General features: G+C 55.9%; 217 protein-coding genes, 4 tRNA genes, 1 other RNA gene and 4 pseudogenes (1 of these 226 running past the window's edge). 100 read left to right on the plus strand and 126 right to left on the minus strand.

Going from position 1 to position 227,396, the window contains the following annotated elements; genetic code table 11:
• The 3 genes from MFLA_RS05040 to MFLA_RS14440 all read left to right on the plus strand — a co-directional run.
• Nucleotides 1–1,131, plus strand: partial view of a cupin domain-containing protein gene (locus MFLA_RS05040; protein ID WP_048811856.1) — the 3' portion only. 30 nt of this gene lie to the left of the window's left edge; only the last 1,131 of its 1,161 coding nucleotides appear in the window; its start codon lies beyond the left edge, outside the window; the stop codon is at nt 1,129–1,131.
• A gap of 113 nt (nt 1,132–1,244) precedes the next feature.
• Entirely contained in the window at nt 1,245–2,039 is a 795-nt protein-coding gene (locus tag MFLA_RS05045; protein ID WP_011479204.1) for a secretin N-terminal domain-containing protein, read from the plus strand.
• 177 nt (nt 2,040–2,216) lie between these two features.
• Nucleotides 2,217–2,438, plus strand: a complete 222-nt coding sequence (locus tag MFLA_RS14440) for a hypothetical protein (protein WP_011479205.1) — start codon at nt 2,217–2,219, stop codon at nt 2,436–2,438.
• Between the two features lie 111 nt (nt 2,439–2,549).
• Here MFLA_RS14440 and MFLA_RS05050 read toward each other — a convergent pair whose 3' ends face one another.
• The 4 genes from MFLA_RS05050 to MFLA_RS14830 all read right to left on the minus strand — a co-directional run bounded on the left by MFLA_RS05050 (nt 2,550) and on the right by MFLA_RS14830 (nt 5,807).
• Nucleotides 2,550–3,323, minus strand: a complete 774-nt coding sequence (locus MFLA_RS05050) for an MBL fold metallo-hydrolase (protein WP_011479206.1) — start codon at nt 3,321–3,323, stop codon at nt 2,550–2,552.
• Between the two features lie 69 nt (nt 3,324–3,392).
• Nucleotides 3,393–4,601, minus strand: a complete 1,209-nt coding sequence (gene bamC / locus MFLA_RS05055; protein WP_195742085.1) for an outer membrane protein assembly factor BamC — start codon at nt 4,599–4,601, stop codon at nt 3,393–3,395.
• 29 nt (nt 4,602–4,630) lie between these two features.
• A complete protein-coding gene (gene dapA / locus MFLA_RS05060) occupies nt 4,631–5,503 on the minus strand; it encodes a 4-hydroxy-tetrahydrodipicolinate synthase (protein ID WP_011479208.1) in 873 nt (290 codons plus the stop codon).
• Between the two features lie 139 nt (nt 5,504–5,642).
• A complete protein-coding gene (locus tag MFLA_RS14830; RefSeq protein WP_229407173.1) occupies nt 5,643–5,807 on the minus strand; it encodes a hypothetical protein in 165 nt (54 codons plus the stop codon).
• Here MFLA_RS14830 and MFLA_RS05065 point away from each other — a divergent pair.
• Nucleotides 5,806–6,426, plus strand: coding sequence for a hypothetical protein (locus tag MFLA_RS05065; RefSeq protein WP_229407175.1), 621 nt, complete (start codon nt 5,806–5,808; stop codon nt 6,424–6,426). The genes MFLA_RS14830 and MFLA_RS05065 overlap by 2 nt on opposite strands.
• Here MFLA_RS05065 and MFLA_RS05070 read toward each other — a convergent pair.
• From MFLA_RS05070 to MFLA_RS14445, 4 genes are all read right to left on the minus strand, one after another.
• A complete protein-coding gene (locus MFLA_RS05070) occupies nt 6,414–6,989 on the minus strand; it encodes a YqiA/YcfP family alpha/beta fold hydrolase (protein WP_011479210.1) in 576 nt (191 codons plus the stop codon). The two genes, MFLA_RS05065 and MFLA_RS05070, sit on opposite strands and share 13 nt — an antisense overlap.
• 21 nt (nt 6,990–7,010) lie before the next feature.
• Complete coding sequence (locus tag MFLA_RS05075) at nt 7,011–7,793, minus strand: TIGR01458 family HAD-type hydrolase (RefSeq protein WP_011479211.1); 783 nt, start codon at nt 7,791–7,793, stop codon at nt 7,011–7,013.
• A gap of 121 nt (nt 7,794–7,914) precedes the next feature.
• Nucleotides 7,915–8,691: a hypothetical protein gene (locus MFLA_RS05080; protein WP_048811564.1), complete on the minus strand. Its 777-nt coding sequence runs from the start codon at nt 8,689–8,691 to the stop codon at nt 7,915–7,917.
• A gap of 136 nt (nt 8,692–8,827) precedes the next feature.
• The gene (locus MFLA_RS14445; RefSeq protein WP_195742086.1) at nt 8,828–8,968 is read right to left on the minus strand and encodes a DUF3149 domain-containing protein; all 141 of its coding nucleotides are present in this window, start codon (nt 8,966–8,968) and stop codon (nt 8,828–8,830) included.
• A 238-nt stretch (nt 8,969–9,206) separates the two neighbouring features.
• Between MFLA_RS14445 and MFLA_RS05085 the strand changes: the two genes are divergently transcribed.
• From MFLA_RS05085 to MFLA_RS05115, 7 genes are all read left to right on the plus strand, one after another.
• Entirely contained in the window at nt 9,207–9,920 is a 714-nt protein-coding gene (locus tag MFLA_RS05085) for a flagellar brake protein (RefSeq protein ID WP_195742087.1), read from the plus strand.
• Between the two features lie 179 nt (nt 9,921–10,099).
• A complete protein-coding gene (locus MFLA_RS05090; protein ID WP_048811565.1) occupies nt 10,100–10,594 on the plus strand; it encodes an acyloxyacyl hydrolase in 495 nt (164 codons plus the stop codon).
• Nucleotides 10,595–10,669: 75 nt separating this feature from the next.
• Nucleotides 10,670–11,320, plus strand: coding sequence for an electron transport complex subunit RsxB (gene rsxB / locus MFLA_RS05095; protein WP_011479215.1), 651 nt, complete (start codon nt 10,670–10,672; stop codon nt 11,318–11,320).
• Nucleotides 11,317–11,976 carry an endonuclease III gene (gene nth, locus MFLA_RS05100; protein ID WP_011479216.1) on the plus strand — a complete coding sequence of 220 codons (660 nt, stop codon included), beginning with the start codon at nt 11,317–11,319 and terminating at the stop codon, nt 11,974–11,976. Before rsxB ends, nth begins: the two co-directional genes overlap by 4 nt.
• A complete protein-coding gene (locus tag MFLA_RS05105) occupies nt 11,973–13,073 on the plus strand; it encodes an FIST N-terminal domain-containing protein (RefSeq protein ID WP_011479217.1) in 1,101 nt (366 codons plus the stop codon). The genes nth and MFLA_RS05105 overlap by 4 nt, the downstream gene beginning before the upstream one ends.
• A gap of 3 nt (nt 13,074–13,076) precedes the next feature.
• Complete coding sequence (gene thiD, locus MFLA_RS05110) at nt 13,077–13,943, plus strand: bifunctional hydroxymethylpyrimidine kinase/phosphomethylpyrimidine kinase (RefSeq protein ID WP_011479218.1); 867 nt, start codon at nt 13,077–13,079, stop codon at nt 13,941–13,943.
• Complete coding sequence (locus tag MFLA_RS05115) at nt 13,943–14,380, plus strand: DUF1841 family protein (RefSeq protein ID WP_011479219.1); 438 nt, start codon at nt 13,943–13,945, stop codon at nt 14,378–14,380. The genes thiD and MFLA_RS05115 overlap by 1 nt, the downstream gene beginning before the upstream one ends.
• Nucleotides 14,381–14,410: 30 nt before the next feature.
• On the opposite strand, the gene nadB is transcribed toward MFLA_RS05115, so the two are convergent.
• On the minus strand, nt 14,411–16,027 hold the full coding sequence (gene nadB, locus MFLA_RS05120; RefSeq protein ID WP_011479220.1) for an L-aspartate oxidase: 1,617 nt from the start codon (nt 16,025–16,027) through the stop codon (nt 14,411–14,413).
• 194 nt (nt 16,028–16,221) lie between these two features.
• Between nadB and rpoE the strand changes: the two genes are divergently transcribed.
• The 9 genes from rpoE to era all read left to right on the plus strand — a co-directional run bounded on the left by rpoE (nt 16,222) and on the right by era (nt 24,531).
• On the plus strand, nt 16,222–16,839 hold the full coding sequence (gene rpoE / locus MFLA_RS05125) for an RNA polymerase sigma factor RpoE (RefSeq protein ID WP_011479221.1): 618 nt from the start codon (nt 16,222–16,224) through the stop codon (nt 16,837–16,839).
• Nucleotides 16,839–17,297, plus strand: a complete 459-nt coding sequence (locus MFLA_RS05130) for a sigma-E factor negative regulatory protein (protein ID WP_011479222.1) — start codon at nt 16,839–16,841, stop codon at nt 17,295–17,297. Before rpoE ends, MFLA_RS05130 begins: the two co-directional genes overlap by 1 nt.
• A 7-nt stretch (nt 17,298–17,304) precedes the next feature.
• Nucleotides 17,305–18,255, plus strand: coding sequence for a MucB/RseB C-terminal domain-containing protein (locus tag MFLA_RS05135; RefSeq protein ID WP_011479223.1), 951 nt, complete (start codon nt 17,305–17,307; stop codon nt 18,253–18,255).
• A 163-nt stretch (nt 18,256–18,418) separates the two neighbouring features.
• A complete protein-coding gene (locus tag MFLA_RS05140) occupies nt 18,419–19,852 on the plus strand; it encodes a DegQ family serine endoprotease (RefSeq protein ID WP_011479224.1) in 1,434 nt (477 codons plus the stop codon).
• A gap of 118 nt (nt 19,853–19,970) precedes the next feature.
• Nucleotides 19,971–21,764 carry a translation elongation factor 4 gene (lepA, locus tag MFLA_RS05145; RefSeq protein ID WP_011479225.1) on the plus strand — a complete coding sequence of 598 codons (1,794 nt, stop codon included), beginning with the start codon at nt 19,971–19,973 and terminating at the stop codon, nt 21,762–21,764.
• Entirely contained in the window at nt 21,761–22,507 is a 747-nt protein-coding gene (gene lepB / locus MFLA_RS05150; RefSeq protein WP_011479226.1) for a signal peptidase I, read from the plus strand. The genes lepA and lepB overlap by 4 nt, the downstream gene beginning before the upstream one ends.
• A 15-nt stretch (nt 22,508–22,522) precedes the next feature.
• Entirely contained in the window at nt 22,523–22,888 is a 366-nt protein-coding gene (locus MFLA_RS05155) for a DUF4845 domain-containing protein (protein WP_011479227.1), read from the plus strand.
• A 75-nt stretch (nt 22,889–22,963) separates the two neighbouring features.
• The gene (gene rnc, locus MFLA_RS05160) at nt 22,964–23,644 is read left to right on the plus strand and encodes a ribonuclease III (protein WP_048811857.1); all 681 of its coding nucleotides are present in this window, start codon (nt 22,964–22,966) and stop codon (nt 23,642–23,644) included.
• Nucleotides 23,641–24,531: a GTPase Era gene (era, locus tag MFLA_RS05165; protein ID WP_011479229.1), complete on the plus strand. Its 891-nt coding sequence runs from the start codon at nt 23,641–23,643 to the stop codon at nt 24,529–24,531. The genes rnc and era overlap by 4 nt, the downstream gene beginning before the upstream one ends.
• A 246-nt stretch (nt 24,532–24,777) precedes the next feature.
• Here era and pagP read toward each other — a convergent pair whose 3' ends face one another.
• The gene (gene pagP, locus MFLA_RS05170; protein WP_011479230.1) at nt 24,778–25,332 is read right to left on the minus strand and encodes a lipid IV(A) palmitoyltransferase PagP; all 555 of its coding nucleotides are present in this window, start codon (nt 25,330–25,332) and stop codon (nt 24,778–24,780) included.
• Nucleotides 25,333–25,461: 129 nt separating this feature from the next.
• On the opposite strand from pagP, the gene recO reads away from it, so the two are divergent.
• From recO to MFLA_RS05195, 5 genes are read left to right on the plus strand one after another with little or no spacing between them, the layout of a single operon-like run.
• Complete coding sequence (recO, locus tag MFLA_RS05175) at nt 25,462–26,196, plus strand: DNA repair protein RecO (protein ID WP_011479231.1); 735 nt, start codon at nt 25,462–25,464, stop codon at nt 26,194–26,196.
• Nucleotides 26,190–26,915 (plus strand): pyridoxine 5'-phosphate synthase, encoded by a 726-nt coding sequence (locus tag MFLA_RS05180; RefSeq protein ID WP_048811567.1) that lies wholly within the window; start codon nt 26,190–26,192, stop codon nt 26,913–26,915. Before recO ends, MFLA_RS05180 begins: the two co-directional genes overlap by 7 nt.
• 19 nt (nt 26,916–26,934) lie before the next feature.
• Entirely contained in the window at nt 26,935–27,315 is a 381-nt protein-coding gene (acpS, locus tag MFLA_RS05185) for a holo-ACP synthase (protein WP_011479233.1), read from the plus strand.
• Between the two features lie 3 nt (nt 27,316–27,318).
• Complete coding sequence (locus tag MFLA_RS05190; RefSeq protein ID WP_011479234.1) at nt 27,319–28,254, plus strand: surface-adhesin E family protein; 936 nt, start codon at nt 27,319–27,321, stop codon at nt 28,252–28,254.
• A complete protein-coding gene (locus MFLA_RS05195; RefSeq protein ID WP_011479235.1) occupies nt 28,244–29,047 on the plus strand; it encodes a tRNA threonylcarbamoyladenosine dehydratase in 804 nt (267 codons plus the stop codon). The genes MFLA_RS05190 and MFLA_RS05195 overlap by 11 nt, the downstream gene beginning before the upstream one ends.
• On the opposite strand, the gene MFLA_RS05200 is transcribed toward MFLA_RS05195, so the two are convergent.
• Nucleotides 29,025–29,312, minus strand: a complete 288-nt coding sequence (locus tag MFLA_RS05200) for a hypothetical protein (protein WP_011479236.1) — start codon at nt 29,310–29,312, stop codon at nt 29,025–29,027. The genes MFLA_RS05195 and MFLA_RS05200 overlap by 23 nt on opposite strands.
• Nucleotides 29,313–29,400: 88 nt before the next feature.
• On the minus strand, nt 29,401–31,803 hold the full coding sequence (locus MFLA_RS05205) for a TonB-dependent receptor (RefSeq protein WP_011479237.1): 2,403 nt from the start codon (nt 31,801–31,803) through the stop codon (nt 29,401–29,403).
• 189 nt (nt 31,804–31,992) lie between these two features.
• On the opposite strand from MFLA_RS05205, the gene htpG reads away from it, so the two are divergent.
• The 13 genes from htpG (at nt 31,993) to MFLA_RS05270 (ending at nt 43,892) form a co-directional block, all read left to right on the plus strand.
• Complete coding sequence (htpG, locus tag MFLA_RS05210) at nt 31,993–33,879, plus strand: molecular chaperone HtpG (RefSeq protein WP_011479238.1); 1,887 nt, start codon at nt 31,993–31,995, stop codon at nt 33,877–33,879.
• 247 nt (nt 33,880–34,126) lie between these two features.
• Nucleotides 34,127–34,744 (plus strand): 30S ribosomal protein S4, encoded by a 618-nt coding sequence (gene rpsD, locus MFLA_RS05215; protein ID WP_011479239.1) that lies wholly within the window; start codon nt 34,127–34,129, stop codon nt 34,742–34,744.
• A gap of 320 nt (nt 34,745–35,064) precedes the next feature.
• Nucleotides 35,065–35,220 carry a hypothetical protein gene (locus tag MFLA_RS05220; RefSeq protein WP_229407177.1) on the plus strand — a complete coding sequence of 52 codons (156 nt, stop codon included), beginning with the start codon at nt 35,065–35,067 and terminating at the stop codon, nt 35,218–35,220.
• Entirely contained in the window at nt 35,210–36,037 is an 828-nt protein-coding gene (locus MFLA_RS05225) for an energy transducer TonB (RefSeq protein ID WP_011479241.1), read from the plus strand. Before MFLA_RS05220 ends, MFLA_RS05225 begins: the two co-directional genes overlap by 11 nt.
• A 49-nt stretch (nt 36,038–36,086) precedes the next feature.
• Nucleotides 36,087–36,836 carry a MotA/TolQ/ExbB proton channel family protein gene (locus tag MFLA_RS05230; protein WP_011479242.1) on the plus strand — a complete coding sequence of 250 codons (750 nt, stop codon included), beginning with the start codon at nt 36,087–36,089 and terminating at the stop codon, nt 36,834–36,836.
• Nucleotides 36,836–37,258: an ExbD/TolR family protein gene (locus tag MFLA_RS05235; protein ID WP_048811859.1), complete on the plus strand. Its 423-nt coding sequence runs from the start codon at nt 36,836–36,838 to the stop codon at nt 37,256–37,258. Before MFLA_RS05230 ends, MFLA_RS05235 begins: the two co-directional genes overlap by 1 nt.
• A 323-nt stretch (nt 37,259–37,581) precedes the next feature.
• Nucleotides 37,582–40,062, plus strand: coding sequence for a glycogen/starch/alpha-glucan phosphorylase (locus MFLA_RS05240; protein ID WP_048811569.1), 2,481 nt, complete (start codon nt 37,582–37,584; stop codon nt 40,060–40,062).
• Nucleotides 40,063–40,143: 81 nt separating this feature from the next.
• On the plus strand, nt 40,144–40,824 hold the full coding sequence (locus MFLA_RS05245; protein ID WP_011479245.1) for a DUF4197 domain-containing protein: 681 nt from the start codon (nt 40,144–40,146) through the stop codon (nt 40,822–40,824).
• A gap of 85 nt (nt 40,825–40,909) precedes the next feature.
• Complete coding sequence (locus tag MFLA_RS05250) at nt 40,910–41,479, plus strand: RBBP9/YdeN family alpha/beta hydrolase (RefSeq protein ID WP_011479246.1); 570 nt, start codon at nt 40,910–40,912, stop codon at nt 41,477–41,479.
• Between the two features lie 128 nt (nt 41,480–41,607).
• On the plus strand, nt 41,608–41,979 hold the full coding sequence (locus MFLA_RS05255; RefSeq protein WP_011479247.1) for a glyoxalase superfamily protein: 372 nt from the start codon (nt 41,608–41,610) through the stop codon (nt 41,977–41,979).
• Between the two features lie 3 nt (nt 41,980–41,982).
• Complete coding sequence (locus MFLA_RS05260) at nt 41,983–42,315, plus strand: DMT family transporter (protein WP_011479248.1); 333 nt, start codon at nt 41,983–41,985, stop codon at nt 42,313–42,315.
• Between the two features lie 60 nt (nt 42,316–42,375).
• Nucleotides 42,376–42,783 carry a bZIP transcription factor gene (locus tag MFLA_RS05265; protein ID WP_011479249.1) on the plus strand — a complete coding sequence of 136 codons (408 nt, stop codon included), beginning with the start codon at nt 42,376–42,378 and terminating at the stop codon, nt 42,781–42,783.
• Complete coding sequence (locus MFLA_RS05270) at nt 42,750–43,892, plus strand: endonuclease/exonuclease/phosphatase family protein (RefSeq protein WP_229407185.1); 1,143 nt, start codon at nt 42,750–42,752, stop codon at nt 43,890–43,892. The genes MFLA_RS05265 and MFLA_RS05270 overlap by 34 nt, the downstream gene beginning before the upstream one ends.
• Here MFLA_RS05270 and MFLA_RS05275 read toward each other — a convergent pair.
• Together MFLA_RS05275 and MFLA_RS14450 are read right to left on the minus strand one after the other, a co-directional pair.
• Nucleotides 43,870–45,045: a GGDEF domain-containing protein gene (locus MFLA_RS05275; protein WP_011479251.1), complete on the minus strand. Its 1,176-nt coding sequence runs from the start codon at nt 45,043–45,045 to the stop codon at nt 43,870–43,872. The two genes, MFLA_RS05270 and MFLA_RS05275, sit on opposite strands and share 23 nt — an antisense overlap.
• A 440-nt stretch (nt 45,046–45,485) precedes the next feature.
• Nucleotides 45,486–45,677, minus strand: a complete 192-nt coding sequence (locus MFLA_RS14450) for a hypothetical protein (RefSeq protein ID WP_195742090.1) — start codon at nt 45,675–45,677, stop codon at nt 45,486–45,488.
• Between MFLA_RS14450 and purL the strand changes: the two genes are divergently transcribed.
• From purL to MFLA_RS05305, 6 genes are all read left to right on the plus strand, one after another.
• A complete protein-coding gene (purL, locus tag MFLA_RS05280; protein WP_011479252.1) occupies nt 45,676–49,569 on the plus strand; it encodes a phosphoribosylformylglycinamidine synthase in 3,894 nt (1,297 codons plus the stop codon). The genes MFLA_RS14450 and purL overlap by 2 nt on opposite strands.
• A gap of 130 nt (nt 49,570–49,699) precedes the next feature.
• On the plus strand, nt 49,700–50,179 hold the full coding sequence (locus tag MFLA_RS05285) for an ankyrin repeat domain-containing protein (protein WP_011479253.1): 480 nt from the start codon (nt 49,700–49,702) through the stop codon (nt 50,177–50,179).
• Nucleotides 50,180–50,366: 187 nt separating this feature from the next.
• Nucleotides 50,367–51,563, plus strand: coding sequence for a PQQ-dependent sugar dehydrogenase (locus MFLA_RS05290; RefSeq protein ID WP_229407187.1), 1,197 nt, complete (start codon nt 50,367–50,369; stop codon nt 51,561–51,563).
• 19 nt (nt 51,564–51,582) lie between these two features.
• Nucleotides 51,583–52,152: a hypothetical protein gene (locus MFLA_RS05295; RefSeq protein WP_011479255.1), complete on the plus strand. Its 570-nt coding sequence runs from the start codon at nt 51,583–51,585 to the stop codon at nt 52,150–52,152.
• Nucleotides 52,153–52,296: 144 nt separating this feature from the next.
• Nucleotides 52,297–53,484: an MFS transporter gene (locus tag MFLA_RS05300; protein ID WP_011479256.1), complete on the plus strand. Its 1,188-nt coding sequence runs from the start codon at nt 52,297–52,299 to the stop codon at nt 53,482–53,484.
• Between the two features lie 106 nt (nt 53,485–53,590).
• Nucleotides 53,591–54,457: an SMP-30/gluconolactonase/LRE family protein gene (locus MFLA_RS05305; protein WP_011479257.1), complete on the plus strand. Its 867-nt coding sequence runs from the start codon at nt 53,591–53,593 to the stop codon at nt 54,455–54,457.
• Between the two features lie 166 nt (nt 54,458–54,623).
• Here MFLA_RS05305 and MFLA_RS05310 read toward each other — a convergent pair whose 3' ends face one another.
• Complete coding sequence (locus MFLA_RS05310) at nt 54,624–56,999, minus strand: phosphoketolase family protein (protein WP_011479258.1); 2,376 nt, start codon at nt 56,997–56,999, stop codon at nt 54,624–54,626.
• A gap of 137 nt (nt 57,000–57,136) precedes the next feature.
• Between MFLA_RS05310 and MFLA_RS05315 the strand changes: the two genes are divergently transcribed.
• Nucleotides 57,137–57,379 carry a hypothetical protein gene (locus MFLA_RS05315; RefSeq protein ID WP_229407189.1) on the plus strand — a complete coding sequence of 81 codons (243 nt, stop codon included), beginning with the start codon at nt 57,137–57,139 and terminating at the stop codon, nt 57,377–57,379.
• A 3-nt stretch (nt 57,380–57,382) separates the two neighbouring features.
• Here MFLA_RS05315 and MFLA_RS05320 read toward each other — a convergent pair whose 3' ends face one another.
• From MFLA_RS05320 to MFLA_RS05330, 3 genes are read right to left on the minus strand one after another with little or no spacing between them, the layout of a single operon-like run.
• Complete coding sequence (locus tag MFLA_RS05320; protein WP_011479260.1) at nt 57,383–57,652, minus strand: PAAR domain-containing protein; 270 nt, start codon at nt 57,650–57,652, stop codon at nt 57,383–57,385.
• A gap of 11 nt (nt 57,653–57,663) precedes the next feature.
• Entirely contained in the window at nt 57,664–59,301 is a 1,638-nt protein-coding gene (locus MFLA_RS05325) for a phage baseplate assembly protein V (protein ID WP_011479261.1), read from the minus strand.
• On the minus strand, nt 59,298–60,797 hold the full coding sequence (locus MFLA_RS05330; RefSeq protein ID WP_011479262.1) for a phage tail sheath family protein: 1,500 nt from the start codon (nt 60,795–60,797) through the stop codon (nt 59,298–59,300). Before MFLA_RS05330 ends, MFLA_RS05325 begins: the two co-directional genes overlap by 4 nt.
• A gap of 129 nt (nt 60,798–60,926) precedes the next feature.
• Between MFLA_RS05330 and MFLA_RS05335 the strand changes: the two genes are divergently transcribed.
• Complete coding sequence (locus tag MFLA_RS05335) at nt 60,927–61,769, plus strand: ferritin-like domain-containing protein (protein ID WP_011479263.1); 843 nt, start codon at nt 60,927–60,929, stop codon at nt 61,767–61,769.
• Between the two features lie 53 nt (nt 61,770–61,822).
• Here the strand turns inward: MFLA_RS05335 and MFLA_RS05340 are convergent, their stop codons facing one another.
• Entirely contained in the window at nt 61,823–63,721 is a 1,899-nt protein-coding gene (locus MFLA_RS05340) for a sigma-54-dependent Fis family transcriptional regulator (protein WP_011479264.1), read from the minus strand.
• Nucleotides 63,722–64,028: 307 nt separating this feature from the next.
• Here MFLA_RS05340 and MFLA_RS05345 point away from each other — a divergent pair, with 307 nt between their 5' ends.
• Nucleotides 64,029–65,639 (plus strand): metallophosphoesterase, encoded by a 1,611-nt coding sequence (locus tag MFLA_RS05345; RefSeq protein WP_011479265.1) that lies wholly within the window; start codon nt 64,029–64,031, stop codon nt 65,637–65,639.
• A 144-nt stretch (nt 65,640–65,783) separates the two neighbouring features.
• Here MFLA_RS05345 and ccoG read toward each other — a convergent pair whose 3' ends face one another.
• Nucleotides 65,784–67,169 carry a cytochrome c oxidase accessory protein CcoG gene (ccoG, locus tag MFLA_RS05350; protein WP_011479266.1) on the minus strand — a complete coding sequence of 462 codons (1,386 nt, stop codon included), beginning with the start codon at nt 67,167–67,169 and terminating at the stop codon, nt 65,784–65,786.
• Between the two features lie 124 nt (nt 67,170–67,293).
• Nucleotides 67,294–67,719, minus strand: coding sequence for an Mth938-like domain-containing protein (locus MFLA_RS05355; RefSeq protein WP_011479267.1), 426 nt, complete (start codon nt 67,717–67,719; stop codon nt 67,294–67,296).
• A 53-nt stretch (nt 67,720–67,772) separates the two neighbouring features.
• Between MFLA_RS05355 and MFLA_RS05360 the strand changes: the two genes are divergently transcribed.
• The 7 genes from MFLA_RS05360 (at nt 67,773) to MFLA_RS05390 (ending at nt 75,687) form a co-directional block, all read left to right on the plus strand.
• The gene (locus tag MFLA_RS05360) at nt 67,773–69,062 is read left to right on the plus strand and encodes a pyridoxal phosphate-dependent aminotransferase (RefSeq protein WP_011479268.1); all 1,290 of its coding nucleotides are present in this window, start codon (nt 67,773–67,775) and stop codon (nt 69,060–69,062) included.
• A gap of 51 nt (nt 69,063–69,113) precedes the next feature.
• Complete coding sequence (locus tag MFLA_RS05365; RefSeq protein ID WP_011479269.1) at nt 69,114–70,427, plus strand: homoserine dehydrogenase; 1,314 nt, start codon at nt 69,114–69,116, stop codon at nt 70,425–70,427.
• 50 nt (nt 70,428–70,477) lie between these two features.
• The gene (gene thrC / locus MFLA_RS05370) at nt 70,478–71,905 is read left to right on the plus strand and encodes a threonine synthase (protein WP_011479270.1); all 1,428 of its coding nucleotides are present in this window, start codon (nt 70,478–70,480) and stop codon (nt 71,903–71,905) included.
• A gap of 12 nt (nt 71,906–71,917) precedes the next feature.
• Nucleotides 71,918–72,712, plus strand: a complete 795-nt coding sequence (locus tag MFLA_RS05375) for a thymidylate synthase (protein WP_011479271.1) — start codon at nt 71,918–71,920, stop codon at nt 72,710–72,712.
• A 122-nt stretch (nt 72,713–72,834) separates the two neighbouring features.
• On the plus strand, nt 72,835–74,736 hold the full coding sequence (locus MFLA_RS05380; protein ID WP_011479272.1) for a putative bifunctional diguanylate cyclase/phosphodiesterase: 1,902 nt from the start codon (nt 72,835–72,837) through the stop codon (nt 74,734–74,736).
• 73 nt (nt 74,737–74,809) lie between these two features.
• Nucleotides 74,810–75,337, plus strand: a complete 528-nt coding sequence (locus MFLA_RS05385; protein ID WP_011479273.1) for a PepSY domain-containing protein — start codon at nt 74,810–74,812, stop codon at nt 75,335–75,337.
• A 155-nt stretch (nt 75,338–75,492) separates the two neighbouring features.
• Nucleotides 75,493–75,687, plus strand: coding sequence for a YjfB family protein (locus MFLA_RS05390; RefSeq protein WP_048811863.1), 195 nt, complete (start codon nt 75,493–75,495; stop codon nt 75,685–75,687).
• A gap of 127 nt (nt 75,688–75,814) precedes the next feature.
• On the opposite strand, the gene MFLA_RS05395 is transcribed toward MFLA_RS05390, so the two are convergent.
• The 4 genes from MFLA_RS05395 to MFLA_RS05410 all read right to left on the minus strand — a co-directional run bounded on the left by MFLA_RS05395 (nt 75,815) and on the right by MFLA_RS05410 (nt 79,874).
• Nucleotides 75,815–76,270 carry a hypothetical protein gene (locus tag MFLA_RS05395; RefSeq protein WP_011479275.1) on the minus strand — a complete coding sequence of 152 codons (456 nt, stop codon included), beginning with the start codon at nt 76,268–76,270 and terminating at the stop codon, nt 75,815–75,817.
• A 231-nt stretch (nt 76,271–76,501) separates the two neighbouring features.
• Nucleotides 76,502–77,872, minus strand: coding sequence for a sigma 54-interacting transcriptional regulator (locus MFLA_RS05400; RefSeq protein WP_011479276.1), 1,371 nt, complete (start codon nt 77,870–77,872; stop codon nt 76,502–76,504).
• Entirely contained in the window at nt 77,869–78,441 is a 573-nt protein-coding gene (locus MFLA_RS05405; RefSeq protein ID WP_011479277.1) for a hypothetical protein, read from the minus strand. The genes MFLA_RS05400 and MFLA_RS05405 overlap by 4 nt, the downstream gene beginning before the upstream one ends.
• A complete protein-coding gene (locus tag MFLA_RS05410; protein ID WP_048811572.1) occupies nt 78,438–79,874 on the minus strand; it encodes a sensor histidine kinase in 1,437 nt (478 codons plus the stop codon). The genes MFLA_RS05405 and MFLA_RS05410 overlap by 4 nt, the downstream gene beginning before the upstream one ends.
• 146 nt (nt 79,875–80,020) lie before the next feature.
• Between MFLA_RS05410 and MFLA_RS05415 the strand changes: the two genes are divergently transcribed.
• Entirely contained in the window at nt 80,021–80,524 is a 504-nt protein-coding gene (locus MFLA_RS05415; RefSeq protein WP_011479279.1) for a dihydrofolate reductase, read from the plus strand.
• 29 nt (nt 80,525–80,553) lie between these two features.
• Here the strand turns inward: MFLA_RS05415 and MFLA_RS05420 are convergent, their stop codons facing one another.
• From MFLA_RS05420 to gnd, 4 genes are all read right to left on the minus strand, one after another.
• On the minus strand, nt 80,554–82,794 hold the full coding sequence (locus MFLA_RS05420) for an arginine/lysine/ornithine decarboxylase (RefSeq protein ID WP_011479280.1): 2,241 nt from the start codon (nt 82,792–82,794) through the stop codon (nt 80,554–80,556).
• 133 nt (nt 82,795–82,927) lie between these two features.
• Nucleotides 82,928–83,494, minus strand: a complete 567-nt coding sequence (dcd, locus tag MFLA_RS05425) for a dCTP deaminase (protein WP_011479281.1) — start codon at nt 83,492–83,494, stop codon at nt 82,928–82,930.
• Between the two features lie 72 nt (nt 83,495–83,566).
• Nucleotides 83,567–85,045, minus strand: a complete 1,479-nt coding sequence (gene zwf, locus MFLA_RS05430) for a glucose-6-phosphate dehydrogenase (RefSeq protein ID WP_011479282.1) — start codon at nt 85,043–85,045, stop codon at nt 83,567–83,569.
• A 63-nt stretch (nt 85,046–85,108) separates the two neighbouring features.
• Nucleotides 85,109–86,020 (minus strand): phosphogluconate dehydrogenase (NAD(+)-dependent, decarboxylating), encoded by a 912-nt coding sequence (gene gnd / locus MFLA_RS05435; RefSeq protein WP_011479283.1) that lies wholly within the window; start codon nt 86,018–86,020, stop codon nt 85,109–85,111.
• Nucleotides 86,021–86,168: 148 nt separating this feature from the next.
• On the opposite strand from gnd, the gene pgl reads away from it, so the two are divergent.
• Nucleotides 86,169–86,876, plus strand: coding sequence for a 6-phosphogluconolactonase (gene pgl / locus MFLA_RS05440; protein ID WP_011479284.1), 708 nt, complete (start codon nt 86,169–86,171; stop codon nt 86,874–86,876).
• 62 nt (nt 86,877–86,938) lie between these two features.
• Here pgl and apbC read toward each other — a convergent pair whose 3' ends face one another.
• A complete protein-coding gene (gene apbC / locus MFLA_RS05445; RefSeq protein ID WP_011479285.1) occupies nt 86,939–88,027 on the minus strand; it encodes an iron-sulfur cluster carrier protein ApbC in 1,089 nt (362 codons plus the stop codon).
• A 112-nt stretch (nt 88,028–88,139) separates the two neighbouring features.
• Here apbC and metG point away from each other — a divergent pair, with 112 nt between their 5' ends.
• On the plus strand, nt 88,140–90,218 hold the full coding sequence (gene metG / locus MFLA_RS05450) for a methionine--tRNA ligase (RefSeq protein ID WP_011479286.1): 2,079 nt from the start codon (nt 88,140–88,142) through the stop codon (nt 90,216–90,218).
• A gap of 59 nt (nt 90,219–90,277) precedes the next feature.
• Here the strand turns inward: metG and MFLA_RS05455 are convergent, their stop codons facing one another.
• From MFLA_RS05455 to aat, 11 genes are all read right to left on the minus strand, one after another.
• Nucleotides 90,278–90,577, minus strand: coding sequence for a ComEA family DNA-binding protein (locus MFLA_RS05455; protein ID WP_011479287.1), 300 nt, complete (start codon nt 90,575–90,577; stop codon nt 90,278–90,280).
• Nucleotides 90,578–90,694: 117 nt separating this feature from the next.
• Nucleotides 90,695–91,393, minus strand: coding sequence for an orotidine-5'-phosphate decarboxylase (gene pyrF / locus MFLA_RS05460; protein WP_011479288.1), 699 nt, complete (start codon nt 91,391–91,393; stop codon nt 90,695–90,697).
• On the minus strand, nt 91,390–92,553 hold the full coding sequence (lapB, locus tag MFLA_RS05465; protein WP_011479289.1) for a lipopolysaccharide assembly protein LapB: 1,164 nt from the start codon (nt 92,551–92,553) through the stop codon (nt 91,390–91,392). The genes pyrF and lapB overlap by 4 nt, the downstream gene beginning before the upstream one ends.
• Before the next feature lie 73 nt (nt 92,554–92,626).
• Nucleotides 92,627–92,884 carry a LapA family protein gene (locus MFLA_RS05470; protein WP_011479290.1) on the minus strand — a complete coding sequence of 86 codons (258 nt, stop codon included), beginning with the start codon at nt 92,882–92,884 and terminating at the stop codon, nt 92,627–92,629.
• Nucleotides 92,885–92,987: 103 nt separating this feature from the next.
• Nucleotides 92,988–93,275 carry an integration host factor subunit beta gene (locus MFLA_RS05475; protein ID WP_011479291.1) on the minus strand — a complete coding sequence of 96 codons (288 nt, stop codon included), beginning with the start codon at nt 93,273–93,275 and terminating at the stop codon, nt 92,988–92,990.
• 12 nt (nt 93,276–93,287) lie between these two features.
• Nucleotides 93,288–94,997: a 30S ribosomal protein S1 gene (rpsA, locus tag MFLA_RS05480; protein ID WP_011479292.1), complete on the minus strand. Its 1,710-nt coding sequence runs from the start codon at nt 94,995–94,997 to the stop codon at nt 93,288–93,290.
• Between the two features lie 90 nt (nt 94,998–95,087).
• Nucleotides 95,088–95,768 carry a (d)CMP kinase gene (gene cmk, locus MFLA_RS05485; protein ID WP_011479293.1) on the minus strand — a complete coding sequence of 227 codons (681 nt, stop codon included), beginning with the start codon at nt 95,766–95,768 and terminating at the stop codon, nt 95,088–95,090.
• Nucleotides 95,769–95,791: 23 nt separating this feature from the next.
• Nucleotides 95,792–97,081: a 3-phosphoshikimate 1-carboxyvinyltransferase gene (gene aroA / locus MFLA_RS05490; protein WP_011479294.1), complete on the minus strand. Its 1,290-nt coding sequence runs from the start codon at nt 97,079–97,081 to the stop codon at nt 95,792–95,794.
• Between the two features lie 2 nt (nt 97,082–97,083).
• Nucleotides 97,084–97,965, minus strand: a complete 882-nt coding sequence (locus MFLA_RS05495) for a prephenate dehydrogenase (protein WP_011479295.1) — start codon at nt 97,963–97,965, stop codon at nt 97,084–97,086.
• A 185-nt stretch (nt 97,966–98,150) separates the two neighbouring features.
• Nucleotides 98,151–98,897, minus strand: coding sequence for an arginyltransferase (locus tag MFLA_RS05500; RefSeq protein WP_011479296.1), 747 nt, complete (start codon nt 98,895–98,897; stop codon nt 98,151–98,153).
• Nucleotides 98,894–99,589 carry a leucyl/phenylalanyl-tRNA--protein transferase gene (aat, locus tag MFLA_RS05505; RefSeq protein ID WP_048811574.1) on the minus strand — a complete coding sequence of 232 codons (696 nt, stop codon included), beginning with the start codon at nt 99,587–99,589 and terminating at the stop codon, nt 98,894–98,896. The genes MFLA_RS05500 and aat overlap by 4 nt, the downstream gene beginning before the upstream one ends.
• Before the next feature lie 122 nt (nt 99,590–99,711).
• Between aat and MFLA_RS05510 the strand changes: the two genes are divergently transcribed.
• Entirely contained in the window at nt 99,712–100,077 is a 366-nt protein-coding gene (locus MFLA_RS05510; protein ID WP_011479298.1) for a hypothetical protein, read from the plus strand.
• Between the two features lie 116 nt (nt 100,078–100,193).
• Here MFLA_RS05510 and MFLA_RS05515 read toward each other — a convergent pair whose 3' ends face one another.
• The gene (locus tag MFLA_RS05515; RefSeq protein WP_011479299.1) at nt 100,194–100,475 is read right to left on the minus strand and encodes a hypothetical protein; all 282 of its coding nucleotides are present in this window, start codon (nt 100,473–100,475) and stop codon (nt 100,194–100,196) included.
• Between the two features lie 11 nt (nt 100,476–100,486).
• Between MFLA_RS05515 and MFLA_RS05520 the strand changes: the two genes are divergently transcribed.
• Complete coding sequence (locus tag MFLA_RS05520) at nt 100,487–101,884, plus strand: TolC family protein (RefSeq protein ID WP_011479300.1); 1,398 nt, start codon at nt 100,487–100,489, stop codon at nt 101,882–101,884.
• Nucleotides 101,884–103,251 (plus strand): multicopper oxidase family protein, encoded by a 1,368-nt coding sequence (locus MFLA_RS05525; RefSeq protein ID WP_011479301.1) that lies wholly within the window; start codon nt 101,884–101,886, stop codon nt 103,249–103,251. The genes MFLA_RS05520 and MFLA_RS05525 overlap by 1 nt, the downstream gene beginning before the upstream one ends.
• A gap of 28 nt (nt 103,252–103,279) precedes the next feature.
• Here MFLA_RS05525 and MFLA_RS05530 read toward each other — a convergent pair whose 3' ends face one another.
• On the minus strand, nt 103,280–103,471 hold the full coding sequence (locus tag MFLA_RS05530; protein WP_011479302.1) for a heavy-metal-associated domain-containing protein: 192 nt from the start codon (nt 103,469–103,471) through the stop codon (nt 103,280–103,282).
• Between the two features lie 129 nt (nt 103,472–103,600).
• On the opposite strand from MFLA_RS05530, the gene MFLA_RS05535 reads away from it, so the two are divergent.
• The 4 genes and pseudogenes from MFLA_RS05535 to speG all read left to right on the plus strand — a co-directional run bounded on the left by MFLA_RS05535 (nt 103,601) and on the right by speG (nt 109,797).
• A complete protein-coding gene (locus tag MFLA_RS05535) occupies nt 103,601–105,793 on the plus strand; it encodes a heavy metal translocating P-type ATPase (RefSeq protein WP_011479303.1) in 2,193 nt (730 codons plus the stop codon).
• 218 nt (nt 105,794–106,011) lie between these two features.
• Nucleotides 106,012–108,249 (plus strand): YgiQ family radical SAM protein, encoded by a 2,238-nt coding sequence (locus tag MFLA_RS05540; RefSeq protein ID WP_011479304.1) that lies wholly within the window; start codon nt 106,012–106,014, stop codon nt 108,247–108,249.
• A 112-nt stretch (nt 108,250–108,361) separates the two neighbouring features.
• Nucleotides 108,362–109,050 (plus strand): annotated as a pseudogene (locus tag MFLA_RS14835) (TraB/GumN family protein); the annotation flags it as partial.
• Between the two features lie 180 nt (nt 109,051–109,230).
• On the plus strand, nt 109,231–109,797 hold the full coding sequence (gene speG / locus MFLA_RS14840; RefSeq protein ID WP_229407293.1) for a spermidine N1-acetyltransferase: 567 nt from the start codon (nt 109,231–109,233) through the stop codon (nt 109,795–109,797).
• A gap of 200 nt (nt 109,798–109,997) precedes the next feature.
• Here speG and MFLA_RS14460 read toward each other — a convergent pair whose 3' ends face one another.
• The 7 genes from MFLA_RS14460 to MFLA_RS14465 form a co-directional block, all read right to left on the minus strand.
• Complete coding sequence (locus MFLA_RS14460; protein ID WP_195742092.1) at nt 109,998–110,147, minus strand: DUF2474 family protein; 150 nt, start codon at nt 110,145–110,147, stop codon at nt 109,998–110,000.
• Nucleotides 110,134–111,141 carry a cytochrome d ubiquinol oxidase subunit II gene (gene cydB / locus MFLA_RS05555; protein WP_011479307.1) on the minus strand — a complete coding sequence of 336 codons (1,008 nt, stop codon included), beginning with the start codon at nt 111,139–111,141 and terminating at the stop codon, nt 110,134–110,136. The genes MFLA_RS14460 and cydB overlap by 14 nt, the downstream gene beginning before the upstream one ends.
• Nucleotides 111,142–111,144: 3 nt before the next feature.
• Nucleotides 111,145–112,575 carry a cytochrome ubiquinol oxidase subunit I gene (locus MFLA_RS05560; RefSeq protein ID WP_011479308.1) on the minus strand — a complete coding sequence of 477 codons (1,431 nt, stop codon included), beginning with the start codon at nt 112,573–112,575 and terminating at the stop codon, nt 111,145–111,147.
• A 158-nt stretch (nt 112,576–112,733) separates the two neighbouring features.
• Nucleotides 112,734–113,168 (minus strand): response regulator, encoded by a 435-nt coding sequence (locus tag MFLA_RS05565; protein WP_229407191.1) that lies wholly within the window; start codon nt 113,166–113,168, stop codon nt 112,734–112,736.
• Nucleotides 113,169–113,263: 95 nt separating this feature from the next.
• Nucleotides 113,264–113,896 carry a response regulator gene (locus tag MFLA_RS05570; RefSeq protein WP_011479310.1) on the minus strand — a complete coding sequence of 211 codons (633 nt, stop codon included), beginning with the start codon at nt 113,894–113,896 and terminating at the stop codon, nt 113,264–113,266.
• 118 nt (nt 113,897–114,014) lie between these two features.
• Complete coding sequence (locus tag MFLA_RS05575) at nt 114,015–114,428, minus strand: hypothetical protein (protein WP_011479311.1); 414 nt, start codon at nt 114,426–114,428, stop codon at nt 114,015–114,017.
• Between the two features lie 73 nt (nt 114,429–114,501).
• Entirely contained in the window at nt 114,502–114,666 is a 165-nt protein-coding gene (locus MFLA_RS14465) for a DUF1328 domain-containing protein (RefSeq protein WP_048811867.1), read from the minus strand.
• Between the two features lie 119 nt (nt 114,667–114,785).
• Here MFLA_RS14465 and MFLA_RS05585 point away from each other — a divergent pair, with 119 nt between their 5' ends.
• A complete protein-coding gene (locus MFLA_RS05585) occupies nt 114,786–116,198 on the plus strand; it encodes a sensor histidine kinase (protein ID WP_011479313.1) in 1,413 nt (470 codons plus the stop codon).
• A 23-nt stretch (nt 116,199–116,221) separates the two neighbouring features.
• On the opposite strand, the gene MFLA_RS05590 is transcribed toward MFLA_RS05585, so the two are convergent.
• Nucleotides 116,222–116,917 carry a DUF2490 domain-containing protein gene (locus tag MFLA_RS05590; RefSeq protein WP_011479314.1) on the minus strand — a complete coding sequence of 232 codons (696 nt, stop codon included), beginning with the start codon at nt 116,915–116,917 and terminating at the stop codon, nt 116,222–116,224.
• Nucleotides 116,918–117,146: 229 nt separating this feature from the next.
• On the opposite strand from MFLA_RS05590, the gene MFLA_RS05595 reads away from it, so the two are divergent.
• Nucleotides 117,147–117,662: a BON domain-containing protein gene (locus tag MFLA_RS05595; protein ID WP_011479315.1), complete on the plus strand. Its 516-nt coding sequence runs from the start codon at nt 117,147–117,149 to the stop codon at nt 117,660–117,662.
• A 66-nt stretch (nt 117,663–117,728) separates the two neighbouring features.
• Here the strand turns inward: MFLA_RS05595 and MFLA_RS05600 are convergent, their stop codons facing one another.
• The 6 genes from MFLA_RS05600 to MFLA_RS05625 all read right to left on the minus strand — a co-directional run bounded on the left by MFLA_RS05600 (nt 117,729) and on the right by MFLA_RS05625 (nt 123,639).
• Nucleotides 117,729–118,298, minus strand: a complete 570-nt coding sequence (locus MFLA_RS05600; RefSeq protein WP_011479316.1) for a lipocalin family protein — start codon at nt 118,296–118,298, stop codon at nt 117,729–117,731.
• A gap of 8 nt (nt 118,299–118,306) precedes the next feature.
• Nucleotides 118,307–118,759 (minus strand): YaiI/YqxD family protein, encoded by a 453-nt coding sequence (locus MFLA_RS05605; RefSeq protein WP_011479317.1) that lies wholly within the window; start codon nt 118,757–118,759, stop codon nt 118,307–118,309.
• Nucleotides 118,760–118,776: 17 nt separating this feature from the next.
• The gene (gene recQ / locus MFLA_RS05610) at nt 118,777–120,612 is read right to left on the minus strand and encodes a DNA helicase RecQ (RefSeq protein WP_011479318.1); all 1,836 of its coding nucleotides are present in this window, start codon (nt 120,610–120,612) and stop codon (nt 118,777–118,779) included.
• 12 nt (nt 120,613–120,624) lie between these two features.
• Complete coding sequence (locus tag MFLA_RS05615; RefSeq protein ID WP_011479319.1) at nt 120,625–122,172, minus strand: DEAD/DEAH box helicase; 1,548 nt, start codon at nt 122,170–122,172, stop codon at nt 120,625–120,627.
• 237 nt (nt 122,173–122,409) lie between these two features.
• Nucleotides 122,410–123,123: a pseudouridine synthase gene (locus MFLA_RS05620; protein WP_011479320.1), complete on the minus strand. Its 714-nt coding sequence runs from the start codon at nt 123,121–123,123 to the stop codon at nt 122,410–122,412.
• 12 nt (nt 123,124–123,135) lie between these two features.
• A complete protein-coding gene (locus MFLA_RS05625; protein ID WP_011479321.1) occupies nt 123,136–123,639 on the minus strand; it encodes a DUF3617 domain-containing protein in 504 nt (167 codons plus the stop codon).
• A 217-nt stretch (nt 123,640–123,856) separates the two neighbouring features.
• Here MFLA_RS05625 and MFLA_RS05630 point away from each other — a divergent pair, with 217 nt between their 5' ends.
• The 3 genes from MFLA_RS05630 to MFLA_RS05640 all read left to right on the plus strand — a co-directional run bounded on the left by MFLA_RS05630 (nt 123,857) and on the right by MFLA_RS05640 (nt 124,965).
• The gene (locus MFLA_RS05630) at nt 123,857–124,111 is read left to right on the plus strand and encodes a hypothetical protein (protein ID WP_048811576.1); all 255 of its coding nucleotides are present in this window, start codon (nt 123,857–123,859) and stop codon (nt 124,109–124,111) included.
• Nucleotides 124,112–124,284: 173 nt separating this feature from the next.
• On the plus strand, nt 124,285–124,623 hold the full coding sequence (locus MFLA_RS05635; protein WP_011479323.1) for a zinc ribbon domain-containing protein YjdM: 339 nt from the start codon (nt 124,285–124,287) through the stop codon (nt 124,621–124,623).
• Between the two features lie 3 nt (nt 124,624–124,626).
• Nucleotides 124,627–124,965 carry a tRNA-binding protein gene (locus MFLA_RS05640; RefSeq protein WP_011479324.1) on the plus strand — a complete coding sequence of 113 codons (339 nt, stop codon included), beginning with the start codon at nt 124,627–124,629 and terminating at the stop codon, nt 124,963–124,965.
• A 632-nt stretch (nt 124,966–125,597) separates the two neighbouring features.
• On the opposite strand, the gene dhaK is transcribed toward MFLA_RS05640, so the two are convergent.
• The 3 genes from dhaK to rpiA are packed head-to-tail and all read right to left on the minus strand — an operon-like array spanning nt 125,598 to nt 127,944.
• Nucleotides 125,598–126,587 carry a dihydroxyacetone kinase subunit DhaK gene (gene dhaK, locus MFLA_RS05645; protein WP_011479325.1) on the minus strand — a complete coding sequence of 330 codons (990 nt, stop codon included), beginning with the start codon at nt 126,585–126,587 and terminating at the stop codon, nt 125,598–125,600.
• A gap of 28 nt (nt 126,588–126,615) precedes the next feature.
• The gene (gene dhaL / locus MFLA_RS05650) at nt 126,616–127,251 is read right to left on the minus strand and encodes a dihydroxyacetone kinase subunit DhaL (protein WP_011479326.1); all 636 of its coding nucleotides are present in this window, start codon (nt 127,249–127,251) and stop codon (nt 126,616–126,618) included.
• The gene (rpiA, locus tag MFLA_RS05655) at nt 127,252–127,944 is read right to left on the minus strand and encodes a ribose-5-phosphate isomerase RpiA (protein WP_011479327.1); all 693 of its coding nucleotides are present in this window, start codon (nt 127,942–127,944) and stop codon (nt 127,252–127,254) included. It abuts the gene before it with no gap.
• A 92-nt stretch (nt 127,945–128,036) separates the two neighbouring features.
• Here rpiA and MFLA_RS05660 point away from each other — a divergent pair, with 92 nt between their 5' ends.
• Complete coding sequence (locus MFLA_RS05660; RefSeq protein WP_011479329.1) at nt 128,037–128,819, plus strand: TrmH family RNA methyltransferase; 783 nt, start codon at nt 128,037–128,039, stop codon at nt 128,817–128,819.
• 11 nt (nt 128,820–128,830) lie between these two features.
• On the opposite strand, the gene hslO is transcribed toward MFLA_RS05660, so the two are convergent.
• The 4 genes from hslO to MFLA_RS05680 form a co-directional block, all read right to left on the minus strand.
• The gene (gene hslO / locus MFLA_RS05665) at nt 128,831–129,712 is read right to left on the minus strand and encodes an Hsp33 family molecular chaperone HslO (protein ID WP_011479330.1); all 882 of its coding nucleotides are present in this window, start codon (nt 129,710–129,712) and stop codon (nt 128,831–128,833) included.
• Between the two features lie 79 nt (nt 129,713–129,791).
• Nucleotides 129,792–130,691: a tRNA glutamyl-Q(34) synthetase GluQRS gene (gene gluQRS / locus MFLA_RS05670; protein ID WP_011479331.1), complete on the minus strand. Its 900-nt coding sequence runs from the start codon at nt 130,689–130,691 to the stop codon at nt 129,792–129,794.
• Nucleotides 130,692–130,702: 11 nt separating this feature from the next.
• Nucleotides 130,703–131,029: a DUF3301 domain-containing protein gene (locus MFLA_RS05675; protein ID WP_011479332.1), complete on the minus strand. Its 327-nt coding sequence runs from the start codon at nt 131,027–131,029 to the stop codon at nt 130,703–130,705.
• Entirely contained in the window at nt 131,029–132,201 is a 1,173-nt protein-coding gene (locus MFLA_RS05680; RefSeq protein WP_011479333.1) for a PilT/PilU family type 4a pilus ATPase, read from the minus strand. The genes MFLA_RS05675 and MFLA_RS05680 overlap by 1 nt, the downstream gene beginning before the upstream one ends.
• A 294-nt stretch (nt 132,202–132,495) precedes the next feature.
• Between MFLA_RS05680 and MFLA_RS05685 the strand changes: the two genes are divergently transcribed.
• Nucleotides 132,496–133,167, plus strand: coding sequence for a hypothetical protein (locus MFLA_RS05685; RefSeq protein ID WP_011479334.1), 672 nt, complete (start codon nt 132,496–132,498; stop codon nt 133,165–133,167).
• 162 nt (nt 133,168–133,329) lie between these two features.
• Here MFLA_RS05685 and pap read toward each other — a convergent pair whose 3' ends face one another.
• Complete coding sequence (gene pap, locus MFLA_RS05690) at nt 133,330–134,823, minus strand: polyphosphate:AMP phosphotransferase (RefSeq protein WP_011479335.1); 1,494 nt, start codon at nt 134,821–134,823, stop codon at nt 133,330–133,332.
• Nucleotides 134,824–135,065: 242 nt separating this feature from the next.
• On the opposite strand from pap, the gene MFLA_RS05695 reads away from it, so the two are divergent.
• From MFLA_RS05695 to ispF, 4 genes are all read left to right on the plus strand, one after another.
• A complete protein-coding gene (locus MFLA_RS05695) occupies nt 135,066–137,234 on the plus strand; it encodes a putative bifunctional diguanylate cyclase/phosphodiesterase (protein ID WP_011479336.1) in 2,169 nt (722 codons plus the stop codon).
• Nucleotides 137,235–137,354: 120 nt separating this feature from the next.
• Nucleotides 137,355–137,744 (plus strand): YbaN family protein, encoded by a 390-nt coding sequence (locus tag MFLA_RS05700; RefSeq protein ID WP_011479337.1) that lies wholly within the window; start codon nt 137,355–137,357, stop codon nt 137,742–137,744.
• Nucleotides 137,745–137,874: 130 nt separating this feature from the next.
• Complete coding sequence (gene ispD / locus MFLA_RS05705; RefSeq protein ID WP_048811870.1) at nt 137,875–138,582, plus strand: 2-C-methyl-D-erythritol 4-phosphate cytidylyltransferase; 708 nt, start codon at nt 137,875–137,877, stop codon at nt 138,580–138,582.
• Nucleotides 138,579–139,061: a 2-C-methyl-D-erythritol 2,4-cyclodiphosphate synthase gene (ispF, locus tag MFLA_RS05710; protein WP_011479339.1), complete on the plus strand. Its 483-nt coding sequence runs from the start codon at nt 138,579–138,581 to the stop codon at nt 139,059–139,061. Before ispD ends, ispF begins: the two co-directional genes overlap by 4 nt.
• A gap of 133 nt (nt 139,062–139,194) precedes the next feature.
• Here the strand turns inward: ispF and MFLA_RS05715 are convergent, their stop codons facing one another.
• From MFLA_RS05715 to MFLA_RS05725, 3 genes are read right to left on the minus strand one after another with little or no spacing between them, the layout of a single operon-like run.
• Complete coding sequence (locus MFLA_RS05715) at nt 139,195–139,734, minus strand: Smr/MutS family protein (protein ID WP_011479340.1); 540 nt, start codon at nt 139,732–139,734, stop codon at nt 139,195–139,197.
• 48 nt (nt 139,735–139,782) lie between these two features.
• Nucleotides 139,783–140,733 carry a thioredoxin-disulfide reductase gene (trxB, locus tag MFLA_RS05720; protein WP_011479341.1) on the minus strand — a complete coding sequence of 317 codons (951 nt, stop codon included), beginning with the start codon at nt 140,731–140,733 and terminating at the stop codon, nt 139,783–139,785.
• Nucleotides 140,734–140,791: 58 nt separating this feature from the next.
• A complete protein-coding gene (locus MFLA_RS05725; RefSeq protein ID WP_011479342.1) occupies nt 140,792–141,262 on the minus strand; it encodes a Dps family protein in 471 nt (156 codons plus the stop codon).
• A gap of 321 nt (nt 141,263–141,583) precedes the next feature.
• On the opposite strand from MFLA_RS05725, the gene MFLA_RS14470 reads away from it, so the two are divergent.
• Nucleotides 141,584–141,787: a hypothetical protein gene (locus tag MFLA_RS14470; RefSeq protein ID WP_195742094.1), complete on the plus strand. Its 204-nt coding sequence runs from the start codon at nt 141,584–141,586 to the stop codon at nt 141,785–141,787.
• A gap of 182 nt (nt 141,788–141,969) precedes the next feature.
• On the opposite strand, the gene MFLA_RS05735 is transcribed toward MFLA_RS14470, so the two are convergent.
• Nucleotides 141,970–142,701, minus strand: a complete 732-nt coding sequence (locus MFLA_RS05735; protein WP_011479344.1) for a DUF1566 domain-containing protein — start codon at nt 142,699–142,701, stop codon at nt 141,970–141,972.
• 358 nt (nt 142,702–143,059) lie between these two features.
• Nucleotides 143,060–143,788, minus strand: coding sequence for a DUF1566 domain-containing protein (locus MFLA_RS05740; RefSeq protein WP_011479345.1), 729 nt, complete (start codon nt 143,786–143,788; stop codon nt 143,060–143,062).
• A gap of 375 nt (nt 143,789–144,163) precedes the next feature.
• On the opposite strand from MFLA_RS05740, the gene MFLA_RS05750 reads away from it, so the two are divergent.
• From MFLA_RS05750 to serS, 6 genes are all read left to right on the plus strand, one after another.
• Complete coding sequence (locus tag MFLA_RS05750) at nt 144,164–146,461, plus strand: DNA translocase FtsK (protein WP_011479346.1); 2,298 nt, start codon at nt 144,164–144,166, stop codon at nt 146,459–146,461.
• A gap of 17 nt (nt 146,462–146,478) precedes the next feature.
• A complete protein-coding gene (lolA, locus tag MFLA_RS05755; RefSeq protein ID WP_011479347.1) occupies nt 146,479–147,096 on the plus strand; it encodes an outer membrane lipoprotein chaperone LolA in 618 nt (205 codons plus the stop codon).
• A gap of 21 nt (nt 147,097–147,117) precedes the next feature.
• Complete coding sequence (locus tag MFLA_RS05760; protein WP_011479348.1) at nt 147,118–148,446, plus strand: surface lipoprotein assembly modifier; 1,329 nt, start codon at nt 147,118–147,120, stop codon at nt 148,444–148,446.
• A 36-nt stretch (nt 148,447–148,482) separates the two neighbouring features.
• Entirely contained in the window at nt 148,483–149,715 is a 1,233-nt protein-coding gene (locus MFLA_RS05765) for a FecR family protein (RefSeq protein WP_011479349.1), read from the plus strand.
• A 109-nt stretch (nt 149,716–149,824) separates the two neighbouring features.
• A complete protein-coding gene (locus MFLA_RS05770) occupies nt 149,825–151,147 on the plus strand; it encodes a replication-associated recombination protein A (RefSeq protein ID WP_011479350.1) in 1,323 nt (440 codons plus the stop codon).
• 48 nt (nt 151,148–151,195) lie between these two features.
• Nucleotides 151,196–152,494, plus strand: coding sequence for a serine--tRNA ligase (gene serS, locus MFLA_RS05775; RefSeq protein ID WP_011479351.1), 1,299 nt, complete (start codon nt 151,196–151,198; stop codon nt 152,492–152,494).
• Nucleotides 152,495–152,545: 51 nt separating this feature from the next.
• Here serS and MFLA_RS05780 read toward each other — a convergent pair whose 3' ends face one another.
• From MFLA_RS05780 to MFLA_RS05800, 5 genes are all read right to left on the minus strand, one after another.
• Nucleotides 152,546–154,306 carry a cation:proton antiporter gene (locus tag MFLA_RS05780; RefSeq protein WP_011479352.1) on the minus strand — a complete coding sequence of 587 codons (1,761 nt, stop codon included), beginning with the start codon at nt 154,304–154,306 and terminating at the stop codon, nt 152,546–152,548.
• A 142-nt stretch (nt 154,307–154,448) separates the two neighbouring features.
• Nucleotides 154,449–155,867 (minus strand): membrane-bound lytic murein transglycosylase MltF, encoded by a 1,419-nt coding sequence (gene mltF, locus MFLA_RS05785; RefSeq protein WP_011479353.1) that lies wholly within the window; start codon nt 155,865–155,867, stop codon nt 154,449–154,451.
• 167 nt (nt 155,868–156,034) lie between these two features.
• Nucleotides 156,035–156,601: an FxDxF family PEP-CTERM protein gene (locus MFLA_RS05790; protein ID WP_011479354.1), complete on the minus strand. Its 567-nt coding sequence runs from the start codon at nt 156,599–156,601 to the stop codon at nt 156,035–156,037.
• A gap of 185 nt (nt 156,602–156,786) precedes the next feature.
• Nucleotides 156,787–156,877: transfer RNA gene (locus MFLA_RS05795), tRNA-Ser, on the minus strand.
• A gap of 73 nt (nt 156,878–156,950) precedes the next feature.
• Nucleotides 156,951–157,835 (minus strand): DMT family transporter, encoded by an 885-nt coding sequence (locus MFLA_RS05800; protein ID WP_011479355.1) that lies wholly within the window; start codon nt 157,833–157,835, stop codon nt 156,951–156,953.
• A 237-nt stretch (nt 157,836–158,072) separates the two neighbouring features.
• Here MFLA_RS05800 and yegD point away from each other — a divergent pair, with 237 nt between their 5' ends.
• Entirely contained in the window at nt 158,073–159,329 is a 1,257-nt protein-coding gene (gene yegD, locus MFLA_RS05805; RefSeq protein WP_011479356.1) for a molecular chaperone, read from the plus strand.
• A gap of 105 nt (nt 159,330–159,434) precedes the next feature.
• On the opposite strand, the gene MFLA_RS05810 is transcribed toward yegD, so the two are convergent.
• The 7 genes from MFLA_RS05810 to guaB form a co-directional block, all read right to left on the minus strand.
• Nucleotides 159,435–161,030, minus strand: coding sequence for an ABC-F family ATPase (locus tag MFLA_RS05810; RefSeq protein WP_011479357.1), 1,596 nt, complete (start codon nt 161,028–161,030; stop codon nt 159,435–159,437).
• Between the two features lie 39 nt (nt 161,031–161,069).
• Nucleotides 161,070–161,672: a nitroreductase family protein gene (locus tag MFLA_RS05815; RefSeq protein WP_011479358.1), complete on the minus strand. Its 603-nt coding sequence runs from the start codon at nt 161,670–161,672 to the stop codon at nt 161,070–161,072.
• A 12-nt stretch (nt 161,673–161,684) separates the two neighbouring features.
• Complete coding sequence (locus MFLA_RS05820; protein ID WP_011479359.1) at nt 161,685–162,182, minus strand: GreA/GreB family elongation factor; 498 nt, start codon at nt 162,180–162,182, stop codon at nt 161,685–161,687.
• Between the two features lie 264 nt (nt 162,183–162,446).
• Nucleotides 162,447–163,466 (minus strand): tryptophan--tRNA ligase, encoded by a 1,020-nt coding sequence (gene trpS, locus MFLA_RS05825; protein ID WP_011479360.1) that lies wholly within the window; start codon nt 163,464–163,466, stop codon nt 162,447–162,449.
• 57 nt (nt 163,467–163,523) lie between these two features.
• Nucleotides 163,524–165,104: a glutamine-hydrolyzing GMP synthase gene (gene guaA / locus MFLA_RS05830; RefSeq protein ID WP_011479361.1), complete on the minus strand. Its 1,581-nt coding sequence runs from the start codon at nt 165,102–165,104 to the stop codon at nt 163,524–163,526.
• 67 nt (nt 165,105–165,171) lie between these two features.
• The gene (locus MFLA_RS05835) at nt 165,172–165,897 is read right to left on the minus strand and encodes an SIMPL domain-containing protein (protein WP_011479362.1); all 726 of its coding nucleotides are present in this window, start codon (nt 165,895–165,897) and stop codon (nt 165,172–165,174) included.
• Between the two features lie 14 nt (nt 165,898–165,911).
• Nucleotides 165,912–167,372 carry an IMP dehydrogenase gene (guaB, locus tag MFLA_RS05840; protein WP_011479363.1) on the minus strand — a complete coding sequence of 487 codons (1,461 nt, stop codon included), beginning with the start codon at nt 167,370–167,372 and terminating at the stop codon, nt 165,912–165,914.
• 160 nt (nt 167,373–167,532) lie between these two features.
• On the opposite strand from guaB, the gene MFLA_RS05845 reads away from it, so the two are divergent.
• On the plus strand, nt 167,533–168,003 hold the full coding sequence (locus MFLA_RS05845) for a DUF4124 domain-containing protein (RefSeq protein WP_011479364.1): 471 nt from the start codon (nt 167,533–167,535) through the stop codon (nt 168,001–168,003).
• Between the two features lie 51 nt (nt 168,004–168,054).
• On the opposite strand, the gene MFLA_RS05850 is transcribed toward MFLA_RS05845, so the two are convergent.
• Together MFLA_RS05850 and MFLA_RS05855 are read right to left on the minus strand one after the other, a co-directional pair.
• Nucleotides 168,055–168,387 carry an RnfH family protein gene (locus MFLA_RS05850; protein ID WP_011479365.1) on the minus strand — a complete coding sequence of 111 codons (333 nt, stop codon included), beginning with the start codon at nt 168,385–168,387 and terminating at the stop codon, nt 168,055–168,057.
• Nucleotides 168,384–168,821 (minus strand): type II toxin-antitoxin system RatA family toxin, encoded by a 438-nt coding sequence (locus MFLA_RS05855; RefSeq protein WP_011479366.1) that lies wholly within the window; start codon nt 168,819–168,821, stop codon nt 168,384–168,386. The genes MFLA_RS05850 and MFLA_RS05855 overlap by 4 nt, the downstream gene beginning before the upstream one ends.
• A gap of 119 nt (nt 168,822–168,940) precedes the next feature.
• On the opposite strand from MFLA_RS05855, the gene smpB reads away from it, so the two are divergent.
• Nucleotides 168,941–169,435, plus strand: a complete 495-nt coding sequence (gene smpB / locus MFLA_RS05860; protein WP_267864491.1) for an SsrA-binding protein SmpB — start codon at nt 168,941–168,943, stop codon at nt 169,433–169,435.
• Nucleotides 169,436–169,541: 106 nt separating this feature from the next.
• Nucleotides 169,542–169,982 (plus strand): hemerythrin domain-containing protein, encoded by a 441-nt coding sequence (locus MFLA_RS05865; RefSeq protein WP_011479368.1) that lies wholly within the window; start codon nt 169,542–169,544, stop codon nt 169,980–169,982.
• A gap of 7 nt (nt 169,983–169,989) precedes the next feature.
• Here MFLA_RS05865 and MFLA_RS05870 read toward each other — a convergent pair whose 3' ends face one another.
• Nucleotides 169,990–170,520: a thermonuclease family protein gene (locus MFLA_RS05870; RefSeq protein ID WP_229407194.1), complete on the minus strand. Its 531-nt coding sequence runs from the start codon at nt 170,518–170,520 to the stop codon at nt 169,990–169,992.
• A 270-nt stretch (nt 170,521–170,790) separates the two neighbouring features.
• Nucleotides 170,791–171,444, minus strand: coding sequence for an SDR family oxidoreductase (locus tag MFLA_RS05875; RefSeq protein WP_011479370.1), 654 nt, complete (start codon nt 171,442–171,444; stop codon nt 170,791–170,793).
• An 88-nt stretch (nt 171,445–171,532) separates the two neighbouring features.
• Here MFLA_RS05875 and MFLA_RS05880 point away from each other — a divergent pair, with 88 nt between their 5' ends.
• Nucleotides 171,533–172,450 (plus strand): LysR family transcriptional regulator, encoded by a 918-nt coding sequence (locus MFLA_RS05880; protein ID WP_011479371.1) that lies wholly within the window; start codon nt 171,533–171,535, stop codon nt 172,448–172,450.
• Between the two features lie 529 nt (nt 172,451–172,979).
• On the opposite strand, the gene MFLA_RS05885 is transcribed toward MFLA_RS05880, so the two are convergent.
• Nucleotides 172,980–173,255, minus strand: coding sequence for a hypothetical protein (locus MFLA_RS05885; RefSeq protein WP_195742095.1), 276 nt, complete (start codon nt 173,253–173,255; stop codon nt 172,980–172,982).
• A gap of 504 nt (nt 173,256–173,759) precedes the next feature.
• On the opposite strand from MFLA_RS05885, the gene MFLA_RS05890 reads away from it, so the two are divergent.
• Entirely contained in the window at nt 173,760–174,203 is a 444-nt protein-coding gene (locus tag MFLA_RS05890) for a hypothetical protein (RefSeq protein WP_011479373.1), read from the plus strand.
• A gap of 352 nt (nt 174,204–174,555) precedes the next feature.
• Nucleotides 174,556–174,916: a transfer-messenger RNA gene (gene ssrA / locus MFLA_RS14475) on the plus strand.
• 456 nt (nt 174,917–175,372) lie between these two features.
• Here the strand turns inward: ssrA and MFLA_RS14845 are convergent.
• The 3 genes from MFLA_RS14845 to MFLA_RS05910 are packed head-to-tail and all read right to left on the minus strand — an operon-like array spanning nt 175,373 to nt 177,198.
• Nucleotides 175,373–175,687, minus strand: coding sequence for an integrase (locus tag MFLA_RS14845; RefSeq protein ID WP_011479376.1), 315 nt, complete (start codon nt 175,685–175,687; stop codon nt 175,373–175,375).
• Between the two features lie 33 nt (nt 175,688–175,720).
• On the minus strand, nt 175,721–176,752 hold the full coding sequence (locus MFLA_RS05905) for a recombinase family protein (protein ID WP_011479377.1): 1,032 nt from the start codon (nt 176,750–176,752) through the stop codon (nt 175,721–175,723).
• Nucleotides 176,749–177,198 carry a DUF2924 domain-containing protein gene (locus tag MFLA_RS05910; RefSeq protein ID WP_011479378.1) on the minus strand — a complete coding sequence of 150 codons (450 nt, stop codon included), beginning with the start codon at nt 177,196–177,198 and terminating at the stop codon, nt 176,749–176,751. The genes MFLA_RS05905 and MFLA_RS05910 overlap by 4 nt, the downstream gene beginning before the upstream one ends.
• 29 nt (nt 177,199–177,227) lie before the next feature.
• On the opposite strand from MFLA_RS05910, the gene MFLA_RS14480 reads away from it, so the two are divergent.
• Nucleotides 177,228–177,482, plus strand: coding sequence for a hypothetical protein (locus MFLA_RS14480; protein WP_195742096.1), 255 nt, complete (start codon nt 177,228–177,230; stop codon nt 177,480–177,482).
• Between the two features lie 78 nt (nt 177,483–177,560).
• Here the strand turns inward: MFLA_RS14480 and MFLA_RS05920 are convergent, their stop codons facing one another.
• The 19 genes and pseudogenes from MFLA_RS05920 to MFLA_RS06010 form a co-directional block, all read right to left on the minus strand.
• Complete coding sequence (locus MFLA_RS05920; protein WP_011479380.1) at nt 177,561–178,715, minus strand: S1C family serine protease; 1,155 nt, start codon at nt 178,713–178,715, stop codon at nt 177,561–177,563.
• 23 nt (nt 178,716–178,738) lie between these two features.
• Nucleotides 178,739–179,704 carry a zinc metalloprotease HtpX gene (locus MFLA_RS05925; protein ID WP_048811582.1) on the minus strand — a complete coding sequence of 322 codons (966 nt, stop codon included), beginning with the start codon at nt 179,702–179,704 and terminating at the stop codon, nt 178,739–178,741.
• A gap of 7 nt (nt 179,705–179,711) precedes the next feature.
• Nucleotides 179,712–180,182, minus strand: a complete 471-nt coding sequence (locus MFLA_RS05930; RefSeq protein ID WP_011479382.1) for a phosphate-starvation-inducible PsiE family protein — start codon at nt 180,180–180,182, stop codon at nt 179,712–179,714.
• 75 nt (nt 180,183–180,257) lie between these two features.
• On the minus strand, nt 180,258–180,698 hold the full coding sequence (gene trx-GI / locus MFLA_RS05935; RefSeq protein ID WP_011479383.1) for a heat resistance system thioredoxin Trx-GI: 441 nt from the start codon (nt 180,696–180,698) through the stop codon (nt 180,258–180,260).
• The gene (locus MFLA_RS05940) at nt 180,688–181,833 is read right to left on the minus strand and encodes a hypothetical protein (protein ID WP_011479384.1); all 1,146 of its coding nucleotides are present in this window, start codon (nt 181,831–181,833) and stop codon (nt 180,688–180,690) included. Before MFLA_RS05940 ends, trx-GI begins: the two co-directional genes overlap by 11 nt.
• Nucleotides 181,834–181,912: 79 nt before the next feature.
• On the minus strand, nt 181,913–182,524 hold the full coding sequence (gene hdeD-GI / locus MFLA_RS05945; protein ID WP_011479385.1) for a heat resistance membrane protein HdeD-GI: 612 nt from the start codon (nt 182,522–182,524) through the stop codon (nt 181,913–181,915).
• 96 nt (nt 182,525–182,620) lie between these two features.
• Nucleotides 182,621–183,508, minus strand: a complete 888-nt coding sequence (yfdX2, locus tag MFLA_RS05950) for a heat resistance protein YfdX2 (protein WP_011479386.1) — start codon at nt 183,506–183,508, stop codon at nt 182,621–182,623.
• A 102-nt stretch (nt 183,509–183,610) separates the two neighbouring features.
• A pseudogene (gene yfdX1, locus MFLA_RS05955) lies at nt 183,611–184,524 on the minus strand (heat resistance protein YfdX1).
• 22 nt (nt 184,525–184,546) lie between these two features.
• A pseudogene (hsp20-GI, locus tag MFLA_RS05960) lies at nt 184,547–185,005 on the minus strand (small heat shock protein sHSP20-GI).
• Between the two features lie 87 nt (nt 185,006–185,092).
• Nucleotides 185,093–186,910 (minus strand): ATP-dependent zinc metalloprotease FtsH, encoded by a 1,818-nt coding sequence (gene ftsH, locus MFLA_RS05965; RefSeq protein WP_011479390.1) that lies wholly within the window; start codon nt 186,908–186,910, stop codon nt 185,093–185,095.
• 27 nt (nt 186,911–186,937) lie between these two features.
• Nucleotides 186,938–188,368 carry a cardiolipin synthase gene (gene cls / locus MFLA_RS05970; protein WP_011479391.1) on the minus strand — a complete coding sequence of 477 codons (1,431 nt, stop codon included), beginning with the start codon at nt 188,366–188,368 and terminating at the stop codon, nt 186,938–186,940.
• Between the two features lie 17 nt (nt 188,369–188,385).
• Nucleotides 188,386–191,235: a heat shock survival AAA family ATPase ClpK gene (gene clpK / locus MFLA_RS05975; RefSeq protein ID WP_011479392.1), complete on the minus strand. Its 2,850-nt coding sequence runs from the start codon at nt 191,233–191,235 to the stop codon at nt 188,386–188,388.
• A 95-nt stretch (nt 191,236–191,330) separates the two neighbouring features.
• The gene (locus MFLA_RS05980; protein ID WP_011479393.1) at nt 191,331–191,900 is read right to left on the minus strand and encodes an Hsp20/alpha crystallin family protein; all 570 of its coding nucleotides are present in this window, start codon (nt 191,898–191,900) and stop codon (nt 191,331–191,333) included.
• A gap of 32 nt (nt 191,901–191,932) precedes the next feature.
• Nucleotides 191,933–192,214 (minus strand): helix-turn-helix transcriptional regulator, encoded by a 282-nt coding sequence (locus MFLA_RS05985; RefSeq protein WP_011479394.1) that lies wholly within the window; start codon nt 192,212–192,214, stop codon nt 191,933–191,935.
• 227 nt (nt 192,215–192,441) lie between these two features.
• On the minus strand, nt 192,442–192,714 hold the full coding sequence (locus tag MFLA_RS14850; protein ID WP_211923503.1) for a hypothetical protein: 273 nt from the start codon (nt 192,712–192,714) through the stop codon (nt 192,442–192,444).
• Between the two features lie 1,108 nt (nt 192,715–193,822).
• Nucleotides 193,823–194,185, minus strand: coding sequence for a M48 metallopeptidase family protein (locus MFLA_RS05995; RefSeq protein ID WP_011479396.1), 363 nt, complete (start codon nt 194,183–194,185; stop codon nt 193,823–193,825).
• Nucleotides 194,182–197,124 carry a type I restriction endonuclease subunit R gene (locus MFLA_RS06000; RefSeq protein WP_011479397.1) on the minus strand — a complete coding sequence of 981 codons (2,943 nt, stop codon included), beginning with the start codon at nt 197,122–197,124 and terminating at the stop codon, nt 194,182–194,184. Before MFLA_RS06000 ends, MFLA_RS05995 begins: the two co-directional genes overlap by 4 nt.
• Nucleotides 197,121–198,347, minus strand: coding sequence for a restriction endonuclease subunit S (locus tag MFLA_RS06005; RefSeq protein ID WP_011479398.1), 1,227 nt, complete (start codon nt 198,345–198,347; stop codon nt 197,121–197,123). Before MFLA_RS06005 ends, MFLA_RS06000 begins: the two co-directional genes overlap by 4 nt.
• Nucleotides 198,344–200,185 (minus strand): N-6 DNA methylase, encoded by a 1,842-nt coding sequence (locus tag MFLA_RS06010; protein WP_048811583.1) that lies wholly within the window; start codon nt 200,183–200,185, stop codon nt 198,344–198,346. Before MFLA_RS06010 ends, MFLA_RS06005 begins: the two co-directional genes overlap by 4 nt.
• A gap of 87 nt (nt 200,186–200,272) precedes the next feature.
• Between MFLA_RS06010 and MFLA_RS06015 the strand changes: the two genes are divergently transcribed.
• Nucleotides 200,273–200,782 (plus strand): hypothetical protein, encoded by a 510-nt coding sequence (locus MFLA_RS06015; RefSeq protein WP_011479400.1) that lies wholly within the window; start codon nt 200,273–200,275, stop codon nt 200,780–200,782.
• Nucleotides 200,783–201,387: 605 nt separating this feature from the next.
• Here MFLA_RS06015 and MFLA_RS06020 read toward each other — a convergent pair.
• Nucleotides 201,388–201,690, minus strand: coding sequence for a putative quinol monooxygenase (locus tag MFLA_RS06020; RefSeq protein WP_011479401.1), 303 nt, complete (start codon nt 201,688–201,690; stop codon nt 201,388–201,390).
• Between the two features lie 201 nt (nt 201,691–201,891).
• On the opposite strand from MFLA_RS06020, the pseudogene MFLA_RS15070 reads away from it, so the two are divergent.
• A pseudogene (locus tag MFLA_RS15070) lies at nt 201,892–202,338 on the plus strand (AraC family transcriptional regulator); the annotation flags it as partial.
• 123 nt (nt 202,339–202,461) lie between these two features.
• Nucleotides 202,462–202,770, plus strand: a complete 309-nt coding sequence (locus MFLA_RS15075) for a helix-turn-helix domain-containing protein (RefSeq protein WP_407635289.1) — start codon at nt 202,462–202,464, stop codon at nt 202,768–202,770.
• Nucleotides 202,771–202,850: 80 nt separating this feature from the next.
• On the opposite strand, the gene MFLA_RS14485 is transcribed toward MFLA_RS15075, so the two are convergent.
• From MFLA_RS14485 to MFLA_RS06050, 5 genes are all read right to left on the minus strand, one after another.
• Complete coding sequence (locus MFLA_RS14485) at nt 202,851–203,204, minus strand: hypothetical protein (protein ID WP_195742097.1); 354 nt, start codon at nt 203,202–203,204, stop codon at nt 202,851–202,853.
• Nucleotides 203,194–203,406 carry a helix-turn-helix transcriptional regulator gene (locus MFLA_RS06035; protein ID WP_011479403.1) on the minus strand — a complete coding sequence of 71 codons (213 nt, stop codon included), beginning with the start codon at nt 203,404–203,406 and terminating at the stop codon, nt 203,194–203,196. Before MFLA_RS06035 ends, MFLA_RS14485 begins: the two co-directional genes overlap by 11 nt.
• An 83-nt stretch (nt 203,407–203,489) precedes the next feature.
• On the minus strand, nt 203,490–204,614 hold the full coding sequence (locus MFLA_RS06040; protein WP_011479404.1) for a Fic family protein: 1,125 nt from the start codon (nt 204,612–204,614) through the stop codon (nt 203,490–203,492).
• A gap of 959 nt (nt 204,615–205,573) precedes the next feature.
• Nucleotides 205,574–207,781, minus strand: coding sequence for an EAL domain-containing protein (locus MFLA_RS06045; protein ID WP_048811586.1), 2,208 nt, complete (start codon nt 207,779–207,781; stop codon nt 205,574–205,576).
• A 9-nt stretch (nt 207,782–207,790) separates the two neighbouring features.
• Nucleotides 207,791–209,983 (minus strand): HDOD domain-containing protein, encoded by a 2,193-nt coding sequence (locus MFLA_RS06050; RefSeq protein ID WP_011479406.1) that lies wholly within the window; start codon nt 209,981–209,983, stop codon nt 207,791–207,793.
• Nucleotides 209,984–210,462: 479 nt separating this feature from the next.
• Here MFLA_RS06050 and MFLA_RS06055 point away from each other — a divergent pair, with 479 nt between their 5' ends.
• On the plus strand, nt 210,463–210,828 hold the full coding sequence (locus MFLA_RS06055) for a thioredoxin family protein (protein WP_011479407.1): 366 nt from the start codon (nt 210,463–210,465) through the stop codon (nt 210,826–210,828).
• A gap of 37 nt (nt 210,829–210,865) precedes the next feature.
• Here MFLA_RS06055 and MFLA_RS06060 read toward each other — a convergent pair whose 3' ends face one another.
• Nucleotides 210,866–211,411: a peroxiredoxin gene (locus MFLA_RS06060; RefSeq protein WP_011479408.1), complete on the minus strand. Its 546-nt coding sequence runs from the start codon at nt 211,409–211,411 to the stop codon at nt 210,866–210,868.
• Nucleotides 211,412–211,618: 207 nt separating this feature from the next.
• On the opposite strand from MFLA_RS06060, the gene MFLA_RS06065 reads away from it, so the two are divergent.
• From MFLA_RS06065 to MFLA_RS14490, 6 genes are all read left to right on the plus strand, one after another.
• Nucleotides 211,619–211,694, plus strand: a tRNA-Val gene (locus tag MFLA_RS06065).
• A gap of 59 nt (nt 211,695–211,753) precedes the next feature.
• A tRNA-Asp gene (locus tag MFLA_RS06070) sits at nt 211,754–211,830 on the plus strand.
• Nucleotides 211,831–211,950: 120 nt separating this feature from the next.
• The gene (locus MFLA_RS06075) at nt 211,951–212,337 is read left to right on the plus strand and encodes a surface-adhesin E family protein (protein WP_011479409.1); all 387 of its coding nucleotides are present in this window, start codon (nt 211,951–211,953) and stop codon (nt 212,335–212,337) included.
• Nucleotides 212,338–212,510: 173 nt separating this feature from the next.
• The gene (locus MFLA_RS06080) at nt 212,511–212,717 is read left to right on the plus strand and encodes a cold-shock protein (RefSeq protein WP_011479410.1); all 207 of its coding nucleotides are present in this window, start codon (nt 212,511–212,513) and stop codon (nt 212,715–212,717) included.
• Nucleotides 212,718–212,945: 228 nt separating this feature from the next.
• Nucleotides 212,946–215,012, plus strand: a complete 2,067-nt coding sequence (gene glgX, locus MFLA_RS06085) for a glycogen debranching protein GlgX (protein ID WP_011479411.1) — start codon at nt 212,946–212,948, stop codon at nt 215,010–215,012.
• A gap of 1,171 nt (nt 215,013–216,183) precedes the next feature.
• Complete coding sequence (locus MFLA_RS14490) at nt 216,184–216,510, plus strand: hypothetical protein (RefSeq protein ID WP_011479412.1); 327 nt, start codon at nt 216,184–216,186, stop codon at nt 216,508–216,510.
• Between the two features lie 157 nt (nt 216,511–216,667).
• On the opposite strand, the gene MFLA_RS06090 is transcribed toward MFLA_RS14490, so the two are convergent.
• The 10 genes from MFLA_RS06090 to MFLA_RS06130 form a co-directional block, all read right to left on the minus strand.
• Complete coding sequence (locus MFLA_RS06090) at nt 216,668–217,105, minus strand: DUF3293 domain-containing protein (protein WP_011479413.1); 438 nt, start codon at nt 217,103–217,105, stop codon at nt 216,668–216,670.
• A 713-nt stretch (nt 217,106–217,818) separates the two neighbouring features.
• Nucleotides 217,819–219,582, minus strand: coding sequence for an ABC transporter ATP-binding protein (locus MFLA_RS06095; protein ID WP_011479414.1), 1,764 nt, complete (start codon nt 219,580–219,582; stop codon nt 217,819–217,821).
• Between the two features lie 57 nt (nt 219,583–219,639).
• Nucleotides 219,640–220,833: a beta-glucosidase gene (locus MFLA_RS06100; RefSeq protein ID WP_011479415.1), complete on the minus strand. Its 1,194-nt coding sequence runs from the start codon at nt 220,831–220,833 to the stop codon at nt 219,640–219,642.
• A 13-nt stretch (nt 220,834–220,846) separates the two neighbouring features.
• Complete coding sequence (gene glf / locus MFLA_RS06105) at nt 220,847–221,986, minus strand: UDP-galactopyranose mutase (RefSeq protein WP_011479416.1); 1,140 nt, start codon at nt 221,984–221,986, stop codon at nt 220,847–220,849.
• A 3-nt stretch (nt 221,987–221,989) separates the two neighbouring features.
• Nucleotides 221,990–223,252, minus strand: a complete 1,263-nt coding sequence (locus MFLA_RS06110) for a glycosyltransferase family 1 protein (protein ID WP_011479417.1) — start codon at nt 223,250–223,252, stop codon at nt 221,990–221,992.
• An 80-nt stretch (nt 223,253–223,332) separates the two neighbouring features.
• A complete protein-coding gene (locus tag MFLA_RS14495) occupies nt 223,333–223,482 on the minus strand; it encodes a hypothetical protein (RefSeq protein WP_195742099.1) in 150 nt (49 codons plus the stop codon).
• Nucleotides 223,483–223,660: 178 nt separating this feature from the next.
• A tRNA-Arg gene (locus MFLA_RS06115) sits at nt 223,661–223,735 on the minus strand.
• Nucleotides 223,736–223,841: 106 nt separating this feature from the next.
• A complete protein-coding gene (ahpF, locus tag MFLA_RS06120; RefSeq protein WP_011479418.1) occupies nt 223,842–225,398 on the minus strand; it encodes an alkyl hydroperoxide reductase subunit F in 1,557 nt (518 codons plus the stop codon).
• 99 nt (nt 225,399–225,497) lie between these two features.
• Complete coding sequence (ahpC, locus tag MFLA_RS06125) at nt 225,498–226,067, minus strand: alkyl hydroperoxide reductase subunit C (protein WP_011479419.1); 570 nt, start codon at nt 226,065–226,067, stop codon at nt 225,498–225,500.
• A 98-nt stretch (nt 226,068–226,165) separates the two neighbouring features.
• The gene (locus MFLA_RS06130; protein WP_011479420.1) at nt 226,166–227,350 is read right to left on the minus strand and encodes a GGDEF domain-containing protein; all 1,185 of its coding nucleotides are present in this window, start codon (nt 227,348–227,350) and stop codon (nt 226,166–226,168) included.
• Nucleotides 227,351–227,396: the final 46 nt, after the last annotated feature.

Raw genomic sequence — 227,396 nt, forward strand, 5'->3', positions numbered from 1 at the left:
CGGCTTGCTCTGCTCGGCGGGCTGAGTGCAGCACAATTTCTTGCTGAATACTGGCAGAAAAAGCCTTTATTGATTCGTCAGGCGATCCCAGGATTCAATGGATTGCTAAGCCCAGATGAGCTGGCAGGGCTGGCTTGCGAAGAAGATGTACAGTCGCGCTTGGTTTCATTAAAACGCGGACGCTGGCATGTTGAAAACGGGCCGTTCGACGAAAAGCGCTTTGCCAAACTGCCTGAGCGTGACTGGACCTTGTTGGTGCAGGGGGTTAATCACCACTTGCCGGAAGCCGCAGAGTTATTACAGCAGTTTGCTTTTATCCCGTACGCCAGGCTGGATGACCTCATGGTGAGCTTTGCGCCCGACCAGGGTGGGGTGGGGCCACATTTCGACTCATATGATGTATTTTTGCTGCAAGGGGAAGGCCAGCGCTTGTGGCGGATCAGTGAGCAGGACGATCTTGCCTTGGTCGAGGGTGCACCACTGCGCATCCTGCAAAATTTCAATACTGAGCAGGAATGGGTCCTCGAGCCGGGAGACATGCTTTATTTGCCGCCACACGTTGCGCACTGGGGTATTGCAGTGGGCAATGCCATGACATATTCGATTGGCTTTCGGGCGCCTTCGGTGCAGGAGCTAGTCAGCGAGTTCCTCAATGATCTGCAGGACAGGCTGCAAATACCTGGAATGTATGCAGATCCGGATTTGCAACTGCAGCGACATCCGGCGGAAATTGGTACACAAATGCTGAACAAAGTGGGCGCCATGCTGGATCAGATCCGTTGGCAATCCGAGGATGTATCCAGTTTCCTGGGACGGTATCTTTCTGAGCCTAAGCCGCACATTATCTTTGATGAGAATACGCCGCTAGACCTGCCGCGATTTGTGCAACAATTGCCAAGATGCGGTATTGCCTTGGCTGCCAAGAGCCTGATGCTATTCCATGGCAATCGGTTTTTCATGAATGGGGAGCAATTCACGGCAACGGAGAAGCAGCAGCACCTGCTGACGGCCTTGGCAGATGATCGTCGGCTGGAGGGAGCTTGTTTTGATTCCGCCATATTGCAAGAGACAGTATTGATGCAGCAGCTCCATGACTGGTATCTGGCCGGTTATTTGCATTTCATGGAGTGATCGCGTAGCTTACACAAAAGCAATACGCCAGGTTGAGTGGTCTACCTGTCATGAGTGGCAGCACATTTGCCACCTTAATCAATTGGGAGCTTGCCTTGGCCAGGAGTGAAATCATGCGTACCTTGTTGATCACTTTGCCTCTGATCTGTTTGCCTGTCCAAGCGTCAGCGCTGGATTTCAAGATGATTACGCTGCAGCACCGCTTTCCGCAAGATATTCTGCCAGCGGTAGAGCAGCTCGTCCTTCCGGAAGGCTCGGTGACCGCAATAGATCATCACTTGGTCGTGCGTGCTACAGCCGACAAGATGAGTGAAGTTGAGGCCTTGGTTGAAAGACTAGATACCGCGCAGCGCAATGTACGGATTGCAGTTCGTCATGAAGATCATGCAATGCAGGACAATAGCGCCATAGGCATTGATGGAAGACTGCGACATGGCGCCCCCGAAATGAGGGGATGGTTCGAAGAAGGTGTGCGTTTTGGCATCGATGACAGCCAAGCCACGAGCCGTCGCAGCGGGGAGCAGTTTTTGACAGTCATGGATGGTGAGCGTGCTTTTATCCAAGTGGGGCAATCCGTGCCTTTTACCCAGCAATGGGTATTATTGACTTCGCAATATGCCAATATCCAGCAGACTATCGAGTTTCATGACGTTACGACTGGTTTTGCCGTCAGGCCACGTTATATCGGTGATCAAGTTGAGGTGGAAATCACGCCGCGCATCTCACGCATCAATGCAAGGGGCTTCATCGATTTCGAGCAGTTGTCGACCACGGTTCGTGCTCCGCGGGGCGAGTGGCTGGACATCGGTGGCATCATGCAGAATCACGATGAAGTCAGCCGTGCCATTCTCTTGCAAAGCCAATCTGCGACCGGAAAAAACACCCGTTTGCAAATCAAGGTTGATTGAAGAATTTGACCTCTGTGTTTTTGCACGATAATTGACAGAGTATTGTGTAAAACAAGGCTGGCAGCCAAAAAACAGTGGTATTTTTTATCGGAAATGGTAGAATTTTTGACACTCGGTTGGTTTTACCGTAACTGGTTTTCAAATTTATTGTCTACACACATCTTTAAGGGATAAAAAATGACACGTTCTGCTCTGCTTGCCGCTCTGCTCGCACTTGCTTTGACTGCTTGTGGTCAAAAAGAAGAGGCACCTGCTGAAGCTCCTGCTGTTGAAGAAGCCGCTCCTGCTGTTGAAGAGGCACCTGCTGAAGCTCCTGCTGTTGAAGAAGCCGCTCCTGCTGTTGAAGAAGCACCTGCTGAGGCTCCTGCAGAAGAAGCACCAGCTGAAGAAGCTAAGTAATTGATAAGCTGGCTTTGATGCCAGCCATCAATTATCTGTACCGAAAAGCCGGCATCGCCGGCTTTTTGTTTTTTGCTGTGTAGTGCGTTTAAAGTTTTCAGGATATTGGTTTTATTTTATTTGGCGCCAGTCGAAGCCTTCTTGCTGGCTGGCAATCCCGATCCAATGTTCTTCACAACCCAGAGTGCGACTTAATGCGGTATTGACCAGGGCCGGATGATTATTTTTCTCGCTCAGGTGTGCCGCGACGATATGCTGTAGCTTGCGATTATCGAGTTTGCCTAGCAGGGTGGCCGCGCTCTCATTGTCCAGATGTCCAAGGCGGCCGCCTACGCGTTGTTTCAGGGAGCGTACGTAGGGGCCGTTGTGCAACATGTCTACATCATGGTTACATTCCAGCACCAATGCGTCACAGGCGCTCAATGTGGCTTCGATGTGTGGCGTCGAGGTGCCTGCATCAGTGAGTACGCCGAGCTTGTGCTTGCCATCTTCGAAAGTGAACTGCACTGGCTCGCGTGCATCGTGGGGGACAGGATAAGGCTGGATTTGCAAGTTGCCGATGCTGAAAGGTTGATGGCTGTCGATGATGTGCAAGTCAAATTCGAGTTCCTTGGGCATGAGTTTCTGACTTGTGATATATGTGCCGTAGGTCAACCAGACCGGGATGCGGTAGCGGTTGGCTAGTTTGAAAACTCCGCCTGTATGGTCATCGTGTTCGTGGGTGACAAGAATGCCATTGATCTCTTCTGGTTGAAGGCCTAGCCTGGCGATGCGCCGGATCGCGTCGCGCAACCCGAATCCGCAGTCTAGCAACAGGCGGGTTGAGTCTTGCTCAATAACCAGTCCGTTGCCTGTGCTGCCGCTGCCGAGGGAGGCAAATCGCATATCAGCAAATATTGCTCAAGGGCGATTGCGATTTTAATGAAACCAAATCAACAAGCGCCCTGATGTTAATTATTTGAGCTGCTCGAAGAGCAGGTTGATGATGCGGTTTGCCGTGCTGGTGCGCTCGCGCTGCCCATCCTTGTCTGTGATGGTAATCAAGGAGCTGCTGGAGCCTGAACTTTCTACCCGGACCTGGTATTGAGTGTCCCCTGATTTGCGCTTTTGGTTGCCATCCTTGTCAGCCTTGTCTTTCCCCCAGAACTTCAGGGTTTCCAGTAGGCCCTTCTTTTCCTTTGGTAATTCATCAATGTCATTATCCGTGTAACGGACATAGAAGATACCGCTCGACCGGTCGCGATCCTCGACGACGAAGCCAATACGATCCAGCGCCAGCCCTACACGACGCCATGCTCGGTCAAAGGCATCATTGGTGCTGAGGCTGAGTGTGCCGTCGCTTTCCTTGTTGATGCTGGCACGCAATTCTGGGGAGGCATTGGCAATAATGCTGCGGGATCTCTTTTCTTCTACGCCAAGACGTACCATCAATCTACGTAATAGCTCCGCATCAATGTCCTCCGCAATGGCGCGGGATTCTTCCGAACCTGTGCGCTTTGTCTTGGTGGGAGCGTAACCCATTTCGACTTCCCCGGCGATGGTGCGTACCTTGATCTTGCCGTCGTCTGGCACATTGCTGACGGCACGATGGCTCATATAGATTTCAGTCGTACCAGGCTCTACCCCACGATCGATACGCGTGCGGAATTTTTGGCGGTTTTGCAGGCTGTTGAGCTTGTCAAGCCAGCCCTGGAATTTTTCTAGGTAAGTCTTATCATTAGGGTCCAGTGAGCTGGGGTCAACCCATTCAGTCTCCATGACACCGGTTTGCGGGTTTTCTATCTGGACGGCAAATCCAAGGTCAGTCCAGAATTCACGGATGACGGGCCAGACTTTTTCTGGTTCGGCATTCACTACCAGCCATCTTTGCGCGCCTGCACGCTCCATGCGGACGCCGTCTGGGTTTGGCAACACTTTATCCTGCTCGTTTTCTATTTGACCGCTTTCATTCAGCGACTGGCTGTAGTCCGAATAGTTGGTGGCGGCACCGGGAATGGCGTAAGCGTCACTGGCCGAAATGTTGGTCAGGTCGGGTGGCACTTCCAGAGGGCGCGCGCGTCCTGCGGCTTTGTAATCTGAGCTGGTGTCGAGGAATGGAATGGAGCACCCGCTGATGGTCAGCAATGTAGCCAATAAAACAGGTTGGAGTGTGAGTCGATTCATGGTTTCTCTATGACTGAATAACTGTGACATCAAATGGCAGCTTGCTTCATGGCGCTGCGCAATGTGTCATGAAATTGGGATGATAGTGGCACGAGTGGCAGGCGAATGCCACCTTGGATCAAGCCCATCTGTTGCAGTACCCACTTCACCGGGATTGGATTGGCTTCGATAAACAGTTTTTGATGCAATGCGAATAGCTTGGCATTGGTACTACGGGCAGTCTTGAGATCGCCTGTCAGTGCGGCAGCACACATCTCATGCATCAGCCTGGGAGCGGCGTTTGCCGTCACCGAGATGACGCCGCGTCCGCCGAGCAGCAATAATGCAAGGCTACTGGCATCATCACCACTGTAAACTGCAAATCCTTCAGGTGCGCGCAGGATCAGGTCAGTGCCACGTTCGATATTACCGGTGGCATCCTTGATGCCAATGATATTCTCTATTGCAGCAAGGCGCAGTACGGTTTCATTATGCAGGTCGCAACCTGTCCGACCCGGAACGTTATAAAGAATCTGTGGAATATCTACAGCTGCGGCAATGGCCTTGAAGTGCTGGTACAGGCCTTCCTGCGTTGGTTTGTTGTAATAGGGGGTAACAAGCAGGCATGCATCTGCCCCCAGCGCTTTTGCTTTACGGGTAAGCGCAATGGCTTCGCTGGTGGAGTTGGCCCCTGTGCCAGCGATGACCGGGATGCGTCCGGCACTGTGTTCAACTGCGGTTTTGATCAGCAGGGCATGTTCATCAAAGTCGACCGTGGGAGATTCCCCTGTTGTGCCCACGACGACGATACCATCGGATTTTTGCTCGATATGGTAGTCGATGAGTGAACGTAATGCCTGGATATCCAGGCTGCCATCATCGTGCATGGGGGTGACGATGGCAACGAGACTGCCTTGCAGCATGGTTATGCGACCTGATAATGATGAAACCCGCCTATTTTAACTGAAACCAAGGGGATAATAATATGATTTTATGCGCTTTCAGGGTGCTCACTCATTGCAGGAAAAGGTGGTTTCACAGCGGAAAAGCCTAATGGGGATATTATTTTCCTATAATATTCGCCAATATTTTCACAAGCGACAGATTGATGAAGCCTGATGCAATAACCATACCAACCATGGCTGCGGTGGCGAGCTTATTTTCTGTATTGTCCCATGCGAATGATGCAGCATTGAGCAGTGAGCAGCCTTCTATTCCAGAACCCATGCTATTTGACCTGGTGCGACCGCTGGGTTCTCCCAGGGGGGAGCTGGAGGTAAACAATCTGGCAGAGCATTCCCTACGTCATGGTGATATCCAGTGGGCTCCGGAAATCGAATATGCGTTTGCGGACGGATATGCCATCGAGGTTGAGCTGCCGTTCGAGAATTCATCATTGTCAACATATAAGCTGGCATTGCAAGGCACGATGGACTCTCATTCAAGTGATCGAATGGTTCATGGCTGGCAGGTAATTGCCCGTCGCCAGGCGGATGAGGATGTGTATTCTGCGGATGCATTGTATTTGCATGGATACCGTTTTAACTCCAGGTGGAGCACATTCAATATGTTGGGTATGCGGCGTACTGAATTTGGTGGTGATGGTATGAATACGGTACTTTCCAATAACAGCCTGTTCTATAGATTTTCCAGCAAGCTTGTGCTGGGGCTGGAAGTGAACAATGAAATTGACCATCACATGAAGTGGCGATATCGCATCACGCCACAGATGCATTATAACTTCGACAAACATCGTACTTTGCAATTTGGCCTCGGCCCTTCAAGGCTTGACGATGACATGAGGACAGAGTGGCTGGCTTCCTGGCGGCTGATCTATGCTTTCTGATGCCCAGCGTCTTCGGGCGGAAGCATATCCCGAATGCAGGCCGCAATGAGGTCGGTTCGGGCAAAGCGGTGATGGCCGCCACCGGGCAGTATCAGCTTGGCTTTGCCGGAGAAATTCACGACGCTTTCCATATATGGAATTAATTCATCGCCTTGCTCGTGGAGCACGGTAAGCCTGCTGGGCTGGCCGTTGACACGGTAAGCAGCATATTTTCCCAAGTGGGCCTCGGTCAACCAGCCTTGTTCGTGTGAGTAGAAATTCTCCACTTTGCCGATATAGCGCTGCAGGCTCAATTCAGGATGCATGCAGGGATTGATCAGCAAACAGGGTTGCCGATAGCGGCATGCAAACTGATAGGCCCAGAAGCCGCCGAGTGATGAGCCTGTGAGCAGGACACCCTGGTTCAGCAATGGCAGGATGGCTTGTTCGAGCTGTATATAGGCAATATCGGGATCCCAGCTGTTGTATTCGGGAATGGTGACCAGGGGGAAATGTTGTCGTAGTAGTGATGATTTTTCACTTGCCGGGCTGGAGTTGAAGCCTGGCATGTAAAGTATGTTCAAACGATATTCTCCTGCGTCGTATCAGTCACGCAATCCTAGCAGCGCAGGCAGGTCGGCGATAGAGTCTATTATCAGGTCTGGCGTGACTGATGAGGAGGCAAGATATTCTTCGCGAAACTTGCCGGTGCGCACCAGTACCCCGCGAATGCCTGCTTTTTGTGCGCCTCCGATGTCCGAGTCGACATCATCTCCAATCATTAGCACTTCAGATGCCGGGAGCTTGAGATCTGCGAGGGCGATCTGAAAGAACTCGGTGGCAGGCTTGCCGATGATCATGGCTTGTGTGCCTGCTGCATACTCAAGCCCGGTGATGAATCCACCGATATCTATCTGCAGTCCAGCCTCGGTTTGCCAGAATCGGTTCTTGTGGATGGCAATCAGCTTTGCGCCGTTCTTGAGACAGTTGAAGACCTCGTTCATGATGTCGTAGGTCCAGGCTTGGCCGATATCACCAACGACAATGTATTCAGCGGAAGTGTTGGACTGACGGAAATGCGAGAAGTCCTTCTTGACATCATCCGCCAGCAGAAAGCGGCAGATGGGATTGCCGAGTTGTTCGAGGTATTTCAATGCGGCTTCAGGGGCACTGATGATTTCCTCCGGCGCGATATAGAATCCCATGCCCAGGATTTTCTGATGCAAGGAATGGCGCGAAAGCGTGCTGGTGTTGGTGACAAAACGACAGCCCAGGCCTTGCCGGCGTAACAAATCTATTGTTTCTATCGCGCCTGGAATCGGGCTGTTGCCTATATGCAGGACGCCATCCAGGTCGAACAGGACGGCGTTGACAGATGAAGTGTCCATGATGTGTACCTCCTGGAAAGTCCACTATGGGACAAGCAAGCCTTGTGCCGAAAAAACAACGGAGGCAAATGCCTCCATCGCTTAACTTAAATATTCAGTCTTGTTTGCGTGGTGCAAACCTTCAATTCCTCAAATCTGCTTCCCAGGCATTGCCATAGGTTTTGCCGTTGCGAGAGAGGATCAGCATTTGATACATGCTGGTCACCCACATGAATGTGGACGCGATACTGTAGCCGATCCCGCCAATGATCGTCAGCCAGGCGAACCCAGGGTTGAGCTTGGTCAGCCACCACGAGAGCACGTCAAGGATCAAGAACGCGAATGGGAAGGCAATGGCCAGTATTTTCAGGATGCGAGGCACATTCACGGCAAAACTGAAAATGAAAGCCATGAGGAAGAAAATGAAGCAGATCCCGAACAAGTGGATATGGGAAACTCTTGTCAGGCTCTGAATCGTGGCGCCCTCATTGACGGCAGATACTTGTTTTACGCCTTCATAGGTTGTGTAGTCTGGGATGCCGGGAATCACGCTGTGGCACATGACACAGTGTTTGGCAAATACGCCCTTGAAGTGGTTTTCCCATTGATCTTCAGGTGCGCCATTGCGCACCCACTTGATGATGTCGAGGCGTACCTCAGGAGGTGCATGCGGTTTCATCGAGCCGTTAAGTTTGCTTTCCAGCTTGCTGCCGCTGCGGTCCCCGTAATAGCTGTAGACGATATCATCCTTGGACAGCCCCAACTTGCCATCAGCCATGCCGTGCGTCAGCATGATCTGTAGCCCTGCCATGCAAAGGCCGACGCCGATGACCAGCAGGTAGCCTATGAACAAGACCTTGATCGACATGGGAAGATTGGGGAGGTTTAGCCAGGGAAGGCTGGAGGGTGTTTCTTTCATGGTATTCTCGTCTAGCGTAAAAAAAATACAAGCAACGCAAGCATACCTCAATTTGAGATATAGCACCTAGTTTTAGTAGGGTTATTGCAAATGAAAAGTCTTACTGTCGTAGTAAGGCTTGCATCGGTGCAATAAGTCAGTGCGATGAGGCGTTTTTCCGCTCCTTGCGGGCGTTCAGTATGCAGAATCCAATCCAATAGCTGATGACGATAATGGTCAGGATGATGGTGCTGATCGATGCAATGCCCACCCACGAACCAAACAGTACTTTAAGCATAGTGGTCTCCTTATTATCGTTGTCGTGGTTAAAGATTAATAACCATGATAATTTTATGGATATGCTACGCTTTTGCTAGGAAGAGTAAAGACCTTTATCAAAAAATGGTTAAATTTTCTTCTGCCGCATCGGTGTTGTCTTGTCTCGCTATCTGACATCAGCAATAATCCGGCGGATAACATGAGCAGACAGACCATGGTTTTGCCCCGGACAATAAGCGCAATAAGAACAGGCCATCATGACAACCATTGAGAATCAACCCGAGGCGGGAAGCGGGGTGCAGGGAATGATCGGGTTTGAGGAACTCAACCTGCAACCGGGGACCAGACTGCAGTTAATGCGGCACCGGGGCCGTACTCCCGTACAATACCTTTCCACCTTTATCGGCATGGAGCGCAATGAATACCTGCTGTTGCGTTTGCCGAAGGCGCAGGGCACCTTCCTGACCTTTTACGACGGGGAGAAAGTCACGGTTCGCGTCTTTTCCGGGGTCATGATCAGTAGCTTTGACGCCAGCGTGATCCAGACGATCCATCATCCCTTGAATTGCTTGTGCATTTCCTTTCCCCATGCCATCCAGGTGAAGAAAATCCGTAGGGAAATGCGGATCAAGGTCGATATCGAAGGGCGGCTGGGGTTGCAGGATAGAACTATTTTGCCAGTAAAGTTGACCAATATCAGCGCCACCGGATGCCAGATTCTGGTTGATCGCGATATCGGCAAGGTTGACGGCCAGGTGGTCTTGAATTTCAACATTGCCCAATTGCACGACGATGAGACTTCCGCCATGACTCTGGAGGCCAAGGTGCGCAACGTGGTGCCAGCAGGTCTGTCAGGCGGTGCAAGCTTTCTTGCCGGCCTTGAGTTTGTGGCACTGGAAAGCAACGTGCAATTGCTCGTGCGCCATTATGTCTACGAATGCCTAGTCGATAGGCGGCAGAACTTGGTCTAGGCACTAACCAATGGAAAGGAAACGCATACCGATCTAAATCGCTATACGGAAATCTGTTTTTTTACATAGAATCGCGTTGGGATACAGCTAGAGGTTCGTAGTCACTTTAACAATGAAGTAACAACCTGCCGGGAGATCTCGTGAAGAAAATAGCATTTGCGTTACTAGCATGCTGTACTTTGAATAATACTGCCAATGCGGTGGACGGTATTGCGTTCACAGGCGGGCACGGCCCCGATGCCAATATGGTCGCTGTTTCGCTGACCTGGGATTGGGGGAAGCGTTGGTTCACAGAGGGGGATTGGCACCTTGGAGGATATTGGGAGTTGACTGGTGCTGCCTGGAAAGGCGACGGGCCATCTCCTGAAAAAGAACTGTATGCGATCGGCATAGCGCCGGTGTTCCGTTTGCAGCGCTTCACACCATCAGGGTGGCTCAATCCTTATGCGGAAGCTGGCATAGGCGCCTATCAGTTCTCTGGTCGGCGCGTGCATGGAAGCCTCAGCATGGGAACTCGCTTCGAGTTCGGCAGCCATGTCGGCTTGGGCGTCACGTTCGGCGACCAGCAGCAATATGATCTCAGCTATCGCTTTCAGCATTTCTCCAATGCGGGCATCACCAGCGAGAACCCGGGAGTCAATTTCAACGAAATCCGTTTCGGATATCATTTCTAACTTACCCGGATAAAGCAGATTCATCATATCGGGTGGCGGTTATAATTCTGTTATTCCTTCATAACGGACGACAGAATGATCGAACTTGCAGATCGCATAGACGCCATATTGCCCCAGACCCAATGTACGCAATGTGGATATGCTGGCTGCCGTCCATATGCCGATGCGATTGCCAAGGGAGAGGCAGCCATCAATCAGTGCCCGCCTGGCGGCGAGGCTGGGATTCGTGCATTGGCACAGCTGCTTGGTCAGCCATATGTGCCTTTGAATCCATTTCACGGCGCCACCCGACCCAAGATGCGTGCTGTCATCGATGAGGCCCGTTGCATCGGGTGTACTTTATGTATCAAGGCATGTCCTGTGGATGCCATCCTGGGGGCGCACAAGCAGATGCATACGGTGATTGCGGATGAATGTACCGGTTGCGAATTGTGTTTGGTGCCTTGTCCTATGGAGTGCATCGACATGGTGCCCCTGATAGAGCAGGATTGGGATTACACGCGTCCGGAAAGCCATGCGCGTCAGGTAGCCGATGCAGCCCGCACACGGCATCTAGCACGTTTGCATCGTCTCGAGCGGAATGCGTCAAAGCGATCAGGCGTAGCGACTCCGCAGGGCTCTGATCGTCAGGTGTCCAACCCTGTAGAGGCAAAGAAAGCGGCGTTGGCTGTTGCCATGGCCCGTGTTCGCGCCCAACGAAAAATCACAGACCCGGAAAAAGCATGAATCCAGAAAAATGTAGAGAGCTGTTCCGCCGGCTCAGTCTTGCCATTCCAGAACCGACAACCGAACTTGTGCATGCGAGCACGTTCGAATTACTGATTGCCGTCATTCTTTCCGCTCAAGCAACCGATAAGGGCGTGAACATCGCGACAGCGAAGCTGTTCCCTGTTGCCAATACGCCCCAAGCAATTCTTGATCTTGGTATCGAGGGCCTGGAAGGCTACATTAAGACGATAGGGCTCTATCGCAGCAAGGCCAAGAACATCATGGCAACCTGCCGCCTGCTGGTGGAGCGATATAATGGCGAGGTTCCTAATACGCGTGAAGCATTGGAAAGCTTGCCGGGCGTCGGGCGCAAGACGGCCAATGTGATATTGAACACAGCATTCGGTCACCCCACTATCGCGGTCGATACGCATATCTTTCGACTCGGCAACCGTATTGGGCTCGCACCAGGCAAGACACCGCTTGAGGTGGAAAACAAGCTGATGAAAGTAGTGCCCAAGGAGTACCTGCGTGATGCACACCATTTGCTGATCCTTCACGGGCGATATGTGTGCGTGGCGCGCAAGCCCAAGTGTGGCGAGTGTGTCATTTACGACCTGTGTGAGTTCAAGGCCAAATCGACGCCAGCGTCTGCTGCCGTGGAGGCCATTTGAAAGTTGGGACAGGACTCACACGCGGGCGTCAGCCGCTGCCAGGGCTTGCGGTACAAGCTGTTAGGCAAGCGATGGATCAAGCAGGTCTCGATATTGCCAATAGCGTGTTGCTGTTCTTGAGCGAGAATTTCGCGCAAAATCCGCAACCAGCCCTACGTGCTGCCGCGAAGGCGGCGAGCACCACTCAGGTTAGCGGTTGTTCCGCGCCTGGCATTTTTACCCAGGATGAATGGGTGCTGGACGGCTCTGCAGCAGCAGCGCTGGTGCTGGGCGATGATGCTGCCATCTCTCTGGCGAGAGGCCGAAAGGATGAAATACTGTTGACATTGGCCGCCCCAAACGCATTCAACTCGTCTTGGATGATGTCACCTGGCATATGCTTCGGCGGAGTGGCAGGAGATGCAACTGGGCAAGGCCGGTTCTCAGTCTGGAATAATGGTAAAGCCTCGTCGGCTGGACATTGTCAACTGATCTTGGAGGGAGCGGCAGGCGTGGTCGATGTCGCCCATGCTGTCAAGCCGATGAGTGTGCCGCAACGCATCGAACAGGCCAGCCGGCATGACTTGCTTGTATTGTCTAGTCAATCCGGCCCTCGCCAATCCGCATGGTCGAGCCTGACCAGCGCGCTTGGTGGTCAAGATATCGACGATCACGCGGGGATGCCGTGCCGTCGTGTGATGCTGATGCTGGCTGAGCATGAGGCAGAATTGTTGCGGAGGGAATGCCAGCTTATTCCTATCGTGGGGGCCGATGCCGTCGCGCAGTCAGTCACGCTGACTAAGAAAGCTGTGCCCGGCAATTGGTGTGCCTGGGGGGTGTTGGATCGTGATGCCGCGCAGCAGCATCTTGACGCCAAGATCGTCTCCATGGGCGCCCGCTTGCGCGATGAGCCCGCTTTTGGTTTGATGTTCTCCTGCCTGGCGCGCGGGCCACATTTTTATGATGGGGTAGATCAGGATATAGCGCTGTTGAAACGCTATTATCCCAGCATGCCGGTGATCGGGTTCTATGGCAATGGTGAAATCGCCCCGCTCAATGGCCGCAATGTGTTGTGGCAAAATTCCGTCGTGCTGGGATTATTTACTGCTGAAAGTTGAACGATGAATGCATCATTGTTGTTGAATGCCGCTAACCGTTATCCACGCGTGCTTTCCATCGCGGGCTCGGACAGCAGCGGGGGAGCAGGCATACAGGCCGACCTCAAGACATTTTCCGCCCTGGGCTGCTATGGCATGACTGCCATTACTGCCTTGACAGCGCAGAATACCCAGGGAGTGCGCGCCATTCATAGCGTTCCACCCGAGATGCTGCGTGACCAGATTGATGCCGTCGTGGAGGATATTGGCGTAGATGCCGTCAAGATCGGCATGTTGCATTCACCGGAAGTCGTGATGACTGTTGCGGAAGCGCTGGACACGCACGGCCTGGAGCACGTGGTGCTGGACCCGGTCATGGTGGCGGCCAACGGTGCCAAATTGATTTCGGACGAAGCCATCTCGGTGCTGGTAAAAGAACTTTTCCCCCGGGCGCTCGTGGTTACCCCCAATCTCGACGAAGCCGCATTGCTACTAGGCCGATCATTGACCGGAACCGATGAGCTGGAGCAGGCCGCGCAGGATCTACTCGGCCTGCGCGCTCAGGCCATCTTGCTCAAGGGCGGGCACCTGCCCGGGCATGACGTCCTGGATATCCTGGTACAAGCCAATGCGGCAGGTCAAGTAACCGAGCTGCACAAACTACATTCACTGCGCATTTCCACCCATAACCTGCATGGAACGGGATGCACCTTGTCCTCTGCGATTGCGGCATATCTGGCATTGGGTTTTAGTCTGCCAGATGCGGTGCAGGCCGCCAGAATTTATGTGCGTTCCGCCTTGTATGCGGGATCTAACGTCAGAACGGGCGCAGGCATCGGTCCGCTGAACCATGGCTTTGCTCCGCAAGCGATGAAAGTGTGGGAGGCCTGATGGCCTTGTTCCACCCCAGTCGCGATCAGGTGCGCCAGTTTTTCTTCGATGCCTGGGCCAAGTTCCAACAGCAGCAAGCCTTGACCGACCTCGAGACCATTGCTGTCGACATCATCCAGGCACATCCTGAATACCATCATGTCTTGGAGGCGCCTGAGCAATATCTGGAGCAGTCCTATTTCCCCGAAATGGGGGAAACCAATCCCTTTCTCCATATGAGCCTGCACCTTTCCGTACTTGAGCAAGTGTCCATTGACCAGCCTCCTGGTATCCATGCCGCTTACCATGCTTTGGCGCGCAAGTATGGCAGTGTGATTGAAGCGCAGCATGCGCTGATGGATTGCCTGGCTGAGGCGATCTGGCAAGCTCAGCGCAGTAGTACCGGTCTTGATGCACAGGCTTACGCCGCTTGTATCGAGGCCAAGGCAAGAGGCTAGCCGCGTAAGCGGATATCTTGCTGTACCGGATCAGTGGTGTTCGTGTCCATGCTGGCTGTCCAGCAAGCTGTAATAGTTTGAGGGCTCCAGCACGGTAGGTACGGCTTCCTCCGCCAGGAACGGGTAATCCTTGCTGTAGTGCAAGCCGCGGCTTTCCTTGCGCTCCATGGCGCTCTTCACGATAAGTTCCGCAACCTGCAACAGGTTGCGCAATTCGATCAGATTGTTGCTGATGCGGAAATTGCTATAAAACTCGTGCACTTCGTCGCGCAGCAAATGAATGCGGTGCAATGCGCGTGTCAGGCGCTTGTTGGTGCGGACGATGCCGACATAATTCCACATGGTGCGACGTAGCTCGCTCCAATTGTGGGTGATGATGATTTCCTCGTCCGCATCGGTGACGCGGCTCTCATCCCAGTAGGGCAGGATGATTTCCGGCATCTGAGGCTGCCTGAGGATGTCCTGCGCTGCTGCCTGGCCGAATACCAGGCACTCCAGCAGCGAATTGCTGGCAAGGCGGTTGGCGCCGTGCAGGCCGGTACAGGCTGTCTCCCCGATGGCATATAAGCGCGGAATGTCTGTGCGACCAATATGGTCGGTCATGATGCCGCCGCAGCTATAGTGTGCTGCAGGCACGACGGGAATGGGTTCGCGCGTGATGTCGATGCCCAGCTCGAAGCAGCGGCGGTAAATCGTGGGGAAGTGGGAAAGGATGAAGTCTGCTGGCTTGTGGGATATGTCGAGGTAGACGCACTCCAGGCCGCGTTTTTTCATTTCAAAATCAATTGCGCGCGCCACGATGTCGCGGGGCGCCAATTCGGCGCGCTCATCATGCCAAGGCATGAAACGTGTACCGTCCGGCAGCTTCAGTATGCCGCCCTCACCCCTGATAGCCTCTGAAATCAGGAACGATTTTGCTTCTGGGTGGTAAAGGCAGGTAGGATGGAACTGGATGAATTCCATATTGGCGATTCTGCAGCCTGCGCGCCAAGCCATGGCAACGCCGTCGCCAGAAGCGACATCCGGGTTGGTGGTATAGAGGTAGACCTTTCCTGTTCCGCCGGTGGCTAATACGGTATGCTGCGCACCAATCGTGAGCACCTTGCCAGTCGTATTGTCCAGTACATAGGCGCCCAGGCAGGCGCTGCCTTCCATGTTGACTTTGCCAGCAGTGATGAGGTCGACTGCAATATGCTCTTCCAAGACGGTGATGTTGGGGTGCTTGCGCACTTTTTCGGCAAGGGTTTTCTGGACGGCATGTCCAGTGGCATCGGCTGCATGAATGATGCGCCGATGGCTGTGACCGCCTTCGCGGGTAAGATGGAAACCACTATTGTCATCTTCACGTGTGAAAGGCACGCCTTCTGCAATCAGCCACTCGACTGTTTCCCGGCCATGTTCTGCAACCAGGCGGGTAACGGCAGCATCGCATAAACCCGCGCCAGCGATAAGGGTATCTTGAATATGCGCCTCTGTTGAGTCATCATCTGCAAGCACGGCAGCAATGCCGCCTTGCGCCCAGTTGCTTGAGCCATCGTTGATGCTGCGTTTGCTGATCAAGCAGACTTTTTTACTTGCCCCGACCTTGAGGGCGAGAGTGAGGCCTGCTAAGCCGCTGCCGATGATAAGGACGTCGTATTGCTGCATAAGAACCTAGAAATGGATGAACTTTAGCGAGTGTAGCGCTGTCTGTAGCACTAAGCTAGTCATGAAAATACAAAGGGAAGGTCATGATCAAGACAAATAATTTCGAGGAATTTTCGCGCATGAGCTTCGTCGACACGGGAGTGCGCGGGTATACTCCATCTGTCAAGAAAACACAGTCAGGGAGCGTGGCCGCAATGGCAGTAACCCCGCCAGCGGGTAATCGGGAGCTAGACCAGCAGTTAGTTGAGCGCGCACAAAGTGGTGATAAGCGTGCGTTCGGGTTGCTGGTGGATAAGTACCAGCGCAAGCTGGGACGATTGCTTTCGCGCTTGATCAGGGATCCCGCCGAAGTTGAGGATGTCGTCCAGGAATCCTTCATCAAGGCTTACCGGGCCTTGCCCAGCTTCCGTGGTGATAGTGCGTTTTATACCTGGTTGTACCGTATTGGCATCAACACTGCGAAGAATTACCTTGTCGCGATGGGACGCAGACCCCAGGCCACAGGGGATATCGAGATCGAAGACGCAGAAAATTTTGATGATGGCAATGAATTGCGCACCATGGATACCCCTGAGACGGAATTGATGGGCAAAGAGATTGCCCAAACTGTGAACGACACCGTCGCTATGTTGCCAGAGGAATTACGTACTGCGATTACCTTGCGCGAGATAGAAGGCCTTAGCTACGAGGAAATTGCCACCATGATGGACTGCCCCATAGGGACGGTACGTTCTCGTATTTTCCGTGCTCGTGAAACGATTGCCCAGAAGTTGCGTCCTTTATTGGACACCCCCGAAAACAGGAGATGGTAATGAAAAGTCAAATTTCAGCGCTGATGGATGGCGATATGGCGCTTGAGGATGCAGAGTATCTGTATACGACTTTGAAGTCTGGCGGTGAGTCTGCCCAGGCGTGGTCTGATTATCATTTGATTGGTGATGCCATGCGTGGCAACCCTGTTTTTAAGCCTGATTTTACCGAACGCCTGATGGCAGCGCTTGAGGAGGAGCCTGTGCTTTTGGTGCCTGCTGTCAAGCGTAAACAGGCCGTGCTAAAGAACAGCAGGTTTTGGTCTGTAGCCGCTTCGGTTTCTGCGGTTGCATTTGTTGGATGGGTTGTGTTGCAACAACAAGTGCAGAGCGATCTTGACGATGACGCAACGCCAATGGAGATTGCCCAAAGCTTGCCGGCTGACTATTGGCTTGCTCATCAATCCCAGGCCTCCAACAACTCTGCCTACTATATCCAGCCAGCCAATTACTCGGAGTAGTGGGTAGATGAAGCGTTTTCTGCTGGCTTGGTTGCTGGCAACTCCGTTTGTGGCTGCGCATGCTGAATCTGAAGACCCTTGGCTTGTCCTGCAAAAGGCTGCCCGCGCAGCGCATGAGCTTAGTTACAAAGGAGTATTCATCTACCAGGCGGGCGATAATATCAAATCCGTCCAAATTACCCATACGAATTCAGGCCAAGGCGAGTATGCGCGCATGGTGGTGCTGGATGGCGCACCGCGCGAAGTGCTCAGCCAGGGTGGGGATGTGGTCATCTTCAGCTCCAAGAATGAGAAAGTCATCATGGAAAAGCGTCGGGCGCATAACCTGTTCCCCGCTGTTCTGCCTGATGACATGGAGCTTCTCAAAGCCAATTATCAGGCTCGGATTGGCGGAACGGAGCGCATTGCCGGCCGCGCCGGTCGTGTAGTGTTCCTAGATCCGCGTGATGGCCTGCGCTATGCCTACAAGTTCTGGGCGGATTGCGAGTACGGCTTGCTGCTCAAGTCCCTGATGCTGAGCGAGCAAAAACAAATGCTGGAGCAAATGGCCTTCAGCCAGCTTAATATGATGGAAGAGCAGGGAATGGACTGGTTCCACCCTAGTGTCGATCATAGTAAGCATTATATTCTCGAAGAGGCTAATGCACAGCTGGTACAGGAGGCTTCGAACTGGACGGTTGGGGCCTTGCCGGTAGGCTACCGCAAGGTTGAGCAGGTGACCCGCTTGGTTCCTGGAAAAAGTGCGCCTGTTACACAAGTCATTTTCACGGATGGATTGGCTTCTGTCTCTCTCTTCATTGAACCTTTATCCAAGGGTGTTCGTCCTAGAATCGGCCAAACATCTAAAGGGGCTACCCACTTCTATGCCAATGTCAGCAAGGGGCATCAGATACTGGTGGTTGGCGAGGTTCCTGCTGCGACTGTAGCGCAGATAGGCAGCGCAGTCAGTTTCAAATAGCTCGTCAGTGCCTGAAGCACAGTGATTTTTAAAGTATGGATTGGCCTTGCAGCATGCAAGCTGTGAGGTGCGCATTTTCATGGTTCATGAATGATGGTGTGTGAGTTTGCTGCTACAAAGTTCTTGGCAGCGTATGAGTGTGACGTGTTAACGAGGTGACGCAATGTTTAAAAAGCTAATTGCCATGTCAGCAATTTGTTTATTTGTTGGTATGGCGGGGGCAACGCCGGTTTTAGCCAAGGAATTGCCCGATTTTACCGAGCTGGCGGAAAAGCAGGGAGCGGCAGTGGTCAATATCAGCGTGACCCAGGTCGTACAGTCTGGAATAGGTGGATCTCCTTTTCCCGGATTCCCCGAAGATGAGGCATTGAATGAATTCTTTCGCCGTTTTGGCATTCCAGGGTTTCCGGGTGTGCCGCGCGGACAAGGTGGTCCACAGCAACCTGAATTTAAATCCCAGTCCCTCGGGTCAGGATTCATCATTAGCAGCGATGGTTATATCCTGACGAATGCCCATGTAGTTCGCGAAGCCGATGAAGTGATCGTCAAGCTGAATGATAAACGTGAATTTCAGGCCAAGATTGTGGGGGTTGACCGCCGCACGGATGTCGCGCTGCTTAAAATTGATGCGACAGGGCTGCCGAAGGTCACCATTGGCAATCCTGAGCAACTGAAGGTAGGGGAGTGGGTGGTGGCAATTGGCTCCCCGTTTGGACTGGAAAGTACGTTGACCGCCGGTGTGGTCAGTGCAAAAGGCCGTGCCTTGCCACAGGAAAATTTTGTGCCTTTCATCCAGACCGATGTTGCCATTAACCCTGGCAATTCTGGCGGACCGTTATTCAACCTCAAGGGTGAGGTGGTAGGCATTAACTCCCAGATATACAGCCGAACTGGCGGTTATATGGGGTTATCGTTCGCCATTCCGATTGATGTGGCCATGGATGTTGCCAATCAGCTCAAGATTTCCGGTCGCGTAGCGCGTGGCTGGCTTGGGATCGGTATTCAGGAAATGACCAAGGAGCTGGCTGAGTCGTTTGGTATGAAGAATACCAAAGGGGCTTTGGTCGCCGGCGTGGAAAAAGGCAGTCCTGCTGAAAAGGGCGGCCTGGAGCCAGGTGATGTCGTAATCAAGTTCGATGGCAAGGATGTCAATGTTTCTTCCGATTTGCCGCGTATCGTTGGTTCCACCAAGCCTGGCAAGAAGGTGCAGGTCGAAGTCTTGCGCAGGGGGGCTAGCAAGACCTTGAATATTACACTGGGTGAAATGCCGGCCGACAAGGATGAGGTTGTGCCAACTGCGCAGCCCGATGCCAAGCCAGAGTCCAATCGCCTGGGGTTGACCCTACGCGAGTTGACGCCACAGCAGCGTCGTAGCCTCAATGGTCGCAATGCGCTGGTCGTGGTTGATGCGCAAGGTGCTGCTGCACAGGCAGGCATCCGCAGGGGAGATCTGATCCTAGCCCTGAACAATACGGAGGTGCAAAGCCTGGAGCAGTTCACCAAGCAGGTAAATGCGGTGCCTGCGGGTAAGACAGTGGCGTTGCTCGTGCAGCGGGAAAACAATACCCTGTACGTACCAGTCAAGGTTGGCAAGTAAGGCAGGCCAAGTAAAATATGTTGAGTGCCGGTATTTCCTGTAAAATCCGGCTCAATTAGAGTGTTGTAAAAGGGCGCTTCGGCGCCCTTCTTTACTTGGCTTAATCTAGAATAACTACATGAAGAATATTCGCAATTTTTCTATTATCGCTCATATCGACCACGGCAAGTCCACGCTGGCCGACCGTATCATCCAGTTGTGCGGTGGGCTGTCCGACCGTGAAATGGAGGCCCAGGTACTGGACTCCATGGATATTGAGCGTGAGCGCGGCATTACCATCAAGGCACAAACGGCGGCATTGGAATATAAGGCGCTGGATGGGCAGGTCTATAACCTGAATCTGATCGATACTCCCGGTCACGTCGATTTTTCCTACGAGGTCAGCCGCTCTCTCGCTGCCTGCGAGGGCGCATTGCTGGTCGTGGACGCTTCGCAAGGCGTAGAGGCGCAAAGCGTGGCGAACTGTTATACCGCGATTGACCAAGGTGTCGAGGTGGTTCCTGTTCTCAATAAGATCGATTTGCCTGCAGCAGATCCGGAACGCGTGATGCAGGAGATCGAGGATGTGATCGGCGTGGATGCTTCCGAGGCCGTGCGTTGTTCCGCCAAGACTGGTGTCGGGGTGCAGGATGTGTTGGAAACCATGATTGCCAAGATACCCCCGCCGGTAGGCGACCCGGAAAAACCCTTGAAGGCTTTGATTATCGACTCATGGTTCGACAATTATGTGGGCGTCATTATGCTGGTGCGGGTGGTGGACGGCGTGCTCAAGCCCAAAGACAAGATCCGCATGATGGCGACCAAGGCAACTTACCTTTGCGAGCAGGTCGGTGTCTTCACACCCAAGTCCCGCCCGCGTGCCTCGTTGTCGGCGGGTGAGGTGGGATTCATCATCGCGGGCATCAAGGAGCTGACCAGTGCCAAGGTCGGCGACACTGTCACCCTTGCAGACAGGCCAGCCAGTGAAGCCTTGCCAGGCTTCAAGGAAGTCAAGCCACAGGTATTTGCCGGCTTGTATCCAGTGGAATCGAACCAGTTCGAGGCCTTGCGCGAAGCGCTGGAAAAGTTGCGCCTCAACGATGCTTCGCTGCAATTCGAGCCAGAAAACTCCAGTGCGCTAGGCTTCGGCTTCCGGTGCGGGTTCCTTGGCCTGTTGCACATGGAAATCGTGCAGGAGCGCCTGGAGCGCGAGTACGACATGGATCTCATCACCACAGCGCCGACTGTGGTGTATGAGCTGTTACTCAAGAGCGGGGAGGTGGTGCAGATCGAGAACCCGTCGCGCCTGCCTGAGCCGTCGCGCATTACCGAAATCCGCGAACCCATCATTACCATCAACCTGTTGATGCCGCAGGATTACGTTGGCCCGGTGATGACCTTGTGCAATAACAAGCGCGGCGTGCAACGCAACATGCAATATATGGGGCGGCAGGTGATGCTGAGTTACGAGATGCCGCTCAATGAAGTGGTATTGGATTTCTTCGACAGGTTGAAATCGGTGTCACGTGGTTATGCTTCCATGGATTATGAGTTCCTTGAGTTCCGTGCCGCGGACCTGGTCAAGCTCGATATCATGGTCAATGGTGAACGCGTCGATGCATTGTCGTTGATTGTGCACCGTTCAAACAGCGTTTACCGTGGCCGGGAACTGGTATCCAAGATGCGCGAGCTGATTCCGCGCCAGATGTTTGATATTGCAGTGCAGGCTTCCATCGGCGCCAATATCATTGCCCGTGAGACGGTGAAAGCGATGCGCAAGAACGTCCTGGCCAAGTGTTATGGTGGCGACATCACCCGCAAGAAGAAACTTCTCGAAAAGCAGAAAGAAGGCAAGAAGCGTATGAAGCAAGTTGGTAATGTTGAAATTCCACAGGAAGCATTCCTGGCTATTTTGAGGGTTGAAGACAAATGATGTTTGCATTGTTTATGTTGGCGGTGCTGGTCATCACTGGGGCGATCTGGCTGCTGGACAGCTTGTTCTGGCGCAAGAAGCGTGCTGCAGATGCGGCAGACCCTGTGATCGTGGAGTACTCCAAAAGCTTCTTCCCCGTAATCCTGGCCGTATTCCTGATTCGTTCCTTCATTGTGGAACCATTCAAGATTCCTTCCGGCTCCATGATGCCGACCTTGCTGGCCGGGGATTTCATCTTGGTGAACAAGTTTTCCTACGGTCTGCGCGTACCTATCCTCAACAAGACTTTCTTTGAGATCGGGCATCCGCAACGCGGGGATGTGTTTGTGTTCCACTATCCGCCTGATCCCTCGATTGACTACATCAAGCGCGTGGTTGGCGTGCCAGGGGATCGCATTGCCTATCGCAACAAGCGCCTCTATGTGAATGGCCAGGCGGTGCAGACTGAATATGTCGATGATTACAAGTATGTCGGCTCCGGCCTTAACATGATTGTGACCAAACGCTATCAGGAGCAGCTGGGCGATACCAAGCACGATATCCTAATCGAGGAAAACGGCATGGCGTTCGATGGCGAGGTCGAGGTGCCTCCAGGTCACTACTTCGCCATGGGCGACAACCGGGACAATAGCAAGGACAGCCGTGTCTGGGGCTTCGTCCCCGAGGATAACCTGGTTGGCAAGGCATTCCTGATCTGGTGGAATTTTGACGACTTTGGCAGAATTGGCACCAAGATCAAATAATTGGAGGGAGCCAGCATGAAAAAGCAGCAAGGCATGTCATTCCTGAGCCTGGTGGTCGTCATCGCAGTGGGTATATTTTTTGCTGTATTGGCAATGAAGCTTGCGCCTTCCTATATCGAATATTTTGCTGTCAAGAAAGCGATTAGCCGCATTGCCCATGACCCAGGGTTCTCCAGCATGAGCAAAGCGGACATGATTGCTGCTTTCCAGAAGAGCGCCACCATCGACGATATCCGCAGCGTCGAAGCCCGGGACCTGACCTTCCTGCGTGATGAGAACGGCAAGACGGCGCTTTCGGTCGATTACCAGGTCGTGGTGCCCTTGTTTTCCAATATCAGTGTCTTGCTGGACTTCGAGGCATCTACCGACAATGCCCGTTGATCGTCAATCTTGCCCTGGCCGTGTGGCTTGCATGGCTTTTTCAATGCTGCATGTATCCCGTGGCGGGCTGCCGTTTTGAGCCAGAACAGCCTGGTACGCCAGCTTGCGTACGAATTCAAGGATAAAGGCCTGCTGACGCTGGCGCTCACCCATCGCAGCTATTCTGGAAGCAATAACGAGAGACTGGAGTTCCTTGGAGACGGCGTGCTGAATTTCCTGGTGGCACATCAGTTGTTCCTGCGTTTTCCAAAATTGCCCGAGGGCGATCTCAGCCGGTTGCGTGCTCAGCTGGTCAAGGAACAAACCTTGAGCGAGATTGCCACAGAACTGAGTGTGGGGGAATTCCTCCGTCTTGGCGAAGGCGAACTCAAGAGCGGCGGCTGGCGGCGCCCCTCGGTGCTGGCCGATGCTATGGAAGCCATCATCGGCGCGGTTTTCCTGGACGGGGGCTACCCGGCTGCCGAGGCGCTGGTGAAGCGCTTGTTCCTGCCGCGCATGGAGGGCATAGACCCGAAGGCAATCGGCAAGGATGCCAAGTCCCTGCTACAGGAATTCCTGCAAGGGCGCAAAATAGACCTGCCCGAATACAACGTCTTGGCAACCGAGGGCGAAGCGCATTGCCAGACATTCCGGGTGAGCTGCCATATCACCAAGTTCCAGATTACCACCGAGGGCAAAGGCTCCAGCCGACGTGCGGCTGAGCAGCAGGCCGCCCAGCTGGCTTACGAGCAATTGCTCGAAAAAGGAAAGAAATGACATCATCCAACGCTTTTCGTTGTGGCACCGTCGCCATCGTCGGCCGTCCCAACGTGGGCAAGTCCACCTTGCTCAACCATATCCTCGGCCTCAAGCTGAGCATTACGTCACGCAAGGCGCAAACCACGCGGCACCGCCTGCTGGGAATACATACCACGGAAGATACGCAATTCCTGTTCGTGGATACGCCAGGTTTCCAGCAAAAGCATATCAATGCGCTCAACCGCAACCTGAACCGCACCGTCACCCAGGTGCTGAGCGAGGTGGATGTGGTGTTGTTTGTGATCGAGCCCATGCACCTGGGAGATGCGGACCGCAAGGTGCTGCAGCTGCTGCCGAAGAATCAGCCAGTATTCCTGGTCGTCAACAAGGCTGACCTGATGGGCGACAAGGGGAACCTGTTGCCGTTGATTCAGGATTTCGACCTGGAGTTTCCATTCACCGGCATCATTCCCGTAAGCGCCAAGAAAAATCTGTATCTGGATGAGCTGCTGGCTGCCGTCCGTGAACACCTGCCTGAACAGCCGGCGATTTATGGCGAGGATGAGCTGACGGACCGTAACGAGCGCTTCCTGGCGGCAGAAATGCTGCGTGAAAAGATATTCCGTTTGCTGGGGGACGAAGTGCCGTATTCCGTAGCGGTGGAGATCGAGAAGTTCGAGCAGGAAGGCAATTTGCGCCGTATCCATGCCGCCATCATTGTCGACAAGGATAGCCAGAAGCCGATGCTGATCGGCAAGGGCGGCGAAAAGCTCAAGCGCATTTCCACCGAGGCGCGCCAAGATATGGAAAAGCTGTTCGGCGGCAAGATCTGGCTCGAGACCTGGGTGAAGGTCAAGAGTGGCTGGGCGGACGACGAACGCGCCTTGAAATCCCTGGGCTACTGAGAGCCTGTTCACAATTTTTTCATAGGGTACGCATGGCTCCAAAACGTGTCTGGTCAAGGCCCAGTGTGCAGGTAATGCTGCAACGCGGCGGACGTGTTTTAGGGGCATGCCCTCCGGGTTGCTCCGGCAGCGCAGCCGCTGCTGTGTTGCAAATCCTCGCCGGGCAATGAGCCCGTCTGTGGTTTGCGCCTTGCTTCGACTACACTGCCGGAGCAACGTACCTCATGAAAAAATTGTGAGCAGGCTCTAAAAGCCGACCCTGGACCAGAAGAACAGGATATTGCCGTTGCCCCGGCCGCCAGGCACATAACTGGTGTTCACCGAGTATTGCCTGTAGTTGAGCGACGCAATCGGCAGTACGCCAGGGATGGGGATGTTCTTGTAGATATCGGCACGCGAAGTGAGGAATGCCGTGTAGCCGACGCCGGCATGCAGTCCCGACCGAGGTCCCATCATCCATTGGTGTCCATAGCCCAGCATAGGTTGCACATTGCTGTGCGAGTCCGAGAATGCCATCAAGTAAACACCTTCCCAATTGCCTGCGGCATTGTAGCGGCTGCGTCCGTATCCCAGGCCCCAGGTGAATTCACGGAACGAGTCGATCTTGTCGTTATCGTAGGCAAAGCGCAAGTGGTGGGTCCAAAGCGGAATGTAGAGGTCATGATCGCCGTTTTTCCAGGTATCCGAGATGCGCTCGCATGACTTGTCTATCCATGAGTAGTCCGTGTTGCACGCGGCCTCTGCCGCCAGTGGGACGAGCATGGTGCTGCTCATCGCGATGATGCCGTGCCTGATATTCATAAGCCTATACCTTAACCATCTGCTAGACCTGACAGCAGAGCATGAGGAAAGGTTTCTCCACTGCGCTGATATGGGCGAGGAAACCTGAGATAAAATGCGTGCTGGTTCTTAATCTAACATAAAGTTTGCATGGCACTCAGTAACATCCACCGCCAAGACAATCAGCCTGTGTATGTGCTGCATACCTATCCGTTCAAGGAAACCAGCCTGGTGGTCGAGTTGTTCAGCCGCGAGTTCGGCCGGGTGGCGGCCGTCGCCAAGGGCGCGAGGCGTCCGCGTTCTGCCATGCGCGGCATGCTGCAGGCTTTTCAGCCACTGCAGGCGACATGGTCAGGCAAGGCCGAGCTCAAGAACCTGCACAGCATGGAGTGGGGAGCGGGTTTGCTCCTGCTGCGCGGCGAGGCGCTGATGTGCGGCTTCTACCTCAACGAGTTGCTGTTGCGCTTGCTGCCGCGCGAAGATGGGCATGACGCATTGTTCGACTACTATAGCCAAACCTTGCGCATACTTGCGCAGGACCAGGTGCCGGTGGCGACTACTTTGCGTCGCTTTGAGCTCAGGATGCTGCAGGAGCTGGGCTATGCCGTGCCGCTCGAGTATGACGAAGCAGGCAATGCCATCAAGCCTGAGCATATGTATTCCTACGTTGCCGAACAAGGCGCTGCCCCTACAAGCCAGCATGTAGCGCCGCCAAATGGCGTACAATTATCCGGCAAGACATTGCTTGCCATGGCGCAGGATGACTACAGCGATGCGCTGACCCAGCAGCAAAGCAAGCAATTGATGCGTGCCTTGCTCGCGCACTATCTGGGAGATAAACCTTTACATACCCGACAACTACTCATGGATCTGCAGGCATTATGAAACTAGGCGTCAATATCGATCACGTGGCCACCCTGCGCCAGGCGCGCGGCACTCAATACCCCAGTGTGGTGCAGGCCGCCCTGCGCGCCGAAGAGGCGGGGGCGGACAGCATCACCATTCATTTGCGCGAGGACCGGCGCCATATTCAGGATGCCGATGTTTTTGCGTTGCGTCCGTTGCTGCAGACGAAAATGAATCTGGAAATGGCGGTAACCGACGAAATGGTCGGCATCGCCCTTCAGGTGAGGCCGCAGGATGTCTGCCTGGTGCCTGAGCGCCGCGAAGAGCGCACGACCGAGGGCGGTCTGAACGTGATCGGCAACCTAGGCGCTATCAAGGGCGCCTGCAAGACGCTGGGAGATGCTGGAATTCGCGTTTCCTTGTTTATCGGGCCGGAGCTGGAACAAGTCGAAGCTGCCAAGGCGGCAGGCGCGCCGGTCATTGAAATTCACACAGGGGCATTTGCCGACGCCGGTACCGAGGCAGCAAAACATGCTGAATTGCAGCGCATTCGCATGGCAGTGGACCATGGGCTGGCACTGGGCCTGACTGTCAACGCCGGGCACGGCCTGAATATTCACAACGTGCATGAGATTGTCAGCATTCCCGGTATCGAGGAACTCAATATCGGCCATGCGATCGTGGCCCACGCCCTGTTTGTCGGCTGGGAGTACGCAGTGCGCGAAATGAAGGCGCTGATCGTGCAGAAGGCGACCTAAGCTTCGGTAACTCTCCAGCATGATTTATGGGATAGGTACCGATATCGTCGAAGTGGTGCGCATTGAGGAGTCACTCAGCCGCTTTGGTGACGCATTCGCCCGGCGTATTCTCAATGCTGCCGAGTGGCAGGAATACGAGGCGAGCCGGGTCAAGGCCAGGTTTCTTGCCAAGCGCTTCGCTGCCAAGGAGGCATTCGCCAAGGCGTTGGGCACAGGCATACGCGGCGCAGCCAGTTTCGAGAATATCGGTATCGGGCATGACGCCCTAGGCAAACCGGAGTTTCGGTTGGCGCCGTTGTTGCAGGCGTGGCTGGAGGAAAAGGGCGTAGGCAGCCTGCATCTTTCCCTCAGTGATGAGAAAGCCATCGCTGCCGCATTCGTGGTTTTGGAGCGCGCCTGAACCATGCATCGTAAGCTGTGGCTCGCCTGCCTGCTATTTGCAGGCGCTGTAATGAGCGCTGAGCAGTGGGAGCTGGCGGGGGAAAGCAGCGTCGGCAAGCATTATATCGACCAATCCAGCGTGGTGCGCAATACTGCAGATCAGAAAGTGACCGTGCAGACCAAGGTGGAACAACCTGATGCCAGTATCTGGGTGACGACCATGCAGGTGGATTGCCACACCAGGCGGTTCAGTTATCTCAAGGGGTTCCAGCTCAAGGACGGCAAGCAAGTGGTCAGGTTCGACGCTCCACGTGCGGAAGAGCCAATCAGCCCGGGTTCACTCCCGGATCAGCTGGAACAGCGCTACTGCGCCGCTCGCGTTGCGCCGATTTCCGCACCGGTACCCAGCTGGGAGATCGTCAGCAACAGCAACGCGGGCGAGGTGGCGATTGACCGTGCTTCCTTGCAGGCGCTGCCAGGTCAGGAGTTCAAGGTCAATACGCGAGTGAGGTTGTTCAACAAGAATGAGCAAACACTGAGTTCGCTGCAATTCAATTGTGGCAAAGGCACGTTCAGGATACTGCAGTCGCAGAGATTGCGTGACGGTCATGCCGAGTTTCTGTTTGACAAGCCGCAGCCCGATGTGCCGGTAAGCAAGTCGGCGACCACACAGGAGCTTGCCAAGACAATCTGCACTCCGGCCGCCAAGCCTGCACGCACACCATTTCAGGAAGATGCCTGCAAGGCGACATTGCATGATTTGCAGGGGCTGGAAACCCGCGTGCAGGCTGATGTCGATGCCCACGCCCTGTATTGCGACACCATGCAGAACTACTTGGACCACCTCGCAAAAATTGCCGACGAGGTGGAAAAAAACCACTGCGCTATCCACGGTCTGGACCAATACCAGCGCGAAATCCGTGCTGTTGGGTGCGAGGACCCGGTAAATGGACAATAGCATAGAGATGGATTGGGAGCGCAGGTTCGGCGGTGTGCGCAGGCTGTATGGCGAGTTGGCGCTACATAGGTTTCGTCATGCACATGTAGCCGTGATCGGCATGGGCGGCGTGGGTTCATGGGCGGTGGAGGCCTTGGCGCGTAGCGCGATAGGCAAGTTGACGCTGGTTGATCTCGACAATATCGCCGAATCCAATGTCAATCGCCAGTTGCACGCTGTCGAAGGGGCTTTCGGCCTTGCCAAGGTCACGGCCATGGCGCAGCGCGTGCGAGAGATCAATCCCTTGGCTGAGGTGCGGGAGGTTGAGGATTTCATTGCATCGGATAACCTTGATGTATTACTGGACAGCAGTGTTGACGCGGTGCTGGACGCGATAGACGATGCGCGGGCCAAGGTAGCCTTGGCCGCATGGTGCCGCAAGCTCGGGATTCCGCTGGTGATGGCAGGCGGAGCGGGGGGGCGCGTCGACCCGACACGCATCCGGGTGGCCGACTTGGCAGACGTGCATGGCGACAGGTTGCTGGCAAAAGTGCGCAATCAGTTGCGGCGCGACCACGGCTTCCCGAAAGGATTGGACGGAAACAAGCCAGGCAGTAAAAAGAAATTACCAACATTCGGTATCGCCTGTGTTTATTCTGACGAACCTGTACAGCAGCCGGAAACAAGTTGCAACGTAGAGGCCGGCAGCATCACGGGTTTGAATTGCGCAGGCTATGGCTCATCGGTTGCCGTGACTGCCTCATGCGGCATGATTGCCGCGGCGGCAGTGCTCAAGCGTTTGGCGGTGGGGTGAACGCTTGGGCGATGGTGCGCTCGTATTCCGGAAAATAGCGCGAGATCACGGAAAGGTCGAAGCTGCGCAGAATGCTGGTGTTGGGTTCGCGCTCCAGTAGAAACTCGAAAGAGCGCCGGATCAATACTTCATTGTCGAAGCGCCCTTGGCTGAGCGTGTTTGCATAGTCTGGCGCTATTGTCACCCGGTGCGTAGTCGCCGAATTTGCCTCGATGGCAACCTCGAACGTATGTTCATCTAGTTTGTTGACGGTGATTTTCGTCATCGCAATCCCCTTTGATGATTAGGGTATAGTGTAGCTCGAAATGTAGCCGTGTAACACTAAATTAGCCACATGTTAAGGCATTTGCCGATTAGAAATCGTAGCGCAGACTGGCGCCTATCGTACGCGGCTGGCCGGCCGAACCGACATAGAGGTTGCTGCCTGCGTTGGTGAGGCCGAGAAAGTAGCGCTTATCCAATACATTCTTAGCCCATAGCGAGAAGTCCCAGCGATGCTTGCCGCTGGTTACCCGCAAGCCGGTGCTGACATTGAGGATGCCGTATCCGGCAATCTTCGAGTATTCCGAGTTGTTGACGTCGCCATAGCTTTCGGAGCGCCAGCTGTATTGTGCATTGGCATAGTGTTCAAGGTTGTCGGCAGGGTTCCAGCGCAAGTGGGCGCCGCTACTGAATGCCCAGCGCGATGCGCCGTTCACCTGGTTGCCTGCAATGCTGCGCGTTCCTTTGCCATAGCCGCTGTCACTGGTACCGCCAGGACCATTGAATTCCTCGGCCGGGGTGGGAGCCGTGCCGCGGTCAAAGCTGGCATCGGTGTAGGCCCCGCTCAGGCTGAGGCTGAGATGCTGGCTGACCCTGGCACGCAAATCCAATTCCATCCCTTTGCTGCTCAGGTCGCCCACATTGGTAAGCAGTCCTGCATAGGTGCCGTTGATCGATGTCCCGGTGATGGCCTGGTAATCCTTGACCCTGGTCAGGAAGACGCTGGCGTTGGCGACCAAGCGCTGATCCAGCCAGCTCGACTTGATGCCGAATTCGAGATTGTTGGCTTTTTCCGGGTCAATGTTCAAGGCCTCGGTGCCCAGCACCGCGCCTGGTGAAGCCACGCCATTGGTGTTGAAGCCGCCGGATTTTTCGCTGGATGAGTAGGTGGCATAGCCAAGCACACGGTCATTCAGCCAGTAGCTTGCGGTCAGCAGGCTGGAAAGGCTTTCATCCTTCTGGTGTTGCACGCCGGTATCGTAATGATCAAGCAAGGGGGAGAGGATTGGTGGCAACGGGGTAATCTGGTCTTGCACCACTCGCGCTTCTTTTTTCTCCATGGTGGCGCGCAGGCCTGCGGTCAGGTCGAGTTTTTCCGACAGGTGCCAGGTGCCTTGTCCGAATAACGCATAGCTGTGGGTCTTGGCGTAGCCGGACCCGGAAAACGCCGAATTGTCGGGGTAGATGGTGGTCAGCGCGAAAGCATCCGGCCCGGTCATGTACTGCTCGCGGTTGGAAACGTCTTGATAGTAGTAGTAGACGCCCGCTACGTAGTCGAATACATCGCTCAGGGGTGAGGCCAGGCGGATTTCTTGCGAGTATTGCTTATGGCGGGCATCGACGCCGCCGTTGACCGCAAACAGATCGGTACGGTCGAGATCGTTGTCTGGCTTGAATTGCCATTGCCGCCAGGCGGTGATCGAGGTGAGGGTGTAGCCATTGAAATGCCAGTTGGCCTCAGCCGAGAGGGCATCCTGGCTGGTACGGGTACGTTGCCTTCCGTCCAATGTGACCTTGTAGTCCTTGGGGTCATAGGCGCGATTTGATGCACCCAGGCCGTTGGCGTGGGTGATGGCGTCGGTCGCGTTGGAACCTGGAGTGCCAGCAGGCAGGTTACTGGAATAATCAGGGCCGAAAACCGGCTGGCCTGTTACCGGATGTATCCCTAGAAACATGAATGCATTGGGTGTCCATGGCCCATACCGATAAGGCACCAGGGTGCCAGTGCTGGAATCTTCCTCGTTGTGCTCGGCAATCAGGCGCAGGTCAAACGATTCGCTGGGTTGCAGCAGCAGTTGCCCACGTGCGCCAGTACGGTTGATTTCGTTGAGGTTCTTGCCGTCGTAGGTGTTCTTTACCCAGCCGTCATCATGGGTTTTATAGGCGGCAATGCGCAATGCTGCCATCTCATTGATTGGCTGGTTGAGCATGACCTTGTATTGCTCAAAGTCGCGCGACCCGTAACTCGCTTCCGCCGAATATTCCGGTTTGAAAACCGGCTTGCGGGTGGTGATGTTAAGCACGCCGGCAGTGGTGTTCTTACCGAATAGTGTCCCTTGCGGGCCGCGCAGCAGTTCGGCCTGCTCGATATCCAGCAGGTCGAACACGGCCAGGCCGGGGCGGCCGAGGAATACGTTGTCGAGATAGATACCGGCGCTGCCTTCCAGCCCCTCGTTGGCCGGGTTGTTGCCTATGCCGCGGATGGCGATGCTGGACTGGCGCGGATGCAGGAATTGCGCCGTGAGGCTGGGCATGAGCTGCGGCAGGTCCTGCAATTGGTAAATCCTGCCGGCTTCCAACTGATTGCCTTTGACTACCGATACGGTGGCAGGGACGTCCTGCTCTTTCTCCAGGCGCCGTCTGGCAGTTACGCTGGTGGTCTCGAGTTTCTGGATTCGCTCTGTTGAGTGTAAAGGTAATTCATCATGGGCATGGCTGGGGCCGGATGTGGCGATGAGGGCGAGCATGCTGACGCCCATGGTACTGTACTTCAAGACTGGAGCTCCCGTACGAGGCTGGCAGAACCTCCGCCTCACTTATGGCAATGAATAACTTAATTTCTGATTATTTTTTGCGTATTTTATATCTAAATGACACCGGCTTACTGCCTGGTGCTTGAAATTCGTTTCGCTGCCCTTATATAGGCAACATTGTCGTTCAACTGCATAACGGGAGTGAGCAAGATGTCCACAGAGACACTACAGAAGGAAACCCTGGGTTTCCAGGCGGAAGTCAAACAGCTTCTGCAATTGATGATTCATTCGCTCTACAGCAATAAGGAAATCGTATTGCGCGAGTTGATTTCCAACGCCAGTGATGCCGCGGATAAGCTGCGATTCGAAGCACTGGCAGATAACAGCCTCTATGGCAATGACAGCGACCTCAAAATCCGTGTCAGCTTCGACAAGCAGGCGCGCACCATCACTATCTCCGATAACGGCATTGGCATGAGCCGCGAGGAGGTGATCAACAATATTGGCACTATTGCCAAGTCTGGCACCAAGGAATTCCTACAATCACTCACTGGCGACCAAGCCAAGGATGCCAACCTGATCGGCCAATTCGGCGTGGGCTTCTACTCTGCATTCATTATTGCCGACAAAGTGACCCTGACCACCCGCCGTGCAGGCAGCAATGAGGCTGTGCGCTGGGAGTCCACCGGCGAGGGCGATTACACCCTGGAGCCTGCCGAGAAGGAAAGCCGCGGTACAGATATCGTTCTGCATTTGCGCGAAGGCGAAGATGAGTTCCTCAACGATTGGAAACTCAAATCCATTATCCGCAAGTATTCCGACCATATCACCCTGCCCATCGTCATGAAGAAATCCGAGTGGAAGGATGGCGAGCAAGTGCCGACGGATGAGGATGAAACCGTGAACAAGGCTTCTGCCTTGTGGGCGCGCAACAAGAGTGATATTTCCGAACAAGAATACCAGGAATTCTACAAGCACGTCTCACACGATTTCGAGAACCCGTTGACTTGGAGCCATAACCGGGTGGAAGGCAAGCAGGAATACATTTCCCTGCTCTATATTCCTTCCAAGGCGCCGTTCGACCTCTATGACCGTGAGCGCCAGCACGGCATTAAGCTTTATGTGAAGCGCGTATTCATCATGGATGATGCCGAACAATTGATGCCGCAATATCTGCGCTTCGTGCGCGGCGTCATCGATAGCGCCGACCTGCCTCTGAACGTGTCGCGCGAGATCCTGCAACACTCCAAGGATATCGAGGCCATCAAGACCGCCTCCGTGAAACGCGTATTGAGCATGTTGGAAGACCTGGCCGAGAACAAGCCGGAAGAGTATGCCAAGTTCTGGAAAGAGTTTGGTCGCGTGCTCAAAGAGGGCCCAGGAGAAGATTTTGCCAACAAGGAACGCATTGCGGGTTTGTTGCGCTTCGCCAGCACGCATGCCGATACTGACGAACAGGTGGTTTCCTTCAAGGATTACATCGCCCGCATGAAGGAAGGGCAAGAGGCCATCTACTATATTACCGCTGATAGCTTTGCTGCGGCCAAGCATAGTCCGCACCTCGAAATCTTCCGCAAGAAAGGCATTGAGGTCCTGCTGCTGTCAGATCGCGTCGATGAGTGGCTGGTGAGCAGCCTGACCGAGTTCGATGGCAAGAAGCTGCAGTCTGTTGCCAAGGGCGACCTGGACTTGGGCAAGCTGGAAGATGAAGCCGAGAAGGAGCAGCAGAAAAAAACCGAGGACGAATACAAACCATTGGTCGAACGTATCCAGGCCGCACTGGGCGATAGCGTGAAAGAAGTACGCGTGACTCACCGCCTCACGGACTCCCCAGCTTGCCTGGTGGCGGGCGAACACGATCTATCCGGCAACCTGGAGCGCCTGCTCAAGGCTGCAGGCCAGAAAACGCCGGGCAGCAAGCCCATCCTCGAAATCAACCCCGATCACGGCATTGTGCAGCGCCTGAAGGATGTGACGGATGAGGCGAAATTTGCCGACTGGGCGCATCTTCTGTTTGATCAGGCATTGTTGGCAGAGGGCGGCCAGCTGGAAGACCCAGCTGCTTTCGTGCGCCGCGTGAACGCGATGCTTGCCTGAGCCCGCAACGTCAGGTCAGCATTGAAAAAACCGCCATTGGCCCTTGGTCAACGGCGGTTTTTTATTGTATAATCCGCCGCTTCGCATAAGCCGTTGAGCGTATGCGAAGGTTCGTAGTGTGCAGGTATGCTATGCCTTCGGGCGTGGTGATAGCGTCGAGCTATCCATTCCGTGCGTGATTGCCGGGGTGCAGGAAGCGAAGTGTCAGGTCAGCCTGATCAAACCAACTAATGAGGAGTTTTAAAGAATGTCTAGATTCACCGGCCCACGTCTTAAAGTAATGCGCGCACTTGGTATTGATCTGCCTGGCTTGTCCCGCAAGACCATAGAGGCACGCCCAACCCCTCCTGGCCAGCATGGTGCCAAGAATACACGCCGCAAGAAGTCCGACTTCGGTGTCAAGCTGCAGGAAAAGCAAAAGCTGCGTTTCAATTACGGCCTCTCAGAAAAGCAACTGCGTCGCCTGATGGTGGATGCGCGCAAGGGCAAATCCCCTACCGGCGAAACATTGCTGCAACTGTTGGAGCGTCGCTTGGATAATGTGGTCTTCCGCGCAGGTTTCGCACCAACGATTGCCGCTGCCCGCCAACTGGTTACCCATCGCCATGTAATGTTGAACGGCAAGTCCGTCAACATCCCCTCTATTCGCGTGCGTGTGGGTGATGAAATATCACTGAAAGCGAGCAGCACCAAACTGCCTATCGTAGTGGAAACATTGGCCAACCCACCTTTGACACGCCCTGAATGGATCTCCTGGGCTGAGCAAAGCCAGCAGGCCAAGGTTGCGCATCTGCCGGCAGCGGAAGATGTGCCGTTCCCAGTTGATGTTCAGCAGGTTGTCGAGTATTACGCTAACCGTCTGTAATTTTTGACAGGAATTTCAAAAGGCCGCAATTGCGGCCTTTTTTATTGCTGAAAGCCCGCAACATGATGCCATTCGACTTAGGGATAGCAAATAAGAATAATTAAGGAGTAGGCGTAATTAACTGATAGAATGCGTATTATTCTTGACTACATATATGAGAATAGTTATCATTTTTCGCTCGTGTTGCAGGGTGCTTGGCACCGTTGGTTGCAACCTAAACAACGAGCGGGATGATGATGAAGACAGCGAACAATTGTAGGCGTGTAGTGCTTGCTGGAGCTGAAGGATGCAGGGTGTTGTACTGTGAGGAGTGTAATGTCATGGAAATTGAAGTCGGCGCATTGAGTCTGCGCCTGGAAGATCATGCATTCAACTCGTTTGCTGAAATGATTCAGGAAGCGGCCACCCGCTTGGCAATATACACTGCCAACAAGTCCCATAGTCAATTTGCAACCAGCATCAAAAATGTCCACTGAATCTGCACTGGCACGTCTTTCAAAAGAGCAATATATTGAGGGGCAATTGAGTCAGACATCAACTCGCAATCTAGTTCCAAAGCGGACTCCCAGGACACCAGACGCACAGCACTTTTCTGTCAAGGCGTTGATTGTCACTATCTTGGTTCATGCCGCAGTGTTTACCGCATTGATCATTGCTTCCACCCGTGAGCCTCACCGGGAAGAGTCCGCGCCGCCTATCATGGTCAGTCTGGTACAGAGCCCAGAGCCTGTGCCTGAGGTAGCGATTACTGAACCGGAGCCTCAGCCTACACCTAAGCCGCCCCAGCCCAAGCCGAAACCAAAGCCCAAACCCAAGGTAGTGGATAAGCCTGTCCCCATTGAGGCTCCACAGCCTGTGGAGCAGGTGGAGGAGGTCAGGGAGGAGGTGTCGGAGCCACAACCGCAGGAAGCGCAGCAGGCCCCTTCGCAGGCGCCAGTCCAAGATGCGCCAGTGGTTGCTGAAAGGATAGAGCCGGTGCCGCCGCCAGAGCCAAAAGAACAGCCTATCCCGGAAGTGGCGATCAGCGGGGTCTCGTATTCGCACCAGGAAATTCCTGTTTATCCTGCCATGTCCAGGAGGCTGGGAGAACAAGGGGTCGTGATGTTGCGGATACTGATTTCTGAAACGGGCGTGCCTGAGTCCATTGAGATTGAAAGCAGCAGTGGTTCGGAGCGTCTCGACAAGGCTGCACTGGAGGCGACCAAGAAATCGAGGTTCAATCCATACAAGCGTAACAACAAGCCGATGAAGGTCTCCGTGATTGCGCCCGTCCGGTTCTCAATTGCGGATTAGCAAGTTCAACCAGGTTAGTCACACTTTAAATAAATAGGATTAATGCAATATGGAAAATGCATACGAATTTAACAGCTTGGATTTCATTTTGGACGGTGGCCCGGTTTCCATCCTGGTTGCAGTGGTGCTTGTCTTCATGTCGGTGGCAAGCTGGTATCTCATGGTGGTGAAGTTCTATCAGGCCTTGACCATTCGCAGCGCTAACCGGGAATACAGCAACAGTTTCTGGCAGGCATCCTCGATTGAGTCGGCATTGCGCCATGACAGCGGCGAGACCATTGTTTCCCGCGTCGCGAACCAGGCAGTGGATGCAGCCGAGCACCACCAGTCTCATGTCGGCAGCAACGTGGAAGATGCCTGCAACAAAGATGAATTCATTGCCCGTGCCATGCGCCGTCAGATTTCCGCTGAGAGCGAACGTCTTGATTATGGCTTGACCATGCTGGCATCGGTAGGCAGTGTCGCGCCTTTTGTCGGTTTGTTCGGTACGGTATGGGGTATTTACCATGCGTTGGCGAGTATTAGCCAAAGCGGGCAGGCGACTCTGGACAAGGTGGCCGGTCCGGTGGGTGAAGCCTTGATTATGACGGCTTTAGGCCTGGCGGTGGCGATTCCTGCCGTCTTGGCCTATAACGCGCTGGTGCGCCGCAATCGCCTGATTCTGAGCGAGGTCGAGGCTTTCGCTAATGACTTGCACATTTTGTTGACCACTGGCGCTCCATTGAATCCCAGCAGCAAGACCACGGCAGGCGTGGCCGCTGTCCGTACTGGAGCCAAGCTGAAAGAGGTGACAGCATGATGGCAGGCGGTGGAGTCGGTGGCGCGGAGGGCGGCAACCGTCCCATGTCGGAGATCAATACCACGCCGCTTGTAGATGTGATGCTGGTATTGCTGGTGATCTTCATCATCACCGCTCCCTTGTTGACTCATGCGGTCAAGATTGATTTGCCCCAGGCGACCAGTCAGCCTTCCCCGGAAAAGCCTGATATTATCGATATCGCGATTGATGGTGCTGGCACCATGTATTGGAATGACCAGGCCGTTACACTCGAAGAGCTGAATGCCAGGCTGCATGAGGTGGCTGACAAGGACCCTCAGCCGGAGCTGCATATCCGTGCAGACAAGGAGACAAGGTATCAAGTGCTTGCTGAAGTCATGGCGTATGCCCAGAATGCAGGTGTACAAAAGCTGGGTTTCGTGAGTGATCCCACTCCAAAGTAACTTTAGGTGTGTAAAGTAAAAAGCCGGCGATGACCGGCTTTTTACTTTTTTGTCACTCAGTTCCCCTGATAAGGTCTCATTTCAATCCGCTTCTTGCCATCACTGTTCAACTTTCTGCCACTATTGTAGTCTTGTAAAGAGTTCACCTGTTGTAAGCGCGTGGAGTTGGTCATGCGCGCAATACGACTCCCGGATGGCCTGATTTTTGCTCGCTGAACAATGAGAGTGCTAGGTTCGCGAGAATTTCATGTTGGTCATTCAATATGGGTTCCCACACTCAAGCCAACGGGTGGCATTTTGTAAACTCACATGGAAAGACGCCAATGACTGCTGCAAAAGAATCTAACAAGCCGAAAGCCTCCACGCTTGTGATTACCACCGAGAAGACCCCGATAGCACAAGCATTGCAGAATCACCTGATTTTTTCTGCGTTCAAGACCAGTGAAGCTTCCACGCCCCGTGACTGGTATGTGGCGACCGGATATACCATACGTGACCATGTCGTCGAACGCTGGGTCAAAACTGCTGAGGCATACAATGCCCAGGATCCTAAGCGAGTGTATTACCTTTCTCTGGAGTTCCTGCTTGGCCGCATGCTGCAAAATGCTGCACTGAATCTGGGCATCGAGGGTGAAGTGGCTGAGGGCTTGAAGACGCTGGGACACAAACTGGAGGATGTCGTCGAGCTGGAAAACGATGCTGCGCTGGGAAATGGCGGCTTAGGGCGCTTGGCTGCGTGCTTCTTGGACTCCATGGCGAGCATGGATATTCCTGGGACAGGCTATGGCATCCGCTATGAATATGGGATGTTCCGCCAGTCAATCAGCCAGGGGCAACAGGTGGAAAATCCAGACAATTGGCTGCGGTACGGCAATATCTGGGAGTTTCAACGACCAGAAAGCCAGTATCCAGTAAGGTTTTATGGCAGGGTGGTGGAGTTCCCGACTGCCAAGGGCATGGAATACCACTGGGTGGATGCGGAAAGCGTGCTCGCCATTGCCTATGACATGCCGGTACCAGGCTACGACACAGAGACCGTGAACACCCTCCGCTTATGGTCGGCCAAGGCGGCGCGTGAATTCGATCTTGCGCATTTCAACGAAGGCAACTATGAAAAGGCCGTCGAAGAGCGTAATGCCTACGAGAATATCTCCAAGGTGCTTTATCCTAACGATACCTCCGTATTGGGTAAGGAGCTGCGCCTGAAGCAACAGTATTTCTTCGTTTCGGCCTCGATCCAGGATATCTTGCGCCGCTTCTTGGCCAAGCACGACGATTGGAGCGTGTTGCCGGACAAGGTGGCGATCCAGCTCAACGATACGCATCCCGCGATTGCCGTGGCCGAGCTGATGTATCAGCTGGTGGATGTGCATCACCTGGACTGGGACAAGGCATGGAAAATCAGTGAAAAGGTATTTGCCTATACCAACCATACCTTGATGCCGGAAGCACTCGAGACCTGGTCGGTGGAGATGTTCGGCAGGCTACTGCCACGGCATTTGGGTATCATCTACCGTATCAATCATGAGTTCCTGCAGATGGTAAACCACAAATTCCCTGGCGATACCGATTTGCTCAGGCGCGTGTCTATTATTGATGAGGAGCATGGACGCCGCGTGCGCATGGCGCACCTAGCCGTAATTGGCAGCCATACCGTCAACGGGGTGGCTGCCTTGCACAGCGAGCTGTTGAAATCGACCTTGTTTGCCGATTTCAACCGCATTTTCCCCGGGCGCTTCATCAATATTACCAATGGCATTACCCCCCGTCGCTGGCTCAATCAATGCAATCCCGGATTGACCAAGCTGTTGGAAAGCGTCATCGGCAAGGATTTCCACCATGACCTCTATAAGCTGCGCGCATTGGAGCCATTGGCTGACGATGCCGATTTCCGTAAAGCGTTCCATGCGGTGAAATTGGCGAACAAGGAGCGGCTTGCCAAGCGGATTGAGCAAGTGACAGGCGTCAGGCTCAACCCTGCTGCCTTGTTCGATGTGCAGATCAAGCGCATACATGAATACAAGCGCCAGCTGCTGAATGTGCTTCACATCGTGACCTTGTACAACCGTATCCGTAGCGGGCATGTCAAGGACATCACGCCACGCGCCGTGATTTTTGGTGGCAAGGCAGCGCCGGGCTATTGGATGGCCAAGCTCATTATCCGCTTGATCAACGACGTGGCTTCTATTGTCAATGAGGATCCTGCCGTGGGGGATAAGCTCAAGGTCGTGTTCTACCCGAATTACGAGGTGTCGGCAGCGGAGCTTTTGTTTCCGGGTAGCGATCTTTCCGAACAAATATCCACCGCCGGCACCGAGGCGTCGGGCACCGGCAACATGAAAATGGCCCTGAATGGCGCCCTTACCATCGGAACGCTGGATGGTGCCAATGTGGAAATCCGCGAGGAGGTCGGGGAGGACAATATTTTCATTTTCGGCCTGACCACCCAACAAGTGGCGGAGCTGAAAGCCAATCATTACAACCCGTGGGACTACTACCATGGCAACCCCGAGTTGAAGCAGGCTCTGGACATGATCACCAACGGCTTTTTCTCCGTCGATGAACCAGATCGTTATCGTGCCATCGGGGAGGCTTTGCTGCAAAACGGGGATCAATACCTGCTGCTGGCCGATTATGCGAGTTATATCGACACCCAGGATGCGGTGGGCCAGCTATACAGGGACAAGGATGAGTGGAACCGTCGGGCGATCCTCAATGTCGCGCGTATCGGCAAGTTCTCGAGTGATCGCACCATTGGTGAGTACGTAGAGAAAGTCTGGCACGTCAAACCCGTGCAACATTAAGCGGCAATACTTGTGCGCATGGTTGTGTGTTGCGGAGTAAAATGCTGAGCTAACCTTGTGGACCATCTTCTGGGAGGAACCATGCGTCATCTTGTGACTGCATTATCATTTGCCATTTTTTCCACCCATGCGGCTGCGCTGGATCTGGGCAGCATCAGCAATGCCGATGCCAGCCAGGGACTCAAGCAGGCGCTGATGCAAGGGGCAGAGCGCGCGGTCACCCAGCTGGGACAGGCCGGGGGATTTCTCGATAACCCGGAGGTCAGGATTCCTCTGCCTGAATCTATGCAGAAGGCAGAAAAGGCCATGCGCATGTTCGGCATGGGCAAGCAGGCGGACGAGCTGGTACTGAAAATGAACCAGGCCGCGGAAGCCGCAGTCCCTGAAGCCAAGGCATTGCTCGTGAATTCAGTCAAACAGATGAGTGTGCAGGACGCCAAGGATATTCTGACTGGCGGGCAGGATTCTGCCACACAGTATTTTCGCAGAACCACGTCAGCCTCGATGGCGGAGAAATTCCTGCCTATCGTGAAAAACGCAACGCAAAATGTGGAGCTGGCACAGCAATACAATAAGTTTGCCGAAATGGGCAGCAAGTACGGATTGGTCGGCAAGGACCAGGCCAACATTGAGCAGTATGTCACCCAGAAGGCGCTAGACGGGGTTTATCGTATGATGGCCGAGGAGGAAAAGGCCATCCGCCAGGATCCGATGGGGCAGGCCAGCAATCTGCTCAAGAAAGTTTTCAGCGCCGTTAAGTAACCTTGCTTTTTTATCTCCCGGCGCCTGAGAGAGAACTAACGCCGGGAAAGTGTTCTAACCACATATTTGTGATGCGGGGAGGAACATGCAAGCAGGGACTGTCTATATCATTCACGGATACCAGGCTTCGCCGGAAAGCCATTGGTTCCCATGGATCAAGCAGGCGTTGGAAAGCCAGGGCTTCAGGGTCTTAGTGCCTGCGTTGCCGGCATCTGACCGTCCTGAAATGGAGGGCTGGCTTGACTGCCTGCATGCGCATGTTGTCCAGCCGGATCAGCATACCTATTTTGTCGGACACAGTCTGGGTTGCATCACCTTGCTGCGTTTCCTTGAGCAGCATGAGCAGCCGGTAGGCGGCATGGCGTTGGTATCGGGGTTTGCCGAGCCGTTGAGTTTTCTGCCGGCGCTGGATGCATTCACCGCAGCACCGCTTGATGTGGAAAAGCTGATCAGCCTGGTTCCCCGACGCCTGGTGTTGGCCGCTCAGGATGATTATATCGTGCCTTATCCCTATTCGTTGCGGCTCGCGGAGAAGCTTGATGCTGCATGGGAGTTGTTTGAACGCGGAGGCCATTTCATGGCACAAGATGGATTTACCGAGTTTCCAGCACTATATGACATGATTGTCGGCATGCGTGGTACATCAGATCAGTGACACTTTCCCCTGGCGCCATTGCTCTGCATTGACGCACCAAGGTCTATTTCCTGCGACAGGGCAACTGTGATGGACACCTTGCTGAGATGTGTTCGCTGTGCCAAGCCCTATTGCAAAAAGGAGGAAACATGAAGAAAGTTACCCAGCATGTCATTCCGGCGGTACGCGTCGCGTCATATGCATTAAGCAGGCCGTATTATGAAAAGCTCGGGTTTCGTGAATTGTGGACGCACCAGTTTGAACCTGGACATCCTGTTTTTGCCGCCATTGCCCGTGGTGATATGCAGATATTCCTGACCGAGCATGTCGGGGACTGTGCTTTCGGTGCGCTGGTGCATTTTTATGTGGACGATGTCGATGCAGTACATGCGGAGTTCGTGAGACAGGGCTTGCATGTCACAGAGCCGCCCGGCAACGACTTGGGGCCTAGTGTACGCAATATGCTGATGGTCGATCCGGATGGCAACCGCCTGAGTTTTATTACCGTGACCGAGCTGTGATATATGCAGCATTGGATATACTTGGGAATTGCCATCACGGCTGAAGTGGTGGCGACATCGGCGCTCAAGGCCAGCGACGGTTTCACGCAATTATTGCCCAGCACGCTGGTGATCGTTGGCTATGCGACGGCATTTTATTTTCTCGCTTTGACGTTGCGCAGCATTCCGGTTGGAGTAGCCTATGCGGTCTGGTCGGGACTGGGCATTGTGCTGGTTTCAGTGATTGCCTCGTTGCTGTATGGACAGAAACTTGACTTGCCTGCAGTGATCGGGATGGCGTTGATCATCGCGGGCGTGGTGGTCATGCAGTTGTTTTCCAGGACAACAGGGCATTAAGGTATATTTGTTGTTAGATTGATCAATGGGTATTGCCCTTTTGAATGAAAGGAATGGATTGTGGCCGCACCATGGCTGACTGTATTGAAAGTGGTTCCCTGGGTCGAGGTGATCCGCAAGGCGCCGGAGATTGCCGAGGGTGCCAGGAAGTTTTGGCATGCCGTCTCCGGCAAGCAGAATCATCATGAGCCCCCGGTATACGATGTGCCTTACAGTGAGTTGCCAAGCGATGATGACAAGGAAGCGCGCATCCAGTCGCTCGAAGTGCGCATTGCCCAATTGCAGACCCAGATGGTGGAATCCTCGAAGCTGCTCAAGACCTTGGCAGACCAGAATGAGCAGTTGGTTGCCAAGCTGGAGGATGGCCGACGCCGGGTGGCACGCCTATCCAGGATCGTCATGGTCCTGGTGATTGCCATGCTGGCGGTTTCAGCATGGATTTGGCACTTGCCACCGATGGCGGCATAGTACCTGACATCATGTTATTGGCGGGATACGCCCTTACTGCCCTGGTCGCGCTATTAACGGCGGGATCCCTGGTGCGCCGCAGCGAATGGTGGTTCCGGGGGCTTGATTTCCCGCGACTGCAGATCATGACGCTCGGGATGCTGGCATTGCTCGGGCTGGTGCTGCCCGATGCCGAGTGGTCACCGATGCGCTGGGTGGCGCTGGCGGTCCTGATGTTGGCATTGGCCCACCAACTGCGCATGGTCTTGCCTTATACCTTTCTGTTTCCGCAGGAAGTGAAATCGATCAGACCCAAGCATTACCGCCGCGACAGGCAAATTTCCTTGATCGTCGCCAATGTGCTGATGACCAATCACCAGCATTTCAAGTTGATTCAACAGGTCAGGTCACTTCGGCCTGACTTGCTGCTAACCCTGGAGACTGACCGGGTGTGGGAGCAGGCACTGACAGCAATCGAGCCTGAATACCCCTATGTGGTGCGTGCGCCGATGGATAATCTGTATGGCATGCATTTATATAGCCGCTTGCCATTACGTGATGCCGAGGTCAAATTCCTGCTCAGCCCGGAAATCCCTTCCATCCATGCCACGGTGATGCTGCCATGCGGTGCCCCGGTCAAGCTGTATTGCCTGCATCCAGAACCGCCCAGCCCGACCGAGGCACCGGATTCCGTCCTGCGGGATGCCGAGCTGTTGATTGTCGGGGATGCTGTGAGTGACACCGAGGAGAGCGTGATTGTCATGGGAGACCTCAATGACGTGGCCTGGTCGCGCACGACGCGGTTGTTCCAGCGCGTGAGCGGATTGCTGGACCCGCGCAAGGGGCGTCACCATATCAGTACCTACCATTCGGATTATCCGTTCATGCGCTGGGCGCTTGACCATATCTTTCACAGCCCGGACTTCGGCCTGATCAAGATGCAGCGCCTGCCACACATCGGTTCGGACCATTTTCCCGTGCTGACCCATTTGCAGCTTGAGCGCCATCTGGAGCACGTTCAGGCACTCGAAGAAACATCGGATGCAGAAGAACAGGAGGCTCAGGATAAAGTGGAGGAAGGCATGGAAAAATCGGAGCAATCCGGCTTCAAGCCGCTTGGGCCGATGTGATGCGGTTGCGGCCCTGATGCTTGGATTGATAGAGCGCCGAGTCGGCTCGCGCCATGAGCTGGTGCAGCGAGCCGCTTAGCTGGTCACTTTCGGTGACTGCAATGCCTATACTCAAGGTCACCGCCAGCCCATCGGGTTTCACTCTGTCAGTCTCCTGTGCAAACGCGTTTTGCAGCCGTCCAGCCACATCCCTGGCCTCCTTCTCGCCGCTCGAGGGGAGAATGATGACGAATTCGTCACCCCCCTGGCGTGCAAACAGGTCGGAGCTGCGCAATTGGTGGTGCACGATATCCGCAAAGCTTCGCAGCAGTTCGTCGCCGAATGCATGTCCCAGCTGGTCATTGACTTGCTTGAAGTGGTCGATGTCCACCAATAGCAAGGCAGTGAACGGATGGCTGTCGGAATGGCGGCGCATGGTGTTGTTTTCCAGGGCGCGCTTGAGTCCTTCGCGATTGAGGGCGCCGGTGAGCGGGTCTCGTAAGGCGCGGCCGATCCAGTTGCGGTTGATGCGTTCCATGATCATAAGCAGCATCGACATATTCCACAACGGACCGATGCTGGCCGCCAAGAGGATGACCCACATGCTCATGCCTCCGGACGAGAAAATCGAATCCCCTCCCAGGTGATAGGTGAGGCTGGCCAGTATGCGCATGCCCAACACGAGAGCTGCGAGTGTAAATATCCCGAAAACCAGGTAGGCCGACACGATGTCCTCTTCGCGTGCGATCTGTTTGGTGATCTTGGCCACCCGCAGGGCATAGTAACCACAGGCAACCGAGCTGAGCGCGGTTCTCTCATTGTAGTAACTATCTGCGTTCTGCATCATCAGGAACAAGCCCGCAATCAACCCCAGGAATAGCAAATGCGGCCACCACGTCATGTTTCGGTGATGCAGGCCCTGTGCCGTGGCCATCAAGAGAAAATAGCCGATGATGACCAGCATATTGGCGACTGCGATACTATAGAAGTCAGGCACAATGTCGCGAAAGGTGAGCAGCAGAATCCCTGCGCCTGTGCATAAATTGCTGATTCCCCAATATTTCAGCCAGCGGTCAAAACGCCCCGTCAGGGCGAGGATGGATAACACCGCACCTGTGGTCGTGGCGAATAGGCCGACTAGAAAGTAAATGGTTTTGACGTCAAGCTGCGGCATTGGTGAATGCAATAGGCCTATTGGAAACAAGTGATTATAGCGGTTTACCCTTGAGCTAAGCGCTGATCCACGATCTTTCTCGAAATCCGTGGCCGGGGGAAGGGAAGGTCAGGTTAGTACCGATGCGTTCAGCCTCTTTGCGCAGTGATAATTTTCCGTGCGGCAGCTCTCGACAGGCAGGGCCTGGAAGCTGCCACCTTGCCAGGCAGTCCTTGTCAAGGCCATCGGCATTATCTGTCTTCTGTGCTGGAAACATTCTGCCGCCCTATGGACATAGGTATTTCATGAAAAAAGAGTACATATAGGCACTCAATTTGCGCAAAGACGCGGTATCTTCCAGTCAACATTGCTGACGGGTTTGCTTTTCTTCATAGATGTCGAGCCCACTGCAGGTGTGGGGGGCTGACGGCGAACGCGCATGGATGGCCGGTTGGCAGTGATCAAGCTGATTGTGCATGGCATTGACGGTTCAGCCAAGCTTTGGCAAGCGGGGTACCTGTCCAGCAGTTTGAGCGGGTAGGCATGCTGTCGCGGGCGGCAGCGGAAAGCCGCTTATCCTTGGCCGTCAAAGCGCTAAGGGGGTGCATAATCTGGTAAAATCCCGCTTTTGCCATCACTTCGAATTTCTTCATGTCCAGCCCAATGATCAGTCTTCGTGGCAGTGCCGCTTTATCTCCGTTCCGTATCGAGAAAATCCTGGCTGCGCTGAAAGGTTCAGCGCCGCGCATCACGCATTTGTACGCAGAATTCTGGCATTTCGCCTGGTCTGACCAGCCACTGAGCGAGGCGCAGCAGGAGGTGTTGAAGCAGATCCTGACCTATGGACCGCGCATGAGCGAAGAGGCGCCGGCGGGCGAGCTGTTCCTGGTGATTCCGCGCCCCGGGACGATTTCTCCCTGGTCCTCACGCGCCACGGATATTGCGCGCCATTGCGGCATCGAGGCCATCCAGCGCCTGGAACGCGGCATTGCGTTTTACGCTGCCACTGCCGATGGCAGCCCGCTCACGGATGCGGAAAAAGCTGCATTGCGACCTTTGATTCATGACCGCATGACAGAGGCGGTGTTTGCCTCCCTGACAGATGCGCAAAAGCTGTATCACACGGCAGAGCCCGCGCCCTTATCCACTGTGGATATCCTCTCCGGCGGCAAGGCCGCGCTGGAGGCCGCGAATGCCGAGATGGGCCTGGCGCTTTCCCCGGATGAGGTGGATTACCTGATAGAGAATTTCCAACGCATGGGCCGCAACCCGACCGATGTGGAACTGATGATGTTTGCACAGGCCAATTCCGAGCACTGTAGGCATAAGATTTTCAATGCAGACTGGGTGATCGACGGTGTGGCACAGGCACAGTCTCTGTTCGGCATGATTCGCAATACACACAAGCTCAACCCTGGCAAGACGGTAGTGGCCTATGCCGACAATGCATCCATCGTCGAGGGTGGCAAGACCAAGCGCTTCTATCCGCTGGCGGATGGCCAATACGGCTTTGTGGAAGAGGATATGCATTTCCTCATGAAAGTGGAAACCCATAACCACCCGACCGCGATCTCGCCATTTGCGGGTGCCGCGACCGGTGCGGGCGGAGAAATACGCGACGAGGGTGCGACCGGATCCGGCTCCAAGCCCAAGGCCGGCCTGACCGGTTTCTCGGTGTCCAATCTGCATATCCCCGGCTTCAAGCAGCCCTGGGAGCATAACAATGGCAAGCCCGACCGCATCGCTTCGGCATTGCAGATCATGGTGGACGGCCCGTTGGGCGGGGCGGCCTACAACAATGAGTTCGGCCGTCCGAATATCGCAGGTTATTTCCGCACCCTGGAAATTGAGTCCGCAGGAGAAATTCGCGGCTATCACAAGCCCATCATGCTTGCGGGCGGTGTGGGCAATATCTCTGCCAGGCATGCGAAGAAGAACCCGATTCCCCCGGGGGCGGCGCTGATCCAACTAGGTGGCCCCGCGATGCTGATCGGCCTGGGGGGCGGTGCGGCATCAAGCATGGATACCGGGGCTAATACCGAGAACCTGGATTTCGATTCCGTGCAGCGCGGCAACCCCGAGCTGGAGCGCCGTGCGCAGGAGGTCATTGACCGTTGCTGGCAGTTGGGCGACAAGAACCCGATCCTGAGCATACACGACGTCGGCGCCGGCGGCATTTCCAATGCCTTCCCTGAGCTGGTGAACGATGCCGGCGTGGGCGCGAGGTTCCAGTTGCGCGATGTGCACAACGAGGAGCCCGGCATGTCGCCGCGCGAAATATGGAGCAATGAGGCGCAGGAGCGCTACGTGATGGCGGTACGCAAGGAGGATTTGCCATTGTTTGCGGAAATCTGCGAACGCGAGCGCTGCCCATTTGCCGTGGTAGGCGAGGCGACCGAGGAGAAGCGCCTGGTCGTGTCCGATCGTCATTTCGGCAATACCCCGGTGGACATGGATTTGTCCGTGTTGCTGGGCAAGCCGCCCAAAATGACGCGGGACGTCCAGCATGTGGCGCGTGAGCTGCCAGCCTTCGATCATTCCCGCATCGACTTGAAGGAAGCTGCCCAGCGTGTGCTGCGCCTGCCTGGCGTGGCGGACAAGACTTTCCTGATCACCATTGGTGACCGCTCTGTGACCGGCATGATCGCGCGCGACCAGATGGTCGGTCCCTGGCAAGTGCCAGTGGCTGATGTCGCAGTGACACTGGATGGTTTCGAGACTTATCGCGGCGAGGCCTTCGCCATCGGTGAAAAAGCGCCCCTGGCGCTGATTGACGCACCTGCTTCGGGCCGCATGGCGATTGGCGAGGCGATTACCAATATCGCTGCCAGCCTGATCGAGGATATTGCAGACCTCAAGCTTTCCGCCAACTGGATGGCGCCTGCCGGCCACCCGGGTGAAGATGCTGCCTTGTTCGATACCGTCAAGGCCGTGGGTATGGAGTTGTGTCCGCAACTGGGCATCAGCATTCCGGTCGGCAAGGATTCCATGTCCATGAAGACCGTGTGGGAAGAGCGCAATGAAAAGAAGGCGGTGACTGCGCCTATATCGCTGGTGGTCACTGCCTTTGCCCCAACGGCCGATGCGCGTAAGACCTTGACGCCGCAGCTGCGCACTGACTTGGGCGATACCCGCCTGCTCCTGATCGACCTGGGTGCGGGCAGGAATCGCCTGGGTGGCTCTGCCCTTGCGCAGGTCTATGGCAGTGTCGGCAATGTGGCACCGGATGTCGAGGATGCGGACAGCCTCAAGCATTTTTTCAATGCCGTACAGAAGCTTAACCGTGAAGGCCGCCTCTTGGCCTATCATGACCGATCCGATGGCGGCTTGTTTGCCACTGTGGTGGAAATGGCCTTTGCCGGACGTACCGGCCTGGAGCTCGACATTGCCAGCCTTGGCGAGGATGCCGTGGCAGTGCTCTATAACGAAGAACTGGGTGCCGTATTGCAGGTGCGTGCTGCCGACCTGGACGCCATTACCGCCGAGCTGGAGACAACCCTGCGCGGTAAGGTCCATGTGATCGGCGCGCCTGCCAGCCATGGCGATATTGTGATCCGGCAAGGCACTAAGCTGGTGTTTGCCGAAAGCCGCGTGGCATTGCACCGTGCCTGGTCGGAAACTACCTACCAGATGCAGAAGCTCCGCGACAATCCAGTATGCGCGCAGCAGGAATATGACCGCTTGTTGGACGAGCGCGATGCCGGCCTGCATGCCAAGCTCACCTTCGACATCAACGAGAATATTGCCGCACCTTATATCGCTTCGGGCGCGCGCCCCAAGATGGCGATCCTGCGCGAACAGGGCGTCAATGGGCAGGTGGAGATGGCGGCGGCATTCGATCGCGCTGGCTTCAATGCTTTCGATGTGCACATGAGCGACATTATCAGCGGGCGTGTCAGCCTCAAGGATTTCGCCGGCTTCGTTGCCTGTGGCGGCTTTTCCTACGGAGACGTGCTCGGTGCCGGTGAGGGCTGGGCCAAGTCCATCTTGTTCAATCCGCGTGCGCGCGACGAGTTTACCGCATTCTTCAACCGGACGGATTCGTTCGCGCTGGGCGTCTGCAACGGTTGCCAGATGATGAGCAACCTGCACAGCATTATTCCCGGTGCCGGGCACTGGCCGCATTTTGTGCGTAACCGTTCCGAGCAGTTCGAAGCACGTGTCGCCATGGTGGAAGTGCTGGACTCGCCATCGCTGTTCTTCAACGGTATGGCTGGCAGCCGGATGCCGATCGCCGTGGCGCATGGCGAAGGGTATGCCGAATTTGCCGATGCAGCAGCGCAGCAACGCGCACAAGATGCGCGATTGGTGACGCTGCGCTATGTCGATAATAGCGGGCTTCCGACCGAAGTATATCCATTTAACCCGAATGGCTCGCCTCAGGGAATTACCGGCCTGACTACCGCTGATGGCCGTTTCAGTATTATGATGCCTCATCCTGAACGGGTTTTCCGCACCGTGCAGCACTCCTGGCATCCCGATGGTTGGGGTGAGGATGGGCCGTGGATTCGGATGTTCCGCAATGCCAGGAAGTTCATTGGCTAGCGGTCAACAACGAGTATTAGATGTGCGTTAGGCATGTCAGCATGCGGTGCGAATTTCCGTACCCTGCAGCCTAGACAATCATAAGCACACTTAAAATCAAATGATGATTACTATGGAATGGAGAAGTCGCATGAAGAAGATGTTGAAAGTGATGTTGGCAACGTTGGTGCTGGGCTGGGCGGTCATGGCTCATGCCGAGGATCCTCACGTAGAATATACCGATGCCATTGGCAAGGGCGACCTAAAGGTTGTGAAACAGTATTTCAACAATCCTTACAAGGTTGATGAACTGTTTTTTGCCTGGAGCGGTCTTGAAATCGCCGCTAACAAGGGCCAGCTGGAGATGGTGAAGTTCTTCGTCGAGAATGGTGCCGATGTCAACTACAAGCACCCGATTACCAAGATGACAGCCTTGCACCTGGCTGCTTATCAAGGCAATAAGGATGTGGTCAAATACCTCATAGACCATGGTGCAGACGTGAACGCCAAGCTGCGCGGCAATGTTTCCATCCTGCGTGCCTTGCGGGATGAGGGCCGAACCGACATGGTAGATTTCCTGATTGCTGCAGGTGCCAAAGATGATGGCTGCCAGGAGAAGAAATGCTATTGATTTGACAATCTCCTCGTTGTGTCATGGAGAGGACAAGGCATAGCCCTTCAGGCTTGCCGGAAAATGGATGCCGGTTTCGTACCGGCATTTTTCATCGGCTTCCGGGAACCTAAGTCTGATCCCAGGCTCGTAATCTGTGAATATCAAACTTGCGCCTAGTATAGGGAACGCCATGAGGAAAACGCCGATGCGTGCAATGACTATCCTGGCCGCCAGCGCCGCGCTGGTGGCATGTACTACCGTCGCGGCAGTGAGCAAGACACCGGATGACATTGCCCGTAGCCTGACATTGCCGCCGGGCTTCCATATCAACACGTTTGCCAAGCTCAATCCGACCAAGGGCGATTATTTCCGTGGACCGCGCTTCATGGCGTTCGGTCCGGACGGCAATCTGTATCTTGCCAGTAGCGTGGACAACACCGTCTATATGCTGCCGGACCGCGATCACGATGGCGTGGCCGACGATGTCGTTCCTGTCGTGGAAGGGCTGAATGCCCCCAACAGCCTGGTCTTCGCCAACGGCAGTATGCTGGTGGCAAACCAGGATGGCGTGGTCCGCATCGAGTTGGCGCAGGATGGAAAGCGCTCGGCTGCCAGGCAGGTGCCCCTGATCAGCAATCTTCCCTCTGGCGGGCATACCCTCAAAACCGTCAAGCTTGGGCCGGACGGTCATCTTTACCTGAACGTGGGCTCCAGCTGCAACGTATGTGTCGAAAAAGATCCCTTGCGTGCCACCATCCTGCGCTACACCCTGGATGGCCGGCCGGCAGGTGCTCCTGACGGCAGCGTCAGTGGTGCCAGGAGCGCGGTCTGGGCGAGCGGGCTGCGGAATTCCCAGGGGCTGGCCTGGCACCCTGCTACGGGCGACCTCTATGCGACTAATAACGGCGCGGACATGCGTTCAGGAACCAAGGGGGGTGCCATGGATGACGAATTGCCGCCCGAGCATATCAACAAGATTGAGCCTGGCAAGCACTATGGCTGGCCGCATTGCTGGGGTAACCGGGTGACGGATCCCAACTTCCCGGGCAAGCCCGGTTTCTGTGACAATATGCAGCCGCCCGCAATTACCTTGCGCGCGCATTCCACGCCTATAGGCATCACCTTTCTCGATAAGACGGATTTTCCTGACGAGTATAAGCAGGGTGCAATCGTAGCCCTGCATGGCTCATGGAATCGTGTCCAGCCATATGGCTACAAGCTGGTACGCATTCGCTTCCAGAACAATCAGCCGGTGGCCGTGGAAGATTTCGTCACTGGTTGGCAAACCAAGAACAGCGCCTGGGGGCGTCCTGTGGATGTGATTGCCGGGCCTGATGGCGCACTGTACGTATCAGATGACCGGGCCGGTTTGGTTTATCGTATTACCTACAACAATAAATAACCTTGTAAGGAGCAATGCAATGAAAAAGCGCGTGATCGGATTGGTAGCCTTATTGTTCGCTTCATGCCTGGCTCATGCCGAAGGGCCGCAGCCTGCCAGCAAGGTGGCGGTTTACATCAGTCCGTATGAATACACCAACGAGATCAAACTCTGGCACTTCATGAAGGATTACTGGTTCGCGCAGGGTCCCTTGATAGAGCCGGTGTTGACCAAGACGCTCAGCGCCAGGCTCGGCGACACTGTCATGTGTGAGGCAGGGGTTACGGCCAATGTATTGCTCTGGGTCAGGCCCAAGATGTTTTACAACCCCCATATGCGCAATTTCTACGGCACCATCAATGCCACCATTTATACCGGGAGCGGCAGGGCCATCGCGAGCTATACTGGTGAATCGCGCCTGAGCGGCGACCTGGACATCCTGCCAGCCAATACGGTGCAGGCAACATATGATCTCGCAATCCAGCAGGTGGCAGACAAGATAAAGGCCGATCCTGTCATCACGCGGCTGATTGATGAAGGGCTGCCAGATAGCGAATCGTATACACCCTGTGCCATGATTGCGATATTGCCAGGCCTGAAAAAGCCATAGAACACCTGATCCTTGCGTAGCGCTTCGCTCGCGCTACGCAAGATAACGTATGGCGTCGTGCGGTGGCGCCAGGCTATATTGCCTCTCATCCTGACCGAGTAGGGAGGCAAGCATTGCATGACCACATCCGTTTAAACTGCTGCCATGCCGCAGCATTCTGCCAGGGCCGCTTCCCAGGTGCCTGTCGGATTTGCAATTGTGGCGATCATTCTGGTTGCCGTTGCCTTGCGTCCCGGCATTGTTTCCATCGGCCCTTTGCTGCCTGCCATCATTGATGAGTTTCAGCTTTCCCACAGCACGGCTTCACTGCTGACTACCATTCCCGACCTGCTGATGGGCTTGCTTGCCCTGCCTACACCGTGGCTGGCGCGGCGATATGGGCGTGACCCCGTTCTGTTGCTGGCCTTGCTATTGCTGTGCGTGGCGATCGCGGCGCGCGCGTTCTCCCGAAGTGTGGACATGTTGCTGCTGAGCACCGCCGGGGTGGGGGCCGGCATTGCGGTAGCCGGTGCGCTGATCGCAGGCTACATCAAGGGAAATTTCCCGCACAAGGCGGCGATGGTCATGGGTATCTACGCGACAGCACTCTCTTTCGGCAGCACCTTATCTGCTGCGGTCTCTGGCCCTGTGGCCATGCACTCCGCTGCCGGGTGGCGCATGGGAGCCGGGATGTGGAGCCTGTGCGCCGCCATTGGCCTGCTTTGCTGGCTGGGGATCGCGAGACTAGAGCGCGGGCGCGCGCATGCGGCGAGCCACCCGGTGCGGTTGCCGTGGGGTAATCGCACCGCCTGGCTGGTGGCCCTGTTTTTTGCCGCCGACAATTTTTTGTTCTATGCCGTGCTGTCATGGACGGCTCCCATGTATATAGAACATGGCAGCTCGCCTGCTGTTGCAGGCTTCATTCTCGCGACCTTTACCACGGTATTCATGATATCCAATCCTATCCTGGGCGCCATCAGCAAATCCACGGATAGACGTGGCCTGCTTGCGGCCTGTGCTGCGCTAGCCGTTATTGGCTTGCTATTGATTGCGATGGTGCCCACCTGGGCGCCATTCATCAGCATTGCCATTTGTGCGTTCGGCCTGGGGGGAGCATTCACCCTGGGCATGACACTGCCTTTGGATAATACGCATAGCGTGGATGAGGCTAACGCCTGGAATGCTTTTGTGCTGACGGTAGGGTACCTGATTGCGGCTGCCGGGCCATTGTCCGTGGGATTCCTGCGGGATTTGACGCAGAACTTCCATATGTCGAGCTGGTTGTTGGTGCTGGTGGCCATGGTCATGCTGCTGCTTACCCCATTGTTGAGGCCCCATCAACCCGGAGGATAGCTTTCCGCCTTGTGAGGTTGAGTTAGCCTGTGTTCAACCGCATAATCCTCGATACGGTCAGGTCGCGATGATCGGCCGATCATACGGATAAGTGCAGGAGGGATAAATGGTTAAAACCGTGGTGGCTGTCTGGCTGGGCAGTGCATTGATGCTTTCCGCAACGGCCTCAGGGCACGAGTTGAAGGTGGTGCAAGGCTTCAACAACCCGGAGTCCGTGCTCGCAGACAGGGCAGGCAGGGTATTTGTTTCCGAGATCGGCGAATTCGACCAGGACGGCGACGGACAGATCAGCGTGATCGAGCCGGATGGCCAGCGCCGCGTATTGGCGAGCGGCATGAACGACCCCAAGGGGCTGGCCCTGATCGGAAGGGATCTGTATGTCACTGACAAGGACCGGATACTCAAAGTGGATGGGGATGGACAATGGGAGGTTCTGGTCGATAAAAGCGCGTTCCCTGTCTCCCCCCGTTTCCTCAATGACCTGGAGCCTGATTACGAGGGGAAGTATCTCTATGTGAGTGACAGTGGCGATATCGCCAACCAGGGCGGCACCAGCGGCGCGATATACCGGGTTATTCTTGCCACCAACAAGGTCGAGACCGTGATCAGCCATCAAATGGATGACAGGATCAAGGCGCCCAACGGGTTATGGATGGATGATACGGGCGAGGTATTGATCTTTGCCGATTTTGCGCGCGGCGTGTTATACAAGCTCGACTTGCTCAACCGCCACCTGATCGAGCTTGCAACGGGGCTGGGCAGCAGTGACGGTGTGGCGATGGGAGCGAACCGCAAGCTTTATGTCAGCGATTACGTGGGTGGCAAGGTGTTCAGCCTCAATATGGAAGATGAAGTCGCGCTGGAGCATGAGGGATTCCAGAGTGCAGCCGATATCGGCGTGACGCCTGACGGCAAGATATTGCTGGTCCCGGATATGAAGGCAGGCACAGTCACTTGGCTGCATTTGCATTGAGAGGACACAGCCATGGAATTCCGCTGGTTTGGTTAAAGTCGCTTGATCAGCACGTGATCGTTTGGCGGTGCAAGAGCGAAACCGGGCTGGCAGTATCAATAACCGCCAACCTGACCTTGAATAGGCGTATTGTGCCTATTGCACTGAATCGTCCCTTCCAGAACCATCAATGATCTGCAGGCTGCCATTTCCAATCCCGGATTTCCGGCATGTCCTCGCCATGCTGCCAGATGTATTGCTTGTGTTGCGCGAGCTTTTCGTCCATGAGCGCATCCAGAACCGGAGCATTGTCGATATGCGGTAGCCAGCGCAAGGTATTCTTGACCAGATTGTAGCGATCCAGCCTGTTCAGCACCGTCATGTCGAAAGGCGTAGTGGTCGTGCCTTCTTCCAGGAAGCCGTGCACATGGAAGTTGGCATGATTGTGCCGCTTGTAGGCCAGGCGGTGGATCAGCCCAGGATAGCCATGGAAAGCGAAGATCACTGGTTTATCCCGGGTGAACAGTTCGTCGAAGGCATCGTCGGTGAGGCCGTGTGGATGCACGTCGTGAGGAACTAGGGTCATGAGGTCGACCACGTTGACGTAGCGTATCTTGAGCGCGGGCAGATGCTCGCGCAACAGCATGACGGCGGCAAGCGACTCCATGACCGGCACATCGCCCGCGCTGGCGATGACCAAGTCGGGTTCCTCGTCTGCTGCGCAGTTGCCGGCCCAGTGCCAAATACTGGCGCCACGGCGCGCATGTTCAATCGCGGCGGGCATGTCCAGCCATTGCCCTTGCGGTTGCTTGCCTGCAACGATGACATTGATGAGGTTGCGGCTTTGCAGGCAATGATCGGTGATTGCGATCAGGGTATTGGCGTCGGCAGGCAGGTAGATGCGGATGATGTCCGGCTTTTTGTTGGCGACATGGTCGATGAAGCCGGGATCCTGATGCGAGAAGCCATTATGGTCCTGGCGCCAGACATGCGAGCTCAGCAGGATGTTGAGCGAGGCAATCGGTTTGCGCCAGGGAATGTGGCGACATTCCTTGAGCCACTTGGCATGCTGGTTGAACATGGAGTCGATGATATGGATAAATGCCTCGTAGCAGGAAAAGAATCCATGGCGGCCAGTGAGCAGGTAACCTTCCAGCCAGCCTTCGCAGCTATGTTCTGAGAGTATTTCCATCACGCCGCCATGCGCTGCAAGATGCTCGTCGCTTTCCAGACGTTCGGCCATCCATTGCCGATTGGTGACCTCGAACAATGCCTGCAGGCGATTGGAGTTATTTTCATCCGGGCTGAATACGCGGAAGTTGTTCGGATTGAGCCGCCAAACTTCGGCCAGATACTTGCCGAGCTCGCCCGTGGTGCTGGTCTGGCGTTCGCCCGGCTGGGTCACGGCATAGGCAAACTTGCGGAAATCCGGCAGTGCCAGAGGCTTGAGCAGCAGGCCGCCATTGGCGTGCGGGTTGGCGCCCATGCGCCGTTCGCCCTTGGGGGCAAGCGCGCGCAGCTCTTCCTTGAGCCTGCCTGTATCGTCGAACAGTTCGTGCGGCGCGTAGGATTGCATCCAGTCCTGCAACAGCTTGATGTGCTCCGGCTTGTCTAACTCACCGAACGGCACTTGGTGCGCGTGAAAGGTGCCAGTGTTCGGTTTGCCGTCCACTTCCGCAGGTCCGGTCCAGCCCTTCGGCGAACGCAGGATGATCATGGGCCAGCGCGGACGGCTGACTTCGCGTTTCAGGCTGGCTTCGCGCTTGATCCGTTGTATTTCCCCGATGACCTGGTCCATGACGCTGGCCATGCGCTGATGCATGAAGTCAGGGTCGCTGCCTTCGACGAAATAGGGCGTGTAGCCGTAGCCTTCGAACAGTTTCTGCAGCTCTTCATCGCCAATGCGCGACAGGATGGTGGGGTTGGCGATCTTGTAGCCGTTGAGGTGCAGGATAGGCAATACCACGCCGTCGGTCTTGGGATTGAGGAATTTGTTGCCGTGCCAGGAGGTGGCCAGCGGGCCGGTTTCCGCCTCGCCGTCGCCGACTACGCAGCAGGCGATCAGGTCCGGGTTGTCGAACACTGCGCCGAACGCATGCAGCAGGCAATAGCCCAGTTCGCCTCCCTCGTTGATCGACCCCGGTGTCTGCGCCGAGGCATGGCTGGGGATGCCGCCAGGGAAGGAGAACTGCTTGAACAGCTTGAGCATGCCGGTCTCGTCCTCGGTGATTTCCGGGTAAAGCTCGGTATAACTGCCTTCCAGGTAGGTATTGGCGACGACGGCCGGACCGCCATGCCCCGGGCCGGTAATGTAGATCATGTTGAGGTCGTGCTCGCGAATGACCCGGTTGGCGTGGACATAGACGAAATTAAGCCCCGGTGTCGTTCCCCAGTGGCCCAGCAAGCGCGGCTTGATATGCTCTGGCAGCAAAGGCGTCTTGAGCAACGGGTTGGCATAGAGGTAGATCTGGCCGACCGAGAGATAATTGGCGGCGCGCCAGTAGGCATGCAATTGCGCCAATTGTTGAGCATTCAGGACATGGTCCGCGGCTTGGGATTGCATTGACATTCTCCTTGGGAGGGGCGTGATTCCATCATAACAGCAGGGAGGGGTATGGCAACCTTGAAACAATGAAGTTTCATCGTTGGCGACTTGGGCAGGCTGGTCCTATACTCTAGGACATGAATGCACAGACTTTGATGCAGTTATTGCTGGAAGTAGAGCGCGAGGATCCCATCGATTTTTCTGGATTGCCTTTTGACGTGGATGATCTGCGGCGGCTCGCCTGCCTCAATGTGGTAGAGATCATGCAGCAACTCCGGGCCGGCAATTCTGCGGAGGACGGGGAGATGGTCATGGCGGCCACTGTCACCCGCCTAGTGCTGGAAAATATGGTGTTGCAGGCAAGACTGGCCATTTTGTTGCAACAAGAGGGAGAGTAGGCCTTATCCGCCAATCAGGACATTGACTGCCCCTGGACCCATGACGATTCCACCTGTTCCTGTCATATCTCCAACGCGTGCTGCAGGCAGGCCATTGATGAAAACAGTCGATGATCCTTGGACTATGATGTCTATCCCGTTGCCATGACCCCTGCAAGCCCCTGGTTTGCCACCAATCAGCACGGTGGCGATGCCAGTATTGATTGGCTTAATGGGCTGAGTAGGCAGGAGAATATGCATCAGCATATCCCCCATTCGGGCAGCAGGTTTCATGGGGGCCTTCCTTAGTTGATGTGGATCATACTTCCCTTGAGGGCCAATATGCTGGTAGCGCTAATTTCGGCAGTGGCTTCACTGTTCAGTTTGAGGGATCCAGCCTTTATTTCAATATTTTGTCCATTCATCTTGATATCGTTGCCTTCCAGGGACAAACAACGGCTTTGCAAATGTATTCCGGCTTGGCTGAAATGGATGGAATTGTTGTGTTGATCTTCAAGCACGAGACTTTCTTTTTCATCCTTGCTCAGTTTTAACAATGGACCGTTCTGGGTGGATATTTGTATTTCCTGTCCTGCGTCATCCAGCGATAGCAATAACCCGTTGGGGCTTTTGTAACCATACTGGCTTGGATTGGCCCATGGTCTTGGCATGGCTGGGCTATGAACTGCCCCAATCACCACGATATTATTCAAGTCGCTACCATTCAGGCCTAATATCACCTCATCGCCTATGGAGGGCGTGAAGATCGTGCCGGAGAATTCACCTGCTTGTAATGTAGCCAGTCGCGCCCACACACCCTGGCCTGTGGGATCAATCAAGGGGCAGGTGACTTTGATTCTTTCGTTGACAGCTGGATCATCACTGACTTCTTGCACGATACCCGTTAGCATGGTGGGGAGTTGTTTGCTATTGGTTGGCTCAGCGCATATCTTTCGCGGCAATCCAATCTGGAAGTGGGTGACTGGTGCTGCTCCTGGAGCAAGTTCATAAGTGATCCCACTAATGTAATAGTATCCAGATAAATGGTGACTGATGTCTGACAGTAGTAATGTTTGTCCTGGATAGGCGACATGTAAGGATTGTGCCGTAATCGTGCCTTGCACCAGACTTAATCTGGAGTATGCGAGTAGGGCATCTGCCATGATTTGGAGTTGAGGTAGGGTATATTCCCCGCTAATTCGCTGTACCTTTGTGACTGGATGATCTTTGCCCAACAGTGCAAAGGCTGAAAGATGCGCATTGACTGGAAAATCAATATTTTTTGCTTCAACAGTCTCCAGCGCCTGATTGCTGTAACACCATGCCTGGAGTTCCAAAGCATCTACCTGATGGTAGGTGTCTATATCAATCTCTAGGTTGATGATGTTTTCATGTGGTAGCGGAAACCCATTTGCCGTCCCTAATTCTGGAGAGGTGACTGTGACGGTATTACCGTTACAACAGGCGACCAAGCCCGTTTCCTGAAGGCGTTGCAAGACAAAATTCCAGTCACTCGTGTTGTGCTGAATTAAATACTCATGCTGTACACCTGAGGAGTCAATGTAGGCTTCGATGCCGTGGCTAGCCAGTATTTGGTGAATGATTTCACCATCGGTCATTTCATGAAAAATTTGGTTTTGAGGCAGGGTGGTCAATGCAGTGGCTGCATGACAGCAATTCAGGATAAGTAAAGTATCTTTGACCGAGTACTGAATTTTTTGTGTCGCGATAACGCCTAAAAATAGTGGGGTGTCATTCGAGTGGATGTCTACTTTATTTCCTGGAAGTAGTCTTTTAGCAACTTGATCAAGTTCTGTGAGTGAACTGAATGCCAGTTGGATAGATGCAGAAGGCAGTGCATTCAAGCGATGTTGTATTGATAATGCATGGGGCGTGCTTAATCGCTCTCCAGCAACCAACACTTCGACGCTAGATATCGTCACGAAACCGGCTCCGATGGCAAAGGTTTGCTAGGAGGACTGGGTTGTTGTCGCTGACGGATGACAACATTGATCGGGCTTGTCTTAGCCCGGATCTTGACTCGATTTACCGGTTTTCCAGGCCTGGTGATTGCTGGTTTCAAGTCGGGGGCTGATATGACTTTATGTAGCTTTAGTATGATAAATTCGGCAGGCCTGAGCAAGGCAATGCCTACATGCACAATTATTCGTCCCGCTGCGATATCCTGGGTGGACATGGTCTGGTTAAGGCCTATCCTGACATAGAATGCTTGTTCAGGTTTATCTCCAACTAAAGCACCCTCCCGCCAAAGCGTGTGCAGAAAATCCTGGCACTGGTGACCAACCAAACTCCATGTAGCTTCATCATTTTTCTCAAAGGTTTGCTGATCCAGGAATCGACGTAGAGAGGCCTGCACAAATCCACGGGTAAGCAAATGGGCTATATAACGCCATTCGCTGTCATTGCTGGCTAATGTGTGTCCTCCCCACATCAAGAGAGCATTGTCGAAGCGACGAATGGCATTGATTGATTTACCTGTTGGGTGAATATTCAGCGATTCTTGAATGATGTTATCAATGGTGGCGCTTAATGAAATGATTTCCTTGATGGGGGTATGGTTAGGGGTTGTCCAAATGTTACGCTTGCGGGCATTGGCTTCAAATAATGCCATGATGCTGCCGCTGGGAGGAAGCATCCTGTTGAATCGTATCGCAGGGGATGCTTCCAGTTGTTTATGAAGCAGGTGAGATTGGAGCTTGGTGGCTTTGTGAAAATCATTCCAGGCTGTGGCAACGCCAGGCGTATATTTGATTTCCAGGTCGACATAGCCTGAGATGCCAGCCGCAGCTGTTTCCAGCCATGGCATGAACGCTGCACCGTGTTGCAGGCCTCGCTGACCGATATCATGGCGGAACGTATTGACCGTCATCTCCCGAGTCTGGTCATTGCAATAGGGGACATCCAGAATTGCTAGGCAATAATCCTGTTGTGCACAATATTGCAGTAGTTTCCTTTGGAGTTGAGGTAATTCTGCTAGCGAAACAGCATCGGGGATCGCAACCAGTGTAAATGCGGCGTTTAGGGGTAATGCTCTAATGGCCGCTTTCAGCGCAGAAGCATCTGGTGCCCGGGAATATGGGCCAACGGAAAGAATTTCGCATTGTCCACCTCCATTGGCGAAGTATTGATGTACGGCTGCATAAAGGTAAAAAGGACTGTAGCTGTGGGCATTGACGATATTACCTTTGCCGTCCAATAGCACGCGTAGGGTTTCTGGCGCACCTTTGCCAAAGTGTTCTTCGTATTCTGCAAGTGAGGAAACGCTGTAGCGCTTACCCAATGGTAATGGATGTCCATTGGCATCCTGGGATTTTTCTGTATGGCCAATGAATAGGGGCAGGCATGCGGCAACAGGCTCAATGTTGGGTGCAATAGCTATTTCCTGTACATAAATGCCAGGATGTTGATAGTTCCCCATGTAAAGCTCCCCTATCATTATTTTAAATATAACCATATTACGGCAATTTGTTGTCAGTATTTAAGTATTTCGTGAATTGAATGAAAAATTCTATGTGATGGATACGATGCACGCCGCTAAAATGCGCACATGAATCATCAAGTGCTTACCTCTCCCTTACCGGGAAGCAAAACAGAATTACGGCAAGCGGCACTGATGTTGCTCTGTGAATGTGACCCGGTACGCAAGTCTCAAGACGTGGCAGCCCTGCAAGCAGCCTGGAATGAAGGAAGCGTGAGCTTGGTGCCTGAGCTGCATTTGAATGCTCCCGGCAATATTCCGGGTCGTCCGGAAAAACCGGAGCTGGTAGCCCCTCAAGCATTGGGGCGACGCTCAATGAGGACTGAGCAAGGCAGGGCCGCGCTTATTCATGCTTTATCCCACATTGAGTTTAACGCGATCAATTTGGCTTTGGATGCTATATGGCGCTTTTCCGCCATGCCGGCACAATATTATGTGGACTGGCTGAAGATTGCAGCAGAAGAGGCGTTGCACTTCACCATGCTGCATGACCACTTACAAAGCCTAGGCTATCGTTACGGTGATTTCACCGGGCACGATAGCCTATGGGAGATGGTAGCGAAAACCAGCGACGATGTGTTGGCGCGCATGGCTTTGGTACCGCGTACCCTGGAGGCACGTGGACTCGATGCCTCGCCGCCTTTGCGGGCCAAGCTGGCCCAGGCTGGCGACCTCAAGGCGGCAGCCATTCTTGATATCCTCCTGCGTGACGAAATTGGTCATGTAGCAATTGGCAACCGCTGGTATGGCTGGCTGTGCGAGCAGCGGGGATTGGAGCCCGTCTCCACTTATGCCCGGCTTACCGCGCAATACCAGGCTCCCAAGCTGCGCGGCCCGTTCAATTTCCCGGCACGCCGGGCAGCCGGCTTCAGCGAAGCCGAACTGGCGCTGATGGCCGAGCGTCGGGAGTAGCAAGGCACAGATTGAAGGATGGCTCACTTTTGCTAGCAGTTCTAAAGCGCTACCTACATTAGATTCATTGCACGCATCCGCCGGTACAGCGTATTGCGGCTGATACCGAGCTGCCGCGCCACTGCAGAGACATTGCCGGCATGCGATTGCATGGCCGCCTTGATGGCCTCCGCCGTCAGTTTGCTCAATGAAAGCGCCGCGTCTTCCTCAACGCCGTTTTTCATGTCGTCGAGAAAGTCCTGCGTCAAGTGCATCATGGAGATGGGGCTTGCTCCCGACAGTGCCAGTGCCGTACGCAGCACATTATGCAATTGGCGGACATTGCCTGGCCAAGGGTGAGACTTGAATAACGCCATGACCTCCCGGTCTATCGTCTTGCCTGCGGCATTCTCTGTCTGCAGGATGGTGTTGATCAGTGCAGGCAAATCCTGGCGCTGCCGCAGTGCAGGCAGGGTGGCGGTGAGGCCGTTCAGGCGATAGTAGAGGTCGCGGCGGAATTCGCCGCGCTCGACCTTCTCGCGCAGTTTCTGGTTGGTGGCGCTCAACAGCGCGAAATTGACGGGCTTGGGTTTGGTGCTACCCAGGGGCGTGACGCTGCGTTCCTGCAATACCCGCAGCAAGCGCGCTTGCAAGGCTAGCGGCATGTCGCCGATTTCATCCAGGAACAGGGTACCGCCGTCGGCCTGCTCCAGTTTGCCCACGCTGCCCTTGCGGCGCGCCCCGGTAAAGGCGCCTTCCTCGTAACCGAATAGTTCTGATTCAATCAGGCCTTCTGGCAAGGCTGCGCAGTTGACGGCAACCCATGGACCCCGGCTGCGGGTGCTGGCTTCGTGGATGGCCCGTGCGAACAACTCCTTGCCTACGCCGGTTTCACCCTCGATCAGGATGGGAATGTCCTGATCGAGGACAAGCTCTACCTGGCTGATGATGCGGGCAACGCGCGGGTCGCCGGTATTCAGCATCTGCAGGCTGGCAGCGCAATGCCGTTCGCTGGCCGAGGAGTTGGTGGCCCCAGGCTGGCGGACGCCAGGTGCTTGTCGCAACGTCATGCGCGCGTAAAGCCGCGCTTCCCGCGTAGTATAAAGCGGTGTTACCAGTGAACTTCCCTGCGCCGCCTGCATCAGCGATTCCGGCCTGCAGGCAAACAATTCGCTGAATAGCGAGTCTTCCAGTTTCTCATGTGTGATGCCGAGCTGGAACTGGCCACTGCGATTCAGTGCCATTAGTCGGTGCCGATCGTCGAAGATGGCAATGCCTTCCCACAATGTGCCGATGAATTCCGGCCGGGCATGAAAATGCAGTGAATACGCCCCGGCATGGCTGGCGATGAACAGCCGGTTCTCGATCATTTGCGCCGACATGCGCACCAGTGCCAGGGTATGCTGCTGCGGCATGCTGGCGTCTGTCGACACGTCCAGCGTGCCCATTATCTGGTTGCGCGCGTTCAGTATGGGCACTGCCGAGCAAGCCAACACATGATTGCGTTCGAGGAAATGTTCCGCGCCTTGTACCGTCATGGGGGAACGTTCCACCAACGCCGTGCCGATGGCATTGGTGCCGCGCAGGCTTTCCTGCCAGGATGAGCCGGGAATCAGGGCCACGCGCTGGGCATCATCAAGAAATTCGCTATTGCCTTGGCTATGCAGGATGAAGCCCTGGGCGTCGGTCAGCACGATTACGCTGCGCGTATGGCTGATCTGCGCGTTGAGGCTTTCCATTTCAGGCCTGGCGTGCGATAGCAGTAACTGATTGGCTTCCTGCTTTTCCAGCAGTTCCTGTTGGGTCAGTATTTCGGTGCGCACTGGAGCGCCAGCTTCCATGCCGTTTTCCACACACCTGCGCCAGGAGCGCTCGATTTCCTTGGAAACGCTGCCTTTTTCCACGGCACCATGCGCAAGGAATTGGCTTTTTGCATCCAGAAACCGAGGCCCGTCAGGATAAGGATTATGCATGGGTTAAGTCCCTGATTGTATGGGGTTGAACTAGTGTGTTAGGCAATTTAGCACCTGTTCACGGATGACACAACTTTTCCTGAGGCTGGTGTGGCGGCATGCACGCGCAAGGCTAGCAATCGTGCTGGGAAATCCCTTGCCCCGTCTTGGTTTCGGCATCTTCTCAGAGGTCAGAGGATTGGCGTGGGATCGGGCAGGTGGCGGCGCTACCTGGGTGTTGTGACTAGTCCCGCATTCATTCAGGGGTCACGGCGGGGGAAGAAACTCGCTGCATTCATGTTTGCTCATTATTGATTGGGGAGTTGTGATGAAGTTGAAATCCGTTGTTCGAAATCGATTCGCCATTGCTGCATGGTTGTTGGCAGCCATTGGCGTGCAGCCGGTGGCTGCGGTATCCGCTGCCACTGCGGCGCCTACCCAATGGTCTTTTGGCATCCTTGCTGATACCCAGGGGGCAAGCGATCCGCGAGGTGTTTCCGTCAGGCTGATGCAGCCAGTCATTGACCGCTTCGCCAACCACCACGACATTGACTTGCTCATTTCCATCGGCGATCTGACCGAGGACGGTACCGTCGCTGAGTTCAACACTTGGAAGCAGGCCGCAAAGCCATTGACCGATGCCGGCATTCCGCTTTATCTGACGCGCGGCAATCATGATGTCCGCGCCGAAAGCAGTACCGTAGGTATCGATCCTTTGCTCGGTCCTTCCACTTCCCGAGGTACCGAGGTCTGGTCCGCAACCTTTCCTGAACTGAGCGGACCCAACGTGACCGCTGGACCAGGCGCATCCTACTCGTTCACCTATAACAACACGCGTTTCGTTTCGCTCGACCTTTACGGCGCAATGCCTAGCGAGCTCGTTGGCTGGGCAGCCAGCCAGCAGAAAGGTAGCCATGACCATATGTTCGTCTTTGCCCATGAGCCTTTCTTCGGGCGTGCGCGGGAAGGCGTAATCGGCGATGACCCGCTGCGGATGCAGATACTCTCGCAATTGAGCAGCAATGGGGTTGATGCCTATTTGAGCGGGCATGACCACCAGTACAGCCGCTCGGCTGCTGTCGATGGCCAGGACGTATTGCTTCACCACTTCGTCGCGGGTTCTAACGCCGAGAAATATTATCGGTTCGAGAATGAATTCAATGTTGGAGAGGAAGTTGGTGCCGCACTGGAAAACAATAAGGTTGGCTACAGCGTCGTCGATATCGATGGGCCCTTCGTGACCTTCACCTATTACTCGGCGACTCCACCAGCTTCATCGGATTTCCTGGAAACTTGGGAGCCAGAGTGGGCCGTGGCTGACCGTACGACCTTCTCGACCAACGGCCACTCCTATGGCATCAACGCAGGTGAGTCCTACGCTGGTCTGGACAGTTCGATTGCAGCGGGCGATGGATTCATCGGTACGCAGGCAGAAATCCTGGCCGGACAAAATCTCGATGGACGCACCGTGACCACTGAGCCTGATTCCGGCGATGGCATCACCCAGAAACTTGGCAATATCGTCAACTTCGGCTGGCGGGCGAATACGGACGGCCTGCACAGCGATATCCTCTACCTGGGTGGTATGGATGACCAGCTTGATGGTGTTGCCGATCCTTTCGTGCTCGCCCTGAGCTATGGCGAGGATGTGGCAGTCGACGAATCATTGCTGCGCCTGATGTATCTGGTGGATGGTGAGTGGGTATTGGCAGTGGAAGCCAACACAGAGGGGACGCCGTTCTTTGTCTCAGGTGCTTGGAATGCCACCTATGGCCTGGGGACGTATGGCGTGGATACTGTCAACAACCAGGTATGGGCGGTGATTGACCGCAACGGGCAGTTCGCTGTGGCTGCCGTGCCTGAGCCTTCTGCAATGGCACTGATGCTGTGCGGACTTGGACTGTTGGTGCCACTGGCAGCGCGACGTCGGCGCAGCTGAGTGGAGAATACCGGCGCTCTCAAGCCAGATAAAACAAGGGCTGCTGTGGCAGTCCTTGTTTTTTGTCCAACCTGTGCGGTTGTGACCGTGGGACCAGTGGCACATGCCGGGCTGGAAGGCATCATTGTGCAACATAGCTGACGTTCACGTTCTCAGCCGCGTCAGGCTGCGTTTGCGGTGTGATGCTGAGGATGAAGCTGGAAGTGCTAGTCGCCAGTGTTGGCGGCAAGGATACACTGAAGCGGATAGCATAGGATTTGCCTCAGGAATAGTGATTTCACTATTGCCCTTGAAGCTGCCTGCCGGAAGTCCATGCGCCTTGATGTAGTAGGTTTCCGTATTGCCTGACTTATTCGTGATGCGCAGCTCGTAACGGTTGCGCAGGCTGCCGTCGGCAAGTTGGATGACTAGCGGCTGCCGCTGTTGTTGCACGATGGCAGTAAACGGCGTAAGCGTGCTGATGGAGTGCCAGGTGAAGGCAATGCTGGCAATCAGTAGGCCAACGTAGCCGAACCGTTTGGCCCTGGCCAGTCGTTTCATGCGGACATCTGGTTCCTGGATATTTTCATCACGGTCGAAACGGATCAGGCCATGAGGTAGCTTGAGGCGGTCCATGATCTGGTTGCAGGCATCCACGCACAAGCCGCACGAAATGCAGCCAATCTGGAACCCCTTGCGGATGTCCACGCCTGTTGGGCAAACATTCACACAGTAATTGCAGTCTATGCAGTCGCCAAAACCTTGCTGGCGACGGCTTTCCACAGTCTTGAGCTCGGCGGTGGGTGCTTTGCGCCCACGGCGGCCTTCGCCGCGCACCCAGTCGTAAATGACCGTGACGGTGGCGGGATCCTGCATTACTCCCTGGAACTTGCCATAAGGGCAGGCCACGAAGCATACGTCTTCGCGTGCAAACCCGGCGGCCACATAGGTCGTGGCGGTCAGGACAGCGATGGTGATATAAGCCGCCACCGCTGCTTCTCCTGCAAATACCTGCCTGAATAACATCCCTGCCTCGGCAAAATAGAGGGTGAAAGTGAGGGCTGTGGCGAACGACAGCATCAACCACAGTGCATGGGTGCTGCCGAGCAGGATGGCTTTTCGCGGGCTCCAGGGGGCTTGCTGCAGGCGCTTCCTGGCCGGGGCTTCGCCTTGTATCCATTTTTCGATGAAGAGAAAAGCATCCGTCCATAGGGTCTGGAAACAGAAAAATCCGCAGAATACCCGCCCGAACATGGCGGCGGAAACAAACAGCAGGCTGGCGGCTACCACGAGGATGCCCACGAGCACCATCAAGTCCTGAGGGTAGAGGATGAGGTTGAAGATATGGAAGCGCCTGTTCCCGATATCGAAAAGTAATGCTTGGCCAACCTGGTTGGGCCATGGCAGCCAGGGCAGCAGGAAATAGACAGCAAAAGCGATATTGAGGATGATGGATTTCAGGGTGCGGTAACGCCCCTTGACCGAATAAGGCACGATGGGAATGACTTTTCGCGAGGCGGCGGGGCGGGAAATGGTAGCTTCTGCTTGCATGACAATTCCTGAATGAACGATGCTATGCAAAATTGTGAAGAAGCAGGTAGTCCTATAACAGATTCAGATGGTAATGAATTTATAGTGTCAGATTGCCGGAGCGGGCTGCAGTTCCTGCATTGGGTCAAATAATCAAAGCTGCGGCCACCTGACGGCTTTCCGCCATCAGGATATTGTAGGTGCGGCAGGCTGCTTCTGTGGTCATGCATTCCATGCTGATGCCGGCTACGACGAGGTCGCGGCCAATGGATGGATGCAGAAAGCGGTGCCTGCTGCCCGTGCCGAGCAGGATCAGCTCAGGCTTGAGTGCCAGCAATGCCTGGAAATGGGTTGGCTGTAATTGGTCGAAGTCTTCAACCGGCCAGGCAGGCAGCAGGCTGCCTGGCAATACGATCAGGCTGTGTTCGTGGCGCTGATGGTTGATTTCAACCCAGCCGTCGCCGTAACCAGTGATCAAATGGCTGCCCGCAGCCTGTGTCAGGTGCAATTTCATAAGCAGAGGTGTCGAATAATCAAGAAAGTCTTTTGGGGCGCCATGCTTCAATTGCATGTCAACTCAATGTAAGATAGCACATTTTCCCCAACCGGAATTTGCAGGTCGCCATGCAAGAAATTTCCAAGTCCAGCAAGCTCAGCAACGTATGCTACGACATTCGTGGCCCGGTGCTGGACCGAGCGCGGCAGATGGAGGAGGACGGGCACCGCATCATCAAGCTCAATATCGGCAATCCTGCGCCTTTTGGTTTTGCCGCGCCCGAGGAAATCCTGCAGGACGTGATTCGCAACATGGATTCCGCTTCCGGTTATACGGATTCCAAGGGTCTGTTCGCCGCACGTAAGGCGATTATGCATTACACCCAGCAGAAGAATATCCAGGGTGTGACCATCGATGACATCATCATCGGCAATGGCGTTTCCGAGCTGATCGTCATGGCCATGCAGGCATTGCTCAACAACGGTGACCAGGTACTGGTGCCGATGCCTGATTATCCGTTGTGGACTGCGGCAGTGAACCTGGCGGGCGGGACGGCGCGGCACTATGTCTGCGACGAGCAGACTGGCTGGCTACCCGACCTCCGGGATATCGAGAACAAAATCACGGCGAATACGCGCGGCATCGTCATTATCAACCCGAACAACCCGACGGGTGCCTTGTATCCGCGGGAAACGCTGGAAGGCATCATCGAGATCGCACGCCATCACGGCCTGGTGATTTTCGCGGACGAAATCTACGACAAGGTATTGTTCGACGGCAATACGCACACCTCGATTGCTTCATTGGCTGATGATGTGCTGTTCGTGACCTTCAACGGTCTGTCCAAGAATTATCGTACCTGCGGTTACCGCGCCGGTTGGCTGGTGATCTCGGGAGAGAAGCGGCATGCGGGAGACTACATCGAGGGGTTGAACATGCTGGCTTCGATGCGCCTGTGCGCCAATGTGCCCGGGCAGTTGGCGATCCAGACCGCGCTGGGCGGCTACCAGAGCATAGACGACCTTGTGGCGCCGACCGGCCGGTTATGCAAGCAGCGCGACCTTGCCTACAAGATGCTGACCGATATTCCTGGTGTAAGTTGCGTCAAGCCCAAGGCTGGCCTGTACCTGTTTCCGCGCCTTGATCCCAAAATATATCCCATCCAGGATGACCAGCAATTCATCCTCGACCTGTTGCTGGAGGAGAAAGTCCTGCTGGTGCAGGGCACGGGCTTCAACTGGCGCGCGCCGGATCATTTCCGCGTCGTGTTCCTGCCGAATGTGGATGACCTCACCGAGGCATTTACCCGAATTGCCCGCTTCCTGGAAAATTACCGCAAGCAGCACAGCACCATCACCATAGTGGAAGGCAAAGCCTCGAAAGAGGCACAAACAACCTCCCAAAGCGCGTCGGCATGACGGCGCTGTCGCTGTACAAGATTGAATAAAGCAAGATAACTGGAAACCTGAATGAAACCCATCAATGTTGGCCTGCTTGGCATCGGTACTGTCGGTGGCGGCACCTATACCGTTCTTACACGCAATCAGGAAGAAATCGCGCGCCGTGCTGGTCGCCCGATTGCCATCACGCGCGTTGCCGACCGCAATCTGGAATTGGCCCGCAAGGTCACGGCAGGTCAAGTTGACGTGACTGACGACGCATTTGCCGTGGTGGCAGATCCCAGCATCGACATCGTGGTCGAGCTGATCGGCGGGTGCACTGTCGCACGCGAATTGGTGATGAAGGCGATCGAACATGGCAAGCATGTGGTCACCGCCAACAAGGCGCTGATCGCGTTGCACGGTAACGAGATTTTTGCCGCGGCGCAGCAGAAGGGGGTGATCGTTGCTTTTGAAGCTGCGGTGGCAGGGGGTATTCCCATCATCAAGGCCGTACGCGAGGGCCTGGCCGCCAACCGTATCGAGTGGATTGCGGGCATCATCAACGGTACCACCAATTTCATCCTCTCGGAAATGCGTGAGAAGGGGCTGGCCTTTGCTGATGTGCTCAAGGAGGCGCAGCGCCTGGGCTATGCCGAGGCCGACCCGACCTTCGACGTTGAGGGTGTGGATGCGGCGCACAAGCTCATGATCCTGGCTGCAATTGGCTTCGGTATCCCGATGCAGTTCGACAAGGCCTATGTTGAAGGCATCAGCAAGCTGGACTCCATTGATATCCGTTATGCGGAAGAGCTGGGCTACCGCGTCAAGCTGCTTGGCATTACCAAGCGCACCAGCCAAGGCGTGGAGCTGCGCGTGCACCCGACCTTGATCCCCGAAAAGCGCCTGATTGCCAATGTCAACGGCGCCATGAATGCGGTGCTGGTGAAGGGGGACGCGGTTGGGCCTACCTTGTATTACGGCGCAGGCGCAGGTGCCGAGCCCACCGCTAGCGCCGTGGTGGCTGATATTGTCGACGTAACGCGCACACACACGACCGATGTGCACCAACGCGTCCCTCACCTGGCGTTCCAACCCGACCAGCTCGTGGATTTGCCCATCCTGGCAATCGGCGAGGTGAGCAGCGCTTATTACCTGCGGCTGCGCGCGGTGGACAAGCCAGGCGTGCTGGCCGATGTGACCCGCATCCTGGGTGACCGCCAGATTTCGATTGATGCCATGATCCAGAAAGAACCACAGGAAGGCGAAGACCAGGCCGATATCATCATCCTGACCCATGTCACGGCCGAGAAGAACATGGATGACGCGATTGCCGCCATCGAGGCATTGCCTGCCATTTCCGGCAGCGTGACCCGCTTGCGTATGGAAGAGCTGAGCCGATAACTTGAGAAAGGGTTGCAGGTAGCGCAGTTGCTGCCTGCATCAGTTGTGCCATGAGATATATTTCCACCCGCGGGCAATCGCCCGCACAGTCGTTTACTGAAATCCTGCTTGGCGGCCTGGCGCCCGATGGCGGCCTCTATTTGCCCGAGCAATATCCGCAATTCAGCCAGGACGAGCTGAATGCGATGCGCGGCATGCATTACCGCGACCTGGCGTTCACCATCCTCTCGCGCCTGATCGATGATATTCCTGCTGCTGACCTGCGCGCCATTATCGACAAGACCTATCGTGCGGATGTCTATGCCTATGCGCGCGCTGGACAGAATGCCGAGGACATCACTCCCACGCTCAAGCTGGAGGACGACCTCTACCTGCTGTCCTTGTCCAATGGCCCGACCCTGGCATTCAAGGACATGGCGATGCAGTTGCTTGGCAACCTGTTCGAATATGTGCTGGCGCAGAAAGGCGAGACGATCAATATCCTCGGCGCAACTTCCGGAGACACCGGTTCTGCTGCGGAATACGCCATGCGCGGCAAGCAGGGTGTCAAGGTGTTCATGCTCTCGCCTTACCAGAAGATGAGCCGTTTCCAGACTGCGCAGATGTTCAGCCTGCAGGATGACAATATTTTCAATATCGCGGTCAAGGGCGTGTTCGACGATTGCCAGGACATCGTCAAGGCCGTGTCCAATGACCATGCCTTCAAGGCAAAGAACAAGATCGGCGCAGTAAACTCCATCAACTGGGCGCGTGTGGCGGCCCAGGTGGTGTATTACTTCAAGGGTTACTTTGCCGTCACCGCGGACAATGCGCAGCGGGTCAGCTTCGCCGTGCCTTCCGGCAACTTCGGCAACGTCTGTGCCGGGCATATCGCCCGCATGATGGGCTTGCCGATTGCCAAGCTGGTAGTGGCGACCAACGAAAACGATGTGCTGGACGAATTCTTCAAGACCGGTGTCTATCGTCCGCGCGGTTCTGCCAATACTTACCACACCTCCAGTCCTTCCATGGATATTTCCAAGGCATCCAATTTCGAGCGCTTCGTCTTCGATCTGGTGGGCCGTGATGCGGCCAAGGTGCGTGAGCTGTGGGGCAAGGTAGATGCGGGTGGCAGCGTCGACCTCAATGAAGGCGGTTGGTTTGCCAAGGTGGCGGATTACGGCTTTGTCTCCGGCAGCAGCAACCACGCCAACCGCATGCAGACCATCAGGGTGACCCATGAGCGCTATGGCGTCACCATCGATACCCATACCGCCGATGGTCTCAAGGTGGCGTTGGAGCAGCGCGAGGCGGGCATTCCGATGCTGGTACTTGAAACCGCGTTGCCGGCCAAATTCGAGGATGCGATTGTCGAGGCGCTGGGCCAGAAGCCCGAACGCCCGCACAGCCTGGAGGGCTTGGAAGCCCTGCCGCAGCGCTTTGAGGTGATGGAGGCCGATGTGGCCGCTATCAAGCAGTTCATTGTCGAGCATGTTTGATCGGGAGAGGGAATGAAGGTCTATCACGACTTGATGCGCCACGTACTGGAGCAGGGCCACAAGAAGGAAGACCGCACCGGCACCGGTACGCTGTCCGTATTCGGCTACCAGATGCGCTTCGACCTGTCCGAGGGCTTTCCGCTGCTGACCACCAAGAAGGTTCACCTGAAGTCCATTATTCATGAGCTGCTCTGGTTTTTGCAGGGCAGTACCAACATTGCCTACCTCAAGGAAAACGGCGTGACCATCTGGGACGAGTGGGCGGATGCCGAGGGCAACCTGGGGCCAGTGTACGGCTACCAGTGGCGCAATTGGCCCAAACCGGATGGAGGCCATATCGATCAGATCAGCGAAGTGATAGCGGCCATCAAGCGTAATCCGGACTCTCGCCGTCTGATTGTGTCCGCATGGAATGTCGCCGATGTTGACAAGATGAAATTGCCGCCTTGCCATGCGTTTTTCCAGTTCTATGTGGCGGATGGCAAGCTTTCGTGCCAGTTGTACCAGCGTAGTGCGGATATCTTTCTCGGCGTACCGTTCAATATCGCCTCCTATGCCTTGCTCACCATGATGGTGGCGCAGGTATGTGATCTCAAGCTTGGCGATTTTGTACATACACTGGGTGATGCGCATATCTATCTCAATCATCTCGAGCAGGTGAAGGAGCAATTGTCGCGTGAGCCTTATCCTCTGCCTGTGATGCGGATCAATCCCGAGGTCAAGGATATCTTTGCTTTCCGTTTCGAGGATTTCACACTGGAGAATTACCAGTCGCATCCCGCTATCAAGGCCCCCGTTGCAGTGTAGTTCCCCGGTTTGAGTCTATGTGGTCGTTTTCCCTTCATGCGCTTGCAATGCGGGCACCGGTGGTCGCGCATTTGTTTTCTGTATCAGGCTGCCAGCGGCATGGTCCGGGAAGGTAGCATTCAATGATGAGTCCCGTGCATCACCAGCCCGTATCGCCCAAATTGCGTAAGGCCCATATCCTGGCTGTGGGCCTCGCCTTGTTGATTGCCACGGTGACGCTGATCAGCATGGAGTATGCTTCGCTCAGGCGCAACATGACCGTCACCATGCAGATCCAGATGCGGATTATGGCAGGCAATATTGCTCAGGCGCTGGTGCGGGGCGAACATGAGGTGGCATCTGAAGTCCTGGCAAGCTTGGCCGAAGCGCCTGAAATCGATACGGCGGTTCTATATGACATGCAACAGAACCGTTTTGCCGAATATGTACGTCCCGGTAGCCTGTCGCGCTTGTTTGACATGATGGTCGCGGACCAGGTACAGCGTCATTCAGACATGCACAAAAGTGAAATATGGCAGCCTGTCGTATATGGCGGCATGCAAGTCGGGATGTTGTACATGCGATCCAATATGAAAGGATTGTATCGCCAGCTGCTTTGGTATGTTGGTACCACGGTAATGGTGATGTTGGTGACTTTGTTTGCCGCTGCCCTGCTGCTCAGCCGATTGCAACGCGCGATGCTCAAGGCCGAAGAGCGGGCGGGTTTTCTGGCCAATTATGATACGGTGACCGATCTTCCCAACCGCCATGCTTTCAGCAGACATTTCCATTTGCTGCTGGAAGGGGCGCGTCATCGGCGTGGCGTATTGGCATTGCTGGTATTTGACCTGGATGATTTCAAGGTGATCAACGATACCCTGGGGCACGATGTCGGGGATAAGCTGCTGCATTTGGTCGCGCAGCGCCTGATGGTCGCAGCAGGCAAGAAAAATACAGTGTATCGCGTGGGTGGGGATGAATTTGCCATGATGCTTGACCAGCCCGCGGATGTCGAGAATGTGGAGGCTGTTGCCAATCGGTTCATTCGAGCGCTGGCGCCGCCTATTGTCTTGAATGACCGCAACTTTTATATCGGTGTCAGCATTGGCGCGAGTATCTATCCTTACGACGGGGAGGATGCCGCCCATTTGCTGCGTGATGCCGATGCAGCCATGTACTATGCCAAGAGCCGCGGCAAAAACAATTTCCAGATGTTCTCTGCAGAAATGCATCACAAGAGCTCGACTCGCTTGCTCCTCGAAACCGAATTGCGCGTCGCGCTGGAAGAAAAACAGTTCGAGCTTTACTATCAGCCGCAGTTCAGTCTGCCGGATTGCAAGCTGGTGGGGGTGGAGGCTTTGATCCGCTGGCATCATCCACAGCGTGGTCTATTGTGCCCAAGTAGCTTTATTCCGGTTGCCGAGGAGACTGGCCTCATCGTGCGCATCGGGGAGTGGGTATTGCGCGAGGCTTGCAGGCAGGCCATGGAGTGGAAGGCGTTGGGAGTGCCACTGCGCATGAGCGTCAACCTCTCGGGGCGCCAGTTCCGCCAAGAGAACCTGGTACAGACCATGACCAAGATCATTGAGCGAACTGGCATGGATAGCAGCCTGCTCGAATTGGAAATTACCGAAACCGTCCTGATGGAAGACGCGGAAGCGACCACTACTCGCCTGGCAGACCTCAAGGCCATGGGCATGCATCTTGCCATCGATGATTTCGGCACAGGTTATTCATCCATGGCATATCTCAAGCGTTTTCCCGTCAGCCGGCTTAAGATAGACCGCAGCTTTATCCGGGATATCCCCAATGATCCCGACGATGTCGCGATTACCACGGCCACTATCCAGATGGCGCACAGCCTGAAGCTTGAGGTCGTGGCAGAAGGCGTGGAGACCAAAGCACAGTTGCAATTCCTGCGGGAGCAGGGAAGCGATATGGTGCAAGGCTATTTATTCAGTCGTCCAGTGAGCGCACGGGAGATGGCAGAGCTTGTCATCACTGGCAAGGGGCATCAGGAAAATGATTTTATCCTGGAGCAATAAGGAATTTGTCCTGAATGCTAATTGTTCGTTTATAATCGCAACATTAGGTTGAATAATGATTATATGGAGATAAATGGTGGGAAAAACCTTAGTTGTGCTTAGTACTTTTGCATTGGCGATATCCAGCAGCTTGGCGATTGCTGATCATCACTTTCCCAAAGGAAAGGTCAGCTTGGAAACCTGCCTGGAAGCGGCGCTCAAGGCTAAACCAGGAACAGTGGTCAAGGTAGAGTACAAGCTGGAAGGCGAGACACCAGTTTATGAATTTGATATTGAGTCTAGCGATAGTACCGCTTGGGATGTAGAATGCGACGCTAATACAGGCAAGATCGTGGAAATAGAGCAAGAGGTCGACTCCGCAGACCATCCTCTGTTCAAGGCCAAACAGAAGGTAAGCGAAGCCGAGGCACGCAAGACAGCCCTTGCTGCGCATCCCGGTGAAATTGTCGAGGTTGAATACGAAATTGAAGAGAATGGCGCAGCCTCCTACGAGTTCGACATCAAGACCAAGGATGGCAAGGAATTCAAGGTCGAAGTGGATGCCTCTACTGGTAAAATCGTTGAAGCCAATCAAGAGTTTTACCAGATTGGCAAGGAATGATAGCTTTTTGACTGGACGGACAGTCGACAACGCTCCTTCGGGGGCGTTTTTTTTCGCCACTGCCATGAGAAATGCGATGATCAAGTGAGCAGAAGCCTTAACTTGAGCCCAAACCTGCCGTTAATGCATATATTATCGTCAAAATGGAAATCAACATGGATGTGAGTGCAATTGCGAGTGTTGCCTCCGATCTTTCAGCTACGCGCTTGCAGCAGGAAGTGGGGACGACGGTACTGAAAAAAGCCCTGGATATCAGCTCAGCCAATGCGTTGGCATTGCTGGAGGCGCTACCAGCTCCCTCCGCCAATCTGCCGGCACATCTAGGACAGAATGTGAATACGGTGGCTTGAAATATCCATATCAATATCAGGAAAAAATAAAGCCCTGCTTTGCAGGGCTTTATTTTTGAAGAAAAAAAGCAGACCTTCTCGGGGAGGATAAAGGCCTGCTATGAGGAGCTTGGAGATTCAATATACGTTAGGCATTCACCAGTCGGCCACTCTTGAGCTTGACACTGTCCCCTACAGAATAGTGGGGCATGTTGTACTGGGTAAAAGTATACAAGTGCCCATCGCTCATTCTGACTTTGATGATGTAGGTTGCGCCTTCCGCTGTTTTATCATTGATGTGGTAAGCATCGCTATTATTCGTATGAGAAGTAAAAGAGCGAATCGATATGATAGTGCCACACTCCAGGCAAGTATGAGTCGATTCGTTCTTACCCGCTTCGTTAGTGTCTTGTGTCAGTATATTGCTGATCACCATGGCGGCATTGGGATCGGTAATTAATTCCTGAGCAAGGTCGGGGCGATAGGTATGCGCCACAGGAATCAGGCCAGTCATCGCGGCGCTCCCTACCAAGCTGAATATCGTCATGGCGGTTGCTGCAACCAAGACCATGGGGTGCGTTTTTTTTGTATTGGATCCCATCATATGTTTAGTATCTCCGACTCATGATTTTCGTTTGGAGTATGCAGCCGAAAAATTCAATTAATCTATAGCGAAGAGTGTGCCAACATTAATAAATCTATATTTATCATTGGGTTAATTGAATTTGGAGCGAGCGGGCCCTTCTGTTTCATGTCTCAAAATTGAGACGTATTGCGTGCATGATGAGTTAACTTGTTGAAAATCAATGGGTAATTCCGTCTCTCAGAGGAGACATTAATGTGCGGTATTGTCGTTCTTGAACAACGCCGGCGTGAGCTGGTGGCGTTGCAATAGCTTGTAAAACTCGGTGCGATTGCGTTGCGCCAGGCGGGCAGCTTGTGTAACGCCTCCATTCGTGGCCTTGAGCAGCTTGATCAGGTAGTCGCGCTCAAAATTCTTCCGTGCAACTTCAAACGGTACAATGCCGCCGATGTTTTCTTGCAATGCTTTTTGTACCAAAGTGGCCGGGATTAAGGGTGTGGTGCAGAGCACTACGGTTTGTTCGACGATATTCTGCAACTGGCGGACGTTGCCAGGCCATGGCGCAGTGATCAACAGCTCCAAGGCTTCGGGGGCAAAGCCGTTGAGTTTTTTACGGTACTTGGTGGCCAGTTCGTTGAGAAAGTTATTGGCCAATAGGGAAATATCTTCACGACGTGCAGCCAGGGGAGGAATTTCAAGTCCGACAACATTGATGCGATAGTACAGGTCTTCGCGGAACCGTCCGGCTTTCATCTCCTCTGCCAGGTTGCGGTGAGTCGCAGAAATCACACGCACATCAATGTTGATGCTGGTATTGGACCCGACGGGACGGATGGCGCGCTCCTGCAGGGCTCTAAGCAGTTTTACCTGCAATGGCAGCGGCATGTCGCCGATTTCGTCCAGGAACAGGGTGCCGCCGTCAGCCGTCTGGAACAGCCCTTTGTGATCGCGCAAGGCGCCGGTGAATGCCCCTTTGCTATGACCGAATAGTTCAGACTCAAGCAGGGCTTCTGGAATGGCACCGCAATTGATGGCGATAAAAGGCTTGTCCCGGCGAGGACTGGCCTGATGGATGGCGCGTGCCAGCAACTCCTTGCCCGTCCCGCTTTCACCTTGGATAAATACGCTGGCATCGGAAACTGCCATGAGCTTGGCTTGCCCGAGCAAGTTTTCCATTTGCGGACTGCGTGTAATGATGCTCTTGCGCCATTCATTGTCGATATCCTGGTCATGAGGCTGCAGATCGCCTGTGCCGATGCGTAATGCGGCCTCTACCTGCTGCAGCAGTGACTTGCTGTCAAAAGGCTTAGTGAGGAAGCCGAATACGCCGCGTTGTGTCGCATCGACCGCTTCAGGGATCGAGCCGTGGGCTGTAACCATGATCACGGGCAAGGCAGGATCGGATTGATGGATGGCATCGAACAGGGCCAAGCCATCCATGCCAGGCATGCGTAAGTCTGTAATCACCAGGCTTGGTCGGCTGATGGCAATTTGGGACAGCGCCTCTTCTGCATTGGTGGCAGTGATGACTTGGTAACCTGCTGCCTGCAGCCTCATTCCCATGAGTTTGAGGATGTCGGGATCATCATCGACAGTCAGGATTTTCTTGGTTGTTCCTATCATTTACCGTTGCTCCGGGTTGGAGGGTTGTTCAGTGATTTCTGCATCATGGTTCTCTCAATTTTCTTCAATTCATCCAGCTTCTTTTGCAAGTTATCAGCTTTTTGCTGACTTTCGTCCGCGCGTCGCATTTCGTCGCGCAGGCGCTGGGTAAGCTTGGCGATTTCCGCTGCATTTTCTCTCAAGATGGAAACGATGGCTTTTTCTTCCTTGCCCAGCTGTTTTTCACGTGCCAACTCCTCAAGCAAGGGTTGTGCCTTGATCGGATCACGCAATTTGCTGCCAGGGATGGCATAGATAATGGCAACGCGGGTCTTTTGATGTAAGTCTTTATTGTTACTGCTGATTTTATTTAAAGCTTCTGCCAGCTCTTTTTTTTGTGACTCGAGCGACAGCTCGGAGAAATGACTGATGAATTCCAGCAGGTTGGAGGCAGCGTAGCGTTCCTTGGTCGGCTGAGGGGGGGGAGGAGGCGCCTGGTGGATAGGAGCTTGGGCAGGTGTCGGCTGGTGAGCGCAGGCGCTGAGCAAAGTTGCTGTCATGGCGATGGTAAGCAGGTTATTCAGGTTCATTTTGTTAAAGCTTTCAATGGAAGGGTAACGCGGAAACGGGCACCGCGCTCAGAAGGCAAGAGAATGATTTCACCGCCATGCGCGTCGACGTATTCTTTGGCGATGGAAAGCCCAAGCCCGCTGCCGCTGACCAGGCTCTCATGGGCGCTGTCGCCACGGTAGAAGGGCTCGAACAGTTTGGCCTTGTCGGATGCCATGACGCCGGGGCCGCCGTCGTGGACTTCGATGATGGCTTGGTGTGCCTGATGTGTAATGCTGATACGAATGCTGCTGGATGGCGAAGTGTACTTGACGGCATTGGAAATCAGGTTGTCCAGTACGGAGTGAATTTTTTCCCGGTCGGCCTGAATGAGAGTAGGAAAGAAGTCACGCTGGATATTGATATTCTTGTTGCTGATTGTCAGGGAGTAGTCTGCGAGAATTGCTTCCGCAAGTCCGGTGAGGTCTACAGTTTCCAGATTGAGCTGTGGCGCATGGAATTGCGCTGCAGTGAAACTGAGCAGGTTTTCTATCATTTTCTGCAGCCGTAAGCTGCTTTCACGCAGTATCCCGGCAATTTCGCGCTGTTGCGGCGTGAGAGGGCCACCCACTTCGTCACTCAGTAGCTCGCTGCCTTCCCGGATTGCGGTAAGCGGAGTTTTAAGCTCATGGGAGACATTGCGCAAGAAGCGCTGCTTCTGCTGGTCAAGCTCGTTCAGTTGTGCACGCAGCCAGTCCAGGCGTTCGCCCAGGTTGCGCAGGTCGCCAGGACCGTCGATGCTGATCGGCTCGCTATAGTCGCCCTCGCCAAGCTTGCGGATGGCGGCATCCATGCGCCGGATCGGTTGGGCGACGAGAAATGTGATCATGAGGGCGACCAGCAGCGCAACCGGGATCAGGGTAAGTGTCTGCCAGAGCATGATTTGCTGTGTTCGCTCTGCAGTTTCTGCAAGGATGGCGGATTCCCGATCTATCTGACGATTATTTTCATCGAGAATATCTTGAGCCTGTACCGTCAGGTCGGCAAACCGACCAACGATTTCTTCGATTGACGAGGATTCCGTGGAATGCTGCGCGACATTTTGAAAAAGTGCTTGCTCCTCTGCAGACAACTTGCTTAAAGCAAGCCTTTGCTTGCTGGTCATGGGAAGCTGGTCCAGATCGTGCCATGAATCGACGAACTTTTCATGCGCCTTCTCATAGTTTTCCAGCAGCAATTCATCTTCCAGCACAAAATACTGCCGCGCGCTGCGTTCCATGAAGGCGATCTGTTCGACGAGGGCACGGCTTGCCCGGGTAGCCTGTACTGCCTGAGTGACTGCATCGCTGCTCTGAGTGGCAAGCCGGTCCAGGTAAAGGGCTGCATTGCCGAATGCAAACAATAGCGGCAGCATCGCAAGTGCGAAACCGATCAGCAGTAGCTTGAGAAAGGATTTTGGGTATGTAATTTGCAAAGCGTGCGTTCCGTTCCTTTTCGTTGGCGAAGCTGGGATAATTTGAAGAAGCAAATTGCCTTCATCTTAAACCATCTCTTCTGTCACGGGCATACGGTGCTTGTCCTACAAAAGCCTGCCATCCAACATCCAAGTATAATGTCGCGATGGCTAATTTATCTCTTATCGTGGCGGTTGCCCGGAATCGTGTCATCGGCCTCAACAACGCCTTGCCCTGGCACCTTCCGGAGGACCTCAAGCGCTTCCGGGCCCTGACCACTGGTCACCATATCATCATGGGCCGCAAGACTTATGAATCGCTCAACCGGCTATTGCCGGACCGCACGACTATCATTGTGACTCGCAACCAGAATTATCATGTGCCAGGTGCCATGATCGCGCATAGCCTGGAGCAGGCGATAGACATGGCGGCAGATGATGCCGAGGCATTCCTGATCGGTGGCGCGGAGCTATACCAAGCTGGATTGAAGCTGGCCGACCGCCTCTATATTACGGAGATCGACGCCGAGTTTGCCGGTGACGCTTTCCTGCCCGCATTTGATTTACGGGATTGGCAGAAAGTGGCGAGTGAAGAGATGGTCAGCGCCCAGGGCTTGCCATTTCGCTATATCACTTATGTGCGTAAAAATAGCAAGATGCCTACGGGCTGAGTCTGTAAGGGGCAGACTCAGCCCCGTTTTCAATTGGCAACGCAGTCCACATAGTAGTGCGCCTTGCCATCCACGATTTCCTTTACCAGGCCGTGGACATCCGTCTCGAAACCGGGGAAGCGCTCATTGAAGTCGCGTGCGAAACGCAGGTAGTTGATGATGACTTTGTTGAAACGCTCGCCGGGAATCAGTAATGGAATGCCGGGTGGATAGGGCGTCAGCAATACCGCGGTGATGCGGCCTTCCAGCTCATCAATCAGGACGCGGTCGATCTTGCGATGGGCTACCTTGGCGAATGCATCGGTAGGCTTCATGGCGGGTACCATGTTGGACAGATACATTTCCGTGGTAAGGCGCGCCACGTCATTAGCTTTGTATATTTCGTGGATCTGCGTGCACAACTCTCGCAGGCCGATTCGCTCGTAACGCGGATGCTTGGCGACAAACTCAGGCAATACCTTCCATAACGGCTGGTTCTTGTCGTAGTCGTCCTTGAACTGCTGCAAGGCCGTTACCATCGTGTTCCAGCGGCCCTTGGTGATGCCGATGGTGAACATGATGAAGAAGGAGTAGAGGCCGGTTTTTTCCACAATGACGCCATGCTCGGCCAGATACTTGGTGACGATGGCGGCGGGAATGCCAATCTCGTCGGAAAATGCGCCATCTACATCCAATCCCGGCGTGATAATGGTGGCCTTGATCGGGTCGAGCATGTTGAAACCTTCGGCGAGATTGCCGAAGCCGTGCCAGCGTTCGCCAGCCTTGAGCATCCAGGCGGCGCGCTCTTCGATACCTTCCTCGGAGAGGTCGTCTGGCCCCCACACCTTGAACCACCAGTCACTACCCCACTCTTCGTCCACCTTACGCATCGCGCGGCGGAAATCAAGGGCTTCCATGATGGACTCCTCCACCAAGGCAGTGCCGCCCGGCGCTTCCATCATGGCGGCGGCGACATCGCAACTGGCAATGATGGAATATTGCGGGCTGGTCGAGGTATGCATCAGATAAGCTTCGTTGAACAGGTCGCGATCAAGCTGTATGTCCTGTGCGTCCTGCACCAAGATTTGCGATGCCTGGCTGAGGCCGGCCAGCAGTTTGTGGGTGGATTGGGTGGAAAACACCATGGACTGCTTGCAGCGCGGACGGTCGGCTCCAATCGCGTGATAATCGCCATAGAAGTCATGGAACGTGGCGTGCGGCAGCCAGGCTTCGTCGAAATGCAGGGTATCGATCTTGCCATCCAGCATTTCCTTGATTTCCTCGACATTGTAGAGCACGCCATCGTAAGTGGACTGAGTGATGGTCAGCACGCGCGGTTTGACATTCTTGTCCCCAATGAAGGGGTTGGCTTCCAGTTTTTTCTGGATGTTCTCCCAGGAGAACTCTGCCTTGGGGATTGGCCCGATGATGCCGAAATGGTTGCGGGTCGGCATCAGGAAGATGGGAATCGCGCCGGTCATGATGATGGAGTGCAATACCGACTTGTGGCAATTGCGGTCCACGATCACTACGTCACCCGGCGCCACAGTGGAATTCCAGACGATCTTGTTGGAGGTGGATGTGCCGTTGGTGACGAAGTAGAGGTGGTCGCAATTGAAGATGCGGGCTGCATTGCGTTCGGAAGCCGCCACCGGGCCGGTATGATCGAGCAACTGTCCTAGCTCGTCCACTGCATTGCAGACGTCGGCGCGCAACATGTTCTCGCCGAAGAACTGGTGAAACATCTGGCCGACCGGTGATTTGAGGAAAGCGACGCCGCCGGAGTGTCCGGGACAGTGCCAGGAATATGAGCCGTCCGCCGCATAATGAGTGAGTGCACGGAAGAAGGGCGGCGGCAGGCTGTCCAGGTAGGCGCGCGCCTCACGTACAATATACTTGGCGACGAACTCAGGCGTATCCTCGAACATATGGATAAAACCGTTCAGTTCACGCAGGATTGCATTCGGGATATGGCGCGATGTGCGGGTTTCGCCATGCAGGAAGATGGGAATTTCCTCATTGCGGAAGCGGATTTCATCCACGAAATTACGCAGGTTCTCCAGCGCTTCCGGGGATTCTTCAATGAATTCCTCATCGTCTATCGACAGGATAAAGGCAGAAGCACGGCTTTGCTGCTGGGCAAACGAAGTCAGGTCGCCGTAACTGGTGACACCGAGCACCTCGAAGCCTTCATTTTCAATGGCCTTGGCCAGCACGCGGATGCCCAGGCCGGAAGAGTTTTCTGAACGGAAGTCCTCGTCAATGATGACGACAGGGAAACGGAATTTCATGAGGCCTCCTGAAGGCATACAGGGCCTGCTGCCACATTGTTCATGGAGAACATGGCAACAGACCCCTCATTAAAAAAAGCGCAATATAGCATAATCACTCGCGATGCATATGACCGCGAAGCGTGCGTTGCGGTCAGATCTTGGGCAGGGTGACTCCTACCTGGCCCTGGTATTTGCCACCCCTGTCCTTGTAAGAAATTTCACATTCTTCGTCAGACTCAAAAAAGAGCACCTGGGCGCAGCCTTCTCCCGCATAAATCTTGGCCGGCAACGGGGTGGTATTGCTGAATTCCAGTGTGACATAGCCCTCCCATTCGGGCTCGAACGGGGTAACGTTGACGATAATCCCGCAGCGCGCATAAGTGGATTTTCCGAGACACACGGTCAGAACGCTGCGCGGAATGCGGAAGTATTCAACCGTACGGGCCAGGGCAAATGAGTTAGGCGGGATAATACAGAAATCGTTCTTGAATTCGACAAATGAGTTGGGATCGAAATTCTTGGGGTCGACAATCGTGCTGTTGATGTTGGTGAAGACCTTGAACTCATCTGCGCAACGGATATCGTATCCATAGCTCGAGGTGCCATAGGAGACGATCTTCTCGCCATTCACTTGGCGGATCAGGTTGGGCTCGAACGGCTCGATCATGCCATGCTGTGCTGCCATGCGGCGTATCCATTTATCGGATTTAATGCTCATTGCAATCTCTTTCGCTGAAAGACAAAAAGCGGAGTGTATGCACTCCGCTTTGGTTCGTCATTTAAGATGAAATTATTTTTTATCGCCACCCAGCGCAATACTGTAGCGCCAGAATTGGTCCTCATGCTCGAATATGACCTTGGACGCTTCAGGGTCACTGCTGCCGGCAGGATACTGGTGTACAGGCTTGCGGTCCTTGGCCCAAGCCTCGATGACAGGATCCACTAAGCGCCACTGGGCTTCCACTTCGCTGATGTGCAGGTAGAGCGAGTTATCCCCTTCCATTAGGTTCAGCAGCAGGGCCTCGTAAGCATCGATGGTTTCATCACCTTCCTGGCGGTTGGCGCCGTCGAGCTCAATCGTGCGGGTCGCGATATCCAAGCCGGGAATCTTGGACTGGATTTCAAACTTGATGCATTCTCTCGGCTGGATGCCGATGATGAGCCAGTTCTGATCCTGCCCGTTGCCCAGTTGCAGCGGTGCTTTCTTGAAGCGGATCGCAATGCGGGTATCTGCCTCGTGAAGGCGCTTGGCCGTGCGGATGTAGAATGGCACGCCTTCCCAGCGTGGGTTGTCGATGAACAGCTTGAGCGCGGCGTAGGTTTCCACCACACTGCTGTCGTCGCCGAGTTCTTCCAGATAGCCAGGCACTTTTTCACCCTTGATTTCACCGGACGAATATTGTGCGCGGAATGCGTATTTTTCCAGCTCGTCGACCGGAATAGGGCGAATGGCTTCCAGGACCTTGATCTTCTCGGCGCGGATGTCGTCCGGATTCAGCGAGGCTGGTTGTTCCATGGCGGTCAGCGCCAATGTCTGTAACACATGGCTCTGAATCATGTCGCGCAGCGCGCCGGTAGCATCGTAGAACTGGGTGCGCTCGCCAACCCCGAGTTGTTCGGTATTGGTGATCTGCACATGATCGATGTAGTCCTTGTTCCACAAAGGTTCGAGGATGGTATTGGCAAAACGTTGCAGCATGATGTTCTGCAAGGCGGATTTACCAAGGTAGTGGTCAATGCGGTATATCTGGCTTTCCTTGAGGTGCTTGGTGATCGAGGACTGCAGCTCTTGAGCGCTCTTCAGATCAGTGCCGAATGGTTTCTCGACGACAACGCGACGCCAGTATTTGCCTTCCTCGGTCAATCCAACGCTGGCGAGCTGGTCAACAATCGCTGCAAAATCAGATGGCCGTACAGAAAGGAAATAGGCCAAGTTTTGCGGGAAGATAGCCTCGTCCGATAAGGTTTCCTTCAGGCGGGTGAAGGAGCTGGGGTCATCAGGCGGATTGGCATGGTAATGATGGCGCTCGATAAAGCGCTTGAACACTGCCTGGTCATAGCCCTTGGGGAACTTGGCATCCAGCATGCTCTTGATGTCTGCAAGCCAGTCCTCGCGAGAAACCTGGCTGCGGCCAACGGAGAGGATGGCCATTTTCTCAGGCAGGCGACCAGCCTGGTCAAGACGGAATAGTCCAGGCATGAGCTTGATGCGGGAGAGGTTGCCGCTCGCACCAAACAGAACAAGGGTACAGGGGTCTATGACTTTCATTCAGTGTTCTCTAATTTTGGGTTGGTCATGACGACCATGCAGGGGACATGGCCGTCGCATTGCTTACTTGGTTTTGACGGCATGTCCGCCAAAGGCGTTGCGCATCATGGATAGCAGCTTGTAGCTGTAGCCAGTATCCTCCTGGCTGGCGAAGCGCATTTGCAATGCCAGGGTCAGCACAGGGGCGGCAACACCCTGGTCAACAGCCTCGACCACTGTCCAGCGGCCTTCGCCGGAATCTGCAACGTATGGTGCAATCGCGGACAACTCCTGATCGTGCGCCAGCGCTTCCGCTGTCAGGTCGAGTAGCCAGCTGCGGACGACAGAACCATGGCGCCAAAGCTCCGTGATCTGCGCGAGGTCAAGGTTGAACTCTTCCTTGCCCTTGAGCAGGTCGAGGCCTTCGGCAAATGCCTGCATCATGCCGTACTCAATCCCGTTGTGGATCATCTTGGTGAAGTGGCCGGAGCCGACTGGTCCGACATGCGCCCAGCCGCGATCTGCATGTGCGAGCGCCTGCATGATGGGCACCACGGCATCGGCAGCATCCTTGCTCCCGCCATACATCAGGCAGTAGCCATTATCTAGGCCCCAGATGCCGCCGGAGGTACCACAGTCAATGAATTCAATGCCGTGCTCGGCCAGCCAAGCGCCGCGGCGCTGACTATGTTTGTAATTCGAGTTTCCGCCATCAACGATGATGTCGCCTTTGCTCAACAAGGGGACAAGGTCCTTGATCTGGTTTTCGGTGATGTCGCCGCTAGGCAGCATGATCCACACAATTTTCCGGGGTTCCCCCGACAGCTTGGAGACAGCATCCTCGACAGAGCTGGCAGGAATCATGCCGTTAGTCAGGGAAATCTGGTTGACCGCATCCTGATTAAAGTCGAAGCCTACGACTTCGATGCCATGTTTAAGGAGACGGCGTGCCATGTTGCCGCCCATTTTTCCCAAGCCGATAATTGCAAGTTTCATTGAATTTTTTCCTTGATGAGGATCATGCCATCTTTACTCCGTGGCGCTTCCTTTTGGGCAAGGCCATTGAGATTGAGATGGGTGGGGGTTGATAATGTTAGAATTCTCAAGATATAGCCCGGTAATTATAACGTGAAGGTTTTATATCATGCAAAATACAACACAGTCCCTGATGATTAATGATCAGGTAAGCCGATGGCAAGTGTACACGGCGCAGGAAGCGTTATACAGCAGTGCCGTCAAGCATATCGAGGAAGCCGCGCGCAACGCTATCGCCGGTCACGGCAAGTTCAGCATTGTGCTCGCGGGCGGTAGTACGCCCAAGAGCATCTACCAGTTGCTACCGAAGATCGATACCGACTGGAGCAAGTGGCATGTGTTCTATGGTGATGATCGTTGCCTGCCACCCGAGCATGAAGAGCGCAACAGTTTGATGGCGCATGAAGCCTGGCTCAAGCATGTGGCCATCCCTTCATCCCAGATTCACGATATCCCAGCAGAACGTGGCCCGGTGGAAGCGGCACATGCGTACAATCAGACATTGGCAGCGGTGGGAGAGTTTGATCTCGTGTTGCTGGGCTTGGGGGAAGATGGCCACACGGCCAGCCTATTCCCAGGCCATACCTGGGATGATACACAGTCCGCAGTGCCGGTGTTTGGTGCACCCAAGCCGCCGCCAGAGCGGGTTTCCCTTACGGCTGCACGCCTTAGTCAGTCGCGGGAGGTCATATTCTTCGTGACCGGCGCGGGTAAGCAGGAAGCCGTGGACAACTGGCGCCGCGGCGAGCCGATTCCGGCCAGCCTGATCAAGCCCAAGAACGGGGTGGATGTCTATATCTTCGGCGTTAACTTGTAACGGATATATGCCGTTTTTTTAGGAGCTCAAGGTCCACGAGAGAGCCTTCTTGCTCAAAAACGCTAAGTGTTCTGGATCACGATATTGGGGAACTTGCTGCTGTGGTCTTGACGCAGGTTGGCCAACTTGACTGCGGCACGGCGGGCAATGGACTTGTAGATGCCGGCAACCTGGCCTGCAGGGTCGGCAACTACTGTTGGCTTGCCGCTGTCAGTCTCTTCGCGGATGCGGATGTCCAGTGGCAGGCTGCCTAGCAGTTCTACATCATAGTCGGCGCACATCCGGGCTGCACCCCCGGAACCGAATATGTGCTCTTCATGTCCGCATTGCGAGCAGATATGCGTGCTCATGTTCTCGACAATGCCGAGAATGGGAATGCCGACCTTCTCGAACATTTTGAGCCCCTTGCGGGCATCCAGCAGGGCAATGTCCTGCGGCGTGGTGACAATGATGGCGCCGGTGACCGGTACTTTCTGCGCTAAGGTAAGCTGGATATCGCCGGTCCCCGGGGGTAGGTCGACTACCAGATAGTCCAGGTCTTTCCAGCGGGTGTCTCGCAATAATTGCTCCAGTGCGCCGACAACCATCGGGCCACGCCAGACCATGGGGGTGTCGATATCCACCAGGAAGCCGATGGACATGGCTTGCACGCCGTAGCGCTCTAACGGCTCCATGCTTTTGCCGTCGGCGCTTTCCGGCTTGCCCGAAATGCCCAGCATTTGCGGCTGGGAGGGGCCATAAATATCGGCATCGAGTATGCCGACGCGCGCGCCTTCTGCGGCCAGTGCCAGTGCCAGATTGACCGCCGTGGTGGACTTCCCGACCCCGCCTTTGCCGGAAGCGACGGCAATGATGTTCTTGACGTTCGGGATAAGCTGAACGCCTCGCTGTACTTCATGGGAGACAATGCGGCTGGTGACGCCGACTGTCACATTCTCTACTCCAGGCAAGGCTGCTAAAGCCTGTGTTACCAGATCCCTGATTTCTCCGAGGATACTGTTCGCGGGATAATCGAGTAAGATCTCGACCGAAACATGGCTGCCGGCAATGGTAATCTGGCGCGCGGATTTGCTGCTGATGAAGTCTTTGCCGGTGTTGGGGTCAATCACTGAGCGAAGGGCGTCCTGTACCAGGGATTCGGTAAGCGGCATAAGGTTTTCCTGCGGATTCGTTGAATGGACATTCTAGCTTATGAGGATTGCTTATGTGAAACCGTGGCAGTTTGTTAGAATGCGAGATTCCTTTTGTTGCTTGCTATAGAGAATGATGCCCGGAACCGGAAATACCCCTGCCAACGCTTGGAGCGCACCACGAAAATTGCTGGTTACCTCTGCCTTGCCTTATGCAAACGGCAGCATCCACCTTGGTCACATGGTGGAGTACGTGCAGAGCGACATCTGGGTACGTTTCCAGAAGATGCAAGGGCATACCGTACACTATGTCTGTGCCGATGATACCCATGGCACGCCCATCATGTTGCGTGCGGAAAAGGAAGGCATCACGCCGGAGGAACTGATACGCCGTGTCCATGCCGAGCACTATGCTGATTTCAGTGATTTCCTCGTGGCTTTCGATAATTATTATTCCACCAATTCCGAGGAGAATCGCGAATTGGCAAGCCAGATCTACCGCGCGCTGAAAGCGAATGGCAAGATCGCGACGCGCACGATTGAGCAGTATTATGACCCGGTCAAGCATATGTTTCTGCCTGACCGCTTCATCAAGGGAGAATGCCCCAAATGCCATGCCAAGGATCAGTATGGCGATTCCTGCGAGTCCTGCGGTACGACATATAGTCCGACGGAATTGATCGCACCTTATTCCGCAGTGTCAGGCGCGGCGCCGGTACGCAAGGAAACCGAGCATTATTTCTTCAAACTGAGCGAGTGCGAGGATTTTCTCAGGCAATGGACGCGTTCCGGCACCCTGCAGCCGGAAGCGGCCAACAAGATGGGGGAGTGGTTTGCCTCAGGCTTGTCGGACTGGGATATCTCCCGTGATGCGCCGTATTTCGGCTTCGAGATTCCCGATGCGCCCGGCAAGTATTTCTATGTCTGGCTGGATGCGCCTATCGGCTACATGGCCAGTTTCAAGGATCTCGCAACGCGTGAGGGCCTGGATTTCGATGAGTACTGGAAGCCAGACAGCCAGGCCGAGCTATACCACTTTATCGGCAAGGATATCCTGTATTTCCATGCGTTATTCTGGCCCGCCACATTGAAGTTTTCTGGTTATCGCCAGCCGACGAAGGTATTCGCTCACGGCTTCCTGACCGTCAACGGCGAGAAAATGTCCAAGTCGCGCGGCACTTTCATTACCGCGCGCAGTTATCTTGACCACGTCAAGAATCCCGAGTACCTGCGTTATTACTACGCAGCCAAGCTCAACGGCAGCATGGAGGATATCGATCTCAACTTGGAGGACTTCGTCGCACGCGTGAATAGCGACCTGGTGGGCAAATACGTCAATATTGCCAGCCGTACTGCCGGCTTCATTGCCAAACGCTTTGACGGCAAGCTGGGTACCGTGGGCGAGAACGCGGTGATTGCTGAATTGCGTGCTGCTGCCGACAGTATCCGCGAGAGCTTTGAAAACCGGGATACCGCACGTGCGGTGCGCGACATCATGGCACTGGCGGACAAGGCCAATGCCTATGTGGCAGAGCATGCCCCGTGGGACATGGCAAAGCAGCCGGAGCAAACGGCAGCGCTGCATGCAGTCTGTTCTGTCGCCCTGGAAATGTTCCGCCTACTCACTTTGTACCTCAAGCCGGTATTGCCTGGATTGGCGCAAGCTGTCGAGAAATTTCTCAAGATCGACCCATTGACCTGGGCGGATATTGACCGCCCGCTGCCAGCTGGCCACCAGATACAGGCTTACCAGCACCTGATCACCCGCATTGACCCCAAGCATGTGGAGGCCATGGTCGAGGCGAATAAGGAGTCGCTGCAAACCCACGCTGCTGTCGTGCCAGAACAAAAACAGGTTGCTTCGGAAGCGACACCGGAAAGTGTTTACATCTCGATCGATGATTTCGCCAAGGTCGATTTGCGTATTGCGCGCATCGCCAATGCCGAGCATGTCGAGGGCGCTGAAAAATTACTCAGGCTGAGTCTGGATATTGGCGAGGAGAGGCCGCGTCAAGTTTTTGCAGGCATCAAGTCCGCCTATGACCCTGAAAGCCTGAAGGGGCGTCTGACGGTGATGGTGGCTAACCTTGCGCCGCGCAAGATGAAGTTCGGCTTGTCGGAGGGCATGGTGCTCGCTGCGAGTGACGAGCGAGGAGGGCCATTCATCCTATCGCCGGATAGTGGCGCCCAGCCAGGGATGCGCGTTAAGTAAAATAAATTGCCAGATGAAAAAAGCCCCGGTGACGGGGCTTTTGTTTTTTTGCGTGGTGCTTATTTTTTGTCGTTTTTCGCCGTGGTTGTTTTTTCCGCCTTGGGCGTTTTGCCGACGGAAACCTCACTACGCAGCTTGTCTATGCTTTTCTTACCAAACCCTTTTACGTTGTCCAAGTCGTCCACCGATTTGAAACTGCCGTTCGCTTTGCGGTAATCAATGATTGCCTGGGCTTTTGCTGGGCCGATGCCTTTCACTGATTCCAGTTCCACCGCAGAGGCAGTGTTGAGGTCAACCGCCGCCATGGCATTGAATGTCAACCCAAACAACACGAGGACTGCAAACAACAAAGACTTCATGATGCTCTCCTTAGATATGATGGAATTGCCCTTTCATTCCAGGGCCAGAACATCATATGCTTCATGTTGAGCATGAGCTATTGGTGGAAAGTATAGTTTTTTTGTGAGTGTTTTTCCTTATTTTCCTAGGATTGATTCCCGAATTTGATCCAGTGTGGCTAGTGGGTCGGCTGCCCTGGTGATGGGACGGCCCATCACCAGGTAGTTGGAGCCCATGGCAAGCGCCCTGGCGGGCGTCACCACGCGGGATTGGTCGTCGAGCGCGGCGTCCGCAGGGCGGATACCAGGCGTCACCAGGCAAAAATCATGACCCAGTGCCCGGCGCAGTGCTGGAGCCTCCTGGGCAGAACAGACGACACCATCCAGGCCTGCCTGCTGGCTGAGTCTTGCCAAGTGTAATACATGCTGCTCGATCGGGGCATTCACTCCCAGCTCGGACAGCTCCTCCTGGTTCATGCTGGTCAATACCGTCACTGCAATTAGCAATGGAGCGTGGCCACTCCGCGCTACGCCCTCGCGTGCAGCCTGCATCATCTGGCTACCGCCAGAAGCATGCACATTGAGCATCCATACGCCCAGCTTGCTTGCTGCTTCGCAAGCCTTGGCGACCGTATTGGGGATGTCGTGAAACTTGAGGTCTAGGAACACGCCAAAGCCGAGCTTGATTAATGCCTCCACTAGCTGCGGACCAGCAGCGGTGAACAATTCCTTCCCTACCTTGACCCGGCACAATGCTGGATCAAGCTGGCGGGCTAGCCCCAGGGCGTGTGCAGCATCAGGGTAATCAAGGGCGACAATGATCTTTGGGTCGGTCATACGGCGGATTCTTTGGTTTCGGGAGAGAGAGATTCCCACGCGTTGCATGCGGGGCACTGCCAGTGGAAGTTGCGGGCGCGGAAGCCGCACTGGTCACAATAGTGTGCGCTACGATTGCCAATGGCATAACGCACGGTTTGTTGCATCAGCAAGGCATCCTGCTGGTTGGCGCCTTCCAGCAGCGATTGCGCACGCAGAAACTGATCCAGGGCTTGCAGGCTAGGTTTACGGCGCAGTTCTTCCCGTGCAAGCTTTTCAGCGCTGGCAGCGCCTTCTTCGCTCAAGGTGGTTTCATAGACCAGGTTGAGAATAGACGGAAGCTTGTATGTCTGCAGGTAGCCCTTCAGCAGGGTGATGCCCTCATCCAGATTGCCTAACGCCTTATAGCTGTTGAGCAGCTTTGGGGCGACAAGTCCGAGATATTCAGGCCGCTGGAATTCGACGCGCTTCCAGAAGGAAATAGCCTGTTTGTGGTTGCCTGCGCCAGCTTCGAGATCGCCCAGCATGATATTGGCGCGGACGCAGCCCTTATCGGCTTCAATCGCTGTGTCCAGCGCATGGCGTGCACTATGGACATCGTGTTCAAGGATAGCCTTCATTGCGATTTCGCAGTGGAACTGGGCTACTTCCTTGCGGAAAGAAATACCAGACAGTCGTTCAAGCTCTACCGCACTTTTGATCGCATGATGCCATTCCCGCTCGCGGATATAGATTTCCAATAGCGCGCGCAAGGCGGTCTGCTTGTAACGGCTGTCGTGCAATGAGGTAAACAGCTCTTCCGCGCGGTCAAACAGGCCTGCCTTGAGATAATCCTGCGCCAGTTCTGCCATGACGGCCTGCTTTTGCTGGTCCGGTAATTCTTTGCGTTCCAGCAGGCTGAGATGCAGGTGGATTGCACGGTCTACTTCACCGCGGCGGCGGAACAGGCTGCCCAAGGCAAAATGCAGTTCCATGGAGTCTGCATTGGCTTGCACCGCTTCGATGAAGGCTTCTATCGCCTTATCGTGCTGGTCGCTGATGAGGAAGTTCAAGCCTTTGAAATAGGCTGCGGGTAAAGTCGTGGATTCGGTGAGCAGCTGATTGATATCCACGCGTGCGGCCAGCCAGCCGAGCGTAAAGAAGAGGGGGAGGGCGAGCAGCCACCAGTATTCAAATTCCATGGTTGGTTTCCAGGCCTGTAATCAGCACGACAGGCATCTAACTAGAAGGATGACGTTGCAAGTCATGTGCTTGTCATTTGGTCATCTTGAGGTTCTTGATTTCTTTTTCCAGAGCAAGCAGCTTGCGGCGCTGGCTAATCAACGAGCCCAGGCAGGCAACGACGCCTGCAATGATGCCGCTGAAAAATGTCACCAGAAGCATGAGGGAAAGCGGTGCTTTCCAGGAGTAGCCCAGATAATAGGCTAGCTCGACGGGTTCCGCGTTCTTGAAGGCAAACCCGAGCAGTAGGATGAACAGCAAAACGCCAAGTACGGTATATAAGGTGCGCATGGCTCAATTTTACCCAAGCATTGCCGAAGCGTGCAGGATTTAATGTAAAAAAACGGTAGCATCATCGATGCTACCGTTTTTCCCAGCACAGCAGTCTGCGTGCTTAATTGCTGTTGCCGTCTACACGCTCACGCAATTCCTTGCCTGCCTTGAAATGAGGTACGTGTTTCTCAGGTACCTGCACTTTTTCACCAGTCTTGGGGTTGCGTCCTAGCCGCGGTGGACGGTAGTTCAGACTGAAGCTACCGAAACCACGGATTTCAATACGCTCACCAGAAGCAAGATTCTCCGTCATGGAGTCAAGAATCGTCTTGACGGAAAGTTCTGCATCCTTGACGACCAGTTGCGGAAAGCGTGCAGCCAGGTTGGCAATCAACTCCGATTTGGTCATGACGCTATGACCTTACTCGTTGTTTTTGCCGTCGAGCTTGGCCTTCAGCAATGCACCAAGATTGGTAGTGCCAGCAGATCCGGCATCATTGCTGAACTTTTGCAACGCATCAGCTTCATCGGCAATATCCTTCGCCTTGATGGAAAGAGCGATGGAACGGTTCTTGCGGTCGATATTAGTGATGCGGGCTTCGATCTCGTCACCCTCCTTGAGAACGGTAGAAATGTCGTCCACCTTGTCACGGGAAACTTCGGAAGCGCGCAGGTAGCCTTCAACCTCGTTGTCCAGCGCAATCACGGCACCCTTGGCCTCGATGGACTTGACAGTACCCTTGACGATAGCACCCTTGTCGTTCAGTGCGGTGTAAGCACTGAATGGGTCGCTATCCAGTTGCTTGACGCCCAGAGAGATGCGCTCTTTCTCAACATCAATGCTAAGCACCACTGCCTCGAGTTCATCACCCTTCTTGAAGTTGCGGATTGCTTCTTCACCAGGCTGGTTCCATGACAGGTCGGACAGATGAACCAGACCGTCGATGCCGCCAGGCAGACCGATGAATACGCCGAAGTCGGTGATGGACTTGATCTGACCGCTAACCTTGTCGCCCTTCTTGTGGGTGGCAGCAAAGTCATCCCATGGGTTGGCTTGGCATTGCTTCATGCCCAGGGAGAGGCGGCGACGGTCTTCGTCGATTTCCAGAATCATGACTTCTACTTCGTCACCCAGCTGAGCAATCTTGGCAGGATGGACGTTCTTGTTGGTCCAGTCCATTTCGGAAACGTGTACCAAACCTTCGATGCCTGGTTCGATTTCAACGAATGCACCGTAGTCGGTCAGATTGGTGACCTTGCCGAACAGGCGGGTACCGACTGGATAGCGGCGGCCCAAGGCAACCCATGGGTCATCGCCCAGTTGCTTGATGCCCAGGGAAACGCGGTTTTTCTCTTGATCGAACTTGAGGATTTTGGCTTCGACTTCTTCACCAACGGTCAATACTTCCGATGGGTGCTTGACGCGGCGCCATGCGAGGTCGGTGATGTGCAGCAAGCCGTCGATACCACCCAGGTCGACGAACGCACCGTAGTCGGTAATATTCTTGACGATGCCCTTGACCACTGCACCTTCTTTCAATGACTCCAGCAGGGCTTCGCGGTCGGCGCCCATGGTTTCTTCCAGTACAGCGCGGCGTGAAACCACAACATTATTGCGCTTGCGATCCAGCTTGATGACCTTGAAATCCCATTCCTTGTTTTCGAAAGGCGTGGTGTCCTTCACAGGGCGCAGGTCAACCAGTGAGCCTGGCAGGAATGCACGAATGCTGTTGACCATGACGGTCAGGCCACCCTTGACACGACCATTGACCATGCCCTTGATGATACGGGATTCGTTCATCGCTTCTTCGAGTTCTTGCCATGCCGCGAGGCGCTTGGCCTTTTCGCGGGAAAGTTTGGTGGAACCATAACCATCTTCCAGGGATTCGATGCAGACTTTAACGAAATCGCCTACATTCACTTCGAGTTCGCCACGATCATTGCGGAACTCCGAAGCGGGAATCACGCTTTCGGACTTCAGGCCAGCGTTGACAATGACAAAGTCGTCATCGATGGAGACAACTTCAGCGGTGATCACTTCACCGGAGCGCATTTCCTGGCGAGCCAGGCTTTCCTCGAACAGGGCTGCGAAGCTTTCCATGGAGGAGGTTGTGGTTGAAAGGTTAGTCATTAAAAAAATATCCAGATAATCCCGCCGTGCAGCGGGTCAAATTAAAAAAAACCATGAACCGGTGAGATTCACGGCACTCATACTGAAAGCTTATTTTCCAGCGTCAGCTCGGCTATAATCCAGAATAGCCTCGACTGCCTGGTCTATGCTGAGGTCGCTGGTTTCCAGCAACCTCGCGCTCTCGCTTTTTTGCAGCGGCGCAACGGCTCTTTGGCTGTCCCTTGCATCGCGGGTTTGCAAATCCTGCAAGATTTCCGCGAGATTAGCATGGATTCCTTTTTCTATCAACTGTTTATAACGCCTCTCAGCCCTGACTTCCGCGCTGGCAGTAAGAAATATCTTGGTTTGTGCATCAGGGAAGACGACCGTGGCCATATCCCGGCCATCTGCAACCAGGCCTGGTGCCTTGCGGAAACTCTGTTGCAGATTGAGGAGTGCGCGGCGCAGGGCAGGATGAACAGCAACTTCTGATGCACCACGACTGATTTCTTCAGTACGTACAGCCTCGGTGATGATTTCGCCATCCAGGTAGATTTCATCGTCCAAAAAGCAGATATCCAACTCTTGCGCCAACTTTGCCAGCGCGGCTTCATCCTGCCAGCTGATGCCGCGCCTGAGTGCTGCCAGCGCGGCGATGCGATAGATGGCGCCCGAGTCCAGGTAGTGGTAGCCCAAGGCCTTTGCTACGCGCTGGGCCACGGTCCCCTTGCCGGAGGCGGAGGGGCCATCGATGGCGATGACGGGTACGGCAGAGGTTTGCATGTCAGTCATTGGCAGTGCGGAGATAATCGGTTTTACGCATGAACCAGCGCGGAAAATCGCTCGAAATAGTCAGGGAAGGTCTTGGCAACGCAGTTCGGGTCATTGATCACGATGGGGACGCCGCCGAGTGCAACCAGCGAGAAACACATCGCCATGCGGTGATCGTCGTAGGTGTCGATACAGGCGTTGGGCGTCAGTGCGTCTGGGGGCGTAATCCGGAGGTAGTCGTTGCCTTCCTCCACAACAGCCCCGACCTTGCGCAGCTCTGTTGCCATGGCGGCCAGGCGGTCGGTTTCCTTGACGCGCCAGCTCGCGATATTGCGCAAGGTGCTTGTGCCGTCGGCAAACAAGGCCAGGATCGCCAGCGTCATGGCGGCATCCGGGATGTGGTTGCAATCCATATCCAGCGCCTTGAGTTTGCCTGGCGTCGAGTGGACCTTGATCCAGTGGTCACCGGTATTGACGTCGGCCCCCATCCGTTCAAGGGCCTCGACAAAGCGCACATCACCTTGAATGCTGTTGCGGCCTACGCCTTCTACCGTGACCGGGCCCTGCCCGATCGCTCCTGCTGCAAGAAAGTATGAGGCAGAGGAGGCGTCTCCCTCGACATGGACAATGCCGGGGCTTTTGTAGCGGCTGCCGGCAGGAATGGTGAACGTGCGCCAGTGCTCGCGCAGCACTTCGATGCCGAATTGACGCATGAGGTTGAGCGTGATGTCGATGTAGGGTTTCGAGATCAATTCGCCGATGACTTCGATTCGCGCTTCCTCGCCCGTGAGAGGCAAAGCCATCAGCAAGGCGGTCAGGAATTGGCTGGAGACATCGCCGCGTACCCGCAATGCCTCGCTGGTATTCAGTGTCGCAGGGCGGATATGCAAGGGAGGAAAGCCTGGGTTCTGCAGATATTCAATGGCGGCGCCAGCTGCATTCAGCGTATCCACCAGGTCGCCAATCGGTCGTTCGTGCATGCGGGCGATGCCGGATAGTTCATAGTTACCGTGCGACAAGGCCAGCGCCGCAGTCAATGGCCGAAAAGCGGTGCCGGCATTGCCAAGAAACAACGCGGCCTGTTTGACCGGGAATTCCCCGCATGTGCCATGAACCTGCCATTGATGGAGACCGGTCTGCTCCAGCTTGACGCCTAGTATGCGCAGGGCGTCGAGCATGCGTTGCGTATCGTCCGATGCCAGAAGCTCATGAATTTCGGTATCGCCCTGTGCCAGCGCTGCAAGCAACAGGGTGCGGTTGGAAATGCTCTTCGATCCAGGCAGCTTGACGGTGCCATAGGCATGGCGTACGGCCGGTAGGGTGAGGCTTTCCATACCTAGTTACCCCCTTGCGCTGATTGGGTGCGCTCGGCCCATGCATTGCGGGCGTGGCTGGCACGTTCGAAGATGGCTTGCAGGCTGGCAGCGTTGCCTTGTTCCAGAGTTTGGCGCAGGCGAGCAAGGCTGGCTTGGTAGTGATCCAGCTCTTGCAGCAGGGCGGTGCGGTTGGCCAGGCTGATGTCGCGCCACATTTCCGGGGAGCTGCCTGCGATGCGGGTGAAGTCGCGGAAGCCGCTCGCTGCAAACTCGAAGAACTGGTCTGCGTCGGGGCGTGCCGCCAATTCGTCTACCAGGGCAAATGCCAGCAGGTGAGGCAAGTGGCTGACGGCGGCAAACACCGTGTCATGCTCGGCCGGGCTCATTTGCCGCACAATGGCGCCAGTGCTCAGCCAGAGTTCATGAATTGCCTGGATTGCGGCTGGGTCGGTGTGCGCGCAGGGTGTGAGAATGACCTTTTTGTTCTGATAAAGCGTGGCTTGCGCGGCAGATGGACCGCTTTTTTCTGCCCCTGCAATCGGGTGACCTGGCACGAAGCGCGAGGCAGCCTCGCCGAGGATGCGGTGGGCCTGTTCGACAATCTCGGCCTTGGTGCTGCCTGCATCGGTGACGATGGTATTTTCTTCCAGATGCGGTGCAATACGCTCGAGGATGGAGGCAATCTGGGCCACGGGGGTCGCGATCATGACCACGTCCACGTCCTTTAGCGCCGTGACCGGGTCGCTGGCAGCTTCATCAATGATGCCAAGCGCTAAGGCTTCCTGCAAGCTGTCACCTGTGCGTCCAATGCCGGTGACATGCCAGTCTTTGTTGGCTGCCTTGAGCGCGAGTGCAAGTGAGCCACCGATCAGGCCTACGCCAAAAACAAGCAGTTTTTTCAAGGTGCGAACAGTGCGAGGTGAATGAAAACGGCAATTGTATCATGCCAGCGGTGATTGGCTGGACGGAGAAAGGCAACCGGGGCGTTCCTTGTCAAGGCAGACGAAGCAAAAACGCCGGTTGCTGGAGATAGCAAGGAGTAATGGCTAAGACTGGCCAGCGGAAAAATGGTTCACAGGCAGCAGGGCTATTTTGGCTGTGCGTATCGCTCGGTGTGAATGGGGCGCCATTCGCCGTCAATTAACCCTTCCTGGGGCAGAAAATTTTGCTTATAGGCCATCTTGCGGCTTTCCTTGATCCAGTAGCCGAGATAAAGGTAAGGCAGGTTGAGGCTGCCGCACCAGTCAAGCAGCCACAGGATATTGTAAGTGCCATAACTGGCATGTTTGTCGGCAGTGTCATAAAAGGTATAAACGGCGGAAATGCCATCGCGCACGATGTCCACCACGCTGACCATTTTGAGTACGCCGTTCTCGCGGAATTCCACCATCAGGCTTTCCACATTGCTTTGCACCAGGAAGTTACGGTATTGCTCTACGGTTTCCGGATCCTCCGAGCTGCCTTCATGCCGGGCAGCCTGGTAAGCGGAATACAGGGCAAAGTGCTCTTCCGAGAAGGCCAGCTCAATGAGGGCGACAGAGAGGTTGCGATGCTGTTTCCATGCCCGCCGCTGGCTGCGGCTGGGCTGGAATTCTGCAACGGGTAGCCTGACGGGAATACAGGCATGGCAAGTCTCGCAGTGAGGACGGTAGGCGAACTTGCCGCTGCGGCGGAAGCCAAGCTGGATCAGCCCGCTGTATGCGTGAGCGTCTATCAGGTGATGTGGTGTGGCAATCAGCGATTGCGCTGGTTTGTCCGCAAGGTAGCCGCAGGAATACGCGGTGGTAGCGTAGAACTGGATTTTGTGCAGATGCTGTTCGCCAGGCAATGTCATGCTGGGTAGTGTACCAATTCATTCAGTCGTTGGGAAAATTCCGCGCGGGTAATCTCGCGTGCGCCTAGCGAGGCCAGGTGCCGGGTTTTCATCTGGCAGTCGATCATGCCATACCCCAGTGCTTGAAGGCGTCGCACCATATGCACAAATGCGAGCTTGGAGGCATCGGTTGTATGATGAAACATGGACTCCCCGTAGAACATCCTGCCCAGGCTGACGCCGTACAAGCCGCCCACCAGTTTGCCATCCACCCAGGTCTCGGCGCTGTGGGCGTGGCCTAGCAGATGCAGCGTATTGTAGGCTTCCATGATGCCGTCGGTAATCCAGGTACCATCCTGGCCTTCGCGCGGAGTGGCGGCGCATGCGGCAATGACCTGGCTGAAAGCCGTGTTGAAGCGGATTTCATAATCTCGGCGCTTGAGCCGCTTGGCCAATGACCGGGAAATTTTCAGTTCGCCGGGGAACAGCACCATGCGAGGATCCGGACTCCACCACAGTATGGGCTCTCCCTCGCTGAACCAGGGGAATATGCCCTGCGCATATGCGTTGAGCAGGCGTTCGGCAGTCAGGTCGCCGCCAATGGCAATCAGTCCATTGGGCTCCCGCAGAGCGGCCTCCAGGGGAGGAAAGGGTGTACCGGCCTGCAATACACGTACCGGGCCGCCAGGCAAGCGGTAGTATTGATGTGTCATGCGAGGGTCATCTTGTTGAGTTGTTGTGGAATCGACCATGAAGCAGCAATTCAGTCAGGATCGGTGCTAGCATAATGCAGATGCAGCTTTGCTGCATGCCCTGATTATGCTACTATTCTTCCATGCGCCTTTATCGCACCATTATCCTGTTGCTGCTGACCATGTTTCTTGCGGATACCGTGGCGGCCAGCAGCAGCCTGCATCTGCCTGCCGTTTCCCCTGCGACAGCGCAGCCAGCGGCGCATCAGCATCATGCTACCCACGATCATGCGCGTCATGATGACGGCGCGTATCAGCATGATGAGCAGCATGGCGACAATTGCAGGAACTGCCATGATTGCCTGTCATGCTTCAGCGTATTGCCTATTTCCATCCGCATGTCTACGCCCGATTTGCCGCCTCGCCAGGTGGACATCGCGCCAAGCCTGATTTATTTCCCGCCCGCCCTGGCGCAATGGCAGCGCCCGCCGATCCTGCCCTCCATCTGATCTCGTCATGGCCGCCGCTGTCTCTGCGGCCAAAGGTTTTAATGGCCCGCTTGCATCAAGCAGGCTTCATATCATGAATGGAGAGTATCATGCGATTCAATATAGCCTTGTCAGCTTTAGGCTGCCTGTGCCTTGTCCTGCCCGTGGTGGCGGCAGAGGCTGAAACTGAGTTTAGTCCGGCCTTGCGCCATGAGCCGGTCCTCGGGCAATACCAGAAATTCGAGCAGGGCGCCGCAGCCGCGCCGGTGCAGCCGCATGCCGAACACGATATGCACCACGACCATGCCGAACACGATATGCACCACGACCATGCCGGCCATGAGCAGCATCAGCATGCTACGCAACATGATGCTGGACAGCGCGGGGACGGACAGCATGACGGCCACCATCGCATGCATGGGGAATGATCATGGCCAAGTTGTTGCCTGGACAATATGTGTCCTGCCTTCCCGTCGTTGCTCTTGCCATCGTCACTAGCCTGCTCGCCGGCTGCGCCACGTTCAGCCGCAACGGCGGCATGGACGATGTACGCTCCACGGTTGCCCAACGCCTGAAACAGGACGTGGCCTTGGATAGTGCTGGAGAGGTTTCTTCGCAGCAGCGGACGGAGGAATTGTTAGCAAAGCCGCTCGGAGTCGAGGAAGCTGTGCAGCTGGCCTTGTTGAACAACCGGGGCCTGAAAGCCGGTTTCGCTGCGCTTGGCATTGCCGAAGCGGACCTGGTGCAGGCCGGGCGCTTGCCCAATCCGCGTTTCTCCATGCTGTACACGCGCCATGACGGCGACTACAAGATCGAGCAGTCGTTCACCTTCAATCTTTTTTCCCTGCTGACGATGCCGCAGGCCAAGGCTGTGGAGCAGCAACGCTTCGAACAGACCAAGCGCGAGGTAAGCCTGCAGGTGCTGGTCTTGGCGCAGGCAACCCGGCAGGCCTGGGTTGCGGCTGTCGCTGCGGAGCAATCGTTGCTGTATGCCGCGCAGGTGATGCAGGCGGCGGAAGCGGCAGCCGAGCTGGCGCGGCGCATGCACCAGCAAGGCAACTGGAGCAAGCTGGACCAGGCGCGCGAGCAAAGCTTTTATGCCGATGCCGCGCTGGAGTATGCGGCGGCGCGCGAACACCAGCGCATGACGCGCGAGCGGTTGTCACGCGTGATCGGGCTGGGGAACAGCGAGCAATTCACGCTGCCGCCGCGCCTGCCTGATCTGCCGGCTACGGAGGAAGATCTCCTGCAGGTGCAGCAGCAGGCTTTCCTGCAGAGGCTGGACTTGCTGGCGATGCGTGCCGAGGTGGATGCGCTCGCCAAGCAGCTCGGCTTGAGCAAGACCACGCGCCTGATCAATGTGCTAGATATCGGCCCGGCCCGCGTGCTGGAGGGGCGGCGCGGCGAGGCTTACAAGAAGGGCATCACGCTGGGCTTTGAACTGCCATTGTTCGACTGGGGCAGCGCGCGCGTGAAGCGCGCCGAGGCAATCTATACGCAGGCGCTCGAGCGTACGGCACAAACAGTCATCGATGCGGAAACCGAGGTGCGGGCCGCCTATGCACGGTACCGCGTGCGTTACGAAATGGCGCGCCATGTCCAAGACGAGATCGTGCCGCTGCGCAAGCGCATCCTGCAAGAGCACCAGCTGCGCTACAACGGCATGCTGCTCAGCGCCTTCGAATTGCTTGCGGACGCGCGGGAGCAGGTCAGCAGCGTGAGCCGGTATATCAATGCCGTGCGTGATTTCTGGCTGGCGGACGCCGGGCTGACGATGGCGACCATGGGGCCCGTGGCATCCCTGGATGAGAATGGAAGGGGAGAATGATGCTGAATCGCCGTGATTTTTTCAGGCTGGGAGCGGCTGCCGTAGCTGCGGGCACGGTCAGCAAGGTGGCGATGGCGGCCTTGCCGGAAATTGCCAGCATGGGCAGTGCAGAAACCCAGGTGCCCCGCGCGCCTGGCAACGGCAGGCCTTTTCACCCGGTGGTGACCTTGAATGGCTGGAGCCTGCCCTGGCGCATGCGCGATGGCGTCAAGGAGTTCCACCTGGTGGCGGAACCCGTGGTGCGGGAGATCGCGCCCGGCATGCAGGCGCATCTGTGGGGTTACAACGGCCAGAGCCCTGGGCCGACGATCGAGGTGGTGGAGGGGGATCGTGTGCGCATCTACGTCACCAATCGCCTGCCGGAGGCAACCAGCGTCCACTGGCACGGGCAGCGCCTGCCCAACGGCATGGACGGCGTGAGCGGCCTCACGCAACCGGCGATCCCGGCCGGCAAGACCTTTGTCTATGAGTTCGAGGCCAAGCGTGCCGGCACCTTTATGTACCATCCGCACGCCGACGAAATGGTGCAGATGGCCATGGGCATGATGGGGTTCTGGGTCACGCACCCTAAAAACCCCGATTTCATGCGCGTGGACCGGGACTATGTCTTCCTCATCAACGCCTATGATATCGACCCCGGCAGTTACACGCCCAAGGTGGCGACCATGCTGGAGCACAATCTCTGGACTTTCAACAGCCGCGTGTTTCCAGGTATCGCCCCCATGGTGGCTGGGCTGAACGAGCGGGTGCGTATCCGCGTCGGCAACCTCAGCATGACCAACCATCCCATCCACCTGCACGGCCACGAGTTTACCGTGACGGGGACTGACGGCGGCTGGGTGCCGCCTGCAGCACGCTGGCCTGAGGTGACCACCGATGTTGCCGTCGGCCAAATGCGCGCGGTGGAGTTTGTCGCCGACGCGCCGGGAGACTGGGCTTTCCACTGCCACAAAAGCCACCATACTATGAATGCCATGGGGCACCAGGTGCCGACCATGATAGGCGTCGAGCAGAAAGGGCTGGTTGACAAGATCACGCAGCTGCTGCCGGACTACATGCCCATGGGGGAAAGCGGCATGGCGGAAATGGGCGAGATGGACATGCCGTTGCCGGAAAATACCCTGCCGATGATGAGCGGCAAGGGCCAGTTCGGGGACATGCACATGGGCGGCATGTTTACTGCGGTCAAGGTGCGTGCGGGATTGAAGGCCGGAGATTACAGCGATCCGGGAGATTACCCGAATCCTCCCGGCACTGTGGCGCACGAAGTCGACGCCAGCGGGGTGCCGGTGAGCAGGGCGCCCGCTGCAAGCGGCGAGGGGCATACCTTGCATATCAGGAAGCCGGGCGGGCATGAAGGGCATTAGCGTCACGCCCGCCGGGTTGGCCCGGCAGCTATTCAGGCGTATAGCCGGCTTCGCTGATCGCATCGCGAAAGCGGGCGATATCGGCGCTGCTGTCTATATGCACGGCCTTTCCCGCGAGGTCCACCGTGACTTTTGCCTGCGGGTCGACCGCCTGCGCAGCCTGGGTGATCGCCTGTACGCAATGATTGCAGCTCATGTCGTTGACCTTGAATGTATGCATGAATAGCTCCAGATTGAAAAATTGAGGATTGGTTGGATATTGGATTATGCGCCTTTCCCGCATGGTAAAGTCAAGCCTTGGTGTTGTGAGAGGCCCGTGCAAGATTGATATGATAAGGAAGTTGCCGCGATGACAAAGCAGCCACCATTGGAAAAACTGGATTTCGCCATTACCGGCATGACTTGCGCGGCTTGTGCCGGGCGCATCGAGAAATCCTTGAACAAGTTGCCGGGCGTGCAGCTGGCGAATGTCAATCTGGCAACCGAAAAAGCGCATGTGGAAGCGGTTGGCGCCGACCTGGCGCAACAGGTCGAGCAGGCGGTGTCCAAGCTGGGCTACCAGGCCCGCCTGATCAGGCCGGACGCCCCCATTGCGCCGGTCGAGGATATCCAGGGCGGCTGGAAGGTCGGCATCGCCGCCTTGCTGACCTTGCCGCTGGTGCTGCCGATGGTGGGAATGCTGCTGGGACAGCACTGGATGCTGCCCGGCTGGGTGCAGTGGTTGCTGGCAACGCCGGTGCAGTTCTGGCTGGGTGCTCGGTTTTACCGTGCCGGCTGGAAGGCTGCAATCCATCTTTCGGGCAATATGGACTTGCTGGTCGCCATTGGGACTTCTGCGGCGTATGGACTTTCCGTATATCTGCTCTGGCAGCATTCCCCCCATCTGTATTTCGAGGCCAGCAGTGCCGTCATCACCCTGGTTCTGCTGGGGAAGTGGCTGGAAAGCCGGGCCAAGCGCCAGACGACCGAGGCCATACGCGCATTGCAGGCGCTGCGCCCGGATACTGCACGTGTCCGACGCAATGGCTTAGAACAGGATGTGCCGTTGGCCGAAGTCATGGTGGGTGATCAAGTGCTGGTGCGCCCGGGCGAGCGGGTGCCTGTGGACGGGGTGATATGCGAAGGTGACAGCCACCTTGATGAATCCATGCTTACCGGCGAAAGCGCGCCGGTCAAGAAAGGCGTGGGCGGCAAGGTGGCCGGCGGTGCCGTGAACCTGGACGGGGTCTTGCTGGTGGAGGTGACGGCGATTGGCGCCGAGACGACATTGTCCCGCATCATTCGCATGGTGGAGGATGCACAGATCGCCAAGCCGGCCATCCAGCGGCTAGTCGACAAGGTGAGTGCCGTATTCGTGCCGCTGGTGTTGCTGATTGCTGTGCTGACGTTGGCAAGCTGGGCCTGGTATAACGGACAGTGGGAACAAGCCGTGCTCAATGCGGTTGCAGTGCTGGTGATCGCCTGTCCCTGTGCGCTCGGTCTGGCGACGCCTACTGCCATCATGGCCGGGACAGGCGTCGCAGCACGTTACGGTATCCTGATCAAGGATGCCGATGCCCTGGAGCTGGCGCACAGGATCGATACGGTGGCATTCGACAAGACCGGTACGCTGACGGTGGGCAAGCCGCGTGTGATCAAGGTCGCCAGCATGCCAGGGCGGGCGCTTGAATTGCTCAGGCTGGCGGCGGCACTGGAGCGAGGCAGCCATCACCCCTTGGCGGTAGCGGTACTGGAGCATGCGCAAGCAGCAGGGGTGGAGGCGGCCTCTGCGGCAGAGGCCATGGCATTGCCGGGCAGCGGACTGATGGCCAAGGTTGATGGCCGTCGCGTCTGGCTGGGCAACCAGCGTGCCATGGAGCAGGCTGGTGTAGCGGTTGACAGCATGCAAGGCGAGGTGGAGCCATTGATGAACCGCGGATGCACCCTGTCGTGGCTCGCTGCCGAGAACGATGCCGGTCAGCCCGAATTGCTCGGCCTCATGGCGTTTGGCGATGAACTCAGACCAGAAGCCGTGGCAGCAGTACAGCATTTGCATGCATTGGGCATCAAGGTGTTGATGCTGACCGGGGACAACCACGCCAGCGCGCAGCGCATCAGCCAGCAATTGGGGCTGGATGAGGTGTATGCGGAACAATTGCCCGATTCCAAGGCAGCCGTTGTGGCGGCGCTGCGCCGGCAGGGCAGGGTGGTTGCCATGGTGGGAGACGGCATCAATGATGCACCTGCGCTGGCTGCGGCGGATATCGGCTTTGCCATGTCCAGCGGAACGGATGTGGCGATGCACACTGCAGCCGTCACCTTGATGCGGAGCAGCCCGCTACTGGTTGCCGATACGATTGCAATTTCGCGTCGCACTTATAGCAAGATACGACAAAACCTCTTCTGGGCGTTTATATATAACCTGGTGGGGATCCCGTTAGCAGCCATGGGAATGCTGAACCCGATAGTGGCCGGTGCGGCAATGGCCTTGAGCTCTGCAAGCGTGGTCACCAATGCCCTGACGTTGCGGCGCTGGCGGCCTGCGGCGGAAGAGCGGCATTGAGAGTGTGTGGTACTGGCGCATCATGCAAAGTCCAACCTGAGGAGTTGCTGGTGCCGTCAGCCTGAGCCTGGAGACCATCTTTGTATACCCAGACTCGCTTGAGCGATGCCATAGAGGCGGATGCGGTTTTAATAATTCACTGATTTATCAGTTGAATTTTTAAAATTTTGGTGGTTTTTCGTCATGTCGCAGGGATTCCAAGGTAAAATGCCGACGCTATGGAATTACGCCCGGAATCACCTCGTTTATTGAGTGCTTACCGGCCCTATTGGGCCAAGCGCTTTGGCACCGCCCCGATCTTACCCATGACGCGCGAAGAAATGGATCAATTGGGCTGGGATAGTTGCGACATTATCCTGGTCACGGGCGATGCCTATATTGATCACCCCAGCTTTGGCATGGCCTTGGTGGGTCGGCTGTTGGAGGCCCAGGGTTTTCGCGTCGGCATCATTGCCCAGCCGGATTGGCACTCGGCAGATCCGTTCCGTGTGCTGGGAAAACCCAATTTGTATTTTGGCATCACGGCCGGCAATATGGATTCCATGGTCAATCACTACACGGCGGACCGCAAAATCCGCTCCGATGATGCCTATACACCCGGCGCGGTAGCTGGCAAACGACCGGATCGTGCCGTGCTGGTGTATTCCCAGCGTTGCCGCGAAGCTTTTCCTGGCGTCCCACTGGTGATCGGCAGTATCGAGGCTTCGTTGCGCCGGATCGCGCATTACGATTACTGGTCCGACAAGGTGCGCCGTTCGGTGCTGGTCGATTCCAAGGCGGACATCCTGATCTATGGCAATGCCGAGCGTGCATTAGTTGAGATCAGCCACCGCATTGCCAAGGGCGAACCCGTCAGCGAGATGACCGATATACGCGGCACGGCTTTCCTGCGCAAGCATGTGCCTGAAGGTTGGGAGGAAATCTCGTCCACCGCCCTGGATCGGCCGGGCAAGATAGACCAGGCAGTGAATCCATATGCGATGGAGCCGGCCATGGAGCAGACCGGCGCCTCCTGCGCATCCACAGCTGCCGCTGCGGCCAGCCAGGGTCTGGAGCCGGGCGTGCAAGCCATCACCCTGATGCGCAAACCGAACAAGCCCAAGGCAGGGCGCGACAGGCAATTCATCCGCCTGCCGTCATTTGAGGAAGTTTCCAAGGATCCTGTGCTCTACGCCCATGCTTCGCGCGTGCTGCACCTCGAGTCCAACCCGGGCAACGCGCGTGCGCTGGTGCAGCGACATGGGGATCGCGAGGTTTGGCTGAACCCGCCGCCCATTCCGCTGACCACCAAGGAAATGGACTATGTCTACGACCTGACTTATGCGCGCACCCCCCATCCGGCATACAAGGGAGAGCGTATCCCTGCCTGGGAGATGATCCGCTTTTCCGTCAATATCATGCGCGGCTGTTTCGGCGGCTGCACCTTTTGCTCCATCACCGAGCACGAAGGACGCATTATCCAGAGTCGCTCTGAAGCCTCCATCCTCAAGGAGCTGGAGGAAGTGCGCGACAAGGTGGAAGGATTCACCGGCACGATTTCCGACCTTGGCGGGCCAACAGCGAACATGTACCGTCTTGCCTGCAAGAGTGAGACCATAGAAAAGAATTGTCGTAAGCTTTCCTGTGTGTTCCCGGGCATTTGCGAGAACCTCAATACCGATCATTCGCATCTGATCCAGCTTTACCGGAAGGCGAGGGCGATCCCCGGCATCAAGCGTATCCAGATCGGTTCTGGTCTGCGTTACGACCTTGCCGTGAAATCGCCGGAATACGTGAAGGAACTGGTGCAGCACCACGTCGGCGGCTATCTCAAAATAGCGCCCGAGCATTCGGAAGAGAATGTGCTCAGCAAGATGATGAAGCCGGCGATGACCGCCTATGACGAATTCAAGGAAATGTTTGAAAGGTTCTCGCGCGAGGCGGGTAAGGAGCAATACCTGATCCCTTATTTCATTGCGGCGCACCCGGGTACCACTGATGAAGACATGCTCAACCTGGCCCTATGGCTGAAGAAATACGATTTCAAGCTCGACCAAGTCCAGACTTTCACCCCCACACCGATGGCGATGGCGACCGCCATGTACCACTCCGGCAAGAACCCCTTGCGCAAAGTGACGCATGACAGTGAGGATGTGCCTATCCCCAAGGCTGGCAGCGTGCGTCGACTGCATAAGGCATTCATCCGCTATCACGACCCCAACAACTGGCCGATGTTGCGCGAGGCATTGAAGCGGATGGGCCGTGAAGACCTGATCGGCAACGGCAAGAAGCACTTAGTGCCTGCCTGGCAGCCCATCCTGCCCAAGGAACAGGCTAAGGCCAACGGCAGCCGCCGCCCGGCCAAGCCTGTAGCCTCTGCACCGCGTCCAGTAGGCCGAGCGCCCGCTGCTGGCAAGAAAAATCACGTAACAGTTCAACGATCTGGCAAGCCTGCTAGGAAACCTGGCCGACCATAAAGCCCGTATGCTGCCAATGCGTTTTTATTCCAGCCTCACAAGTTTACTCTTGCGGGGCTTTTTTTCTGCCTACTGTCTGTGCTCCGCCATGGCGATGGCGGCAGGAGACGGCATGCTGTGGAAGGTGCAGGCGGGTCACGGTCCTGTCAGCTACCTGTTCGGCACCATCCATGTCGATGATCCCAGGGTCACTACATTGGCAGAGCCCGTCAACGCCGCCCTCGAGTCTGTGCAATCGTTCATGATGGAAGTCCTGCCCTCCAATGATGTCTCACCCTACTATATGCAAGGTAGCCTGGCTCAGTTGCTGACTGAGGCAGAGCTTGAGCAGGTCTATGCCGCTGCCGATTTTCACGGCTTACCGCGCGACATGGCATTGCGTATGAAGCCATGGCTGCTGGCCATGGTGTTCGACCTGCCCGTGTCGCAATCTCCCTATACCCTGGATGTGCACAGCTTTACCTGCAGGCGCAACGCGCAGGCAAGGCTGTCGAGGCGCTGGAAACGCCAGAGGCGCATTTTTCCGTGCTGGAAAGCATCAGCCTGGAAGAGCAGATGCTGATATTGCGCAGTGTGCTCAAGCGCAGCCAGGAGCAAAGGGAAAAAGACTTCGAGTTGATGATCCAGGCGTATCTTTCCGGCAACCTGGATAAGGTGGGTGCACTGGATTCAGCATTGGGGGTGGATGGTCTGCCTGCCGGATTGTGGGAGAAGATACGTGTCAAGCTGCTGGACGAGCGCAATATGCGCATGGCAGAGCGCATTGCCGCTGCTGCCAGCCTGCAGCCGGTGTTCGTGGCGGTCGGTGCAGCGCATTTGCCGGGAGAGGGTGGCTTGATTGATCTGCTCAGCCGCGCAGGCTTACCGTATCTCCCGTCAATAGCCAGTGACGCACGGCGGCGTCTGACATTCATGCCGCATTTGCCCCTAACTCACGCACGCTATAATTCAAGCTATTTCCGTAGAATGGATGGATTGACCATGGCTGACCGCATCAATTTGCGCCCATTGGAACGCAACGATCTGCATTTCGTACACAAGCTCAACAATAACGATACCATCATGCGTTACTGGTTCGAGGAACCTTACGAAGCTTATGACGAGCTGGTTGCCCTGTATGACAGGCACATCCACGACCAGAATGAGCGGCGCTTCATTATCGAGCTGGATAACGGCGAGCTGGCCGGGCTGGTCGAGTTGGTGGAGATCAATTACATTCACCGGCGTGCCGAATTCCAGATCATCATTGCCCCGGATTACCAGGGGCGCGGCCTGGCCAAGTCGGCGACGCGCATTGCCGTGGGGTATGCCTTTCGTGTGCTCAACCTGCACAAGGTATATCTGGTCGTGGACAAGGAAAACCAGGCGGCGATCCATGTGTATGAGGCTTGTGGTTTCGAGGTAGAGGGACGCTTGAAGGAGGAGTTCTTTTCCAACGGTTCCTACCGGGATGTCTTGCGTATGCGCTTGTTACAGGACGACTACCTGCGCCATGTCGGTCCGGCGCCGGTGGACGCCTCTGTGTTGAGGGAATGGCAGGACCAGTGAATCCTGCCTTCGCGGCAACGGCTTATGACACAAGCTTCAGGCCGATAATGGCACTGATCAACAACAGCAGAAACAATAGGCGGGAGTCATGCTGGCTGAATCGCCAAACAGGCAGATGCCGATGAGGATGGTGCCGAAATGCCGATGCCGGCTTTCACTGCGCGACACGGCTGTCAAAACAGGTCGCGTTGCCTAGGCATTCAGGAATGCAAGCCGATGGCCTGCATGAAAAGTCGCATGAGGAGGGCTGCCGCCAGCATGACCGTGACGCTGGCGGCCCAGATCAAGACCAGCCAGAGTAGTCTCCGGAGCCAGTGTGGGCGCGCTTTCTCTTGTTCAGTGGTAGCCATCGCCGTGTCGTACCTTACCCTTGAACACGCGGTATGACCAGATGGTATATCCTAGAATGACGGGGATGATGGCCAATGTGCCGACCAGCGCAAATTTGAGGCTTGCAGGCGGCGCTGCAGCATCCCATATCGTCACGTGCGGCGGAATGATCTGGGGCCAGATGCTGATCGCCAGGCCAAGCAGTCCAAGCAGCACGATGATCAAGGCGGAGATGAAAGGCTGGCAATCGTAGCCTGACCGGAGTTCGTGCATGAGGGAATATAGGCTGATGGCGACCAGTATAGGCACGAGTGAGAGGAAGTAGAAGTTAGGCAGGCTGAACCAGCGCTCGGCAATAGCGGGGTGGGCCAGGGGCGTCCAGATACTCACGCCTGCCAGTGCGATTACCACGAGGCCTACCAGGGGGCGGGTGAGTTCTAACATGCGCTGCTGGAGCTTGTCCTCGGTTTTCATGATGAGCCAGGTGCTGCCCAGCAGGGCGTAGGCTACCATCACGCCCAACCCGGTAAACAGCGAGAACGGGCTGATCCAGTCAAATGTACCTCCGGAAAATGCATTGTCGTTCAACGCGATACCGTTGATATAAGCACCCAGCGTTACGCCTTGGAAGAATGCGGCAGTGATTGAGCCACCAATAAACGCCTTGTCCCACAACGACTGCTCATGTGCCGGCGCCTTGAAGCGGAATTCGAATGCCACGCCCCGGAAAATCAATCCCAGCAGCATCAGGATAATCGGCTGGTACAGGGCGCTCAACACCACGGCATATGCGAGCGGGAAGGCTGCCATGAGGCCGGCGCCTCCCAAAACCAGCCAGGTTTCATTGCCGTCCCAGACTGGGGCTACTGTATTCATCATCACGTCACGGTCATGCTTGTCCTTGACGAACGGGAAAAGGATGCCGATTCCCAGATCGAATCCATCCATGATCACGTACATGGCAATGGCGAACAGGATGACCAGCAACCATATCATGGGTAAATCAAAATCCATCGATTACGATTCCTTAGTGTTTGGTAATTGCGACTCCAGTGAAAAGGACGCATCCGGTGTGGACAGTGGCCGCATAGGCTGCCTGGGCTGGCCCGGGCCGCCCTCTGGCTCCGGCGCTCTATGCTGCACGGGCAGGCGCATGAGATGCATCAGGTAGCTGATGCCGATACCGAAAACAAAGAAGTAGACAATAATAAACAAGGCCAGTGAAGCGGCCAGAGAGCTGATGTCGTGATTGGACACCGCGTCGGCGGTACGCATGATGCCATACACTACCCAGGGCTGGCGGCCTATTTCCGTGGTAAACCAGCCGGCCAGGATGGCGATTACCCCGGCAGGGCCCATCCATAATGTCATACGCAGGAATCCCTGGTGGCTGTACAAACTGCCTCGGTAGCGTAAACATAAACTCCACAGGCCCAGGGCAATCATCAGCATGCCCAGTCCGACCATGACGCGGAAAGACCAGAAGATGATGCTGGCATTGGGCCGGTCTTCCGGCGGGAAATCCTTGAGCGCCGGCACCTGACCGTCCCAGCTGTGAGTCAGGATCAGGCTGCCCAGATGCGGGATGCCCACGGCGAAACGGGTGGTTTCCGCTTCCATGTCCGGTAGGCCGAACAGCAATAACGGCACGCCGCCCTCATGATGCTCCCAGTGCCCTTCCATGGCTGCCAGCTTGGCGGGCTGATGTTTGAGCGTGTTCAGGCCGTGCAAGTCTCCGACGACTGCCTGTAGTGGTGCAACCACCACCAGCATCCACATGGCCATCGACAGCATGGTGCGGGTTGCCTCCGTCTTTTGTCCTTTCAGGATATGCCATGCGCCGGCTGCCCCGACGATCAGAGCCGTTGCCAGGAAGGCGGCAATGCCCATATGGACCAGGCGATAGGGGAAAGACGGGTTGAAAATGATGGCCCACCAGTCGACGGGGACCACGACGCCATCCAATATCTCGAAACCTTGGGGGGTCTGCATCCAACTATTGGATGCCAGGATCCAGGTCGCTGAAATCAGCGTACCCAGGGCTACCATCGCTGTGGAGAACAGGTGCAGCCCAGGTCCCACCCGACTCCACCCGAACATCATTACGCCGAGAAAGCCGGCCTCAAGAAAAAATGCGGTCAATACTTCGTAAGTGAGCAAAGGGCCGGTAACGCTGCCGGCAAAAGCAGAGAAGCCGCTCCAGTTCGTACCGAACTGATAAGCCATGACTAGCCCCGAGACCACGCCCATACCAAAGTTGACGCCGAATATCTTGAGCCAGTAGTGGTAGAGGTCCTTGTATACTTCGCGTCCGGTTTTCAACCATAAGGCTTCCAGCACGAACAGGTAACTGGCAAGACCGATGGTGATTGCTGGAAAGATGATATGGAAGGATACAGTGAACGCAAACTGGATGCGCGCCAGGTCCAGTGCTGAAATGTCTGGCATGGTGGTATTCTAACTCCTTGATAAACAACCTGAAGGCATGTCTAACCTAAAAAAGTTGCCTGGAACTCAAGATCGCTAGCTTACGGTGAGTCCTTGCCTCCCAATAGACCCAGATTCATCAAAAAATATCCATCACAGATGTCATGACAAGTGAAATCTCAGGGAGCAAAGCGCGCAGCCTGGGCCTCTATTGTCTCGATCGCCAGATCGAAATCCATGGATTTGTCGAAGAAATGATCCACCCCCAGCTCATTCGCCATTTGCCGGTATTGCGGATAGGTGTGGTTGGTCAGGATCAGGTAGGTGGGGCGGGGAAATGGGTAGTCGGGCCGTTGGGTTGCCTTGATGACTTCAAAACCATTGCCTTGGGCTAGTTCGATATCCACGAGCAATAGGTCGAATGGCTGTTTGTAAAGCTGTGCGATGGCTTCATCCTGGCTTAACGCGACACCTTTGAAGGATAAGCCACGACAGTCGGACAGGATATCCATGATCGTTTCGCGCAATAGCGACGAGTCTTCGACCAGCAATACTTTCATTGTTTTCGTATGCGGCTCCACGCTACTGCGTCTTTCCTTCATGATGATATTCATGGGCTCAAACTCATTGCTTGTGAATTCTATCGGGCAATATAAAGCACTGCCATCCGCCTTACTCCTACAATCTCTGACGTTGATTGCAGCCATGATTATGATATCAACTGATTCTTGATGGCATAGTAAGTGAGATCTGCATTGGTCTTCAAGCTCATTTTTTCCATGATGCGGGTACGGTAAGTGCTGACAGTTTTCACACTGATGCAGAGTTCTTCGCCGATTTCAGTGGCGCTCAGGCCGCTGGCAAGTTTGAAGAATACCTGGAATTCCCGGTCTGAAAGCGTTTCATGCAGCAGCTTTTCCGAGGGGTTGCTCAGTTCGTTAGTCATCAGCTCGGCAAGTTCGGCCGAGATGTAGCGCTTGCCGTTGGCAACGGTGCGGATCGCCTTGATGATCTCCTCCGAGTCCGCATCCTTTGAAAGGTAGCCTTTGCATCCGCTGCGCATGAGGTTGAGTGCATATTGTTCTTCGCCGTAGCCACTCAGGATCAGTACGGGCAACTCTGGCGCAACATGTCGCAGGTCGTGCAAGGTGTCCACGCCGTTCTTGTCTGGCATGGCGATGTCCATCACGATCGCATCATATTGATTGCTGCGTACCAGCTTGATGGCCTCTAGTCCCGAGGCGGCCTCTCCGGTCACCTCGAGGTCGGATTCCAGTTCAATTAGGTTGCGCAATCCCTGTCGGACAATATTGTGGTCATCAACCAATAATATTTTTTTCATGTATGCTGACGATCCTTGTCATCAAATAATCTATAGTGATTTGAGGATACTAAGATGGCTTGCCGGTCTCTGCAAGCCATCATCCAAGCTTGCCGGTGCGGTTGGCAATGCCAATGCTTCAATCGTCCTTGCCCAGGGCATAGCCCACCAGCACACCCGCTCCCACTGCCAGTGATAATGTGAGCAAGGAAGGCTTACGCAGCCATTGTCGCGGTTGGATCCGGCTGTTTTTCAATACCTGGGACAACTCCTTGTCCAACGACTCGGACCATTCGGAAAAATTTTCTGAAAGTTGCTCGATTACATGCTCTGTGGCGTTACTGTGTGCGTCTGGATCCAGAATGTCCCTGAGGCTTTCGAGCAGAGCCAAGGCTTCCTTCTTGCTGTCCCGGGCCTTGTTTTCCAGCTTGCGACCCAGCTTGCGTACGGATGCCTTGCCTGCCTTGGCGCTATCGCTCAGGGTTTCCTGGGCCGTCTCCGCTAGCTCGGAAGCCTGGTCTTTTATTTCGCTTGCTGTGTTGCTGTTGAACATGTCGTGCTCCAATACTGTCTATGAAAAAATCTCACAAAAATCCGCACCGCTCTCCTAAATACCGCGTGGCTGATCAACGCTTGTGAAAAATACCCGCAACCAAGGAGACGATGGTGATGATCAGAAAAACGAAGAACAGGATCTTGGCAATTTCTGCCGCCCCTGCCGCTATCCCGCTAAAGCCGAAAAAAGCAGCGATCAATGCGATGACAAAGAAAATTACGGAATAATGCAGCATCATTTTTCTCCTTGGCTGGTCAGTCTACGGTTTACACTGTAGGCTTTTGGTCCGTCAGGAATTAGCAGACAGCCACTGAATCGCTTGTCAGAAAATACTTACACGATGTTTGGAATGTCATGAATATCAACGCCATCGGCAACAAAATGAAGGGGTGGGCAGAGAGTCTGGTCAAGCGGCTCGGGGGAAAGGTATTGGCCATTCTGTTTGCCTCCATGATCTTGGCATTGGTGTCCGTGATGTTCACCGATGCCTGGCTGGTGGAAATTGAGAAGCAAAACGCCCAGATCGAACAGGTGCAGCGCAATATCACCGTCCTGCAGCAGTTGCGCACCAGCCTCAACCTGGCTGAGAGTGCGCAACGAGGATACCTGCTGACCCAGCGCCAGGAGCTGGTTTCCACCTTTAACCAGGAAATCGATGCTGCACGCCGGCATATCCGCAAGATTGAGGGGTTGTTCAACAGTGAGAAGATCGCTATGCAGGGCAAGCAGGAGCAGAGCTGGCTGATTGCTCTCAATTCGGCCCTGGAGGCCAAGAATGCGGAGATGAAGCTGGCCATCTCACTGGTGCAGTCCGGCAAGGCGGAAGAGGCGATGCAGGTCATCAAGCTCGATCAGGGCGTCATCGAGATGGCCAAGTTCATGCAGTATTCCCAGACTCTGCTGGATCAGCAGCACGAGGCGCAGGCGCAGTTGATGAAAAAGCGCGCGCAGACCATCGTCATCACCCGTATTGCCCTAGTCGGTACGGCACTGATCCTCCTCCTTCTCGTGATCATGGTGATCCGACAGCTGGTGCGGGAAATGAACAGCCGTGATCATTTGCGCCAGCAGCTGGCGCGAGACTGTGCGGCCTATGAGGAGCGCATTCGCAGCAACTCCCACATGATGAAGACGCTGGCACTGGATTACCAGTCCGATGTAGAGCGTGCTCGGCAAAAGCTGGCACGCGACCTACATGACGAGCTGGGTTCGATATTGACTGCCACCAAGATGGATATCTCCTGGACGATACGCCGCGTGAAGGATCAAGATCCGGAAATCGTGGAGAAGCTGGACAAGACGATGCGCTATCTGAACCAAGGCATTCAGTTCAAGCGGCAAGTCGTGCAAAACCTGCATCCCTCCATCATTACCACGATCGGTTTCTGGCCCGCGCTAAGGTCACTGATCGAAGATATGGCGGAGCGCAATGACTGGAATCTCGATCTTATCCTGCCTGGAGAGCAGATCGAGCTACCTGAAACCCTGGGTCTGATTGCCTACCGGGTGGTGCAGGAGAGCCTGAATAATGCCAGCAAGTATGCCTATGCCACCAGGGTATCGGTGCATATGGTGAATGAGCTGGATTACCTCAAGTTGGAAATTGAGGATAACGGGGTGGGGGTCGACTTGAACAAGACCTCTTCCGCGACCCACGGCCTTTCTGGTATTCGCAACCGTATCATGGCGATTGGCGGGCGGGTGGATATCGTCAGCTCTCCCAATCAGGGCTTCCTCCTAGTCGCTATCATTCCCACCAAGCTTTGAGCCCGGGGCTGGGCTCTGCATCTCTAGAAGCGCAGGAACAAGGATGTCGAGAACACGTGGTGCATGCGGTCGAAGGTATGGCCGCGGACATACTGGTTGACGTAGCCGATCTCGAGCCGGGCATTTGCAGCTGCCTGCCAGGCCAAGCCAGCAAATGCGCGGTTTTGGTCGAAGCCGCTCAGCGCCCCCCAGTCCGTGCTGCGTGTGCTGACGAACAATTCATCCCATACCAGCCAGTTCAGCGACTCTGTGCCTTCGATCTTTTTGATGGCGCGTACCAGCTGGCGTATGCGGTGGCCTGTGTCGTTGCCAGTGTCGAAATTGCGTTGCTCCAGCCGGGTGCGGCTAGTAATGACAATGCCGCTTGGGGTAGGAGGAAAGGTATACATGAATTGCTGCCACCAACGTTGCTCATGGTTCTTGCCTTGGTCAGTATGTGTCCTGACGTCAGCGTAGCCCAGCCAGATGCTGGCCCGGTCTGAAAGCCAGTAGTTGATGGCAGGCCTCAAGATGGTCTGGTCATGCTCGCGGCCTTCCTCTTTCAGCCGCGGCTGTACTTCTGCGTACCAGCCGATATGCTTGTCCTCCGATAACATGCCCTCCATAGTGAGGTTGATCCAGAGCCGTCCGTCCTCTTCAACCTCGGCATGTGCCAGGCAGCTACTGGCACACAATATGGTGGTCAGCAGTGTATGCAATAAGGGTGTATCAATTCTCATGCCTTTTCCTTCCTCCAACGCAATCTGCAGCCATCACGGCTGCCATGGCCTGTCATTGAGGGGGTGACTGTAACCCACCCTCGTGCAAAAGGCGAGGCCAAGGGGATGTATTGTCAGTTGGCTCTGACATGATTTGCAGCCCCATGCTGACGGTCAGAGCTGTCGGAAGACATTACCATGCAAGCACATCACTGGAATTACTTTCCTAATTTAACTGGAGGAGCACAATATGCATCGTTCGACCAAGACCAACATCATTTCCAGCGTCATCACCATCCTGCTGGGGGCGGCTGCAAGCGGCGCATGGGCAGTATCCATTTCGGAAGAGCTCAACCAGAGCCCTGACGTGAAGCAGTTTCATGAATTGGACGTCAACAATGACGGTCACCTTACTCAAACTGAGGCGAGCCGTGATAGTTTTTACACCAAGGAGCATTTCAATGCCGCCGACAAGAACAAGGACGGCAAACTGACTCAGCAGGAATACAGTGACTACAAGACGGCCCAGCAGAAAAAGGAAGTGGGACGCGTTGTGGATGACACTACCATCACCACCAAGGTGAAAGCCAATATTCTGAAAGAAGAGGGCTTCAAGGGCCTGCAAGTCGGCGTGGAAACCTACAAGGGCGTGGTGCAGCTGAGCGGATTCGTCAGCACCAAGGCACAGATACAGAGGGCCGGAGAAATCGCCAAGGCGGTAGAGGGCGTGAAATCCGTCAAGAACAACCTGAACGTGAAAAATTAAATCACTGCTGTAATGCATGACCAAAGAAGCCCGTGGTGTTTGACGGGCTTCTCTTTATTTTGGCTGCTAGCGATGCAAGGTATCCTGGTGGGGGAGTTTCATGCCGGGGGTGGAGTCATGCTCGACAAAAATCAGCTTGCTGGTATCGAAGCCCAGTTGCTGAGCCCTGGCTATCAACTCGGCCTTAATGGGATAGGATAATTCGGGTGTGCGTGACAGTATCCAGAGGTAATCGCGATTGGGTCCCGCCACCAGCGAGAAATTGTAATTGACGTGATCCAGCACCAGGATGTTGTAGGCCCCGTAGAATGGGCCGAAGAAAGATACTTTCAGTTTGCCTGTATCGGGACCATCGACGAAATACGCTTTGCCTTCCGCTTCTTTCCAAATGCCTTTTTCAACATCGTATCCCCGGTTGATGACTTTCAGCCCGCCGTCGTCGCGCTTGCTATAGGTCGCGGTGACCTGTTGCAAGCCTCGCTCGAATGAATGATCCAGGCGAGCGATCTCGTACCAGGTGCCCAGGTATTGGTCGGGCTTGAAATGAGTGACGGGCCTGGTGCCTTCGGGCGTACCGGTGCCGGCGCATGCCAGGAGTATGCATGGAAGGAGGAGCCAGAATAGACGTTTCATCATGGTGGTTTCTATCCGGATAATGATGTTGCAATGAAGCGGTCAAGTGCCGCTGCGAACGCCTGCCGGTCTGCCTGGCTGAATGAAGCCGGGCCGCCCAGTGCCACACCGCTGCTGCGCAAGTCTTCCATGAAGTGCCGCATGGCAAGCCGCTCGCCTATGCTGCCCTTGTCATACATTTCTCCGCGCGGGTTGAGCGCGTGGGCGTCTTTTGCAATCACCTCTGCTGCAAGCGGAATATCTGCGGTAATGACAAGATCGCCTGGCTGAAGTTTTTGCACGATCTCCTTGTCCGCCACATCGAACCCATCCGGCACCTGCAAAGCGCGGATATGGGGTGAGGGCGGTACCCGCAGCAGTTTGTTGGCCACCAGTGTGACCATGATGCCGGTCCGGTCTGCAGCGCGGAACAGGATTTCCTTCACCGCTACCGGACATGCATCTGCATCAACCCAGATATGCATGGCGAGTGTCCTTTGTCTTAATGGGCATATTCTTCCAGTACTTCGAGGAACGCGTCCCCGTATCGTGCCAGCTTGGCCGCGCCTATGCCGCTGATGCGGCCCATTTCCGGCAGACTGCCGGGTTTCTGGTTGAGTATTTCCAGCAGGGTGCTGTCGTGAAAAATGACATAGGGAGGCACTTCCTGCTCGCGGGCAAGCTCCAGCCGCTTGGCCTTGAGTGCGAGCCAGAGCGGGTCGTCCTGCACTTCATTGTAGGCTTCGCGGCTGCGGCTCGCGCGCTCGGCTTTGCTTGAGCTTGCACGCACATCGGGTGGGTCGCTGCGCAGCCAGATTTCCGTTTCCCCGCGCAGCAATGGTCGGGCTTCCTCAGTAAGACGCAAGCCGCCGTAGCCTTCCATGTCGGTGGAGAGTAGCCCGGACGCCACCAGCTGGCGGAACACGCTGCTCCATTGCGCCTGGTTCAGGGCCTTGCCGATGCCGAAGGTAGACAACGACTGGTGGTTGAAGCGCTTGATCTGCTCCGTCGTCTTGCCCAACAGGATATCGATGAGGTGGCCCGCGCCGAAGCGTTGACCGCTGCGGAACACGCATGAGAGTGCCATGCGGGCTGCCTCGGTGCCGTTCCAGGTGTCCACCGGGCTGAGGCAGTTGTCGCACTGTCCGCAATTGCCCGGGTGCTGCTCACCAAAGTAGCGCAAGATGGCTTGGTGGCGGCAGGCCGTGGATTCGCAAAAGCCCAGCAGGGCGTCCAGCTTCTGCCGTTCCAGGCGCTTTCTCTCCTCCGGCGTGTCGCTGCCGTCGAGCAATTGGCGCATATTGACCACGTCACCCAGGCCATACACCATCCATGCGTCCGCATCCAGGCCGTCGCGGCCAGCGCGCCCGGTTTCCTGATAATAGCCTTCCATACTCTTGGGCAGGTCGAGATGGACGACGAAGCGCACGTTGGGCTTGTCTATCCCCATGCCGAAGGCTACGGTGGCGACCATGATGATGCCTTCCTCACGTAGGAAGCGCTGTTGGTTGGCCTGGCGCACTGTGGCGTCAAGTCCCGCATGGTAGGGCAGTGCATCCCAGCCCTGCTCCTTGAGCCAGGCTGCTGTTTCCTCCACCTTGCGGCGCGACAGGCAATAGATGATGCCCGCGTCGTTGGGGTGCTCGGATTCGAGGAAGCCGAGCAACTGCTTGCGGGCGTTGTTCTTCAGCGCTACGCGGTAGCGGATGTTGGGGCGGTCAAAGCTGGAAATGAATTGCCGCGCGTGCTCCAGTCCCAGGCGCTCGACAATTTCGTTGCGGGTCGGCGTATCGGCAGTGGCGGTAAGCGCGATGCGCGGTACTTCGGGGAATTCCTCGTGCAGCACCGTCAACTGACGGTATTCTGGCCGGAAGTCATGTCCCCATTGCGATACGCAATGCGCTTCGTCGATCGCGAACAAGGCAATACCGAAGCGCTGCTGGATGTCATGCAGGGTGCTGAGAAAGCTCGGTGTCATGAGCCGCTCTGGCGCGACGTACAACACCTTCAGCTCTCCGCGCATCAAGGCCTGATAAACATGGCGTGCGGTATCGGCATCCAGGCTGGAATTGAGGAAGGCCGCCTGGATGCCAAGCTGGCGCAGGGCATCCACCTGGTCCTGCATCAAGGCGATCAGCGGGGAAACGACAATGCCGACGCCTGGTCGCAGCAGAGAGGGAATCTGGTAGCAGAGCGACTTGCCGCCACCTGTCGGCATGAGCACCAGCGCGTCGCCACCGTCAACCACATGATTGACAATGGCTTCCTGCTCGCCACGAAAGGCACTATAGCCAAAAGTTTGCTCCAGCAGTTGCTGGGCGGCAGTGTTTGCCTGCATGCTTGCCAGGTTCTAGCGGCGACCCCGGTTGGGGCGCTGCCCAGAGGTATTGTGGAATTGACGCTTGGGTGGCTGTGGCGGCACGAACAGCCCGACCTGCGGCATGGCCTGGTGGCGTGCGGCTTCGGACAAGAGCGGTTCCGGTTTTTTCTTGGCTTGAACCGCCTGGCCCTGGCCCTGAGGCTTGCTGCGTTGCGCTTGTGGCTGAGGCTGGCCTTGAGCCTTGGCCTGGTGATTCCGGCCTTGACGCGGCTTGTTGCCGGAGCGCGGTTCGGCGCTGTTGCCAGCCGCGTCACTGCGCTCACGCTGGGCTTGCGGACGGTTACTTTTCGTTTGGCGCGCTTGGGCAGGCTGCTGCCTGGGCGGGCGGCTTTCCACGCCTGGTTTATCACTGGGAACGAAAGCGCCGGGAATGTCCAGGCGCGGGATTTCACGCTTGATCAGACGCTCGATGCCCTTGAGCAGCTTGATTTCCTCGCCATCCACCAGAGAGACGGCAGCGCCCGAGCATCCTGCGCGGCCGGTACGGCCAATGCGGTGCACATAGTCTTCCGGCACGTTGGGCAACTCGAAGTTCACCACTTGCGGCAACTGGTCGATATCGAGGCCGCGCGCGGCAATATCGGTTGCCACCAGGACCGGCAGGGTACCGTTCTTGAATTCGGCTAGCGCCTTGGTGCGGGCGGATTGGCTCTTGTTGCCGTGAATCGCGGCAGCGGCGATGCCGTCCTTGCTGAGTTTTTCCGCAAGTCGGTTGGCGCCATGCTTGGTGCGGGTGAATATCAGCACCTGCTTCCAGTCGTGGTGGCGGATCAGATGCGCGACCAAGTCGCGCTTGTGCCCCTGGCTGACGAGGTGAACGGCTTGTTCGACCAGTTCGGAGGCCGTATTGCGTCTGGCCACTTCCACAAAGCCGGGGTTGTGCAGCAGGCCGTCGGCCAGCTCCTTGATCTCGTCTGAGAACGTGGCGGAAAACAGCAGGTTCTGGCGCTTTTTCGGCAGCAATGCCAGTACGCGCTTGATATCGCGGATAAAGCCCATGTCCAGCATGCGGTCTGCCTCATCCAGGACCAGAATCTCGATCGCGGACAGGTCTATGGTTTTCTGCGCTGCATGGTCAAGCAGGCGGCCGGGCGTGGCGACCAGAATATCCAGTGGCTTTTTCAGGCGCTCGATCTGCGGGTTGATGCCCACACCGCCGAACATCACCATGGATGTCAATTTCAGGTGTTTGCCATAGGTTTGTACCGATTCTTCCACTTGGGCGGCAAGTTCGCGCGTCGGGGTCAGGATCAGGCAGCGAGGCTGGCCGGGCTTGACCTTGACCGGCTTGGCATGCAACAGGTGAAGCACGGGCAGGGTGAAGCCCGCTGTCTTGCCGGTGCCGGTTTGCGCACCTGCCAGCAGGTCGCCGCCATTCAATACCAAAGGAATGGCCTGGGCCTGGATAGGGGTCGGGTGGGTATAGCCGGTATCTGCAATGGCACGCAGGATGGGTTCTGCCAGGCCGAGATCGGAAAATTGTAAGTTGGAAAGGGTAATGCTTACGTCAGTAGACAAGCTGAAACTCCATTATTCAAAGGGTGTTTTGTCGGCCTGTTACGATGACATAACTCCAATCTAGGCAGACAGCAGGAAGGTATCTGTTAGGATTCAAGACCGCTGCGCGGATTGGATGTAGCGCAGGGAATAGGGATTATACGGCAAAAACAGGCAAGCTGTGGCCATGCAGTTTGAAAATATCTCTGTCACCATGCTGGCAAGGTGCTGATATCTGTGATGAGCACTGCCGGGAGCCTATGCCTGCCGCATCGGCGCTACTGCTGCCAGCATCGCTGCATCCAGCCAGCGCCATGCCCCCGGTGCCAGGTCCTCCGGCAAATCAAGGCTGCCGATGCGGATGCGTTTCAACGCCTCCACCCGGTTGCTAACTGCGGCCAGCATGCGTTTGACCTGGTGGTATTTCCCCTCCGCCAGCGTCAGGTGCAGCACATGGTCGCCCACTATTTTCGCGGACAGTGCGGCTACCGGCGCCGGTTCGTCAAGCAGTTGTACGCCGCTCAACAGCGAGGTAACTTGCGTTTCATCCAAAGGATGCTTGGTGGTGACCTCGTAGACCTTGGGCACCTTCCACTTTGGCGAGCTCATGCGATGGATGAACTGTCCGTCGTCTGAAAGCAGCAGTAGCCCGGTCGTGTCCTCGTCCAGCCTGCCTATGCTTTGCACCCCGCGTTCCAGCAGCGGCGCAGGCAGCAGGCTGAAAATGCTGGGGTGGTGCTGCGGCTTGTGCGAGCATTCATAATGCGCTGGCTTATTCAGCATCAAGTACGCTTTTTCCCGGTATGTCCATGTCTCGCCACGCACGGTGAAAACAAGGTGTTCTGGGTCAAATTCGGTAAAGGGGAAATCACACACCTCGCCATTTACCGCGACCTCGCCGTGGCGGATCATCGAACGGCAAATCTTGCGGGAGCCAAAGCCCTGCGAGTGCAGGATACGTTCAAGTTGCATAGGGATCAGGAATTAAGGTTGGTCAGTCGGAATATCGGCATCGCAGGCGGAATTCACCCACTTGCCAATGATGGTTGAGTTCTGGTTGACGGGCAGGCCCTGCGCAATGCCCTGCATGGAGATACGACCCTCGAAAGCGCTGTCGCTAAGCAAGGTCATGTCGAAGCGACCATTGCCCTGAATTGCGCCATTGCAGCTGATGTCCCCGGTGACTTTGTCGCCGCTGTGCTGGTAATTGCGCACGCTGCAACCGTCTTCCGTTTGCGGCAGCAGCGGTTGCTTGAGCTTTGCCTGCTCAGGCGTAATGCATTGCTGCGTCACGATTGCATGACCGCCGACAGGCAGTTCGATGCCGAATTGCCGCAACTGTTCCAGTTGCTCAGGCGCAATCGCGGGCAGGCCTTGTATCGTCACGGAGGTTTCCCACTGGCCCGGCTTGATCTGGTCGATGGCAAGCGCAGTGAAGGGACTGAGGAGCAAGGCGCAGAGAGATAATCTTGCAATGCGGTTAGGCATGGGCTAAGGGAATATTGATCATGAGAAGGCAAGTATAACACCCGGCAGGCAACTACTTCCGACCGGAAAAACCAACTAGTGGCAGCATGGGGAGTTGGTCCGCAGAGGCGCCCGGTTTCCGGTTTAGAATATGCTTGGATATTCATGCATGTCCATGTTGTGCGACTCCCCATAATTTTGCGAGAAAATGCCAATGAAACCCTGCATTACCTCTTTCATGATCCTTGTTTTTTGCCAAGTGCTTCCCGCTGGCGCTGGCGGGAGAAATTGTATCGATGAGGCTGGCAAGCGCCATGCCGACATCCTGGTGGAATGGTGCAAGGCAGTCAGCCCCGCCACGCATCCACCCTGCAATACAGCAAATAGCTGCGATTTGATCATAGACGAGATTAAGCGCGGCTGCGCCTTCGTCAGGCAAGAAGAAGCTTCGCCTTACTATTGCCAGCTGACCTATCCCCGCAACTACGAATAAGGCAAGTTAGCCATACCCTTCTTAAGGGGTTGCCTCGGATCAAGACCGCGTGGCTCAAGGGGAGAGGGACGGTAAGTGTATAATAACCATGTTGCAGTATTGGTTAATCGGCAATCAGTCACGTGCTGGGGTTTGCCATGCAACATCTTTGTTTAATCCAGAAGTGAGTCAAAATGAGCGAATTACCTAATTGTCCCCAATGCAGTTCCAGCTATACCTACCAGGATGGCGCCTTATTCATCTGCCCGGGATGCGCGCATGAGTGGACAAGCGAGGACGAAGAGGCGGCGGGCAGCGATTTCATCGTCAAGGACGCCAACGGCAACCTGCTGCAGGACGGCGACACGATTAGCGTGATCAAGGACCTCAAGGTCAAAGGTTCATCTCTTGTGGTGAAAGTAGGTACCAAGGTCAAGAACATCCGCCTGGTGGATAGCGACCACAATATCGACTGCAAGATCGACGGCATCGGCGCAATGAAGCTGAAATCGGAGTTCGTGAAAAAGGCCTGAGTCATGAACGACATCAGCTTCGAGGATTTTCTTAAGGTGGAATTGCGCGTGGGCGAAGTGGTTTCTGCCGAGATATTCGCCGCAGCCCGCAAGCCCGCCTACATATTGCATATTGATTTCGGTCAGGAGATTGGGATATTGAAATCCAGCGCCCAGATTACCGTGCGCTACCAGCCTGATGACTTGATCGGCAAGCAGGTGGTGGCGGTGGTGAATTTTCCTGCGAAGCAGATTGGCCCGATTCAGTCGCAATGCCTGGTGACCGGGTTCCATGATGAGAATGGAGCAGTGGCTTTGTGCGTGCCGGATAAATTGGTGCCTAAGGGGGCGAAGTTGCTTTAGATATGGCTTGTCAATTGAATTGAAGATGCATGTTCAGAAGTTTTATTGCGATTAATTAGTAAACAAGTTTAGTGCTTATGATAAAAGTCATCTACCTAAATTTTAGATGAGCTAATTGCTTATTCCAAGCCTGTAATATTGGAGTGGTTGGAAAGAGCATTGACTTAGGTCTTGATGCTTAAATACCATCTGGCTATCTAAAAAACATATTTAGAAGTGCAGTTGACCCGTGGCCTGTGAAATGTGTCATGCCCTTAATGTTCGGCCTCATTAGCACTACTACCATCCAGAACAATCATCTTTAACAGAGGAAAAACGTATGCGCTTCAAGTGCGTTGAGTTTTCTTGGCGTGCAGCCTTTATTGGTCTTTATCTCACCCCAGAACGCGACAAGCTTTGGGTAACGATCGTGCCGTTTTTCCCGCTTTATTTCAAGAAGTCAACGTAGTATCGAATTGGTTGCTTTTCGCATGCTTCGCTTTCATGCAGCATATCGGTGGATGCAATGCTTAGGCTTAATCTGGCTGTCAGTCCCAGCTAGTTAGGGTTTATCCGCTTCAGGATCAAGATAAGGATGACCGTTTTTGGTAGATCAGGCCCCGATTGAGGCCGGGTTAATAGTTATATGAGCTTTAGCACTGCCAGCGCAAGGCTGCAGTATGCACCGGACTATCCCAGTGCTGCCTGATTTCATCATCAAGCAGGGTGACGGTGATAGAGGCACCTGCCATGTCAAGGGCGGTGGTGTAGTTGCCTACCAGTGATCGACTGATGACCAGGCCTTGCGCTTGCAGCAGCTTGGCTGCGCTGTTGTAGAGCAGGTACAGCTCCATGAGCGGAGTGGCGGCGAAGCCATTGATCAATAGCAGCACCTCGCTGCCCGGTGTCGGCTTGAGGTCTTCCAGGATGGCGGCGACCAGGTCTGCGACGATGGCATCGGCGTTTCTCATCGCTTCGCGCCTGCGTCCGGGCTCGCCATGGATGCCGACACCCATTTCCAGTTCAGTGTCGCCAATATCGAAGGTTGGCCGGCCCGCTGCGGGCACGGTACAGCTGGTGAGGGCGACGCCCATGGAGGCGGTGCGGCTGTTGACCTTGTCGCCGAGCGCCTTGCAGGCGGCGAGGTCGGCTCCGGTCTCGGCGAGGCTGCCGACGACTTTCTCCACGATCATGGTGCCAGCCACGCCGCGACGGCCGGTGGTGTAGGTGGAGTTCTCCACCGCGACGTCGTCGCTGGTGAGCACGGTGGCGTTCTCGAACGTCAGCATCTCGGCCGCCATCTCGAAGTTCATCACGTCGCCAGCATAGTTCTTGACGATGAACAGCACGCCCTTGCCTGCATGTACGGCTTCGGCTGCGGCAAGCATCTGGTCGGGGGAAGGGGAGGTGAACACGTGGCCTGGGCAAGCGGCATCCAGCATGCCGTAGCCGACATAGCCGCTATGCAGCGGCTCGTGGCCCGAGCCGCCGCCGGAGATGATGGCGACCTTGTTTTCTGCTTTCTGCCTGCGGGTGAGGAAGTGCGGCTCCAGATTGAGGCTGACGATGTCCGTATGCGCCGCAGCAAAGCCACTCAGGCTTTCGGTGAGGATGTCGTCGACGTTGTTGATGAATTTTTTCATGTTTTCCTCTTCCTCCTTTGCGCTGGCATCAGACGGCCTGCTGCTTTGCCAATTCGGCAATGGTATGGATGATGATCTGGCTGCTGCGTGCGCCGGGATCGATATGGCCGATGGCGCGTTCGCCGAGGAAGGCGGCGCGGCCTTTGGTGGCGACCATGTCCTTGGTGGATAGCATGCCTTGTTCGGCAGCCTGCTGAATGGCGTCGAACACCTGGGCCGGTTCGGCATTGACGGCTGTGAGGCGGCTGAAGGTGTCAGCAACCGGGATCAGGGTATCCAGCAGGGTTTTTTCGCCAGCATCGGCCTTGCCACGCTGCTTGATGGCCTCGACGCTGGCATGGAAGGCGGCGGCAATTTCGGCCAGGCTGTTGAGGTCGCCGGCTTTTTCCACCTTGGCCATGGTCATGAAGAAGGTCGCGATCAGCGGGCCGGATGCGCCGCCTATGGTGGAAAGCAGTTTCATGCCGATGCGCTGCAGCACGTCGGCAGGCGGTAGCGGTGCGAGCTCGTCACGCATGGCGAGCAGGGCGGCACAGCCGCGCTTGAGATTGATGAAGTGGTCGCCGTCGCCGATCTCGCGGTCCAGAGACTCCAGTTCGGCCTCGCTGTTGAGGACGGCGTCATTGACCGCGGCGATGGCTTCAAGGATGAATGCGGTTCTCATTTAAATATTTCCAGGCCTCTTCCAGATTTCTTCCACCTGGCCGTTGTCGGCCACGAATACGGCATCGGCAAGCTCGTCGAACACGCCATGCTCGACAATGCCCGGGATGTCGTTCAGCAGCCGGTTGAGCTCATCGCTCTTGAAGGTTTTCGGCAGCGTGAGCTCCAGTACCAGGCTGCCGTGGGAGGTGATGGCCCAGCCATCCTTGGCGGCATTTTGCCGCAGGCTGCTTGCGATGCCCAGTTGTTGTAATGAGGCCTGGACCAGTTGCCATGCGAACGGGATGACTTCTAGCGGGATGGGGAATTTTTCGCCCAGGTGGCCCACCAGCTTGCTTTTGTCGACCAGCACGATGAAGCGCTCGCTGGCGCGGGCCAGCAGCTTTTCGCGCACGAGGTCGTAGCCGCGCCCCTTGAGCAGGGCTAGGTTGGTGGTGACCTCATCGGCGCCATCCACGTAGAGGTCGAGCCTACCAAGATGCTCGAGCGCCACCAACGGCAAGCCATGAGTCTGCGCCTGGATGGTGCTGGCTACGGAGCTCGCGGCTGCGGTGATATGCAGACCTTCGTCGCGGTGGCGCCGGGCCAGTTCCTCGATGAAGTAATTGGCGGTCGAGCCGGTGCCCAGGCCAACCACCATGCCGTCCTGCACGTGCTGTGCCGCCTGTATGGCGACGAGTTGCTTGTCGTTCATCGGTTTTCTCCTCCGTGTAGCGGGTGTTTTACGCGAGCTGTGAGCGATGAATCGAGTAAAATGGTCCGGTCTCAAGCTGCGTGCGATTTTTCATGACATTTAAACATATCACCTCCCGCGATAACAGCCTGTTCAAGCAATTGAAAAAACTGGCCGACAATGCACGAGAGCGGCGCAAACACAATGAAACCCTGCTCGATGGGCCGCACTTGCTCACGGCCTATATCGAGCGCTTCGGCATGCCGAAGCTGCTGGTGACTGCCGAGGGCGAATCCACCAATGAAGTGGTTGGCTTGCTGCAGGTGCTTGCCGATGTGCCGACAGTGATGTTCACTACCTTGATGTTCGCCGAGCTGTCGCCTGTGGCAACACCGACAGGCATTCTTGCGCTGGTGGATATTCCGCAGCAGCCGGTGCCCGAGCAACCGGATTTCCTCCTGATGCTGGAAGATATCCAGGACCCGGGCAACCTGGGCAGCATGCTGCGTTCCGCAGCCGCAGCTGGGGTCGAGGTGGTTTACTTGTCGCTGGGTTGCGCGGATGCCTGGTCGCCAAAGGCTTTGCGCGGTGGGCAGGGGGCGCAGTTCATATTGCCGATCGTCGAGCGCGCTGATCTGGAAAATGTGACGCGGGGATTTGCCGGGCAGACGCTGGCGACTACCCTGATGGGGGAGTCGCTTTACGAGATGGACTTGCAGCCGCCGACGGCGTTCATGATCGGCAATGAAGGCACCGGACTGAGCGAGACGCTGATCAAAGCCGCCAGCCGCCAGGTCAGCATTCCCATGGCTGGGCAGGTGGAGTCGCTAAACGCTGCAGCAGCAACTGCGATATGCCTGTTTGAACGCAGCCGCCAGAAGGCGGTGCATAGGTAGGACTGGATTGGCTAGTGCCGGACGTCGTTGCCTGGCATGACGATTTCCGTGGTGAACAACTGCTCGGCATCTACTTCGTCAAAATGGTATTCCGCGTTGCAGAAATCGCAATTGATATCGATGGTGTGCTGTTCAGCCAGAATGTCGGCGACTTCTTCTTCACCCAGCATGCGCAACATGTTGCCTACACTTTCGCGTGAGCAGCCGCAATGGAATTTGATGGGCTGTTCCTTGAACAGGCGCACGTCTTCTTCATTAAACAGGCGCTTGATCAATGACACGGCGGACAGGTCGAGCAGTTCTTCGTCCCGCACCGTATCCGCCAGCATGATGATACGGTTCCAGGCATCGGGATCGGCGGCATCGGGTTGGTCCGGCATTTTCTGCACCAGCATGCCTGCGGCACGCTTGCCATCGCAGGCCAGCCACATGCGGGTATCTATTTGCTCTGAGCGCTGCATGTAGCTCTGCAGTATTTCCGCGATGCTGCCACCCTCGACCGGCACGATGCCTTGATAAGGCTGGCCGCCGTCGCGCGGGTCCAGGGTAATGACGAAATGGCCATTGCTGACCATATCGCTGAAACTCATCCCGTCAAGCTCCCCCGACCACTTTGCCGTGGCGCGGATGCCAAGATCCGAGGTACATTCCACGACCAACAGCTTGAGCGGCCCCTTGCCTTGGACTTGCAACACCAGGGCGCCGCCTTTCAACTTGAGTGTAGCTGCCAGCAAAGCGCTTGCTGCCATGAGTTCACCGAGTGCCTGGCGCAGGATCTGGGGGAAATCATGGTGTTGCAGCGATTGCTGGAAGCTGTCGTCCAGATGGACGATACTGCCCCTTACGGGCGTGTTTTCGAATAGAAAGCGGTGCAGATGGTCGCTGATTTGCATGGAATCCAAGATATAAAGAGTATGACGGTTGAAGACAATGATAACACCGTGCAGCCTGTAGGTTGTGTACTGTCTTAATCTACACGGTGATGGCCCGTTGGCGCGGAATCCGGCTTGGCTGCCAATGTTGTATGGCCCATTGCCATATGTCTGCGTGATGTCCTTGACGTAGATCATCTGGAGGCGATTGCTGCAGGAATGCCAGCGCTTGCCACAAGTCTTCCGTTTTGTGGCGGCTGTCGAGTGGCTGCGCCAGGGTTTGCTTGCTGAGTTTCTCCCCTGCCGTATTGGTTGCGACCGGAACATGCAGGTATTGAGGCGTGGCATACCCCAGTAGGCGCTGCAGGAATATTTGACGCGGCGTGGAGTCCAGCAGGTCGGCACCGCGCACAACATGCGTGATACCCTGGGTCTCGTCGTCTACGACGACGGCAAGCTGGTAGGCAAACAGGCCATCAGCGCGCTTGAGGACGAAATCGCCGATATCGCGCGACAGCACCTGGCTGATCTCCCCTTGTACTGCATCCTGGAAACTGATGGGCATATCACCTACCCTGATACGCCATGCACGGGCAGTTTTGCCGGGTGGCAGGCCGTGCCGGCAAGTGCCGGGATACACCAGCCCGTCGATACCGTGCGTGGCCGAGTCGGCGATTTCCTTGCGCGAGCAACCACACGGGTAGAGCAGGCCGTCGGAAGCCAACTGCTGCAAGGCATCCAGGTAATGTGCGTTACGCTGGCTTTGGTACAGCACCTCGCCATCCCACTCAAAGCCGTATTCCTCCAGTGTACGCAGGATCAAACCGGCAGCGCCGGGCATTTGCCTCGGCAGGTCTAGGTCCTCGATGCGCACCAGCCATTCTCCTTGCCTGCTGCGCGCATCCAGATAGCTTGCGACTGCGGCAATCAGGGAGCCGATATGCAAGGGCCCGGTGGGAGAGGGGGCAAAGCGTCCCCTGGGCTTGGGAGTCTGTGCCACGGCAGCAGGCGCTAGTAGAGGGGGTTGGATGGTACAGGCTGCAAGTAGGGCGGGATGTGCCAGCTCTGCAGGTGGCGGCCCAGCATGACCAGCTCGCAGGAAAGGCGGTCACTGCCACGCGCGCTGACCTCGAATTGATAGGTACGGCGCAACTGCATACGCCCGCGGCTGTTGCGACCGAACCAGACCTTGCTGCAGGAAACGGTGTCGTCCAGCAGTTGCAAATTCCAGCGTTCCGCCAGTTCCCTTCCGCAGGCAATGGCTTGTTCGCGGCTGGAGATGCTGTCTATCCAGTACCAGGCGCCGATGACGGCAATGATGAGCAAATAGAGTTCCATTATGGCTTCAGTGAGTCGGGTGCTTCTTCGGGTTCGTCTTCGTGCAGGGAAAGGCTGTCGATGCGCGCGCTATTGTCCTCCGCAGAGGCATGCTTGCCGTGCAGCTTGAAGCGCAGGCGCAGCTCGTTGTAGGAGTCAGCATTGCGCAATGCGTCCTCTTCTGTGATGCGGCCTTCCTCGCACAGTGCAAACAAGGCCTGGTCGAAGGTCTGCATGCCCAGCTCGACCGATTTCGCCATGGCGTCCTTGATCATATTGGTTTCTCCCTTGAGGATGAGGTCGGCGACCAAGGGAGAGTTGAGCAGGATTTCGATCGCAGCGCAGCGTCCGCCCCCTTTCTTGGGCACCAGGCGTTGCGAGATGAACCCGCGCAGGTTGAGCGACAAGTCCATATGCAGCTGCGCATGGCGCTCTTCCGGGAAGAAATTGATGATGCGGTCGATAGCCTGGTTGGCGCTGTTGGCATGCAGCGTCGCCATGCACAGGTGGCCGGTCTCGGCAAATGCCAGGGCGAATTCCATGGTTTCGCGGTCCCGGATCTCGCCGATGAGGATGACATCCGGGGCCTGGCGCAGAGTGTTCTTGAGCGCGCTGAACCAATCGTTGGTGTCGCGACCGACTTCGCGGTGTGTGATCAGGCAGTTTTTGCTCGCGTGCACATATTCCACCGGGTCTTCCACGGTGATGATGTGGCCATGGCTGTGTTCGTTGCGGTAGTCGATCAAGGCCGCGAGGGTGGTGGATTTGCCCGAGCCGGTACCGCCGACGAGGATCACCAGGCCGCGCTTGGCCATGATGACGTCCTTGAGCACGGGTGGCAGGCCCAGATCATCGAAGCGCGGGATCTGTGTCGTGATGGTGCGCAACACCATACCGACTTTTTCCTGTTGGATGAAGACGTTGACGCGGAAGCGGCCTATGTCTTTTGGCCAGATAGCGAAATTGCATTCCTTGTTCTGTTCGAATTCCTGGCGCTGCTTGTCGCTCATGAGCGCATGGGCAAATGCTCTGGTGTGCTCGCCGGTCAGCTTCTGCTGGGTCACCGGCGTCATTTTGCCGTCTATCTTCATTGCCGGCGGAAAGTCCGCGGAGATGAACAGGTCAGATGCCTTCTTCTCCAGCATGGAGCGCAACAGCGTATGCATATAGGCTAGAGCCTGTTCCTGATTCATGCCAAATCCAATTCGGGATGCGGGTTAAAAGGGCGGTAAAGCGCCGGGGCAGACGCCATATTAAATGAGGTTGAACGCTGCTGTCATTATCTCCGGCTTGGAGCGACTGTGCCGCGCCATTGCGCGCTAGTCGGCCACGCCTACAGCATGGGGCTCTCGTATGCAGTCAGATTTTCCTGCATTGGAGCTACCTAAATTTAATTTGGCGGATGCCGCTAATATGCTTACACTGCCATCGCAGTTTCCGTGGGGGACTGCTTTCTGAATTGACCGCAAGCGAGCCGTACTAAGTCCATGAATGATAACCGAGAACGCGAGGCCATGAATGCCTATCTCAAGCTGCTCAAGAACAAAGGGGTCGATCATGAGGGGTTAAGGCAGCGGGAACAGTGGCTGCTCGCGTTGGTGCCAGCCATCGCCGGGCAACCTGCGGACGGCCTGATCTACCGCGAAGCCGTCGAGCACCTATTGACCGAGGTCGAGCGGGAACAGTGGCCGTTTTTTCTCTCTGTGGTGCGCGAGTACTACCATTTCTGGAATCATGACATCAAGACGATTGCCGCATTGAATGCAGGGCATGAGTTCGAGCTCAACCCGACCAAGTGGCAACCGCTGGAACACGACCTCAAGGCGCTCTGGCAGCGGCTGGATAGTGAGAAATTCGGCGTGGCAGAAACCTGGCCTCTCAAGGCATACGGTCATGCATTGCGCCAGGAAGGCGCGAGCCAGGCATTGGTCGATACCCGTCTGCGACTGGTCAAGTTGCTGCTGCTCAAGCTTAGGGATGTTCCCGAGCGTGACCATAAAGTGTATCGCCAGGCGGTGGATGCCACGGTTGGACTTTTCACGATGAAGCCGACGCAGCGCTTGTTTCTCGCCGTCGTGCGCGAGTTCTATTATTTCTGGATCGGCGACCCTGATGCCGTGAGCCATATCCAGATAGAGCGAGGCGACAATCTTGCCTGAGCGTAATGCAAGACTAAGGCTGCGTTGCTGGCTTCACTGCTCCGTGTAGTGATGGTGAGCTGATTGGTGTTCTACCTATCCAGAATGCCCATCTGATTTCAGGCCATGGAAATAGATCCAATCCGCATTATTCAGGCAAGCGGATGTTGGGGATACCCTGTGCTATTTCAGTGAATTGAGCTTGTGTTCCAGTTGATCGCAGATGGTCTTGAGTATCTTGATGCGGGCATATTTCTTGTCATTGGATTCGACCAGTGTCCAAGGCGTCTGCTCTGTGCTGGTACGGTCTATCATGTCGCAGACGGCCCGCTGGTAATCATCCCATTTTTCGCGGTTGCGCCAATCCTCATCGGTGATCTTGTAGCGCTTGAACGCGGTATTTTCCCTTGTCTTGAAGCGGGCTAATTGCTCATCCTTGTCGATATGCAGCCAGAATTTGACGAGCACGATGTCATGATTGACCAGCTGCTCCTCGAAATCATTGATTTCCGCATAGGCACGCATCCAGTCCTGCGTGCTGCAAAAGCCTTCCACCCGTTCCACCAGCACGCGGCCATACCAGGTGCGGTCAAAAATCGTAACGCGTCCGCGGCGGGGCAATTGCCGCCAGAAACGCCAGAGGTAGGGTTGGGCGCTTTCTTCGTCGGAAGGGGCTGAGATCGGGACGACGCTGTAGGTGCGGGCATCCATGGCCCGGGTGACGCGGCGAATGGCCCCGCCTTTGCCGGCGGCGTCAACGCCTTCAAAGGCCATGATCACGGAAAGCTCCTTGAATTTCTTGTGGCGAGTCAGCAGGTTGAGCTTTCCCTGGTATTCCTCCAGTTGCTCTTCGTATTCATTTTTGTCCAGCGATTTGCCAAGGTCGAGGGCGTTCAGGACGTTGAGGCCGTCTGCTGCCATCAGTGTCAGGGCCGGCGCCGCTGCCTTACGGGGTGGCGGTACTTTGCTGTCAAGGCGGTTGCGTATGGCCTCCAGCAAATATTTTCCCGTGGTCAGGCTGCGGTAATTGGGATCGAATCCTTCGATGACGAGCCAGGGTGCGTTGGCAGTACTGGTCTCGCGCAGGATGCGGCCGGTAAGAGTGCGGAATTCGTCATAGTGCTTGAGATGTTGCTTGTCCTGTTCCGTGACGCGCCAGCGCGTTTTGGGATTGGCTTCCAGTTCGGCAATGCGGGTTTTCTGCTGTTTTTTTGAAAGATGGAACCAGAGCTTGATGACGAGCGCCCCTTCATCCGTGAGCATGCGCTCGAAGCGCACAATATCGTTAATATGGCTGTCAAGCTTCTTATACAGCTTGCCGTTTTTCAGGTTTTCTACAATGGGCGCGGTATACCACGAGCCGAAGAAAATACCGATCTTGCCTTTGGGGGGTAATTCGCGCCAGAAGCGCCACATGGGCGGCCGTTCAGCTTCGTCTTCCGTTGCCGGCCCAAATGCACAGGTGTGGATCAGGCGCGGATCCATCCATTCGTTGAGCAGATTGGCGGTTTCGCCCTTGCCTGCACCATCGACGCCACCGATCAGGATCAAGACAGGGAAGGCCTTGGATTCTGCCAGGTCGAACTGGACGTCAAGCAGCGCTTCGCGTAAGGCTGGTACCTCTTTTTTGTAACAGTCATCGTCAATGCTGTGACCGAGCTCTGCAGATTCAAACATGAATACGCACACTTTCCGCTAATTGCATAAGGTTCATGGTGCATATATTCTCTGTGAGTGTCAAAACGTAAGTTTTCTACTCAACAAAAATGCTTTACTACCGATAATTAGATTAAGAATATCGCTTGCAGCCACGGATGCCTCCCCTTAACATTTAGGTTCCTAATCATTTTTTGATGCAAAAATAACTGCAGATTTGCAATGGTGAGTGTTGCAGGCAAGTGAATGAAAAGGATATATCTATGCAAATCGATAAGCTGCTAGAGATGCCGATTGTCGAGTCTGATGCCGAAGCATTGCAGGAGCGCCTGGTACAAGTAGAAACGGCCTTGCGCAAGCAGGATGTCCAGTTGCGCACCATTCTCGATAATCTTCCACTCTGTGCTATCTGCTTCGATGTCGAGTTTTGCTGTCAGTTTGTCAATCTGTCATTTTGCGATGATTTCGGGAGAACGCCCGAGCAGTGGGCGGGCGCCAGGTTGGCATCGATGATGCCCGAGGATTGGTTGCGTCATCTTGAGCCGGCCATGAGGCAGGCATTGAGCGGGAAGCAGGCTAATATTCATTTTGCCGTGCGCGGTGCCAATGATGAGATATTGTATAAAAATGCCCTGATTATATCGCGACGTGGGATGACCGATATGCCCCATGGCAGCACGACGGGTGTACTGGTGCTGGTGACGGACTGCACGGAGCAAGAGCTCATGAGCCAGAAACTCATGGCTTTGATCAAGGAGCATGATGAGCTCAAGATTGCACTGGATGCGCATGCCATTGTTGCCGTCACTGATGCGCGTGGGGTGATCACCAGGGTCAATGATAAATTCTGCTCCATTTCCCAATATGGCCGTGAAGAGCTGGTAGGCAGCACGCACAGGATAGTCAATTCCGGACACCACCCCAAAGAGTTCTTTCAGCACCTGTGGCGCACCGTGTCCTCTGGTCAGGTCTGGAATGGAGAGGTGTGCAATCGCGCGAAAGATGGCACTTTGTACTGGGTGCATACCACCATAGTCCCGTTTCTGGGCGAGGATGGCGTGCCCGTGCAATACATTGCAATTCGCGCAGACATTACCCAGAGGAAAATACTCGAGCAGAGCGTTCAGCGCATGGCGCTTTATGACGACCTGACTGGTTTGCCGAATCGCAGGCTGATGGTGGAACGGCTGCAGATGATCAGGGAGGCATGCGTCAGGTCGCATCGACACGGGGCCGTCATGTTCCTCGATCTGGACAATTTCAAGGAAATCAACGATACGCATGGTCATGAGCAAGGGGATAGATTGCTCAAGCAGGTCGGTCAAAGGTTGCGGGAAAACATTCGCCAGGTGGATACGGTTGCCCGGGCGGGCGGAGATGAGTTCATCATTTTGCTGGCTGACCTGGACGAGGATCCTGCAAAAGCGACAGCGCAAGCATACAACGTTGCCGAGAAACTACGCAATGCACTGAGTACCCCCTATATTTTCAATCGCATTGTGCTGCATACATCCACCAGTGTAGGCATCGTGATGTTCTCCGACAAGGCAAAACCCAAGACTGAGCTATTCAAGCATGCGGACATGGCGCTTTACCGCGCCAAGGCGCAGGGTAAAAACCGGATCTCCATGTTCGACCCCTCGCTGCAGGCCGAAGTGCTGGAATATGCCTCTTTGCTGGCAGACCTGCGCCAGGCATTGCAGCGGGACGAGTTCAGGCTGTATTTTCAGCCGGTAGTCAACCGGGATGGCAAGGTCATCGGCCATGAGGCACTGATCCGCTGGATCCACCCTGTCCGTGGCATGGTCCTGCCTGGCCAGTTTATTCCTGTGGCCGAGCAAACCGGCCTCATCCAGGAAATCGGTCAATGGGTGCTGTCAATGGCCTGCAAACAGCTGAATGTGTGGAGCGAGGATGCTGTCAAATCGCAGTGGACGTTGTCGGTCAATGTCAGTGCGAAGCAATTCAGGGATATGGATTTTGTGGGTAAGGTTCACGATGCCATCAGACAGTCGGGGGCTGATCCCAAGCGGCTATGGCTGGAGCTGACCGAGAGCATGTTCCATACGGATATTGTGCAGACGATAGAAAAAATGAGGGCATTGCAGGATATCGGCGTACATTTTTCCATGGATGATTTTGGCACCGGCTATTCTTCGCTCAGTGTCTTAAAGCTGTTGCCTCTAGACCAGCTAAAGATTGACCGTTCATTTGTGCGCGATGTGATTGATGATCCCAATGATGCCGCGATTGTTCGCACCATCCTGGCCCTGGCGGGCATTCTGAACCTGACGGTGGTGGCAGAGGGCATAGAATCCTCTGAACAGTTCGACTTTCTCGAGCAACATGGGTGCCAGGCATTTCAAGGCTATTTTTTCGGCAAGCCGGTTCCCATGGATGAAGAGACCCAGGCATCTGGTTTGATAAGTTGATTTGACTAGCAAGCCCAATACCCGCGTGGTTTGGCCTAGGTGAAAAGACATTAGCACTTGCCTCTGGGCGTATGGGCGGTAAGCGTGGTATCTTCAAGCGTTGTTTACGTCAGGTATCGTATGCTTAGGCAAACCAAGATTTTATTGTGGCGCATGCTGGCGATCGTGGCGCTCATTCTCGGCGTGATAGGGGCTTTTCTGCCCATCATGCCGACGGTGCCGTTCGTGCTGCTCGCTGCATGGGCAGGTGGCCATGGCTGGCCTCAACTGGAGCATTATCTGCTCAACCATCCCCAATACGGTCATCACATTCGCGATTGGCGCGAGCGCGGTGCCGTGTCGCGCAAGGCAAAATATCTTGCAGTGTTCATGATGTCGTGCAGCGCAACCGGTCTCTGGTTCTCTCCAGCACCGCTATGGGCAAAATGGGGCGTGACCCTGACCATGGCGACCGTGGCTATCTGGCTACTGTTGCGCCCAGAGCCTGAGTCTTGCGGCAGGAGGGACTGAACCCGCCCCGTGGAGTGTACTGCTTGCTGTTTGTACTCAATATGCAAGGCGCCTGCCCAGTAGCATTTCTGGAAGAGGCTGGCTTCCTTGAGCCGGGCCGTGCTGGCGACGGCATGTTAGAATGCCGCCCATGTCGAAATTTCATGCCCTGATCCCTGCAGCCGGCACCGGCAGCCGCATGGGGTCCAAGCTACCCAAACAATATCTGCCGCTGAACGGCAAGCCACTCATCTTTCATGCCTTATCCCTTTTTGCTGCGGCTCCCCGCATCAGCGCCGTGCATGTTGTGATCGCACCGGATGACCATCTGTGGGCACAATACGGTGCGACGGGTCTGGACGCAAAAGTGGTCGTTCATGCGCTGGGCGGCGCAACCCGTGCCACTACTGTCCTGAATGGACTGGAGGCGATGGTGCACCAAGTGGCGGATGACGACTGGATATTAGTCCATGATGCGGCCCGGCCGGGATTGAGCATGGCCATGCTGGATCGTTTGCTGGATAGTGTGCAGGACGATGCGGTAGGCGGCCTGCTGGCAATTCCATTGGCCGATACACTCAAGCGTGCAGATGCCGGGCAGCGTGTCGCCCATACAGAATCCAGAGAGGGTTTATGGCAGGCGCAGACGCCGCAGATGTTCCGTTATGCCCTATTGAAGAATGCACTGCGCCAGGCAAGCGGGGCGCCTACGGATGAAGCGCAGGCAGTGGAGGCCCTGGGCTTCAGTCCCCGTCTGGTACCCGGCGAACTCAGGAACCTCAAGATTACCTATCCGCAGGATTTACAACTGGCAGAAGCGATTCTGCTTGCAGATGCCAAGGAGCAGAAAACATCATGATCAGAGTGGGAAACGGGTTTGACGTGCACCAATTGGTGGAAGGGCGGCCATGCATCATCGGTGGGGTGGAGATCCCCTTTGCCAAGGGCCTCAAGGGGCATTCAGACGCGGATGTCTTGCTGCACGCCGTCAGTGACGCCTTGCTGGGGGCTGCGGCGCTGGGGGATATTGGCAAGCACTTTCCCGATACCGACGAACGCTTCAAGGATGCGGACTCCCGGGTATTGCTGCGCCATGTCGTGGCCTTGCTCAAGGCCAAGCATTACAACATCGTGAATATCGACGCGACCATTATCGCGGAGGCACCGAAGATGGCACCGCACATTGCACGCATGGTGCAGCATATTGCGGAGGATTGCGACATCCTGGCTGATTGCGTGAACGTCAAAGCCACCACCAGTGAAAAGATGGGGTTTGTCGGGCGTGGAGAGGGCATTGCGGCACAGGCCGTTTGCCTGATACAGAAGTACCAGATTTAGGGTTTACCGTACTGATGCCATATCGCTGCGCACGATTGCGTGACCAGGCGCAGTTTCTGAAACTCAGGCACTCAATGTGATGTCGCAGGCTCAGTGCCGGCAGGGCAAGTGCAATTCACCTCTTGATGAGTCGTCATGCCTTGAGCAGGACGATGACGGCGCCACTGCCGCCATCCTGCTGGCGGGCCTGGGCATAGGCAATGACTTCATCTTTCTGCATGAGCCAATTGCGTAATTTGTGCTTGAGAACTGGTTCACGGTTACGCGAACTCAAGCCTTTGCCGTGGATGATGCGGACGCAGCGGATGCCGCGCTTCCTGCAGTGTGAGAGAAACTCGGCAACATACACCCTTGCTTCGTCACTGACCATGCCATGCAGATCGATGGCAGCCTGCACCACCCAGTGCCCACGGCGTAATTTGCTTAGGATGTCAGGAGAATGTCCTTCTCGCAGATAAAGCAGCTCCTCGCCGCTTTCGAGTTCATGTGCAGGAATGTAACCATCGCTCAATGAGTCCGCCAGCGCCTGGCGCTCATCACGCAGGAACTGGCGGGGAATTGGCTTGGGAGTGGGTGCCTGATGGTATACCCTGGCTGACCTGAGCGGGCGTACATCCTTGACTGCATCAAGGAACAGTTTGATTTCGTCATCCTTGTCGCCTTGATTTGTCATGTATTGCCCACCCCAGAAAGAAACCCGCAGAAAATCCTGCGGGAACGCTCAAGACAATTGGTCTAGGTAGCGCTCGGCATCCAGTGCTGCCATGCAGCCTGTGCCGGCACTGGTCACCGCCTGGCGGTAGATATGGTCCTGTACATCGCCAGCGGCGAAAACCCCCGGTACGCTGGTGGCTGTGAAGTTGCCTTCACGCCCGGCCTTGGTGACGATGTAGCCGCCTTCCATTTCCAGCTGACCCTCAAAGATATCGGTGTTTGGTTTGTGGCCAATGGCGATGAATACGCCCTTGAGTGCGATTTCCTTGGTGGCGCCGCTGTTGACGTCTTTAAGCCGGATGCCGGTGACGCCGGAATCATCGCCCAAGACTTCATCCAGGGTCTGGAAGGTTTCCAGCACAATGCGGCCTTCCTTGACGCGCTCCATGAGTTTGTCCACGAGGATAGCCTCGGCCTTGAACTTGTCACGCCGATGCACCAGGGTCACCTTGCTGGCGATGTTGGCCAGATACAGTGCTTCTTCCACGGCGGTGTTGCCGCCCCCGATCACGGCGACTTCCTGGTTGCGATAGAAGAAGCCATCGCAGGTGGCGCAGGCAGAAACGCCCTTGCCAGCGAAAGCCTCTTCAGACGGCAGCCCGAGATATTTGGCAGAAGCGCCGGTCGCAATGATTAAGGCATCACATGTGTATTCACCGGCGTCACCGACCAATCGGATCGGCTTTTCTGTCAAGTGCGTGGTATGAATGTGGTCAAAGATGATTTCCGTGTTGAAGCGCTCTGCATGCTTCTGGAAGCGTGCCATCAACTCCGGGCCCAGTACGCCATCGGCGTCGGCGGGCCAGTTGTCCACCTCAGTCGTGGTCATGAGCTGGCCCCCCTGGGCGATACCAGTAATCAGCACGGGCTTCAGGTTGGCGCGCGCTGCGTACACGGCAGCAGTATAGCCTGCCGGGCCGGAACCCAGGATCAGCAAGCGAGCATGTTTTGTTGCCATACGGTGAGTACTCCTCAAGCAGTCTGTCTAAATGTGCAATATTCAAAAGGGCGAAATGTTAGGGCTTTTCCAGCAGGCTGCGCAACATCCAAGCCGTTTTTTCATGGATCTGCAGGCGTTGCGTCAGCAGGTCCGCAGTCGCTTCATCGGAAGCTTTTTCTGCTGCGGGGAATACCGAGCGCGCAGTGCGTACGACAGCTTCATGGCCAGAGACCAGTGCCTTGATCATGTCCTGGGCATGGGGAACACCGTCAGTTTCCTCAATGGAGGTGAGCTTGCTGAACTCCTTATAGGTGCCTGGCGCAGGAAAGTCGAGTGAGCGAATACGTTCTGCAATCTGGTCAACTGCAGTCCACAGCTCGTTGTATTGCTCTTCGAACATCAGGTGCAGGGTGCGGAATTGCGGGCCGGTCACATTCCAGTGGAAGTAATGGGTCTTGAGATACAACGTATAAGTGTCTGCAAGGAAGCGCGAAAGCCCTTCAGCGATTTTCTTGCGGTCCTTTTCACTGATGCCGATATCTACCATGTTGTTCTCCTTTGTTTGCGGTGAAATACAATCCACGATCAGGCCCATGGGGAATCTGCGCGGATGAGCTTAAGCTTGCCTGTTACCAGACCATCAAGCCACTGCTTAGTTTCGCTAGTTTAGGCGTCGCTCCAGGGGAGTGCAAATTGATTGTGTTTATTTGGCTGATAGTCTGGGTTAATGATTCGCATGCATTGAGTCGAGAGATATGCGCAGTCTGGCAATGCAGGAACTATCTTCGATGATTGATATCCAAGCGCTCGACAGGAACACAATTCCTGCCGTGTCGATTAAACTCCCAAAAGGAAAAGGAAGTGAAGTATGTTGGTATCGGAAGTACGCTCATCTTCAAGCCAGGCAAGCCAGGTGCTGCAATCTGGGAAATTGGCTCCTCGTCTCCATCATTCTCAATATATTCCCGCTGAAAATGTTGCTGAAAAAGAAGCAGCATTCGATCGCATCAGTCGCGCGGGCAACCAGAGTGCATTGGTCAGGAATATCGATGCATTTTGCGATTGCGTCTGACATGGTGCTGTCGCGCTTGTAAAAGTGGCTGGGGTTGGCTCCGGCCATTATTACTAATTGCCATATAAGCTTTCTTGTTGCGGAACGCGCAATGGCAATGATGTGCACACCAAAATATATCAAGGGCGTCAGCAGCATTGCCGCTGACGCCCCAACCTTGCTGGATGAAGCCAGTCAGTTGATTACAGAGCGCGACGACGGCGCGCGACTGCACCCAGCACACCCAAGCCGGCCAGCAACATAGCATAGGTACTGGCTTCTGGCACTGCGGCTACCAGTCCGGGAGTGACAGCCCATACATGGAACTGAAAGTTGTTCCTGCTGAAGAAGTACTGATTACCAATGCTGGTATAGAAGGCCCACGCAAATGTATCGAGCGATGCGTGCTCTGTGCCAGTCCAGTAAGTCCAACTCTGCTCATTGTCAAACATGTCGGTGTCGGGAATAGCTTTGCCTTGTATACCCCCCAGTTCCTGGTAGAACAGTTCCGGTAGTTCATCCCCAGCGGCAGTACCATTTGTCGGAGTGTTGTAGCCAGCTTGTGCATTGACGACCGTGGGCAGACGCCATTGGTCGCTACCACCATAATTGACGCTGTTCAGATAATCGACAAAGGCAAACCCGCCCCACCAGCTAACTCGGCCATTGCTGGTGTTGAAGTCGCTGGCGTCTATGGTTTGCAGACCAAAATGTGGGTCATTGAAGGTAGGAGTCACTGCAATGATCTTGTCGATGAGCGTGTTGTCTGCGTCATACAGGGTTTTGAACAGGTTGGCATCCTTGGTCCAGGTGACATCGCTGACCGAGCTATATACAAGCTCTACACCGTTGGGATTGTAGCTGGTGAGTTCAGCGTGGACGTTGATGCTGGCAAACAACAGGGCGCTGGCCAGTAAAGCAGGCTTGAAGTACATGAAATAGCTCCTTTATGCAGAATGGTGAAAAATGATCAAGCAATACTAAAAGTCAAGCTACAGCGCTGATTCATGACAGCGCTGCAAGGTGGTACTGCATGGAGTTTCAATTGATGAGGTTGCAACAGTTTGAATGAGGTAACTAATTGAGATGGGGCTTGCCATGATGGCATGGTGATATTTCTAGCGCCTGACATCACGGCCGTTGCTACACCTACTTTCCGCGATCAGGAGCCGACTCAACACCGCCTTGGGGGCGCGGGAGTACCAGCAACAATAGATATGGCACCAAATGAAAAGGGCGCCACCGGCAGAGCCGCTGACGCCCGAATTTCACTGGATGAATCCAGCTGATGGATTACTTGGCGCGACGACGACGCATCACTGCGCCGAGAATGCCGAGGCCAGCCAACAACATGGCAGTGGTGTTGGCTTCAGGGACTGCAGCTACCATGCCAGGCGTGACAGCCCATACATAGCGATCAAGGCCGCGGATGTTGGTTGCCTGGTAGCCATTGTTGGTGTTGAAGTTCCATGCGTGGGCATTGTTGGCGGGGTACAGTGTTTCAGTCCAGTAAGTGCCAGTCTGCTCGTTATCAAAGTAGGCTGTGTCTGGAATAGATGTACCAGCGGTTGCGCCCAGTTCCTGATAGAACAACTCAGGGAACTCATCGCCGGCGGCAGCGCCATTGCCGGGAAGATTATATCCTTGTAGGCGGCCGGAAACTGAGGGCAGGCGCCATTGGTTGCTGCCGCCGTAGCTGATGTCGTTCAGGTAGTCGACAAACGCCAACGCACCCCACCAATCGGCAGTGCCGTTGGAAGTGTCGAAGTTATTTGCGCTGAGAGTTTGTAGGCCCCAAGTCACGTCATTGAATGTAGGAGTCACCGCAATGATCTTGTCGATGAGCGTGTTGTCCGCGTCATACATGGACTTGAGCAGGTTGGCATCCTTGGTCCAGGTGACATTGCTGATCGAGCTATAGACGAGTTCTGCACCATTGGGGTTGTAGCTGGTCAACTCGGCTTGAGCGTTGATGCTGGCAAACAGCAGGGCGCTGGCCAACAAAGCGGGTTTGAAATACATGTGATAATTCCTTTTAAGGTTAAAAAATCAGCAAACAATACTAGAAATGCGAACTGCGACATTGTCGAACTGCAGCACTGCAAAGGTAGTACTGGGATGGATTGTGAAGACTGGGGGTTTCAGGAGTTTGAATGGGGACCTAGTCTGATGAGCTTCAGCATAGCGTCAAGGGATTATGCTGCCCTGATGGGCGTCAAGATGCCCGGCCCCGAGGTATCACTGGAGCGGCCATGATGGTTCGCCCAGAAGATGCCAGCCCTGACCATTGATGGTTTTATATTCCCTGCATGGTTTACGATCAGGCACCGGTTCGGAATCGGCTTGATACTGTATAATCAGGGCAGCTTAAATTTCGTCGCCGGATCCTGAATCATCTTGTTTTTCCAGAAAAAAAACACACCGCTCAACAGCCGCCGTCAAGCTGAGCCCCAAGCCACGCCTGGTATTGTCAAGGAGGCATGGTGGCTTGTCCTGGTCGTCGTCGGCCTGTATCTCGCGCTGATTCTATTGACTTACCACAGTGCCGACCCTGCCTGGTCGCATAGCACAAGCGACAGTGATCTGACGCGAAATGCAGGAGGTGCGCTGGGCGCCTGGTTGTCCGACATCCTGCTTTACCTGTTTGGTTTTTCTGCCTGGTGGTGGGTGGTGCTGGCGTTTTATGCCATGTGGCTGGTCTACTTGCGCCTGGAAGTGGATGAGGCCGAGCGCAAACCCTTGATCTGGCTGAATCTGACGGGGTTCCTGATGCTACTTTTGTCCTCAGCAGCATTGGAGGCAGGGCATTTTCATACCTTGGATGTGGAGTTGCCCATGGCGGCAGGCGGCATGTTGGGATCCTTGGTGGATGCCGGCCTGCAGGCAATGCTGGGGTTCGCAGGCTCTACATTGGTATTGCTGTTATTGCTGGCTGTAGGTTTCAGCCTGTTCACCGGCTGGTCTTGGATATCGATCGCGGAAAAAGTCGGCGCTGGATTGGAGTCGGCCTATCACTACATGATTGAACGTTGGCAGGACTACCAGGACAGGAAGGCAGGCAAGGCCGCCGAGCAGCAGCGCAACGAATTCGTGGACAATGAGCGCAAGCGTACCGAGGATCGCCAGCCCGTGCAGATCGAGTTGCCACCCACCTTCGAGATCGTGAAAAGCGAGCGCGTGCAGCGCGAGAAGCAGACGCCATTATTCGAAGCCTTGCCGGATTCGCCTTTGCCGCCCCTGCACTTGCTGGACGAGCCCAGCGGCGTGGTGGAAGTTCAGTCTGCCGAGACGCTGGAATTTACCTCCCGTCTGATTGAACGCAAGCTCATGGACTTCGGCATTGAGGTCAAGGTGGTCACCGCATTGCCAGGGCCAGTCATCACGCGATATGAAATCGAGCCGGCGGCAGGGGTTAAGGGCAGCCAAGTCGCCAATCTCTCCAAGGACTTGGCACGGGCATTGTCCGTGGTCAGTGTACGCGTGGTGGAGACTATTCCGGGCAAAACCTACATGGGACTGGAAATCCCCAACCCCAAACGCCAGATTGTTTACCTATCCGAGATTCTCGGTTCGCAGGTGTATGCCGAAGTGAGTTCGCCACTGGCGATTGCCATGGGCAAGGATATTTCCGGCAAGCCCGTGGTGGCCGACCTTGCCAAGATGCCTCACGTGCTGGTCGCGGGCACTACCGGATCGGGCAAGTCGGTGGCGATCAACGCCATGATCCTGAGCCTGATTTACAAGGCGGAACCGAGCAAGGTACGCCTGATTCTGATCGATCCCAAAATGCTGGAACTGTCTGTGTACGACGCGATTCCACATTTGCTTGCCCCGGTGATTACCGATATGCGCCAGGCGGGCAATGCGCTCAACTGGAGCGTGGCGGAAATGGAACGGCGCTATAAGCTGATGTCCATGCTGGGCGTGCGCAACCTGGCTGGCTACAACCAGAAAATCCGTGACGCGGAAAAGGAAGGCAAGTCGATTCCGCACCCATTCAGCCTGACGCCGGATGAACCCGAGCCGCTGGAAGAGCTGCCGTTGATCGTCGTGGTGATCGATGAGTTGGCCGACCTCATGATGGTGGTCGGCAAGAAGGTGGAAGAACCGATCGCGCGTCTCGCACAGAAGGCCCGTGCCTGCGGTATCCACCTCGTGGTGGCGACCCAGCGCCCTTCGGTGGACGTCATCACCGGCCTGATCAAGGCCAATATCCCGACGCGCGTGGCATTTCAGGTGTCGAGCAAGATAGATTCGCGCACCATCCTCGACCAGATGGGCGCGGAAGCGCTGCTGGGCCAGGGCGACATGCTCTACCAGCCTCCTGGTACCAGCGATCCGCAGCGTGTGCATGGTGCATTTGTATCAGACCAGGAAGTACACCGCGTAGTGGAGTACCTCAAGCAGCAGGGTGAGCCGAACTATATCGAGGGTATTCTCACGGGGGGCAGCGAGGATGGCGGCGAGGCCGGGGAACTTGGCGAGAGCGGTGGCGAGGCCGATCCGCTCTACGACGAGGCTGTTGCCATCGTGCTCAAGTCGCGTCGCGCGTCCATTTCATCCGTCCAGCGCCAGCTGCGCATCGGCTACAACCGTGCCGCGCGCCTGATCGAGGAAATGGAGCGGGCCGGATTGGTGTCTGCCATGCAGAGCAATGGCAACCGGGAAGTGATTGCGCCGAATAACCATGATTAAGCATTGAAGGGCACAGCATGAGGTTTTTAGCAGTAGCCACCATGGTGGTAGCATTGATGGTCCCCTGGTCCGTACGCGCAGATGGCGTAGAGTCGCTCAAGGCGTTTTTCAAGTCCACTAGCGCCATGCGCGCGCATTTCCGCCAGGTCGTGACCGATGCCCAGGGCAACAAGGTGCAGGAGGTCGAAGGCCATATGCAATTGCAGCGCCCTGGCAAATTCAGGTGGGATTACAACAAGCCTTATGTGCAGCAGATCGTGGGGGATGGCGAGAAGGTCTGGCTATACGACCCCGATCTCAATCAACTGACCGTGCGCCCCATGAGCAAGGCAATCGGTTCCAGCCCTGCTTCACTGCTGGCTGGTGCGCAGGATGCCGAGCGCAATTTCACTCTGACTACTGTCATCCGGTCTGATGGCCTGGCGTGGGCGCAGGCGGTGCCCAAGGCGGAAGACAGCGGGTTCGACAAGGTATTGTTGGGCTTCAAGGGCGACGAATTGCAGAAGATGGAGCTGCACGATAGTTTCGGGCATGTCACCAGCATTCAGTTCAGCCAACTGCAGCGCAACCCGGCCATCGCCAATAGCAGCTTCCAGTTTGTCGTACCTGCCGGGGCTGATGTGGTGGGCGAGTAAGTGATCCTGCTCAGGCAATGCATGGCGGGAGTGATCCTGTTGTTGATGGGCGAAGGGCTAGCTTGCGCGCATGATACGGCCTTGCTCGACAAGGCAGGCCGCTTGATGGCCAGCCGTGACTATGCTGCAGCCTATGCTTTGCTGGAGCCGGTGGAGTCCGAGTATTCCGGCGACCCTGCATATGACATGCTATTCGGCCTGGCGGCGATTGACAGCGGTCATGTGACGCGCGGCGTGTTCGCGCTTGAGCGCGTGCTTGCGGTCCAGCCGTATAACGGCAATGCCAGGGCGCAGATTGCGCGCGCGTATTTTCTTCTGGGCGAGCAAGAAGCTGCCCGCGCTGAGTTCAGGAATGTGCTCAACCAGCAACCGCCTGAAGAGATCACCCAGGTGATCAATCGCTACATGAGCGCGATCGACAAGGCCCAGGGGTTGACGACGGCATTCTCTGCGTATCTTGAAGGCGGAGTGGGTCATGATTCGAATGTGAACAGTGCCACGGCCGCCAGTTCTGTTACCGTCGCTGTCCCTGCGCTGGGCGGCTTGATTGTGGATATTGGCCTTGACCGTCAAGCCCGCGAGTCGAGCGATAACTATACCAATCTTGCTGGAGGCATTTCGTTTCGCACCCCATTGGCAAGACGGTTTGCGTTGTTTGCCGGTATCAATGCGTCTCAGCGGTTGAATCGGCATCAGGATGCCTTTGATCTGGGAATGCTGGATGCGAATGTTGGGCTGAGTTATCGTCAGCACCGGGATACCTATACCGTAGCCGCGCAGGCGAATAGCCTCAGCCTCGATGACCAGACTTATCGTCGGGCATACGGCATCAACATGCAATGGCAGCGCGACATTGATACCAAGAATCAAGTCAACCTGTTTGCCCAGGTTTCGCGCCTGGCCTATCCCGACAACAGGATTCGGGATGCTGACCGATATATTGTAGGCGGAGGGTGGGCTCATGTCTTCGATGGGGACCTGACGCCTTTATTGTTTGTGAGTGGCTATGGAGGAAAGGAACAGGCAAGGAACGAGTATGCGGACTTCCTCAGCTATCGTGTCCATGGTGTGCGCAGCGGGGGCCAGCTGACTCTCAGGCCGAATCTTGTCGCGTTCACAACATTGGGATACGAGAACCGCCGACATGATGAGCCGGAAACATTCCCTTTTCTTTTCGCGACACGCGAGGACAAGCAGCTGGATGCCAGTGTGGGATTAAGGTATCTGCCGGGATACAATTGGATTATCAAGCCGCAATTCACTTTTATTCGTAATGACTCCACGGTTGAACTCTACAGCTTTGACCGTTATATGGTCTCGGTCAGCGTCCGACGTGAGTTCAACTGGTAGGCGAAATCAACTGGTAGGCGAAAGAGGACTATGCGTATGAGGCATTTATTAAAGACGTCACTGCTGATGCTCGGATTGATCGCCCATGCAGACTTAACGCTGGCTGCTGCAGGCAAGGTGGAATTTGTCCATGGGGTCGCGAATATCATGGATTCGTCAGGGGGTCTCCGCGAGGCTGCAAAAGGAGCTGAGTTTGATGCAGGAGAAACCTTATTGACGGCTGATGGCCGCATGCAGGTGAAGTTCATTGACGGTGGATACATCTCCTTACAGCCCAACACCAGTTTCAAGGTGGAGGCGTATCACTACAGTGGGCGGGAAGATGGCAGCGAGCGCGGCATTTTTCGGTTGATCAAAGGTGGCTTGCGCGCCATTACCGGTGTCATCGGCCATGCGAACAAGCCGAATTACCGCATGGATACTCCTGTGGCCACCATCGGCATCCGTGGCACAGAGTTTACTGCCTCGCTTGACGATGCACAAAAGCTGCTGGTCAAGGTGGGGGACGGTGCCGTATTCATGGAAAATCATGCAGGCAACCTCGTGCTTTATAAAGGCCAGGCAGGGGAGGTCTCTAATATGACAAGCCGGCCGAGCTATTCGGAGATCATGCCAGTATTGGTGGCGGCGGGACCTCAGCAGGGGACTCTGCAAGACACGCTCGAGGAAAAGCAGACAACGGATACCAGTGAAAATGGCTTTCGCAATGCTGATATCAGGAGTGATTTTGGCGCCCCTTGTGTGTTGGTCGCTTGTGATGTGCTGAGCGAGCTTGAAGACACGGTCGACAATACGCCTACTGTACCCAGCCCTCTTCCCGGAGGCGGCGGTGACGCCATCAGTTCTCAAATCCTCACCGCCAATGCGCGCAACATGACAGGTACCTGGAGTGGCACCAGCGATGTCAGCGGGCGGTTTTTCGGTATTCCGGTAACACTGGCTGCGACGGGGACGCTCCGGGTCGATTTCAGTAATTATCAGGCAGGATTCAGTGTGAACCTGCGTGACTGGACCACGCTTGTTAGCCTGAATACGCAGAAAGAGGCTGTAGGGCAGTTGCAGTCTGATGGCAGCTTTACTTTCAGTGATGGGCGCATGAGTGGCTCAGGGTGTACGTTTGACTGCACATTAAAAGTGCATTGGGGCCAGCTCAGTGGAGATGACTTGGGGAAAGCCGGGGTCAATTTCTCCGTGCGGGATTTGCTCAACCTGATTGTGGTGAACAACCAAACCCTGAACTTGGACGGGAGGCTTATGGGTGCGCCATAGGCTGTCGTTTTCTACATGGACTTGACGGTAAAATAACACTAGTTGATCTTTCAATCCCTTTTGCTGGCTGCTTCTGCAGCATAACCCATCACGATAGCAGGCATATTCTTTGACCGGATTATTCGAACCCATTGCTCCCCAGGCGCCGCTTGCGGAGCGCTTGCGGCCCAAATCGCTCGACGAGGTGGTCGGGCAGCGGCATTTGCTGGGCGAAGGCAAGCCTTTGCGCCTGGCTTTCACGTCGGGCAAGCTGCCGTCAATGATCCTGTGGGGGCCACCTGGCGTAGGCAAGACCACCTTGGCGCGGCTGATTGCCAACACCGCGGATGCCGAGTTCATTCCTTTGTCCGCTGTGCTGGCCGGCATCAAGGACATACGCGAGGCAGTGGAGCGGGCCGAGCATACGCTGCAGCAGTCTGGACGCCGTACCATCCTATTCGTCGATGAAGTCCACCGTTTCAACAAGGGCCAGCAGGATGCGTTCCTGCCGTTCGTTGAAAGCGGCCTGATCACTTTCATTGGCGCAACCACGGAAAACCCTTCGTTCGAAGTCAACAGCGCCTTGTTGAGCCGTGCTCAGGTGTTCGTGCTCAATGCCTTGTCCGAAGACGAGTTGAAGCAATTGCTGGAGCGCGGCAAACAGGAAATGCAACTGGATATTCCCCTGACGCCGGAAGTCGTGGAGCAGGTGCTTGGCTATGCGGATGGCGACGCCCGCCGGCTGCTCAATTTTGTGGAGGGCTTGTTCAATGCGGCATTAACTGCCGGGGTGACGAAGATCGATGCCGAATTCCTGCAGTCGACCATGGCGAGCAAGCTGCGCCGGTTCGACAAAGGGGGGGAGGCATTCTACGACCAGATATCCGCCCTGCACAAATCCGTACGCGGCTCCAATCCGGATGCGGCCCTGTACTGGTTCCTGCGCATGCTGGATGGCGGCGCCGATCCGCTTTACCTGGGCCGTCGCATCGTGCGCATGGCGGTCGAGGACATCGGCATTGCCGATCCGCGTGCGCAGACCATGGCGCTGGAAGCCTGCCAGATTTACGAACGGCTGGGGTCGCCCGAAGGGGAGCTGGCGTTGTCCAATGCCGTGATCTATCTCGCGGTGGCGGCGAAGAGCAATGCGGCCTACATGGCTTACAACCAGGCCAAGGCCTTTGTCGCCAGCGACAAGTCGCGTCCCGTGCCCTTGCATTTGCGCAATGCGCCGACCAAGCTCATGAAGGATCTGAATTACGGCAAGGAATACCGGTATGCGCACAATGAGCCAGGCGCTTACGCCGCAGGCGAGGACTATTTCCCCGATGGTCTAGAGGCCATCCAGTTTTATGTGCCCACGCAGCGCGGGCTTGAAGGTAAAATCAGCGAAAAAATGGCGCATTTGCGCGCGCTGGATGAAGAAGCACGTAGCAAGCAGCGCAAGAAGTGATCCCCTATCAACGTGCTTTTGCACACAATGTAATCATCAGGAATTTCAATGTTAGACATCCAGCAGTTACGCAATGACCTCGATAACGTCGTGGCGCGCCTTTCCAGCCGCGGCTTTGCCTTTGACATCAATGCCTTCATTGCGCTGGAGAACGAACGCAAGACGGTGCAGACGCGGACGCAGGATTTACAGGCCAAGCGCAATGCGACATCCAAGCAGATCGGCATTGCCAAGTCCAGGGGCGAGGATGTGGCATCCATCATGGCGGAAGTAGCTGGGCTGGGTGCGCAGCTGAAGGAAGGCGAAGAGCGGTTGGCCGCGATCCAGGCTGAACTGCAGCAGCTCTTGCTGAGTGTGCCTAACCTGCCGCATGAGAGTGTGCCTGTCGGTAAATCTGAGGAGGACAATGTCGAGGTACGCCGTGTCGGGACGCCGCGCCGTTTTGACTTCGATGTCAAGGATCATACCGATATCGGCACGCCGCTGGGACTGGATTTCGATACCGGCGCCAAGCTGGCGGGTGCGCGCTTTACCCTCATGCGCGGCCAGATTGCCCGCTTGCATCGTGCGCTCGCCCAGTTCATGCTGGATACGCAGACGGAACAGCACGGCTATACCGAATGCTATACACCCTACATCGTCAATGCAGACTCCCTGCGCGGCACCGGCCAGCTGCCCAAGTTTGAGGCAGATCTGTTTGCTGCGCAGAAGGGCGGACAGGAGGGTGAAAGCAATGAAGCGTTTTACCTGATTCCGACGTCAGAGGTGACGCTGACCAATACCGTACGCGATGAAATCGTGCCGCTGGACAGCTTGCCGATCAAGCTCACGGCACATACCCCATGTTTCCGCTCCGAAGCCGGCTCGTATGGTCGCGATACGCGCGGCATGATACGTCAGCACCAGTTCGACAAGGTGGAAATGGTGCAGATCACGCATCCCGAGCGTAGTTACGATGCGCTGGAAGAGATGGTGGGGCACGCGGAGCATGTACTGCAGGCATTGGGATTGCCATACCGGGTTGTGCTGCTGTGCACCGGTGACATGGGCTTTGGTGCAGCCAAGACCTACGATCTGGAGGTCTGGCTGCCCGCACAGAACACTTATCGCGAGATTTCTTCCGTGTCCAATTGCGAGGCATTCCAGGCGCGCCGCCTGCAGGCCCGTTTCCGCAACGAAAACGGCAAGCCGGAGCTGCTGCATACCTTGAATGGTTCCGGCCTGGCCGTGGGCCGCACGCTGGTGGCTGTGCTGGAGAATAACCAGCAAGCGGATGGCAGCGTAGTCGTGCCCGAAGTGCTGCGTCCTTATATGGGTGGATTGACCGTTATCAGCGCCCAGCAATAATCCGGCCTTTTGCCCTGATACCACCGCGGGCGATGATTGCTCGCGGGAGTGTCAATGCTCCTCTTTTTCCTGGCTCAAAGTCTCGAGCAGGGCAATCTGCATGCGATAGTGCAGTAGCACGAACCAGCGCCAGAGCAGGGCAACCAGCCCTGCAACAATCAGCAGTACTACGATCCAGACGTCCAGTGGCGGCATGATGCGGTGGCTTAATGCCAGGATCAGCAGTGTCATGCCGATGACGGCCAGCACGTTGACCGCCTTGGCGATGAAGCGCTGTACGCGGCCGCAATCATTTCCCATCATGCCTTGCGTGGTATGGTCGGCAATCAATAGACCAAGGGATTGCAGCTTTCTGAAGGCCGCGATCAGGAAAGGTGCTGCCAACAGCAATGCTCCTCCCCAGGTGACGGCCTGCTGCCACATGATGTCTCGGGTGGGCGATGGCAAGCTGATCAGGTAGCCATTGACTAGCCAGACCGCCCCCAGAAAGAGGGCACTGACCATGCACAGGTTGACGAATACTTGCAGCAGCAGCTTGCGGTAGATTCCCGCGAGGATGGCGCCGTCGCTGCCGGGAAGATGGTTATTGGAGTCCAGCCAATCACTGTAGAGCCGGAAGAATTGCGAGATCCTGGCTGGCATATTGCGCGCCAGGGCGCTGGAGAGCGGGTCTGCGGCCTTGATGAGATAAGGCGTGGTGAGTGTGGTAATGACCGAGGCAGCAACCGCGATTGGATAGAGAAATGAGCTGGTAACGCCGAGTGTCAGGCCAAGGGCGGCGATAATGAAGGAAAATTCGCCGATCTGCGACAGGCCCATGCCGACACGCAGGGAGGTGCGCCCATCATTGCCAGCTGCCATGGCGCCCAGCGTGCAGGCAAAGATCTTACCGAAGATGATGACGAGAGTGACTACGATCACGGGCTTGGCATACTCGATGATGATGGCAGGGTCGAGCATCAGGCCGATGGCGACAAAGAAGATCGCGCTGAACATGTCGCGTATTGGCATGATCAGCCGCTCGATTACCCGGATGCGGCGCGATTCTGCCATGATGGCGCCGATCATGAAGGCGCCGAGTGCCACGCTGTAGTCCAGCTTCATCACCAGCAGGCAGAAGCCGAAACACAAGCCGAGAATGGTGATCAGCAGCATTTCGTCGCGCTTGAAGCCCGCGACATATTCCAGCAGTTTGGGGACGAAGATAATGCCCAGTACCAGGGCAACCACCATGAACAAGGTGAGATTGGAAATGGTGATGGCGGCATCCAGCGTAGATACCTGTCCGGTCGCTGCAATGCCGGAAAGCAGTGCAATAATGCCGATGCCGAGGATATCCTCGACGATCAGCACGCCGAAGATCATCTGCGCGAAACGCTCATGCTTCATGTTGAGCTCATCAAGGGCCTTGACGATGATAGTGGTCGACGAAATCGCCAGCATGGCACCAAGGAAGATGGAGTCCATGGAGCTCCAGCCAAAGTAACTACCTATCTCATAACCCAGCCAGATCATCACGATAATTTCCACCAGGGCGGCCACCACGGCAGTCGCCCCGACGGCCCGCAATTTGCGCAGACTGAACTCCAGCCCTAGCGAGAACATCAGGAATACGATGCCGAGCTCGGCCAGTATCTCGATCGTATGATTGTCGTGCACCATGGCGAACGGCGGCGTGTGAGGCCCCAGGATCAGGCCGGCAAGAATATAGCCCAGTACCACGGGCTGTTTCATCCGGTGAAAGATGATGGTGACCATGCCTGCCACCAGCATGATGACAGCCAGGTCCTGGATGAAGGCGGCGGCGTGCATAAATCGTATATGTTTTCTCTATCGTAGAAGCGCGACGGGGATAAAGGTCGGCGTCATGTTTATTGTATTGTGTGACTGGACCGTTCTATTCTATAACGATCCCGGTAGGATCGAAGGCTGGAAAGCGCCTGCTTTTCTCTGTTTATTCCTGACTCAGCGTATTGCCAAAGCCGTTCAGGTTGGCCACTTCGAAACTAGGGAAGATGGGCGTGTGCCGAGGCTCGCGCCGCGCCAGTATCTTGTGGTAGGTGCGTACGGACTCCACAAACACAACTGGAGCGCCGCCGCGAGCAAAGCCATATTTGAGCGTTGAAAAATATTCTTCCTTGCTCAGGAGTGGCAGAGCCTTTTTGACATCCACCCAGCGATCAGGATTGAGCTTCAATCGCTTTGCGAGAATGCGTGCATCTTGCAAATGGGCATAACCGATATTGTAGGCCGCCAGCGCCATCCAGGTTCGGTCCGGCTCGTGCACGCTGTCCGGGATCAAGTCCTTGAGCATAAGCACATATCGTGCCCCGGCAATAATGCTCTGGCGCGCGTCCAGCCTGTCGGTAACGCCCAGCCGGTCGGCGGTATCCTCCGTCAGCATCATCATCCCCCGTACATTGGTGGGTGAAGTATTGAACCTGTCCCAATGCGACTCCTGATATGCAATCGCGGCGACCAAGCGCCAATCCAGTCCTGTCAGCTCCTGTGCCTCATAAAATAACCGCTTGTATTGAGGTAGCAAGGTCTCGGAGCGCTGCATGAAAGTGGTGACATCCACTGGCTTGAGTCGGTCCGCGTGACCGTAATAGCGGTCGATCAGATGGTTGAGTGTGCCATCCTGGCTGATGCGGGTAAAAAATGCATTGGCCTTTTCATACAGCCATGTATCGCCTGTTTTCGGAAAGGCCCATGCGATCTCTTCAGGCTTTCCCAATGCGAGAGTTGCACCAAGATTGGGATAATAGTTCTGTACCAGTGCAATCAAATGTCCATCGGCGACGGTAAAATCCAGCTCGCCTTCGGCAACTTGAGCCATCAACTCGTCGGAGTTCGCATGCGGGGTTTCTGTCCAGCTGAGCAGGGGCTCCTGTTCCTTCAGGCGCTGCAAGCGTTCCGAATAACTGGTGCCGGAAGGAACGGCAATTTGCCTGTTGAGCAGCTCCTTGATGTTTTTTGGCGCTTTTGTCAGCTCGTTGTTGAAGACAATCTGTTGTTGCACTTTCTGGTAGGGCCGGGTGAACCTGACCAGGTGCTCTCGCGTACGGGTGATGCTGAGATCCGCGGCGGCAAAGTGAGCTTTGTGCTTGAGCAGGGTGGGAATGACCTGGGAGATGTTATTGACGACGAGGAACTTGACACTGTATTCAGGACCAAGCTCACGAACGAAATTGCGTACCAGGTCATGCTCCAGTCCCGCATATTGATTGTTGCCGCTGTAGTAATACGTGCTTGGGCCATTGTGGGTGACCACAATGATTTCCTTCGTCGTGCGCGGGTCTGCAAGCGGTTTGGGCGCCTCTTTGCAAGCCATCAGCAACAGCGCCAATAAAAAGATAACCAGTAAACGCATCCAGCCAAGTTTCCTAAAGATTGCTGTCTTTGTCCAGTCTGAGCATCTTTTAGTTCTTGCCTGCCCATTAAAAGCACGGACATCGCTTCAATGTAGCAATGTGTTCACAAGGCACAAACAAAAAAAGCTGCGGAAAACCGCAGCCTTGAATGAAACCGGATTACTGATTAAGCGAACTTGCTTGCGTTCCTGCGGCTGCGGGCAGCAAATCCAACCAGACCAAGACCCAGTGCCAGCATGCCGTAGGTGGATGGCTCAGGAACTGCTGCAGTGAAAGTCAGGTTGCCACCATAAGATGCTTGCGCGGTGGGAATTGAAGTCAGGCCTGCTTCACCCTTGATAGTTAGCGTATAAGTACCAGCTGTCAAGTTAATACCCGAGAAAGTCCAAGTGTTGGTTGAGCTTGATCCTCCATCAAAGTAGTAGCTGACCGTGTTCTCTACACTAGAGCCACCGCTCAGAACAACGCTGGTCAAGTCAATACCCTGATACAGGAGTGAACCAATGGTTAAGTAAGTTGAGCTTGCTGTTCCTGTAACATCGGTTGGTTCAGTCAGTGTGAATTGAAACACGTCTGTGAATTCACCTAAAGTGTCGAAGTCGTTACCAAAGTGGATATTGCCACCAGTAACTGGAAGCACAATTGGTTCAGCAGCGAATGCGCTGGATGCTGCAAATGTAGTCAGACCGAAGGCCAGTGCAACCGCACTTTTCTTGAATGTTGTAGCTAGCATGATAAACCCCTAAAAATATGAGAATGAAAATGAAAGGACCAAACTGTTATGGACTTATGATCAGCCCGTCCGAGACATAGTCACCGATCCTTGCAGGTCGCTCAATAGGGCAAATGGACTAAATAGTGCTTTTTGACCAGGGGGCAGTCATTAAGATGACATGTGGGGATTGGGTGGAGGGGCTGTGGCGGAGAGGGAGGGATTCGAACCCTCGATACGCTTTCACGTATGCCTGATTTCGAGTCAGGTACATTCAACCAGCTCTGCCACCTCTCCGGTGAGCGCGGATTATAGCTTAGCGGCACTTCCAAGTAAAACCTATCATGTGTCCATGGGACGACAGGGAGGCCTATTGCACATTCCGTGTCCCTGCCCCGGGTTTCGGTGATAGTACCAGGATGCCGCCGGCGCAGATGATGGTGATGCCAATGACGCTGTACAGATCGGGTATGTGTCCAAAAAACAGATAGCCGATCAGCCCGGCGAAGATCAATTGCCCATAAGTGAAAGGTGCAAGCGTTGCCGGGTTGGTATGCTTGTATGCCTCTGTCATCAGGAGATGGCTTAGCAAGGCCGATACCCCCAGGGCGAGCAGTAGCAGTGCATGATGGGCACTTGGGGTTTGCCAGAAAAAAGGCGCGATGAAAGTCAGGGCAGCGCTACCCACCAGGCCACTCAACAGATTGGTGGTGGCTGAGCTGTCCGTGGCATTGAGTTTGCGCGTGATGAGCTGGTACAGACTGAAGGTGAATGCCGCACCTACGGCAAGTAAGCTGACGGAAGTGAACAGTGCGCCGCCGGGCCGCAACATCACCAGCACCCCCACAAAGCCGAGAGACACGGCGAACCATTGCAGTGGCCGGACGCGTTCCCCCAGCAGCGGGCCGGACAAGATGGTGACGATCAGTGGCGTCAGGTAGACGATTGCAGTGCCTTCGGCGAGGGGGATGTAGCGCAAGGCAGAAATGAAGAGCATGTTGGTGCCTACCATGCATAGGCCTCGCAGGAGCTGCAAACCAGGATTGCGGGTCTTGAAGACGGCGAAACCGGAGCGCGGCAGCATAACGACCAGCATGAGGCTGCTATGGATGATGTAGCGGACCCAGATGATCATGACAACGGCATAGAAACCGGCCAGATATTTTGAAAGCGCATCGCTGCCCGCAAACAGGAATATGGCGCCGCACATGCAGAGGATGCCTTGCAGCAGTTGTGGCTTGAACATTGATTGCATGTCAGGAGGCCTGGAAGAGTGTAGCGGGCAGCATTCGTGATATCAGCGGCGGAGTGTATCACGGACATCGGTATGGTGAATGTCGTCTGGTGAAATTACGTTGCTGCAAGCCTCTTTCGGCATCCTTCAAGCTTTCTGAGCCGAAGTGGGGGAGGCGGTGGCCATGGGTCTCGCCAGTGGGTCGCGTATAATAGGGTTCTTTTCGAACAGCCCGTTGGGCGCCTACGGACAGTGATCATGCATTGTGGAATAGATTACGGCACTTCCAATTCGTCGCTGGGAATCGTGAAGGACGGCAAGGTGGTGCAGGCCGAGCTGGAGCGGAACAGTGTTTACCTGCCTTCGGCGATCTATCGCGCATTCCCGGAGCATGAGCTCAACGATGACATAGCATCACGCAGCATACGCCAGCAATTGGGCAGTGCGCAGGGTTTGTTGTATGGCTCTGAAGCGATTGAAGCCTATGTTCGCCATCCCGGTGATGGCTTGTTCATGAAGTCGCCCAAAGTATTCTTGGGCAGCGATCTCAGCAAGGATCAGATGGATTTTTTCCAGATCGTCATTGCCAAGATGATGACGCATATCCTGGAACGGGCCAGAGAGTTCTATGGGCAGGAGTTGCGCCAGGCCGTCATCGGCAGGCCGATCCGCTATCACGGCATCCGAGGCGAGGAGGGGGACAAGCAGGCATTGGCAATCATGGAGCATGCCGCTGCAGGCGCAGGCCTGGAAGAGGTTGTCTTCATGTACGAACCGCTGGCAGCGGCGCTGGATTATGAGCAATGCCTTGATCGGGATGAAGTGCTGCTGGTGGTGGACGTGGGGGGAGGAACGACGGATTGCTCCGTAGTCAAGGTCGGACCATCCTACCGGGACAAGCGCGAGCGTAGCGATGACCTGCTGGCATATTCTGGCAACCGCATCGGCGGGGTTGATCTTGATATCAACCTGGGCTGGCACACGATCATGCCCTTGTTCGGGCGTGGGACGGACGAGCTGCATAACAAGGCATTTGACGCGATTACAGTCAACAGTATTCCCAGCCAGCAAGCATTCTACTCGCGCTTCGAGATGCCTGTGCACGCCCAGGCAGACACTGTGCGTGAAAGGCTGTACAGGGTATGGCTGGACAAGCTCAGCAGCCATCTCGTACGCAGCGCCGAACTGGCAAAAATTGAATTATCGCGCAGGACAAGCCATGTACTGGAGCTTGGATATGTCGAGGATGGGCTCGAAGTGCACGTTTCCCGTGAGGATTTCCGTCAGGCGATTGCCCGGTCTGCCGAGAAAATCCGGCAGGTGATCGATGATGCGCGCCAGGCTAGCGCATCCCGCCCAGACAAGATTTACCTGACCGGTGGCTCTGCCGTCTCTCCCGTCATCCAGCAGGTGATCCGCGAGGTCGTGGGCGATGCCGTGCCATTCGTTTCGGGCAACATGCATGGCAGTGTCGCTTGCGGCTTGAGTGTGTTTGCCAATCGGCATTTCGCTTAGCTGGGAGTAAAAACAGAAGGGAAATGTGCGGCATGCCGGCAACGGGGGAATCACAAAAGGATTGCCATGCAATCCTTTTGTGATGGAAGCCCTCGCTAGCGTTGATTATTCGAGACCTTGGCTAGCCAGGTAATCCTCGTAGTTGCCAAGGAAGTCGACGATGCCGTCCGGCTTCACTTCCAGGATGCGCGTGGCAAGGGAGCTGACAAACTCGCGGTCGTGGCTCACGAAAATCAGCGTTCCCTTGTACTTGTCCAATGCGGTGTTGAGCGCTTCAATGGATTCCATGTCCATGTGGTTGGTTGGCTCATCCATCAACAGCACATTGGTGCGCGCCAGCATGAGCTTGCCATACAGCATGCGACCCTTTTCGCCGCCGGAAAGCACCTTGACAGACTTTTTGGTGTCCTCTCCAGAGAACAGCAGGCGCCCCAGCATGCTGCGCACCGACTGATCGTCGTCGCCTGGCTGGGTATGCTTGGTCATCCACTCGAACAATGATTCCCCGCCGTCGAACTCATATTCGTGATCCTGGGCGTAGTAGCCGATCTTGGCTTTTTCTGCCCACTTGACGCTGCCATGGTTGGGCTGGATGTCTCCCGCGATGCAGCGCAGCAGGGTGGTTTTGCCTACGCCGTTTTCGCCGATGATGGCAATGCGCTCGCCGGCTTCCACCATGAGGTTGAAATTGCTGAACAATGGCTTGTCATAACCATGGCCAAGATTCTCGATTTCCACCGCCTGGCGATGCAGTTTTTCTTTCTCATCGAACTCGAACCGGATGAACGGATACTGGCGGCTGGATGGCTTGAATTCCTCGATCTTGATCTTGTCGATCATTTTCAGGCGGCTGGTTGCCTGCTTGGCCTTGGACTTGTTAGCGGAGAATCGGCGCACGAATTCCTGCAGCTCGGCCACTTTTTCCTTGGCGCGGGCATTGTCCTTGGCCGCTTGCGCGCGTGCAGCGGTGGAGGCCTCCATGTAATCGTCATAATTGCCTGGATAGACCTTGATCGTGCCGTAGTCCATGTCGCAGGTATGCGTACAGACCTGATTCAGGAAGTGCCGGTCGTGCGAGATGATGATCATTGTGCAATCGCGGTTGTTGAGTACGTCTTCCAACCAACGGATCGTATTGATATCGAGGTTGTTGGTGGGTTCGTCCAGCAGCAATACGTCGGGATTGGCAAACAGGGCCTGTGCCAGCAGCACGCGCAGCTTCCATCCTGGCGCCACTGCGCTCATGAGACCATTGTGCTGATCGGTGGGGATGCCGACACCCAGCAGCAGTTCACCTGCGCGTGCCTCGGCCGTGTAGCCATCATATTCGGCAAACACACTTTCCAGTTCGGCAGCTTTCATGTAGTCGTCTTCGGTCGCTTCCGGGTTCATGTAGATGGCGTTCTTTTCTACATTGGCCTTCCACATTTCCTGGTGCCCCATCATAACCACGTCCAGCACGCGCTGATCCTCATAGGCAAACTGGTCCTGGCGCAGGAAGGCCATGCGTTCGTTCGCATCCAGAGCGACATTGCCAGAGGTCGGTTCCAGAACGCCGGCCAGGATTTTCATGAAGGTGGACTTGCCACAGCCGTTGGCCCCAATGAGACCGTAGCGGTTGTTGTCGCCGAACTTGACCGAGACATTCTCGAACAAGGGCTTGGCACCGAACTGCATGGTGATATTGTTTGCGATTAACACGTCGGTTGTATTCCTAAAGTAAAACGAATAGTCAATGAATTAAAACTTGTTGCGGATGACGACCTCATTCAGCGGCAATTGGCCGCCGCGTGGGCGTGGAGGCTGAGTGCCCTTGCCAATGGCAACGAACATCACAGGCGTATGGTCGGCGGGCAGATTGAGCAGTTTGGCGACTGCGTCGAAATCAAATCCGTCCATCGGGCATGAATCGTAGCCCAGCGCCTTGGCTGCCAGCATCAGCGTCATGGCGGCCATGCCACAGGAGCGCATGCCTTCGTCGCGCTGTACCTGCTCCTTGCCGCGATAATAATTGTCGATGGCGTTGACCAGGTAATCCTGAACAGATTGTTCTGCATTGCGCCAGTAGCGGCGCGGCTCCTTTTCCCAGGCTTTCAGGTCAGCCGTGAGCACAATCAGCAGGGAAGCATCCGTGACTTGTGCCTGGTCCCAACTGACAGCTCGCACCTGCTTGCGCAGTTCTGGGTCTTGCACCAGGACGAAGCGCCAGTTCTGGATATTAAATGCCGTGGGGGAAAGGATGGCGAGTGACATCAGTTGCTCTATCTCAGCCTCGGACATCGTGTGGCTGGGATCATATGCCTTGATCGAGCGGCGGCTCTCAATGGCTTCAATTACATTCATGTATCGGATTCCTCAATAGTGGATTGCAATAATTTCCAGTTCCAGGTTCCCTGCCGGCCGGTGCCACGTCACACTGTCGCCAATTTTCTGCCCGATCAGTGCCTTGGCCAGCGGTGACACCCAGCTGACGCGGTTGGTGGCAATATCTGCTTCGTCTTCGCCGACGATCATGAACGTATGGCTGTTGCCATTTTCATCCTCCACTTCAACCGTGGCTCCAAACAATACAGTGTCGGTTGGTTGTGTCGCTGGATCGACCACGATGGCAGATTCCAGCCTGGCTTGCAGGTAGCGCAAGTCGCGGTCTATCATGGCCAGCCGCTGTTGCACGGCGGGGTCATCCTTGCGCATTGTGAGCGGTTGGCGCTCTTGCTCCAGCGCACTGGCCTGTTGCTGCAACAGCTTGAAGCCATGCGGGGTGACGTAGTTCGGATGCGGGCTGAGCGGACGCTCCGGCAGATCCGTGCCAGCATGCTCCAGATCGTCCTCTTTTACAAATCCACGACTCATGGCGCACGACCTATAAAACCTTGAATTATAACCTAAGTGGAGAGAGCTGCAGCGCCTTATTCCTGCCATGGAATCGCTGATTGGATTGGAGTGCTGGCAGTGTGTGTTGACGCTACAATTCTATGTGGGTGTGCGGGTGCCTGTATCGCTATCGCCAAATTCGGGAGGCGGCATCCAGCGTCATGAATAAAAAACGCGACCTACACAGATCGCGTTGAGGGAAGCAAGCAGCGAGATCATGCCACCAAACGATTGCACGATAGCTTAAAAATAATTCAACCCCAGTGCAGCCTTCACCTCGTCCATGGTCCTGGCGGCGACTTCACGCGCTTGCTCTGTGCCTTCACGCAACAACTGCAGGATGTAACCCTTGTCTTCAGCCAGCTCGGCACGACGGGTTCGGATAGGGGTCAACAGTTCCTGCAACACGGCTTCCAGGCGCTTTTTCACGACGCTGTCGGCCAGGCCGCCGCGGGTGTAGTGGGCTTTGAACTCGGCTACTGCGGCCTTGTCGGTATCGAATGCGTCCAGGTAAGTGAATGCGATATTGCCTTCCACATGGCCTGGATCCTCGATCTTGAGGTGCAGGGGGTCGGTGTAGACTTTCTTCACCGCCTTGCTGACTTCATCGGCGGAGGCCCCCAGATTGATGACATTGCCCAGGGATTTGCTCATCTTTGCCTTGCCGTCGATGCCGGGCAGGCGGCCGATTTCCGGCACCAGCGCCTTGGTCTCCACCAGGATTTCCTGCTTGGTGACCGGGTGCTTGTAGAGACGGTTGAAACGGCGCACGATTTCGTTGGTCTGCTCTATCATCGGGATCTGGTCTTCTCCCACCGGCACCAAGGTTGCCTTGAAGGCAGTGATATCGGCTGCCTGGCTGACAGGGTAGGTAAGAAATCCTGCGGGGATGTCGCGCTCGAAATTGCGCAGGCGGATTTCTTCCTTGACCGTAGGGTTGCGCTCCAGGCGGGCGACCGTCACTAGGTTGAGATAGTAAAAGGCGAGTTCGGTGAGCTCGGGCACTTGCGATTGAATGAAGATCGTGGACAGCTTGGGGTCGATGCCGACTGCCAGGTAATCCAGGGCCACCTCGATGACGTTGCGGTGGACCTTGTCGATGTCATCCATGTTGTCGGTGAGCGCCTGGGCGTCGGCGAGCATGATGTACTGCTTGTACTCATGCTGGTAATGCACGCGGTTGCGCAGGCTGCCGACGTAATGCCCGAGGTGTAAAGGGCCGGTCGGGCGGTCGCCTGTGAGGATAATGGGTTTTGTGCTCATCGTATTGTTCTCAATTTGTCTGAAACCGGGCAGGCTGGCCGGGGAGGATATTGTCCATCACTCCCACTCGATTGTGGCTGGTGGCTTGCCCGAGATGTCGTACACCACGCGGTTGATGCCGCGCACTTCATTGATGATACGGTTGGACACCTTGCCCAGCAGGTCGTAAGGCAGCTCGGCCCAGTGCGCGGTCATGAAGTCGGTGGTGACCACAGCGCGCAGGGCGACCACATAGTCATAGGTGCGGCCATCGCCCATTACGCCCACGGATTTCACTGGCAAGAACACGGCAAAGGCTTGCGAGGTCTTGTCGTACCATGACTTGCCGTCCGCATCCTTGGTGCTGCGCAGCTCCTCAATGAAAATATGGTCGGCCTGGCGCAGCAGGTCGGCGTATTCGCGCTTGACCTCACCCAGTATGCGCACTCCGAGGCCGGGGCCGGGGAAGGGGTGGCGGTAGACCATGTCGTGCGGCAGACCGAGGGCAATGCCAAGCTCGCGGACTTCATCCTTGAACAGTTCACGCAATGGTTCGAGTAGCTTGAGTTTCAGCGTATCGGGCAGGCCACCTACGTTGTGGTGGCTCTTGATGGTATGGGCCTTCTTGGTCTTGGCGCCGGCGGACTCGATGACATCGGGGTAGATGGTGCCCTGTGCCAGCCACTTGGCTTGCGGCAGCTTGGCAGCTTCCTGCTGGAACACTTCCACGAACTCACGGCCGATGATCTTGCGCTTGGCTTCCGGATCGTTCACACCTGAGAGGTCGCCGAGGAATTTGGCGCTGGCATCGACATGGATGACCTTGACGCCGAGGTTCTTGCCGAAGGTTTCCATCACCTGCTCGGCTTCGTTGAGGCGCAACAGACCGTTGTCGACGAAGACGCAGGTGAGTTGGTCGCCAATCGCGCGATGAATCAGCGCGGCAGCCACTGAGGAATCCACGCCGCCGGAAAGACCGAGGATGACTTCATCGCAGCCGACTTCCTCGCGGATGCGTTGCACGGCGGTTTCCACATAGTCCGGCATGTTCCAGCTCTGGTCGCAACCGCAGATGTCGTGCACGAAGCGGTTGAGCAGGGCTTTGCCTTGCTTGGTATGGGTGACTTCAGGATGGAACTGTACCGCGTAGAAGCGGCGGTTTTCGTCCGCCATGCCGGCAATCGGGGTTGCGCTGTTGCTGGCAATGATCTTGAAGCCCTCGGGCAAGGCCGTGACCTTGTCGCCATGGCTCATCCAGACGTCCAGCAAGCCGTGGCCTTCTGCATTGCTTTTGTCCTGAATGCCTTTTAGCAGGGCGGAGTGTCCCTGGGCGCGGATTTCGGCGTAGCCGAACTCGCGCTTGGCGGCATTTTCCACCGAGCCGCCAAGTTGCGCTGCCATGGTCTGCATGCCATAGCAGATGCCCAATACGGGCACACCCAGTTCGAACACGCTTTGCGGCGCACGCGGGGTTTCGTCTTCATAGACAGAGTTGGGGCCGCCGGAGAGGATCACGCCTGCTGGGTTGAACTCGCGGATGAATGCATCAGATACGTCCCATGAGTGCAGCTCACAGTAGACGTTGGCCTCACGGATGCGACGGGCGATCAGCTGGGTGTATTGGGAGCCGAAATCGAGAATCAGAATTTTTTGTTGCATGGAAGCTCAAGCGCTGGGGATTAAGGTTGAAAGGTGACCGGCCACAAAACATCAGTTTCGTCAGGCATCAGTCGGAAAGGTAATACTCCACCTTGGACACTACGCGGACTTTCTTGATATGCGCGGTGCCGGCGTCGCGGTTTTCTATGCTGAACGTGCCCTGGTTGGCACGCTTGATTTTGCCCAGTGTACTGTCGGAATCCTTGGCAAACTTGTTGGCGGCTTCGCGTGCGCTCTTGGTGGCTTCTTCGATCATGGCCGGCTTGATCTCGTTCAGTTTGCTGTAGATAAACTGGGTATTGTAACTGTCGCCTGCGATCGGAATGCCTTGCTGGCCGAGCTCGACGATCTTGATCATGGTGTCGCGCACCTTGTCAACCTGGCTGGAATACACCGTGATAGTGGAGCTGGCGGTGTAACGATATCTGGCATTGGCACTGGTATTGCCGTATTCGCGCGCCTGCTTGTCTACGACAGATGGTGCAGAGACGCTGGCCTCGTCGGCGGTGAAGCCATTATTTTTAAGAAACTCAAGCACGCTAGTGTTCTTTTCCTGAATGCTTTGGTACAGGGCGCTGAGGTCGTTGTCCGCGATGCTGAACGTAATCGGCCAGATGGCGATATCGGCTTTGACTTCGCGCTCGGAAAGGCCCTTGACCTCCACCGTGCGTTCGAGTTGCTTGATTTGCAGGGCGCTTTGCGCCAGTTGGTAACCAAGACCGCATAGCCCTGCGAACAGCAATACACCAAGAATGGTATAAGCAGGGATGGATGCGGTCTTTTCGGTTGCCATGGCGTTCTCGCTGTTTAGTCGATGCGGTAGTTAGGCGCTTCTTTGGTGATTTGCACGTCGTGCACGTGGGATTCGCGCATGCCTGCCGCCGTGATTTGCACGAACTCGGCACGTGTGCGCATTTCCTCGATCGTGCTGCAACCCACATAACCCATGGAGGCACGCAGGCCGCCCATCAGCTGATGGATCACCGCCAGCACGCTGCCCTTATATGGCACACGGCCTTCGATGCCTTCAGGGACCAGTTTGTCCACATTGCCGTTGTTATCCTGGAAATAACGGTCGCTGGAGCCCTTCTCCATCGCGCCGATGGAGCCCATGCCGCGGTAGGATTTGTAAGAGCGGCCCTGGAACAGTTCGATTTCCCCTGGTGCCTCTTCGGTGCCGGCGAACATGCCGCCTAACATGACGGAATAAGCTCCGGCCGCAATCGCCTTGGCGATGTCGCCGGAGAAGCGTATACCGCCGTCGGCAATGAATGGAACACCCGTGCCTCGCAAGGCTTCCTCTACATTGCTTACTGCGCTGATTTGCGGTACGCCAACACCCGCCACGATGCGTGTGGTACAGATGGAGCCTGGACCAATCCCGACTTTGACACCGTCGGCACCCGCATCGACCAATGCCTTGGCTGCGTTGGCGGTAGCGATGTTGCCACCGATCACTTGTATATGGGGGAAGTTCTTCTTGACCCAGTTGACACGATCCAGCACGCCTTGGGAATGTCCATGGGCAGTATCCACGACGATCACGTCCACGCCGGCTTCGGCCAATGCAGCAACACGTTCTTCTGTGCCATCTCCCACGCCGACAGCAGCGCCGACACGCAGGCGGCCTTTTTCGTCCTTGCAGGCGTTGGGATGGTCACTGGATTTCTGGATGTCCTTGACGGTGATCAGGCCCTTGAGCTCGAACGCGTCATTGACCACCAGCACGCGCTCCAGGCGATGCTTGTGAAGCAGGGCTGTCGCTTCTTCCAGGCTGGCGCCTTCACGCACGGTCACCAGGCGTTCACGTGGCGTCATGATGTTGGAAATGGCCTGGTCGAGATTGGTCTCGAATCGCAGGTCGCGGTTGGTGACAATGCCGACCACTTTTTTGCCGTCAACGACCGGCAGGCCGGATATCTTGTGCTGGCGAGTCAGCGCCAGCACATCGCGTACGGTCAGGTTGGGCTGGATGGTGACGGGGTCGTGCACCACACCGGACTCGAAACGCTTGACGCGGGAAACGTGAGCGGCCTGGTCCTTGATGGACATGTTCTTGTGTACGATCCCCATGCCGCCTTCCTGTGCCAGCGCGATTGCCAGCGGGGCTTCCGTCACTGTATCCATGGCGGCAGAGATCAGGGGAATATTCAGGGTGATGGAGCGGGTAAGTTTGGTAGCGAGGCTTACTTCGCGGGGCAGCACGTTGGAGTGTGCGGGTACCAGTAAAACATCATCGAAGGTAAGCGCTTGTTGCAACAGACGCATAGAATATCTTTCCGGCAAAAGGCAATTATACCGGGTAGTGCCGTCATGGTAAATCTCCCCTGCATTTTGCCGATAATGAACTCAAGTGCAGATTTTTTCAATTGACGGCAGGGATGAAGCTGCTTAGTGTGGGACAGGATTTCGATGACTCGGGGGATTCATGAATAACGTTCGGTGGCTGGCATTCGTCATGATGGTGATATTGCCTTGGATGACGCAGGCTCAGGTATACAAGTGGAAGGATAATAACGGGGTTACGCTGTATTCCGATTCGCCCCCACCGGGCAATGTGCCTTACGAGCTGGTGGACAATGTCAAATCTACGCCTGGCACGGCAACTGCCCCAGTGGCAGGCGCCGATTCCCAGGCCGTGCGCAATGCTGCTGCCTTGCGCCGCCAGGCAGAGGCGGAGCAGGAGCGGCGCAATGAAGAAAAGAAACGGTCCGAAGAGGAAGCCAGGCGCGTCAATTGCCAGAACGCCAAGGCGAACTACCAGAATTTCAAGATAGGGGGGCGGATCTATAAAATGACGCCCGAAGGCGAACGTGAATACCTTGGGGATGAAGATATACAGCGCGGGCTGGAAGAGGCCGCCAAGGAAGTCAAGCAATACTGCACGGATGAGGGGTAGGCTGGTAAAGCAGTGCCTTTGGCACTGCCCATCATCCGCACGAGGCGATGGTCAGCGCGTCCTGACGGCGACGGAAGGTGTTTTGTGTCGTATTTTGCTTGCGCCTTGTTGCTTGACACGGTTGCGCCTCGCCATTTTCGGGTCTGCTTGCAGCGGGCGGTAGATTTCAACCCTGTCGCCGGCCTGCAACAAGGTAGTGGCCGCCACCTGTTTTCCAAATATGCCCAGCCTGCTCGTGTCGATATCTAGGCCCTCAAAATGATCGGCAATACCTGATTGCCTTGCCGCTTCAATTGCAGTTGTGCCGGGCTCAACTTCCAGCTTCAGGATGAGCTGCCTGGAAGGAAGCGCATAGGCGACCTCAATGGAAAACTTGGTACTCACGGCGTCTTGTGATCGCTTTCGGCGCGTCGGACGAAGGCTTCGACGAAGGTATTGGCAATGTGCCCGAAGACAGGGGCAATCAGCTTCTCCAATATGATGCTCGAAAACTCATACTGCAGCCTGAACTGCACTTTGCAGGCGTCCTCTGCCAATGGGGTGAAATGCCAGAATCCTTCCAGGTGTTTGAACGGCCCGCTCTTGAGGCGGATATCCATGCTGGTTGGGAATGTCTTGGAATTTTCGGTAGTGAATTTCTGCTTGAGGCCATGATAGTCGATATGGAGAGTGGCCTCGGTAATCATATCATCCTTGCGGTGCAGATCCACGCCACCACACCAGGGCAAAAAGTGCGGATAGGCTTCTACATCGTCCACCAGATTAAACATGCGTTCCGCGGATTGTCCAACCAGGACTGTTTTTTCAACCTGTGCCATTCGTGTTGCGATCTAGAGTAAAATATCGATTTTAAGTCATATTTCCCAGTTGTCAGCAAAATAGCATCAATATTGACATGCTATACCGCGCATGAATCCATGCGTGCAAGAGCTACAACATCTATCACACGACCGAAACAGCAAACACCATGAGTATCGCCCAGAACAAAAAAGCGTTTCACGATTATTTCATCGAGGAAAAATACGAAGCCGGGATTGTGCTGGAGGGCTGGGAAGTCAAAGCGATTCGTGAAAACCGCGTCCAGCTCAAGGAGGCGTACGTCATCATCCAGCGTGGCGAAATCTACCTGATCGGCTGTCATGTGACGCCGCTGGGCTCCGCATCTACCCATGTACGCCCGGATGCGATCCGTACGCGCAAGCTGCTGCTGCATTCCGAGCAGATCGCTAAACTCATTGGCAAGGTGGAGCGTGCTGGCTATACGCTGGTGCCACTGGACATGCATTACACCCGCGGGCGCATCAAGGTGCAGATCGGCCTGGCCAAGGGCAAGAAGCAATACGATAAGCGCCATAGCGAGAAGGAAAAGGACTGGAAGCGCGAGCAAAGCTCATTGATGAAGAAATACGTCAAGACACAGGCCGGTTCCTGATCGTGATATTTCAGAATTGTCTGACACGTATTTTGGAAATGCGCTGACATTTTATTGCTGTGCTCCTTGGTACGGTATTGCTGACTTAACTCAGCGGGACACGGCAATGAACATTTTCGAAGCCTTGCGGCAAAGCCATGAGCGCCAACGCGATTTGCTGGCGCAATTGATTGAGACAAGCGGAGATACGCCGGAGCGTAAGCAGTTATTCCAGAAAATCCAGCAGGAGATTGAAGCGCATGAGCGGGCGGAAGAGCGCCATTTCTACCGTCCCATCATGATGGATGACAATGGGATAGACCCTTCGCGTCATGGCATCGCTGAACATCACGAAATCGATGAAATCTTGGAGTTGCTGAAAGAAACCGAGCTTTCCTCTCCCGCGTGGTTGGTGCATGCCAAAGAATTGCGGCATAAAGTGCTGCATCATCTGGAAGAGGAGGAACACAAATTCTTCCAGATGGCGGGAAAGATCCTCAGCCAGCAGGAAAAGCAGCAGCTTTCAGCCAAGTACCTGCGCGATTATGAAGAGGCGCTTGCGCAGTAGCGGTGGCTCACGGTTTGGTACGGCGATATTGCCAGGGTGGTATGGGCTTGGCATCCTGCCATAATCCCTGCTTGTCGCGCTTGGCCTGGTATTCTGCTTGGGCATATTTCGCGCGGTCTTCGGGTTCCTGCTCGCGCTCAAAGTGCTTATAGTGCCAGGCCATGCCTTTCTGGATTTGCTGCAGGTTGATATCCTGTCCATTGTAGATCACCTTGCCGACGATACGGCCATAATCATCCCGCTTATTCCAATCGATCGTGACCTGTTTACCGTTGATGGCGCGGTTGAGTGCCACGCGCGACTGCTTGCCATAAGCCTGGTTCTTCTCAGGCGCATCTATGCCCAACAGCCTGATCTTGTGCTGGGTATTGTTCACCATGACGGTCAAAGTATCCCCGTCCGCAATATGGATGACCTTGCCGGTCAGCGTATCGGCATGCGCATTGAAGGCCAGAAACGCGCCCGTCAGCATTGTAAGGAAGGCGTTGATGTAGCGGGGTGGTGTACTGCGCATGGTGGGTGTAGGGGAAGCTGGCATGGAGGTTGTCATAGGGCGATTATGGCGCGTAGAGCAAATCATTGTCCAGAGTCGCGCGCCTGGATGACCAAAGCATCGTGGCATTCGCATCAGCGTGTTGCTCCAGACCGTAGCGGGTGCAAAGTACCAAGGTTGGCAGCGTGGCAATCATGATGCCCGGCATTGGGCATGCTGTGTGGCTAGCCATGTGCTGCAGCCAGGGGAACGAGTTCGGATTGAAAAAAAGGCCCGTAGGTCAGGGGCCCTTGAAGATAAAGTATTGCCTGAATATCAGGCCGGGTACATGATCTCGGCCGTCCATGAGGCTTGCGGTTGGGAATGCAATTGCCAGAATTGTTCTGCAATGTCTCTGGCTTCTTTAGAGCCGGCAGAGACAAAGGTTGCGACCGTGACAGTCGCAATATGCACATTCTTCTGCTTGAAAGGCTCGAATAGCCCCAGCGTGATTGTACGAATGCCGGCTTTGCCGATACTGAGGGATAAATAATCCGGACTTGGATATAACGCAAAACCGCCGCCTGTCATCAGGATCGTACCTTGTCCGCGGCTTTCCTGTCTGGGCTTGACCGCCTGGGTGGCAGCAAGCGCACCGCCGATATTGACGGCCAGGTCGCTGACAAAGCTATCAGCAGGTTGCTCTTCCACTGTTGCCTGGCGAAGGTTGGCGGCGTTGTAATGCAGAATATCTATGGGCCCAAGGGTATTCTCAATCTCATCGATCAAGGCGATGACACTTGTGGGGTTGCTGGCATCGACTGTGCGCACCTCAACTTGATGATTTGATTGATACAACACTTTGGCGAGCGCATTAAGCTTGTCCGCATTCCGGGCGCTGAGCACTACCCGATAGCCTTCTTGGGCAAAACGCGCTGCGGTTTCAAACCCGATTCCAGGCCCAGTGCCAATGCTTAAAAAAGTTTTCATCTCCATCTCCATGTCAAATTGAAGGGATATTGTATATATGTGGAATCAGTGGATAATGGCTCGTTCGAGCAAATGACAACTGTAAAAAATGCATGAATTGTTAAGCCGTGTCTCGCTGGATGAGCTTGTCGCATTTGTAGCAGTGGCGGAAACCAGTAGTTTTTCCGTCGCAGCTAAGCGCATGGGCCGGGATCCCACTATCCTGTCCCGCAGGGTGAGCCAGCTGGAAAGCAGTCTCGGGGTGCGGCTGTTGACCCGCACCACCAGGCGGGTGGTGTTGACGGAAGTGGGCAATTTTTACTACCCACGCATACGTACCATTATCGATGAGTTGGATGCGGCGAGCCTTGAGGCCAGTAATTTCGCGTCCAGCCCTCAGGGATTGTTGCGGATATCCCTGCCGTTTACATTCGGTAAGCAATGGATAGCTCCGCTTATTCCAGGCTTCATTGCACAACACCCCCGTATCAAGGTGGACGTCAGGTTCACAGACCGCCTGGTAGACCTCGTGGCCGAAGGCTACGACATCGCGGTCAGGCTGGGCACTTCTTTGAATAGCAGTTCGCTGACTGCGAAGAAAATTGCGCCATTCCGCTACGTGTTGCTTGCCGCTCCCAAATTCATCGCAGAGCATGGTCTCCCTGCTGGCCCTGAAGATTTGGCGCACTATCCATGCCTGGGTTTCACCAGCCTGTCGACTTGGCCTGAATGGAGATTGAAGAACGGCGCTCAACGAAAGACGATCCGCCCAGAAGGGCCGCTGGTGACCGATAACTCAGAAGCCTTGCTCCTGGCTGCTATCCAAGGCGCAGGTATCATACTCACTGCGGATTGGTTAGCTGCTGCAGCAATACGTGAAGGAGCATTGACCGAAGTCCTGCCTGGATGGGAGGGAGCGGGGGAAGGCGGGATTTATGCCGTCATGCCGCCAGGGCGGCTCATTCCGACAAAAACCAGGCTCTTCGTGGATGAAATCACTGCATCAATACGCAAGGGGTTAGGCTGATCAAACAATCATTGATGAGCGAATACGCAGTTCTCTTCCGTAGACATCGGCCTCAAGCTTGTCTCAAGCTGTTCCACTGTAAGGGAATGTCGGACTATCTCCGATAGTGACGATACGGCTCCGAAGATAGTATTGCTTAAGCGGATTGTTATTCCTTATGGATAGGCCGGAGATGGGGGGTCCACACCATGCGCCTCATCGGATGCTGGGAACTCAAGCTATAAGCTATTGAGGAGATTGGATACGATGACTCGGAAGAACCTGTCGAACATCCTGATTTTTATCATTCTTTTATCTGTATTCAGCGGGCTGGGGTTGTGCCTGTTCTACTCTTTGTCGATACCGGTAAAGTGACCTTGCCAGGAAATCTAGAAATAAAAAAACCTGCTGTTTCAAAAAGAGATGAAAACAGGTTTTTTTATTTCGTAGCAGAGCCTTAAAAGACCAGTGCGGCAGATGGAGTTGCCGGCCTCATTATTGACGGTTGAAGAATAGAGATATTTCTTTTCGGATCGGAATACCTCTTTTATCAATGTTGCTCCCGCGGCGGTTCTGGTTTAACAGGCTCTTCTGCCAATGGAACTGTCATCCATTTGCTGGGGTTGTTGTCTCCATCAGCCTGATCCTCGGCAGCACGCTGCTCTATAACGCGTGCCTGCGACTCGAGTTCGGTACGGGCTGGCTCAGGCAGTGGTGGTTCCGGTCCGATAACGCGATAAATGCCTATGCCGGCCAGCACGGCAATGAACAAGCCTAATAGGGTCCGTTGCAGAGAACTCAAACGGCGCTTGTCTGGTGTGCTCATCTTTAGACCTCTCGTGTAAGGGGTAAAACCATACGACAATCAATATGCGCCAAGGTGCCGTCCAGCATTTCATTCGCGTTTCACATTTTCATTGATTGATGCCATATTCTTTTTCGATAGCGGTAAGCGGCCAAGAGATTTTTGCGTGCCAGAATGTAAGACAACGCCCGATAGTGAAAATGAAATTCCCTCTATATGATCCTTCTTAAAATGATTCAACAAGTTAAGGATAAACAATGGAAAACCTAAAGGGAGACACTATGCGACCAGAGCTTGAACCTTGGATTGCGCTGGGATTGGCTTTTATTGGGACGTTGTTGATGGGTGTCATTTGTTGGATGTATCAGTTTTACCTCACTTGACCTTAAGTCGTTACGTAGGAGGTTGGTATGCTGAGTCGACAAGAAGTCGCCGAAATTAGCATTTGGGTGCTCATTCTGTTAATGATCAATGGCGTGGGACTATTCGTGTTTTACCAATTAATGTCCTACGCAGAGTGAGCCTATGCCCGGCGGCGTAAAATACATCAATCCCAAGGGCGAGGATTTAGAGATTTACTTTCCCGATCCCCAAGCTTATCTGCCCGTACAGCGTAAGTTGGGCCTAATCGAATGGTTGAAGTGGGGCAAGCGTGACGAGGAAACCGCTCCCGAGCTTGCTGAGTTCCTGCAAGGAGGATGGGCTCGCAAGGATTTGCTTGATGCTGGGGAGTGGAAACAGTTAGACACAGAGATCGTGAGCCTGGCTGTGCATGCCTTTATGGAAAAGGGCGAAGACAACGCTCCACTCTGGTTTGAGGTTCCCCAGGGGCATGCGATCCTGGCGTTGATTATTAAAGAGCACAATGAAGAACGTGTCTATGTGATCATCTCTGATCCGCCCTTGGAATATTCCTGGTTGCATGATGGATGGCCCTTGTTGGCTTCGGTAGACCAGTTGACCGGTTGACTAAGCGGGCAAAGCGACAAAACCTGTCTTCAGTGTTCCCTGAAGGACAATGTAAGACAAAAGCCGATGTTTGCCAGTGAGAGTCACGTTTATGCTTGGTAGCGCTGGTTGGCTCAGGCGGGATATTAATGGCTTCCCCCCAGACATTTGCTCCCGGTTCATGGTTGAGCCGATCAGCAACTCCTCTACAAAGCCCCTGGCTACTTGATAATCCAGCATCAATCCCCATTTGGCAAACGTCAAGACATGACAAACACGCGCGGGAAATCTGAAGAAAGGTTATAATCCGCCTCCCGGCTCTCGTGAGAACTTTCATTCTCAAGGGGAGTCATACGATAGCTTTAAACCATCAGGGGCCGACCAGGTTTCGACGTGGGTTGCAAAGCAGCGCAGGGCATACCGAGGCCTAGTCACCTCGTAAATAAACTAGAACAAGTATAGTCGCAAACGACGAAACTTACGCTCTAGCCGCTTAATCCCGGCTGGACGCTGCACCGGAAGGCCTCTCGGCCGGGCGGGTAACCGCAGCAGCGTCATTTAGAGAGGATCGTGTTGTATTGGGTTACTTAATACAACATTAAATCCAAGGTAACTCGCCTGCTGTTCGCTTGCTCGTTGGTGGGCATCAGGTTAAATCAAACAACACAGCTAAGTATGTAGAACTGTCTGTGGAGGGCTTGCGGACGGGGGTTCGATTCCCCCCGGCTCCACCAATACCTAAAATCCCAACCCTTATCGGTTGGGATTTTTTTTGCCCGTTCCCCCAGCGTTGGCACGGCTCCCGGGCTTGGTCTCGCGAGCGCCACCCCTGCGAAGTCGGCGCTTTCGGCCCCGCCTACGCCTCTCTGTTCTCCGTTTTCTCTGGTGGCCACGCGAGCGTTCTCGAGGCCATTTCCTTTGCTGGCGCGGGTTTAGAGGCGGTGGGTTGTGGTTGGCAACTCCTGTAGCGGTGGCGACCGAGTGCCGAACCGAGGGGTGTAAGCCTTCGGCCCGGGCGATCTCCGAACCACTCTTCATCTCGCCGGTGTCCACGAGGTGCTGCCAGTAGAAACCGCGTGCCACCCCCTCCAGCAGCGTCACATCGTGGACGTGGCGGTCATCGGCGGCCACGCGCCGCGCGCCCCGGCGGCGGAAGGTCAGTGGCACGAAGGTTTCCAGTGTGTCGTCCATCAGGCCTCGACCTCCACCAGTTCTGCGCCGATCCCTCTCGGGGCGAATTCACCGATTAGGGCGTCCCACCCCAGTTCCCGCCACTTCACCTTGATACCCTGCACCTCGCCGACGTGGACGAGGTCGATGCGCTCGATCATCAGGTTGGCGATGCGATGGCGCTCGACCGGGAACAACTGATCCCACACGTCGTTGAGCCGTCCCATCGCCATCACCGTGGTGGCCTCGTCGACCTGTCCGCCGTTGCGCTGGATGTGGCGCACCACCGATGCGATGGATTCCGGGCTGGTCAGCACAGTGCGGATTTGGGCCACTACTGCCGCCTCAATCTCCGGTGCAGGCAGGCGTTAGTAGCTCTTGCCCGGTGCCCCGAACCGGCTTTCCGACTTGGACACGTAGTAGTGGTACTTGCGCCCGTTCTTGCGTGAGTAGGTCGGGTACATCCGTTCGCCCGAGGGGGCGTACAGCAGGCCGCGCAGCAAGGCGTCGGTGCGCGACCGGATCTTGGTTTCCACCGACCGGGCGTGCCCATCCCTGGCCAGCACCGCGTGAACCTTGTCCCACAGTTCCCGGTCGATGATTGGCAGGTGAGCGCCGGGGTACCAGTTCCCCTTGTGCGACAACTCGCCCAGGTAGATGCGGTTGCGCAGCAGATTGTGCAGGTACTTTTTGTCGATACGCGTGCCGTTGCGGGTCTGGCCCTCCTGCGTCGTCCAGGCCTTGTTCGTGATGCCGTCGGCGGTGAGATTGACGGCGATCTGGGTCGGAGAGCCGATGGTCAGCATCTCCTCGAAGATACGGCGCACCACCGCCGCCTCGGTTTCGTTGATGACCAGGAGGCGGTTGTCGACGTCGTAGCCCAGGGGCGGGACACCGCCCATCCACATCCCCTTGCGCTTGGCGGCGGCGATCTTGTCGCGGATGCGCTCGCCGGTTACCTCGCGCTCAAACTGGGCAAAGGACAGCAGGACGTTGAGCATCAGCCGACCCATCGAGGTGGTGGTGTTGAACTGCTGGGTGACCGACACAAAGGACACCTCGTGGCGTTCGAACACTTCGACCATCTTGGAGAAGTCGGCCAAGCTGCGCGTCAGGCGGTCGATCTTGTAGACCACCACGATGTCGATCTGGCCGCGCTCAATGTCCGCCATCAGACGTTTCAGCCCGGGCCGATCCGTGTTGCCGCCGGAGAAGCCTGGGTCGTCGTAGTCGTCGGCCACCGAGATCCAACCCTCGGATCGCTGGCTGGCGACGTAGGCGTGGCCCGCCTCCTTCTGCGCGTCGATGGAGTTGAACTCCTGGTCAAGCCGTTCATCCGAGGACACCCGGCAGTAGACGGCGCAGCGCTTGCGAGCCTTGGTGCTGGCAATCTCGCTCATCGCGCACCTCCCTTGCTCAGGCCAAAGAACAGCGGCCCAGACCAGTGCGCGCCCGTGATGTGACGGGCCACCGCCGTCAGGCTCTTGAAATTGCGCCCCTGGTACTCGAACAGCCCCTCGGCGGTGACCGTCACCCGGTGCTCGCGTTCGCCCCATTCGCGCAGCAGGATCGTGCCCGGCGCGAAATCGAACTCGCGCGGCTTGGCCCGCAACTTGATCTTGGAGTGTTTCGCGCCGATGGCTTCCAGACGCTGCTTGATCTCGGGCGCGAGGCCACCGAAGGCTTCCTCCTGCAGCTTGTAGGCGAGACGGGACTCGACGTGCGTGCGGTTGGGGTAGTCCGGGCGGCGCGGGAAATATCGATCCCACACCGTCCAGAGCTCGGACATCGGCAGGCAGGCCAGCTCCGCGATCCGTGCCGCGACGGATGCTTGTTTGTCGTTCATCACAACTTCTCCTCTTGATAGGGGGTTGTATGAACGCGCTGGTCGGGCAGGAAGCCAAGGCCAACTTCTCTCTGTTTTGGCTCATCCGCAGCAAGGGTGCGGACGATGGCAGCCGCAAGGATGGCGGCGATTTCGCCAGCACGGGCGCTGGCGCTCATCTCCGTGGGAGATGCGAGTTCGAGGTTCTTCATGACGGCTCCGAGGAATTGCAACCGTCAGGGATAGTGAGCCTGATCTTCCGAAGCGGATGGCAACGCAGGGGTAATCGTGACCGCCAGTCATGAATCCATTGCGCGTTAACGAAACAGTTGACAGGGTGCCTCTTGACCCTTTGCCGATCCCCAGAAGTCATCAACTCCAGATCAGGCGCCAGGTTGCAACTCCACGCGCACTTCCCGTGGCTTACCGGCCCGCTCGACTGACAAGACCACAACATCTCCTACCTTTCGGTCGTCAAGCCGTGCGAGCAGCTTGGCGACATCGTCGACGGGAGCGCCGTCTATGCCTGTGATACGGTCTCCCGGCACGATGCCTTCGGGGCCAACGGTGATACCGCTCAGCCCCGCCTTTTGCGCCGCTGAGCCAGGGGCGACACGGAGCACAAACACGCCTTGGGTACTGGTCAGTGCCTGCAATCGGCGGTTGAGCTGCTCGTCTACCTCGATCCCAAGCGCCGGACGGATGTATTTGCCGGTCTTGATGAGTTGTGGCACCACACGCATGACCGTGTCCACCGGCACGGCGAAGCCGATCCCAGCCGATGCACCGGAAGGGCTGTAGATCGCTGTGTTGATGCCGATCAGGCGGCCTGCCGAATCGAGCAACGGCCCACCCGAGTTGCCGGGGTTGATAGCGGCATCGGTTTGAATCAGGTGTTCGATGGTCACTCCGCCAGATTCCCCGGGCAGCGATCGATCGAGCGCGGACACGATGCCGGTGGTGAGCGTCCAGTCCAGGCCGAAGGGGTTGCCGATAGCGAACACCTTCTGACCCACCTTGAGGTCGGCACTGGTGCCGACCGGCACGGCCGGCGGGCGCTTGAAACCGACGCCGATCTTGAGCACAGCGATGTCGTGCGCGGGGCTCGTCCCCACCAGTGCGGCCTGGTAGTCGCGGCCGTCGGCCAGTTTGACGGTGGCTTCGGACGCGCCCTGGATGACGTGGAAGTTGGTAACGACATGACCGGCGTCATCCCAGATGAAACCCGAACCCGTTCCGCGCGGCACGGAAAAGACGTTGCGCGTCCAGACATCTCGTACCAGTTGGGACGTCGTGATGTAGACCACCGATGCCCGGGATTTCTCGAACAGTTCGATGGTGGCCTGTTCGTCAGCGGCCAGATCGCCACGCGGCGTGACGGTGCGCTCAGCGGCTTGGCGCGGGCTGAACCAGGCCTCGATGGCGGGCAGGAACTGCCAGAACAGCATGAGTGCGGCAACGCACGCAGTGATGAAGAGCCACCGCCGGACGAAATGATCCGGAGCTGGGCGTTGTGGGTAAGGATCGTGGTAAGCCATGGCGGGGGTTCCTTTCGAGTGATTTAGCGCCAAAGGCCGCTCAGGCCCCGGCGTGGCGGGCGCATCGGGGCGAACGACCTTGGCGCGAGATATTCCGTTTGGAACGGCAGGGCCTGCGATGGCTGAGGCGCCAACGCCATCAGGCGCGCGATACGATCCTCTGTCGCCGGATGCGTGCGCAACCAGGACGGTTCGGGATTCCCCCAGCCGGGCAACAACCAGGCCCGCCACGAGCGGCTCACCCGCTCGATCTTCGCCAGCGCCGAGGCGAGCCCGTGCGGATCTCCCGTCAGCTCTACTGCCATCCGGTCGGCATCGAACTCTCGCACACGTGACAGACCCAACTGTGCGAGCAGTGCCAGTTGCGGCGAAGCGGCCAACAACAGTAAGCCAATCCAGTTAATTTCTGCTGCACCGACCAGCAAGACTGGAATACTGATCAGGAGCGCGACCTGACCCAACAACGCCAGCAGGTTCGTGAGCCGGCTGATCGAATCGGCCAAGCCCATGACACGAAGATCTTCTTGAGCGATGTGCGCGACTTCATGCGCCAGCACGGCTTGCAGTTCGCGCATACTCAGGCTGCGGAGCAGGCCATCGGTGAGGGCAATGGAGGCAAGGCGCCTGGAGCCGGTGGCAAAGGCATTGACGATGTCGCTGGGCACATAGTACGGAACCGGCGTGTTCGGCAATCCTGCCCGAGCTGCGAGCGCTCGCAGCAACGACCAGATTGCGGGGGCTTCATCAGGGCGCAAGGGACGGGCGCCATACAGACGCAAGGTCATCGCGGAGGCGGCGACAGGTTCGATCAGCAGGGTCAATGCGCATGTTGCCAGTGCCAGCCAAAGGCCAATCTCGCCGAACAGCAGACTGCCAGCGGCAGCCGCGATCCCCACCAGGGTCAAAACCAGCAGCGCGGTTTGAAAGCGATTGAGCCAGCGGTGCCTCGACCTGGCATTGTGTCGGCCGACTAGACCATAGGGGGTCATGCCTCCATTACTCGCTCTTGCGGTCATCGCGTTCACGCATGAGCCAATAGGTCAGACCCAAGGCCAGTACCGTCCCCGCCAGCGCGGCCACTTTGGCAGGATCAACGTCGGGTTCGAGGATGATGAACTTGCGGGCCAGTGCCAGGATCGCGATCAGAATGATGGTCTTGACCTGGATGATGCTTTCCTTGCGCAGAGCCACTTTGACGATCGAATGCTTGAATTCCATGGCGATCAGCAGCGTCATGGTGGCACCGAACACCAGCTGGAAAACCTTATGATCCAGTGAATTCAGCGCATCCATGACGAGCAGCGTGAAGACGAGCCGAATCAACTGGATCAGCGAAATCACAATGACCAACGCGCTGACGCCCGAAAGCGTGATGGCAACGACCTGCTCGAAGCGCTCGTAAACCGTCATCAACCGCCACTGGGAGCGTATCTCGTCAAGGGCCGTGTGGCCAGATTCTTTATGCATAAGCGTTGCGCTCTCTCTTTCAATGAAACGTTAATGGAACGGGGAGTCCGAGAAGACGACTCGATTGCACCTGAATCATCGGGGCAATTGCGAAGCCACCCAGCGCATAATGTCCTGCGCGCCCATGGCGCCCGCCTGACGTGCAACCTCATGTCCCCCTCGGAACAAAATCAGGGTTGGAATGCTGCGAATACCGAACTGGGCGGCCAGGTGAGGCTCGGCCTCGGTATTTACCTTGGCCAACCTCACCTTGGGTTCAAGCAGGGAGGCTGCCTGCTCGAACTGCGGCGCCATCATCTTGCACGGTCCACACCACGGCGCCCAAAAGTCAACCAGCAGCGGCAGGTCGCTGCGCTCCAGATGACGGGCGAAGGTCGCTGTGGTCAACTCGATGGGCTCGCCCGTGAACAAGGGCTGCTGGCAGCGGCCGCAGTTGGGATGTTCCGATAGCTTCGCAGTCGGCACGCGGTTGATGGACTGGCAATGCGGACAGACGAGGTGAAGATCATTCTTCATGGTTCGCCTCCTTGGACCACAGTGAGGCTGCCGCGCTTCGGGTCACAGACAATGCCGACCAATCAACGCCTTGGAGCCAATCGTTCCCGTTTTTGCTTACTCCGGCCTCTTCCAGATGAGCAGCGATGAACGCTTCGGCCTGCATGAGCCACCTTCGGACAGCATCTTCCTTACTAGGAATCAGCAGGATTTCAGAGACGCTGCTGGCATCCAGCCCGTCCACACGGATAAGCAGAAAAATGCGCCGCCACAAACGCGGCATGTCCTTCAGCAGGTCGAATGCAAAAGCGAACTCGCTCGACCGATCAACTAGCTCCTCCTGTTCCGCGATCGTTGCGGCATCGGGATGCTGACTGTCAGCGATGATATCGGCCAGCCTGAGTGTGTCATCGGGCTGATAAAATTCGAAGACTTCCTCTTCCACCATGGCCTCGGCGACGTCCTGGGCATCCGCTTCGACCGGCGCGTCCAGAGAAACGAATTCGCCAAATTGCCGGCTGTTTGCCACTTCGTGATCCAGGACGGCGAACAGATGCTTCAGAAGACCGAAGTAAGCCGCTTTTTCTTCCGGCACGGATTGCCATTCCACCTCAGCTTGGACAATCGCTTCATCCACCACGTCGCGCAGCGTCGGATAATCGCGCGGTAAATCGCCGACGGCACGCAGATAAGCCAGCTCACGCCTTGCGACAGCCTCAAGTTTCGACAGTAGAGGCATTCGGGTCACTTTGGCCTCATGGGCGGCTGACGCGGGTTTTGCGGCAATCCGCACCTTGAGCTCGCGCAAGCGCTCGCGTCGTGCTTTGCGCTTGATTTGGTCCTGAGCATGCAGCCGGTCAAAATGCTTCTTGGCCTGACGGAACATCGACTGTACGAGTGTCTGCGCGAGGGGCGTCAGCTCGTCATGTGACGCAGTAACGCTGACAATCTTTTTGCCGGGCAGGTGCATATAGCCACTGGCCAGAAATTGCCGCTTGGTCTTGTCGCGATCAAGGACGATTTGAAGTCGCACTGAATCTTTAGTGTGTTTGTCGAGCAATGGCTTGAGGTCGCGCTCGATCACATTTCCCAAAGCTCTCTGCCATGGTTCATGAAACTCTTTGTCGATAGCTCGATAGCTATATTGCATCTGCATGCATGACTCCTTTGATGTCATTTCTATGGAGGCACGAACCGAAAATGCTCATATCCATAGAATTTAGTTTGACCCGCTCTTATCCCTGGCGCGTTTTGCGAAGACGCCAACTCAAGAGCAGAAGCGTGACACCATAGACTGCCGCATAGAAGCCCAACAGCCAGCCTGCGGCCAGGAATGACTCGACCGGACGGGAAAAAAATATCCACAAGACGATAGCGCCAAGGACAATCGAGAGCAGTCCACTGAAGGCAAGCCAGATTTCACCCTTGATTTCTTGACGCAGCCGAACGGCGGCGGATATCTCCAGCACACCGGTGAAAATCGCCCAGAACCCCACGCTAGCCCATAAAAAAGAAGCCATGACCATCGTGGCGACCCAAGGAGCAACCAGGACGACGACGCCGGTAAGTATGCCGACAATGCCGCTGAACAGCAGCCAGCCCCAGCGCTCTTTTTTCTGGATATGGCGCACCGCTGCAACCAAGTTGAAAGCGCCATTGACCAAGGAAAATGCGCCGAACACTAAGGTCATGGCCAACAGAGCCGATTGTGGCATCCAGAACGCAAGGGCTGCGAAAATCAATGCCAAGACGCCGCGCAACGCAAAAATCCACCAATTTTCGGTCAATGAACACAGTGTTTTGGTGGGCTCATCCGCACTGGAATCGGTGATGGTGTCTATATTCATGCTATATCTCCTAAAGATCTAATGGGGTGAAAAAGCAAACATTCCTGAGCCAAGAGAGGGGCGCGACGCGCCCCTCTTACGCCCTATCCAGCGGTTTCAGAACAACTTGGACAGCTTTGCCTTGATTTCATCGAGCCAGCCTTTTCCGCCGCCTCCCCCAGCCGTCTTTTGCTTGACTTTCTTGAGTTCAGCATACAGGGGCTCAAAGTCCTTCTTCTTTCCATAGCCCAGCAGTTCTGCCATTTCCAACTGCTGCCGCGCTTCGTTCAATAATGTCGCCAGGCGCTCATTGGACGCTTCGCTCCGCTGACCATCTTCTACCAAGGGCTCGGCGCGCTTCAGGAGCAGCTTCGCACGCAGGACGGGCAGCGGAAGCACGCTGCGCTCCTCGACCAGCGTGCTGAGCGCTGACTGCAGCGCGGCTTTGGCTTCTTCGATCTTGCCCTGATCGATCAGCGGCACGACTGCCTTCACGGCTGCGGGATAGGACGCCAGAGGGATGTTGGTGACCACGATCACGATTTCACTGGCCAGCAAAGCCAGCACGTGACGTGCCTGTTGCACCTCGCCATGTTTGAGGGCATCCAGCGCCTCGTCGATCATCGCCTCAATGGTTTCCGTGTTGGCGAACAAGTCGTGCACGATGGTGCGCACATCAACGGGGGCCAGGGCGAGCGTGGGTTCGCGCGCGACGATCAGCTCCAGCTTTCCCGTCACTTCGGCCAGCATTGCCACTGCGCGTGCAGTGTCCTTGCCGTCAAGTGCGGCCAGCGCTGATTTGGTCAGCGCCAAGGCCGAGACGGCCTCATCGAGGACTTGTTTACGTTTGTCTGCCGCCTGCGAGTCCGTTTCTTTCTGAACCTCAGGCTGTACCTCCGTGACGACGTCAGGCTTGGCCTCTGGACTGACAGGAAGGCTGCTTACCGCGGCCTGTTCGTTTATTTCTTTGGCCGTCGCATTGGGATTCGATGTTTGCTCGTTCATGGTGATATGCCTCGTATGAGTTAGTGAAAATAGGCGAATCTATTGGGGCTGACTGCGAACATCGCGAGACTGACCGACCGAACAGTCGGCCCCATCATAACCTCAAAACAGCTTTTGGAGGCGCGTCTTCAACTCGTCGAACCATCCCTTGCCGCTTTTGCCACCAGCCGACTTTTGCTCAATGGACTTCACCTGATCGAAGATGGGTTTGAAGTCCTCCTTCTTGCCATAACCCAGAATTTGCGCCAGCTCGATCTCCGTGCGCACGGACGACAGCAAGGTGCTGAGCTCCTCGTTCTGCTTGGCATCGCGCTTGTCGGTCTCGGCCAGCTTTTCAGCTTTTTCCATCGCGGCTTCGGCCCGTAGCATGGGCAGAGGAAAGGCGACCGAGGTCACCACCAGCGTGTTCAGTGCTCGGGCGAGTTCCGCTTTGGCGTTGTCGATCTTGCCGCTGTCGATGAGCCGTGCGGCCGACTTGATCGCAGCCGGGTACGTTGCCATCGGCAGGTTGTCGGTTTCGATCACGATTTCGCTGGCCAGATTGGCGACGATGGGCCGGGCCTTTTGCACCTCGCCATCACCCAACAACTCCCGAGACAACTTGACCGCTTTCTTCACCGATTCCACGTTGGCGTGGATATCGTGGGTGATGACGCGTACATCGACCGGCGCCAAAGCAAGTTTGGCGTCGCGTGCCAATACCAGTTCCAGCTTTCCGCTGGCCAGTTCCAGCGCAGCGAGCGCCTCCTTGGTCTTCTTTGCATCAAGGAGGGTCAAAGCCTCCTGGGTCTTGGTGAGCGCCGTGATGGCGTCCTGAGTGAGCTCAGCACGCTTTTTTTCGGCTTCCCGGGCGACCTGTCATCTACCTGTGGCTGCGCCGCCTTGGATGCGGCAGAGGGTGCTGCAGCACCTGGGCTAGAACCTGCCGCCGATTGGGCCAGAGCCGGTCCGCTCAGTCCGACGACGACCGCCAGGGCAAGTGCGGAGAAGGTTGATTGGGGCTGTTTGATATTCATGATCTTGGGCTCCTAATTAAAGTTAGTTGACTGAGATTTCAATCTGTTTCGGTTTGGCTTGCTCGGCCTTGACAAGCCGCACTTCCAGCGCGCCGTCTTTCATCGAAGCCGTCACCTTGGTCGGATCAACGTTGTCAGGCAAGACAAAGCTGCGCACAAAGCGGCCATACGCACGTTCGATGCGGTGGAACTTCTTGCCCTGCTCCTCTTTTTCCAGTTTGCGCTCGCCGCTGATGGTGAGCACGCCGTTTTCCGCGCTGACGCGCACGGCATCCTTGGGGACCTACGGCAGATCCAGTTTGAGGATGAATGCGTTCTCATCCTCGCTGATGTCCACCATTGGCGCCCAGTCCGCCGTGGTCATGGCTTCGTTGCCGGTACGGGCGCCCTGTCGCTGGGGTGTCCGTCCCAACATCGTCGCCAGGCGGTCTTGCAATTCATCCAGTTCCCGGAAGGGGTCCCACGGAGTCAATGCAGACATATCGGTTCTCCTTGAACAATGCCGACGAATTGGATGACGCACTGAACAGAGCCGTCGGTTTACTCTGAATGGCTCTTACTACAGTTTTCAGTTCCGAACAAGTCCTTGAGTCAATTGACGGATATCGCTTTCGTCGAGCGTTTCCCGCGCCAGCAGCTCGCGCGCACAGCGCTCCAGCACTTCTCGGTTGATTTCGAGAATTCGGTATGCACGATCAAACACACCCATCACGATGTCGCGGATGGCCTGATCGATGCGCGCCTGGGTCGATTCGGCCACCCGGCAGCCGCCTTGGGCCAGTTCCGGTGTATCGAGAAAGCGGGGCCGCTGCGCCTCGAAGGCGATGTAGCCCAGTCCTTCGTCCATGCCAAAGCGGGTGATCATGTCGCGGGCAATGTCGGTGGCCCGTGCGAGGTCATCGGCAGCCCCGGTGGACAGCTCGCCGAACACGAGCTTCTCGGCCGCACGACCGCCCAGCAGCACGGCGATCTTGTGTTCCAGATCGGCGCGCGTCATCAGGAAGCGGTCTTCGGTGGGGCGTTGCAGCGTGTAGCCCAGCGCGCCGATGCCGCGCGGGATGATCGAGATCTTGTGCACGGGGTCGGTGCCGGGCAGCGCCAGCGCCACCAGCGCATGGCCCATCTCGTGATAGGCCACGGTTTCCCGCTCCTTGGGATTGAGCACTCGGTTCTTCTTCTCCAGGCCCGCCACGATGCGCTCGATGGCGGCGGTGAAATCCTGCAACTCCACGGCGGACGCTTTGCGCCGGGTCGCGGCCAGCGCGGCCTCGTTGACCAGGTTCGCGAGGTCTGCACCCGAAAAGCCCGTGGTCAGCGCAGCCACCTGTTCGAGATCGATATCCTGAGCCAGCGTCACCTTCTTGACGTGGACTTTCAGGATGTCCAGCCGTCCCTTCTTGTCGGGCCGGTCCACCAGCACCTGACGGTCGAAGCGACCGGCGCGCAGCAGCGCCTGGTCGAGGATTTCGGGGCGGTTGGTGGCGGCGAGGATGATCAGCCCGACCGAGCTGTCGAAGCCGTCCATCTCCGTGAGCAGCTGGTTGAGGGTCTGCTCGCGCTCGTCATGGCCGCCGATGGGGCCGCCGATGCCGCGCGCGCGGCCCAGCGCATCGAGCTCGTCGATGAAGATGATGGCCGGCGCCTGCCCGCGGGCCTGCTCGAACAGGTCGCGCACGCGCGCTGCACCCACGCCGACGAACATCTCGACGAACTCCGAGCCTGAGATGGAAAAGAACGGTACCCCGGCCTCGCCCGCCACGGCCTTGGCCAGCAGGGTCTTGCCCGTGCCGGGCGGGCCAACCAGCAACACACCTTTCGGGATGCGCGCGCCGAGGCGGCCGTAATCCTGCGGGTTTTTCAGGAAATCGACGATCTCAACCAACTCCGCCTTGGCTTCATCGACGCCAGCGACATCGGCAAAGGTCACGCCAGTGTTCTTCTCCATGAATACCTTGGCACGGCTCTTGCCGATGCTCAGGAAGCCACCCATGCCCTGCTTCTCGGCGAAGCGGCGGAACAGGAAGAACCAGACGCCGAAGAAGGCCACCGCCGGCAGAATCCAGGAGAGCACATCACGCAGCCAGGTGCTTTCCACCACCCGCGCATAGGGCACGTCGTACTTGGACAGCCGCTCGGCCAGGTCGGGTTCGACACGGGTGGCCACGATGGTGGTCTTGCCCCGGCTGTCCGGCGATTTCAGGCGCCCGGTGACCGTGCGGTCCGACACCAGCACTTCGGCGACGCGCCCCTCGGCCAGCGCCTTCTCGAATTCGCTGTAGGGCACGGGCTCGACGGTCTTGGCCGCCTGCCAGTAGTTCTGCAGCGTCAGCAGCAACAGGCCGGCGACGATCCAGTAGCCAATGTTCCATTGATCTTTCTTTTCCATGGGCAATGTTCCTCGCAAGTCGTGCCGCTAGAGAATGGGGGTGAACAGACGGGCCACCCCGTCGCGCAAGCGGATGGCCAGCGGGCGGGCGCGCAACGCCTTCGCCGATATCTCGCCCGACGCATCACGAGCGGCATCAAAAAGGGATTCCAGCCGCGTAGACAGCGCGGTGTCGTACACCTCCACATTGAACTCGAAGTTGAGGCGCAGGCTGCGCGCATCCCAATTGGCAGAACCCAGGCAGCACCACTGGCCGTCTATCAGCATCAGCTTGCTGTGGTCGAACGGGCCAGGCCGTTCGAAGATGCGTACACCGTGCTCCAGCACCTGCCAGTAGTGGGCGCGCGCGGCCCATTGCACCGTGGGATGGTCGCCGTTTGCGGGCGTCAGCACCTCGACGCGCACGCCGCGCAACGCGGCCGTGCTCAGCGCCGCGATCATCGGCTGATCGGGCACGAAGTAAGGTGTCCAGATGCGCACCGAATGCTTCGCCGCGCTCAAAGCGCCCATGAAGGTCCAGCGCATCCTGTCCAGGGCCTCATCGGGACCGGCCTCGATGCCGCGCGCCCAAGAGGTTCCTTGCTCATCAGCCGTTGCGGGCGGTTCGCCCCAGAAACCCTTGCTGAGCCGCTCGCCCGTGGTATCGCACCAATCATCGGTGAAGCACCGCATCAGATGCGCAACCACCGGCCCGCGCAGACGAAAGTGCAAATCGTGACAGGCCTGCTCCGGCGCATCGGGCCGCCAATACGGGCTGAAGATGTTCATGCCGCCGGTGAAACCCGTCTCGCCATCGATCACCAGCAGCTTGCGGTGATTGCGCAGATGCGCGGCATGCAGGCGCGCGGGAATCAACGTCGGGTTGAACGTCGCCGCCGGAACGCCGGCGCGTTGCAAGGCGCGGTAAGCGCTGCGGGGCCTCCAGCGGGCATAGACGTCGTCGATCAGCACCCGCACTTGCACGCCGCGCTCATGAGCCCGGCGCAGCGCATCGACGAACTGCGCCCCGATGCCTTGGCTGTCGAAGATGTACGAAGCCAGCGCGACGCTGTGCCGCGCCGACTCGATGGCAGCGAGCATGGCCGGGTAGGCCTGCTCGCCATCGACGAGCGGCTCGATGCGGTTGCCGCTGGTCAGCGACTGGCCGGTGGCACGTCCCACCAGGTGCGCCAGGCCGGCAAACGGCGCCGATACGGCCTGGGGCATCGTAGGCGCGAGGTCCTGCTGAACAGCAGGATCTGCCCCCGGGAAGAGCCGCCGCGCGCGCCGCTGGTAGCGGTTAATACCGAACAGCAAGTACAACAGCGAACCGCCCAGCGGCAACAGAGCGATCAGCAGCACCCACAGCGTGGCCGAGCGCGGGTCACGCTTGTAGATGACCGCGTGCCCCGCTGTGGGGATAGCGACCGCCAGCGACACGAGGGTGGCTGCCCATGTCAGCACGTTGGGGTCGGACACGACAGCCTCCCCATGACTCAAGATTCGCCGCCCGCTGACTTCTTCTTGCGCGCAGGCTTGCTCGCGTCGCTCGGCGGCGTCTCGGCCACGTTCGCGGCATCGGGCTTCTCAGGCTCGGCCGGCCTCGCGGGTGGCTCCTTGCGCTCGAAAATCACCCGCTCGGCCTTGTCATCCCAGCGGGCGCTGGCGTGATCGCCCTTGCCGATGCCGCCACCCAGCATCTCGCGCGCCAGAGCAGTTTCCAGCTCGCTGCGGATCAGCCGCTTGAGCTCGCGCGCGCCGAACTCGGGCTTGTAGCCTTCCTCCGCGAAGTGATCGATCAAGGTCTGATCGAAGGTCAGCGTCACGCCCTGGCTGGCGGCGTTGCGGGCCACACGATCGAGCTGCAGGCCGACGATATGGCGGATCTCCTCCTTGCCCAGCGCATGGAAGACGATGATCTCGTCGATGCGGTTGAGGAACTCGGGGCGGAAGTGTCCGCGCAGCACGTCCATCACCTCGGCCTTGGTCTTCTCGTATTCCTCGCCGGCGGCGCCACGGGCCTTCAGCCGACGCTGGATGATGTCCGAGCCCAAGTTCGAGGTGGCGATGATGATGGTATTGGTGAAATCCACCACCCGGCCCTTGCCGTCGGTGAGCCGCCCGTCGTCGAACACCTGCAGCAGGATGTTGTAGACGTCGGGGTGAGCCTTCTCGATCTCGTCCAGCAGCAACACGCTGTAGGGTTTGCGCCGCACCTTCTCGGTGAGCTGGCCGCCCTCGTCGTAGCCCACATAACCCGGAGGCGCCCCCACCAGGCGTGCCACGGTATGGCGTTCCCCGTACTCGGACATGTCGATGCGCAGCAGCGCACCTTCATCGCCATAGATGGACTCGGCCAGCGCCTTGGCGAGCTCGGTCTTGCCCACGCCGGTCGGCCCAAGGAACAGGAAAGTCGCCACCGGCTTGCTGCCTTCGCGCAGGCCCGCGCGCGACAACCGCACGGCATCGGCCACCGCGCGCACCGCTTCGTCCTGGCCCACCAGGCGCTCGTGCAGCCGCTGCTCCAGATGCAGCAGCTTCTCGCGTTCTTCCACCGTCAGCTCGTTGACCGGAATGCCGGTCAGGCGCGAGACGATCTGCGCGACATGCTCGGCCTTGACTTCGGCGCTGCCCGAGGCGCGCTCGCGTTCCCATTCCTCGACGAGCTTCTTGAGTTCGGCTTCCTTGGCCTCGATGCGCTTGCCAAGTTCAGCAGCCTTGTCGTACTGCTTGCGTGCCGCCACATAGTCCTGCTCACGCCGCAGCTGGTGCAGTTCGGACTCCAGCTCTTGCACCGCCACCGGGCGCGCCGTGGCCGACAGCTTCACGCGTGCGGCCGCCTGGTCGAGCAGGTCGATGGCCTTGTCAGGCAAAAAGCGCGCGGTGATGTAGCGGTCCGACAACTCGGCGGCGGCGATGATCGCATCCTCGGTGATGCTGACCTTGTGGTGCGCCTCGAAGGTGTCGCGCAGGCCGCGCAGGATCATCATGGTCTGCGCTACCGTCGGCTCGGGCACCATCACCGGCTGGAAGCGACGCTCCAGCGCGGCGTCCTTCTCGATGTACTTCTGATACTCGTTGAGCGTGGTAGCGCCGATCAGGTTCAGTTCGCCGCGCGCCATCATCGGCTTGAACACGTTGGCCACGTCCAGCCCGCCTTCGCCGCCACCCTGGCCTGCACCGACGATGGTGTGCACCTCGTCGATGAAGAGAATCAGCTCGCCCTGGTGCTCGGTCACTTCCTTGAGCACCTTCTGCACGCGCTCCTCGAACTCGCCGCGGTACTTGGCGCCGGCCACCATGGCGTTGATGTTGAGTTCGACCAGACGCTTGTCGCGCAGCGTCTCGGGCACTTCGCCGGCGACCATGCGCTGCGCCAGCCCTTCGACGATGGCGGTCTTGCCGACGCCGGGCTCGCCGATCAGCACCGGGTTGTTCTTCTTGCGCCGGGCCAGCACTTCGATGGTCGTCTCGATCTCCTGCGCGCGGCCGATGACCGGATCGAGCTTGCCCTCGCGCGCCATCTTGGTGAGGTCGCGCGAATACTTGTCGAGTTCCGGCGTGTTGGTCGGCGTCGAGGCGCGGCCATCCTCGGCCCCTTTGCCGACCACCTTGCTTACCTGCTGGCGCAGCGCTTGCGGCGTGAGGCCGTAACGGCGCAGCAGGTTGGCCGCCAAACCTTCGCCTTCCTCGGCGAGCCCGATCAGGAAATGCTCTGGCCCGACATAAGAGTGGCCGAGTTCGTTGGAGGCCACGAAAGCACGGCTGAGCGCGTCCTTGACCCGGGGCGACACGCCGATCTCGCCCTCGAACGGCTTATCGCCGCGCTTGGCTTCGGATTCGATCTGGCGCTTGAGGTCATCGACCTTGATCTTGAACTGCCCCAGGATGGTCTTGACCACGTCGCTGTCGGATAGCGCCAGCAGCAGGTGTTCGGTATCGACTTCGGCGCGCCCGAACTCTGCAGCGTGTCGGGCGGCCTCCTGCAATAGGGCCTCGGACTGTTCGCTGATACGGCTGGCGAGCCCACTGCCGCGACGGCGCGAGGTGCCCGTACCGGCCGGGGCGGGTTCGCCGAACGAGGCATCGACCACCTCGTCGGTATCGGCCGCCATGGACCGCGCGTCGTCACCGATGCGGAAGAAGTCGCTGCCAAGGAAGTCTTCGAACAGCCCGCTGCGCGAGCCGAACAAGGCTTCCAGCGGTGAGACGGTGCGCTTTTGCTGGCGCACCAGTTGGCGATAGTGATCGTCACACAACAGCATGGTGCTGTGGCGACCATTGAGATTGGCTTCCACCCGCACCGTGGCGGGCTGGCCGCAGACTTGGCATTGTTTTCTGACCATGCTGATGCTCCTTGAGAGGACTGATTTGACGAGGCGCCGAAGGTCACGGCGCCTCGACCTTCACCTGGTTTTTTCGGAGGACGAGCCGATCGGCGTCAGCCGTTGATCGGGATCGAGCGCCCCTGCTTGGGCGTACTGGCCTCGCGCTTTTCCATCGTGATCGTGAGCACGCCGTTCTTGAAAGCGGCCTTGATCGTGTCCTGGTTGGCATCGGCCGGCAGGTTCAGAGCGCGCTGAAAGCTGCCGTAGGAGCGCTCCACCCGGTGGAAACCACCGTCTTTGCTTTCCTGCTCCTGACGCTTTTCACCGCGCACCAGCAGCACGTCGTTGTCGAGCGTGATCTGGATGTCCTTTTCCTCTACGCCGGGAACCTCCAAAGAAATCTTGTACTGCTTGTCGGTTTCCTGGATGTCCAGCGCCGGTTTCAGCAGGCCCGGCCACTCCGACGGCCAGCGTGGCATGGCCAGCGTCGGGAAACCGAAGCCTCGAAACGCGTCGTCGAACAGGCGATCGATCTCGCGATGCAATTGCAGGATGGGACTGACGGGCCCACCCGCCACCGGCAGGTCATTGCGCTGCACCGGCAGCGAGACAGTGCTCTGTTGTTCTTCCTGCTCCTTTTTGAACCAGTTCCAGGGAGCCAATTTCTTGAAATCAATGTCCATGTCATACCTCCAGAAATCAATTGAAGACTCACTCAATCCGTTTGCCTGCGGCTATGGATAGCGCGCCCAGGCAACACGGGATGTTTCGCTGACTTCGGCTGCTCATCTGTGCGTATCACCTCCTTCTTTCTGCCTGCTTGGATCTGATCATTGATCCATTGATCGATTTCACTTTGACGAAACCGCCACGTCCCGCCGAGCTTGAAGGCCGGAATTTCCCCGTGCGCGGCGAGCCGGTAAAGCGTCCGCTTGCCGACCTTTAAGTAGGTAGCCAACTCGTCGAGTGTGAAGATCGCCTGCTGGCGCGCTGTCATACCCCCCCCACAAGTTCCGTCTTCGTGCAGCCTCGCTCGAGGAAGTTCTTGCAAGACTTTGCAATATTTTGCGCCTAACATGCAGAAAGTCAAGAGCCAACACCCAGCGATTTGCTGGCCGATTGATGTGACTCAAATCTTCAAGGACGGTATGCCAGGGCGGGCCGGTCCGGCGCAGGGGACGGTGGGTTGATCGGGACCTTGCGGGCGCCGCCCACGGCCGCAGATCAAACACCGATCCTCACGTTGTAACCGAGCGCCCGCAGCCCCTTGCTCGTCCGCATGTTCCTTGGTGGATACTCGTCTGGGCGCGCCCAGCCGACAATTTCCCCGAGGCTGCTCAGACCAATGTGTGGAATTGCCCAGTCGTCGCTGCGGATCGCGTTCCAGAGCCGGGCTGAAACACTTCCGTTGCCCCAGACGACGTAGTTCAACAGCTCAAGCACCGTCCGCCCTTCGCGAGATCGCTGCCGCCAGAGCCACTCGCCGAACTTTTCCACCTTGTCGTCGCCGGCCTGCGGTCGGTCGGGCAAGCCTAAGTGCTCGTTTTCCTGCTTGATGGCGTGGTCTCGGATCGCGTGCACCCGGGAAACGGCATCCACGAACTCCTGCTCGGTCAATTTGAGAATGCGATCGCGTGCCAGCAGCTCACGCAGCCGGGGCGACCACTCGTAAATGGTGCGTTCTTCAAACGAGTGGTCGAAGTCGGCGTCATGCCACCACTCCAGCGCGTCGCGCAGCGCCAGCTCAGGGTTCTTCGAGTTCCTGTCGAAGAACTCCTCGTAAGGATGACGGTTTCCATCCTTGACCTGCTTGTAGTAATAGGCGTGCAGGAACTGATCCGCTTGAACGCCGGGAGCCACCGACGCATCGATCCAGGCGGGCTTGGCACCCGGTGCCGCAACCCTGGACGCGATGGATCGCATCACCTGCAGCGTGTCGTTCCAGTCCTGCTCGAACTTCTGGAAGCGCTTCTCAGACGATCGCTTCGTGTCGACAAACACCAGACCGTGGTTCTTCGGCAGCAAGCGGTCCTTGTCGAACTGCTGCTCAAGTCCGTATTCGCGCTTCGACAACTCAGACCGCCGGTCCGCCAAGCGCAGCTGCTCCTGGTAGATCTCCTTGGTCAGAGGCCGGGCACGGTCATCCACTTCCTCAAAGAAGCGCTGCAGCTCACGCTCCATACCCGTTTCGACGAGTTCGTCGTGGGGCAGAAAGGTGCCCGCTTCGATGTTCGATATCCAGGCCCGGTCAGACAGGTTGGCAGACCCGATGTAGGCACCGGCATCCACCCACCAGATGATCTTGGCGTGCAGGATGTCGGGCACGAGCTTGCAGTCGTAGTTCGGGCTGGCCTTATCCAGAAACCACTTCAAAACGGCGGGATCGACAGCCACCGTGTGGTCGTAGCGGCCAAAGAACTCCAGGGGCTTCAGGTGCTGCGCGCAGGCCTCGAACAACTTCATGTTGTCGCGGCTGGCGTAAGCGACGGCCGCGCGAACGCGCGTGCAGGATTCAATCACCTCGCCCAGCAGGTTTTGTAGCAGTTGTTTGTTGAGCGGGCCGGCGATGAAGCGCATTGCAGCAGATCCTTTTGTTATTGCATCGTCATCGGGCATGACCGCTCGGTTTGCGGGAGAGCCGCTCAACGGATGCGCCATCTGCATCGCCTATCTGGCGTTGCTCGATCGTGCGCCAACCCGGGACATGTGCACTCATCAGCGCCTTGAACATCCTCCCGTGGTTCGCGTAACGCAGATGAAGCAGTTCATGAACGATGACGTAATCCTGGAAAGGCTCATCCTGGTCGAGCAAGTCAGTGGCCAAGGTGACGGTTCCCGCCGATGAACAGGAACCCCACTTCCTGCGCATCTCCTGCACCCGAACCACGCGGGGATTCACCTTCAACTTGACCGCCCAGGCCAGTGCGCGGCGTCGCAAGTCCTGCGCCGGGTACAGGGACGATTTCATTCGCCACCCTCCGTGAGCAGCAAACGCACAACGAGATCGACGACCCGTGCCCGCTCGTCCTGCGCCAGCGCGAGGAGGGGCTTGTAGAGCGACGCACGGAGCCGTCGCTGCTCGTCGGCGTTGACCGAGGCATTCGGGAAACGCCCGAGCAACTCTTCGGCATCCTTGGCCAGTGTCATGGGGTCGATGCCCGCTGCCTTGACGGCCGCATCCTCACGCAGTACCCAGGCGACTGCAAAGGCACGAGCAGACAGGCCGCTGTCGCGCGCCGCCTTCATGGCCGCTTCCTTCTCGGCAGCCAACGCCGCCAGTTGGTCCATCGCCGCCAGACCGGTCGTCTTGCGCTCTTCCAGATCCTTCAGGATGCGCTCGGCACGATCTTTCAGCGGTTGCAGCACCGGTGCTGCGGCAGGGTCCTCGTCAATCTCGTGCTGCAGACCGCGCACAAGGTTGAACACTTTGCCCTCATCGGTCCCATCCTCACTGCGCAATGACTTCAGGGTCGCCACATCAAAGGTCACGGTCTTGGTCAATCGTCCAAGACCATGTTGCTCGGCGCTTTCCTCGATCAGACGCCGCGTCTTGTAGGCCAGGTCAGCCACGAACCCGACTTTTTCGGCGTAAGCATTGCGCACGGCCGCATAGAGCTGACTGAGCTGCTTGTAGGTCGCGATGTGGTCACGCAGCGCCGGGTCGGGCGAGAGGATCTCCCACAGCGCCTCGACCTCCTTGTAGCTCTCGAAGAAGGTCTTACGCGCCTCGGGCGTCAGGAAGCGTCCGAACACCAGGCGCTCCAGCCGCTCGTCGGGGGTGCCGCCGGCGTCTGACTCCAGGTAGTCCTTCTTGGCCTGCTCGATGCGTTGCAGGAAGTCCTGCAGCAGCACGTCGAGGTCCTCAATCACGCCGCTGACGTCGCTGGAATCGAACTGCAGCGCCTTTTTTAGCTCGCGCAGCACACCGACAAAGTCGACCACCAAGCCGACGCGCTTCTGCACACCGTTCGCGTCTACATAAGGCCGGTTCACCCGTGCAATCGACTGCAGCAGGACATGGTCGCGCATCGGCTTGTCGAGGTACAAGCAGTAAAGCGGCGGCGCGTCGTAGCCCGTGAGTAGCTTGTCAGTGACGATCAGGATCTTCGGGTTCTCGGTGGGCTTCTTGAACAGCAAGCGCACCTGCTCTTCGGCGTCGTCTGAGAGCTGCAACTCGGCCACCAGCGGCCGATCCACCACATCGGCGGAGTTCTCGGTGTAGACCGGCGCGCTCCACTCGGGTGGCAGATGCTTGTCCAGCGCCTTCTTGTACTTGGCACAGGCCTCGCGGTTCACCGCCACCACGAAGGCCTTGTAGCCCAAGGGCAGCACGTTCTCCTTGAAGTGCTCGGCGATGAAGGCCGAAACCTTCTCGATCCGGTCGTCGGCCGTGAGGAAGGTGCGCAGGCCGACCGCGCGGTCGAGCACCTTGTTCAGTTCCTCGACATCGGTCACGCCCTCGCCCTCGGCCAGCGCGAAGAACTCCTTGTCCAGCCGTTCGGCCGGCACCGTCATCTCGCTGGGCGCCATCACGTGTTTGATCGGCAGGGTGGTCTCGTCCTCGATGGACTCCTTGATCGAGTACTTGTCCAGGTAGCCCTGTTCGTCCTCCCGGCCGAAGATCTTGAACGTACCTTCGCCTTGCGACGTGCGCGCAATCGGCGTGCCGGTGAAACCGATGATGGTGGCCTTCGGCACGGCCGCCATCAGATAGGTGCCGAGGTCCTTGGCGACCGACCGGTGCGCTTCGTCGATGAACACGTAGACGTTGTCGCGCAGGCAGCTGTCTTTGCGGATGGCCTCGAACTTGTGGATCATCGAGATAATCAGGCCGCGAAAGTCGGCGTCCAGCAGGGACTGAAGTTCGGCCTTGTTGTTGGCCCGCCGGACCGCGATGTCCTGGCTCTGCATCTCGCCGAGCAGGCGCTCGACCCAGCCCTTCAACTGACCTTCCAGCTCGGTGCGGTCCACCACCAGCACCACCGTTGCGTTGGCGAAGCGCGCCTTGTCCTCCAGGATCAGGCGAGCGGCGGTCAGCAGGGTGAAGGTCTTGCCCGAGCCCTGGGTGTGCCAGATGAGGCCACGTGTCTTCGTCGGGTCGGCGCAGCGGTTCAGGATGGCCTCACAGGCGCGCCGCTGGTGCTGGCGCAGCACCGACTTGCGCGTCTCGCCGTCCTGCACGTAGAACAAGATCCAGTGCCGCAGGGTGCGCAGGAAGTCGGTCGGCTCGAAGAAGGCTTGCACCGCAAAGCGGTAGGTTTCCTCCGGCGCCTGTTTCCAGCGCGCCATGTCGCGCCGGTTGGCGTTCCAGGTCACGCCGTACCAGTAATCGAGCAGGTGCGTCACGTTGAACAACTGGGCCGTCGCCAGCAGCTCCGGCGTTTCGAGCTCGTAGCGGCGCAGCTGCTTGATGGCGCGCTCGATGGCGTCGCCGTCCTTCGGGTTCTTGTGCTCGACGATGACCACCGGCACGCCGTTGACGACGAACATCACGTCGGCCCGGTTGCCCTTGCGCGCGGGCGGCTTGATCTTCCACTCCCAGGTCACATGGAAGACGTTATCCGCCACGTGCTCGAAGTCGATCACCGTCACTGGTCGATGGCGCTTCTCGGTCTCGTCGTACCACTGGCGTTCGCCGCGCAGCCAGGCCAGCAGCTCGCGGTTGCCCTCGATGGTGGCCGGCAGCGCGTCCAGGGTTTCCACCACCGAGCGCACGGCGTCGGCGGACATCCAGGGGTTGAACGCGGCGAGTTTGGCTTCCAGTACGTCGCGGAAGAAAGCTCCTGCCTCACCGCCTCGCTTCGCGCGTGCATCATCCGGCGTAATTGCCGTCCAGCCGATCTCTACCGCGTGCTTCACCATCGGGAACTGCACTGTGCCCGCTTCGCTGATCTTGAGCGTACTCATGCCGTGGCCTCCTCGTGTTGCGTCGAGGCCGGGGACAGCGCCGACAGATCCAGATCCGATACGGCTATCTCGCCAGTCATCAGTTTGCGCAGCAGAGATTCGAAGAGTTCCTCCAACACTTCGCACTTCGTCTGGTGTAGGTCGATCTTTCGGTCGAGGGTATGGAGTATGGTCACGATGTCCTTGGCCTCGTCCGGATCGCTCGGGCAAGCAACCTTGAAGGTCTCCACATCGTTCAGATTCAATGTCATCGTTCCGTGCGCTGATGGAACGATCTGGCTAAGCAGCCTCTCTTTACCGGCATAGATTGCGGATCGTAAGAACTGCCCGGAGTATTCCCCACGCGTCACCAGGGCTTTGACGTCCTGGTTGAAAGCCATCGCTCGGTTGATCACCGCGACCGGGAGGTCTTTCGCCAGACCCATACCACGAACCAGAAGAAGAACAGCGCCCTCAGGCGCAAGACGGCTTCCCGCCTCCACACCTGCAGCCGACACATGATCGATAGCGTCATCGAGTGCCGGACGCTTCAGATCCTTGCCTGACACCCAAGGGATGTCGCCATTCCAATACTCCGTCACTGACTTTCGAGGCGTTCCACCGCTCCAGATTTCGCAGAGTTCGAGGATCGTTCGCGGGCTCCAGCTTTCTGGCATCAGCCCGATCTCAGTCTCCTTTTGTGCTTCTGCTCGCAGGCCACGACTGAATAGCTCGCCCAATGTCGCGCGCTTGAGTTCTTGCAGCATGTCCAGCAGCGACGACTGCTGAACCAGCGCCGATTCGGTTTGACGCAACACGGCGGCGATCGCTTTCTGCTCTCCGTCGCTTGACGGATAAGAAATCTCCTTCTCCTTGAGGATGGTGAAGTGTCGGTTGTAGCCACGCGCGGGCAAGTCAACCGCACGGCAGGCGTAGAAAAAGAATAGCGGGTCGATGCCTGGCTTCGGGCGTAACAGTTGGGTTCCGTCCGCGCCGCGCGCAAACGGCGTATCTAGAAACTTGAATACACGCGTGTGGTCACCGAAAACGATCAACGGAAGCGGTGTGTCGATGACGGCGCTTTCGTCATCGGTCCAGCCTGCAATCGGCTCTTGCCCTTGGTCGATGACTGGGAAACGACCAGACGGCTTGTAGTCCCGGGATTGAATCTTGGCCTTGCCTGTGACCGATACCGGGACAAGGCAATCAGCGACCGATTCGGTGGCCCACGATTCGACTGTCATGCGTCCCCCGTCTTTGCCAAAGGGCGCAGCAGTTGCAGCAGGCCGGATGTCAAGCTGGCATCCTCTTCGTTGAGCTGTTCGAGTGCTCTAAGGAGATTAGGAATCGAGCCGATTTCCGCGTCGCCGTTCTGCCCCACCCACCGACTCGGACTCAGGTTGTAATCCGCCTCCCGCGCTTGCTCGGTGGTGATGACCGCAAGCTCGCCCTCCACCGGCTCGCCCTTGAGGTACATCGCCGCCAGCGGCCGGATGTCTTCCTCCGGCAGGTAGTTCTTGGGCCGGCCCTTCTTGAAGCGGCGACTGGCGTTGAGCAGGACGATCTTGCCCTTGCGCGCGGCGGGCTTGCGCCTGGAGAGCACGACGATGACGCCGGCGGCGGTGGTGTTGTAGAAGAGGTTCTCCGGCAGCAGGATCACGCCGTCGATCAAATCCTGCTCGACGAACCATTTGCGGATGGTGCGTTCCTTGTCCTCGTTCTTGGAGCCGGAACCGCGCGTGACGGCACCGGTGTCCAGCACCACCGCGGCGCGCCCGTGGTCGTTCATGCAGGCCAGCGTATGCTGCAGCCAGGCCCAGTCTCCCTTGCCGCTGGTGATGCCACCCGCTGTGCGGAAGCGGTCGAACGGATCGTTGGCGAACAGGTCCGCCGCGAACGGCTGATTCCACATGGGGTTGGCCACCACGATGTCGTGCCCGCGAATCTTGCCGCTGGCCTCGCGAAACTTGGGGTTGATCATGGTGTCGCCGCGCGCCAGCTCCACCTCCATGTCGTGGATGATGGCGTTCATCTGCGCCACGGCGTAACTCTCGGCCTGTAGCTCCTGGCCCGAAAGCTTGAGCGGCACGCGGCTGGTGGGGTCGAGTTCGCGGGCGACGAGCTGGAGCTTGATCAGCAGCCCCGCCGAGCCGCAGGCGTAGTCGTGGCAGGTCTCACCGGGCTTGGGCCGCAGGATGTGCGCCATCAAGAAGCCGACCTCAGTCGGCGTGAAGAACTCGCCCGCACTCTGGCCGGAGCCTTCGGCGAACTTGCGCAGCAGGTATTCGTAGGCGCGGCCAAGGAAGTCGGGCTGCACGTCGGCGAGGCCGAGGCGATAGCGCGGGTCAGAGAAGGTTTCGACCACGCCGCGCAGCTTGGCCGGGTTGATGTCCCGCTCGCCGTTGCGCTCGGCGGCGAAATCCACCACGTCGATCACGCCGGAGAGCGTCGGGTTCTGCTTGACCACGGCGCGCACTGCTTTGGTCAGGTGCTCGCCGATGTCCCGGGGCGCGGTCGGACGACCACGGTCATCGAGCGGCCAGTCGAACGATTCACGCCCGCTGATCACCGCCCAACGGGCCTCCGGTGGAAGGTAGAAACGCAGCAGCGAGTGGTCCGACTCGGCAATCTCCAGGGCGGTGGCTCGGTCGCCATACTCCTCGGCCAGCCGCTCGATCTCGTCGTCAAAAACGTCGGACAACCGCTTAAGGAAGAGCAGCGGCAGCAGGTAATCCTTGAACTTGGCCGCATCCTTTTCGCCCCGGATCGAGCAGGCGGCGTCCCAGAGCATCTGCTCCATCGGCTTGGTGGTGGGCGCAACCGCCACCCGCCCAGTGCGACGCCGGGTCACCTGAGCAGCTGCTTCAGCAGGCCGGGGGCTTTCAGCACCCTCGACCCCGGCCTCTCGCGCCAGCGCGAGGATGGTCTCCTGCGCGGCACGCTGGGGCTTATTACCGCCGCCTTCCCATCGGTTGACCGTGGCAAAGGAGACACCCAGGCGCTCGGCGAGCTGCTCCTGAGTCAGGTTGAGGGCCGCACGGGTGGCGCGGAGTATCGCTGGAAAATCGTTTTGTTTTGTCATGTCTGCTATGTTTGTTATATTCTGCTTACTTGTCAAGCAGAATTTGGCGATGGGGTGCACCACCGCCTCCGGAATAGGAGATCAGGCATGAGCGGGAACCGATGGGACACGGCTGGCGTGCCTCACAAGGGGTGGACGTGCGTTGACGTCGTCGACTTGCGAGCCGATGGCGGTCCGGCAGACGAAACCGATTACGCCACCTGCCAGATGTGCGGCAACGAGAAGATCCGCTACGTCCACATCATGGAGCATCCGGATCTGGACGAGCACTTCGACGTCGGGTGCGTCTGCGCCGGGAAGATGAGCGACGACTACGAGGGACCGAGGCGCCGCGAGGCAAGGCTGCGTAACCGGGCGGCGCGCCGGACCCGCTGGCTGCAGCGCAAGTGGCGGGTCTCCGCCAAGGGGAACAGCTTCCTCAACCTCGAAGGCTACAACCTGGTGGTCTATCCGACGAAGACGAAGCGCTGGGGCTTCAAGATCGGGGACCGATTCGGTCCGAGGACATACCCGACAGCCAACGAAGCCAAGCTGGCGCTGTTCGATGACTTCTGGGCGGCGACCCAGGATGATGACCGACTGTGGTCATCTGACTGATCTGCGGACGCGGGTTCAATTCCGCAAACGGGAATCGAACCGGCGTCCTGCACGATGCACTTGTCTGGTGACCCCGGCCGGGCAGAACTGGTAGGATTGTTGGCAGTTGGGACTGGATTCCGCACCTTTCCGCAGGAGTTCGCAGCGGTTCTAAGGCGCTGAGTTACACAGGTTTGGCGCAGGGTTCCACCCCACCGAAACTCCGCAAACTGTTCGATCCTGTTCGCAGGAACCCGCAGGAGTTCGAAATAGTCCGCACGGCCTCACGGTAAGCTGTTGATTTTGAACAACCCGCTTGATCAGTCCGCGCTTGCGGACTGCGGACTTCCAATGAGCCGGAAATCTGGCTCACCCAGACGGCTCTCGGTACCGACACGTTGCAAACAATCGGTACTTCTCGATAACGACCCGACGAATCGGAACATCTCAGCTAGCCCTGATGTTGCCCCTGCTTGCTGACGCGGCTTGGTAGTTCTGGCTGCAATATTGCCCCCCAATCGCTGTGGAAGGTAGCTCCCTGGGCAAGTGCAATCGAGGGGGGACGCTGCGTAGGGCCGCGTGCCCCCCATCCTGCAGCGTGACCTGATTGAGTCAAGGCCGGGTTGTCATGCAGGCAGTTTGGCTGCAAGCACTTCGACCTTCTCGATATTGGGCGGAGAACTGAGCAAGGTCGCGGCGTTGGCCATCAAGGCCGCGGCGATCTGGCCGTTCAGATGTGCCTGACGACCTGCCTCATCGGCAAAGGCATCGAACACACCGAACGTCGAAGGGCCAAACTTCAATGCAAACCAGGCAGTGGTGCCGGACTCGGCGTTGGCGAGCGGCAGTGCGCTGGCCAGGAAGTCGGCAAGCGCAGCCTCCTGGCCGGGTTTAGCTTCGAGGCGAACAAACAGGGCGAGCTTGGTCATGCTGTATTCCTTTGGGTAAATGGAAAAGTGGGTGAAGGGATCGACGAGCCTGCAGTCTAAATCTTCATGACAGCCATCTCTATAGGCAATAATGACAACTTTGATATCATTGTTGCCATGAAACTCCACATCCTTGTTTGTGATGGCGTGTTTGATCTGGGGCTTGCGGCGCTCACTGACACAGTGGGCTTGGCCAATGCGATGTCGGGCTCGCTGCCACAGGCTCCCGCGCACATAGAGCTCACGCTGGTGGGCGTGCGGCGTCGCATCCGAACTGCGCAAGGCTTGACGGTCCCCGTGGTCACTGCGCGTGGTGTGCCGGAACCAGACGTCGTGCTCGTGCCCGCGTTTGGTGACAAGATGCCTAACACGCTCTCGGCTCGGCTCACACGCCCCGACGTGCCCGATGCGGTCGCCATGCTACAGCAGTGGTCCACCGCTGGCGCGCACCTTGGTGCCGCCTGCTCCGGTAGTTTCTTGCTTGCAGAGAGTGGCCTGCTTGATGGGCATCGTGCGACGACGTCATGGTGGCTGGGGCCGATGTTTCGGCAGCGCTATCCGAACGTCACGCTGGACGAGTCACGCATGATCGTGAACTCGACACGCTTCACTACCGCGGGTGCCGCTTTAGCCCACGTCGACTTGGCCTTGCGCATCATCCGGGGGCGCAGTCCAGCGCTGGCGGCTCTAGTGGCACGCTATCTGCTGGTCGAGGCACGCAGTTCGCAAGCCGAGTTCGTGATTCCCGACCACCTTGCACATGCCGACCCGATGGTGGAGCGCTTCGAGTGCTGGGCCAGACGTCAGCTCGCGAAGGGGTTCTCGCTGGCCGAGGCGGCCAGCGCCGTGGGCACAAGCGAGCGCACCTTGGCGCGGCGGCTGCAAAGCGTTTTGGGCAAGACACCGCTGTCGTATTTCCAGGACCTGCGCGTGGAGCATGCCGTGCATCTCTTGCGCACCGGAAACGCGAGCGTCGACCAAGTCGCCGCACAGGTCGGGTACTCGGATGGGGTGACCCTGCGGGCCCTGTTGCGCCGCAAGCTGGGCCGGGGTGTCAGGGAGTTGCGACGCGGTGGATGACCAGAAGCGTTTGGTGTATGTACGGCTGGAGACCGCCGGGAAACTGACGCAGGCCAAACGGCGCATTTGGACCTGACAAACTACTGCCCGCCACGGCGCGCAAGCTCCAGTTTGACCCCGGACAAAGTTTTGCTGGCAATGTCGTGGTTGAGCAAATCAATACCTTGATTGAGCAACGCTGTGCACTGACGATTCGGCGGCTCACCGACCCCGCCGCCGACAATGATGCAGCCGCCGAGCCCACCGTTTGAACTACCGTGCAGACACGGGTTCGATTCAGGGTTTGGGAATTGAACCGACATCCCATCGCAGACGAGTTTGATGCCCGTTTCCGGCGACTGAATCGCCCAGATGGCCGGCGGTGCCGCCGACGTTGCAAATCGTCGGTACTTGTCGATATCTACCGACGAATCGGAACATTCCTCAGCTGACACTGACCTGGGCCACCACGGTCTTGGTCGAGGTCGCCAGGCACGACTCCTCGTAGGCCTCAATGTCGGCCTGCCGGTAGAGCGCGCGCCCGCAGAGCTTCAGAAACTTGGGGCCGATCCCTGCGCTGCGCCAGCGTTCCAGGGTGGCCTCACTGATACACCAGCGAACAGCCAGTTGTTTTTGATTGAGGTGAGCGACTTCCATCTTGGTCTCCGTCCGAACGAGTTGGCAGGAGTCCATGAAGGCGCTGTTCCGGCCGCGAGCCAAGGCAATTCCAGGAAGTGCCGCTACTCGGGCAGATCATTCAGCTCGTAGCTGGTGCTACGCCCGCCGGCATCCGATTTGCGCAGCACGCCCCGCGTCAGCAGATCGTTGATGTCGCGCAGTGCCGTGTCCGGCGAGCATTTGGCGATGGCCGCCCACTTGCTGCTGGTGAGCTTGCCCTCGAAACCATCGAGCAGCTTGCTCAGCAATTTCACCTGCCGCTCGTTCAACGGGGTCGTCGCCCAGCGCTGCCAGAACCGCGCTTTCGTCAGGACAGCGTCCAGCGTGTGCTGGGCCTGGTCGACGGCGCGATGAAGCGTGTCGAGGAACCAGGCAAGCCACTCGGTGACATCCATCGACCGCTTCTGCGTCCTCTCCAGGATGTCGTAGTAAGCCTTGCGTTCGCGCTGGATCTGCGCCGACAAACTGTAGAAGCGTTGCGGGCTGCCATCGGCACGCGCCAGCATCAGATCGCCAATGGCCCGGGCGATACGGCCATTGCCATCATCGAATGGATGCAGAGTGACGAACCACAGATGGCCAAGGCCTGCCTTGAGCAGTGGCGGTTCGTTTGATGTGCCATTCAGCCAGTCGAGGAAGCGGCTGGTTTCGGTCTCGAGGCGATCGGCCGGCGGTGCTTCGAAATGCACCCGCTGGCGGCCGATGGGTCCGGACACCACCTGCATCGGGCCGGTGGCATCGTCGCGCCAGCCGCCGACGTTGATCTTGGAGAGCCCAGAATAGCCGGTAGGAAACAGTGCGGCATGCCAGCCGAACAGACGCTCACGCGACACCAGTGCCTGGCAGTTGGCGGTGGCATCAAGCACCATCTCGACCACGCCTTCGACATGCCGATCGACCGGAGCGAGCGCGCCGATGTCAACGCCCAACCTGCGGGCGATGGACGAGCGCACGGATTCAACGTTGAGCTGCTCGCCTTCGATCTCGCTGGTCTTGACTACGTCCTCGGTGAGCGCCGCGAGACTCGCTTGGTCACGCAAGGCCATGCCGACGTCAGCCAGACGCCCCATCAAGAGCCCTTGGGCACGACTGACCTCAGCCATGGGCTCGGCCAGCGCCGCCAGGTCGAAGCGCCAGTTTGGCCAGTCACCGGCCTGCCAGATGTATTTGTATTCGCCGCTATTCATGCGGAGATTATGGGCTGCAATCTCCGCTCGCGCAAGTCAATCGCCGCGCATTGTGCGGTGAATTTGGTCACCATTCGCCGCATGACGGATCGCCTTGCCCCAGGAATGGGTGTAAATGGGTGTGTTATTGGCTGTGGCAACGGACGCGGGTTCAGTTCCCGTTTCGAGAATTGAACTGGCCACGGAAAGCAGACGAGGTTGAGGCCGTATTCCGACTACCAATCAGTCCGAAAAACCTGCTTGATCGTCCACTGCCGAAGGGCGTACCGACTGGCTTTTCGATCGAGTTCGCACTGGTTCGCAGCAACCCGCAGCGCTTCGATTCCGTACTTTCAATAGTCGTTTGATACGGGGTACCATCCCACCACCAAATACCTGTTCAATGCAATTCGGAGCAGTACACAAAACCCCGGTAAATCCTAGTGATTCCGGGGTTTTTTGTTGAATACTATTCAGTCCCATCCATTGATACCCTGCAAATTAATGGGGTAACTTTGGGGGTGGCTCACTTACCTCAATCTGGAGTTACCCCATAATGGCCTGAATGACGCGGCATTGCATAAAGCAAGCCTAAGGCAAAAGGGCTGTAAGCTCTATGATGAAGCGGACCCGCTCATTCAACCTACCCCTGCCGATGTAAGGGGTGTTTCAGGTGTCGAACCACGGCAAAGAAAAGCTGCTTTTCCCTGATATTTCGCTGCTTTTGGCACGCGAACGCAGGGAGTGAGGAGGCTGAAAAGCTGCTTGCCCAGAATATTGATCTGGAGAACATCTTGAGCAGCCAAATTGCCAGTTACCGATTCAATGCCATGCTAGAGTAGCCCATCAAACTCGAGTAAACGCTCTGCCCTTCTAGGACAATGCAATGTTTCTTTATCCAACGGCGCCACGGCGAGTCAACGAGAAACCCATTCATGACCATCGGTTTTTATATGTTAGATGGTTGGTTGTGTGGATTATCAATGCTGCGTGATCAACGCGTCGTCAGGTTCGCCATTTTTGTGAAACAGGTTGGCTTGACGCTTGAGCAGTGTGGTGATGTTCTGGGCGGGTAGGGGTTTGCTGAACAGGTAGCCTTGCATTATGTTGCAGCCCATTTTGTGCAGGGTTTTCATTTGTTGTAAGGTTTCCACGCCTTCTGCGATCAGATCCAGCTTGAAGCCTTTTGCAATTCCTGAAATGGCCGTGATGATGGGCACGCTTTCGTCATGGGTGTTGATGTCGCCCACGAAGGATTTATCGATCTTGATGTTGTGGATGGGGAATTGCCTCAGGTAGGACAGGGATGAGTAGCAAGTGCCGAAATCATCCAGGGCGATTCTGATGCCGTGTTTGCCCAGTGCCTTGAGTTTCGCTACTGTGTTTTCGAGATCTCTGACCAGCAGGTTTTCGGTAATCTCAATCTCAAAGAATTCTGGTTTCAGGTGATGCGACTGAATGTAGCTCAGTGTCTTGGAGACAAAGCTCTCTTCTTCCACCAGTTGCGGCGATACGTTGAGTGCAAGTCTGAAGTTCAGTAAGCCTGCGGCCTCCCACAGTTGCATCTGCTTGCAGGCTTCCCCCAGCAGCATTTCGCTGAGTGAGAAAATCAATCCTGTTTCTTCGGCAAGCGGGATGAATTCCGTGGGAGAGATGATGCCGAGCTCGGGATGATGCCAGCGTGCAAGCGCTTCAAGGCCGATGATCTTGCGCGTTTCTACATCGACTTGGGGCTGGTAGTGCAACATGATTTGCTTTTTCTCGATCGCACGCCTGAGCTCGTTTTCCATGGAGAGCTTCTTGTGGAACATGGCATTCATGCTGGCTTCATAGTATTGATAGCCATTTTTGCCACGCCATTTGACGTGATACATGGCGATGTCCGCGCTCTTGATCAGCGTTTCGATCGTATCACCATGGTCTGGGTATAGTGCGATGCCGATACTGGAGGAGATGAAGATTTCGCGTTCGTCCAACAGGAATGGGCGCTTGAGCTCATCCACAATTTTGGCCGCCACCAGGCTGGCGTCTTCTGGCTGTTGTAAGTCGTGCAGCAGCAGTGTGAACTCGTCTCCGCCCATGCGCGCCAGGGTATCTTGTGCGCGCAGACACCCTGAGAGTCGCTGTGCGACATGCTTGAGCAATTCGTCGCCATAAAAGTGCCCCAAGGTGTCGTTGACCCATTTGAACCGGTCTAGATCCAGGAACATGATGGCGAGTTGCTGTTGGTTGCGCTTGGCATGGTTCAAGGCCACATTGAGGCGATCTTTGAACAGGGCGCGATTGGGTAGGCCTGTCAAGGTATCGTGATAAGCCTGGCGGGTGATGACTTCTTCCACTTTTTTTCTGTCGCTGATATCGCGGGCGACGCCATAAGTGCCACTGAACGGAGTGCCTGATTCATGGGTGCCCCCGTAAGTCCCTGTTGCATTCAGGACGACAGTGATGAAGTTGATTTCAAAATGCCGTATGTCAGATTCCAGGTCCTTGCATTTCAAGCGCAGCTCTATGTTGCGTGTGGCACGGTTGCCGGTGCGGCGCTCATTGAATGCATACGAGGCGCGATCAAAGTCGTCGCTGTAAATGATTTCTGTATAGTGCTTGCCAATCAGGGATTCGCGCCTGTAGCCAAGAAGCGTTTCAACCCGGTGATTGATAAAGGTGAAATGGCCGCTGTCATCCAGGGTGTAAATAATGTCGGGTGAACTATTCACTAGGTAGCGGTACAGGTTTTCGGATTCCTCGAGCCTGGCATGGATGCTGCGGTTCTGCGTTTCTAGGCGCGATTTCTCGATCGCGTTTTCAATGGTATGCAGCAATTCTTCAGGTTGATAGGGCTTGCGCAAGAAGTCATAGGCACCCAGACGCATGGCCTCGATAGCGGCATTGAGAGTCTTTGTTCCACTGATGACGATGACCGGTGGAGGTGCCGAATAGGTGGCAAGCTCGGTCAGGACATCGAAGCCATTCATGTCTGGCATGGAGAGGTCGAGGAGCACGAGGTCGAACTTGATATCCATCACCAATTGCAGTGCATCTTCGCCCGAAGAGCATATTTCAGCGTTGTAGCCATGTAACTGCAGCAATTGCTGCAGGCTCTGCGCCAGGCGTTCGTTGTCGTCGACAATCAACAGAGTGGGCCTTGACATCAGTTTGTTCACGACTTGCGAAGGGTTGGAAGCAGCCATTGGTTTGCCTTAGTTGATCAGCTTGGAGTGCGGGTTGGCTTGGATGGGCAGGCGGATATCAAAGGTCGTTCCGGTACTGGAGGTGCGGCAGGCGATACTGCCGCACAATCCTTTGACTAGATCGTGGCTGATGGAAAGCCCGATACCGCCATGTTCTCCGCCTTTGGTGCTTTCCACAGGTGTGAATAGCTTGCTGAGCACGCTTTCAGGGATGCCTGGCCCAGTGTCGCTGATCTGGATCAGGATGCCCTGGCCTGATCCAGATTGGTTTTCCAGGAAGGTGGAAATACTGAGTTCGCCACCTTCGGGCATGGCCTCTGCCGCGTTACGGATCAAATTGACCAGCACTTGCCGCACCTGGTAAGGGATGGTCGTGATTTTAGGCAGGTTGGGATAGAGGTTGAGCGTGACTTTTATGCCTGCAGGCTGTAGGTAGGTCTGGCGATGCAAGGCAAGAAGGTCCTGGATCAGTTGGTTGATGTCCGTACTGGCGGCGATATGTTCCTGTTCTCCGGAATATAGGTTGCCGATCAGCGAACCAACGCGGTCGATTTCTTCGTTCACAATCGCAATGTCGCGGTTTGGTATGCCATTCAGCAGCATTTTTTGCTCCAGAATGGCGAGGTAATTCTTGATGGTAGAAAGGGGAGTGCTGGTTTCATGAACAAAGCGCTTGAGGCGTTCTTCATGCACGGCTGCCTCAAGCTCGGGATCTGCCGGTTTTTGATCCGGCAGCAGGCGGGACGCCACGATTCTAGCAAGGGCGGCTTGCACATTCAGCTGCTGTTTGGCGATCAGGAATTCCGCCTGGTTCAGGGCGAACACCATGACGCCGACGAGGGTGTCTTTAGCAAACATGGGGAAGCAGAGCATGCCTTCCACACCACATAGTCGCATGATTTGCTGGTCTGGCAATGAAGGCTTGAACCCGTCAAATGCCTGAAAGCTGTGACAGTACGATTTCTTGATCCAGGCAGCGGTGATAATACTGGTGGAAGGTTTGATCGGGAACTGGAAGCTTTCGATCCAGCCTTGATCCTCTGCAATGGGTTTGCCTGAGAGGTGTTGCCTGGCTTCGTCCGGTACGAACAGCAATACTTCCCGGGCATTGCAGAGTAACCTGGACAGTTTGGACAAGAGCTCAAAAAAGCCGTCTTGCTGACCCACCTGCAGACAGGTGGATTCCAGGTGATTGATCAAGGCGGTATCCATCACGCCCTTGACTAACTTGTTCTTGCTGAAAGGAGGTGAGGTAGCAGGAGGGGAGCTGAAGTTTTTGCTGAGTGCCTCCACCAATGCCTCAATGTCTGGCTCTTGCCTATCCCAGTCATGCTGGCTGGTATGGGCTGCGCCTACATTGATGCCGAGCGAGTCGGAAAGGATATGCACCTGCGAGATTCCCAGGCTCATGAGTTCATTGATGACGTCGCTATCTAGCTGGAACCACTTTTTTGCAACAATCAGCGCCGATTGGCGTTCCGGTCTTCGTTCTATCAGCAGCAGGTTGGCCAGGTAGACGATCTTGACCAATGCTGGCGTATGTTCCAGCTGCGTGACTGACAAGTGGTGGTACGCCACTGCATCCTCAAGGAAGGACTTGATATTCCAGTTGCGGATGATCCAGGCACCGAGCTCGCAATGGTCTATGCCGAAATGCGCAACCTCGCTTTCCAGGTAGCCAGGAAGCGAATCGTCTATGGCAAAGAATGGCGGGTACTTGTGCTTGAAGCCGGCAAGTAGGCCAAGCCTGCCGATGTTGTGCAACAGTCCTGCGACATAGGCTTCGTCGGGAGAGGCTGTTTCTGTGTGAGTGGCGAGCGATTTTGCGATCACCGCGCAGCGCAGGGAATGATACCAGTAGTGCTCAATGTCCTGGTTGCTCTGTTCATAGTAGTCATTGAACATGCGCTGGCAGATGATACTCAGCGTCAACATTTTGACCATGTCCCAGCCCAGAATGACGATGCCACTACGGATTGACAGCACCGGATGGTGATTGCGGCGATAGGCGGCGGAATTCGCGATCTCCAGCACGCGGGCGCTGATGACAACATCCATTTCAACCAGGTTGGCTAATTGCTCCAGCCCCGAATTTTCGTCCTGCAACGTTTCCAGCAGTTTGGTGAGGACCTGCGGAACGGAAGGTAATGCGCTGATGGTGGCGTTATTCAGAACAATTTGGGCTCCTGCTGCACTGCACATTCTCTACATGTTCCCCAATTTAGATGTGTTGCATGGTAGGCCAGCTAGTGATTATTGGTGTTGTATATGTTGTTGTATCTAGCTTTGTTTCCGGTGTGAGCCGTTGAGACGGCGCTATAACGTAAGGCCCTATTATCATTCAAGATTCATTTTAAATGGTCGGTATCATCACTGGCAATGACTCTTAAGAAAGTACTTTAACATTGCATGCCAAGATAGGTTAATACTTTTTGTACGCAATGTCTTGGTATCTTAGGCAATAACGGCTCTCACGCCCTTTTGTTTAGGCTGGGACAGTACATTTTTCATTGTACAGCCTTGTATGACATTGCCATGACGGGCGGTGTGGCTATCCGTCAGTCAAACTCCCAGGCTATGGCAGGAATATTTGACCTTGTCTGCGCGAGATGCCTGGCTTTAGACTCATGACGCAAGGTAGACCAACAATCCATCATCATGAATAGAATCCTGGAGTCCTCATGGCTGTGCAGCATTTGAACAAGCGTAATTTCAAGCAGACGATGGAACACAATCCATTTGTCATCGTCGATTTCTGGGCGACCTGGTGCGAGCCCTGCGTGGTGTTTAAGCCGGTGTTCGAGGCAGCTTCTGAAGCCTATCCCGATGTAGTCTTTGCCATGGTCAATGTTGATGATGAACCTGAGATCAGCAGTTACTTTCATGTGAAGCAGATCCCTGCTTTGATGGCGGTCCGAGACCAAATCTTGGTAGATGCGCAGGTCGGGAAAATGAGTCGCTCCGAGTTGGAAAATGCGATTCAGTCATGGGCTGGCTTTGATGTGACCGATATCCGCCGCCACTTCAGTGAAAAGGCGCTGCCATAGCCATGGGCGCCAAGAAACGCCGGGCTCCCGGTGCTGCTTAATGAGGCTGCGCAGTCTTGAGCTGCTTCAGGTCGTCTATGATTTCTTGGGAGTGGCGCGACGTGTCCACTTTCAGGTAAGTCTTGGCAATGTTGCCCTGAGGGTCGATCAGGAAGGTATAGCGTTTTGCGATCTTGATGATTCCCAGGTTGGTCAGTGCGCCATAACTGTCGGCTACTTTGCCATCGCTATCAGAGAGCAGGGGGAATGGTAGGCTGTATTTATCCGCAAACTTGGCATGCGACTCCGGGTCGTCTACGCTGATGCCGATCACTTTTGCACCCAATTTTTCCAGTTGAAACAAGTCATCCCTGAAACTGCAAGCTTCTTTTGTGCACCCAGGAGTATCGTCCTTGGGGTAGAAATACAGCACTAGCCATTGGCCCGCATAATCCGTGAGCCGGTGTTGTGCTTTCTTGGCATCCAGCAGTGTGAAACCGGGGGCAGGCGAGCCTGGTTGGGGAACGGATGCGGCATGAGCCGGACGTAAGATGATGAAGGCTGCCAAGCCTATCATGAGTAGGATAGAAAGAGTTTTCAGCATGATGTCTCCGGGAAGTGCGCAGGTGTTATGGGTTGACCAAGGCCAGTTTTCTGAGCAAGTCATTGAATTTGAATGGTATCGACTTAGTATAACGCGTCAAGATGAAATGATTGAGTTTTTGCGGCTCTGCGAATCCTGACAAAAAATTTATTTGGCCTCTTCCCAAATCAAAAAAATGCTGTAGAATGCCGCTCCTCAGTCAGGCACGGGTGATTAGCTCAGTTGGTAGAGCGTCGCCCTTACAAGGCGAATGTCGGCGGTTCGACCCCGTCATCACCCACCATCCCATGCCTGGTGAAAAGTAGTGAAGCCATCAGGCATGACAACCTGATGCAGGGTCATGGAGCGGTAGTTCAGTTGGTTAGAATACCGGCCTGTCACGCCGGGGGTCGCGGGTTCGAGCCCCGTCCGCTCCGCCAGAAAAAGCGAACCTTCGGGTTCGCTTTTTTGTTTTCTTATGCGTATGCGTCATTTGACTGATATGCATGTCCGTTTGCTATGTAGCAATATGGTGCTCACCATAATGGGAGTTGCCGCCTATGTATCCATATATTGTGTTATCTGCAGCCTTGTTATTGGCTCCGGCCCATGCTCTCGCCACAGAGTGGGAGTTATTGGTCAAGAAAGCTGAAGTCGACTTATCTGTCGATCTCGATTCTTACGATGAGAAAGGCGCATATTCTTCGATACTCGCCAAGCGTGAGGTGCGAGGGAAACAGGCATTTGCCAAGCAGATGAAGCTGGAATTCGATTGCAGCAAGGAGACTTACCGCACGCTTGCCACTGTGTCCTTTGATGCTAAAGGCAAGTTGTTGAGCCAGACTGCAGGTTCCCGTGAGTTCCAGCCTTTGCTCCATGATGAGGAAATCAGGACCATTGCGAGCCTGGTATGCCAAGTCAGGCGTATGGTGAATCCATCATCTTGATAAAAGGTAGGCAAGCGGCGCCAAATTCAATTTTATTTGTAATTATTGATTGACATATCGGTAATAAGCACGTAAAACCCTTATTCAAGGTGTTTGAACTTTATATTTTTTACAGAATTTGAAATACAAACTTTTGGGGCGCCTTCCCCACATTGAAATGATTGGAATAAATTATGGCAACAGGTATAGTTAAGTGGTTCAACGATAGCAAGGGCTTTGGCTTCATTACTCCCGATGAAGGCGGCAGCGATTTGTTTGCACATTTCTCCGCTATCGTAAACGAAGGCGGTTACAAGAGCCTGGCAGAAAACCAGCGCGTCAGTTTTGACGTGACAGATGGCCCCAAGGGCAAGCAAGCCAGCAATATCAAGCCTGAGTAATGTTCTGCACATTATGGTGAACTCGCGGAGTGAATGATCATTCCCGATGAGGTTCATGAAATGCCCGGCATGTCCGGGCATTTTTACGCGCATCGATTATGTGGGGCATACCATAAAACTGCTAAAGCATCACAGTAATCATTTCCTACATGACCAAGGCTGAGCCTCTGACAGGCAAAATCAGGTTGGTCTATTACATTCAAGCCATATCAATCCGGCCATGATGTTATGAGCACTCTTAAAGAAGGCAGACCCTATCCGCGTGGAGCCCATTTTGACGGCAAAGGCACAAACTTTGCGTTGTTTTCTGATCATGCCTCCAGCGTAACGCTGTGCTTGTTCGATGCGCAGGGCGAATCGGAAACTGAGCGCGTCACCTTGAAGGAGTGCACGAATGGCGTCTGGCACGGATACCTTGAGGGTATCAAGCCAGGGCAATTATATGGATACAGGGTGGACGGCGTCTGGGCGCCAGCAGAAGGCTTGCGTTTCAATCATAACAAGCTATTGCTCGACCCTTATGCGCGCAAGCTTTCCGGCCAGATTAAATGGGACAACGCGCTGTTTGGCTATACCATCAGTGACGATCCGGATGCCGATCTGCACATGGACGAGCGCGACAGTGCCAAGTTCATGCCCAAGGCCATTGTTGTCAAGCCAGATGTCCTGACCAAGTCGCCCAAGCCCGATATTCGCTGGCCCAAGACCATCATCTATGAGGCCCATGTCCGCGGCCTGACCATGCAGCATCCCTTGATCCCGAATGATATCCGTGGAACATTCGCAGCCCTCAGTGATTCTGCCATTATCAGCCATTTGCAGCGCATAGGTGTCACTGCCATCGAGTTGATGCCGATTCACGCTTTCGCGCAGGACCGCCATCTCCTCGATCGCAACCTGTCCAATTACTGGGGTTACAACACCCTGGCGTATTTTGCACCCGAGCCGTCTTACCTGGGGTCTGGGGCACTAGAGGAAATTGCCAAGACAGTGGATGCCCTGCATGATGCGGGGATAGAGGTGATACTCGATGTGGTCTATAACCATACCTGCGAGGGCAACCATCTAGGCCCTACCTTGTGCTGGAAAGGAATAGACAACCTGAGCTATTACAAGGAGCTGCCAGGCAATCCACGCTATTACGACAACCTCACCGGCTGCGGCAATGCGCTCAATACCTCGCACCCCAAAGTGATGCAGATGATCATGGACAGCCTGCGGCTATGGGCTTCCGTCTATGGTGTCGACGGCTTCCGTTTTGACTTGGCGCTGACGCTGGGCAGAAATGAAAATGGCTTCAACCGCGACCATGCATTATTCCATGCCATGCTGCAGGATCCGATACTGACCCGTTGTAAATTGATTGCGGAGCCGTGGGATGTCGGTCCGGGCGGCTTCCAGCTCGGCTCGTTCCCGCCGGGATTTTCCGAGTGGAACGGCGACTATCGCGATGTCACCCGCCAGTTCTGGGCAGGGAAGGAAGGCATGTTGTCGCGCTTTGCCAGCCGTTTCGCCGCGTCTAGCGACTTGTTCAACGACCAGCACCGGCGTCCGTGGTCCAGCGTGAACTTTATTACGGCGCACGACGGCTTCACCCTGCACGATCTCGTTTCCTACAACGAGAAGCATAATGAGGCCAATGGCGAGAACAACCAGGACGGCGCCAATGACAATCATAGCTGGAACTGTGGCCATGAAGGAGAGACGGATCAGGAAGACATCCTGGCACTCAGGGCCCAGCAAAAGCGTAATTTTCTCACTACGCTTTTTTTATCTCAAGGCATCCCGATGCTACTTGCAGGTGATGAGCTCAACAATAGCCAGCAAGGCAATAACAATGCCTATTGTCAGGACAATGAGATCGGCTGGGTCAACTGGGAGAATGCCGATGATGCCCTGATTGATTTTGTCGGTGAGCTGGCACGCCTGCGTAAGGAACATAATGCAATCTCGCGCGCCGAGTTTGTCACGGGCAAGCTGAATGAACATGGCAATTCCGATGTGGCCTGGTTCAATGTCAATGGTGAACCCATGAGCAATGAGGATTGGAATGATCCTTGCAATAAAGCCATGGCGGTCAAATTCGTACCGCCTGATAAAACAGGGCACGCAATACTGGTCATGCTCAATGCCTCACATGTGACAGTGCCAGCCCGGATCCCGTATTGTGACAGCTACGATTGGAAACTGCTCCTGGATACCCCATTGAAACCGATTCCCAACCAGCAGGGTGAGGAACTGGTATTGGAGCCGCGCTCTATCTATGTTTATGAAGGCAGGCTAATCTCCAGATGACAGTAATCACACCACATTTACTTACACAGTTTCCCTACTTTCGAGCTTGTTACAGAACATTTTGATGGAAGACTTCATGGGGTCCCCTTGCGGCCTTCGATGGTAATCTTTCCAGCATGCGGCAATCGCTGAATTGTCATAGTGAATTGTCGGGCCGGAAGAAGTGTGTGCATGCTTATACGCGGAAAACATCAGTGTAGAAAAAATAATCGCCAGTAACCAGAAGCACTTTATCCGCCTTTTCTTCTTGTATCCACAAGATGGACAGGACATATCCAATACTCCCGCCTTTCTACCACATTTCTGGCAATAAGTAGCCGTCATGAGCCAACCCCCGGTCTGAACTTTTTGAATGCTGAATGAGTGTTTTCTTCATGTTAAAAGAGTGGCATGCCAGAACACTGTAAGAAGATGTCTAATTTAAGGAGAGGAAATACTTAGCAGAGCAATAAAAAGAGGATAAATATTGAAGCAAGCACCGTCAGGACTTCGGGAGCAACTATAGCCCTAGGAAAAGACTGACATCTAAATCAGCGTAACCTTCTTCGAAATCATCATGCCTAGTTATATGATGCCTCTACTGCCACCATAGAAAAGGAGTGCATCGTGTTTAAATTCAACCTGACTGAAATCACTATTCTATGCATTGCCATGTCGTGGCTGACATACAATTTTTTGGTTCTCTAGATAAAATTTCCCGGGCAACGCAGTAAGCTTCATGTATGGCTCTCCAAATTCTTATGCAGAGTGTGATCAGTACATGTGAGACAAGGTAATGCGTACTTGAGACTCCTATTATTGAAGGCATACTCAGTCATATGCCATCGTTACTCAGGTAAAATCATGTCAGAATTTTCCTGCAGAAGAATAGGGATGAGGCCGATAAAAAATCTGTAAATACATGGTTACAATAGTTTCGCTGATTGGCTCAGACTGAGCTGGTTCCCCCGGCAAGGATCACTTATATACGGACAATAAGGGATTGAGCTGATCAGCACTAATACGAGGAGTCAATCTCACTTTAATATCCATATTGTAATGGCAAAAAAATCGAGGAAGGATTAAGGCAGCGCCATTGTGGATTGATGGTCAGGTTTATAGATCGTCAGTATGTCAGGAAGTTTATTGACTAAGTTGTTTTGATCACTATTGCCAACAGGATGGGATATCAATGAAATGGATAGTCATCGCTACAGATAAGACTAAAAAATTATTCTCGTTGAAATCTTATTCCACGGGAAAGTATTCTGTCATCGAAGCTCCGCAGAATTTAGAATTGAATTTTCACGACTCAGTATTTGGTGATTTTTCTTCAGTGGGCTTTCGTTTCATGGAGAAATCCAATGGTCAGAAATTTTTAGTCGAGGTGAGACTGGCTAACGTAGGCATGGTGGAAGCATTGAAAACCACCCTGAGTCATGGAATTACACCCCGCTTGCAAGGGAAATCTTCCCCTGGCGTAAGCCATCCTTTATCTGGAACTGGCAATGAACCATAGCCTAACTTCTGGCATGGAAGAAGTGAGATGCAGGATGAGAACTTGATGAAGCTAAGGCTAAGGATCTTATTTGCAGCGACTGCTGAAAACAATAGCGCTTAGAGACTATCAACACGCAGAATAATGATTTAAAGTTTTCAATCAATCATCTCTTTTTTTACTGCAGAAGAATCAATTTTGCAACTCCTCCTTTTTCATAAAACACAATTGCATTTTGTTTGTAATGTTTTCCAATTTCTTTTGCGGTATCTAGATCAATATCGATCACAATAAAGTTCTTTTCCGGCCACTCGCCATGTGTTGACTTGGATAGGCCCTGCTTGAAGCTAATAAAGCGTTGCCTAAGTTCATTGCCAAGTTTCTCAGTATTCTGGATATTGATCATCTCATCTGTAGGGTTGCTGAGTGGATTGAATGCAGAGATGATGGCCATGGTAGTAGCTGCATGCTGTTGCAGAATATTATCCATCTCTTGACTATGGCTCCCAATCTTCATTACAAAAGAATATGAATCACATTCCACAACATAATCTGCATCGGAATAGGCTGCAATCAACTTTTCAGGTAAAACGGTTTCTTTTAATGAATCATTCATCACTGCTCCAGTGTGTGTAAAGGCTGTCATTGTTCTGAAGAGATATATTGCCGAAATATAAAATAATTTTATAAAGGCTATATTATTGACTGTCAATATGGATTATTGATCAGGTTTTTAATATGAGAAAAATGTGATTGGAAATTAAATTGATGAAGCAAAAATTTTAATGTTTATGTATTTTCTAGATCTGGCGATTAACAGTAGACTTAAACCAAGATGCTCATGGGATAAATAAATATACGAAATTTTTGATCATATAGTACGCGGTGAAGGCAACTTCATGGTATTCAATGTAAAACCCTAAAAAGAAAGGAATAAATCCTAGTAGTGGATCATGATTTTTCTCACTATTTCATGCAGTGAGCGTGTATATTATCCAGCGACATATAATTGTAAAGAAAAGAATGTATTTTATCGCTCTTACAGCAGTGAGTTGAGGGGTGTGTCATATGTGGAGAGGGTTTGATCCATTCGAATGGTTCGTCGTGCTGCTCTCGTGCGGCTGGTTGTTGGGGCAGTTTTTCTTGCTTTCGTTGATCTAAGGCAAGCTGCAAGACATGATGGCGTTGTACTTTATACTGAGTTTTAAGCTTGGCTTTATCTCTGTCGTCTTCACGCGTCTTCAAAACGCAGACTGTGATAGTCAAGACAGCCGCTGCTATTCCCGTAAGCCTCCCTGTCAACTGGATAACAACCGATCATTATTTCAGCTAGTTTTCAAAGCTTTCAGCCTGTAGCTTCCACATTTGAGCGAATACTCCGCCTTGATTGCGAAGCGTTTCAGGGTGACCATCTTCTATTATTTTCCCATTTTCTAACACAATGATGCGGTCAAATGACGCAAGAGTAGATAACCGGTGAGCAATAGCCAATACAGTGCGACCACGCATGAGATCGGCCAGAGCCGCCTGAATTTCCTTTTCGGATTGAGTATCGAGTGCTGAAGTGGCTTCATCAAGGATCAGGATGGGAGCATCCTTGAGGAAGGCGCGTGCGATGCCCAGACGTTGCCTTTGCCCCCCGGACAGCGAGACGCCGCGTTCGCCGACCACAGTGTGGTAGCCTTTCGGCAGGGCGCGGATGAATTCATCGCAATAGGCATTGCGGGCTGCCGCATACACTTCCATGGCTTTGGCATCGGGACGTCCATAGCGAATATTTTCAAATACCGAGCGGTTGAATAGCGCGATATCCTGAGGCACCACGGCTATCCGCTCGCGCAGGCTGTCCTGTGAAACCATGTCTATGGGTTGCCCATCGATGAGGATACGGCCTTTTTTCACATCATCCAGGCGCTGTATCAGGCTGATCAGTGTGGATTTTCCGGAGCCTGATGCGCCAACCAGTCCCACGCGTTCACCGGCCTTGATCTCTAGGCTCAAGCCCTCAAAAACCTTATTGCCGTTAGGGTAAGCATAGGAAATATTGTCCAGCTTGATGATGCCGCGCTCCACTTGCAGCTGGGCAGGCCGGTCAGGGTCTTGCACGGTGTGTGGGCTGGCGATGACCCGCAGCGTCTCGTTGATGACGCCAAACTGCTGAGCTGTACCGACTAGGGCCAGTGCGAGGTCGCGTGAGCCGTGCAGGATGCGGAAGGTCAGTGCACTGACAATGACGACATCGCCGGTGCTGATAGTATTGCTGCGCCAGAGCATAATTGCCCAGTACAGCATAATGCCGGCAGTGATCACCAGGCAGAGGTCATGGATCACGCGTGCCATTTCGATATGCATCCAGCTGCGCCGGTGGGCCGATGCCTCCTTGTTCAGCTCCTTGGCCAAGCGGCGCTTTTCGCGCAGGCTGGCAGCAAATGCCTTGACTGTCCAGACATTGCTGACGACATCGACCATCTCGCCGCTGGCACTGGATGCACGTTGCGCGTAGTCATAGTGTATCTTGCGTCCGCGCACGCCGAACAGGATCAGCACGCCAGCGACAAGCAGCACCGAAAGAACCAGGCCTATGCCCATGGGCCACCGTATCGTCGTGAGCACCAGGACCGCGCCGAGGAAGTCCGTGATCGGCGGCAGGATGCGCCAGAAAATCGTGCCGAACAATTCCCCGGTGGCTGCGGCAGTGGCGGTGACGCGGTTGCCGAGAGAGCCTGAAAAATGCTGATTGAAGTAGCGCATGGAGTGCCCGGTCAGGTGCACAAACAAATCCAGGCGCAGGTCGACACCGCTGGCAACAATCGCGCGCGATCCCTGCACGCCTCCTATGCGCCACATGATGTTTTCCAGGGTAATCAACGCTAAAAAGACCGCGAGCGGCATCCAGACATTGGCGGTCACGCGCGGTTCATGACCGTCCATGGCATCTATCAGCATCTTCATTGCATATTGCACACCAACGGCACAGCTGGCGGCAATGATGATAACCAGGAATACCGAGCCAAACAGCCAGGGCCGGATACGAACATAGTGAAATAAAAAGGGAATGGCGCGATTAGGAATGACGTGGTGGTTTTTCTTCATATTCATGCCTCAACGCCAATGATCAAGCGTGTCCTGATTTCATGAGTGTTGTTCTGTTCAGGCGGATAGCATCTTGCCTGGATCGGGATCCTGTGCCGCATGTCCCTGAGGCAGGTGCTGCCATTTGCGCAGCACAGCCGCCAGCGGCGCATATAGTGGCCGGTTGCCATGCCCACTGTCGGCAGGGCCGAGCAGGCCGGTTTCGCAGTGCCTGTCGTTATCCCAGCCTGGGTAATCCAGTATCGGGTAGAGGCAGACGCCCTCCAGCGGTATGCCAGCCTTAATCGCTTTGTCGACCTCGAGACAGACGCCTTCCAGCCAGGGCGCCCGTTGCCTGCCTTCGGCCCCGGTTTCAGCGAGGAGCAGGGGACGGCCATAGCGCAGATACACCTCGGCCAGCATGTCATGCAGGGGGCGGTAATACGGCGAATTCAGCGCAATGGTGTCGCCACCCAGGAACCATTGGTTATCGCTATAGAAATTGAGGCCGACGATATCCAGATATCTGGGATCACCACCGAGCCCGGGCCAGAGTTCGCCTATCAGCAGATCGCAGGCCTCGAATTGCGCTTGCCGGTAGATTTCGGCCGGTCTTTTATCGCGCGGATGCTCTGGACGTGGCAGGACATTGATCAATGGCTCTGCCGTGATGAAACGCGCACGTGGATCCACATCGCGGATAGCCTCGATTGCGGCGATGGTGGCACGTACCAGCTGGTGCTTGAGCTCCATGCCACGGCCTTTGGTCGTGGGATTGAACTTGGCCATGTCACCGCCAGCCCATGCCCAGAACGACATTTCATTGATCGGACAATAGAAGGGTATCTCATCACTTTCTTGACTGACCACGCGCGCAGCCGCAGCTGCATAGCGCGCAAATCTGTCGACAAAGGCAGGGCGCCAGATATCGAGGTCATCCGGGTAACCGTAATGGCACAAATCCCAGATCACCTGTACCTTTGCTTCCTGTGCGGCCCGTAGCATGGGAAGAAAGCTGGACCAGTCGTATTGCCAGGGCTGACTTTCCACCAAGTGCCAGCGTATGCCGTCACGCATGGTGCGGATGCCATGCGCGACGAGCGCGTTGTAATCAGACTGTGCCCACTGTTCATGCAGGGTAGAGGCGATCAGGTCCAAGCGACGGCCATCCGCCCGGCGGTGTGAGGAACACTCGAACCCACCAAGAAAGAAGCTCCGGAAATGCCTGCTGTGGGGGGGCTGCAGCTGCGGGTTATGGAGAGTCTCTTGCACCGTTTGCTCCGTTCTAAACTACAGCCTTGAGCGGCAGGGCATTGGCTTCTGCTTCCGCCAGGCGGTGATAGGTGGCCAATGCCTGGCCAATGACCTGATCCATGTTGTAGTACCTGTAAGTCGCGAGACGCCCGACAAATGTCACGTCCGGACTTGCATCTGCCAATGCCTGGTACTTGCGGTAAAGCTCGGCATTTTCTGGCCTCGGAACCGGGTAGTAGGGATCGCCCTCTGCCTGGGGATATTCATAAGTCAGCGCGGTTTTGGCATGCTGCTGGCCAGTCAAGTGCTTGTACTCGGTAATGCGGGTATAGGGCACCTCCTGGTCGGGGTAGTTGACCACACCCACTTCCTGAAACTGCGGAGTATCTTCAGTGGTGTGCCTGAATGCGAGCGAGCGGTAAGGCAGCTTGCCAAAGCGGTAATCGAAATACTCGTCTATAGGCCCGGTAAAGATGAGGTGCTTGAAATGCACTTCATCACGGATCTCGCGATAATCGGCATTGAGCATGATCTTGATATTGGGGTGGTTAAGCATGTTCTCGAACATGCGCGTGTAGCCATGCAGAGGCATGATCTGGAATTCATCGAGGAAATAGCGATCATCGGTGTTGGTGCGGGTAGGTACGCGCGAGGTGACGGACTTATCCAGCTGTGACGGATCCAGTCCCCATTGCTTACGGGTATAGCCGCGGAAAAATTTCTCGTATAACTCCCTGCCGACCTGACTGATGACTACATCTTCCGAAGTCTTGATCTCGTCCAGCGTTTCCGCGCGTGCGGCGAGGAAGGCCTCGGCCTGTTCCGGAGTGAGGTCAAGGTCATAAAGCTGGTTGAGGGTGGTCAGGTTGATGGGGATGGGCACCAACTTGTCATCCACCTTGGCCAACACCCGGTGCTCATAGTGCCGCCATTCAGTGAACTGCGACAGGTAGTCGACAATGCGCCGGGCATTGGTGTGGAAGATATGCGGGCCATAACGGTGGATCAGCAGGCCGTCATCATTGTAATGGTCGTAGGCATTGCCGCCGATATGCGGCCTGCGGTCTATGATCAGCACGCGTTTGTCCAGGCCGGCAGCCAGGCGTTCCGCCAGTACGCTACCGGCAAAGCCCGCACCCACGATGAGGTAGTCAAATCCTTCGGCGGCCATGGGCTAGACCCTTGATGGCATGGTTGGACGCTCGGCATATTGGCCGGGGAAATACTCCAACGCCTGCGATTGGGCAGTATCGATGGCCTTTTCCATGATGTTGCCCATGCGCAGCACAGTGTCGTCCCAGGACATGCCCATCAGGATCAAGTCTGCCATGTGTGCGACCTGTTCGGGCTGTTGCATGGAGGCCAGAGCGGTTTCCACTGCCTGGATAAAGCTGGCGCTATCGCTGGCAATATGCACCAAGCCGGTGTCGCCATAGCTGTTGACGACGTCTCGTATTGGTGTTGAGACCACGGGGCGGCCACCGGCAAGATATTCTGGCGTCTTGGTCGGGCTAATATAGCGTGTGGCCTCGTTGATCGCAAAAGGCATCAGCGCCACGTCCCAGCCGCCCAGATATTGTGGCAACTCATCGTAGACCTTGGGGCCAAGATAATGGATGTTGGGTCTTTGCGGCAGCTCGTCGGGGTTGATCTTCGCCACTGGTCCTATCATGATGATTTGCCATTCAGGGCGTGCAGCTGCCACGGCATCGATGAGCTCCAGGTCCAGGCGTTCATCGATCACGCCATAGAAGCCCAGCCTGGGGCCACTGATCGCTGCCTGATCCTCAGCTTGCTCGGTCACGCGTCGCGCAGCCTTGAAATGGGCAATATCGACACTGCTGGGGAAAGGGTGGGTGTTGGCATGGTGCTTGCGCTTGGCATCATAAAGGCTGTAGCCGCCGGTGAACACCAGGTCGGCCCGGTCCAGCAGTCGCTTTTCATATTCCAGCAGCTGCGGTGGTGCTCCCCTAAAGGCGGACAACTCATCCATGCAATCGTAGACAATCAGCGAAGTGCGCACATGATCGGTAAAAGCCATGCTCATGGGGGTGTAGTACCAGAGTACCGGGTCCACTTGGGTCAATGACAGGTAGCGATCCAGCAGTTCGCGCTGGATCTTTACAGCGCGGTTGGCTTCCAGGTCAGCCTTGGGAATGTAAGGTGTCAGCACGCGCACGCCTTCCTCCGTCATCTTCACGGCCAGCCGCGCAGAAGCAGACTGGCTCGCGCAGGGCTCCTCAAAGAACAACACTTCATAGTGCTTCGCAAAACGGCTCATCAAGTGCTGCGGCCTTTGATAGACGAAATTCCAGCGCAGATGGGACAGGCAGAGCAACAGGGGTTTGTTGGGGTTGGGCAGAATGGTGCTGGCTTGAACAGCACCGATCGTCTGTTTTGATTTGCCGATAGGATCCTGATTTGGGCACCAGCTCATGGATAGCTCCTTCTGAAATGAAACTGGAGATTATCCAAGTGATAGTGAGCTGTTGTATCAGTGCAATAGATTAAATAGGGTCAGAAAACATTAGTGTTAATTGCAGAGCTATCCAAGCCGATCAAGCTGGCTTTGAATTGGGCACCGTCCGGGTGTATCACCACAAAAAGATCGCCACCGGCCATCTCGTTGGGCTTGGCTTTATGCACTGCTACGTTATTGAGGTTCATGGGAGCAATGGCTCATCTGGGGCATCAACTGCCCGCTGAGAGTGTTGCACCAATCGTGCTCTCGTTGAATGGCGGGTTGCAATGGACAGGTCTGAACGGTATTGAACAAAAAACCCCCGCAATCACTAGGATTGAGCGGGGTTTGTCGGATGGGGTTGAACTGCTTTGAATTCTGGATTGGTGTCCCCGTCAGGACTCGAACCTGAAACTGACCCTTAGGAGGGGCCGGTGATATCCGTTTCACCACGAGGACATCCAAGCCCGTTATTCTACCTTTTTAGTCGCTTGAGCGGTACTGTTTCGCTTGGTTTCTGGCCGTCAATTTTGGCTTCTGACCTTGCTTCACAGTACCGCTGCGGTTAATGGCGGATCAGGTGTTCGAAGGCGCCTAATGCGGCCTTGGAACCTTCACCCATGGCGATGATGATCTGTTTGAATGGCACAGTGGTGACGTCGCCAGCTGCAAATATGCCAGGCTCCGATGTCTGGCCTTTGTCATCCACTTCGATCTCACCGAACTTGTTCAGGGTGATCGTGTCCTTGATCCAGTCGGTGTTGGGCACCAGACCGATCTGGATGAATACGGCAGCCAGGTCAATACGGTGCGATTCCCCAGTTTGGCGATCAATGTAGGTGAGTCCGTTGACCTTTTCACCGTCGCCGTTGATCTCGGTGGTTTGTGCGCCTGTGATGACGGTGACATTGGGCAGGCTGAACAGTTTTTTCTGCAATACGGCATCAGCCCGGAGCTCATTATTGAATTCGATCAAGGTGACGTCCTTGACGATGCCGGCGAGGTCGATCGCAGCTTCCACGCCCGAATTGCCGCCGCCGATCACGGCTACGCTTCTGCCCTTGAACAAGGGGCCGTCGCAGTGTGGGCAGTAGGCCACGCCGCGTCCGCGGTACTCCTTTTCGCCGGGAACGTTGATTTCCCTCCAGCGCGCGCCGGTGGCGATGATGACGGCTTTTGCCTTGAGCGTCGCACCGCTTTCGAGCCTGACTTCGGCAAGGCCGCCGTTTTCATGCGCCGGCACCAACGCTGCTGCGCGTTGCAGGTGCATGATGTCCACGTCGTAGCTCTTGACGTGTTCTTCCAATGCAGCAGCCAGTTTGGGGCCGTCGGTCTCCTTGACCGAGATGAAGTTCTCGATGGCCATGGTGTCCATCACCTGTCCGCCGAAACGTTCGGCGACTATCCCGGTGCGTATGCCTTTGCGGGCGGAGTAGATCGCGGCAGATGCTCCGGCAGGGCCGCCGCCGACGATCAATACGTCGAAAGGCTCCTTGGCGGAAAGTTTTTCCGCTTCTTTCTTGACCGCGCCGGTGTCGATCTTGTTGAGTATTTCCTGCACACCCATACGTCCGTGACCGAATTCCTGGCCGTTGAGGAATATGGTGGGCACTGCCATGATCTTGCGCTCGTCCACTTCCTTCTGGAACAAGGCGCCGTCAATCATGACATGGCGGATATTCGGGTTGATGGCCGCCATGAGGTTGAGCGCCTGTACCACTTCTGGACAGTTGTGGCAGCTCAACGAGATGTAGGTCTCGAAGTTGAATTCGCCTTCGAGGTTGCGGATCTGTTCAATCACTTCCGGCTCTGCCTTAGGAGGGTGTCCGCCTACCTGCAACAGTGCCAATACAAGTGAGGTGAATTCATGCCCCATGGGGAGACCGGCAAAGCGGATGCTAAGGTTTTTCCCAGGGCTGTTCAAGCTGAAGGAGGGCTTGCGCTGAGTATCATCATCACTTTGTTGGACGGTGATGCGGGAAGACAGGCTCTTGAGGTCGTCAAGCAACTCCAGCAGCTCACGTGACTTGTCACTGCCGTCTACCGAGGCGGTGATTTCGATGGGCTGGGTGAGTTTATCGAAATAAGCCTGTAATTGTGTCTTGATGTTTGCGTCCAACATGATGTGCTCTCAATTCTGTATCGATATTGCTTGAAGAAATGCCCGGGCATTCGGACAGGGAGTTGGCGATGCCCGGGCACAGTCCAGCTTGACTAGCGTTTAGATCTTGCCGACGAGGTCCAGGGATGGAGCCAATGTTGCTTCGCCTTCCTTCCACTTGGCTGGGCATACTTCACCTGGGTGGCTGGCAACATACTGCGCTGCCTTGATCTTGCGCACCAGGTCGGCAGCGTCGCGGCCAATGCCTTCGGCGGTGACTTCAATCGCCTGGATGATGCCGTTGGGGTCGATGACGAAGGTGCCGCGATCAGCCAGGCCCTGGTCTTCGCGCAATACGCCGAAGTTGCGGGAGATGGCGCCGGTTGGGTCACCAATCATTGGGAATTTGATCTTGCGGATGGTATCCGAAGTATCGTGCCATGCCTTGTGGGTGAAGTGGGTATCGGTCGATACGGAATACACTTCCACACCAAGCCTTTGCAATTCATCGTAGTTATCGGCGATATCACCCAATTCTGTCGGGCAAACAAAAGTGAAGTCGGCTGGATAGAACACAACGGCAGCCCATTTGCCCTTCAGATCCGCGTCGGTGACGGTGATGAACTCTCCGTTATGGAATGCAGTGGCCTTGAATGGCTTGATTTCGGTGTTGATAAGGGATGTCGTCATAGCAATCTCCTAAAGTGGTTGAAATAGTGAGATTGCAGTGTAGGCGATTTAGTTGATTAAATAAAATTGATTGTTTAAATTTAGGTGATAAATAAATGTTATCGAACATCGTCTTCCAAGTTGTACTGCAGCATGCAATTACGCCCCGCAGCCTTGGCAGCATACAGCGCAGTATCGGCACGATGCAACATGGCTTCCCAGTTTGCGGCCAGATCAATATGCGGGTTCCATGTATACAGCCCGATGCTGCAAGTGACATGGCGATTATCGCAGGCGGGGTGGCGCAGGTTGCGCAAGGCCTCCAGCAGGCGTTCACCCAGGGCTGTGGCTTCTTCCTTGGTGGTATGCGGACAGACGATGCATAATTCTTCACCACCGTAACGCCCGATGATGTCGGTATTGCGACAGGTATTGCTCAACGTCAACGCTACGCTCCTCAGTACTTTGTCGCCTGCATCGTGTCCGTATGTGTCGTTGATCAGCTTGAAATGATCAAGGTCGATCATGAATATGCTGATCGGGCGTTTATAACGGTGCGCCAGGTCTATCTCACGCCGGCCCAGGTTGACCAGGGCACGGCGGTTGTAAATCTTGGTGAGCTCATCGTGCGTTGCCAAGTGTTCTTTTTCGTGAATGATGGATTCAAAGTACATCAGCAGCAGCCCCAGCGAGCCCAGCAGGTTACACCACATGGGCACCAGGTAAAGCCCGAAGACGTTCACGGGATTGTGGCTTTGTGGCGTGAGGTCGATGCCGCCGCTGATGGCGAGGATGCCGCGCAAAATAAAGTCGACGGCAGCCAAGGTGTAGGCAATGATGACTAGGCTGTTGGCAAAAGACAACTTGATGCCGCGGGCCCTGATCACCTCGTAGACGGTCAGGAGCATCATCAATGCCAGCATGAGCGAAAAGAGCAGGGCGCGGATGGCTACGGCGAGCTGGAGCAGTACAACCAAGCTATAGGCAATGAAAAAGCCCAGTACCAGGTACCAGCCGACATGAGCAGGGCGTTTGCCGAAGAAAGCCTGGGTGCCCCACCATTTTGCCGTCATGGCGGCGATCATCAGGGTAGAGCCGATAATGAGCGGCAGATGTCCGAATTTTGAGATGCTGAAAGCGGTGAGCGTAGTGCCGAAGACGCTGATAAGCCCCGAGAGTGCCCAATAGCGGGTACTTCGCTCCGTAGGTGCGAGAAAGTACACTCCGCCCATGATGATCGCGATGCATAGCTGGCTGATCGAATAGGCAATGTTGGCGGTATATGAATTCCAGAAAGAATCCAAGCTATTATTTCCTCAGGTATTCAAAGCCATGCATCTCGAATATCGC

Source organism: Methylobacillus flagellatus KT (assembly GCF_000013705.1).
In the GTDB taxonomy this organism is placed as follows: Bacteria; Pseudomonadota; Gammaproteobacteria; order Burkholderiales; family Methylophilaceae; genus Methylobacillus; species Methylobacillus flagellatus.

What these genes read in the sequence shown, in the direction of transcription:
- MFLA_RS05045 (WP_011479204.1), top strand. Translation starts at nt 1,245, where the DNA reads ATGCGTACCTTGTTGATCACTTTGCCTCTGATCTGTTTGCCTGTCCAA.
- MFLA_RS14440 (WP_011479205.1), top strand. Translation starts at nt 2,217, where the DNA reads ATGACACGTTCTGCTCTGCTTGCCGCTCTGCTCGCACTTGCTTTGACT.
- MFLA_RS05050 (WP_011479206.1), bottom strand. Translation starts at nt 3,323, where the DNA reads ATGCGATTTGCCTCCCTCGGCAGCGGCAGCACAGGCAACGGACTGGTT.
- bamC (WP_195742085.1), bottom strand. Translation starts at nt 4,601, where the DNA reads ATGAATCGACTCACACTCCAACCTGTTTTATTGGCTACATTGCTGACC.
- dapA (WP_011479208.1), bottom strand. Translation starts at nt 5,503, where the DNA reads ATGCTGCAAGGCAGTCTCGTTGCCATCGTCACCCCCATGCACGATGAT.
- MFLA_RS05065 (WP_229407175.1), top strand. Translation starts at nt 5,806, where the DNA reads ATGCTATTTGACCTGGTGCGACCGCTGGGTTCTCCCAGGGGGGAGCTG.
- MFLA_RS14830 (WP_229407173.1), bottom strand. Translation starts at nt 5,807, where the DNA reads ATGGGTTCTGGAATAGAAGGCTGCTCACTGCTCAATGCTGCATCATTC.
- MFLA_RS05075 (WP_011479211.1), bottom strand. Translation starts at nt 7,793, where the DNA reads ATGGACACTTCATCTGTCAACGCCGTCCTGTTCGACCTGGATGGCGTC.
- MFLA_RS05080 (WP_048811564.1), bottom strand. Translation starts at nt 8,691, where the DNA reads ATGAAAGAAACACCCTCCAGCCTTCCCTGGCTAAACCTCCCCAATCTT.
- MFLA_RS14445 (WP_195742086.1), bottom strand. Translation starts at nt 8,968, where the DNA reads ATGCTTAAAGTACTGTTTGGTTCGTGGGTGGGCATTGCATCGATCAGC.
- MFLA_RS05085 (WP_195742087.1), top strand. Translation starts at nt 9,207, where the DNA reads ATGACAACCATTGAGAATCAACCCGAGGCGGGAAGCGGGGTGCAGGGA.
- rsxB (WP_011479215.1), top strand. Translation starts at nt 10,670, where the DNA reads ATGATCGAACTTGCAGATCGCATAGACGCCATATTGCCCCAGACCCAA.
- nth (WP_011479216.1), top strand. Translation starts at nt 11,317, where the DNA reads ATGAATCCAGAAAAATGTAGAGAGCTGTTCCGCCGGCTCAGTCTTGCC.
- thiD (WP_011479218.1), top strand. Translation starts at nt 13,077, where the DNA reads ATGAATGCATCATTGTTGTTGAATGCCGCTAACCGTTATCCACGCGTG.
- MFLA_RS05115 (WP_011479219.1), top strand. Translation starts at nt 13,943, where the DNA reads ATGGCCTTGTTCCACCCCAGTCGCGATCAGGTGCGCCAGTTTTTCTTC.
- nadB (WP_011479220.1), bottom strand. Translation starts at nt 16,027, where the DNA reads ATGCAGCAATACGACGTCCTTATCATCGGCAGCGGCTTAGCAGGCCTC.
- rpoE (WP_011479221.1), top strand. Translation starts at nt 16,222, where the DNA reads ATGGCAGTAACCCCGCCAGCGGGTAATCGGGAGCTAGACCAGCAGTTA.
- MFLA_RS05130 (WP_011479222.1), top strand. Translation starts at nt 16,839, where the DNA reads ATGAAAAGTCAAATTTCAGCGCTGATGGATGGCGATATGGCGCTTGAG.
- MFLA_RS05135 (WP_011479223.1), top strand. Translation starts at nt 17,305, where the DNA reads ATGAAGCGTTTTCTGCTGGCTTGGTTGCTGGCAACTCCGTTTGTGGCT.
- MFLA_RS05140 (WP_011479224.1), top strand. Translation starts at nt 18,419, where the DNA reads ATGTTTAAAAAGCTAATTGCCATGTCAGCAATTTGTTTATTTGTTGGT.
- lepA (WP_011479225.1), top strand. Translation starts at nt 19,971, where the DNA reads ATGAAGAATATTCGCAATTTTTCTATTATCGCTCATATCGACCACGGC.
- lepB (WP_011479226.1), top strand. Translation starts at nt 21,761, where the DNA reads ATGATGTTTGCATTGTTTATGTTGGCGGTGCTGGTCATCACTGGGGCG.
- MFLA_RS05155 (WP_011479227.1), top strand. Translation starts at nt 22,523, where the DNA reads ATGAAAAAGCAGCAAGGCATGTCATTCCTGAGCCTGGTGGTCGTCATC.
- era (WP_011479229.1), top strand. Translation starts at nt 23,641, where the DNA reads ATGACATCATCCAACGCTTTTCGTTGTGGCACCGTCGCCATCGTCGGC.
- pagP (WP_011479230.1), bottom strand. Translation starts at nt 25,332, where the DNA reads ATGAATATCAGGCACGGCATCATCGCGATGAGCAGCACCATGCTCGTC.
- recO (WP_011479231.1), top strand. Translation starts at nt 25,462, where the DNA reads ATGGCACTCAGTAACATCCACCGCCAAGACAATCAGCCTGTGTATGTG.
- acpS (WP_011479233.1), top strand. Translation starts at nt 26,935, where the DNA reads ATGATTTATGGGATAGGTACCGATATCGTCGAAGTGGTGCGCATTGAG.
- MFLA_RS05190 (WP_011479234.1), top strand. Translation starts at nt 27,319, where the DNA reads ATGCATCGTAAGCTGTGGCTCGCCTGCCTGCTATTTGCAGGCGCTGTA.
- MFLA_RS05195 (WP_011479235.1), top strand. Translation starts at nt 28,244, where the DNA reads ATGGACAATAGCATAGAGATGGATTGGGAGCGCAGGTTCGGCGGTGTG.
- MFLA_RS05200 (WP_011479236.1), bottom strand. Translation starts at nt 29,312, where the DNA reads ATGACGAAAATCACCGTCAACAAACTAGATGAACATACGTTCGAGGTT.
- htpG (WP_011479238.1), top strand. Translation starts at nt 31,993, where the DNA reads ATGTCCACAGAGACACTACAGAAGGAAACCCTGGGTTTCCAGGCGGAA.
- rpsD (WP_011479239.1), top strand. Translation starts at nt 34,127, where the DNA reads ATGTCTAGATTCACCGGCCCACGTCTTAAAGTAATGCGCGCACTTGGT.
- MFLA_RS05220 (WP_229407177.1), top strand. Translation starts at nt 35,065, where the DNA reads ATGGAAATTGAAGTCGGCGCATTGAGTCTGCGCCTGGAAGATCATGCA.
- MFLA_RS05225 (WP_011479241.1), top strand. Translation starts at nt 35,210, where the DNA reads ATGTCCACTGAATCTGCACTGGCACGTCTTTCAAAAGAGCAATATATT.
- MFLA_RS05230 (WP_011479242.1), top strand. Translation starts at nt 36,087, where the DNA reads ATGGAAAATGCATACGAATTTAACAGCTTGGATTTCATTTTGGACGGT.
- MFLA_RS05235 (WP_048811859.1), top strand. Translation starts at nt 36,836, where the DNA reads ATGGCAGGCGGTGGAGTCGGTGGCGCGGAGGGCGGCAACCGTCCCATG.
- MFLA_RS05240 (WP_048811569.1), top strand. Translation starts at nt 37,582, where the DNA reads ATGACTGCTGCAAAAGAATCTAACAAGCCGAAAGCCTCCACGCTTGTG.
- MFLA_RS05245 (WP_011479245.1), top strand. Translation starts at nt 40,144, where the DNA reads ATGCGTCATCTTGTGACTGCATTATCATTTGCCATTTTTTCCACCCAT.
- MFLA_RS05250 (WP_011479246.1), top strand. Translation starts at nt 40,910, where the DNA reads ATGCAAGCAGGGACTGTCTATATCATTCACGGATACCAGGCTTCGCCG.
- MFLA_RS05255 (WP_011479247.1), top strand. Translation starts at nt 41,608, where the DNA reads ATGAAGAAAGTTACCCAGCATGTCATTCCGGCGGTACGCGTCGCGTCA.
- MFLA_RS05260 (WP_011479248.1), top strand. Translation starts at nt 41,983, where the DNA reads ATGCAGCATTGGATATACTTGGGAATTGCCATCACGGCTGAAGTGGTG.
- MFLA_RS05270 (WP_229407185.1), top strand. Translation starts at nt 42,750, where the DNA reads ATGGATTTGGCACTTGCCACCGATGGCGGCATAGTACCTGACATCATG.
- MFLA_RS05275 (WP_011479251.1), bottom strand. Translation starts at nt 45,045, where the DNA reads ATGCCGCAGCTTGACGTCAAAACCATTTACTTTCTAGTCGGCCTATTC.
- purL (WP_011479252.1), top strand. Translation starts at nt 45,676, where the DNA reads ATGTCCAGCCCAATGATCAGTCTTCGTGGCAGTGCCGCTTTATCTCCG.
- MFLA_RS14450 (WP_195742090.1), bottom strand. Translation starts at nt 45,677, where the DNA reads ATGAAGAAATTCGAAGTGATGGCAAAAGCGGGATTTTACCAGATTATG.
- MFLA_RS05285 (WP_011479253.1), top strand. Translation starts at nt 49,700, where the DNA reads ATGAAGAAGATGTTGAAAGTGATGTTGGCAACGTTGGTGCTGGGCTGG.
- MFLA_RS05290 (WP_229407187.1), top strand. Translation starts at nt 50,367, where the DNA reads ATGCGTGCAATGACTATCCTGGCCGCCAGCGCCGCGCTGGTGGCATGT.
- MFLA_RS05295 (WP_011479255.1), top strand. Translation starts at nt 51,583, where the DNA reads ATGAAAAAGCGCGTGATCGGATTGGTAGCCTTATTGTTCGCTTCATGC.
- MFLA_RS05300 (WP_011479256.1), top strand. Translation starts at nt 52,297, where the DNA reads ATGCCGCAGCATTCTGCCAGGGCCGCTTCCCAGGTGCCTGTCGGATTT.
- MFLA_RS05305 (WP_011479257.1), top strand. Translation starts at nt 53,591, where the DNA reads ATGGTTAAAACCGTGGTGGCTGTCTGGCTGGGCAGTGCATTGATGCTT.
- MFLA_RS05310 (WP_011479258.1), bottom strand. Translation starts at nt 56,999, where the DNA reads ATGCAATCCCAAGCCGCGGACCATGTCCTGAATGCTCAACAATTGGCG.
- MFLA_RS05315 (WP_229407189.1), top strand. Translation starts at nt 57,137, where the DNA reads ATGCAGTTATTGCTGGAAGTAGAGCGCGAGGATCCCATCGATTTTTCT.
- MFLA_RS05320 (WP_011479260.1), bottom strand. Translation starts at nt 57,652, where the DNA reads ATGAAACCTGCTGCCCGAATGGGGGATATGCTGATGCATATTCTCCTG.
- MFLA_RS05330 (WP_011479262.1), bottom strand. Translation starts at nt 60,797, where the DNA reads ATGGGGAACTATCAACATCCTGGCATTTATGTACAGGAAATAGCTATT.
- MFLA_RS05335 (WP_011479263.1), top strand. Translation starts at nt 60,927, where the DNA reads ATGAATCATCAAGTGCTTACCTCTCCCTTACCGGGAAGCAAAACAGAA.
- MFLA_RS05340 (WP_011479264.1), bottom strand. Translation starts at nt 63,721, where the DNA reads ATGCATAATCCTTATCCTGACGGGCCTCGGTTTCTGGATGCAAAAAGC.
- MFLA_RS05345 (WP_011479265.1), top strand. Translation starts at nt 64,029, where the DNA reads ATGAAGTTGAAATCCGTTGTTCGAAATCGATTCGCCATTGCTGCATGG.
- ccoG (WP_011479266.1), bottom strand. Translation starts at nt 67,169, where the DNA reads ATGCAAGCAGAAGCTACCATTTCCCGCCCCGCCGCCTCGCGAAAAGTC.
- MFLA_RS05355 (WP_011479267.1), bottom strand. Translation starts at nt 67,719, where the DNA reads ATGCAATTGAAGCATGGCGCCCCAAAAGACTTTCTTGATTATTCGACA.
- MFLA_RS05360 (WP_011479268.1), top strand. Translation starts at nt 67,773, where the DNA reads ATGCAAGAAATTTCCAAGTCCAGCAAGCTCAGCAACGTATGCTACGAC.
- MFLA_RS05365 (WP_011479269.1), top strand. Translation starts at nt 69,114, where the DNA reads ATGAAACCCATCAATGTTGGCCTGCTTGGCATCGGTACTGTCGGTGGC.
- thrC (WP_011479270.1), top strand. Translation starts at nt 70,478, where the DNA reads ATGAGATATATTTCCACCCGCGGGCAATCGCCCGCACAGTCGTTTACT.
- MFLA_RS05375 (WP_011479271.1), top strand. Translation starts at nt 71,918, where the DNA reads ATGAAGGTCTATCACGACTTGATGCGCCACGTACTGGAGCAGGGCCAC.
- MFLA_RS05380 (WP_011479272.1), top strand. Translation starts at nt 72,835, where the DNA reads ATGATGAGTCCCGTGCATCACCAGCCCGTATCGCCCAAATTGCGTAAG.
- MFLA_RS05385 (WP_011479273.1), top strand. Translation starts at nt 74,810, where the DNA reads ATGGTGGGAAAAACCTTAGTTGTGCTTAGTACTTTTGCATTGGCGATA.
- MFLA_RS05390 (WP_048811863.1), top strand. Translation starts at nt 75,493, where the DNA reads ATGGATGTGAGTGCAATTGCGAGTGTTGCCTCCGATCTTTCAGCTACG.
- MFLA_RS05395 (WP_011479275.1), bottom strand. Translation starts at nt 76,270, where the DNA reads ATGATGGGATCCAATACAAAAAAAACGCACCCCATGGTCTTGGTTGCA.
- MFLA_RS05400 (WP_011479276.1), bottom strand. Translation starts at nt 77,872, where the DNA reads ATGATAGGAACAACCAAGAAAATCCTGACTGTCGATGATGATCCCGAC.
- MFLA_RS05405 (WP_011479277.1), bottom strand. Translation starts at nt 78,441, where the DNA reads ATGAACCTGAATAACCTGCTTACCATCGCCATGACAGCAACTTTGCTC.
- MFLA_RS05415 (WP_011479279.1), top strand. Translation starts at nt 80,021, where the DNA reads ATGGCTAATTTATCTCTTATCGTGGCGGTTGCCCGGAATCGTGTCATC.
- MFLA_RS05420 (WP_011479280.1), bottom strand. Translation starts at nt 82,794, where the DNA reads ATGAAATTCCGTTTCCCTGTCGTCATCATTGACGAGGACTTCCGTTCA.
- dcd (WP_011479281.1), bottom strand. Translation starts at nt 83,494, where the DNA reads ATGAGCATTAAATCCGATAAATGGATACGCCGCATGGCAGCACAGCAT.
- zwf (WP_011479282.1), bottom strand. Translation starts at nt 85,045, where the DNA reads ATGAAAGTCATAGACCCCTGTACCCTTGTTCTGTTTGGTGCGAGCGGC.
- gnd (WP_011479283.1), bottom strand. Translation starts at nt 86,020, where the DNA reads ATGAAACTTGCAATTATCGGCTTGGGAAAAATGGGCGGCAACATGGCA.
- pgl (WP_011479284.1), top strand. Translation starts at nt 86,169, where the DNA reads ATGCAAAATACAACACAGTCCCTGATGATTAATGATCAGGTAAGCCGA.
- apbC (WP_011479285.1), bottom strand. Translation starts at nt 88,027, where the DNA reads ATGCCGCTTACCGAATCCCTGGTACAGGACGCCCTTCGCTCAGTGATT.
- metG (WP_011479286.1), top strand. Translation starts at nt 88,140, where the DNA reads ATGATGCCCGGAACCGGAAATACCCCTGCCAACGCTTGGAGCGCACCA.
- MFLA_RS05455 (WP_011479287.1), bottom strand. Translation starts at nt 90,577, where the DNA reads ATGAAGTCTTTGTTGTTTGCAGTCCTCGTGTTGTTTGGGTTGACATTC.
- pyrF (WP_011479288.1), bottom strand. Translation starts at nt 91,393, where the DNA reads ATGACCGACCCAAAGATCATTGTCGCCCTTGATTACCCTGATGCTGCA.
- lapB (WP_011479289.1), bottom strand. Translation starts at nt 92,553, where the DNA reads ATGGAATTTGAATACTGGTGGCTGCTCGCCCTCCCCCTCTTCTTTACG.
- MFLA_RS05470 (WP_011479290.1), bottom strand. Translation starts at nt 92,884, where the DNA reads ATGCGCACCTTATATACCGTACTTGGCGTTTTGCTGTTCATCCTACTG.
- MFLA_RS05475 (WP_011479291.1), bottom strand. Translation starts at nt 93,275, where the DNA reads ATGACCAAATCGGAGTTGATTGCCAACCTGGCTGCACGCTTTCCGCAA.
- rpsA (WP_011479292.1), bottom strand. Translation starts at nt 94,997, where the DNA reads ATGACTAACCTTTCAACCACAACCTCCTCCATGGAAAGCTTCGCAGCC.
- cmk (WP_011479293.1), bottom strand. Translation starts at nt 95,768, where the DNA reads ATGACTGACATGCAAACCTCTGCCGTACCCGTCATCGCCATCGATGGC.
- aroA (WP_011479294.1), bottom strand. Translation starts at nt 97,081, where the DNA reads ATGGAAAGCCTCACCCTACCGGCCGTACGCCATGCCTATGGCACCGTC.
- MFLA_RS05500 (WP_011479296.1), bottom strand. Translation starts at nt 98,897, where the DNA reads ATGACATTGCCTGGCGAACAGCATCTGCACAAAATCCAGTTCTACGCT.
- aat (WP_048811574.1), bottom strand. Translation starts at nt 99,589, where the DNA reads ATGACACATCAATACTACCGCTTGCCTGGCGGCCCGGTACGTGTATTG.
- MFLA_RS05510 (WP_011479298.1), top strand. Translation starts at nt 99,712, where the DNA reads ATGCGCCTTTATCGCACCATTATCCTGTTGCTGCTGACCATGTTTCTT.
- MFLA_RS05515 (WP_011479299.1), bottom strand. Translation starts at nt 100,475, where the DNA reads ATGCATGCGATGGTGGCCGTCATGCTGTCCGTCCCCGCGCTGTCCAGC.
- MFLA_RS05520 (WP_011479300.1), top strand. Translation starts at nt 100,487, where the DNA reads ATGGCCAAGTTGTTGCCTGGACAATATGTGTCCTGCCTTCCCGTCGTT.
- MFLA_RS05525 (WP_011479301.1), top strand. Translation starts at nt 101,884, where the DNA reads ATGCTGAATCGCCGTGATTTTTTCAGGCTGGGAGCGGCTGCCGTAGCT.
- MFLA_RS05530 (WP_011479302.1), bottom strand. Translation starts at nt 103,471, where the DNA reads ATGCATACATTCAAGGTCAACGACATGAGCTGCAATCATTGCGTACAG.
- MFLA_RS05535 (WP_011479303.1), top strand. Translation starts at nt 103,601, where the DNA reads ATGACAAAGCAGCCACCATTGGAAAAACTGGATTTCGCCATTACCGGC.
- MFLA_RS05540 (WP_011479304.1), top strand. Translation starts at nt 106,012, where the DNA reads ATGGAATTACGCCCGGAATCACCTCGTTTATTGAGTGCTTACCGGCCC.
- speG (WP_229407293.1), top strand. Translation starts at nt 109,231, where the DNA reads ATGGCTGACCGCATCAATTTGCGCCCATTGGAACGCAACGATCTGCAT.
- MFLA_RS14460 (WP_195742092.1), bottom strand. Translation starts at nt 110,147, where the DNA reads ATGGCTACCACTGAACAAGAGAAAGCGCGCCCACACTGGCTCCGGAGA.
- cydB (WP_011479307.1), bottom strand. Translation starts at nt 111,141, where the DNA reads ATGGATTTTGATTTACCCATGATATGGTTGCTGGTCATCCTGTTCGCC.
- MFLA_RS05560 (WP_011479308.1), bottom strand. Translation starts at nt 112,575, where the DNA reads ATGCCAGACATTTCAGCACTGGACCTGGCGCGCATCCAGTTTGCGTTC.
- MFLA_RS05565 (WP_229407191.1), bottom strand. Translation starts at nt 113,168, where the DNA reads ATGAATATCATCATGAAGGAAAGACGCAGTAGCGTGGAGCCGCATACG.
- MFLA_RS05570 (WP_011479310.1), bottom strand. Translation starts at nt 113,896, where the DNA reads ATGAAAAAAATATTATTGGTTGATGACCACAATATTGTCCGACAGGGA.
- MFLA_RS05575 (WP_011479311.1), bottom strand. Translation starts at nt 114,428, where the DNA reads ATGTTCAACAGCAACACAGCAAGCGAAATAAAAGACCAGGCTTCCGAG.
- MFLA_RS14465 (WP_048811867.1), bottom strand. Translation starts at nt 114,666, where the DNA reads ATGCTGCATTATTCCGTAATTTTCTTTGTCATCGCATTGATCGCTGCT.
- MFLA_RS05585 (WP_011479313.1), top strand. Translation starts at nt 114,786, where the DNA reads ATGAATATCAACGCCATCGGCAACAAAATGAAGGGGTGGGCAGAGAGT.
- MFLA_RS05590 (WP_011479314.1), bottom strand. Translation starts at nt 116,917, where the DNA reads ATGAGAATTGATACACCCTTATTGCATACACTGCTGACCACCATATTG.
- MFLA_RS05595 (WP_011479315.1), top strand. Translation starts at nt 117,147, where the DNA reads ATGCATCGTTCGACCAAGACCAACATCATTTCCAGCGTCATCACCATC.
- MFLA_RS05600 (WP_011479316.1), bottom strand. Translation starts at nt 118,298, where the DNA reads ATGATGAAACGTCTATTCTGGCTCCTCCTTCCATGCATACTCCTGGCA.
- MFLA_RS05605 (WP_011479317.1), bottom strand. Translation starts at nt 118,759, where the DNA reads ATGCATATCTGGGTTGATGCAGATGCATGTCCGGTAGCGGTGAAGGAA.
- recQ (WP_011479318.1), bottom strand. Translation starts at nt 120,612, where the DNA reads ATGCAGGCAAACACTGCCGCCCAGCAACTGCTGGAGCAAACTTTTGGC.
- MFLA_RS05620 (WP_011479320.1), bottom strand. Translation starts at nt 123,123, where the DNA reads ATGCAACTTGAACGTATCCTGCACTCGCAGGGCTTTGGCTCCCGCAAG.
- MFLA_RS05625 (WP_011479321.1), bottom strand. Translation starts at nt 123,639, where the DNA reads ATGCCTAACCGCATTGCAAGATTATCTCTCTGCGCCTTGCTCCTCAGT.
- MFLA_RS05630 (WP_048811576.1), top strand. Translation starts at nt 123,857, where the DNA reads ATGATCCTTGTTTTTTGCCAAGTGCTTCCCGCTGGCGCTGGCGGGAGA.
- MFLA_RS05635 (WP_011479323.1), top strand. Translation starts at nt 124,285, where the DNA reads ATGAGCGAATTACCTAATTGTCCCCAATGCAGTTCCAGCTATACCTAC.
- MFLA_RS05640 (WP_011479324.1), top strand. Translation starts at nt 124,627, where the DNA reads ATGAACGACATCAGCTTCGAGGATTTTCTTAAGGTGGAATTGCGCGTG.
- dhaK (WP_011479325.1), bottom strand. Translation starts at nt 126,587, where the DNA reads ATGAAAAAATTCATCAACAACGTCGACGACATCCTCACCGAAAGCCTG.
- dhaL (WP_011479326.1), bottom strand. Translation starts at nt 127,251, where the DNA reads ATGAGAACCGCATTCATCCTTGAAGCCATCGCCGCGGTCAATGACGCC.
- rpiA (WP_011479327.1), bottom strand. Translation starts at nt 127,944, where the DNA reads ATGAACGACAAGCAACTCGTCGCCATACAGGCGGCACAGCACGTGCAG.
- MFLA_RS05660 (WP_011479329.1), top strand. Translation starts at nt 128,037, where the DNA reads ATGACATTTAAACATATCACCTCCCGCGATAACAGCCTGTTCAAGCAA.
- hslO (WP_011479330.1), bottom strand. Translation starts at nt 129,712, where the DNA reads ATGCAAATCAGCGACCATCTGCACCGCTTTCTATTCGAAAACACGCCC.
- MFLA_RS05675 (WP_011479332.1), bottom strand. Translation starts at nt 131,029, where the DNA reads ATGGAACTCTATTTGCTCATCATTGCCGTCATCGGCGCCTGGTACTGG.
- MFLA_RS05680 (WP_011479333.1), bottom strand. Translation starts at nt 132,201, where the DNA reads ATGAATCAGGAACAGGCTCTAGCCTATATGCATACGCTGTTGCGCTCC.
- MFLA_RS05685 (WP_011479334.1), top strand. Translation starts at nt 132,496, where the DNA reads ATGAATGATAACCGAGAACGCGAGGCCATGAATGCCTATCTCAAGCTG.
- pap (WP_011479335.1), bottom strand. Translation starts at nt 134,823, where the DNA reads ATGTTTGAATCTGCAGAGCTCGGTCACAGCATTGACGATGACTGTTAC.
- MFLA_RS05695 (WP_011479336.1), top strand. Translation starts at nt 135,066, where the DNA reads ATGCAAATCGATAAGCTGCTAGAGATGCCGATTGTCGAGTCTGATGCC.
- MFLA_RS05700 (WP_011479337.1), top strand. Translation starts at nt 137,355, where the DNA reads ATGCTTAGGCAAACCAAGATTTTATTGTGGCGCATGCTGGCGATCGTG.
- ispD (WP_048811870.1), top strand. Translation starts at nt 137,875, where the DNA reads ATGTCGAAATTTCATGCCCTGATCCCTGCAGCCGGCACCGGCAGCCGC.
- ispF (WP_011479339.1), top strand. Translation starts at nt 138,579, where the DNA reads ATGATCAGAGTGGGAAACGGGTTTGACGTGCACCAATTGGTGGAAGGG.
- MFLA_RS05715 (WP_011479340.1), bottom strand. Translation starts at nt 139,734, where the DNA reads ATGACAAATCAAGGCGACAAGGATGACGAAATCAAACTGTTCCTTGAT.
- trxB (WP_011479341.1), bottom strand. Translation starts at nt 140,733, where the DNA reads ATGGCAACAAAACATGCTCGCTTGCTGATCCTGGGTTCCGGCCCGGCA.
- MFLA_RS05725 (WP_011479342.1), bottom strand. Translation starts at nt 141,262, where the DNA reads ATGGTAGATATCGGCATCAGTGAAAAGGACCGCAAGAAAATCGCTGAA.
- MFLA_RS14470 (WP_195742094.1), top strand. Translation starts at nt 141,584, where the DNA reads ATGTTGGTATCGGAAGTACGCTCATCTTCAAGCCAGGCAAGCCAGGTG.
- MFLA_RS05735 (WP_011479344.1), bottom strand. Translation starts at nt 142,701, where the DNA reads ATGTACTTCAAGCCTGCTTTACTGGCCAGCGCCCTGTTGTTTGCCAGC.
- MFLA_RS05740 (WP_011479345.1), bottom strand. Translation starts at nt 143,788, where the DNA reads ATGTATTTCAAACCCGCTTTGTTGGCCAGCGCCCTGCTGTTTGCCAGC.
- lolA (WP_011479347.1), top strand. Translation starts at nt 146,479, where the DNA reads ATGAGGTTTTTAGCAGTAGCCACCATGGTGGTAGCATTGATGGTCCCC.
- MFLA_RS05760 (WP_011479348.1), top strand. Translation starts at nt 147,118, where the DNA reads ATGGCGGGAGTGATCCTGTTGTTGATGGGCGAAGGGCTAGCTTGCGCG.
- MFLA_RS05765 (WP_011479349.1), top strand. Translation starts at nt 148,483, where the DNA reads ATGAGGCATTTATTAAAGACGTCACTGCTGATGCTCGGATTGATCGCC.
- serS (WP_011479351.1), top strand. Translation starts at nt 151,196, where the DNA reads ATGTTAGACATCCAGCAGTTACGCAATGACCTCGATAACGTCGTGGCG.
- MFLA_RS05780 (WP_011479352.1), bottom strand. Translation starts at nt 154,306, where the DNA reads ATGCACGCCGCCGCCTTCATCCAGGACCTGGCTGTCATCATGCTGGTG.
- mltF (WP_011479353.1), bottom strand. Translation starts at nt 155,867, where the DNA reads ATGCGTTTACTGGTTATCTTTTTATTGGCGCTGTTGCTGATGGCTTGC.
- MFLA_RS05790 (WP_011479354.1), bottom strand. Translation starts at nt 156,601, where the DNA reads ATGCTAGCTACAACATTCAAGAAAAGTGCGGTTGCACTGGCCTTCGGT.
- MFLA_RS05800 (WP_011479355.1), bottom strand. Translation starts at nt 157,835, where the DNA reads ATGCAATCAATGTTCAAGCCACAACTGCTGCAAGGCATCCTCTGCATG.
- yegD (WP_011479356.1), top strand. Translation starts at nt 158,073, where the DNA reads ATGCATTGTGGAATAGATTACGGCACTTCCAATTCGTCGCTGGGAATC.
- MFLA_RS05815 (WP_011479358.1), bottom strand. Translation starts at nt 161,672, where the DNA reads ATGAATGTAATTGAAGCCATTGAGAGCCGCCGCTCGATCAAGGCATAT.
- MFLA_RS05820 (WP_011479359.1), bottom strand. Translation starts at nt 162,182, where the DNA reads ATGAGTCGTGGATTTGTAAAAGAGGACGATCTGGAGCATGCTGGCACG.
- trpS (WP_011479360.1), bottom strand. Translation starts at nt 163,466, where the DNA reads ATGAGCACAAAACCCATTATCCTCACAGGCGACCGCCCGACCGGCCCT.
- guaA (WP_011479361.1), bottom strand. Translation starts at nt 165,104, where the DNA reads ATGCAACAAAAAATTCTGATTCTCGATTTCGGCTCCCAATACACCCAG.
- MFLA_RS05835 (WP_011479362.1), bottom strand. Translation starts at nt 165,897, where the DNA reads ATGGCAACCGAAAAGACCGCATCCATCCCTGCTTATACCATTCTTGGT.
- guaB (WP_011479363.1), bottom strand. Translation starts at nt 167,372, where the DNA reads ATGCGTCTGTTGCAACAAGCGCTTACCTTCGATGATGTTTTACTGGTA.
- MFLA_RS05845 (WP_011479364.1), top strand. Translation starts at nt 167,533, where the DNA reads ATGAATAACGTTCGGTGGCTGGCATTCGTCATGATGGTGATATTGCCT.
- MFLA_RS05855 (WP_011479366.1), bottom strand. Translation starts at nt 168,821, where the DNA reads ATGGCACAGGTTGAAAAAACAGTCCTGGTTGGACAATCCGCGGAACGC.
- MFLA_RS05865 (WP_011479368.1), top strand. Translation starts at nt 169,542, where the DNA reads ATGAACATTTTCGAAGCCTTGCGGCAAAGCCATGAGCGCCAACGCGAT.
- MFLA_RS05870 (WP_229407194.1), bottom strand. Translation starts at nt 170,520, where the DNA reads ATGCCAGCTTCCCCTACACCCACCATGCGCAGTACACCACCCCGCTAC.
- MFLA_RS05875 (WP_011479370.1), bottom strand. Translation starts at nt 171,444, where the DNA reads ATGAAAACTTTTTTAAGCATTGGCACTGGGCCTGGAATCGGGTTTGAA.
- MFLA_RS05880 (WP_011479371.1), top strand. Translation starts at nt 171,533, where the DNA reads ATGCATGAATTGTTAAGCCGTGTCTCGCTGGATGAGCTTGTCGCATTT.
- MFLA_RS05885 (WP_195742095.1), bottom strand. Translation starts at nt 173,255, where the DNA reads ATGAGCACACCAGACAAGCGCCGTTTGAGTTCTCTGCAACGGACCCTA.
- MFLA_RS05890 (WP_011479373.1), top strand. Translation starts at nt 173,760, where the DNA reads ATGCCCGGCGGCGTAAAATACATCAATCCCAAGGGCGAGGATTTAGAG.
- MFLA_RS05905 (WP_011479377.1), bottom strand. Translation starts at nt 176,752, where the DNA reads ATGAGCGAGATTGCCAGCACCAAGGCTCGCAAGCGCTGCGCCGTCTAC.
- MFLA_RS05910 (WP_011479378.1), bottom strand. Translation starts at nt 177,198, where the DNA reads ATGAACGACAAACAAGCATCCGTCGCGGCACGGATCGCGGAGCTGGCC.
- MFLA_RS14480 (WP_195742096.1), top strand. Translation starts at nt 177,228, where the DNA reads ATGAACGCGCTGGTCGGGCAGGAAGCCAAGGCCAACTTCTCTCTGTTT.
- MFLA_RS05920 (WP_011479380.1), bottom strand. Translation starts at nt 178,715, where the DNA reads ATGGCTTACCACGATCCTTACCCACAACGCCCAGCTCCGGATCATTTC.
- MFLA_RS05925 (WP_048811582.1), bottom strand. Translation starts at nt 179,704, where the DNA reads ATGACCCCCTATGGTCTAGTCGGCCGACACAATGCCAGGTCGAGGCAC.
- MFLA_RS05930 (WP_011479382.1), bottom strand. Translation starts at nt 180,182, where the DNA reads ATGCATAAAGAATCTGGCCACACGGCCCTTGACGAGATACGCTCCCAG.
- trx-GI (WP_011479383.1), bottom strand. Translation starts at nt 180,698, where the DNA reads ATGAAGAATGATCTTCACCTCGTCTGTCCGCATTGCCAGTCCATCAAC.
- MFLA_RS05940 (WP_011479384.1), bottom strand. Translation starts at nt 181,833, where the DNA reads ATGCAGATGCAATATAGCTATCGAGCTATCGACAAAGAGTTTCATGAA.
- hdeD-GI (WP_011479385.1), bottom strand. Translation starts at nt 182,524, where the DNA reads ATGAATATAGACACCATCACCGATTCCAGTGCGGATGAGCCCACCAAA.
- yfdX2 (WP_011479386.1), bottom strand. Translation starts at nt 183,508, where the DNA reads ATGAACGAGCAAACATCGAATCCCAATGCGACGGCCAAAGAAATAAAC.
- ftsH (WP_011479390.1), bottom strand. Translation starts at nt 186,910, where the DNA reads ATGGAAAAGAAAGATCAATGGAACATTGGCTACTGGATCGTCGCCGGC.
- clpK (WP_011479392.1), bottom strand. Translation starts at nt 191,235, where the DNA reads ATGGTCAGAAAACAATGCCAAGTCTGCGGCCAGCCCGCCACGGTGCGG.
- MFLA_RS05980 (WP_011479393.1), bottom strand. Translation starts at nt 191,900, where the DNA reads ATGGACATTGATTTCAAGAAATTGGCTCCCTGGAACTGGTTCAAAAAG.
- MFLA_RS05985 (WP_011479394.1), bottom strand. Translation starts at nt 192,214, where the DNA reads ATGACAGCGCGCCAGCAGGCGATCTTCACACTCGACGAGTTGGCTACC.
- MFLA_RS05995 (WP_011479396.1), bottom strand. Translation starts at nt 194,185, where the DNA reads ATGAAATCGTCCCTGTACCCGGCGCAGGACTTGCGACGCCGCGCACTG.
- MFLA_RS06000 (WP_011479397.1), bottom strand. Translation starts at nt 197,124, where the DNA reads ATGAGTACGCTCAAGATCAGCGAAGCGGGCACAGTGCAGTTCCCGATG.
- MFLA_RS06005 (WP_011479398.1), bottom strand. Translation starts at nt 198,347, where the DNA reads ATGACAGTCGAATCGTGGGCCACCGAATCGGTCGCTGATTGCCTTGTC.
- MFLA_RS06010 (WP_048811583.1), bottom strand. Translation starts at nt 200,185, where the DNA reads ATGACAAAACAAAACGATTTTCCAGCGATACTCCGCGCCACCCGTGCG.
- MFLA_RS06015 (WP_011479400.1), top strand. Translation starts at nt 200,273, where the DNA reads ATGAGCGGGAACCGATGGGACACGGCTGGCGTGCCTCACAAGGGGTGG.
- MFLA_RS06020 (WP_011479401.1), bottom strand. Translation starts at nt 201,690, where the DNA reads ATGACCAAGCTCGCCCTGTTTGTTCGCCTCGAAGCTAAACCCGGCCAG.
- MFLA_RS15075 (WP_407635289.1), top strand. Translation starts at nt 202,462, where the DNA reads ATGGTGGAGCGCTTCGAGTGCTGGGCCAGACGTCAGCTCGCGAAGGGG.
- MFLA_RS06035 (WP_011479403.1), bottom strand. Translation starts at nt 203,406, where the DNA reads ATGGAAGTCGCTCACCTCAATCAAAAACAACTGGCTGTTCGCTGGTGT.
- MFLA_RS06040 (WP_011479404.1), bottom strand. Translation starts at nt 204,614, where the DNA reads ATGAATAGCGGCGAATACAAATACATCTGGCAGGCCGGTGACTGGCCA.
- MFLA_RS06045 (WP_048811586.1), bottom strand. Translation starts at nt 207,781, where the DNA reads ATGGCTGCTTCCAACCCTTCGCAAGTCGTGAACAAACTGATGTCAAGG.
- MFLA_RS06050 (WP_011479406.1), bottom strand. Translation starts at nt 209,983, where the DNA reads ATGTGCAGTGCAGCAGGAGCCCAAATTGTTCTGAATAACGCCACCATC.
- MFLA_RS06055 (WP_011479407.1), top strand. Translation starts at nt 210,463, where the DNA reads ATGGCTGTGCAGCATTTGAACAAGCGTAATTTCAAGCAGACGATGGAA.
- MFLA_RS06060 (WP_011479408.1), bottom strand. Translation starts at nt 211,411, where the DNA reads ATGCTGAAAACTCTTTCTATCCTACTCATGATAGGCTTGGCAGCCTTC.
- MFLA_RS06075 (WP_011479409.1), top strand. Translation starts at nt 211,951, where the DNA reads ATGTATCCATATATTGTGTTATCTGCAGCCTTGTTATTGGCTCCGGCC.
- MFLA_RS06080 (WP_011479410.1), top strand. Translation starts at nt 212,511, where the DNA reads ATGGCAACAGGTATAGTTAAGTGGTTCAACGATAGCAAGGGCTTTGGC.
- glgX (WP_011479411.1), top strand. Translation starts at nt 212,946, where the DNA reads ATGAGCACTCTTAAAGAAGGCAGACCCTATCCGCGTGGAGCCCATTTT.
- MFLA_RS14490 (WP_011479412.1), top strand. Translation starts at nt 216,184, where the DNA reads ATGAAATGGATAGTCATCGCTACAGATAAGACTAAAAAATTATTCTCG.
- MFLA_RS06090 (WP_011479413.1), bottom strand. Translation starts at nt 217,105, where the DNA reads ATGAATGATTCATTAAAAGAAACCGTTTTACCTGAAAAGTTGATTGCA.
- MFLA_RS06095 (WP_011479414.1), bottom strand. Translation starts at nt 219,582, where the DNA reads ATGAAGAAAAACCACCACGTCATTCCTAATCGCGCCATTCCCTTTTTA.
- glf (WP_011479416.1), bottom strand. Translation starts at nt 221,986, where the DNA reads ATGGCCGCCGAAGGATTTGACTACCTCATCGTGGGTGCGGGCTTTGCC.
- MFLA_RS06110 (WP_011479417.1), bottom strand. Translation starts at nt 223,252, where the DNA reads ATGAGCTGGTGCCCAAATCAGGATCCTATCGGCAAATCAAAACAGACG.
- MFLA_RS14495 (WP_195742099.1), bottom strand. Translation starts at nt 223,482, where the DNA reads ATGAACCTCAATAACGTAGCAGTGCATAAAGCCAAGCCCAACGAGATG.
- ahpF (WP_011479418.1), bottom strand. Translation starts at nt 225,398, where the DNA reads ATGTTGGACGCAAACATCAAGACACAATTACAGGCTTATTTCGATAAA.
- ahpC (WP_011479419.1), bottom strand. Translation starts at nt 226,067, where the DNA reads ATGACGACATCCCTTATCAACACCGAAATCAAGCCATTCAAGGCCACT.